General features: G+C 69.3%; 211 protein-coding genes, 2 tRNA genes and 1 riboswitch (1 of these 214 cut by a window edge). Of the genes, 100 read left to right on the top strand and 113 right to left on the bottom strand.

The window, feature by feature from the left end:
* The 4 genes in view from ABZW60_RS25730 to ABZW60_RS25715 are tightly spaced (at most 42 nt apart) and all read right to left on the bottom strand, a layout consistent with a single transcriptional unit that may run on beyond the window.
* Positions 1–1,989: the 5' portion of an ABC transporter ATP-binding protein gene (locus ABZW60_RS25730; RefSeq protein ID WP_355480886.1), read on the bottom strand. Its footprint begins 69 nt before the window's first position; only the first 1,989 of its 2,058 coding nucleotides appear in the window; it begins with the start codon at positions 1,987–1,989; its stop codon lies off the left edge, out of view.
* Positions 1,986–3,719, bottom strand: coding sequence for an ABC transporter ATP-binding protein (locus ABZW60_RS25725; protein WP_355480884.1), 1,734 nt, complete (start codon positions 3,717–3,719; stop codon positions 1,986–1,988). The genes ABZW60_RS25730 and ABZW60_RS25725 overlap by 4 nt, the downstream gene beginning before the upstream one ends.
* Entirely contained in the window at positions 3,719–4,402 is a 684-nt protein-coding gene (locus tag ABZW60_RS25720; RefSeq protein WP_355480882.1) for a TetR family transcriptional regulator, read from the bottom strand. The genes ABZW60_RS25725 and ABZW60_RS25720 overlap by 1 nt, the downstream gene beginning before the upstream one ends.
* A 42-nt stretch (positions 4,403–4,444) precedes the next feature.
* Positions 4,445–5,215, bottom strand: coding sequence for a TetR/AcrR family transcriptional regulator (locus ABZW60_RS25715; RefSeq protein WP_355480880.1), 771 nt, complete (start codon positions 5,213–5,215; stop codon positions 4,445–4,447).
* 155 nt (positions 5,216–5,370) lie between these two features.
* Here ABZW60_RS25715 and ABZW60_RS25710 point away from each other — a divergent pair, with 155 nt between their 5' ends.
* The 3 genes from ABZW60_RS25710 to ABZW60_RS25700 are packed head-to-tail and all read left to right on the top strand — an operon-like array spanning position 5,371 to position 11,343.
* Positions 5,371–7,251 (top strand): ABC transporter ATP-binding protein, encoded by a 1,881-nt coding sequence (locus ABZW60_RS25710; RefSeq protein ID WP_355481795.1) that lies wholly within the window; start codon positions 5,371–5,373, stop codon positions 7,249–7,251.
* A 49-nt stretch (positions 7,252–7,300) separates the two neighbouring features.
* A complete protein-coding gene (locus ABZW60_RS25705) occupies positions 7,301–10,147 on the top strand; it encodes a DEAD/DEAH box helicase (RefSeq protein ID WP_355481793.1) in 2,847 nt (948 codons plus the stop codon).
* On the top strand, positions 10,144–11,343 hold the full coding sequence (locus ABZW60_RS25700) for a hypothetical protein (RefSeq protein WP_355480878.1): 1,200 nt from the start codon (positions 10,144–10,146) through the stop codon (positions 11,341–11,343). Before ABZW60_RS25705 ends, ABZW60_RS25700 begins: the two co-directional genes overlap by 4 nt.
* A 4-nt stretch (positions 11,344–11,347) precedes the next feature.
* Here the strand turns inward: ABZW60_RS25700 and ABZW60_RS25695 are convergent, their stop codons facing one another.
* Complete coding sequence (locus tag ABZW60_RS25695; RefSeq protein ID WP_355480877.1) at positions 11,348–11,770, bottom strand: DUF4232 domain-containing protein; 423 nt, start codon at positions 11,768–11,770, stop codon at positions 11,348–11,350.
* On the opposite strand from ABZW60_RS25695, the gene ABZW60_RS25690 reads away from it, so the two are divergent.
* From ABZW60_RS25690 to ABZW60_RS25655, 8 genes are all read left to right on the top strand, one after another.
* Positions 11,769–12,050, top strand: coding sequence for a hypothetical protein (locus ABZW60_RS25690; RefSeq protein WP_355480875.1), 282 nt, complete (start codon positions 11,769–11,771; stop codon positions 12,048–12,050). The two genes, ABZW60_RS25695 and ABZW60_RS25690, sit on opposite strands and share 2 nt — an antisense overlap.
* Positions 12,051–12,258: 208 nt before the next feature.
* On the top strand, positions 12,259–12,759 hold the full coding sequence (locus tag ABZW60_RS25685) for an N-acetyltransferase (protein WP_355480873.1): 501 nt from the start codon (positions 12,259–12,261) through the stop codon (positions 12,757–12,759).
* 111 nt (positions 12,760–12,870) lie between these two features.
* The gene (locus tag ABZW60_RS25680) at positions 12,871–14,562 is read left to right on the top strand and encodes an ABC transporter substrate-binding protein (protein ID WP_355480871.1); all 1,692 of its coding nucleotides are present in this window, start codon (positions 12,871–12,873) and stop codon (positions 14,560–14,562) included.
* Positions 14,559–15,512: an ABC transporter permease gene (locus tag ABZW60_RS25675; RefSeq protein WP_355480869.1), complete on the top strand. Its 954-nt coding sequence runs from the start codon at positions 14,559–14,561 to the stop codon at positions 15,510–15,512. Before ABZW60_RS25680 ends, ABZW60_RS25675 begins: the two co-directional genes overlap by 4 nt.
* Positions 15,512–16,399 (top strand): ABC transporter permease, encoded by an 888-nt coding sequence (locus ABZW60_RS25670; RefSeq protein ID WP_355480867.1) that lies wholly within the window; start codon positions 15,512–15,514, stop codon positions 16,397–16,399. The genes ABZW60_RS25675 and ABZW60_RS25670 overlap by 1 nt, the downstream gene beginning before the upstream one ends.
* Positions 16,396–17,373, top strand: coding sequence for an ABC transporter ATP-binding protein (locus ABZW60_RS25665; RefSeq protein WP_355480865.1), 978 nt, complete (start codon positions 16,396–16,398; stop codon positions 17,371–17,373). Before ABZW60_RS25670 ends, ABZW60_RS25665 begins: the two co-directional genes overlap by 4 nt.
* Positions 17,373–18,389 carry an ABC transporter ATP-binding protein gene (locus ABZW60_RS25660; RefSeq protein ID WP_355480863.1) on the top strand — a complete coding sequence of 339 codons (1,017 nt, stop codon included), beginning with the start codon at positions 17,373–17,375 and terminating at the stop codon, positions 18,387–18,389. The genes ABZW60_RS25665 and ABZW60_RS25660 overlap by 1 nt, the downstream gene beginning before the upstream one ends.
* Positions 18,386–20,143 (top strand): gamma-glutamyltransferase, encoded by a 1,758-nt coding sequence (locus ABZW60_RS25655; RefSeq protein WP_355480861.1) that lies wholly within the window; start codon positions 18,386–18,388, stop codon positions 20,141–20,143. The genes ABZW60_RS25660 and ABZW60_RS25655 overlap by 4 nt, the downstream gene beginning before the upstream one ends.
* A gap of 16 nt (positions 20,144–20,159) precedes the next feature.
* Here the strand turns inward: ABZW60_RS25655 and ABZW60_RS25650 are convergent, their stop codons facing one another.
* Positions 20,160–20,837 carry a GntR family transcriptional regulator gene (locus tag ABZW60_RS25650; RefSeq protein WP_355480859.1) on the bottom strand — a complete coding sequence of 226 codons (678 nt, stop codon included), beginning with the start codon at positions 20,835–20,837 and terminating at the stop codon, positions 20,160–20,162.
* Between the two features lie 93 nt (positions 20,838–20,930).
* Here ABZW60_RS25650 and ABZW60_RS25645 point away from each other — a divergent pair, with 93 nt between their 5' ends.
* Positions 20,931–21,791, top strand: coding sequence for a GNAT family N-acetyltransferase (locus ABZW60_RS25645; RefSeq protein WP_355480858.1), 861 nt, complete (start codon positions 20,931–20,933; stop codon positions 21,789–21,791).
* A gap of 43 nt (positions 21,792–21,834) precedes the next feature.
* On the opposite strand, the gene ABZW60_RS25640 is transcribed toward ABZW60_RS25645, so the two are convergent.
* Positions 21,835–23,601 (bottom strand): M1 family metallopeptidase, encoded by a 1,767-nt coding sequence (locus ABZW60_RS25640; RefSeq protein ID WP_355480856.1) that lies wholly within the window; start codon positions 23,599–23,601, stop codon positions 21,835–21,837.
* 128 nt (positions 23,602–23,729) lie between these two features.
* On the opposite strand from ABZW60_RS25640, the gene ABZW60_RS25635 reads away from it, so the two are divergent.
* Positions 23,730–25,289: an adenylate/guanylate cyclase domain-containing protein gene (locus ABZW60_RS25635; RefSeq protein WP_355480854.1), complete on the top strand. Its 1,560-nt coding sequence runs from the start codon at positions 23,730–23,732 to the stop codon at positions 25,287–25,289.
* On the opposite strand, the gene ABZW60_RS25630 is transcribed toward ABZW60_RS25635, so the two are convergent.
* The 3 genes from ABZW60_RS25630 to ABZW60_RS25620 are packed head-to-tail and all read right to left on the bottom strand — an operon-like array spanning position 25,237 to position 27,524.
* Positions 25,237–25,974: a TioE family transcriptional regulator gene (locus tag ABZW60_RS25630; protein WP_355480852.1), complete on the bottom strand. Its 738-nt coding sequence runs from the start codon at positions 25,972–25,974 to the stop codon at positions 25,237–25,239. The two genes, ABZW60_RS25635 and ABZW60_RS25630, sit on opposite strands and share 53 nt — an antisense overlap.
* A 4-nt stretch (positions 25,975–25,978) precedes the next feature.
* Positions 25,979–26,725 (bottom strand): SDR family oxidoreductase, encoded by a 747-nt coding sequence (locus tag ABZW60_RS25625; protein ID WP_355480850.1) that lies wholly within the window; start codon positions 26,723–26,725, stop codon positions 25,979–25,981.
* A 13-nt stretch (positions 26,726–26,738) separates the two neighbouring features.
* Positions 26,739–27,524, bottom strand: coding sequence for a GNAT family N-acetyltransferase (locus ABZW60_RS25620; RefSeq protein WP_355480848.1), 786 nt, complete (start codon positions 27,522–27,524; stop codon positions 26,739–26,741).
* 106 nt (positions 27,525–27,630) lie between these two features.
* Here ABZW60_RS25620 and ABZW60_RS25615 point away from each other — a divergent pair, with 106 nt between their 5' ends.
* Positions 27,631–28,410: a metalloregulator ArsR/SmtB family transcription factor gene (locus ABZW60_RS25615; RefSeq protein WP_355480846.1), complete on the top strand. Its 780-nt coding sequence runs from the start codon at positions 27,631–27,633 to the stop codon at positions 28,408–28,410.
* 9 nt (positions 28,411–28,419) lie between these two features.
* Complete coding sequence (locus ABZW60_RS25610) at positions 28,420–29,694, top strand: sulfatase-like hydrolase/transferase (RefSeq protein WP_355480844.1); 1,275 nt, start codon at positions 28,420–28,422, stop codon at positions 29,692–29,694.
* 3 nt (positions 29,695–29,697) lie between these two features.
* Here ABZW60_RS25610 and ABZW60_RS25605 read toward each other — a convergent pair whose 3' ends face one another.
* The 3 genes from ABZW60_RS25605 to ABZW60_RS25595 all read right to left on the bottom strand — a co-directional run bounded on the left by ABZW60_RS25605 (position 29,698) and on the right by ABZW60_RS25595 (position 33,697).
* Positions 29,698–31,824, bottom strand: a complete 2,127-nt coding sequence (locus tag ABZW60_RS25605; RefSeq protein ID WP_355480842.1) for a DEAD/DEAH box helicase — start codon at positions 31,822–31,824, stop codon at positions 29,698–29,700.
* 72 nt (positions 31,825–31,896) lie between these two features.
* Positions 31,897–32,376 (bottom strand): redox-sensitive transcriptional activator SoxR, encoded by a 480-nt coding sequence (gene soxR / locus ABZW60_RS25600; RefSeq protein ID WP_355480840.1) that lies wholly within the window; start codon positions 32,374–32,376, stop codon positions 31,897–31,899.
* Between the two features lie 46 nt (positions 32,377–32,422).
* The gene (locus tag ABZW60_RS25595) at positions 32,423–33,697 is read right to left on the bottom strand and encodes an MFS transporter (protein ID WP_355480838.1); all 1,275 of its coding nucleotides are present in this window, start codon (positions 33,695–33,697) and stop codon (positions 32,423–32,425) included.
* 70 nt (positions 33,698–33,767) lie between these two features.
* On the opposite strand from ABZW60_RS25595, the gene ABZW60_RS25590 reads away from it, so the two are divergent.
* Complete coding sequence (locus tag ABZW60_RS25590; RefSeq protein ID WP_355480836.1) at positions 33,768–34,748, top strand: helix-turn-helix domain-containing protein; 981 nt, start codon at positions 33,768–33,770, stop codon at positions 34,746–34,748.
* Here ABZW60_RS25590 and ABZW60_RS25585 read toward each other — a convergent pair.
* Positions 34,745–35,869, bottom strand: a complete 1,125-nt coding sequence (locus tag ABZW60_RS25585) for a Xaa-Pro peptidase family protein (protein WP_355480834.1) — start codon at positions 35,867–35,869, stop codon at positions 34,745–34,747. The two genes, ABZW60_RS25590 and ABZW60_RS25585, sit on opposite strands and share 4 nt — an antisense overlap.
* A 45-nt stretch (positions 35,870–35,914) precedes the next feature.
* Here ABZW60_RS25585 and ABZW60_RS25580 point away from each other — a divergent pair, with 45 nt between their 5' ends.
* On the top strand, positions 35,915–36,712 hold the full coding sequence (locus ABZW60_RS25580; RefSeq protein ID WP_355480832.1) for an alpha/beta hydrolase: 798 nt from the start codon (positions 35,915–35,917) through the stop codon (positions 36,710–36,712).
* Here the strand turns inward: ABZW60_RS25580 and ABZW60_RS25575 are convergent.
* The gene (locus ABZW60_RS25575; RefSeq protein WP_355480831.1) at positions 36,700–37,476 is read right to left on the bottom strand and encodes an SDR family oxidoreductase; all 777 of its coding nucleotides are present in this window, start codon (positions 37,474–37,476) and stop codon (positions 36,700–36,702) included. The two genes, ABZW60_RS25580 and ABZW60_RS25575, sit on opposite strands and share 13 nt — an antisense overlap.
* Before the next feature lie 181 nt (positions 37,477–37,657).
* Between ABZW60_RS25575 and ABZW60_RS25570 the strand changes: the two genes are divergently transcribed.
* From ABZW60_RS25570 to ABZW60_RS25560, 3 genes are read left to right on the top strand one after another with little or no spacing between them, the layout of a single operon-like run.
* Positions 37,658–38,509, top strand: coding sequence for a helix-turn-helix transcriptional regulator (locus ABZW60_RS25570; protein ID WP_355480829.1), 852 nt, complete (start codon positions 37,658–37,660; stop codon positions 38,507–38,509).
* 45 nt (positions 38,510–38,554) lie between these two features.
* On the top strand, positions 38,555–39,433 hold the full coding sequence (locus ABZW60_RS25565; protein WP_355480827.1) for an SDR family NAD(P)-dependent oxidoreductase: 879 nt from the start codon (positions 38,555–38,557) through the stop codon (positions 39,431–39,433).
* Positions 39,430–41,058: an AMP-binding protein gene (locus ABZW60_RS25560; protein WP_355480825.1), complete on the top strand. Its 1,629-nt coding sequence runs from the start codon at positions 39,430–39,432 to the stop codon at positions 41,056–41,058. The genes ABZW60_RS25565 and ABZW60_RS25560 overlap by 4 nt, the downstream gene beginning before the upstream one ends.
* Positions 41,059–41,097: 39 nt before the next feature.
* On the opposite strand, the gene ABZW60_RS25555 is transcribed toward ABZW60_RS25560, so the two are convergent.
* From ABZW60_RS25555 to ABZW60_RS25545, 3 genes are read right to left on the bottom strand one after another with little or no spacing between them, the layout of a single operon-like run.
* Positions 41,098–41,889 (bottom strand): citryl-CoA lyase, encoded by a 792-nt coding sequence (locus ABZW60_RS25555; protein ID WP_355480823.1) that lies wholly within the window; start codon positions 41,887–41,889, stop codon positions 41,098–41,100.
* Positions 41,886–43,097: a CoA transferase gene (locus ABZW60_RS25550; RefSeq protein WP_355480821.1), complete on the bottom strand. Its 1,212-nt coding sequence runs from the start codon at positions 43,095–43,097 to the stop codon at positions 41,886–41,888. The genes ABZW60_RS25555 and ABZW60_RS25550 overlap by 4 nt, the downstream gene beginning before the upstream one ends.
* Entirely contained in the window at positions 43,087–43,857 is a 771-nt protein-coding gene (locus ABZW60_RS25545; RefSeq protein ID WP_355480820.1) for an IclR family transcriptional regulator, read from the bottom strand. Before ABZW60_RS25545 ends, ABZW60_RS25550 begins: the two co-directional genes overlap by 11 nt.
* Before the next feature lie 106 nt (positions 43,858–43,963).
* On the opposite strand from ABZW60_RS25545, the gene ABZW60_RS25540 reads away from it, so the two are divergent.
* The 6 genes from ABZW60_RS25540 (at position 43,964) to hrpA (ending at position 52,499) form a co-directional block, all read left to right on the top strand.
* Positions 43,964–44,977, top strand: a complete 1,014-nt coding sequence (locus ABZW60_RS25540; RefSeq protein WP_355480818.1) for a tripartite tricarboxylate transporter substrate binding protein — start codon at positions 43,964–43,966, stop codon at positions 44,975–44,977.
* A complete protein-coding gene (locus ABZW60_RS25535; RefSeq protein ID WP_355480816.1) occupies positions 44,974–45,480 on the top strand; it encodes a tripartite tricarboxylate transporter TctB family protein in 507 nt (168 codons plus the stop codon). Before ABZW60_RS25540 ends, ABZW60_RS25535 begins: the two co-directional genes overlap by 4 nt.
* 5 nt (positions 45,481–45,485) lie before the next feature.
* Positions 45,486–47,039, top strand: coding sequence for a tripartite tricarboxylate transporter permease (locus ABZW60_RS25530; RefSeq protein ID WP_355481791.1), 1,554 nt, complete (start codon positions 45,486–45,488; stop codon positions 47,037–47,039).
* 15 nt (positions 47,040–47,054) lie between these two features.
* Positions 47,055–47,459: a universal stress protein gene (locus tag ABZW60_RS25525; protein ID WP_355480814.1), complete on the top strand. Its 405-nt coding sequence runs from the start codon at positions 47,055–47,057 to the stop codon at positions 47,457–47,459.
* Positions 47,460–47,521: 62 nt separating this feature from the next.
* A complete protein-coding gene (locus tag ABZW60_RS25520; RefSeq protein ID WP_355480812.1) occupies positions 47,522–48,388 on the top strand; it encodes an LLM class flavin-dependent oxidoreductase in 867 nt (288 codons plus the stop codon).
* 43 nt (positions 48,389–48,431) lie between these two features.
* A complete protein-coding gene (gene hrpA, locus ABZW60_RS25515) occupies positions 48,432–52,499 on the top strand; it encodes an ATP-dependent RNA helicase HrpA (RefSeq protein ID WP_355480810.1) in 4,068 nt (1,355 codons plus the stop codon).
* Here the strand turns inward: hrpA and ABZW60_RS25510 are convergent.
* Both ABZW60_RS25510 and ABZW60_RS25505 read right to left on the bottom strand, forming a co-directional pair.
* A complete protein-coding gene (locus ABZW60_RS25510; RefSeq protein WP_355480808.1) occupies positions 52,496–53,113 on the bottom strand; it encodes a helix-turn-helix domain-containing protein in 618 nt (205 codons plus the stop codon). The two genes, hrpA and ABZW60_RS25510, sit on opposite strands and share 4 nt — an antisense overlap.
* A 101-nt stretch (positions 53,114–53,214) precedes the next feature.
* Positions 53,215–54,039 (bottom strand): alpha/beta hydrolase, encoded by an 825-nt coding sequence (locus tag ABZW60_RS25505; protein ID WP_355480806.1) that lies wholly within the window; start codon positions 54,037–54,039, stop codon positions 53,215–53,217.
* A 184-nt stretch (positions 54,040–54,223) separates the two neighbouring features.
* Here ABZW60_RS25505 and ABZW60_RS25500 point away from each other — a divergent pair, with 184 nt between their 5' ends.
* Both ABZW60_RS25500 and ABZW60_RS25495 read left to right on the top strand, forming a co-directional pair.
* Positions 54,224–56,413, top strand: coding sequence for an AAA family ATPase (locus ABZW60_RS25500; RefSeq protein WP_355480804.1), 2,190 nt, complete (start codon positions 54,224–54,226; stop codon positions 56,411–56,413).
* Between the two features lie 24 nt (positions 56,414–56,437).
* Positions 56,438–57,427: a hypothetical protein gene (locus tag ABZW60_RS25495; protein WP_355480802.1), complete on the top strand. Its 990-nt coding sequence runs from the start codon at positions 56,438–56,440 to the stop codon at positions 57,425–57,427.
* Here the strand turns inward: ABZW60_RS25495 and ABZW60_RS25490 are convergent.
* Entirely contained in the window at positions 57,413–58,354 is a 942-nt protein-coding gene (locus ABZW60_RS25490; RefSeq protein WP_355480800.1) for a WYL domain-containing protein, read from the bottom strand. The two genes, ABZW60_RS25495 and ABZW60_RS25490, sit on opposite strands and share 15 nt — an antisense overlap.
* Before the next feature lie 63 nt (positions 58,355–58,417).
* Between ABZW60_RS25490 and ABZW60_RS25485 the strand changes: the two genes are divergently transcribed.
* A complete protein-coding gene (locus tag ABZW60_RS25485; RefSeq protein ID WP_355480798.1) occupies positions 58,418–59,275 on the top strand; it encodes a DinB family protein in 858 nt (285 codons plus the stop codon).
* Between the two features lie 44 nt (positions 59,276–59,319).
* Here ABZW60_RS25485 and ABZW60_RS25480 read toward each other — a convergent pair whose 3' ends face one another.
* The 5 genes from ABZW60_RS25480 to ABZW60_RS25460 all read right to left on the bottom strand — a co-directional run bounded on the left by ABZW60_RS25480 (position 59,320) and on the right by ABZW60_RS25460 (position 63,719).
* The gene (locus ABZW60_RS25480; protein ID WP_355480796.1) at positions 59,320–60,696 is read right to left on the bottom strand and encodes a wax ester/triacylglycerol synthase family O-acyltransferase; all 1,377 of its coding nucleotides are present in this window, start codon (positions 60,694–60,696) and stop codon (positions 59,320–59,322) included.
* A gap of 58 nt (positions 60,697–60,754) precedes the next feature.
* On the bottom strand, positions 60,755–61,510 hold the full coding sequence (locus tag ABZW60_RS25475) for a hypothetical protein (protein WP_355480794.1): 756 nt from the start codon (positions 61,508–61,510) through the stop codon (positions 60,755–60,757).
* A gap of 28 nt (positions 61,511–61,538) precedes the next feature.
* Complete coding sequence (locus ABZW60_RS25470; RefSeq protein WP_355480793.1) at positions 61,539–62,009, bottom strand: CoA-binding protein; 471 nt, start codon at positions 62,007–62,009, stop codon at positions 61,539–61,541.
* 16 nt (positions 62,010–62,025) lie between these two features.
* Complete coding sequence (locus ABZW60_RS25465) at positions 62,026–62,730, bottom strand: DUF4342 domain-containing protein (protein ID WP_355480791.1); 705 nt, start codon at positions 62,728–62,730, stop codon at positions 62,026–62,028.
* A gap of 182 nt (positions 62,731–62,912) precedes the next feature.
* Positions 62,913–63,719, bottom strand: a complete 807-nt coding sequence (locus ABZW60_RS25460) for an AraC family transcriptional regulator (protein ID WP_355480790.1) — start codon at positions 63,717–63,719, stop codon at positions 62,913–62,915.
* 70 nt (positions 63,720–63,789) lie between these two features.
* Here ABZW60_RS25460 and ABZW60_RS25455 point away from each other — a divergent pair, with 70 nt between their 5' ends.
* Positions 63,790–64,524 carry a phytanoyl-CoA dioxygenase family protein gene (locus tag ABZW60_RS25455; protein ID WP_355480788.1) on the top strand — a complete coding sequence of 245 codons (735 nt, stop codon included), beginning with the start codon at positions 63,790–63,792 and terminating at the stop codon, positions 64,522–64,524.
* A 60-nt stretch (positions 64,525–64,584) separates the two neighbouring features.
* Here ABZW60_RS25455 and ABZW60_RS25450 read toward each other — a convergent pair whose 3' ends face one another.
* Both ABZW60_RS25450 and ABZW60_RS25445 read right to left on the bottom strand, forming a co-directional pair.
* Positions 64,585–65,001, bottom strand: a complete 417-nt coding sequence (locus ABZW60_RS25450; protein WP_355480786.1) for a VOC family protein — start codon at positions 64,999–65,001, stop codon at positions 64,585–64,587.
* Positions 65,002–65,192: 191 nt separating this feature from the next.
* Positions 65,193–65,858: a CGNR zinc finger domain-containing protein gene (locus tag ABZW60_RS25445; protein WP_355480784.1), complete on the bottom strand. Its 666-nt coding sequence runs from the start codon at positions 65,856–65,858 to the stop codon at positions 65,193–65,195.
* 49 nt (positions 65,859–65,907) lie between these two features.
* Here ABZW60_RS25445 and ABZW60_RS25440 point away from each other — a divergent pair, with 49 nt between their 5' ends.
* The 3 genes from ABZW60_RS25440 to ABZW60_RS25430 are packed head-to-tail and all read left to right on the top strand — an operon-like array spanning position 65,908 to position 69,325.
* Positions 65,908–67,110, top strand: coding sequence for an MFS transporter (locus ABZW60_RS25440; RefSeq protein ID WP_355480783.1), 1,203 nt, complete (start codon positions 65,908–65,910; stop codon positions 67,108–67,110).
* Positions 67,085–67,828, top strand: coding sequence for a fructosamine kinase family protein (locus ABZW60_RS25435; protein ID WP_355480781.1), 744 nt, complete (start codon positions 67,085–67,087; stop codon positions 67,826–67,828). Before ABZW60_RS25440 ends, ABZW60_RS25435 begins: the two co-directional genes overlap by 26 nt.
* 42 nt (positions 67,829–67,870) lie before the next feature.
* Positions 67,871–69,325 (top strand): beta-N-acetylhexosaminidase, encoded by a 1,455-nt coding sequence (locus tag ABZW60_RS25430; RefSeq protein ID WP_355480779.1) that lies wholly within the window; start codon positions 67,871–67,873, stop codon positions 69,323–69,325.
* A gap of 41 nt (positions 69,326–69,366) precedes the next feature.
* Here ABZW60_RS25430 and ABZW60_RS25425 read toward each other — a convergent pair whose 3' ends face one another.
* A complete protein-coding gene (locus ABZW60_RS25425) occupies positions 69,367–69,666 on the bottom strand; it encodes a protealysin inhibitor emfourin (RefSeq protein ID WP_355480777.1) in 300 nt (99 codons plus the stop codon).
* A 419-nt stretch (positions 69,667–70,085) separates the two neighbouring features.
* Here ABZW60_RS25425 and ABZW60_RS25420 point away from each other — a divergent pair, with 419 nt between their 5' ends.
* Together ABZW60_RS25420 and ABZW60_RS25415 are read left to right on the top strand one after the other, a co-directional pair.
* A complete protein-coding gene (locus tag ABZW60_RS25420; protein WP_134100749.1) occupies positions 70,086–70,289 on the top strand; it encodes a cold-shock protein in 204 nt (67 codons plus the stop codon).
* Between the two features lie 91 nt (positions 70,290–70,380).
* The gene (locus ABZW60_RS25415) at positions 70,381–70,869 is read left to right on the top strand and encodes a DUF6328 family protein (RefSeq protein WP_355480775.1); all 489 of its coding nucleotides are present in this window, start codon (positions 70,381–70,383) and stop codon (positions 70,867–70,869) included.
* Here the strand turns inward: ABZW60_RS25415 and ABZW60_RS25410 are convergent.
* On the bottom strand, positions 70,850–71,704 hold the full coding sequence (locus ABZW60_RS25410) for an LLM class flavin-dependent oxidoreductase (protein WP_355480773.1): 855 nt from the start codon (positions 71,702–71,704) through the stop codon (positions 70,850–70,852). The two genes, ABZW60_RS25415 and ABZW60_RS25410, sit on opposite strands and share 20 nt — an antisense overlap.
* A gap of 128 nt (positions 71,705–71,832) precedes the next feature.
* Between ABZW60_RS25410 and ABZW60_RS25405 the strand changes: the two genes are divergently transcribed.
* Positions 71,833–73,560, top strand: a complete 1,728-nt coding sequence (locus tag ABZW60_RS25405) for a BCCT family transporter (protein ID WP_355480771.1) — start codon at positions 71,833–71,835, stop codon at positions 73,558–73,560.
* Here ABZW60_RS25405 and ABZW60_RS25400 read toward each other — a convergent pair.
* The 8 genes from ABZW60_RS25400 to whiA all read right to left on the bottom strand — a co-directional run bounded on the left by ABZW60_RS25400 (position 73,550) and on the right by whiA (position 81,258).
* Positions 73,550–74,530, bottom strand: a complete 981-nt coding sequence (locus ABZW60_RS25400) for an SMP-30/gluconolactonase/LRE family protein (protein ID WP_355480770.1) — start codon at positions 74,528–74,530, stop codon at positions 73,550–73,552. The genes ABZW60_RS25405 and ABZW60_RS25400 overlap by 11 nt on opposite strands.
* Positions 74,531–74,619: 89 nt before the next feature.
* Positions 74,620–74,979, bottom strand: a complete 360-nt coding sequence (locus ABZW60_RS25395) for an RNA polymerase-binding protein RbpA (RefSeq protein WP_130385522.1) — start codon at positions 74,977–74,979, stop codon at positions 74,620–74,622.
* A gap of 16 nt (positions 74,980–74,995) precedes the next feature.
* Positions 74,996–75,229, bottom strand: a complete 234-nt coding sequence (secG, locus tag ABZW60_RS25390; RefSeq protein WP_130385521.1) for a preprotein translocase subunit SecG — start codon at positions 75,227–75,229, stop codon at positions 74,996–74,998.
* On the bottom strand, positions 75,226–76,032 hold the full coding sequence (gene tpiA, locus ABZW60_RS25385) for a triose-phosphate isomerase (RefSeq protein WP_355480769.1): 807 nt from the start codon (positions 76,030–76,032) through the stop codon (positions 75,226–75,228). Before tpiA ends, secG begins: the two co-directional genes overlap by 4 nt.
* Before the next feature lie 5 nt (positions 76,033–76,037).
* Positions 76,038–77,231 carry a phosphoglycerate kinase gene (locus ABZW60_RS25380; protein WP_355480767.1) on the bottom strand — a complete coding sequence of 398 codons (1,194 nt, stop codon included), beginning with the start codon at positions 77,229–77,231 and terminating at the stop codon, positions 76,038–76,040.
* A gap of 77 nt (positions 77,232–77,308) precedes the next feature.
* Positions 77,309–78,316, bottom strand: coding sequence for a type I glyceraldehyde-3-phosphate dehydrogenase (gap, locus tag ABZW60_RS25375; RefSeq protein ID WP_131296890.1), 1,008 nt, complete (start codon positions 78,314–78,316; stop codon positions 77,309–77,311).
* Between the two features lie 205 nt (positions 78,317–78,521).
* On the bottom strand, positions 78,522–80,051 hold the full coding sequence (locus ABZW60_RS25370) for a M4 family metallopeptidase (protein WP_355480765.1): 1,530 nt from the start codon (positions 80,049–80,051) through the stop codon (positions 78,522–78,524).
* Between the two features lie 223 nt (positions 80,052–80,274).
* Entirely contained in the window at positions 80,275–81,258 is a 984-nt protein-coding gene (gene whiA, locus ABZW60_RS25365; protein WP_355480763.1) for a DNA-binding protein WhiA, read from the bottom strand.
* Between the two features lie 129 nt (positions 81,259–81,387).
* Between whiA and ABZW60_RS25360 the strand changes: the two genes are divergently transcribed.
* The 3 genes from ABZW60_RS25360 to ABZW60_RS25350 all read left to right on the top strand — a co-directional run bounded on the left by ABZW60_RS25360 (position 81,388) and on the right by ABZW60_RS25350 (position 86,981).
* A complete protein-coding gene (locus tag ABZW60_RS25360; protein ID WP_355480762.1) occupies positions 81,388–81,894 on the top strand; it encodes a SigE family RNA polymerase sigma factor in 507 nt (168 codons plus the stop codon).
* Complete coding sequence (locus ABZW60_RS25355) at positions 81,891–83,330, top strand: hypothetical protein (protein ID WP_355480760.1); 1,440 nt, start codon at positions 81,891–81,893, stop codon at positions 83,328–83,330. Before ABZW60_RS25360 ends, ABZW60_RS25355 begins: the two co-directional genes overlap by 4 nt.
* A 522-nt stretch (positions 83,331–83,852) precedes the next feature.
* On the top strand, positions 83,853–86,981 hold the full coding sequence (locus ABZW60_RS25350; RefSeq protein WP_355480758.1) for an NACHT domain-containing protein: 3,129 nt from the start codon (positions 83,853–83,855) through the stop codon (positions 86,979–86,981).
* Between the two features lie 21 nt (positions 86,982–87,002).
* Here ABZW60_RS25350 and yvcK read toward each other — a convergent pair whose 3' ends face one another.
* Genes yvcK through uvrC form a run of 3 tightly spaced genes read right to left on the bottom strand, consistent with a single transcriptional unit; the run spans position 87,003 to position 90,837 of the window.
* Positions 87,003–87,944 carry a uridine diphosphate-N-acetylglucosamine-binding protein YvcK gene (yvcK, locus tag ABZW60_RS25345; RefSeq protein WP_355480756.1) on the bottom strand — a complete coding sequence of 314 codons (942 nt, stop codon included), beginning with the start codon at positions 87,942–87,944 and terminating at the stop codon, positions 87,003–87,005.
* Complete coding sequence (gene rapZ / locus ABZW60_RS25340; RefSeq protein ID WP_355480754.1) at positions 87,941–88,807, bottom strand: RNase adapter RapZ; 867 nt, start codon at positions 88,805–88,807, stop codon at positions 87,941–87,943. Before rapZ ends, yvcK begins: the two co-directional genes overlap by 4 nt.
* Positions 88,807–90,837 (bottom strand): excinuclease ABC subunit UvrC, encoded by a 2,031-nt coding sequence (gene uvrC / locus ABZW60_RS25335; protein ID WP_355480752.1) that lies wholly within the window; start codon positions 90,835–90,837, stop codon positions 88,807–88,809. Before uvrC ends, rapZ begins: the two co-directional genes overlap by 1 nt.
* An 82-nt stretch (positions 90,838–90,919) precedes the next feature.
* On the opposite strand from uvrC, the gene ABZW60_RS25330 reads away from it, so the two are divergent.
* Positions 90,920–91,375, top strand: coding sequence for a DUF6194 family protein (locus ABZW60_RS25330; RefSeq protein WP_355480750.1), 456 nt, complete (start codon positions 90,920–90,922; stop codon positions 91,373–91,375).
* Positions 91,376–91,524: 149 nt separating this feature from the next.
* The gene (locus ABZW60_RS25325) at positions 91,525–92,751 is read left to right on the top strand and encodes a S8 family peptidase (RefSeq protein WP_355480748.1); all 1,227 of its coding nucleotides are present in this window, start codon (positions 91,525–91,527) and stop codon (positions 92,749–92,751) included.
* Positions 92,752–92,816: 65 nt separating this feature from the next.
* Here ABZW60_RS25325 and ABZW60_RS25320 read toward each other — a convergent pair whose 3' ends face one another.
* A complete protein-coding gene (locus ABZW60_RS25320; RefSeq protein WP_355480746.1) occupies positions 92,817–93,359 on the bottom strand; it encodes a Rieske (2Fe-2S) protein in 543 nt (180 codons plus the stop codon).
* Between the two features lie 126 nt (positions 93,360–93,485).
* Positions 93,486–94,136 carry a hypothetical protein gene (locus ABZW60_RS25315; RefSeq protein WP_355480744.1) on the bottom strand — a complete coding sequence of 217 codons (651 nt, stop codon included), beginning with the start codon at positions 94,134–94,136 and terminating at the stop codon, positions 93,486–93,488.
* A gap of 502 nt (positions 94,137–94,638) precedes the next feature.
* On the opposite strand from ABZW60_RS25315, the gene ABZW60_RS25310 reads away from it, so the two are divergent.
* A complete protein-coding gene (locus ABZW60_RS25310; RefSeq protein ID WP_355480742.1) occupies positions 94,639–95,535 on the top strand; it encodes a hypothetical protein in 897 nt (298 codons plus the stop codon).
* A 170-nt stretch (positions 95,536–95,705) separates the two neighbouring features.
* Here the strand turns inward: ABZW60_RS25310 and uvrA are convergent, their stop codons facing one another.
* A complete protein-coding gene (gene uvrA, locus ABZW60_RS25305; RefSeq protein ID WP_355480740.1) occupies positions 95,706–98,699 on the bottom strand; it encodes an excinuclease ABC subunit UvrA in 2,994 nt (997 codons plus the stop codon).
* 202 nt (positions 98,700–98,901) lie between these two features.
* Between uvrA and ABZW60_RS25300 the strand changes: the two genes are divergently transcribed.
* A complete protein-coding gene (locus ABZW60_RS25300; RefSeq protein ID WP_355480738.1) occupies positions 98,902–99,561 on the top strand; it encodes an MBL fold metallo-hydrolase in 660 nt (219 codons plus the stop codon).
* On the opposite strand, the gene ABZW60_RS25295 is transcribed toward ABZW60_RS25300, so the two are convergent.
* Positions 99,562–100,197 carry a tetratricopeptide repeat protein gene (locus ABZW60_RS25295; protein WP_355480736.1) on the bottom strand — a complete coding sequence of 212 codons (636 nt, stop codon included), beginning with the start codon at positions 100,195–100,197 and terminating at the stop codon, positions 99,562–99,564.
* A gap of 125 nt (positions 100,198–100,322) precedes the next feature.
* Between ABZW60_RS25295 and ABZW60_RS25290 the strand changes: the two genes are divergently transcribed.
* Positions 100,323–100,694 carry a hypothetical protein gene (locus tag ABZW60_RS25290; protein WP_355480734.1) on the top strand — a complete coding sequence of 124 codons (372 nt, stop codon included), beginning with the start codon at positions 100,323–100,325 and terminating at the stop codon, positions 100,692–100,694.
* On the opposite strand, the gene ABZW60_RS25285 is transcribed toward ABZW60_RS25290, so the two are convergent.
* The gene (locus ABZW60_RS25285; protein ID WP_355480732.1) at positions 100,691–101,635 is read right to left on the bottom strand and encodes a trypsin-like peptidase domain-containing protein; all 945 of its coding nucleotides are present in this window, start codon (positions 101,633–101,635) and stop codon (positions 100,691–100,693) included. The two genes, ABZW60_RS25290 and ABZW60_RS25285, sit on opposite strands and share 4 nt — an antisense overlap.
* A 143-nt stretch (positions 101,636–101,778) precedes the next feature.
* Between ABZW60_RS25285 and ABZW60_RS25280 the strand changes: the two genes are divergently transcribed.
* Both ABZW60_RS25280 and ABZW60_RS25275 read left to right on the top strand, forming a co-directional pair.
* Entirely contained in the window at positions 101,779–102,327 is a 549-nt protein-coding gene (locus tag ABZW60_RS25280) for a helix-turn-helix domain-containing protein (protein WP_355480730.1), read from the top strand.
* 69 nt (positions 102,328–102,396) lie between these two features.
* Positions 102,397–104,571, top strand: coding sequence for an MMPL family transporter (locus ABZW60_RS25275; protein ID WP_355480728.1), 2,175 nt, complete (start codon positions 102,397–102,399; stop codon positions 104,569–104,571).
* A 45-nt stretch (positions 104,572–104,616) separates the two neighbouring features.
* Here the strand turns inward: ABZW60_RS25275 and ABZW60_RS25270 are convergent.
* From ABZW60_RS25270 to ABZW60_RS25240, 7 genes are all read right to left on the bottom strand, one after another.
* Positions 104,617–104,690, bottom strand: a tRNA-Pro gene (locus ABZW60_RS25270).
* Between the two features lie 69 nt (positions 104,691–104,759).
* Positions 104,760–106,127 carry a ribosome biogenesis GTPase Der gene (gene der / locus ABZW60_RS25265; RefSeq protein WP_355480726.1) on the bottom strand — a complete coding sequence of 456 codons (1,368 nt, stop codon included), beginning with the start codon at positions 106,125–106,127 and terminating at the stop codon, positions 104,760–104,762.
* A complete protein-coding gene (locus tag ABZW60_RS25260) occupies positions 106,120–106,848 on the bottom strand; it encodes a lysophospholipid acyltransferase family protein (RefSeq protein WP_355480724.1) in 729 nt (242 codons plus the stop codon). Before ABZW60_RS25260 ends, der begins: the two co-directional genes overlap by 8 nt.
* Complete coding sequence (gene cmk / locus ABZW60_RS25255) at positions 106,845–107,525, bottom strand: (d)CMP kinase (RefSeq protein ID WP_355480722.1); 681 nt, start codon at positions 107,523–107,525, stop codon at positions 106,845–106,847. Before cmk ends, ABZW60_RS25260 begins: the two co-directional genes overlap by 4 nt.
* Before the next feature lie 31 nt (positions 107,526–107,556).
* Complete coding sequence (locus ABZW60_RS25250) at positions 107,557–108,621, bottom strand: prephenate dehydrogenase (protein WP_355480721.1); 1,065 nt, start codon at positions 108,619–108,621, stop codon at positions 107,557–107,559.
* A gap of 10 nt (positions 108,622–108,631) precedes the next feature.
* Positions 108,632–109,000 carry a chorismate mutase gene (aroH, locus tag ABZW60_RS25245; protein ID WP_134100823.1) on the bottom strand — a complete coding sequence of 123 codons (369 nt, stop codon included), beginning with the start codon at positions 108,998–109,000 and terminating at the stop codon, positions 108,632–108,634.
* Between the two features lie 84 nt (positions 109,001–109,084).
* On the bottom strand, positions 109,085–109,990 hold the full coding sequence (locus ABZW60_RS25240) for a helix-turn-helix domain-containing protein (protein WP_355480719.1): 906 nt from the start codon (positions 109,988–109,990) through the stop codon (positions 109,085–109,087).
* Positions 109,991–110,089: 99 nt separating this feature from the next.
* Between ABZW60_RS25240 and ABZW60_RS25235 the strand changes: the two genes are divergently transcribed.
* Positions 110,090–110,980 carry a phytanoyl-CoA dioxygenase family protein gene (locus tag ABZW60_RS25235; protein ID WP_355480717.1) on the top strand — a complete coding sequence of 297 codons (891 nt, stop codon included), beginning with the start codon at positions 110,090–110,092 and terminating at the stop codon, positions 110,978–110,980.
* Here the strand turns inward: ABZW60_RS25235 and ABZW60_RS25230 are convergent.
* The 7 genes from ABZW60_RS25230 to dop form a co-directional block, all read right to left on the bottom strand.
* Positions 110,977–111,828, bottom strand: a complete 852-nt coding sequence (locus tag ABZW60_RS25230) for a tetrahydrofolate dehydrogenase/cyclohydrolase catalytic domain-containing protein (RefSeq protein WP_355480715.1) — start codon at positions 111,826–111,828, stop codon at positions 110,977–110,979. The genes ABZW60_RS25235 and ABZW60_RS25230 overlap by 4 nt on opposite strands.
* Positions 111,829–111,848: 20 nt before the next feature.
* Positions 111,849–111,933, bottom strand: a riboswitch (ZMP/ZTP riboswitch).
* Positions 111,934–111,948: 15 nt separating this feature from the next.
* On the bottom strand, positions 111,949–112,368 hold the full coding sequence (locus ABZW60_RS25225; RefSeq protein ID WP_355480714.1) for a nitroreductase family deazaflavin-dependent oxidoreductase: 420 nt from the start codon (positions 112,366–112,368) through the stop codon (positions 111,949–111,951).
* A gap of 62 nt (positions 112,369–112,430) precedes the next feature.
* Positions 112,431–113,048, bottom strand: coding sequence for an NUDIX hydrolase (locus tag ABZW60_RS25220; protein ID WP_355480712.1), 618 nt, complete (start codon positions 113,046–113,048; stop codon positions 112,431–112,433).
* Positions 113,045–113,893, bottom strand: a complete 849-nt coding sequence (gene prcA, locus ABZW60_RS25215; RefSeq protein ID WP_355480711.1) for a proteasome subunit alpha — start codon at positions 113,891–113,893, stop codon at positions 113,045–113,047. Before prcA ends, ABZW60_RS25220 begins: the two co-directional genes overlap by 4 nt.
* 37 nt (positions 113,894–113,930) lie before the next feature.
* Positions 113,931–114,773 carry a proteasome subunit beta gene (prcB, locus tag ABZW60_RS25210; RefSeq protein WP_355480710.1) on the bottom strand — a complete coding sequence of 281 codons (843 nt, stop codon included), beginning with the start codon at positions 114,771–114,773 and terminating at the stop codon, positions 113,931–113,933.
* Between the two features lie 8 nt (positions 114,774–114,781).
* Positions 114,782–114,991, bottom strand: a complete 210-nt coding sequence (locus ABZW60_RS25205) for a ubiquitin-like protein Pup (RefSeq protein ID WP_130448384.1) — start codon at positions 114,989–114,991, stop codon at positions 114,782–114,784.
* 57 nt (positions 114,992–115,048) lie between these two features.
* Positions 115,049–116,569: a depupylase/deamidase Dop gene (gene dop, locus ABZW60_RS25200; RefSeq protein WP_355480707.1), complete on the bottom strand. Its 1,521-nt coding sequence runs from the start codon at positions 116,567–116,569 to the stop codon at positions 115,049–115,051.
* 73 nt (positions 116,570–116,642) lie between these two features.
* Between dop and ABZW60_RS25195 the strand changes: the two genes are divergently transcribed.
* From ABZW60_RS25195 to ABZW60_RS25180, 4 genes are all read left to right on the top strand, one after another.
* A complete protein-coding gene (locus tag ABZW60_RS25195; protein ID WP_355480705.1) occupies positions 116,643–117,143 on the top strand; it encodes an NUDIX domain-containing protein in 501 nt (166 codons plus the stop codon).
* Positions 117,140–117,880 (top strand): phosphotransferase, encoded by a 741-nt coding sequence (locus ABZW60_RS25190; RefSeq protein ID WP_355480703.1) that lies wholly within the window; start codon positions 117,140–117,142, stop codon positions 117,878–117,880. The genes ABZW60_RS25195 and ABZW60_RS25190 overlap by 4 nt, the downstream gene beginning before the upstream one ends.
* A 72-nt stretch (positions 117,881–117,952) precedes the next feature.
* Positions 117,953–118,555, top strand: coding sequence for an RNA polymerase sigma factor (locus tag ABZW60_RS25185; protein ID WP_355480701.1), 603 nt, complete (start codon positions 117,953–117,955; stop codon positions 118,553–118,555).
* Complete coding sequence (locus ABZW60_RS25180; RefSeq protein WP_355480699.1) at positions 118,552–119,427, top strand: hypothetical protein; 876 nt, start codon at positions 118,552–118,554, stop codon at positions 119,425–119,427. Before ABZW60_RS25185 ends, ABZW60_RS25180 begins: the two co-directional genes overlap by 4 nt.
* On the opposite strand, the gene ABZW60_RS25175 is transcribed toward ABZW60_RS25180, so the two are convergent.
* The 5 genes from ABZW60_RS25175 to ABZW60_RS25155 form a co-directional block, all read right to left on the bottom strand.
* Positions 119,424–119,786 (bottom strand): hypothetical protein, encoded by a 363-nt coding sequence (locus ABZW60_RS25175; RefSeq protein ID WP_355480698.1) that lies wholly within the window; start codon positions 119,784–119,786, stop codon positions 119,424–119,426. The two genes, ABZW60_RS25180 and ABZW60_RS25175, sit on opposite strands and share 4 nt — an antisense overlap.
* A gap of 137 nt (positions 119,787–119,923) precedes the next feature.
* Positions 119,924–121,669 (bottom strand): proteasome ATPase, encoded by a 1,746-nt coding sequence (gene arc, locus ABZW60_RS25170; protein ID WP_355480696.1) that lies wholly within the window; start codon positions 121,667–121,669, stop codon positions 119,924–119,926.
* Between the two features lie 99 nt (positions 121,670–121,768).
* Positions 121,769–122,719: a tRNA (adenine-N1)-methyltransferase gene (locus ABZW60_RS25165; protein ID WP_355480694.1), complete on the bottom strand. Its 951-nt coding sequence runs from the start codon at positions 122,717–122,719 to the stop codon at positions 121,769–121,771.
* Positions 122,720–122,793: 74 nt separating this feature from the next.
* Positions 122,794–123,948 (bottom strand): site-2 protease family protein, encoded by a 1,155-nt coding sequence (locus ABZW60_RS25160; protein WP_355480692.1) that lies wholly within the window; start codon positions 123,946–123,948, stop codon positions 122,794–122,796.
* A 35-nt stretch (positions 123,949–123,983) separates the two neighbouring features.
* Positions 123,984–124,859, bottom strand: coding sequence for an intradiol ring-cleavage dioxygenase (locus ABZW60_RS25155; protein ID WP_355480690.1), 876 nt, complete (start codon positions 124,857–124,859; stop codon positions 123,984–123,986).
* A gap of 129 nt (positions 124,860–124,988) precedes the next feature.
* Between ABZW60_RS25155 and ABZW60_RS25150 the strand changes: the two genes are divergently transcribed.
* The 6 genes from ABZW60_RS25150 (at position 124,989) to ABZW60_RS25125 (ending at position 131,940) form a co-directional block, all read left to right on the top strand.
* Complete coding sequence (locus ABZW60_RS25150; protein WP_355480688.1) at positions 124,989–125,876, top strand: PD-(D/E)XK nuclease family protein; 888 nt, start codon at positions 124,989–124,991, stop codon at positions 125,874–125,876.
* A 49-nt stretch (positions 125,877–125,925) separates the two neighbouring features.
* Positions 125,926–126,705 (top strand): ABC transporter ATP-binding protein, encoded by a 780-nt coding sequence (locus tag ABZW60_RS25145; protein WP_355480686.1) that lies wholly within the window; start codon positions 125,926–125,928, stop codon positions 126,703–126,705.
* Positions 126,705–129,227: an FtsX-like permease family protein gene (locus ABZW60_RS25140; RefSeq protein ID WP_355480684.1), complete on the top strand. Its 2,523-nt coding sequence runs from the start codon at positions 126,705–126,707 to the stop codon at positions 129,225–129,227. The genes ABZW60_RS25145 and ABZW60_RS25140 overlap by 1 nt, the downstream gene beginning before the upstream one ends.
* A gap of 58 nt (positions 129,228–129,285) precedes the next feature.
* On the top strand, positions 129,286–130,044 hold the full coding sequence (locus ABZW60_RS25135) for an IclR family transcriptional regulator (RefSeq protein WP_355480682.1): 759 nt from the start codon (positions 129,286–129,288) through the stop codon (positions 130,042–130,044).
* A gap of 27 nt (positions 130,045–130,071) precedes the next feature.
* Positions 130,072–131,592 (top strand): glycerol kinase GlpK, encoded by a 1,521-nt coding sequence (gene glpK, locus ABZW60_RS25130; protein ID WP_355480680.1) that lies wholly within the window; start codon positions 130,072–130,074, stop codon positions 131,590–131,592.
* A gap of 120 nt (positions 131,593–131,712) precedes the next feature.
* Positions 131,713–131,940 carry a hypothetical protein gene (locus tag ABZW60_RS25125; RefSeq protein ID WP_355480678.1) on the top strand — a complete coding sequence of 76 codons (228 nt, stop codon included), beginning with the start codon at positions 131,713–131,715 and terminating at the stop codon, positions 131,938–131,940.
* Between the two features lie 18 nt (positions 131,941–131,958).
* On the opposite strand, the gene ABZW60_RS25120 is transcribed toward ABZW60_RS25125, so the two are convergent.
* Genes ABZW60_RS25120 through ABZW60_RS25100 form a run of 5 tightly spaced genes read right to left on the bottom strand, consistent with a single transcriptional unit; the run spans position 131,959 to position 137,471 of the window.
* Positions 131,959–132,636 (bottom strand): hypothetical protein, encoded by a 678-nt coding sequence (locus ABZW60_RS25120; RefSeq protein WP_355480676.1) that lies wholly within the window; start codon positions 132,634–132,636, stop codon positions 131,959–131,961.
* 54 nt (positions 132,637–132,690) lie between these two features.
* Positions 132,691–134,403: a glycerol-3-phosphate dehydrogenase/oxidase gene (locus ABZW60_RS25115; protein ID WP_355480674.1), complete on the bottom strand. Its 1,713-nt coding sequence runs from the start codon at positions 134,401–134,403 to the stop codon at positions 132,691–132,693.
* A 36-nt stretch (positions 134,404–134,439) separates the two neighbouring features.
* On the bottom strand, positions 134,440–135,957 hold the full coding sequence (gene glpK / locus ABZW60_RS25110) for a glycerol kinase GlpK (protein WP_355480672.1): 1,518 nt from the start codon (positions 135,955–135,957) through the stop codon (positions 134,440–134,442).
* A gap of 39 nt (positions 135,958–135,996) precedes the next feature.
* Positions 135,997–136,839, bottom strand: a complete 843-nt coding sequence (locus ABZW60_RS25105; RefSeq protein WP_355480671.1) for an MIP/aquaporin family protein — start codon at positions 136,837–136,839, stop codon at positions 135,997–135,999.
* Positions 136,761–137,471: a VOC family protein gene (locus ABZW60_RS25100; RefSeq protein WP_355480669.1), complete on the bottom strand. Its 711-nt coding sequence runs from the start codon at positions 137,469–137,471 to the stop codon at positions 136,761–136,763. The genes ABZW60_RS25105 and ABZW60_RS25100 overlap by 79 nt, the downstream gene beginning before the upstream one ends.
* Before the next feature lie 64 nt (positions 137,472–137,535).
* Here ABZW60_RS25100 and ABZW60_RS25095 point away from each other — a divergent pair, with 64 nt between their 5' ends.
* The 6 genes from ABZW60_RS25095 (at position 137,536) to ABZW60_RS25070 (ending at position 147,226) form a co-directional block, all read left to right on the top strand.
* Positions 137,536–140,973, top strand: a complete 3,438-nt coding sequence (locus ABZW60_RS25095; protein ID WP_355480667.1) for a hypothetical protein — start codon at positions 137,536–137,538, stop codon at positions 140,971–140,973.
* A 426-nt stretch (positions 140,974–141,399) separates the two neighbouring features.
* Entirely contained in the window at positions 141,400–142,347 is a 948-nt protein-coding gene (locus ABZW60_RS25090) for an alpha/beta hydrolase-fold protein (RefSeq protein ID WP_355480665.1), read from the top strand.
* The gene (locus ABZW60_RS25085) at positions 142,344–143,132 is read left to right on the top strand and encodes an SGNH/GDSL hydrolase family protein (RefSeq protein ID WP_355480663.1); all 789 of its coding nucleotides are present in this window, start codon (positions 142,344–142,346) and stop codon (positions 143,130–143,132) included. The genes ABZW60_RS25090 and ABZW60_RS25085 overlap by 4 nt, the downstream gene beginning before the upstream one ends.
* Positions 143,133–143,151: 19 nt before the next feature.
* On the top strand, positions 143,152–143,652 hold the full coding sequence (locus ABZW60_RS25080; protein WP_355480661.1) for a SigE family RNA polymerase sigma factor: 501 nt from the start codon (positions 143,152–143,154) through the stop codon (positions 143,650–143,652).
* Positions 143,649–144,809 carry a hypothetical protein gene (locus tag ABZW60_RS25075; RefSeq protein ID WP_355480659.1) on the top strand — a complete coding sequence of 387 codons (1,161 nt, stop codon included), beginning with the start codon at positions 143,649–143,651 and terminating at the stop codon, positions 144,807–144,809. The genes ABZW60_RS25080 and ABZW60_RS25075 overlap by 4 nt, the downstream gene beginning before the upstream one ends.
* Before the next feature lie 29 nt (positions 144,810–144,838).
* Positions 144,839–147,226 (top strand): tetratricopeptide repeat protein, encoded by a 2,388-nt coding sequence (locus ABZW60_RS25070; protein ID WP_355480657.1) that lies wholly within the window; start codon positions 144,839–144,841, stop codon positions 147,224–147,226.
* 19 nt (positions 147,227–147,245) lie between these two features.
* Here ABZW60_RS25070 and ABZW60_RS25065 read toward each other — a convergent pair whose 3' ends face one another.
* The 7 genes from ABZW60_RS25065 to ABZW60_RS25035 form a co-directional block, all read right to left on the bottom strand.
* On the bottom strand, positions 147,246–148,268 hold the full coding sequence (locus tag ABZW60_RS25065; RefSeq protein ID WP_355480655.1) for a dipeptide ABC transporter ATP-binding protein: 1,023 nt from the start codon (positions 148,266–148,268) through the stop codon (positions 147,246–147,248).
* 56 nt (positions 148,269–148,324) lie between these two features.
* Entirely contained in the window at positions 148,325–149,395 is a 1,071-nt protein-coding gene (locus ABZW60_RS25060; RefSeq protein WP_355480653.1) for an ABC transporter ATP-binding protein, read from the bottom strand.
* Positions 149,392–150,405, bottom strand: a complete 1,014-nt coding sequence (locus ABZW60_RS25055; protein ID WP_355480651.1) for an ABC transporter permease — start codon at positions 150,403–150,405, stop codon at positions 149,392–149,394. The genes ABZW60_RS25060 and ABZW60_RS25055 overlap by 4 nt, the downstream gene beginning before the upstream one ends.
* Positions 150,406–150,505: 100 nt before the next feature.
* The gene (locus tag ABZW60_RS25050; RefSeq protein WP_355480649.1) at positions 150,506–152,284 is read right to left on the bottom strand and encodes an ABC transporter substrate-binding protein; all 1,779 of its coding nucleotides are present in this window, start codon (positions 152,282–152,284) and stop codon (positions 150,506–150,508) included.
* 57 nt (positions 152,285–152,341) lie between these two features.
* Complete coding sequence (locus ABZW60_RS25045) at positions 152,342–153,334, bottom strand: ABC transporter permease (RefSeq protein ID WP_355480648.1); 993 nt, start codon at positions 153,332–153,334, stop codon at positions 152,342–152,344.
* Positions 153,335–153,561: 227 nt separating this feature from the next.
* Entirely contained in the window at positions 153,562–155,127 is a 1,566-nt protein-coding gene (locus ABZW60_RS25040; protein ID WP_355480647.1) for an ABC transporter substrate-binding protein, read from the bottom strand.
* Between the two features lie 70 nt (positions 155,128–155,197).
* Entirely contained in the window at positions 155,198–155,851 is a 654-nt protein-coding gene (locus ABZW60_RS25035; RefSeq protein ID WP_355480645.1) for an HAD family phosphatase, read from the bottom strand.
* Positions 155,852–156,029: 178 nt separating this feature from the next.
* Between ABZW60_RS25035 and ABZW60_RS25030 the strand changes: the two genes are divergently transcribed.
* Positions 156,030–156,878, top strand: coding sequence for a PAC2 family protein (locus ABZW60_RS25030; RefSeq protein WP_355480643.1), 849 nt, complete (start codon positions 156,030–156,032; stop codon positions 156,876–156,878).
* A gap of 16 nt (positions 156,879–156,894) precedes the next feature.
* Here the strand turns inward: ABZW60_RS25030 and ABZW60_RS25025 are convergent, their stop codons facing one another.
* On the bottom strand, positions 156,895–157,257 hold the full coding sequence (locus tag ABZW60_RS25025) for a MerR family transcriptional regulator (protein ID WP_355480642.1): 363 nt from the start codon (positions 157,255–157,257) through the stop codon (positions 156,895–156,897).
* 54 nt (positions 157,258–157,311) lie between these two features.
* Between ABZW60_RS25025 and ABZW60_RS25020 the strand changes: the two genes are divergently transcribed.
* From ABZW60_RS25020 to ABZW60_RS25010, 3 genes are all read left to right on the top strand, one after another.
* Positions 157,312–158,151 (top strand): polysaccharide deacetylase family protein, encoded by an 840-nt coding sequence (locus ABZW60_RS25020; RefSeq protein ID WP_355480640.1) that lies wholly within the window; start codon positions 157,312–157,314, stop codon positions 158,149–158,151.
* A gap of 99 nt (positions 158,152–158,250) precedes the next feature.
* Positions 158,251–159,024 (top strand): L,D-transpeptidase, encoded by a 774-nt coding sequence (locus ABZW60_RS25015; protein WP_355480638.1) that lies wholly within the window; start codon positions 158,251–158,253, stop codon positions 159,022–159,024.
* A gap of 9 nt (positions 159,025–159,033) precedes the next feature.
* Complete coding sequence (locus ABZW60_RS25010) at positions 159,034–159,939, top strand: hypothetical protein (RefSeq protein WP_355480636.1); 906 nt, start codon at positions 159,034–159,036, stop codon at positions 159,937–159,939.
* A 65-nt stretch (positions 159,940–160,004) separates the two neighbouring features.
* Here ABZW60_RS25010 and mshC read toward each other — a convergent pair whose 3' ends face one another.
* Positions 160,005–161,225: a cysteine--1-D-myo-inosityl 2-amino-2-deoxy-alpha-D-glucopyranoside ligase gene (mshC, locus tag ABZW60_RS25005; protein ID WP_355480634.1), complete on the bottom strand. Its 1,221-nt coding sequence runs from the start codon at positions 161,223–161,225 to the stop codon at positions 160,005–160,007.
* 103 nt (positions 161,226–161,328) lie between these two features.
* On the opposite strand from mshC, the gene ABZW60_RS25000 reads away from it, so the two are divergent.
* Positions 161,329–162,033 carry a DUF6882 domain-containing protein gene (locus ABZW60_RS25000; RefSeq protein ID WP_355480633.1) on the top strand — a complete coding sequence of 235 codons (705 nt, stop codon included), beginning with the start codon at positions 161,329–161,331 and terminating at the stop codon, positions 162,031–162,033.
* On the opposite strand, the gene ABZW60_RS24995 is transcribed toward ABZW60_RS25000, so the two are convergent.
* Genes ABZW60_RS24995 through ABZW60_RS24985 form a run of 3 tightly spaced genes read right to left on the bottom strand, consistent with a single transcriptional unit; the run spans position 162,030 to position 164,105 of the window.
* Positions 162,030–162,824: an SCO1664 family protein gene (locus ABZW60_RS24995; RefSeq protein ID WP_355480632.1), complete on the bottom strand. Its 795-nt coding sequence runs from the start codon at positions 162,822–162,824 to the stop codon at positions 162,030–162,032. The two genes, ABZW60_RS25000 and ABZW60_RS24995, sit on opposite strands and share 4 nt — an antisense overlap.
* Entirely contained in the window at positions 162,821–163,396 is a 576-nt protein-coding gene (locus tag ABZW60_RS24990; RefSeq protein ID WP_355480630.1) for a DUF3090 domain-containing protein, read from the bottom strand. The genes ABZW60_RS24995 and ABZW60_RS24990 overlap by 4 nt, the downstream gene beginning before the upstream one ends.
* Positions 163,397–163,409: 13 nt before the next feature.
* Positions 163,410–164,105: a histidine phosphatase family protein gene (locus ABZW60_RS24985; protein WP_355480628.1), complete on the bottom strand. Its 696-nt coding sequence runs from the start codon at positions 164,103–164,105 to the stop codon at positions 163,410–163,412.
* Between the two features lie 49 nt (positions 164,106–164,154).
* Here ABZW60_RS24985 and corA point away from each other — a divergent pair, with 49 nt between their 5' ends.
* Positions 164,155–165,135: a magnesium/cobalt transporter CorA gene (gene corA / locus ABZW60_RS24980; protein ID WP_355480626.1), complete on the top strand. Its 981-nt coding sequence runs from the start codon at positions 164,155–164,157 to the stop codon at positions 165,133–165,135.
* 261 nt (positions 165,136–165,396) lie between these two features.
* On the opposite strand, the gene ABZW60_RS24975 is transcribed toward corA, so the two are convergent.
* Positions 165,397–166,224, bottom strand: a complete 828-nt coding sequence (locus ABZW60_RS24975) for an undecaprenyl-diphosphate phosphatase (RefSeq protein ID WP_355480624.1) — start codon at positions 166,222–166,224, stop codon at positions 165,397–165,399.
* Positions 166,224–167,285: an LLM class F420-dependent oxidoreductase gene (locus ABZW60_RS24970; RefSeq protein WP_355480622.1), complete on the bottom strand. Its 1,062-nt coding sequence runs from the start codon at positions 167,283–167,285 to the stop codon at positions 166,224–166,226. Before ABZW60_RS24970 ends, ABZW60_RS24975 begins: the two co-directional genes overlap by 1 nt.
* A 51-nt stretch (positions 167,286–167,336) precedes the next feature.
* Here ABZW60_RS24970 and ABZW60_RS24965 point away from each other — a divergent pair, with 51 nt between their 5' ends.
* The 5 genes from ABZW60_RS24965 to ABZW60_RS24945 all read left to right on the top strand — a co-directional run bounded on the left by ABZW60_RS24965 (position 167,337) and on the right by ABZW60_RS24945 (position 170,622).
* Positions 167,337–168,278, top strand: coding sequence for an aldo/keto reductase (locus ABZW60_RS24965; protein WP_355480620.1), 942 nt, complete (start codon positions 167,337–167,339; stop codon positions 168,276–168,278).
* A 22-nt stretch (positions 168,279–168,300) separates the two neighbouring features.
* The gene (locus ABZW60_RS24960; protein ID WP_355480619.1) at positions 168,301–168,486 is read left to right on the top strand and encodes a DUF5703 family protein; all 186 of its coding nucleotides are present in this window, start codon (positions 168,301–168,303) and stop codon (positions 168,484–168,486) included.
* 78 nt (positions 168,487–168,564) lie between these two features.
* Positions 168,565–169,029 carry a MarR family transcriptional regulator gene (locus ABZW60_RS24955; RefSeq protein WP_355480617.1) on the top strand — a complete coding sequence of 155 codons (465 nt, stop codon included), beginning with the start codon at positions 168,565–168,567 and terminating at the stop codon, positions 169,027–169,029.
* Positions 169,026–169,844, top strand: coding sequence for an ATP-binding cassette domain-containing protein (locus ABZW60_RS24950; protein WP_355480616.1), 819 nt, complete (start codon positions 169,026–169,028; stop codon positions 169,842–169,844). Before ABZW60_RS24955 ends, ABZW60_RS24950 begins: the two co-directional genes overlap by 4 nt.
* Complete coding sequence (locus ABZW60_RS24945; protein ID WP_355480614.1) at positions 169,804–170,622, top strand: ABC transporter permease; 819 nt, start codon at positions 169,804–169,806, stop codon at positions 170,620–170,622. The genes ABZW60_RS24950 and ABZW60_RS24945 overlap by 41 nt, the downstream gene beginning before the upstream one ends.
* Here the strand turns inward: ABZW60_RS24945 and ABZW60_RS24940 are convergent.
* Complete coding sequence (locus ABZW60_RS24940) at positions 170,619–171,803, bottom strand: MFS transporter (protein ID WP_355480612.1); 1,185 nt, start codon at positions 171,801–171,803, stop codon at positions 170,619–170,621. The genes ABZW60_RS24945 and ABZW60_RS24940 overlap by 4 nt on opposite strands.
* A 73-nt stretch (positions 171,804–171,876) precedes the next feature.
* Here ABZW60_RS24940 and ABZW60_RS24935 point away from each other — a divergent pair, with 73 nt between their 5' ends.
* Both ABZW60_RS24935 and ABZW60_RS24930 read left to right on the top strand, forming a co-directional pair.
* A complete protein-coding gene (locus ABZW60_RS24935; RefSeq protein ID WP_355480611.1) occupies positions 171,877–172,737 on the top strand; it encodes a LysR family transcriptional regulator in 861 nt (286 codons plus the stop codon).
* Between the two features lie 78 nt (positions 172,738–172,815).
* On the top strand, positions 172,816–175,257 hold the full coding sequence (locus tag ABZW60_RS24930) for a glycosyl hydrolase (RefSeq protein WP_355480609.1): 2,442 nt from the start codon (positions 172,816–172,818) through the stop codon (positions 175,255–175,257).
* A gap of 18 nt (positions 175,258–175,275) precedes the next feature.
* On the opposite strand, the gene ABZW60_RS24925 is transcribed toward ABZW60_RS24930, so the two are convergent.
* On the bottom strand, positions 175,276–177,243 hold the full coding sequence (locus ABZW60_RS24925; protein WP_355480607.1) for a GAF domain-containing protein: 1,968 nt from the start codon (positions 177,241–177,243) through the stop codon (positions 175,276–175,278).
* Positions 177,244–177,339: 96 nt separating this feature from the next.
* On the opposite strand from ABZW60_RS24925, the gene ABZW60_RS24920 reads away from it, so the two are divergent.
* Entirely contained in the window at positions 177,340–177,708 is a 369-nt protein-coding gene (locus ABZW60_RS24920; protein ID WP_355480605.1) for a response regulator transcription factor, read from the top strand.
* 4 nt (positions 177,709–177,712) lie between these two features.
* Here the strand turns inward: ABZW60_RS24920 and ABZW60_RS24915 are convergent, their stop codons facing one another.
* The gene (locus ABZW60_RS24915; RefSeq protein WP_355480604.1) at positions 177,713–178,408 is read right to left on the bottom strand and encodes a response regulator transcription factor; all 696 of its coding nucleotides are present in this window, start codon (positions 178,406–178,408) and stop codon (positions 177,713–177,715) included.
* 139 nt (positions 178,409–178,547) lie between these two features.
* On the opposite strand from ABZW60_RS24915, the gene ABZW60_RS24910 reads away from it, so the two are divergent.
* Entirely contained in the window at positions 178,548–179,996 is a 1,449-nt protein-coding gene (locus ABZW60_RS24910) for an MFS transporter (protein ID WP_355480602.1), read from the top strand.
* Positions 179,997–180,020: 24 nt separating this feature from the next.
* Here ABZW60_RS24910 and ABZW60_RS24905 read toward each other — a convergent pair whose 3' ends face one another.
* The 6 genes from ABZW60_RS24905 to ABZW60_RS24880 form a co-directional block, all read right to left on the bottom strand.
* Entirely contained in the window at positions 180,021–180,578 is a 558-nt protein-coding gene (locus tag ABZW60_RS24905) for a sigma-70 family RNA polymerase sigma factor (RefSeq protein WP_355480600.1), read from the bottom strand.
* Positions 180,579–180,738: 160 nt separating this feature from the next.
* The gene (locus ABZW60_RS24900) at positions 180,739–182,013 is read right to left on the bottom strand and encodes an ABC transporter permease (protein ID WP_355480598.1); all 1,275 of its coding nucleotides are present in this window, start codon (positions 182,011–182,013) and stop codon (positions 180,739–180,741) included.
* Positions 182,010–182,792 (bottom strand): ATP-binding cassette domain-containing protein, encoded by a 783-nt coding sequence (locus tag ABZW60_RS24895; RefSeq protein WP_355480596.1) that lies wholly within the window; start codon positions 182,790–182,792, stop codon positions 182,010–182,012. Before ABZW60_RS24895 ends, ABZW60_RS24900 begins: the two co-directional genes overlap by 4 nt.
* Before the next feature lie 64 nt (positions 182,793–182,856).
* Complete coding sequence (locus ABZW60_RS24890; protein WP_355480594.1) at positions 182,857–183,957, bottom strand: substrate-binding domain-containing protein; 1,101 nt, start codon at positions 183,955–183,957, stop codon at positions 182,857–182,859.
* A gap of 199 nt (positions 183,958–184,156) precedes the next feature.
* Positions 184,157–184,525 carry a response regulator transcription factor gene (locus ABZW60_RS24885; RefSeq protein WP_355480592.1) on the bottom strand — a complete coding sequence of 123 codons (369 nt, stop codon included), beginning with the start codon at positions 184,523–184,525 and terminating at the stop codon, positions 184,157–184,159.
* Positions 184,526–184,641: 116 nt separating this feature from the next.
* The gene (locus ABZW60_RS24880) at positions 184,642–185,439 is read right to left on the bottom strand and encodes an SDR family oxidoreductase (RefSeq protein ID WP_355480590.1); all 798 of its coding nucleotides are present in this window, start codon (positions 185,437–185,439) and stop codon (positions 184,642–184,644) included.
* A gap of 85 nt (positions 185,440–185,524) precedes the next feature.
* Here ABZW60_RS24880 and ABZW60_RS24875 point away from each other — a divergent pair, with 85 nt between their 5' ends.
* The gene (locus ABZW60_RS24875; RefSeq protein WP_355480588.1) at positions 185,525–186,382 is read left to right on the top strand and encodes a helix-turn-helix transcriptional regulator; all 858 of its coding nucleotides are present in this window, start codon (positions 185,525–185,527) and stop codon (positions 186,380–186,382) included.
* On the opposite strand, the gene ABZW60_RS24870 is transcribed toward ABZW60_RS24875, so the two are convergent.
* The 4 genes from ABZW60_RS24870 to ABZW60_RS24855 are packed head-to-tail and all read right to left on the bottom strand — an operon-like array spanning position 186,379 to position 189,396.
* Complete coding sequence (locus ABZW60_RS24870; protein WP_355480586.1) at positions 186,379–187,704, bottom strand: M20/M25/M40 family metallo-hydrolase; 1,326 nt, start codon at positions 187,702–187,704, stop codon at positions 186,379–186,381. The two genes, ABZW60_RS24875 and ABZW60_RS24870, sit on opposite strands and share 4 nt — an antisense overlap.
* A 38-nt stretch (positions 187,705–187,742) precedes the next feature.
* Complete coding sequence (locus ABZW60_RS24865) at positions 187,743–188,144, bottom strand: Rieske (2Fe-2S) protein (protein WP_355480584.1); 402 nt, start codon at positions 188,142–188,144, stop codon at positions 187,743–187,745.
* Between the two features lie 27 nt (positions 188,145–188,171).
* Positions 188,172–188,702: a DUF6529 family protein gene (locus ABZW60_RS24860; protein ID WP_355480582.1), complete on the bottom strand. Its 531-nt coding sequence runs from the start codon at positions 188,700–188,702 to the stop codon at positions 188,172–188,174.
* A gap of 1 nt (position 188,703) precedes the next feature.
* Positions 188,704–189,396: a hypothetical protein gene (locus ABZW60_RS24855; protein ID WP_355480580.1), complete on the bottom strand. Its 693-nt coding sequence runs from the start codon at positions 189,394–189,396 to the stop codon at positions 188,704–188,706.
* 75 nt (positions 189,397–189,471) lie between these two features.
* On the opposite strand from ABZW60_RS24855, the gene ABZW60_RS24850 reads away from it, so the two are divergent.
* From ABZW60_RS24850 to ABZW60_RS24840, 3 genes are read left to right on the top strand one after another with little or no spacing between them, the layout of a single operon-like run.
* Complete coding sequence (locus ABZW60_RS24850) at positions 189,472–189,717, top strand: hypothetical protein (RefSeq protein ID WP_355480578.1); 246 nt, start codon at positions 189,472–189,474, stop codon at positions 189,715–189,717.
* Entirely contained in the window at positions 189,707–190,330 is a 624-nt protein-coding gene (locus ABZW60_RS24845) for a dienelactone hydrolase family protein (RefSeq protein ID WP_355480576.1), read from the top strand. The genes ABZW60_RS24850 and ABZW60_RS24845 overlap by 11 nt, the downstream gene beginning before the upstream one ends.
* Positions 190,327–191,028: an endonuclease V gene (locus tag ABZW60_RS24840; protein ID WP_355480574.1), complete on the top strand. Its 702-nt coding sequence runs from the start codon at positions 190,327–190,329 to the stop codon at positions 191,026–191,028. Before ABZW60_RS24845 ends, ABZW60_RS24840 begins: the two co-directional genes overlap by 4 nt.
* On the opposite strand, the gene ABZW60_RS24835 is transcribed toward ABZW60_RS24840, so the two are convergent.
* Together ABZW60_RS24835 and ABZW60_RS24830 are read right to left on the bottom strand one after the other, a co-directional pair.
* Entirely contained in the window at positions 191,015–191,503 is a 489-nt protein-coding gene (locus tag ABZW60_RS24835; protein ID WP_355480573.1) for a VOC family protein, read from the bottom strand. The genes ABZW60_RS24840 and ABZW60_RS24835 overlap by 14 nt on opposite strands.
* A gap of 10 nt (positions 191,504–191,513) precedes the next feature.
* The gene (locus ABZW60_RS24830) at positions 191,514–192,323 is read right to left on the bottom strand and encodes a maleylpyruvate isomerase family mycothiol-dependent enzyme (RefSeq protein WP_355480571.1); all 810 of its coding nucleotides are present in this window, start codon (positions 192,321–192,323) and stop codon (positions 191,514–191,516) included.
* A 154-nt stretch (positions 192,324–192,477) separates the two neighbouring features.
* On the opposite strand from ABZW60_RS24830, the gene ABZW60_RS24825 reads away from it, so the two are divergent.
* Positions 192,478–192,563: transfer RNA gene (locus tag ABZW60_RS24825), tRNA-Leu, on the top strand.
* A gap of 311 nt (positions 192,564–192,874) precedes the next feature.
* Here the strand turns inward: ABZW60_RS24825 and ABZW60_RS24820 are convergent.
* Complete coding sequence (locus tag ABZW60_RS24820) at positions 192,875–193,198, bottom strand: zinc ribbon domain-containing protein (protein WP_355480569.1); 324 nt, start codon at positions 193,196–193,198, stop codon at positions 192,875–192,877.
* A 486-nt stretch (positions 193,199–193,684) separates the two neighbouring features.
* On the opposite strand from ABZW60_RS24820, the gene ABZW60_RS24815 reads away from it, so the two are divergent.
* The 3 genes from ABZW60_RS24815 (at position 193,685) to ctaD (ending at position 196,053) form a co-directional block, all read left to right on the top strand.
* Positions 193,685–193,831 (top strand): hypothetical protein, encoded by a 147-nt coding sequence (locus ABZW60_RS24815; RefSeq protein WP_355480568.1) that lies wholly within the window; start codon positions 193,685–193,687, stop codon positions 193,829–193,831.
* Positions 193,832–193,886: 55 nt separating this feature from the next.
* On the top strand, positions 193,887–194,171 hold the full coding sequence (locus ABZW60_RS24810; RefSeq protein ID WP_355481789.1) for a TraR/DksA C4-type zinc finger protein: 285 nt from the start codon (positions 193,887–193,889) through the stop codon (positions 194,169–194,171).
* Positions 194,172–194,271: 100 nt separating this feature from the next.
* Entirely contained in the window at positions 194,272–196,053 is a 1,782-nt protein-coding gene (ctaD, locus tag ABZW60_RS24805; protein ID WP_355480566.1) for a cytochrome c oxidase subunit I, read from the top strand.
* 11 nt (positions 196,054–196,064) lie between these two features.
* On the opposite strand, the gene tal is transcribed toward ctaD, so the two are convergent.
* The 3 genes from tal to ABZW60_RS24790 all read right to left on the bottom strand — a co-directional run bounded on the left by tal (position 196,065) and on the right by ABZW60_RS24790 (position 199,515).
* Complete coding sequence (gene tal / locus ABZW60_RS24800; RefSeq protein ID WP_355480564.1) at positions 196,065–197,219, bottom strand: transaldolase; 1,155 nt, start codon at positions 197,217–197,219, stop codon at positions 196,065–196,067.
* A 58-nt stretch (positions 197,220–197,277) separates the two neighbouring features.
* Entirely contained in the window at positions 197,278–198,015 is a 738-nt protein-coding gene (locus ABZW60_RS24795; protein ID WP_355480562.1) for a hypothetical protein, read from the bottom strand.
* A 258-nt stretch (positions 198,016–198,273) separates the two neighbouring features.
* Positions 198,274–199,515, bottom strand: a complete 1,242-nt coding sequence (locus tag ABZW60_RS24790) for a helix-turn-helix domain-containing protein (RefSeq protein WP_355480560.1) — start codon at positions 199,513–199,515, stop codon at positions 198,274–198,276.
* A 180-nt stretch (positions 199,516–199,695) separates the two neighbouring features.
* Between ABZW60_RS24790 and ABZW60_RS24785 the strand changes: the two genes are divergently transcribed.
* The 5 genes from ABZW60_RS24785 to ABZW60_RS24765 all read left to right on the top strand — a co-directional run bounded on the left by ABZW60_RS24785 (position 199,696) and on the right by ABZW60_RS24765 (position 206,299).
* Positions 199,696–200,688 (top strand): universal stress protein, encoded by a 993-nt coding sequence (locus ABZW60_RS24785; protein ID WP_355480558.1) that lies wholly within the window; start codon positions 199,696–199,698, stop codon positions 200,686–200,688.
* The gene (gene aceE / locus ABZW60_RS24780) at positions 200,685–203,423 is read left to right on the top strand and encodes a pyruvate dehydrogenase (acetyl-transferring), homodimeric type (protein WP_355480556.1); all 2,739 of its coding nucleotides are present in this window, start codon (positions 200,685–200,687) and stop codon (positions 203,421–203,423) included. Before ABZW60_RS24785 ends, aceE begins: the two co-directional genes overlap by 4 nt.
* Before the next feature lie 49 nt (positions 203,424–203,472).
* A complete protein-coding gene (locus ABZW60_RS24775) occupies positions 203,473–204,255 on the top strand; it encodes a DsbA family protein (protein ID WP_355480554.1) in 783 nt (260 codons plus the stop codon).
* A gap of 155 nt (positions 204,256–204,410) precedes the next feature.
* A complete protein-coding gene (locus tag ABZW60_RS24770; protein ID WP_355480552.1) occupies positions 204,411–205,418 on the top strand; it encodes a slipin family protein in 1,008 nt (335 codons plus the stop codon).
* Between the two features lie 515 nt (positions 205,419–205,933).
* Complete coding sequence (locus ABZW60_RS24765; protein ID WP_355480551.1) at positions 205,934–206,299, top strand: DUF488 family protein; 366 nt, start codon at positions 205,934–205,936, stop codon at positions 206,297–206,299.
* Between the two features lie 65 nt (positions 206,300–206,364).
* Here ABZW60_RS24765 and ABZW60_RS24760 read toward each other — a convergent pair whose 3' ends face one another.
* Positions 206,365–207,081, bottom strand: coding sequence for a DUF2249 domain-containing protein (locus ABZW60_RS24760; RefSeq protein ID WP_355480549.1), 717 nt, complete (start codon positions 207,079–207,081; stop codon positions 206,365–206,367).
* A gap of 85 nt (positions 207,082–207,166) precedes the next feature.
* On the opposite strand from ABZW60_RS24760, the gene fdxA reads away from it, so the two are divergent.
* The 4 genes from fdxA (at position 207,167) to ABZW60_RS24740 (ending at position 209,054) form a co-directional block, all read left to right on the top strand.
* Positions 207,167–207,493, top strand: coding sequence for a ferredoxin (gene fdxA / locus ABZW60_RS24755; RefSeq protein ID WP_355480547.1), 327 nt, complete (start codon positions 207,167–207,169; stop codon positions 207,491–207,493).
* A 53-nt stretch (positions 207,494–207,546) separates the two neighbouring features.
* Positions 207,547–208,194 (top strand): helix-turn-helix domain-containing protein, encoded by a 648-nt coding sequence (locus ABZW60_RS24750; RefSeq protein ID WP_355480546.1) that lies wholly within the window; start codon positions 207,547–207,549, stop codon positions 208,192–208,194.
* Positions 208,191–208,562 carry a cupin domain-containing protein gene (locus tag ABZW60_RS24745; RefSeq protein WP_355480544.1) on the top strand — a complete coding sequence of 124 codons (372 nt, stop codon included), beginning with the start codon at positions 208,191–208,193 and terminating at the stop codon, positions 208,560–208,562. The genes ABZW60_RS24750 and ABZW60_RS24745 overlap by 4 nt, the downstream gene beginning before the upstream one ends.
* 63 nt (positions 208,563–208,625) lie before the next feature.
* A complete protein-coding gene (locus ABZW60_RS24740) occupies positions 208,626–209,054 on the top strand; it encodes a hypothetical protein (RefSeq protein ID WP_355480542.1) in 429 nt (142 codons plus the stop codon).
* 329 nt (positions 209,055–209,383) lie between these two features.
* Here the strand turns inward: ABZW60_RS24740 and ABZW60_RS24735 are convergent, their stop codons facing one another.
* From ABZW60_RS24735 to ABZW60_RS24715, 5 genes are all read right to left on the bottom strand, one after another.
* Entirely contained in the window at positions 209,384–209,890 is a 507-nt protein-coding gene (locus tag ABZW60_RS24735; RefSeq protein WP_355480541.1) for a hypothetical protein, read from the bottom strand.
* Positions 209,891–210,061: 171 nt separating this feature from the next.
* The gene (locus ABZW60_RS24730; protein WP_355480539.1) at positions 210,062–210,724 is read right to left on the bottom strand and encodes an NAD(P)H-dependent oxidoreductase; all 663 of its coding nucleotides are present in this window, start codon (positions 210,722–210,724) and stop codon (positions 210,062–210,064) included.
* Between the two features lie 30 nt (positions 210,725–210,754).
* Positions 210,755–211,720, bottom strand: coding sequence for an LLM class flavin-dependent oxidoreductase (locus ABZW60_RS24725; protein ID WP_355480537.1), 966 nt, complete (start codon positions 211,718–211,720; stop codon positions 210,755–210,757).
* Between the two features lie 1,972 nt (positions 211,721–213,692).
* On the bottom strand, positions 213,693–213,827 hold the full coding sequence (locus tag ABZW60_RS24720) for a hypothetical protein (RefSeq protein ID WP_355480535.1): 135 nt from the start codon (positions 213,825–213,827) through the stop codon (positions 213,693–213,695).
* 337 nt (positions 213,828–214,164) lie between these two features.
* The gene (locus ABZW60_RS24715; RefSeq protein ID WP_355480533.1) at positions 214,165–215,319 is read right to left on the bottom strand and encodes a hypothetical protein; all 1,155 of its coding nucleotides are present in this window, start codon (positions 215,317–215,319) and stop codon (positions 214,165–214,167) included.
* A gap of 1,717 nt (positions 215,320–217,036) precedes the next feature.
* On the opposite strand from ABZW60_RS24715, the gene ABZW60_RS24710 reads away from it, so the two are divergent.
* Complete coding sequence (locus tag ABZW60_RS24710; RefSeq protein ID WP_355480531.1) at positions 217,037–217,648, top strand: S41 family peptidase; 612 nt, start codon at positions 217,037–217,039, stop codon at positions 217,646–217,648.
* 681 nt (positions 217,649–218,329) lie between these two features.
* Positions 218,330–218,638: a peptidoglycan-binding domain-containing protein gene (locus ABZW60_RS24705; RefSeq protein ID WP_355480529.1), complete on the top strand. Its 309-nt coding sequence runs from the start codon at positions 218,330–218,332 to the stop codon at positions 218,636–218,638.
* Between the two features lie 185 nt (positions 218,639–218,823).
* On the opposite strand, the gene ABZW60_RS24700 is transcribed toward ABZW60_RS24705, so the two are convergent.
* Both ABZW60_RS24700 and ABZW60_RS24695 read right to left on the bottom strand, forming a co-directional pair.
* Positions 218,824–219,210, bottom strand: coding sequence for a hypothetical protein (locus ABZW60_RS24700; protein WP_355480527.1), 387 nt, complete (start codon positions 219,208–219,210; stop codon positions 218,824–218,826).
* A gap of 137 nt (positions 219,211–219,347) precedes the next feature.
* Positions 219,348–220,661: a hypothetical protein gene (locus ABZW60_RS24695; RefSeq protein WP_355480525.1), complete on the bottom strand. Its 1,314-nt coding sequence runs from the start codon at positions 220,659–220,661 to the stop codon at positions 219,348–219,350.
* Positions 220,662–221,002: 341 nt separating this feature from the next.
* Between ABZW60_RS24695 and ABZW60_RS24690 the strand changes: the two genes are divergently transcribed.
* From ABZW60_RS24690 to ABZW60_RS24680, 3 genes are all read left to right on the top strand, one after another.
* Complete coding sequence (locus tag ABZW60_RS24690) at positions 221,003–221,737, top strand: hypothetical protein (RefSeq protein WP_355480523.1); 735 nt, start codon at positions 221,003–221,005, stop codon at positions 221,735–221,737.
* Complete coding sequence (locus ABZW60_RS24685; protein ID WP_355480521.1) at positions 221,731–222,366, top strand: ATP-binding cassette domain-containing protein; 636 nt, start codon at positions 221,731–221,733, stop codon at positions 222,364–222,366. The genes ABZW60_RS24690 and ABZW60_RS24685 overlap by 7 nt, the downstream gene beginning before the upstream one ends.
* A 230-nt stretch (positions 222,367–222,596) precedes the next feature.
* A complete protein-coding gene (locus tag ABZW60_RS24680) occupies positions 222,597–223,037 on the top strand; it encodes a nitroreductase family deazaflavin-dependent oxidoreductase (protein WP_355480519.1) in 441 nt (146 codons plus the stop codon).
* A gap of 335 nt (positions 223,038–223,372) precedes the next feature.
* Here the strand turns inward: ABZW60_RS24680 and ABZW60_RS24675 are convergent, their stop codons facing one another.
* Complete coding sequence (locus tag ABZW60_RS24675; RefSeq protein WP_355480517.1) at positions 223,373–226,717, bottom strand: S8 family peptidase; 3,345 nt, start codon at positions 226,715–226,717, stop codon at positions 223,373–223,375.
* A gap of 61 nt (positions 226,718–226,778) precedes the next feature.
* Positions 226,779–226,943 (bottom strand): hypothetical protein, encoded by a 165-nt coding sequence (locus ABZW60_RS24670; protein ID WP_355480515.1) that lies wholly within the window; start codon positions 226,941–226,943, stop codon positions 226,779–226,781.
* Between the last annotated feature and the right edge of the window lie 1,259 nt (positions 226,944–228,202).

Raw genomic sequence — 228,202 nt, 5'->3', positions numbered from 1 at the left:
GACTACCGCGCCGCTGAACTGGGCGTTGTAGAGGCGGGCGTAGGCGCCGTCGAGGGTGAGGAGTTCGTTGTGGTTGCCCTGTTCGACGATCGCGCCGTTCTCCATGACGAGGATCAGGTCCGCGTCGCGGATGGTGGACAGGCGGTGGGCGATCACGAAGCTGGTGCGGTCGGAGCGCAGGGCGGCCATGGCGCGTTGGACCAGGACCTCCGTGCGGGTGTCGACCGAGCTGGTCGCCTCGTCGAGGATCAGCAACTGCGGGTCGGCGAGGAACGCGCGGGCGATGGTGAGCAGCTGCTTCTCACCGGCGCTGACGTTGCTGCCTTCCTCGTCGATGACCGTGTCGTACCCGTCGGGCAGGCTGTGCACGAAGCGGTCGACGTACGTCGCCTTCGCCGCCGCCAGCATGTCCTCCTCGGTGGCGTCCAGGTTGCCGTAGAGGAGGTTGTCCCGGATCGTGCCGCCGAACAGCCAGGTGTCCTGCAGCACCATGCCGATCCGCGAGCGCAGGTCGTGCCGGGTGAGCTCGGTGATGTCGACACCGTCGAGCGTGATCCGGCCGCCGTTCAGCTCGTAGAAGCGCATGATCAGGTTGACCAGTGTGGTCTTGCCGGCGCCGGTCGGGCCGACGATCGCGACCGTCTGGCCTGGTTCGGCGACCAGGCTCAGGTCGGTGATCAGCGGCTTGTCCGGGTCGTACGAGAACGAGACGTGCTCGAACTCGACCCGCCCGCGTGCGTCGGTCACCTTCTCCGGGGTCGCGTCGTCCGGCACCTGCTCCTCGGCGTCCAGCACCTCGAAGACCCGCTCGGCCGACGCCACGCCGGACTGCAGCAGGTTCGCCATCGAGGCCACCTGGGTCAGCGGCTGGGTGAACTGCCGCGAGTACTGGATGAACGCCTGCACGTCGCCGAGCGACATCGTGCCAGAGGCGACCCGCAGACCGCCGACGACCGCGATCACGACATAGTTCACGTTCCCGATGAACATCATCAGCGGCATGATCAGACCCGAGATGAACTGCGCCCCGAACGCGGCCTTGTACAGCTCCTCGTTCTTCTCCGCGAAGCTCGCCTCGATCTCCTTCTGCCGGCCGAAGACCTTCACCAGCTCGTGGCCGGTGAACGCCTCCTCGATCTGGCCGTTCAGCGCGCCGGTGTGCCGCCACTGCGCGACGAACCGGACCTGCGACCGCTTGGCGATCGCCGCCGTCAGCACCATCGAGATCGGGATCGTGACGAGCGCGATCAGCGCCAGCAGCGGTGAGATCACGAACATCATCGTGATCACGCCGACCACCGTCAGCAGCGAGGTGAGCAGCTGGCTCAGGGTCTGCTGCAGGCTGGTCGAGATGTTGTCGATGTCGTTCGTCACCCGGCTGAGCAGCTCACCGCGCGGCGCGCCGTCGAAGTAGCTCAGCGGCAGCTTGTTCAGCTTCTCCTCGACCTCGGAGCGCAGGTCGAGGATGGTCCGCTGGACGACGCCGTTCAGGATGTACCCCTGCGCCCAGGACAGGAAGAACGCACCGGCGTACAGCGCCAGGACCAGCAGCAGGACGTTGCGCAGGGCATCGAAGTCGATACCGGCGCCGGGGATCAGGTCGATCCCCTGCAGCAGGTCCGCGAGCCGGCCGTTGCCGGACGCCCGGGTCTGCTCGATGACCTGCTCCTTGGTCATGCCGCTCGGCAGCCGCTTGCCGATCGCGCCGGCGAAGATGATGTCGGTCGCGCGGCCGAGGATCTTCGGGCCGAGCACCGACAGGCCGACGCTGAAGACCGCCAGCAGGACAACCCCGGACACCTGCATCCGATGCGGCCGCAGCCGCTTGAGCAGCCGCTTCGCCGAGGGCAGGAAGTCGAGCGACTTGTCCCCCGGAATGCCGCCGGGAGGACCGAACGCCCGCCCGGTCGTGGGCCGCTCGGTCGCCTTGACCGTCTTCGCGGCCCCCGGCGCCTGCCCGTTCGGCGACGGCTTCTGGTTGTCGCTCATGCCGCCTCCTCCGCGGAACGCTGGGACTCGACGATCTCGACGTACGTCGGACACGTGTCGAGCAATTCCTGATGGGTGCCGTTGCCGACGATCGCGCCGTCCTCGATCACCACGATCTGGTCGGCGTCGATGATCGTCGAGACCCGCTGGGCGACGACGACCACGCAGGCCTCCCGGGTGACCGGCCGCAGCGCCGCTCGCAGCCGGGCGTCCGTCGCCAGGTCGAGCGCCGAGAACGAGTCGTCGAACAGGAAGATCTCGGGCTTGCGGACCAGCGCCCGCGCGATCGCGAGCCGCTGTCGCTGACCGCCGGACACGTTCGTGCCGCCCTGGGCGATCGGTGCGTCCAGCCCCTCCGGCATCGCCTCGACGAAGTCCTTGCCCTGGGCAATCTCCAGCGCGTGCCAGAGCTCCTCGTCGGTCGCGTCCGGGTTGCCGTACCGCAGGTTGCTGGCCACCGTCCCGGAGAACAGGTACGGCCGCTGCGGCACCAGGCCGATCCGCTCCCACAGCGCCTCGGGCTCGATCTCCCGGACGTCGATGCCGTCCACTAGCACCCGCCCCTCGGTCGCGTCGAACAACCGCGGCACCAGTGACAGCAGCGTCGTCTTGCCGGCGCCGGTGCTGCCGATGATCGCGGTCGTCTGCCCCGGCGAGGCGACGAAGCTGATATCGCGCAGGACCGGCTCGGCGGCCCCCGGGTACTGGAACGAGGCCCGCTCGAACACCAGTTGGCCGCGACCGGTGAAGCTGGTGATCGGCGTGACCGGCGGCCGCACCGACGAGTCGGTGTCCAGCACCTCGGAGATCCGGTCCGCGCAGACCGACGCCCGCGGCACCATGATCATCACGAACACGCCCATCATCACCGAGAACAGGATCTGGATCAGGTAGCTCAGGAACGCGGTCAGCGCACCGACCTGCATGGTCCCGTTCTCGACCCGGGAGGCGCCGAACCACAGCACCGCGATGCTGGACAGGTTCAGGATCAGCATCACGGTCGGGAACACCAGCGCCATCAGCCGGCCGGCCCGGATCGCGGTGTCGGTGAGGTTCTGGTTCGCCTCGCCGAACCGCTCCACCTCGTGCGGCTCGCGGACGAACGCCCGGACCACCCGGATGCCGGTGATCTGCTCGCGCAGCACCCGGTTCACGCCGTCGATGTTCTTCTGCATCTTCCGGAACTGCGGCACCATCCGGCTCGCGATGAAGCCGATCGTGACCGCGAGCAGCGGGACCGCGACGGCGACCAGCCAGGACAGCCCGATGTCCTCGCGGACCGCCATGATCACGCCGCCGACCATCGTGATCGGGGCCGCGACCAGCATCGTGCAGGTGGTGACGACCAGCATCTGGATCTGCTGGACGTCGTTGGTGCTGCGCGAGATCAGCGTCGGCGCGCCGAACTGGTTGACCTCGCGCGCGGAGAACTCCCCGACCCGGTGGAACACCGCGGCGCGGACGTCGCGCCCGAACAGGGCGGCCGTCTTGGCGCCGAAGTACACCGCGGTGATCGTGCAGACGATCTGCAGCAGGCTGACCGCGAGCATCCAGCCGCCGGTGCTCATGATGTAGCTGGTGTCACCCTTGGCCACGCCGTTGTCGATGATGTCGGCGTTCAGGCTGGGAAGGTAGAGGGAGGCGATCGTCCCGATCAGTTGCAGGACGACCACCAGGGACAGGTTTCCTGCGTACGGACGCAAGTGCGTACGCAAGACGCGAAGTAACATCAATCATCCCCAGAGTCGTGATGGCGGGCACCGTCGAGCGCGAAGTCGGCGATGTCCTCGGAGGCCGGTGGCTGACCGGTGCGGTGCAAGCTGTCGCGCTTGCGCAGACCGTCGAAGGCGAAGTCGACGATCTCCTCGGCGGTCAGCACGTGGCCGCCGGAAATCAGTGGGTGGGTGGCCGAGAAGGTCAGCAGGTTGATCCGCCGGACCACCTCCTCGGCCGGGAGCCGGAGCTGGTCCTCGTCGGGCCGGATCAGCTCGGCGAACGCCGCGTTGGCCAGGTCGGACTGCCGCTGCTGGCGCGCCTTGTCCAGAGCGGTCGCCTTCCGGAAGTCCGGCGGGCGCTGGATCCGCAGGGCGAACAGCAGCTTGAACACCTTGCCGAGCCGCCGCTGACCGATCTCGACCGCCGCGACCGTGCGCTCCCGCAACGGCAGTGAACGGTCGATCCCCGTCAGCGCCTTGACCAGGTCCGAGGTGTCGAACACGGTCGCCATCGCCGCCTCGATCAACGCGTCCTTGCTGCCGAACGCGCGGAAGATCGTCCCCTCGGCGATCCCGGCCGCCTCGGCGATCTGCTTCGTACTGACCTCGGGCCCGAACTCCTCGAGCAACGGCAGCGCGGCCTCGACGATGGCGGCGCGCCGCTCCTCAGGGGGCAGCGGGGTGGCTCGTGGACTCACGAGGTCCACGGTAACTGAGTGAGTACTCACTCACAAATACATTTACCCTTGTGGCGCAGACCGGTTCGTGATCAGCGCGGAGATGCCGTCGAGCAGTCGCTCCAGACCGTACTCGAACGCGTGTTCGGAGTCGTACGGGGCGTCGAACTCATTCCCGACGGCGGTGCCGACGCGCGCCGAGACCGGGAACTTCTCCAGGTCGCCGATCTGGTCCAGGTGCGGGACGTGGGCCAGCCACCACTCCTTGTCCGTCATCCCGGACCGCTGGATCACCTGGCGCGCCTCCACCGCCGTCCGGACGGCGCCGTGCACGTACCCGTTGACGAGCGCGACGGTCGCGTCCATCTCGAGGTCGGTGAGCCCGATCCCCTCGACCGCGGTCAGCTCCCACTCGTACTTCGCCATCACGTTCGGGCCGAGCGGCGGGCGGCTGATCGCGACCTGGAGCAGCCACGGGTGCCGCAGGTACAGCTCGCGGTTCTCCCGGGCGACCTCGTCGAGGGCTGCTCGCCAGTCCCCCGGTACGACGCGCCGCGGCAGCTCGCCGTACACGGTGTCGAGCATGACGTCGAGCAGCTCACCTTTGCCCGGGAAGTAGCGGTACAGCGTCATCGCGCCGACGCCGAGTTCGTCGGCGACGCGGCGCATCGACATCGCGGCCAGCCCCTCGGCGTCCGCGACCCGCACCGCGGCCGTGACGATCCCGTCAACGGTCAGCGCCGGCTTCGGCCCACGCGTCGGCAGCGGCCGCCGGCGCCAGAGCAGCTCGAGACTCTTCGCCGGGTCCCCACTGCCGCTGTACTCCGAATTCATGTGCACGATTCTTCCTCAGGGACTACTCTTCGTACAGCGTACGCAGTTGACCTCAAGTTTTGTCGAGGTTCTAGCGTCGGATTTTGTCGGTGGCCTGCGGAATCATCGACGTCCCCGACCGACCGAATCACCGGAGTCCAGCCGTGAGTATGGAAATGACCGCGTGGAACTCGCTCTACCACGCGATGCACGCCCAGGACGAGAAGCGGCCCTTCTCGCGCGCCACCCTTCGCCGGATCCTCGCCTTCGCCCGGCCCCACCGGCGGTACCTGATCGCCTTCCTCGTGCTCAGCATCGGCGCGGCCGTGCTGGCGGTCGCCACGCCGGTGCTGGCCGGGCGTGTGGTCGACGCGATCGTCGGCGGCAAAGCGGTCAGTGTCGTTGTGCAACTGTCCCTGCTGATCGCCGCGATCGCGGTCGCGGAGGCCGGGTTGAGCATGCTGACCCGCTGGCTGTCCGCGAGCATCGGCGAGGGCCTGATCCTGGACCTGCGGACCGCCGTGTTCGACCACATCCAGCGGATGCCGATCGCGTTCTTCACCCGGACCCGCACCGGCGCGCTGGTCTCCCGGCTGAACAACGACGTCATCGGGGCGCAGCGCGCGTTCAGCGACACCCTGTCCGGTGTCGTCAGCAACCTGGTGATGCTCGTGCTGACCCTCGTGGTGATGCTCGGGGTGTCGTGGCAGATCACGCTGCTCGCGCTGATCCTGCTCCCGGTGTTCGTGATCCCCGCGCGGCGGATCGGGACCAGGCTGGCCGGCCTGCAGCGGGAGGCGGCCAACTACAACGCCACGATGAGCACGCAGATGACCGAGCGGTTCTCGGCTCCGGGCGCGACGCTGGTCAAGCTGTTCGGGCGGCCGACGCGTGAGTCCCACGAGTTCGCCATCCGGGCGCGGCGGGTGCGCGACATCGGCGTGCGGACGGCCATGGTGCAGTGGATCTTCGTCACCTCACTCACGCTGGTGTCCGCGCTCGCGCTGGCAGTTGTCTACGGACTCGGCGGGTTCTACGCGCTCCGCGACCAGCTGGACGCCGGCGCGGTGGTCTCGATGGCGTTGCTGCTGACCCGTCTGTACTCGCCGCTGACCGCGCTCGCGAGTGCGCGGCTCGAGGTGATGACCGCGCTGGTGAGCTTCGAGCGGGTCTTCGAGGTGCTGGACCTGGAGCCGCTGATCAAGGACAAGCCGGACGCGGGCCAGGTGCCCGAGGGGCCGGTGGCGGTCGAGTTCGCGGACGTCAGCTTCGCGTATCCGTCGGCGGACAAGGTGTCGCTGGCCTCGCTCGAGGAGGTCGCGAAGCTGGACACCCGCGGTGGGGTCGAGGTGCTGCACGACGTCTCGTTCCGCGCCGAGCCCGGCCAGATGGTCGCGCTCGTGGGTTCGTCGGGTGCCGGGAAGTCCACGATCGCGCAGCTGATCCCGCGGTTGTACGACGTGGACTCGGGCGCGGTGAAGCTCGCCGGGGTCGACGTCCGCGACGTGTCCGCGGAGTCGTTGCGGGCCACGCTCGGCATGGTCACGCAGGACGGGCACCTGTTCCACGACTCGATCCGGGAGAACCTGCTGCTCGCGCGTCCCGAGGCGAGCGAGGGCGACCTGTGGGACGCGCTGGAGCGGGCGCGGCTGGGTGAGTTGATCCGCTCGCTGCCGGATCAGCTGGACACGGTGGTCGGCGAGCGTGGATACCGGTTGTCCGGTGGTGAGCGGCAGCGGCTGACCATCGCCCGGTTGCTGCTCGCGCAGCCGCGGGTGGTGATCCTCGACGAGGCGACCGCCGCGCTCGACTCGACGAACGAGGCCGCGGTGCAGGCGGCGCTGACCGAGGCCCTCGCCGGCCGTACGGCGGTCGTCATCGCGCACCGGCTGTCGACGATCCGGGCCGCCGACCAGATCCTCGTGATCGAGTCCGGCCGCATCGTCGAGCGCGGCCGGCATGCGGAACTCCTCGCGGCCGGTGGGCGTTACGAAGAGCTGTACCGCACCCAGTTCGAGCAACCGGGTGCGGAGGGGGCCGAAGCGGTTCCGGTCTGAGCTTCTTTGGTCGTCGGCTATTACGAGCGTGCAGGAGGTCGTCGGTTTGGTGGACACGGGGCAGCAGCTGGCCGGATACGCGGTGGTCTTCCGGCCGGCCGATCCACCACGCACCAGCCGAGTAGCCTTCTGGGACCCCACGGGCGCCCCGCTCCCCCTCGGCGTCGGCGATCAAGTCGACCTCCAGCTGGCGATCGGCGGAGAGGCCGACGGACAGGCTGACGCCGGGGGGCGGTTGCGAGCCGTTCGGGCGGTCGAGCTGCCGGTTGCGGCGGCGGTTCCGGTGCTCGGGCGGATGCGGCGGGCGGTCGGGGCGCATCCGTCGGCGGCGTTCTGGGGTGGGGCGTCGCTGGTCGGGTTGCAGCTGGTTGCCCGGGGCAAGTTGCTGCCCGGCGTGACGCCGGGCGGCCACGACGCCTGGCGGGTCGGGCCGCTCGAGCCCGACGACGTCACCCGCTTGCTCACCCTCGCCGAGGCGATGCCTCCGTCGGCCCGCGCACTCCCCCTTGCCGAGGCACTGCCGCCATCGGCCCGCGCACTTCCCCTCGCCGACTCGCCCGACCAGGTGCGGTTGCCCGTGGCCGAGGACTTGTTGCGCGAGTTCCTGGACGCGGTGGCCGACGGCATGCCCAGGTCGCCCGCGGCCGCGAAGGCCCACCGGACAGACCTGTTCACCGCGACCGCGCCTCAGCGGGCGGACCGCTTGCGGACCTGGGCCGACGAGGTGTCGGCCGGTCTGGACACCGGCGTGCGGATCTCGCTCCGCATCGAGCTCGCCGACTCGCTCGCGTTCAGCGCCGTCGTCCAGCTGCACAGCTTGAAGGACCCGACCCTGGTCGGAGACGCGGACGACGTCTGGTCCGACGACGTCCCCGGCTTCGGCCCGCGAGCACGCATCGACGCAACCCTCGCGATCCGCCGCGCCGCCCGCGTCTGGCAGCCCCTCTCCCGCCTGCTCGACGCCCCAGTACCGGACCGCATGGATCTCGCGGACGAAGAGGTCGCCGACCTGCTGGCCGGATCGGCCCAGCGACTCACGGCCGCAGGCATCGACCTGCACTGGCCGCGCAGCCTCGGACGCGAGCTCACCGCACGAGCCGCGATCACCTCGGCCGACGGTCCACCGAGCGACCTCCCTGGCTTCTTCCAGGGAGACAAGACGCTCGACTTCAGCTGGCAGGTGGCGCTCGGCGACGACCCGCTGACCGAGGCCGAGCTCGACCGGCTCGCAGAAGCCACCCGGCCGGTCGTCCGGCTCCGCGACCAGTGGATGCTGATCGACCCCGAGCTGGCCCGCAAGGCCCGCGAACGCGTCCTCAAACCCGTCACCGCGATCGACGCGCTCGGCGTCGCCCTGACCGGCACGACCGAGATCGACGGCCGGCAGGTCACCGTCACACCCGCCCAGTGGCTCGACGACCTGCGCGCCCGGATCGCCGACCCCGACCGCGCCGACGACCCGCTCGAAGCCCCACCCGGTCTGCAGGCCACCCTCCGCGACTACCAGCTGCGCGGTCTGCGCTGGCTGACCCGGATGACGTCCCTCGGCCTCGGCGGCTGCCTGGCCGACGACATGGGTCTCGGCAAGACGATCACGCTCATCTCGCTCCACCTCCACCGCCAGCAGTCCGGGGACACCGCGGGTCCGACACTCGTCGTCTGCCCGGCGTCACTGCTCGGCAACTGGGAGCGCGAGGTCCAGCGGTTCGCCCCCGGCACCCCGGTGCGGCGCTTCCACGGCACGTCCCGTTCGCTCGACGACGCGCGGGAAGGATTCGTGCTGACGACGTACGGGACGCTGCGGCGCGACGCCGCACGGCTGGGTGAGCATCCGTGGGCGCTCGTGGTCGCCGATGAAGCCCAGCACGTGAAGAACCATTCGTCCGGGACGGCGAAGGCGCTGCGGACCGTGCCGGCCAAGGCGCGGGTGGCGCTGACCGGCACGCCGGTGGAGAACAACCTCTCCGAGTTGTGGGCGATCCTCGACTGGACGACGCCGGGGCTGCTCGGCCGGCTCGGCACGTTCCGCAGTCAGTGGGCGACGCCGATCGAGGCCGACAAGGACGAGGAGGTCGCGGCGCGGCTCGCGAAGCTCGTCAAGCCGTTCCTGCTCCGCCGGCGCAAGTCCGATCCGGGCATCGCCCCGGAGTTGCCGCCGAAGACCGAGACGGACCAGCCGGTCTCACTCACCCGCGAGCAGGTCGTGTTGTACGAGGCAACGGTCCGGGAGTTGATGGCGGAGGTCCAGGCCAGCGACCGGATGGCCCGCCGCGGCCTGATCGTGAAGCTGCTGACCGGGCTGAAGCAGATCTGCAACCACCCCGCGCAGTACCTGAAGGAGCCCGGCGACGCGCGGCTGACCGGCCGCTCGGGCAAGCTCGAGCTGCTCGACGAGCTGCTCGAGACGATCGTCTCGGAGGACGGCGCCGTGCTCGTCTTCACGCAGTACGTCGCGATGGCCCGTCTCCTCGAACGGCACCTCGCCGCGCGCGGCATCCCCACCCAGCTGCTGCACGGCGGGACACCGGTCGCGCAGCGCGAGGACATGGTCGACCGGTTCCAGGCCGGCGAGGTGCGGGTCTTCCTGCTGTCGCTGAAGGCGGCCGGGACCGGCCTCAACCTGACCCGCGCGGATCACGTCGTGCACTACGACCGCTGGTGGAATCCCGCCGTCGAGGACCAGGCGACCGACCGGGCCTACCGGATCGGCCAGACGAGGCCGGTGCAGGTCCACCGATTGATTGCCGAAGGCACCATCGAGGACCGGATCGCCGGCATGCTCGCCGCCAAACGCGAGCTGGCCGACGCCGTGCTGTCCGGCGGTGAGGCGGCGCTGACCGAGCTGTCCGATGCCGAGCTGGCCGATCTCGTCGAGCTGCGCGGAGGTGCCCGATGAGTGCGGCGCGAGGATTCCCGGCGTTCAGCGCGCAACGCCGCAGCACCCGGGGCAGGTCGTGGTGGGCGCAGGCCTGGGTGCAGGCGATGGAGGACACGTCGCTGGACGCTGGCCAGCTCCGCAAAGGCAGGCTGTACGCGAACTCCGGCCAGGTCGGCACGATCACCGTCAGCCCCGGGCGGATCGCAGCCACTGTCTACGCGCCCGAGGACACCTACGAGTCCGTCGTCCACGTCGACGAGCTGACCGACGACGACTGGCGCCGCTTCCGTGAGCAGCTCGCCGCGCGCGCCGGGCACATCGCGGCGTTGCTCGACGGCGAGATGCCGCACAAGCTGGTGGAGGCCGCCTCCGACGCCGGCGTCACGCTGCTGCCCGGCATCGGCGACCTCGACCCGAGCTGCCCGTGCGATGCCTGGGAGCTTCCCTGCCAGCACGCGGCGGCCCTCTGCTACCAGGTGGCGTGGCTGCTCGACGCCGACCCGTTCGTCCTGCTCCTACTCCGCGGTCGCACCCGCGAATCGCTCCTCGACGAACTGCAGTCCGCGTCCAGCCAGTCCTCGTCAGCCGAGTCCTCCGAGTCGTCGTCTGCCCGGCCCGAGGCGGCCGGCGTGTCGGTCGCCGAGGTGCTGGACCACACGCCCGGCGAGCTGCCCGAGCCACCCGGTCTCCCGGCCAAGGTGAGCCTCGACGACCTGGCCGTCGCCGGGATCGAGCCACCCGACGGTGTCGGCCCGCAGGTCCTTCAGCTGCTGGTCCTCGACGCCGCCCGCCGGGCTCGGTCGATCCTGAACGCACTCCTGCACGGCACCGCGGAGCCGCAACCGCTCGACGAGTGGCAGGACACCGTGCGGCTCGCGACCGACTTCCCGGAGCTCGTCCCGGCGCTGACCGAGTCCTCCGGCCGAGATGTTGCCCCGGGCATCCAAGCCTGGCGGTACGGCGGTGCCTCCGGTCTCGACGTCCTCGAGCACACCTGGATCCCTGATCCGGCCGAGCTCAACCGGGCGCGGACGGAGCTGCTCGCCGCGGACGACGACCTGACCATCAGCGCCTCGGCGAACCAGTTGACGCTCGGCGCCGACGTCCAGCTCAGGCTGGACCGCAACGGTCGCTGGCACCCGTACCGGCTGGTCGACGGCAGTTGGGTCCCGGCCGGCCCGCCGTCCAAGGACCCGCTGGTCGTCGAGTGGTAGCTCGTCAGGACTGGGTGACCGGACGCATGGCGAGCCCCTCGGTGCCCGCCCAGTAGGTGACGCGCTGGCCGTCGTCGGCCTCGAAGGACGAGACGGGCATCTTCACCTTGACCGGTGCCTCCGGCTCGGTCTCACCGCCGGGGCTGCCGAGGCCGACGGTCATCGACCTCACGGAGTAGGTGTCCATCTTGCCGCCGGTGGTGAGCACACCGGCGTACGCCTTCTCGCCCGGAGCGAGCGTGACCGCCTCGTCGGCACCCATCGATTCCTTCACCGGGGCGGGACGTTTGGCGGCACCGAGGGTGACCTCCGGGTAGTTCGCCACGTCGCACTTCTTGGCGCTCGAGTTGGTTGCCACGAGCATCAGATGGCGAACGTCCTCACCCTGCGCGTCGTAGTTCGTGACGGTGAAGGTCAGGTCCGCCATGGTGCACAGCTCGACGCTGCCGTCGTCGGTGGGCGTCGCCTTGGCCGGCTTCGCCGGGGTCGACGGCTTCGCCGAGCTCGACGAAACCGGTTCAGTCGTCGAAGCCGGTGGGGTCGCCGAGGTCGTCGAGGTGGTCGCGCTTGCCGAGGTCGTGGCGCTCTGCTGGTCCGACGGCTTGCTCCCGTCCGCCGTGTTACCCGACCCGCACGCGGCGGTGGTCAGGAGCGCGGCGACAGCGCCGGCCCCCAGTGCGTATCTTCTCCAACTGCCGGGACCCTGACCGTTCCCCCAGCCAACGATGTTCATTGAGGTTCCCCTGTTCGTCCGTGCGTGTTAATTCGAATGATGGACGCCTCACGCTGCGTTAAAGTTGGTCACGACTTCGGAGAGGGAGGTGAGTTGATGACCGCGCGAGACCGCGCTGCGGCACGTCCGGCAGCGCCATCGGTCATCCAACTCATCCGCTGAACCCTCCGAAAGGGACCACGTTGTCCATCACTTGGAACACCCGTGTCGAGACCTCGTCCGACATCGAGCCGCTCCGCGAACTGACCCGCGACGCCTTCGGCCGGCAGTACGAGGTCGACTTCCTCGACGCCCTCCGCGCCGACCCCGTCGCCTGGATCCCGGGTCTCTCGTTCGTCGCGACAACACCTGACGACACACCGATCGCCTACGCGCTCCTCACCCGCTGTCACATCGACGACGTACCCGTCCTGTCGCTCGGACCGGTCGCTGTGCTCCCGGCGTACCAGCGTCAAGGGGCCGGCGGAGCGGCGGTGCGGGCCGCGCTGGCGACGGCGCGTGACCGCGATGAGCCTGTGGCGGTCGTCCTCGGCCACGCTGAGTACTACCCGCGGTTCGGCTTCCGGCAGGCGACCGGGTTCGGCATCCATCACCCGCAGTACGACGGCCCCAACCTGATGGCGCTTGCGCTCGGCAACCACGCCGTACCGGCCGGGACGCTCACCTATCCGGTCACCGGCTGACCCGTCGCGCGCGGCGGTCGTAAAAGGTTCAGTCAAACTCGCCGAATCACTTGCGCACCCCGGTTGTATACATGAAACAGTCGACAGTACCCCGCCTACTAGGAGCACGTGATGACTCGTCGACTGTCACTGAACCGTTTCATCCCGAGCGCCCGCCGCCGCAGCGTCGCTGGGGCCGGCGCGGCGTTCGTCGCGCTGGCCCTCGTCGGAACCGCCTGCTCGCCGGTGGAGCCGGCCGGCGACGGCGACCAGTCCGGCGGCGGCCAGTCGAGCGCCGCCGGACAGGACGTGTTCGGTGACGCGGCCGACCCGGCGCAGGTGAAGCAGGGCGGAACGCTGACGGTCGCGCTGTCGGCCGACCCGGACAAGCTCGACCCGACGCTGTCGCGCAGTCTGTACTCGCGCTACGTCTTCCACACGATGTGCGAGAAGCTGTACGACCTCGGGCCGGACGCGAAGGTGGTGCCGCAGCTCGCGACCGCGTTGCCGACCATCTCCTCCGACGGGCTCAGCCTGACGATCCCGCTCAAGGAAGGCGTGAAGTTCGCCGACGGCGGCGCCTTCGATGCGAACGCCGTGAAGATCTCGCTGAACCGGGACCTCACGCTGGCCGGCTCGGCCCGCAAGAGCGAGCTCGGCCCGATCACGTCGATCGAGACCCCGGACGCCAAGACCGTGGTCATCAAGCTGTCGAAGCCGTTCGCCCCGCTCACCGCGGCGCTCGCCGACCGGGCCGGCATGGTGCTCAGCCCCGCTGCCGTCGCGAAGCTCGGTGCCAACTTCTCGAACGCGCCGGTGTGCGTGGGTCCGTTCAAGTTCGCCAGCCGGGTCGCGCAGAACTCGATCAAGGTCGTCAAGGACCCGCAGTACTACAACGCCGCCAAGGTGCACCTGGACGCGATCGAGTACCGGATCATCACCGACTCCAGCATCCGCTCGGCGAACCTGAAGTCCGGCGACGCACAGGTCGCGGACTCCCTCTCGTCGCAGGACGCGCCGACCCTGCAGAAGGACTCCAGCGTCAGCGTGCTGCAGTCGCAGTCACTCGGGTACCAGGGCCTGACGATCAACATCGGGAACGCCAACGGCATCGGCAACCCGCTCAAGCCGCTGGACACCCCGATCGCCAAGGATCCGAAGGTCAGGCAGGCGCTGGCCCTCTCGATCGACCGCGACGCGCTGGTGAAGTCGATCTTCAACGGGCTCAACACGGTCGCCTGCTCGCCGGTGTCACCGAAGAGCGAGTTCACCTCCGACGCGGCGCAGGTGTGCCCGCCGCACGATCCCGCGAAGGCCAAGCAGTTGCTCGCCGACGCCGGCGTGAGCACGCCGTACAAGGTCGAGATGATCACCTCCAACAACCCCGACAGCCTGCGGCTCGCGCAGGCGCTGCAGGGCATGGTGAAGGACGGCGGCTTCGACCTGGTCATCAAGCCCGTCGAGTACGCGGCGCTGCTGGACCAGCAGGATCGCGGTGACTTCGAGCTGCTGCAGCTCGGCTGGTCGGGCCGTGTCGACCCGGACGCGAACATCTACAACTTCGTCGGCACCACCGGCAGCCAGAACGTCTCCGGCTACAGCAACCCCGACGTCGACAAGCTCCTCACCGACGCCCGCCAGGCCACCGACCAGGCGCAGCGCGTCAAGCTGTACGGCGACGTGGTCAGCAAGCTGCAGCAGGACGACCCGATCATCTACATGTACCGCCAGCGCAACCTGACCGGCGTCTCGAAGAAGCTGCTCGGCATCCAGGTCTATCCCGACGGCGTGATCCGCACCGCCTTCGCAGGATTCGCGAAGTGAGGCGGTACCTGCTCAATCGGCTGTGGCAGTCCGCGGTGACGCTCGTGCTTGCGACGATCGTGGTGTTCGCCGGGGTGCGGGCGTTGCCCGGGGACCCGGCGCTGGCGCTGGCCGGGGAGGACCGCGATCCGGAGTCGTTGCGGGCGATCCGGCAGCAGTACGGGCTGGACCAGTCGTGGATCGTGCAGTTCTGGCAGTTCGTCAGCCACGCGGCGCGCGGTGACCTGGGGCAATCGATCCGGACCGGTGCCCCGGTGCGGTCGATGATCGTCAGCGCGTTGCCGGTGACGATCGAGCTGTCGGTGCTGGCGATCCTGATCGCCAGCGTGATCGGCGTCGGCGCCGGCGTGGTGGCCGCCGTACGGCGCGGGCGCCCGGCGGAGTGGGCCGCGAACGCGCTAGCACTGCTAGGACTGTCGGTGCCGCACTTCTGGCTCGGGCTGATGGCGATCCTGTACCTGTCCGTTGCCCTCGGCCTCTTCCCCGCGTCGGGTTTCGTGCCGTTCTTCAGCGACCCGGTGGCCAACCTCCACCACCTGATCCTCCCGGCGGTGATCCTCGGCACCGGACTGGCCGCGGTGATCATGCGCCAGACGCGATCATCGATGCTCGACGCCCTGTCCGCCGACTACATCCGGACGGCCGAAGCCAAAGGCCTCTCCCCCAAGGCGGTCGTCGGAAAACATGCCCTGCGCAACAGCCTGATCGTGGTCGTCACGATCGTCGGCCTCCAACTCGGCGCGCTCATCTCCGGAGCGGTCGTCACCGAACGGATCTTCGCCCTGCCCGGATTCGGCAAGCTCACCGTCGACGCGGTCTTCCAGCGCGACTACCCCGTCATCCAGGCGGTCGTGCTGGTGACCGCCACGGCGTACATCGTGATCAACCTGCTGGTCGACCTGCTGTACTCCGTGATCGATCCGCGGATCCGCGTGCGAGGTGAGGCGTGATGGCCGTCGCCGACATGGCGGATGCCGTGACCACGGCTCCGCTCCGCAGCAACCGCCGCCGGGTGGTGCGCCGCATCCTGCACAACCCACTCGCGCTGACCGGGCTAGCAGTGCTGGCGCTCGCGGTGTTCCTGGCCGTGTTCGCGAACTGGCTCGCGCCGCACGAACCGACCCAGAACCATCTCGACCGCGCGTTCGCCCCGCCCGGCACCGTCGGCTACCTGCTCGGCACCGACGATCTCGGCCGCGACGTGCTCTCCCGGATCATGTTCGGGCTGCGCGCGTCGTTGCATGTCGGTGTGCTCGCGGTCGCGTTCTCCCTGGTGGTCGGCGTGCCGCTGGGGCTGATCGCCGGGTACTTCCGGACGATCGACGCCCTGATCTCCCGGCTCACCGACCTGGTGCTGGCGTTCCCGTTCCTGATCCTCGCCGTCGGGCTCGCCGCGATCCGCGGCGCGAGCCTCGGCAACGCGGCGATCGCGATCGGTATCGCCCAGATCCCCGGCATGATCCGGATCGTCCGGTCCGAGACACTGCGGCTCAAATCGCTCGACTTCGTCGCCGCGGCGATCGTCGAGGGCGCCGGTGACGCCTGGGTGCTGGGCCGGCACATCCTCCCGAACGCAGGTTCGGCGATCATCGTCCAGGCCACCGTCGGCATCCCGGCGGCGATCCTCGGCGAGGCCGTGCTGTCGTTCCTCGGCCTCGGGATCCAGCCGCCCGCCCCGAGCCTCGGCACGATGCTCGCCGACGCGCAGCAGTTCGCGTCCCGGGCGCCGTGGGCCGCAGTGATGCCCGGTGTCGCGATCATGCTGCTCACGCTGGCGTTCAACATCGTCGGCGACAGCCTCCGCGACGCCCTCGACCCGAAGGCGAGCCGCCGATGAGACCTGTACTGGCAGTCAAGGACCTGACCGTCACGTTCCGGACCGAGGACGGGCCGTTGTCGGCGGTCGACCGGGTCGGGTTCGAGGTCGGGGACGGCGAGGTGCTCGCGGTGGTCGGCGAATCCGGCTGCGGCAAGAGCGTCACGGCGATGAGCATCGCCGGTCTGCTCCCCCGTACCGCGACCGTCCACGGCTCGGTCGAACTCGACGGCACCGAACTGATCGGCGCCGACAAGCGCACACTGCGGTCGATCCGCGGTCGCGAGGTCGCGTACATCTTCCAGGAGCCGATGACCTCGCTGAACCCGGTCTTCACCGTCGGCCACCAGATCAGCGAGGTACTGCGCACGCATGTCGGCCTCGGCCGTCAGGCGGCGCGTGACCGCGCGATCGAACTGCTGAAGCTCGTCGGCATCCCGTCCGCCGAGCGACGTGTCGGCGACTACCCGCATCAACTGTCCGGCGGCATGCGGCAACGGGTGATGATCGCGATGGCCGTCGCCTGCGACCCGAAGGTCCTGATCGCTGACGAGCCGACCACCGCCCTCGACGTGACGATCCAGGCCGGCATCCTCGACGTCCTGCGCGGGCTGCGGGAACGCCTCGGGACCAGCATCGTGCTGATCACGCACGACCTCGGCGTGGTCGCCGACCTCGCCGACCGGGTCGCGGTGATGTACGCCGGGCGCGTCGTCGAGACCGCCGAGGTCCACGACCTGTTCGCGCGCCCGCAGCACCCTTACACGGTCGGGCTGCTCGGCGCCTCGCCCGCGGCCGGCCGGCACGCGGAATCCCAGCGGCTGAACGAGATTCCCGGCCTGGTGCCGGTGCTCACCGAGCAACCCGACGCCTGCACCTTCGCCGACCGCTGCCCGCGAGCGGTCGACACCTGTACGTCGTCCCAGCCGCAGCTCACCGACGCCTCGCATCGGGTCGCCTGCTGGAACCCCGTTCGCGAATCAGTGGAGGTCTGATGGACGCCACTTCACATCCCGCCGAGCGAAGCGAGTCGGTGCCCGCCCTGGAAGTGGAAGATCTCGTCATGCACTTCGGGCCGGTCCGTGCGGTCGACGGGGTCACCCTCCGGATCCGCCAGGGTTCGGTCGTCGCGCTCGTCGGCGAGAGCGGGTCGGGCAAGTCGACGGTCGGCCGCTGCATCGTCCGGCTGCTCGAACCGACCGGCGGAACCGTGCGCGTGGCCGGCGCCGACATCACGCATCTCGATCGCCGCCGGCTGCGGCCGCACCGTCGCGACGTGTCGATCGTGTTCCAGGACCCGGCCGGTTCGCTCGATCCCCGGCTGTCGGTCGGGCACATCGTCGGCGAGCCGCTGCGCCTGATGCGCCGCAAGGACATCTCCGCCAAGGTCGCCGAGGCTCTGCGCCGGGTCGGGCTCCGGCCCGAGGTGGCGCAGCGGGCACCGCACGAACTGTCCGGCGGTCAGCGGCAGCGGGTCAGCATCGCCCGCGCGTTGATCTCCGAGCCTCGGCTGCTCGTCGCGGACGAGCCGACGAGCGCGCTGGACGTCTCGGTGCAGGCCGCCGTCCTCAACCTGCTCGCCGACCTGCAGCGTGATCTCGGGTTCGCCTGCCTGTTCATCACCCACGACCTGTCCGCGGTCGAGTACCTCGCGGACGAGGTCGCCGTGATGTACCTGGGCCAGCTTGTCGAGCAGGGACCCCGAGCGCGGATCTTCGGGAAGCCGGCGCACCCGTACACGCAGGCGCTGCTGTCCGCGGCGCCCGTACCCGACCCTGCCGAGCAGCGCGCCCGCCGGCCGGTCCTGCTGGGCGACGACCTCCCGTCGGCGATCGACCCGCCGCCGGGCTGCCGCTTCCACACCCGCTGCCCGGTCGCGGTGGACACATGCCGGACGGTCGTCCCGGAACGGCGGACGATCGGAGAAGGTGGACACCAGGTCGCCTGTCACCTCGTCCAGGACGACGGCACCGGGCCCGACGTACGACCAACTGAAGGAGTCGTTCGATGAGTTTTACCACCCGGCCGACGCTGCGCGGCACGTTCGGGATGGTTTCGTCCACGCACTGGCTGGCGTCGCAGTCGGCGATGCGGATCCTCGAGCTGGGCGGCAACGCGTTCGACGCGGGCGCCGCGGCCGGGTTCGTGCTGCATGTGGTCGAGCCGCACCTCAACGGGCCCGGCGGTGAGGTGCCGGCCATCGTCGCGACCGCCGCCGACCCGACGCCGCGCGTCCTGTGCGGTCAGGGTGTCGCGCCGGCCGGTGCGACCATCGAGCACTACCGCTCGCTCGGCCTGACGTTGGTCCCCGGCTCGGGTCCGCTCGCCGCCACGGTTCCCGGCGCTGTGGACGCGTGGCTGCTCATGCTGCGCGATCACGGCACGCTGCCGCTGAGCGTCGTACTCGAGCCGGCCATCGAGTACGCGCGCAACGGGCACCCGCTCGTGCCGCGGATCGCCGACACCATCGCCACCGTGCAGCAGCTCTTCGAGGAGCACTGGCCGACGTCCGCCGCGCTCTGGCTCGCGGACGGCGCTCCGGTGACCGGGCGGTTCAGGAACGAGGCGTACGCCGCGACGCTCGAGAAGCTCGTCGCCGAGGGCGAGGCGGCCGGCGCGGATCGGCAGGCGCAGATCGAGCGGGCGCGGACGACCTGGCGGGAGGGGTTCGTCGCGGAGGCGATCGACACGTTCTCGCGGATCCCGCACCGGGACTCCAGCGGCGCGGACCACGCCGGGCTGATCACGGGCGATGACCTGGCCGCGTTCGAGGCGAGCTGGGAGGACGCGGCGACGTACGACTGGAACGGGTACACGGTCGCCAAGACCGGTCCGTGGGGACAGGGCCCGGGGCTGCTGCAGTCGCTCGCCGTCCTCGCTGAGCTCGGGGATGTTGATCTCGACACCGCCGAGGGGGTGCACACGACGGTCGAGGTGATGAAGCTGTCGTACGCCGACCGTGAGGCGTGGTACGGCGATGGTGCGGAGGTGCCACTCGACACGCTGCTCTCCCCCGCGTACGCCGCCGAGCGGGCGAAGCTGGTCGGGGCGGACGCCTCGCTGGAGCTTCGTCCGGGCAGTCCGGGCGGGCGGACGCCGAGGCTGCCGTCGATTGCCACGGGCAACGAGACGGGCGATGCGACGACCGGGGAGCCGACCGTCTCCCCGGTGGGCGAGACGCGTGGTGACACCTGTCATGTGGACGTGGTGGACCGCTGGGGCAACATGATCTCGGCGACGCCGAGCGGAGGCTGGCTGCAGTCGTCGCCGACGATTCCCTCGCTGGGGTTCTGCCTTGGTAGCCGGGCTCAGATGTTCTGGCTGGAGGACGGGCTGCCCGCCTCGCTCGCGCCCGGCAAGCGGCCGCGGACCACGCTCACGCCGACGCTCGTGCTTCGTGACGGGGAGCCGGTGATGGCGTGTGGGTCGCCTGGGGGTGACCAGCAGGATCAGTGGCAGTTGTTGTTCCTGCTGCGGCATCTCGGTGCCGGCCTGGATCTGCAGGAGGCGATCGATGCCCCGGCGTGGCACACGACCGGGTTCCCGTCGTCGTTCTACCCGCGGACGTCGGAGCCCGGCGGACTGGTGGTGGAGAGCCGGGTCGGCCAGGCGGCCCTCGACGAGCTGACGAGGCGAGGCCACGTGGTCACCGAGTCCGACCCGTGGAGCCTCGGCCGACTGTGCGCGGTCCGCAAAGAACCCGACGGAGTACTAGCCGCCGCAGCAAACCCAAGAGGCATGCAAGGCTATGCAGTAGGCCGCTAACCGCGCCGACCGCAGCTCAGGAGGTGCGGTGGAGGGCGGCCTTGGCGGCGGCTTGGACGTGTAGGCGGGCTGCTTCGGTGGCGGCTTCGGCGTCGCCGGCTTCGATGGCGTCGACCAGGCGGACGTGTTCCTCGGACGAATGGGGTGCTCGTTGGGCGGCGCCGACGCGGAAGACCCAATGCACGTGGTGGTACATCGCGGCCGAGATCGAGAGCAGCCAGCGGTTCCCGCTGACCTCGATCACGGCGCGGTGGAACGCGCTGTTCAGCTCGGCGACCCGGTCGAAGTCGCCGGCCTTCGTGGCGGCGTTCGCGTCCTCGACCAGCCGGCGCAGCATCGCGATGCCGTCGGGCGTCGCCCGCTCCGCCGCGTGCCCGGCGGCGAGCGTCTCGAGCTGCTGCCGTACGGCGAACAGGTCGCGCACCGCGGTCTCGTCGAGCGTCGCGACGACCGCGCCCCGCCGCGGCAGGATCTGCACGAAGCCCTCGGCCTCGACGACGCGCAGCGCCTCCCGGACCGGGTTGCGGGACACGCCGAAGTCATCCGCGAGCCGGGTCTCGGTCAGCCGCTCGCCCTCCCGGTACTCCCCGTCCACGATCCGCCGGCGCAGCTCCGCCAGGACCTGCTCGCGGAGCGCGACATGGTCGGCACCGATCGTGCGTACGACGCGCACCTCGTCGTCCAACTGCTCCACCCCTGGGCTCCTCTCCCCGTTCGGCCTGCGGGCCACGCTAGCCGATCGCCCTCCGCGCGGCACCTGATCCCGGAACCGCGTTATGTTGACGGCTTGAGCATCAGACTGATTCCGCTGACAGACCCCGACGTCAAGCCGTTCAGCCGCCGGATCGCCTGGCTGGCCGCGGAGCCCGACGGTACGCCGGTCGGTTCGGCGTTCCTCCGGCTGAACAGCCGCAAGGCCCACGCGCACCTGGGCGAGACGGAGCTCACCGTGCACCCCGCCGAGCGCGGCCGCGGGATCGGGACGCTGCTCCTCGGCGCGGTCGTCAACGGCGCGCGCGAGCACGACGTACGGACGCTCGTCACGGACGTCGACGTCGACTCGGTCGGCGACCGCTTCCTCCAGCGGCGCGGATTCGGCATCGGCCTGACGCTCATCTACGCGCGGCTAGACCTGTCCACAACCACACCCGATGTCCCCGAGGTCCCCGGCTACCGGCTGGTGTCGTGGGACGGCGTCCCGCCGGACGACCTGGTGCGGACCTTCACCGACGCGCGCTCCGGGATGGACGATGCTCCGTCCGGATCGATCGAGACACCCGTGGATCGCTGGGACGTCGAGCGGACCAGGTACGCCGCGGAGCTGATCGCGCAACGCGGCGAGCACCTGTCCGTGGTCGCGGCGGTGGACGGCTCGGGCCGCATCGCCGGCTTCACCGAGGTCGTCGTGCCGGGTGACGGGAAGGGCGACGGGCAGCACTACGGCACCGCCGTCCTTCCCGAGCATCGCGGCCGCGGGCTCGCGCTGTGGATGAAGGCCGCGCAGATCCACGAGACCCGTCGCCGGTTCCCCGATCTCGACGGGCTGCGCACCGACACGGTCGACACCAACACGGCCATGCGCCGCACCAACGACCGCCTCGGCTACCGCCCGCAGTACCGGACCCATCGCCGCAAGCTGGACCTCTAGCAGCCCGGCCGGCCGGTACAGCACGAGCCCGGCACCGGCCGGGCTACTGGCCGAGGATCTTCTGCACCGCCGCGGTGGTGATCGGGTGGTAGCCGGGGCGGGCCTTGGCGAAGACCTCCGCGGCGAAGGCCCGATCCGTGCCGGCCAGGGCCTGGTAGACCGGGAGGACGAGCTTCATCCGGCCGACCCGGGTGAGGAACTCGGCCATCTCGGCGTACGCCGCCTCGTAGCTGCTCGCGGCAACGATCTGGTACCAGCGGCGCGCGATCTCGCCGTTCGCCGTGCCGGTCAGGCCGAACGCGCGGTCGAGCTGCTGCAGCAGCACCGGGCTCAGGACGTCCGGAGCCGCGTCGAGGAACCGCAGCCACTCCTGCGTCGTCCACCGCTCCGCGCCGTGCGGCAGCTCGCCCGTGGACAACCACAGGCCGCGCGCCTCGTCGACGACCTGGAACCGCGCCGACACCGCCCGCTCCGCGAAGGCAGGAATGCCCGGCTCGTACAGCCACGCCGCCAGCTCGTGCTCCTTCACCACGCCCGGGGAGGGCGCGACCAGGTGCTCGCGCAGGTGCTCGACGAAGTCGTCGGTGTTGATGCTGCGGAACGCGAACCGGTCGAAGTACCCGCGCAGGAACGGGTCGAACACCTCGCGCGTGAACCGCTGCTCCAGCCAGGACAGGAACCACGAGCCCTTGAGCGGGCCTGTCGACGTCTTGCCGTGGTACTCGGACCGGTGGTGCAGCCCCGGCAGCTCCACCGCGAGCTCGGCCGGCGTCAGCGGGTCGAGCTTCACCACGGTCGCGTGCTGCTTGATCGCGGTCTCCATCACCGCGAACTCGGTCCCGTAGACGGCCTCGACGATCCGGTTCTCGACGTACGACGTGAAGCCCTCGTTGAGCCAGATGTCGTCCCAGCTGTCCTGCGTGACCAGGTTGCCCGACCAGCTGTGCGCGAGCTCGTGCGCGATCACGCTGACCAGCGACTTGTCGCCGATCACCACGGTCGGCGTCGCGAAGGTCATCCGCGGGTTCTCCATGCCGCCGTACGGGAACGACGGCGGCAGCACCAGCAGGTCGTAGCGACCCCAGCGGTACGGGCCGAAGAGTTCCTCGGTGACCCGCATCATCTCCTCGGTGTCCGAGAACTCGGTCGCCGCCCGGCGGACCGTCGCGGGCTCGGCCCACACGCCCGACCGCTCGCCGAGCGGCTCGAACACCAGGTCGCCCGCGGCGATCGCCAGCAGGTACGACGGGATCGGCTCGGGCATCACCACGTCGTACGACCCGGTACGCCGGGAGGTCGTGCCGTTGTCGGCGCTCATCAGCACCATCAGCTCCGGCGGCGCCGTCACGTGCGCCGCGTAGCTGAACCGGACGCCGGGCGTGTCCTGCACCGGCACCCAGCTGCGCGCGTGGATCGCCTGCGACTGGCTGAACATGAACGGCATCACGCCGCCCGCCGTCATCGCCGGCTCCAGCCACTGCAGGCCGGTCGCGGTCGGGGCGGTCCGGTAGCTGACCTTGACCCGCGGATGACCCGCGGTCCGGATCCTCAGCGCGGAGCCGAGCTCCGGGTCCGGCACCGCGAGACCGTATTCCAGCGGCTCCCAGCCGTCGGCGGTCTCCCCCTCGACACCCAGCACCGTGAGATCTCGGGTGTCCAGGACGAGCCGGTCGGTCGCACCGGTCCAGGCGAGCGTGTGCGTGGCGCTGCCGGCCAGCACTTTCTCGTCGAAGTCGAGCGCGAGGTCGAGCTCGAGGTGGGTGGTCCGAACCACGTTCGGCTCGGCGTAGGAGTGGCGATCGTACGTCAAAGGAAGCTCCGCAGGTGAGGCGTCCGGGGAACATTACCCACGTCCCGGCCGGTTCGGACGGCCAATCTGGGCCAGCCGCACCACCGTGCCAAAACCCTGGTTCGGTCCTGACGCGGCAGACTGTGTCCATGATGTCCCAGCAAAGTCCCGAGCTGGTGCTGAAACGGCGGCCGTTCGGGTCCTGGCTGCTCGGACCGGCCGACCAGAGTCCGCGGCGGCTGCGGGTCCGCCTGCAGATCCTGATGACCACGTTCTCGATCGGCACCAACCTGATCGGCGCGCTCGTCGTGTTCGTGCTCGCGGTCTTCGTCCTGCCCGGGCCGTCGCTGGTCGACCAGCTCCAGCTCGTCGACGCGATCGTCATCCCGGCGTACTTCGTGGTCGCCGTCGCGATCGGCTGTGTCTGGAGCACCCGCCTGACCCGTCGCGTGACGCGCTGGATCGACCTCGGTCGCCCGGCCAGTCGCCGCGAGCAGATCGCCACCCTGCAGCTGCCGCTGCGACTCACGCTGATCGAGGTGCTGCTCTGGATGCTCGCGGCGGTGTTCTTCACCGTGATGACGCTGGTCCTGCAGCCGGAGAACGCGCTGCGCGTCGCGCTGACGGTCGTCGACGGCACGATCATCACCTGCTCGGTCTCGTATCTGCTGACCGAGTTCGCGCTCCGCCCGGTCGCGGCGCGGGCGCTGGTCGATTCCCCGCCGCCGCGCCGGCTGCTGGCGGCCGGGCTGAAGGCGCGGATGGTGTTCTTCTGGGCGGTCGGCTCGGGTGTCCCGGTGGCCGGGCTGATGCTGGCCGCGATCCTCGCGCTGATCGAGGGTGACGTCACGTCGACCCGGCTCTCGGTCGTCATCCTTGCCCTCGGCATCGTGGCGCTCGGCAACGGGTGCCTGCTGACCTGGCTGTCGGCGAAGTCGGTGGTGGCGCCGGTGCGCTCGGTGCGGGACGCGCTCAGCCTGATCGGCGAGGGACGCCTGGACCTGAGCATCCCGGTGTTCGACGGCACCGAGCTGGGGTCGCTGCAGGCCGGTTTCAACCGGATGGCGGAAGGCTTGCGCGAGCGGGAGCGGATCCGGGACGTGTTCGGCCGGTACGTCGGGCCGGATGTCGTGCAGGAGGCCCTGTCGAGCGACAGCCTCGGCGGCGAGGAGCGGTACGTCGCGGTGCTGTTCGTGGACCTGGTCGGATCGACCGAGCTGGCGGCGCAGCGGCCGCCGGCCGAGGTCGTGCAGCTGCTCAACCGGTTCTTCGCGCTCGTGGTCTCCGAGGTGGACCGCCAAGGCGGGTTTGTGAACAAGTTCGCCGGCGACGCGGCGCTCGCCGTCTTCGGTGCGCCGGCCGAGCTGGCGGACCCGGCAGGCAGCGCGCTCACCGCAGGCCGCGAGCTGGCCCGCCGGCTCGCCGACGAGTTGCCGGAAGCAACCGCGGGCATCGGTGTCACGGCCGGGGTCGTAGTGGCCGGCACGGTGGGCGACGTACGGCGGCACGAGTACACCGTGATCGGGGACCCGGTGAACGAGGCCGCCCGGCTGAGCGAGCTGGCCAAGACGGCGCCCGGCCGGTTGATGGCCTCGATGACCGCGGTCGACGACGCGGCGCTGGCCGAGGCCGATCAGTGGCGGCAGACGGACCTCGTCACAGTGCGAGGGCGGACGGTGCCGACCCGGCTTGCCGTTCCCCATCAGTGATCAGCTGGTGCAGCAGCGCGGCGCCGTACAGCATCGCCCTGGTCTGGCGGTCGTGGGCGGCGCGGCGCTCGGCGATCGCGGTTCGCAGCGCGTCGGTGCTGCCGGTCCGGCGCAGGCCGTCGAGGACCGGCTTGATCTGCTCGAAGTAGTACCTGCCCTGGCGGAGCATGTGGATGATCCGCGCGTCCCGCACCTGCTCCGGGCCGTAGCGGCGGTATTTCGTCCCCGGCTCCCGCGTCGGCGCGAGCAGACCGGCCGCCTCCCACACCCGCAGGGCCGACGTACGGATGCCCAGGCGGTGCGCGAGCTCTCCCACGAGCAAGGACGGGCCGGTCACCGGCTGCTCGTCGACGTACTCCGCGGCCAGCGCGGCCAGCGCCTCACTCGCGGCGTCGGTCGCGAGTCGTTGCTCGTGCAGTGCGGCGTGGGCCGCGTCGACCAGCCGGTAGGCCAGCGCCTCGTCGCCGTCGTGGACGGCGAGCATGATCTCCGTGGCCGTCTCCGCGCCGAAACCCGGTGCGAGCGCGCGGTAGGTCAGCAGCGCCTGCACATGCTCGGGCCCGTACTGCCGGTACCCGGTGTCCGAGCGCGGCGCCGGCGGCAGGATCCCGGCCGCCTCGTAGTTGCGCACGAGCTGGGTCGACACCCCCGCCCGCCGCGCGAGGTCCACCGGGCGCAGTCCCATCGCGTCACCGGCCGCCGGACACGTCGACGGTGGTGCCGGTCATGTACGACGAGCGCGGCGATGCGAGGAACGCGATCACCTCGGCCACTTCCTCTGCCGTCCCCGGGCGGGCCAGCGGCGGCGTCGCACCCAGCCGGTCGAGGCGGCCGGGCTCGTGGATGCCGGTCTGGATCAGTCCGGGCCGCACGCCGAGCACGCGGACGCCTTCCTTCGCGACCTCGTTCGCCAGGCCCGTGGTGAGCGCGTCGACGGCGGCCTTGCTCGCCGCGTAGTCGACGTACTCGCCGGCCGATCCGAGGACCGCGGCACGCGAGGAGATGTTCACGATGACGCCGCCGGTCCCGCCGTACGCCGTGGACATCCGGCGGACCGCGGCGCCGGCCACGAGGAACGCGCTGATCGCGTTGATCCGGAACACCCGGTCGAGCCGCGCCGCGTCGTACTCCGCGACCCGCCCGGACGGCGACACGACGCCGGCATTGTTGATCACGGCACCGATCGGGCCCAGCTCCGCGGTCACGGTGTCGAACAGCCGCTCGATCTGATCCGCCTCGACGACGTCGGCCTGCACGGCGATCGCCCGCCCGCCGCGCTCCTCGCAGGCCTTCACGACCCCGGCGGCCTCGTCGGCCTGTGTCCGGTAGTTGACCCCGACATCCCAGCCGTCCGCCGCGAGCGCGAGCGACGCCGCCGCGCCGATGCCGCGACTTCCACCGGTGACCAGCACAACCCCACGCCGTCCCTCACTCATACGCCCTACTTTGTCATGCGGGCGGCAGGATGAACTGGAGCTGGGTCTCCGCGTCGGCGAAACCCACGGCACGGTAGATCCGGATCGCGAGGTAGTCCGGGTCCGCGACGATGACGAGGGTCTTCGCCCTGGTCAGGCCGTACGTCGACGCGTGGTGGACGAGAGTGCCGGCGAGACCCCGGCCGCGATCCTCCGGCGACGTCAGCACGCTCTGGAACCGGGCCAGGCCGTTGCCGTCGAAGATGAGGCCGAGTGAACTCTGCAGCCGGTCCCCGTCGAACGCCCCGAACCACTTCCCGTGGCCGGCGTCGACCCGCGCGCGATTCGTCACGAGCTTCCGCCGGGTGAACTCCTCGTACTCGGCGTCAACCTCCATGTCCGCGCACGCCAGGTTGTGGTGGTACATCTGCTCCCAGTCGTCGTCGCTGCTCAGGAAGCGGTACGTCGACTGCTCGTTCGGCCGCTGCGGCGGGACAACTCGCCGGGCAGTCATGACCACGCTGCGCTCGACGGTCAGACCGGCCGCGGTCAGCTCGTCCTCCACGCCGACCTCGCCGTCCGTGCTGTCGACGCCCAGGGCGACATGCTGCGCCTCCGGGAATTCGCGGCGGAAGTCGTCGATCCGGCGCTTCGCGTCGCCCGGCGCGAACGGCGTGCGGTAGAGCAGGAAGTTGCCCCACCAGAAGCCCGGATTGGCCGGCGTCCGCGCCACGACGTACGCGCCGGTGTCGTGCACCTCGCTGCCGCCCAGGCCCAGCAGCAACAGATCCGTCCGGAATCCCAGGCTCTCGATCTCCACGCGACCATCCTCGCCGGTGCGTCAATCGGGTTTGGTTGACATGCAGCCATTCGGCTGCCTATGTTGGAAAGGCAGCCGGACGGCTGCCTGAAGCGATCGGAGTGCGATGGACGACGAGGTGTTCCGGGCGCTGGCCGACCCGAGCCGGCGCCGGCTGCTCGACCTGCTGAACGCGCGCAACGGGCAGACGCTGCGGGAGCTGTGCGCCGAGCTGGACATGGCGCGGCAGTCCGTCAGCAAGCACCTCGCCGTCCTCGAGAGCGCGAATCTGGTTAGCACCGTGTGGCGCGGCCGCGAGAAGCTGCACCACCTCAACGCGGAGCCGATCAACGCCATCGCCGATCGCTGGATCCATCAGTACGACCGTCGGCGGGTGCAACTGTTCGCCGACCTGAAGACGGCCTTGGAGGACGACATGAACGACTTCGTGTACACGACCTACATCCGGACCACGCCCGAGCGGTTGTGGCAGGCGCTGACCGACCCGGCGTTCACCGAGCAGTACTGGCAGCTGCACCACGAGACCGACTGGAAGCCCGGCTCCGAGATGGTGTGGCACCAGGGCGACGTCACGATCTCCGGACCGGGGCAGGTGGTGGTCGAGCACACGCCGTACACACGGCTGTCCTACACGTGGCACCACATGACGCCCGAGTTCGCCGCGAAGTACGAGATCGACCAGGCGACGTACGAGCAGATCAGCCGCGAGCCGTTGTCGACGGCAACCTTCGAGCTGGAGCCGGGCGACGGCCAGGTGAAGCTCACCGTGATCCACAGCGGCTTCGAGCCCGGCAGCACGATCCGGACCATGATCCAGGACGGCTGGCCGCTACTGCTCGCGGATCTGAAATCCTTGCTGGAGGCGTCCGTCACCGTCGACCGGTAGGAGTAACGCGTGCCCCGTCCGAACATCGTGATCATCTACACCGACGATCTGGGCTGGGGCGACCTCGGCTGCTACGGCAGCCCGGACATCCGCACGCCGCACCTCGACGCGCTCGCCGCGCGGGGCGTACGGATGACCGACTGGTACTCGAACTCCCCCGTGTGCTCGCCGTCGCGGGCCGCGCTGCTGACCGGGCGGCACCCGGCGCACGCGGGGGTCGAGTCCATCCTCGGCGCCCGGCGGGACACGCACGGGCTGCCGCCGCAGTCCACGCTCGCGTCGGCGTTGTCGGCGGCGGGGTGGCGTACGGCGGTGTTCGGGAAGTGGCATCTGGGCGTCGAGCCGGGGTCGGCGCCGCTGCGTTTCGGGTTCGACCACCACTTCGGGTTCCGGGCCGGGTGCGTCGACTACTACTCACACATCATGTACTGGGGTGTGCGGAACCCGTTGCACGACCTGTGGTCGGACGACGACGAGGTCTGGCACAACGGCGAGTACCTGACCGACCTGATCACCGACCGCGCAGTGGAGTTCATCGACGAGGTCCGCGAGCCGTTCCTCTGCTATGTGGCTTACAACGCGCCGCACTACCCGATGCACGCGCCGGCCGACGCGATGGCGGCGTACGCGCACCTGCCGTGGGACAAGCAGGTGATGGCCGCGATGATCAGCCGGGTGGACGACGGCGTCGGGCGGATCGTCGACGTGCTGGAGCGGACCGGGCGGCTCGACGACACGATCATCTTCTTCTCGTCCGACAACGGTCCGTCGGCCGAGGAACGCAACTGGCTCGGCGGCGAGGAGATCGCGTACGCGGGCGGCTCGACCGGCGGTCTGCGCGGTCACAAGGGCTCGCTGTTCGAGGGCGGCATCCGCGTCCCCGGCATCTGGTCCTGGCCGTCGACACTCCCCGCCGGCGTGACGTCCGCCGAGCCCGCGATGATGATCGACGTGCTGCCCACTGTGCTCGCCGCCGCCGGCGTCCCCGCCCCCGCGGACATCGACGGCATCCGACTCTTCACCGCCGACTCCCCCGACCGAACCCTCACCTGGGAGTACGCCGGCCAACAAGCCGTCCGCCGCGGCCCCTGGAAGCTGGTCCTCAATCCCGCCGAACACCTAGGCGCCCCCCAAACCCCCGGCACCCACCTCTACAACCTGGCAGAAGACCCCACGGAGACCAAGGACCTGTCGGCGGAGCACCCCGAAGTCCTGAAAGAACTCCTCGCCGCCAACGAAAGCTGGACCAACACCCTCAACACCTGGCACTCCCACACGCCATGAGTTTCAGGGACGTTTGTGGATGACGAGTGGTAGTACGGCGCCGGCGCCTGCTTCGCGGAGTTTGGCTGTGGCGACTGTGACTGGCCACTGGGACGACGTGGAGTCGACCAACAGGAGGACTGTGCGGCCGGCAACGGTCTGGGCGGTGGCGTCGTCCACCGCGATGCCGTCGCGCCAGACCTTGGCCTCCTCGGCCGAGGAGAGGTCGTCGGTGTAGCCGGTGCGGTTGACCGTCAGCTCGGCTCGCTCCAACCGGCCGACCCCGGCGACGTGATCGGCGATCGCGGACGTGAGGTCAGGATGACCCCCAGCAGCCAGCGGCACGACGACCTCGGGCCGCGACGACCACGAACCACGCCAGCGCGACAGCGCCGCAACAGCACCGGCCTGCAGTGCCTCGACGGCGTCCGGGACCGGTGTGCCGTTGAACGCGCCCTGCAGCACCTCGCGCCACTCGGGCGCGTCGGCGTACACGACGATGCGGCCCGGCTCGGCGGACAAGCCGGGTGGGATCTTCCCACGCGCGCCGAACGCGCCGCCCGGCCACATCTTCCGCGGCTCCAGCACATGCACCTCGCCGCGCAGCGACCGCGTGATCGTGGCGACGGTCTCCGGGTCGGGGCGCGGCACCAACGGCTCCGGCAACTCCCCCAGACACACAGAGCACCGCCCGCAGGGCTCCGCGGAGGGATCGTCCAGCGACTCCTGGAGAAGTTGCATCAGACAACGATCACCGCGGGTGTAGGCGCGCATGATGTCGGCCTCGCGTCGCCGCACGGACACGATCCCGTCGTAGTGCGCCGCGTCGAACGTCCACTCGGCACCGGTCCGGATCCATCCGCGCTCGACCCGCTCGACGACCCCGTCCACCGCGAGCTGCTTCAGCATCAGCTCGACACGGGTCCGCCGCAGCCCGGTCTCGGCCTCGAGCGCCGGCACCGACGCCGGCTGGTCCGGACCGTAGCCCTCCAGCGCCCGCAACAGCCGCTGCACGTTCTCCGGGACCGGGATGGTGGCCGTCGCGAAGTAGTCCCACACACCGGAATCCGCATCGGACGGCAACAACGCCACCACCGCGTGGTCGATCCCGCGCCCGGCGCGACCGACCTGCTGGTAGTACGACACCGGCGACGGCGGCGACCCCACGTGCACCACGAACCCGAGGTCCGGCTTGTCGTACCCCATGCCCAGCGCCGACGTCGCGATCAACGCCTTCAGCTGGTTCGCCCGCAGCGCGTCCTCGAGGCTCTCCCGCTCCCCCGCCTCCAGCTGCCCTGTGTACGCCGCGACCGGCACGTCCCGCCCGTGCACCTCCTGGATCACCCCGGCGAGCCGCTGCGCGTCCGCCACCGTCAACGCGTAGACGATGCCCGAGCCCGGAAGCTTCGGCAGCACGTCGACGACCCACGCGAACCGGTCCAGCGGCGACAGCGCATCCACCACCGCGAGCTGCAGACTCGAGCGGGCCAGCGGACCACGCAGGACCAGCGTCGACTCGCCGAGCTGCTTCGCGACGTCCTCCGTCACGCGCGAGTTGGCGGTCGCGGTGGTGGCCAGCACCGGGGTCTTCGGGTTCAGCTGCTGCAGCACCTCGGAGACCCGGCGATAGTCCGGCCGGAAGTCGTGACCCCAGTCCGACACCGCGTGCGCCTCGTCGATCACCAGCAGACCGATCTCCCCGGCCAGGCTGTCCAGCACGCGGCGGCCGAAGCCCGGGTTGGCGAGCCGCTCCGGCGACACGAGCAGCACGTCGACGGCGCCGGAGCGCAGGTCGTGCTCGATGCTCGACCACTCGTCGATGTTGTTCGAGTTGAGGGTCGCCGCGCGCAGCGCGGCGCGACTCGCCGCGGCCACCTGGTCACGCATCAACGACAGCAACGGCGAGACCACCAGCGTCGGCCCGAACCCCTCGGCCCGCCGGATCGCGGTGGCCGCCCAGTACACAGCAGACTTGCCCCAGCCGGTCGCCTGGACCACGAGGACCCGCGCCGCCGCCTCGCACAGCGCGGCGACCGCGGTCTCCTGATCGGGTCGCAGCCGCGCGTCGTCCCCCGCGATCGCGCGGATCAGGTCGCCGGCGACCTTGGCCCGGTCGTCGGTCAGCGTCAGCGTCGCGTCGGTCTCACCCATGCCGACGACCCTAGACGCCCGCACCCCCAGTTCGCTCGCCTCGGTCCGGTGCCTGTGGAAAACCGCGATGGATCAGGCGCACTTGCCCGGATGGCAGGGTTCGCCGGCCGGGCTCATCAACCGGCGTGGACCCGGTCCCGCCGAGGCGAGGGCGTCGTGCGGGTTGGCGAGGGCACAGCGATCCAGGGACAGGCAGCCGCAGCCGACGCAGTCCTTGAAGTCGTCGCGGAGCTGTTCGAGGTGCACGATGCGGCGGTCGAGCTCGGCCTGCCAGCACTCCGAGATGCGCTCCCAGTCGGCGCGCGTCGGCGTCCGGTTCTCCGGCAGCAGCTTGAGGATCGCGGCGACCTCGGCGAGCGGTACGCCGACCCGCTGGGCGATCCGGACCAGCGCCACCCGACGCAACGTGTCCCGCTTGTAGCGGCGCTGGTTCCCCGACGTACGGCGGCTGACGATCAGCCCTTGGCGCTCGTAGAAGTGCAGGGCCGAGATCGCGACGCCGCTGCGCTGCGACAGCTGCCCGACCGTCAGCTCACCCGGCTCGATGTCCATCGCCCATCCCTCCGACCTCAACCTAGATCGAGGCTAGCGGAACGGATCAGGCAGCGACGAGGCGGCGTCCTATGCTCGCCGACATCAGCGCGGCCGCGGCGCAGAGCCCGCCGGCCAGGTACCACGCGAGGTTGTAGCTGCCCTGCGCGTCCCGGATCGCGCCGGCACCCGTCGCGGCCAGCGCGGCGCCGACCTGGTGCGACGCGAACACCCAGCCGAACACGATCGGCCCGTCCTCGCCGAACCATTCGCGGCACAGCGCCACCGTCGGCGGCACGGTGGCGACCCAGTCGAGTCCGTAGAAGATGATGAACACCCAGGTGCTCGGCGCGGCGGTCGGCCCGAGCAGCGACGGCAGTACCAGCAGCGACAGCCCGCGCAGCGAGTAGTAGGCGATCAGCAGGTACCGCGGGTCCCAGCGGTCGGTCAGGTACCCCGAGAAGATCGTCCCGCCGACGTCGAAGACGCCTACCAGCGCCAGCAGCGACGCGGCCGTCGTCGCCGGCATGCCGTGGTCGTGTGCCGCGGTCACGAAGTGCGTCCCGACCAGACCGTTCGTCGACGCACCGCAGATCGCGAAGCCCCCGGCCAGCATCCAGAACGCCGGCCGCCGCGCCGCCATCCGCAGCGCGTTGAGCGCTCGCATGGCACTGCTACCGGTCGTCTCCACCCGCTGCCCCGCAGTACTACCTTCCGGGGCGCCGTACGCGCGCAGCCCGACGTCGCTCGGGTAGTCCCGCAGGAACAGCAGCACCAGCGGTACGACGGCCAGCGCCGCGCCGGCAGCCACGAGCGCCGGCACCCGCCAGCCGTAGTTCGAGGCCAGGGACGCGATGAGCGGCAGGAAGATCAGCTGACCGGTCGCCCCGGCCGCGGTCAGGATCCCCGTCACCAGACCGCGGCGCTGCACGAACCAGCGGCCGGTGATGGTCGCGACGAAGGTCATCGACATCGACCCGGTGCCGACACCGACCAGGAGTCCCCAGCAGAGCAGCAGCTGCCAGGACGAGGTCATGAAGACCGTCAGCCCGCTGCCCAGCGCGATCAGTACGAGCGCGCCGCTGACCACCTTCCGCAGCCCGAGCCGGTCCATCAGCGCCGCCGCGAACGGCGAGATGCCGCCGAACAGCAGCAGGTTGATCGACACCGCCGCGGAAATCGCCGCGTGCGACCACCCGAACTCCTCGTGGAGCGGGTCCAGCAGCACACTCGGCACCGACCGGAACCCGGCCGCACCGATCAGCGTCACGAACCCGACCACAGCGACTGCCCAGGCCAGATGCACCCGGGGAGTCCTTCGCGTCTCCAGAATCTGCGTCACCCGACTACTGTGGCGGTTCGATCATCATCGAACTAGTGGCCAGAAAGACAACATGTGTCAAGATATGGCCATGAGTCGTCACCTGGCCGCCGTCGGGCCGCACGTGGTCGCGGTCCTCGCGCTCGAGCCCGTCGTCGGGTTCGACCTGACCATCCCGCCGACGGTCCTCGGCGCCGCCACCAAGGCCGACGGCACCCGGTTGTACGACGTCCGCATCTGCGGACTCGGCGGACCCGTCCGCGCGGGCGCCGGCTTCAGCCTCGTGCCGGATCACGGGCCCGAGGCGCTCGCCGCGGCGGACACCGTGATCGTGCCGGGAACCTACATCGCCCAGCCGCGCTACGAGGGCACGCTGCCCGACGACCTCGCCGCCGCGCTGGCGACCATCCGGCCGGGGACGCGGATCGCTTCGATCTGCACCGGCGCGTTCGTCCTCGGCGCGGCCGGCTACCTCGACGGCCGGCCCGCGACGACGCACTGGCGGCGGGCCGAGCTGTTCCGCAGCGTGTACCCGCAGGTGAAGCTCGACGAGGACAGGCTGTTCATCGACGACGGCGACGTCCTCACCTCGGCCGGCCTGGCCGCGGGGGTCGACCTCTGCCTGCACCTGATCCGCCGCGACTTCGGCAGCGAGGTCGCCAACCGCGCCGCCCGGCACTGCGTCGTACCGCCCTGGCGTGACGGCGGCCAGTCGCAGTTCATCGAACGCGCCGTCCCCGAGGAAGGCAGCGAGGGTACGTCGCCCACGCGCGCCTGGGCACTCGGGCGGCTCAGCGAGGAGATCAGCCTCGCGGCGATGGCGGAGCACTCCCGGATGAGCGTGCGTACCTTCAGCCGTCGTTTCAAGGCCGAGACCGGCCAGTCGCCCGGCACGTGGCTGCTGCAGCAGCGCGTCCGGCACGCGTGCCAACTGCTGGAGACCACCGACCTGTCGGTCGACCGCGTCGCCGAGGAGGCCGGCCTCGGTACGGCGGCCTCGCTGCGACACCACCTGCGGTCCGAGCTGGGCGTCTCCCCACTCGCCTACCGCAAGACGTTCCGGGCCGGTTAGGTCAGAACGACCAGCTCGTGCGGCTGGTTGTTCATGGACTCGACGCCGTCGGCCGTCACCACGACGATGTCCTCGATCCGGGCACCCCAGCGGCCGGCCTGGTAGATGCCCGGCTCGACACTGAACGCCATACCTTCTTCCAGCGGCAGGGCGTTGCCCGCAACGATGTACGGCTCCTCGTGGACGTCCAGACCGATGCCGTGTCCGGTGCGGTGGATGAAGTAGTCGCCGAACCCCGCCGCTGCGATGACATCCCGAGCGGCGGCGTCGATGGACTCCGCGGTCGCGCCCGGCCGCACCGCGTCCACCGCCGCCTGCTGCGCCTCCTGCAGCACGGCGTACGTCGCGGCGACGTCGGCGTCGCGCGGCGTGCCGACGGCGTACGTGCGGGTCGAGTCCGAGTTGTAGCCCTCGGCCACCGGACCGCCGATGTCGACGACCACCACGTCGCCTGCCTCGATCACCCGGTCGGAGAGCGCGTGGTGCGGGCTCGCGCCGTTCGGGCCGCTGCCGACGATCACGAAGTCCGCCTCGGTGTGGCCTTCCACGACGATCGCGGCGGCGATGTCGGCGCCGACCTCGGCCTCGGTCCGGCCGGGACGCAGCCACTCGCCGACCCGGGCGTGCACGCGGTCGATCGCCGCGCCCGCCTTCCGCAGCGCGTCGATCTCGGCCGTGTCCTTGCGCATCCGCAGCTCACGGACGATCGGCCCGGCGAGCACCTGCTCGGCCTTGGGCAGCGCGTCGCGGATCCCCAGCACATGGAGCGCCGGCGTGAAGTCGCTGACCGCGACGCGATCGGCACCGCCGAGTCGCTCGGCGGCGAGGTTGTACGGGTCGACGCCGTCCACCCACGTGACGATGTCGACGCCGAGCTGCGCGATCCCCTCGAACCCGGGAGCCTCGAGCTTCGGTACGACGAGGGCCGGGACGCCGTCGGCCGGGATCACGAGGGCTGTGAGGCGCTCGAACGAGCCGCCCGGCTGACCGATCAGGTAGCGCAGGTCCGAGCCGGGAGCGATCACCAGACCGGTGCCGGCCGCGGTGTCACGGGCGCGGTCCAGGCGGGCACGGAGTACAGCGGCATCGGGAACGGAAGGGAGTGCTGAGCGACGGGCCATGGAGTGACTCTAAAACTGTCGGAGCGGGTTGCTACAACTTCCCCCATGACCCTGCACCATGTGTCCGTCGGCGATGGCGTACCCGTCCTCGCCCTGCACGGCTGGACTCCGGACCACCGACTGATGACCGGCTGCCTGGAGCCGATCTTCACCCAGCACACCGGCTACCGCCGGCTCTACCCGGACCTGCCCGGCATGGGGCAGTCCCCCGCCGGTGACATCGACAGCTCGGACGGCATCATGGCGGCGGTCCGCGCGTTCGTCGACGAGCAGATCGGTGACGAGCCGTTCCTGCTGATCGGCGAGTCCTACGGCGGGTATCTGGCTCGCGGCCTGGTCGCCGAGCGGCCCCGGCAGGTCCTCGGCCTCGGGCTCATCTGCCCGGTCGGCACCCTGTGGCACAAGGACCGCGTGCTGCCCGAGCACGCCGTCCTGCGGACCGAGCCCGGCGTGCTCGAATCACTGACCGAGGGCGAGGACTTCACCGATCTCGCCGTCGTGCAGTCGGCCGCCGCCCTGGCCGCGTACCGCTCGGACGTCGCGCCCGGCCTCGCGATCGCCGACACGGCGGCGCTCGAGCGGATCCAGAAGAACTGGGCGTTGACCACGGCCCCGGAGAGCGGCCCGCCGTACGACGGACCGTCCCTCATCGTGTGCGGCCGCCAGGACGCCGTGACGGGGTACGAGGACCTGTGGGGCCTGCTCCCCCACTACCCACGCGCCACGTACGCCGTGCTCGACGTCGCCGGCCACAACCTCCAGATCGAACAGCCCGCGTTGTTCGGAGCCTTGGTCAGCGAATGGCTGCAACGGGTGCCGACGGGTGGCCGTCAGCTGGTCTGAGCCGTCGGCATGATCGTGAGCTGCTGGAAGTTGACCCGGGGCGGCTGCGTGGCGATGAAACCGACCGCCTGTGCGATGTCGTCCGGGGTCAGCCACTCCATGGCCTGCTTCGAGCCTTCGAGCCACTGCAGGGCGCCGTCGTCGGTGACGTGGCTCTGCAGTTCGGTGCCGACGATGCCTGGTTCGAGCGCGGACACGCGGACGTTCTTCGGGCCGAGCTCGGCCCGGAGGTGCCGGGACAGGTGGCTGACGTAGGCCTTCGTACCGGAGTAGACGGCGAAGTTCGGGAAGATGTTCTGCGCCGCGATCGACGACGTGTTGATCAGGTCGGCCACACCCCGCTCGGCCGCGGCCGCGACCAGTTGGGGTGTGAACGCGCCGATCGCGTTCATCAGGCCCGTGATGTTGAGGTCGATCTGGCGCTGCCACTGCTCGGTCGCGCGCTCCTCGACCGGCGCCGGGAGCATGACGCCGGCGTTGTTGAAGAGCAGGTCGGCACCGCCCAGCTCCGAGGCGACCCGGTCGGCCGCGTCCTGGACAGCGGCGGCGTCGGTGACATCGACGGCGAGCGCCAAGGCCTGTCCGCCGTCCTTCTCGATCCGGGCGACCAGTTCGCGCAGGCGATCGGCGCGCCGGGCCACGACGACGACGGTCGCCCCGAGCGCGGCCAGATGTTCGGCCGCGCTCTCGCCGATACCGCTGGAGGCGCCGGTGATGACCGCTACCCGGCCTGCGAGCGGCTTGGCTTCGGCTTGCACAGACATGTGATGAGTACCTTTCGGGAGGTGACGTCCGGCGACTGCCGTCCGCTCATCCAGAACACCAGCAGAACAAGGCGTTCGGGGCGCTCGAGCTGGCCTTGTCCAGGCAGGCATCGGCAAGGCTGGTACTGGCAGGGCCACCTAGCCGCCCGGACCGGTCCCGGCGCTCGATCACACTGGTGGCATGGAACGTAGTGCCGAGATCGCCGACTTCCTCCGCTCGCGGCGGGCCGCGATCGCGCCCGACCGCGCCGGGCTGCCCGAGGACGGACGCAAGCGCCGTGTCCCCGGGTTGCGCCGCGACGAGGTGGCGCGACTCGCGGGTGTCAGCACGGAGTACTACACCCGGCTCGAGCAGGGACGGGCCGGGAACCCGTCCACGGAGGTGCTCGATGCCCTGACCCGCGCGCTGCAGCTCGACGCGGTCGAGCGGGAACACCTCACCGACCTCCTGACCCGGCGAGCACCGGTCCGGCGTACTCCGGCGAGTCCGCAGCGGGTTCGGTCCGGCCTGTACCTGATGTTGCAGACGCTCGACCACGTGCCGGCGTTCATCCTCGGGCGGCGGACCGACGTGCTCGCGACCAACCGGCTCGCCCGCGCGGTGCTGACGGACTTCGACGCGATGCCGGCGACGCGGCGCAACCTCGCCCGGTACTACCTGCTCGATCCCGAGGCGCGCGAGCGGGTCGGCGACTGGGAGCGGATCGCGGCCGAGACCGTCGCGATGCTGCGGCTCGAGGCCGGCCGATACCCGAACGACCGTCAGCTCGCTGATCTCGTCGGTGAGCTGACGTTGCAGTGCCCCGAGTTCACCGGCTGGTGGAACGACCACCGCGTGCTGCGCCGGACCCACGGCTCGAAGACCTATCACCACCCGGTCGCCGGTGACCTGGAGTTCGCGTACGAGTCGTTCCAGGTGCCCGGCGACGCCGAGCAGACGCTCTGCGTGTACCAGGTCGAGCCGGGCTCGCCCACGGCCGACGGTCTCCGGCTGCTCGCGAGCTGGGTCGCCCCACAGCCCGCGACCGACTGAATCACCCTCTGCCGCTGACGGCTACCAGCGGGTAATGTCGGCCGCATGGTGACTGCGAAGCGTCCGATCGGGTGGCCGTTGCTCGTTGCGCTGACGAACGGGCGGACCAAGGTCTCCGACGAACGGCTGGCCGCGGCCGTCCGGGGCAAGGTCGTGCTGGTCACCGGCTCGTCGTACGGGATCGGCGAGGCGACCGCGCGGCGCCTGGCCGCGGCCGGCGCCACCGTCCTGCTCGTGGCGCGGACGGCGGAGCAGCTGCAGGTCGTGGCCGAAGACATCAGGTCGCGCGGCGGGACGGCGTACGTGCACCCGGCCAACCTCGCGGACCCGGCGGCGGTGGCGGAGCTCGCGCGCGTCGTGCTCGCCGAACACGGTCGGGTCGACGTCCTGGTGAACAACGCCGGCAAGTCCATCCGGCGCTCGATCGCGGACACGTACCAGCGGTTCCACGACATCGAGCGGACGAACGCGGTGAACTACCTCGGGCCGGCGAAGCTCGTGCTCGAACTACTGCCGTCGATGCGGGAACAGCGGTCCGGGCACATCGTGAACGTGTCGACCGCGGGTGTCCGTACGCCGCCGATGGCGCGCTGGTCGGCGTACCTGGCGTCGAAGAGCGCGTTCGACGTCTGGCTGCGGTGCGTGGCGCAGGAGGTGCGCGGCGACGGGGTGACGACGTCGACGGTCTACATGGGGCTGGTGCACACCCGGATGAGTGAGCCGACGCCGCTGCTCAACAAGATGCCGGGGTTGACGCCGGAGCAGGCGGCCGACCAGGTGTGCACGGCGGTGGCGGAGCGGCCGCACAACATCACGCCGCCGTTCGTCCGGCCGGCTGATGCTCTGGGCAACCTGTTGCGGGTGCCGACGGATCGGTTGCTGGAGCAGTACTTCCGGCGTACGGGAGGCGGGAAGAAGCGATGAGGACGATCCGCCCGATCCCGCCGCTGCGGCCGCCCGGGTGGCTGATGCAAGGTGCCGCCGAGGTCGGCGAGCTGTCGGTCGCGCTGGTCCGATCCGGGGTGTGGCGGTCGGCCGGGCCGGCACAACTCGTGCGGATCGAGCGCGCGCTGCGGACCTGGGGTCAGTCGATGGCCGCCCTCGGCGTGATCGCCGCGATCCGCTACCCGGACCGCGCGGCGGTGATCACCGGGGACGACGAGATCACGTACGCCGAACTGGACCGCCGGTGTGAGCGGATCGCGGCCGGTCTGCACGATCAGTACGGAATCGTTGCCGGTAGCAAGGTAGCTGTCCTGTGCCGCAACCACCGAGGCTTCCTGGAGGCGACCCTGGCAGCCTCCCGTGTCGGCGCGGACGTCCTGTTCGTCAACACCGAATTCGCCCCACCCCAGCTGGCGGCGGTCCTGGACCGCCACCGCCCTGACCTCCTGGTCCACGACGAGGAGTTCGCCCCGTCCCCCAACCTTCCATCCATCCTGTCCAACGGACCCGACCGAGCCCGTGGTGGTTTGGATGAGTTGGCCGAGAGTATCGCGCCGGCGGCGCCGGCGCCGGCGAGCGCCGGGCACATCACCATCCTCACCTCTGGAACGACCGGTACGCCGAAGGCGGCGCCTCGGGTGCCTACCGCGGTGGGGCTGGCGGGGCTGACCGGTAGTGCGTTGAGCCGGTTCGGGTTGCGGGCTGGTGAGCCGATGGTGGTCTGTCCGCCGTTGTTCCACGGGCTCGGGCTGCTGACCTCGATGCTCGCCTTGTTCCTCGGATCGCCGTTGGTGTTGCGGCCGCGGTTCGATGCGGCGACCTTGCTGGCGGATGTGGAGCGGACGCGGGCGGGGTCGGTGGCGGCGGTGCCCGTGATGTTGCGGCGGCTGCTCGAGCTCGGTCCCGAGGCGATCGCGGAGTACGACCTGCGCTCGCTCCGGGCCGTGATCTCGGGTGCGTCCCAGCTCGGCGCACCGCTGGCCGAGCGGTTCATCGAACGCTTCGGACCGATCCTGTGCGACGCGTACGGCTCCAGCGAGGTCGGTATCGCCACCATCGCGACCTCCGCCGACCTGCTCGCCGCGCCCGGCACCGTCGGCCGGCCGTGCCTCGGCAGCACGATCCGGATCCTCGACGACCACGACCGCCCGGCGCCGGCCGGCACGACCGGACGGATCTTCGCGGGCGGCGGCCTGGTCTTCGGCGGATACTCCGACGGCTCGTCCAAGACCGTCGTCGACGGCCGGATGAGCACCGGCGACCTCGGTCACCTGGACCGGGCCGGGCGCCTGTTCGTCGACGGCCGCGAGGACGACATGATCGTCTCCGGCGGCGAGAACGTGTACCCGGTCGAGGTCGAGCAGTGCCTCGCCGCGCATCCCGCGGTCGCCGAGGCGGTCGTCACCGGCGTCCCCGACGACGAGTTCGGCCAGCGCCTGGTCGCGTACGTCGTACTCCGCGAACCGGTCACCGAGGACGACCTGCTCACGCACGTGAAGGCGAACCTCGCGCGCTACAAGACGCCACGCCGGATCGTGGTCCTCGACGAGTTCCCGCGCAACGCGACCGGCAAGGTCCTGCGCAGCAAACTCACCCCGCCGTGAAGACCCGATGGTGACGAGCGGTTCGTACGCCCTGATCGGTTACAGCGAGCGGGGTGGGTGGCCGGTGTACGTCGGGAGGGTGCCCTTCGGGAGTGGGCCCTTGATGCGCGTCGGTTCCAGTTGCTGCTCGCGGGCGTGGGCGAGCAGGCCGACGGAGCGGGACAGCACGAACAGGCCGCGGGCGAGTTCGGCGGGGAAGCCGAGCTCGGCGTAGATGGTCGCGGTCGCGCCGTCGACGTTCATCGGTACGGGACTCAGCGCGGACTCCAGCGCGAGGGCGATCTCCAGGTGCCGGCCGGTGATGGTGCCGTCGGCAACTGCCTGCCGGGCAGCCGAGACGAGCGGGTCGCGGCGCGGGTCCTTCGGGTGGAACCGGTGACCGAAGCCGGGGACGTATGCCTTGCGCTCCTTGTACGACGCCACGAGGTCCTGCGCCGCGATCGCCGGGTCGGTTCCGGCGTCGACCGCGGCGCGCAGGTCGTACAGAACTTCGAGGCACTGCTGCCCGGCACCGCCGTGGACGTCGCCGAGCAGGTTCACGCCGGTGGCGATCGCGTTGTTCAGCGCCAGACCACAGGACGCGGCCATCCGCGCGGCGGCGATCGAAGGCGCCTGCGGGCCGTGGTCCACCGCGGCGACCAGCGTCTGCTCCAGCAACCGCGCCTCCCCCGCCGAAGGCAGCTCCCCGCGGACCATCAACCAGATCATCTGCGGGAAGCCGACCGCGCCGATCAGCTCCTCGACCGCATAGCCGTGAAACCGAATCACCCCGGGCCGGATGTCCGAGATGCCGGTGGCCCACCAGTCAGCCCCTTCACTCCCCTGGGTCATGTGGCTTCCTCTGCTTCGAGGGATGCGATCTCTTCCGGGGTGTAACCAAGTTCGGTGAGGATCTGGCGTGTGTGCTCGCCGAGTCGGGGTGGGCGGGTCGAGGGGCCGATCGGGGCGCCGTCGACGTGGACGCTGCTGCCGAGGACCCGGAGTTCGCGGTCACGGCCGTCGGGCATGTCCACCGTGTGCAGGAGGCCGCGTTCGGCGAGTTGGGGTAGGGCGAGAGTCTGCTCAACGCTCAGCACGGGCGCGACCGGTACGCCGGAGTCCGCGAGCAACTCGTCCCAGTCGGCCGCGGAGCGCCGGGACAGCGTCTTCTCCAACTCGTCGCGCAGCTCGGCCCGGTGCGTCTTCCGCGCCTCCCGCGACACGAAGCGCTCGTCGTCGATCAACTCGGGACGCTCCAGCAGCGTGCACAGCTCGACGTACTGCTCCTGCTTGTTGGCCGCGATGTTCAGCGCCCCGTCCGCGGTCCGGAACGTCCCGGACGGCGCCGACGTCGCGTTCTCGTTGCCCATGGCACCGGGTGTGCGACCGCCGACCAGATAGTCGGACACCACCCAGCCCATCGCCGCGACCGCGGTCTCCAGCATGGAGACGTCGAGGAACGAACCGGCGCCGGTGCGCTCGCGCTTCACCAGCGCCGCGGAGATCGCGAACGCCGCCGCGTACCCGCCAAGGGTGTCCGCGATCGGGAACCCGGTCCGGATCGGCGCGGTCTCCGGTGTCCCTGTGACGCTCATGATCCCGGACAGCCCCTGGATGATCTGGTCGTACGCCGGGCGCCCGCGCATCGGCCCCGTCTGCCCGAACCCCGACACCGCGCAGTACACCAGCCCCGGATTCAGCGACCGCAGTACGTCGGCCCCGAAGCCGAGCCGGTCCAGGACCCCGGGCCGGAAGTTCTCCAGCAACACGTCCGCCTCGCGCACCAGCCGCTCGAAGACCTCACGGCCGGCCGGGCTCTTCAGGTTGAGCGTGATGGACCGTTTGCCCGCGTTCTGCGCGAGGAAGGAGATGCCGAGCCCGTCCTGCGACAGCGACGGATCACCGCCGAGGTTCCTGGCCAGGTCGCCGGTCCCGGGCACCTCGACCTTGATCACGTCGGCACCCATCAGCGCCAACTGGTAGCCGGCGAACGGCCCCGCGAGCACGTTGGTCAGGTCGAGCACCCGCACCCCGGCGAGCAGATCCGCGTCAGGACCCACTGAACCCGCTCCACCCCGTCCGCACGATCGTCTCCGCGCAGCGCCGGACGGCGGCGACGTACGAAGGCAACCGGTCGTCGCTGAACCGGGTCGTCGGCCCGCCGATCGCGATCGCCGCGACGACCCGCCCGTCGGTACGGCGGACCGGGGCCGCGACACCCGACGCGCCGAGCTCTCGCTCACCGTGGCTGACCGCGAACCCGCGCGCGGCCGCGTCCGTGACCGCGGCTCGCAGCTTCTTCGCGAACCCTGGCTGCCGCGGTGCCTCCAGGGCCAGCTCCTCGATCAACGAGGGGTCGGAGTCGAGCACCGGCGGGTCGGTGAGCAGGACCTTCGACGCCGCACCGCCCCACAGCGGCATCGACGAGCCGACGACCACCACATGCCGGATGCTCAAGGAGCCCGGCGCCTGGGCGAGGCACACGCGGGTCCGGCCGACCCGGATGTAGAGATTCGCCGTCTCGCCGGTGTCGGCCGACAGCTTGCCCATCGCCGCGCGCACCGCCGGCGGGATCTCCATCGTCGCGCTGCTCAGCCGGGACCAGCGCAGGAAGCCCGGGCCGATCGCATACTTGCCCGGGCCGATCGCCGCGACCAGCCCGCGCTGCTCGAGCGTGGTCACGAGCCGGAGCACGGTCGTCTTCGGCAGCCCGCTCTCCGCCGTCAGGGCCGCCAGCGTCCAGGTCGGATGCTCGTCGTCGAACCGCTCGAGCAGGTCCAGCGCCCGGTGCACACTCCGCACTCCGTCACCTTCACTCATGCCCCGACGATAACCCGCCGTGCCACACAACGGAATCTCTGTACCTCCTGGTGGAATGCTGCTACGGTCGCCGGCAATACCCCTCGCCCCCAGGAGGTAGCTGCTCATGTCGCGACCCCGAACGGCGCTCGTCGCCGCGGGTCTGGTCGCCAGCCTGTTCGTCAGTGGCTGTTCGGCCCTGGACAAGACCCTCGACGGCGGCAGTGTCGCCGGCGACTTCCCGAGCCGGAACGTCGAGATCATGGTCCCCGCCGCGCCTGGTGGTGGTTGGGACCTGACCGCCCGGCAGTTCCAGCACGTGATCCAGGACAAGAAGCTGCTCGGCGAGCGCGCGGTGTCGGTGGTGAACGTGACCGGCGCCGGCGGCGCGGTCGGCATCTCCAAGCTGGTCACGAAGAACCGCAAGGACCCGCACACGCTGATGATCACCGGCCTGGTGATGGTCGGCGCGCTGACCCTGAACCAGTCCCAGATCACCGTCTCCGACACCACGCCGATCGCGACGCTGACCGCCGAGCAGGAAGTGCTGGTGGTGAAGTCGGACTCGCCGCTGAAGTCCCTGAAGGACCTCGTCGAGCTCTACCAGGCCGACCCGTCGAAGGTCAGCTGGGGCGGCGGCACGATCGGCGGCACCGACCACATCACCGCGGGCACGCTGGTGAAGGCGGCCGGCGCCGACCCGTCCAAGGTGAAGTACATCAGCTACTCCGGCGGCGGCGAGGCGACGGCGGCGATCCTGTCCGGCGACGTCACCGTCGGCATCTCGGGGCTGAGCGAGTTCGAGGAGCAGATCACCGCGGGCAAGATGCGGGTCCTGGCCACGTCCGGCACCGAGCCGGTCTCCCTCGACGGGAAACAGCTCCCGACGATGAAGTCCGAGGGGTACGACGCCGAGGTGCAGAACTGGCGCGCGATCGTCGCGCCGCCCGGCGTACCGGCGGCGGACCGGCAGCGGCTGATCGACTTCGTCACCGACGTCAACGAGTCGCCGGAATGGGCCGAGATCCGGAAGAAGAACGGCTGGACGAACTTCTTCAGGACCGGGGACGACGCGACGCGGTTCATCGCCGAGGAGACCACGCGGGTGCAGGCGCTGGAGAAGGAGCTGGGGATCATATGACCGCCACCGAAGAGTCGGTCGACGCGGCCAGGACGTCCGACGTCGAGGTCGAGGCGTCGCGGCGGGTCCGGATCATCGCCGCTGTGGTGCTGATCGTGCTGAGTACGACGTTCCTCGTCGGCGTGTTCGGCATTCGCAGCCCGAAGGGCCTGGACCCGGCGGGGCCCCGCTTCTTTCCTCTGCTGGTGACGGTTGCGTGGCTGGTCCTCTCGATCGCGTATCTGGTGGAGGGACTGCGGTCCCCCAGGACCAGTCGGGCAAGCGATCGGAGCTGGTTCGAGCCGCTGGCCGTGAGCGGGTTGCTGGTGCTCTACGCGTTGCTCGTGGTGCCGCTCGGGTACGTGATCGCGACCGCGCTGCTGTTCTTCGCGGCGGCCCGCGTGCTCGGGAGCCGGCAACTGGTGCGTGACATCGTCGTGGCCGTCGTCCTCGCGGTCGTCGTGTACATCGCGTTCACGCAGTTCCTGGACATCTCGTTGCCGGGAGGGGTGCTGGGCCTGTGATCGCGATGAGCGTCTTCGGTGAGCTCCTGCACGGTTTCGGCACCGTGCTCGATCCGATGAACCTGCTGTGGGCGGTGCTCGGTGTCACGCTCGGCATGCTGGTCGGCATCCTGCCGGGGATCGGCCCGGCGCTGACCATCGCGCTGCTGCTGCCGATCACCTTCAACTTCTCCGACCCGATCGGCGCCTTCATCATGTTCGCCGGGATCTACTACGGCGCGATGTACGGCGGGTCGACCACCTCGATCCTGATCAACACCCCCGGCGAGTCGGCCTCGGTGGCGACCGCGATCGAGGGGCACAAGATGGCCCTCAAGGGTCGCGCCCGGGCGGCGCTGGCCACCGCGGCGATCGGGTCGTTCGTGGCCGGGACGATCTCGACGGTCCTGCTGACGTTCGTCGCGAAGCCGATCGGCAGCCTGGCGAGCCACTTCCAGGCGACCGACTACTTCGCGATCACGTTGCTCGCGATGGTCGCGGTGACGGCGATCGTCGGACACTCGATGGTCCGCGGGCTGCTGTCGCTCGTGGTCGGCCTGTTCCTCGGGCTGATCGGGCTCGACAGCCTGTCCGGCGACCCGCGGTACACGTTCGGCACGCTGCGCCTGCTCGACGGGATCGACGTGGTGATCGTCATCGTCGGGCTGTTCGCGATCGGCGAGACGTTGCACGTGGCATCGAAGCTGCGGTCGACCCCGGAGCGGCCCGCCGTCCTGGAGCGGGGCCGGCTGCGGACCGGGTACCTCAACAGGTCCGACTGGGGCCGGTCGTGGGCGCCGTGGCTGCGCGGGACGGCGCTCGGGTTCCCGTTCGGGGCGATCCCGTCGGGCGGTGCGGAGGTGCCGACGTTCCTCTCGTACTCGATCGAGCGCCGGCGGGCCCGGAAGAAGGGCCGCGACGAGTTCGGCGACGGCGCGATCGAGGGCGTCGCGGGACCGGAGGCGGCGAACAACGCGTCGTTCTCCGGTGTCCTCGTACCGCTGCTGACGCTCGGTCTGCCCACGTCCGCGACGGCCGCGGTGATGCTCGCGGCGTTCCAGATCTTCAACGTCCAGCCCGGGCCACAGCTGTTCGAGGACCAGAGCACGCTGGTGTGGACGCTGATCGCGTCGCTGTACATCGGCAACCTGATCCTGCTGATCATGAACCTGCCGCTGATCCAGATCTGGGTCCAGGTCCTCAAGGTGCCGCGGCCGCTGCTGTACGCCGGGATCCTGGTCTTCGCGTGCCTCGGGGTGTACTCGCTGTCCGGCTCCGGGTACGAGGTGCTGATGGCCCTCGTCATCGGGGTGATCGGGTTCTTCATGCGCAAGCTCGACTTCCCGATCGCGCCGGTCGTGCTCGGCGTCATCCTCGGGCCCACGATGGAGGAGCAGTTCCGCCGGTCGCTGGTGATCTCGAACGGCGACGCGAGTGTGTTCGTCACCCGCCCGCTGAGCCTGGTGATCATCGTGCTGACGGTGCTCGCGCTGTTCGTCCCGTACCTGCCGCGGATCGTGGCGCGGGTGCGCGGGACCCGACCCACCCCTGACCGCCTGACCTTCGGTGAGGACGATTGATGGGAGAGTGGGGCCGTGAAGATTCTCGTCGGATACGTACCAACGCCCGAGGGTGAGGCGGCGCTGACCGCGGCGGCGACCGAGGCCGAGCTGCGCGGGGCCTCGATCCTGCTGCTCAACACGAGCCGGGGCGACGCCTACATCGACGCCCGCTACGCCAACGCCGACGAGTTGGCGGCCGCCGAGGCCAAGCTGCGCGAGCACGGCGTCGAGGTCACGATCCAGCAGGCGGTCTCCGAGGGCGACGTGGCCGGCGCACTCCTGAAAGCGGCCGCCGCCGAGGACGTCGTACTGATCGTCCTCGGCCTGCGCCGCCGCAGCCCGGTCGGCAAACTCATCCTCGGCAGCACCGCCCAGCGCGTCCTGCTCGAATCCCCCGTCCCGGTCCTCGCCGTCAAGGTCCCGTCCCCGCACGACTGACCGCAAGAACCCACCGCCCGTTCCGACCACGGGGTAGATCCCCGAAGCGGAAGGAACTGTCGATGGTGTATCCCGAGGTTGGCGTCGGTCTCCCGGTGGTCGGGTTGCGTGGGCCCGACGCGGTAGTGACGATCGCGAAGGCAGCTGACGACCTGGGTTTCGCGGCGGTCTCGGTGTTCGAGCGCCTGCTCGTCCCGGCCGCGCCCGATTGGATCAACCATGCCGGGCTGCCGGGAGAGGCGGCGTACGACGCACTCGACACGCTGGCCTACGTCGCGGCGCACACCAGACAGGCCCGGCTCCACACAGCGATCCTCGTACCGCTGTTCCAGCAGCCGGTGGTGCTGGCCCGCCGCGTGGCGACGATCGACCAACTGTCCGGCGGCCGGATGGATCTGGGGATCGCGCTCGGGTGGTTACCGGAGGAGTTCGTCACGACCGGCGTACCCGCTCGGGGCCGGGTGGCGGCGTTCGAGGAGTCGATCGCCGTACTCCGGGCGTGCTGGGGACCCGATCCGGTCGAACATACCGGAGCGCACTACACGGTGCCGATGGCGATCGTCGGGCCGAAGCCCGTCGCTCCGCTGACCCTGTACGGCGGCGGCGTCACGCGGCCGGCGGTCGAACGCGCGGCGCGGCTCGCGGACGGGCTGACGCTCGCGCACCGCGACTGGGACTCCACCCGGGCCGCTGTCGGCTGGTACCACGAGGCCGGAGGCAGCGGGCCGATCGTCCTCCGCGCCGGACCGATGCGGCCGCACCCGATGCTCGAAGGCCCGCCCGGTTTCACCCCCGAGACCATCCTCGACGACCTCCGTCGCTCCTCCGACGAGGGCATCAGCCGAGTGGACTGGGACCTGAACCTCGTCGGCACCCCGATCACCGAGCAGGTCGCCGCCCTGACGACCCTCGCCCGGCGCCTGCGGTAATCCGGGTGAGGGGCTGGGGCCGGGCGCCTAAACTGGACTGGTTATGCCTGATGCCCGGACCGAGTCCCCGAGTCCATCCCCAGCCCCCTCCCAGGACCCGGCCAAGCGCCGGCGCCGCCGCCGCGGCGGAAAGGGAGAACGCCCGGCCACACCCCCAGCCGCGACCGACGACGGCTCTGTCGACGGCGGGCTCAGCCTGGCGGAGGTCGTCGGGCGGCTCGAGGGGCTGACCGCGTACGACCGGGAGCAGCTCGGGCGGCGCCTGGAGCGGGTTCGGCGTACCTCGGACGCTCGCAAACGGGCGGCCGAGCTGCGGAGTGTGGCCGGGGCGGTCGAGCAGGCGGAGCGGCGGGTCGAGGTGCGGCGGAGCGCCGTACCGGAGATCACCTACCCCGAAGAGCTGCCGGTCAGTCAGCTGAAGGACGAGATCGCGGCCGCGATCCGGGACCACCAGGTGGTCGTCGTCGCGGGTGAGACCGGCTCCGGCAAGACCACGCAGATCCCGAAGATCTGTCTCGAGCTCGGCCGCGGCGTACACGGCATGATCGGGCACACCCAGCCCCGCCGGCTGGCCGCGCGCACGGTCGCGGAACGTATCGCCGAGGAGCTCGGCACCGAGCTCGGTGAGACGATCGGGTTCGCCGTCCGGTTCACCGACAAGGTCAGCGAGCGCTCGCTGGTGAAGCTGATGACCGACGGCATCCTGCTGAACGAGCTGCAGCGCGACCGCGACCTGAGCCGCTACGACACGCTCATCATCGACGAGGCGCACGAGCGCAGCCTGAACATCGACTTCATCCTCGGCTACCTCAAACGCCTGCTCCCCCGCCGCCCGGACCTCAAGGTCGTCATCACCTCGGCGACGATCGACCCGGAGCGGTTCGCCGAGCACTTCGCGGCCGCCGACGGCACCCCCGCGCCGATCGTCGAGGTGTCCGGCCGGACCTACCCGGTCGAGGTGCGGTACCGGCCGGTCAACGACCCCGAGGACCCGAGCACGATCGACCGCGACCAGACGCAGGCGATCCTGGACGCGGTCGACGAGCTCGAGTACGAGGCGTCCGGCGACGTCCTGGTCTTCCTCAGCGGCGAGCGCGAGATCCGCGACACCGCCGACGCGCTCAACGACAAGTACGCCGCCCAGCGCGGCAGGCCCGGCGCCGTCGAGGTCCTCCCGCTGTACGCCCGGCTGTCCAACGCCGAGCAGCACCGCGTCTTCCAGCCGCACGGCAACCGCCGGATCGTGCTCGCCACGAACGTCGCCGAGACGTCGCTGACCGTCCCCGGCATCAAGTACGTCATCGACCCCGGTACGGCGCGCATCTCGCGCTACAGCCACCGCACCAAGGTCCAGCACCTGCCGATCGAGCCGGTCTCCCAGGCCAGCGCGAACCAGCGCAAGGGCCGCAGCGGCCGGACCAGCGACGGCATCTGCATCCGGCTGTACTCCGAGGAGGACTTCACCAACCGGCCGGAGTTCACCGACCCGGAGATCCTCCGCACGAACCTGGCGAGCGTCATCCTGCAGATGACCGCGATCGGGCTCGGCGACATCGCCGCGTTCCCGTTCATCGACGAGCCCGACAAGCGCAGCATCACCGACGGCCTGCAGCTGCTCACCGAGCTCGGTGCGATCGAGACGCCGAAGGGCGGCCGGCTGACCCCGATCGGGCGGCAGCTCGCGCAGATCCCGCTGGACCCGCGGCTGGCCCGGATGATCGTCGAGGCCGACAAGCACGCCTGCGTGCGCGAGGTGATGGTGATCGCCGCCGCGCTCTCGATCCAGGACCCGCGCGAGCGGCCGACCGACGCGGAGGCCCAGGCGCAGCAGGCGCACGCCCGGTTCCGCGACCCGAACAGCGACTTCCTCGGGTACCTGAACCTCTGGAGCTACCTGAAGAAGCAGCAGAAGGAGCTGTCCGGCAACCAGTTCCGCCGGATGTGCCGCAGCGAGTACCTGAACTATCTGCGGGTGCGTGAGTGGCAGGACATCTTCGCGCAGCTCCGTCAGGTCGCCTCCCAGATCGGCGTCCAGCTGAACAGCGGCGAGCCGGCCGACCCGCAGAGCGTGCACATCGCGCTGATGTCCGGCCTGCTCAGCCACCTCGGCATGAAGGACCCGGCGAACCAGCACCAGTACCTCGGCGCGCGCGGCACGAAGTTCGCGATCTTCCCCGGCTCCGGGCTGTTCAAGAAGCCGCCGCAGTTCGTGATGGCCGCCGAGCTCGTCGAGACGTCGAAGCTCTGGGCGCGGGTGAACGCGAAGATCGAGCCCGAGTGGGCCGAGGACCTCGCCCCGCACCTGATCAAGCGGTCGTACTCCGAGCCGCACTGGGAACGCAAGGCCGGCGCCGTGATGGCGTACGAGAAGGTCACGCTGTACGGCGTGCCGATCGTCGCCCGGCGCAAGGTGAACTACGGCAAGGTCGACCCGGAGGTGTCGCGGGAGCTGTTCATCCGGCACGCGCTGGTCGAGGGCGACTGGGACACCCACCACAAGTTCTTCCACGAGAACCGCAAGCTGATCGAAGAGGTCGAGGAGCTCGAGGAGCGCACCCGGCGGCGTGACCTGCTGGTCGACGACGAGACGCTGTTCGCGTTCTACGACGAGCGGATCGGCGCCGAGGTGGTCACCGGGCGGCATTTCGACACCTGGTGGAAAACGGCCCGGCAGCGTGACCATGACCTGCTGGACTTCGAGCGGTCGCTGGTCGTTCGTGAGGGTGCCGAGGTGCGCGAGGAGGAGTTCCCGCTGCGCTGGACGCAGAACGGGATGACCTTCGACCTGACGTACGCGTTCGAGCCCGGCACCGACGCCGACGGTGTCACCGTGCACATCCCGCTGCTGGTCCTGAACCAGGTGACCGCGGACGGCTTCGAGTGGAGCGTCCCCGGGTTCCGCGAGGAGCTCGTGACGACGCTGATCAAGTCGCTCCCGAAGGCGGTCCGGCGGAACATCGTGCCGGCGCCGGATCACGCGCGGCAGATCCTTCCCGAGCTCGACCCGGCGTCCGGGCCGCTCACCGATGCGATGGCGCGCGCCCTGCGGGACCTGCGCGGCGTGGTGATCGAGCCCGAGGACTGGGACTGGAGCCGGGTGCCGGAGCACCTGCGGATGACGTTCCGGGTCGAGGACGACCAGCGCAAGACGGTGGCCGAGGGCAAGGACCTCGCGAAGCTGAAGGAGAAGCTGAAGCCGCGGACCAAGGCCGCGATCTCGCAGGTGGCGTCGAAGGCGGTCAGCGGGCTGGAGAAGTCCGGCCTGACGGACTGGACGTTCGGCGATCTCCCCCGCAGCTTCTCCGAGCACCGCAACGGGCTGACGGTCGCGGGCTACCCGGCGCTCGTCGACGAGGGGAAGAGCGTCGCGATCCGCCTGCAGGAGACCGAGCGCGACCAGGCCGCCGCGATGTGGGTGGGCACGCGCCGCCTCCTGCTGCTGACCATGCCGTCGGTGATCGACGTCGTGCAGCGTCAGCTGAGCAACCAGCAGAAGATGACGCTGATGGCGGGCCCGCACCGCACTGTCGGCGAGCTCCTCGACGACGCGATCGCGGCGGCCGTGGACCAGCTGATGGCGGCCGCGGGCGGTCCGGCGTGGAACCTGACCGCGTTCTCGATCCTGCGGGACGCCGTCCGGTCGGAGCTCGCGGACACCGTGCTGACGATCCTGCAGCAGGTCGAGCAGGTGCTCGCGCACGCCCGGACCGTGGACAAGCAGATCTCGCGGGCGTCGAGTCCGGCGCTGCTGGCCGCGCTGTCCGACGTACGGGGTCAGCTCGAAGGTCTCGTCCACCCCGGCTTCGTCACCGAGACCGGCGCGCAGCGACTGCCGGACCTCGTCCGGTACCTGCGCGGCATGGAGCAGCGACTGGACAAGCTCGGCGCCAACGCGGCCCGCGACCGCTCCGGCATGGCGGTCGTCGACATGCTCACCGACGAGTACCGCAAGAAGCTCCGCGCGGTGCCGACGGGCAAGTACCCGAGCCCGGGCCTCCTCGAGGTCCGGTGGATGCTCGAGGAGCTGCGCATCAGCCTGTTCGCGCAGACCCTCGGCACGCCGTACCCGGTCTCCGAGAAGCGCATCCGGAAAGCCCTGGCCGAGAGCTAGGGCTTCAGGATCGCGGCTTCGACCCGCTCGGTGAGCCAGCGGGTCGTACGTTCGACACCCCAGCCGAAGTCGTCCGCGGCGAGCGCGAACTGGGCGTACCGGAAGTGGAAGAAGATCACCCGCACGGCATCCTCGACCGTGACCCCTCCGGCGAGGCCGCCGGCATCGCGCATGCCGGTGACGATCTCGCGGAGCGAGGTCTGGTGGCGTTCGTCGGCCACCTCGAGGAACGCCTCGGCAGCGGGCGCGCCGGCCGCGGCCCGGGTCACGATCCGGATGATGTCGCCGGACTCCGCGTAGATCGCGACGTACCCCTTCGCCAGCGCGTCCAGCTTGGCGTGCGCCGACTCGGCGGCGGCGCACTCGGCGATGATGCTCGGCACCAGGTTGCTGGTGGTCCACATGTCCATCAGCTTCTGGAGCAGGCCCTCCTTGCCGCCGCACTGCGCGTACACCGTCGCCGGTGACACCTGGGCATCCCGGGCGATGCTCTCGACGGTGGTCTGCGCGTACCCGTCCCGGCCGAACAACTTCCGCGCCGAGCGCACCACCTCCCGGCGGGTCATCTCCGCGTAGACATGGCGACGGCTCCGGGACTGTTCCTGCGCTGGCACCGGCACCCACCTGTTCGATCTCCGACGATCCCGGCACGGCGCGAGCGCGGCCGGTTCCGCGGCGAATCTATCGGAGCGGGACCGGCGGCGCCGTGCTGCCCTCAGGACTTGATGAAGTCGAGGAGATCCGCGTTGATGACGTCGGCGTTCGTGGTCGGGATACCGTGCGGCCAGCCGGGGTAGGTCTTGAGCGTGGCGTTCGCGAGGATCTCGACGGCCCGCGGAGCGGTACTGCGGTAGGGAACGATCTGGTCGTCGTCGCCTTGCATGACCAGGACCGGCACGCTGATCTTCTTCAGGTCGTCGGTGTAGTCCTCCTGGGCGAACGCGTCGACGCAGTCGTACTGAGCCTTCGCCGAGCCCATCATGCCCTGGCGCCACCAGTTCTGGATCACTGCCTCGGACGGTTCGGCACCCGGCCGGTTGTACCCGTAGAACGGCCCGGCGGCCACCTCGCGGAAGAACTCCGACCGGTTCGCCGCGATGCCCTGCTTGAGACCCGCGAAGACCTCCGGCGGCTGGCCGTCAGGGTTGGCATCGGTGAGCTGCTGCGACGGTACGACGGAGCTGATCAGCACGGCCTTGGCCACGCGGCTCTCGCCGTGCCGCCCGAGGTAGCGCACCACTTCGCCGCCACCGGCCGAGTGACCGACGTGCACGGCGTCGCGGAGATCGAGGTGCTCGACCAGCGCCGCGAGGTCATCGGCGTAATGGTTCATGTCGTGGCCCTCGGAGACCTGGGCCGACCTCCCGTGTCCGCGGCGGTCGTGCGCGATGACGCGGAAGCCCTGGCCGAGGAAGAACAGCATCTGGTTGTCCCAGTCGTCAGCCGACAGCGGCCAGCCGTGGCTGAAGACGATCGGGCGGCCCGATCCCCAGTCCTTGTAGAACAGCTCCACCCCGTCGGGGGTCGTGATCGTCGCCATGGTGTGTTCTCGCCTTCTCGATCGACGCGGTCCGCGGGCAGTCGCTCGGGGCGGGAGCGTGCACGCCGCGGTCGACGGTAGGGGGCCACGGTTGACGGCCAGTGGATTTGCAGTGGATCGCTGGCTGGAGCGTGACTCCAGCCTCTAGAGTTCGACTTGACCGAAGCCCGTAAGGAGGCCGGGCATGACCGAGACGCTCCTGCCTCGAAGCGCCGATGGAGAAAATCTCGGCTCGCTGAGGCTGCAGGTCCTGGGACCGTTGCGGGTCTGGCACGACAGCGTCGAGGTCGCCCCCGGTCCACGCCAGCAGGCCTACCTGCTCGCGCTGTTGCTGGCTCACGCCGGCAGGCCGATCGGCGCCGGCGAACTCATCGACCTGATCTGGGGCGAGAAGGAGCCGGCCAGCGCACTGAATGTGCTCCACAAGTACGTCGGCTCGCTGCGCCGTTTGCTCGAGCCCACCCTTCGACCGCGGGAGCCGAGCGCGTACCTCGTGCGGAGCGCCAACGGCTATCTGTGCACCGCCGGTCCGGAGGTCCTGGACCTCGCGCGCTTCCGGCAACTCCTCACCACGGCGCGCGCGACCCGCGAGGCAGCCGCGCTCGACCATTACGTCGCCGCACTGGAGCTGTGGAGCGGCCCGGCCGGCGGAAGTGCGGCGCACGGCCCTGCCGCGATCCCGATCTTCGCCGGACTCGACGACGAGTTCTTCGGCGCCTGCGTCGAGGCGACCGAACTCGCGATCTCCCAGGACCGGCCGGATCGGGTGCTGCCCGCGCTCCACCTAGCCTCGACCATGGCGCCGTTGCACGAACCCGTGCACGCCGGCCTCGTTCGCTCGCTGTGCGCTGCCGGCCGGCAGGCGGAGGCGCTCACGACGTACGACCTCGTGCGTCGACGGCTCGCGGACGACCTCGGCATCGACCCGGGTGCGGCGCTGCGGTCGGCCCAGCGGCAGGTGTTCGACCAGAGCCCTGCGGCAGGCCTCCAGCCCGCGTCGTACTCCCTGCGGACGATGCCGGCCGCCGCGGACCTCGATCGTCAACTGGTTGGCCGGGTGCAGGAGTTCGACCTGATCCGGAAGGCCGTCGAACCGGCCCTGACGTCCGGTACGGCCGTCGTGCTCCTCGAAGGTGAGCCCGGCATCGGCAAGACGAGTCTCCTCCACGAGGTTGCCCGTCACGCCCGGCATCGAGCGGCGCACGTGGTGTGGGGACATGGCCTCCAGGGCGGCGGCGTTCCCGCCCTGTGGCCGTGGGTCGAGGTCGTCGGGAGTGTCCTCGAGACCCGCTCGACGACCCGTCGCGCGGAGTGGCTTGCCGGCGATCTCGGTCACCTCACCGGATCTCGGGACGCTGCCGGGGCGGCGCCACCGGTCCCGGACGACGGCGCCCGGTTCCGGCTGTTCGAGGAGGTCGTCGGCGTGATCTCGGAGTCAGCCTCCGAGCATCCCCTGCTGATCGTCCTCGACGACCTCCAGTGGGCGGACCCCGCCTCGTTGCAGCTGCTCGAACATGTCGTCGCCCGGCTTCCCGCCGGCACTGCCGTCGTCGCGGCGCTGCGCAACCGGGACCCGTCGCTCAGCCTCGAGTTGGCCCGGGCGCTTGCCGCTGCCAGCCGGATCGCCGGGCACCGACGGCTTCTCGTCGGCCCGCTCGCCGAACCGGATGTCGCCGAGCTGATCCGACGCGAGACGGGCCGGCTGCCCACCGCGGAAGTCTCCCGCGCGGTCCATGCCCGGGCGGCCGGCAACCCGTTCTTCGTGCAGGAGATCGCGCGGCTCCTCGCCGACGACACCACCGTCACAGAAGACTCGGTGGTGCAAAGTGGCGTCCCGCTGACCGTCCGCGACGTCGTTCGCGACCGCATGGGTGCACTGGATCCCGGCGCTCAGGAGCTTCTGCAGATGGCCGCGCTCGCAGGGCGCAGTGTCGAACTGGTGCTACTCGCACGCATCGCGTCTGCGGACGTGGCGACGTGTCTCGAGCGGCTGGAACCGGTCCGCGACCTCGGCCTCATCGGTCCCGCGCCGGGAGACCCCTTCACCTACTGCTTCACCCACGATCTGGTCCGCGAGGCGGTCTGCGAGGCCGTGCCGCCCGGACGTGCCGCTTCGCTGCACCGAGGTATCGCCGACGCGATCGAGGCGCTGGGCACGGGTGACGAATCGGTCGCCGAGCGGACGGCACACCATCTCTGGGAGGCCGGTCCGCTCATCGACCGGGCGCGAGCCGTCTCGGCCCTGCTCCGGGCCGGCGCCCGGGCGACGGCGAAGACCGCGCTCCACGACGCTGAGCGTCACCTCGTCCGGGCCGTCGAGCGAGCCCGCGGCGCGGCTCTGCCCGAGCTCGAACTCGAGGCGCTGACCCGGTAGATCGCGGTGGCCGGGATGCGCTCGATGTACGGCGCTTCTTCCGTCGACCTGCTGGAGCGGGCGGAGGCGGTGGCGAGAAGTCTCGGCCGCGAGCGCGAGGGTGCGGGCTTCCTGTTCTCCCGGTGGACGGCACACGTGCAGGGCCTCGACCTCGAGCGTAGCTGTTTCCTCGCGGATCGCCTGCTGGAGCAGGGATCGGCGTCGCCGGACCTGGTGGTCCGCGGCTACGGAGACGCCGCGTGGGGAATCCAGCAGTGGCACCTCGGACGCATCGGAGCGTCGTTCCGCCATCTGACGGCTACGGCGTCCCACGGGCCGTCCGACGATCGCTCCCCCGACCAGGTGCGCGACGGGCTCCGGCTGCTGACCGCGGCGATGCTCGCCGAGATCTCTGCCTATCACGGGAAGTCCGCTGAGGCACGGAGGCTCCTGGACACACTCGTCGCGGGCGCAGGCGACGATGCGTACGCGACCACCGTCGCGACGTGCATGGCGACCCGGGTCGCCTCGGTCGTCGGCGACCCGGAGTGGGCCCTGCGTGCCGCGGACCGTGGGATCGCGGCGGATCCGCACTTCTCGTTCGGCTTCCTCGGTACCTATCTCCGCCTGGGTCGATGGTGGGCACTGGCGATGTGCGGTCACGATCCTGGTGCTGCCGCGGACAACGCGGAGCGGCTGATCGTGGCCAACCTGACGAACCCGGTCCGCTCCTGTGTCTCCACTTGGTACGCGCTACTGGCGCAGATGCGCCTGGCAGCCGGTTCCCCGGGCGCCGCCGCCGTTGCGCTCGACCAGGCCGACAGCTTCCGGGACCGCTACGGCCAGCGGTCCGCGGACGGCCTGCTGCTTCTCGTCCGGGCCCAGCTGGCGGAGACGATCGCCGGCCCGGACGCCGCCGTACGCCTGGCCGAGCGGGCACGCGCCGTGGCCCGCCGGCAGGAGGCCTACCTGTTCGTGCAACGCGCCGACCGCTTCCTCGCCGATCGGGCCGGCCGAGAGCTAGGAGTTCAGTAGGCGGCGCGCGTGTTCGTGGACGGCGGCCCGGAGTTCGGGTGGGTCTAGGATTTCGAAGGGCCAGTAGATCCGGATCGCGCCGGAGACGAGAGGTCCTAGTTCGTTCGCGGCGAAGCGGACCTCGCAGGTGGCGTCGTCGACCTCTTCGACGACGCCCTGGCTCGGTGGGATGAGCTTTCGCACGGTGTCCGCCGGGGCGTGGACCCGGAGCCGGCCGACGATGTCCCACGGCGCCACCCCGGTGCCCTCGGCCACGAGCGCGATCGGGTCGGGCGGGTTCTCGAAGCGGTAGCGCGCGCCGGTCAGCACCGGGTCCGCGATCCGGTCGACACGGAAGGTTCGCCAGGCCTGCCGGTCGCGGTCGCGGGCGACCAGGTACCAGCGGCGGCCGGTGTGAACGATCTGGAGTGGTTCGACGCTGCGCTCCGACTCGTCGCCGGCGTGGGTGCGGTACCGGAACCGGATCCCCTCGACGTCACGGCAGCCCGCCGCCAGGGTGACCAGCACCTCGCCGTCGACGGTCGGCAACTCCCCCTGCGGCAGCTGACTCGTGTGCGCGCCGATCGCCGCGACCTGCTCACGCAGCCGCGCCGGCAGCACCTGATGGAGTTTCGCCAGCGCCGAGATCGCCGCCTCCTCGACGCCCGACACGGTCGTGGTGGTCGCGACGCGCAGGCCGACCGCGATCGCGACGGCTTCCTCGTCCTCGAGCAGCAGCGGCGGCAACCGCCCACCGGGTCCGAGACGGTAGCCGCCGCCGATCCCGGCCTCGGCGTCGACGGGGTACCCGAGTGACCGCAGTCGGGTGACGTCACGCCGTACGGTCCGGGGCGTGACGTCCAGCCTGGCGGCCAGGTCGGCGCCGTCCCACTGCGGGCGGGACTGAAGCAGTGAGAGCAGTCGGAGCAGACGGGCCGCGGTGTCCATGGTTCTTCATTCTGCCCCGACCTGCGGACCGATCCTGTCCGCAGGTCGTCCTACGGTGATTTCATGACCAAGACACTGGAGCACTTGCTGGAGCTGTCCGGCTTCGCCTGGGAGCGACTCCGCGATCGGGTGGCCGGGCTGACCGACGAGGAGTACTTCTGGGAGCCTTTCGACGGCTGCTGGACGGTCCGCGAGACCCCCGCGGGCTTCGCGGCCGACTGGGCCTGGATCCCGCCGGAGCCGGCTCCGTTCACCACTCTGGCGTGGCGGATCAGCCACATCGTCGACATCCTGCAGGAGGACCGCACTGCCACCTGGCTGGGGCACCGGCCCGCGGACGACGACGGGCAGCCACCGGTGCCGGCCTCGGCCGCGGAAGCCATCTCCGCCCTCGACCACGCGTACGCCGTCTGGCACCGGCGACTCTCCGCGCTCAGCCAGGACGACCTCGACCGGCCGATGGGTGCGATCGCGGGCCCCTGGGCCGACCACGACGGTACGTCGTTCGTGCTGCACATCCTCGACGAACTGATCCATCACGGCGCCGAGGTCGGCACCGTCCGCGACTTCTACCGAGGCGCGCGCGCCGAAGACCCGTTCGGGCCCGCCCTCACCGGCGATGTCACGCCCGCGGACCGGCCCGCGCTGCTCGCCGAAGCCGCAGCGGCACAGCGCTGGGAGGTCGTCCCGCAGCTCGCCGAGCTGGGCTTCGGGATCGACGAACGCACGCCGAGCGGCGTCACAGCAGCCCACCTCGCCGCGGGCACCGGGTCGCTCGACACCCTCCGCTTCCTCGTCGAGCACGGCGCGGATCTGTCGCTCACCGATCCCCGCTTCGACGCCGACGTGCTCGGCTGGGCGAAATGGTTCAAGCAGCCGGAGGCGGCGAGCTACCTCGAGTCGTTGTCGGGCCGGCGCTGACCAGCCAGACGCGTTCGCAGGTCGCGGATGCCCGCTGCAACTGGTCACGCGACTCCTGCGAGGCGTGCGAGGGCGTCGAGGGTCTCGTGGAGGCCTTGGGTGAACACCTCCAGGTCCGGACAGCTGTCCCGGTCGGCGGCCGCGGTGAAGTTCAGTTGCCCGGCGTACGACAACGCGGCGACGACGAGTGTCAGGTTGCCCATCGGCGGCATCAGCGGGAACGTCTCCAGCAATCGCGCGCCGGCGAGATACAGCGGTACCGGCGGGCCCGGGACGTTGCTGACGACCAGGTTCACCGACCGCTGCCGCGGAAACATCCGGTACCAGACACGTTGGCCGGCGACGAACCGGAAGATTCCGCTGCCGGCCTCCGGTCGGGCTTCGTGCTTGCGCGCCGCCGTCTCGGCCGCGATCAACCGGAGTCGCCGCACCGGGTCGGATTCGCCGAGCGGCAGTGGCACCATCATCCAGCCAGGCTTGTTGCCCTTGGCCTCCCCCGGCCCTTCCTGGTGCTGGGACATCGTCACCATCGCGCGCTGCACGAGCCCGTCGACATCCTCACCTCGGCTCGCCAGCAACCGACGCACCCCGCCTGCCACGGCCGCCAGGATCACGTCATTCACCTTGGCGTGCCGGTCGTGGGCGACCTGCCGGGCGACGTCGAGTCGGCCGCGTACGACGGACAGCCGACGCTCGGCGCCCACCGGGTGGTTGAGGCTGGTCCGTGGCGCGGGCTGCTCGGTGAGAACCTCCCGCCACGCCGGCAGGGTCCGCCGTACCTGATGCAGCGTCCGCCGGGGATGGACCAGGCCGGAGACCCCGCGGCTCAGCTCCTGCCCACGCCGGCGCAGGTTGTCGCGCAGCAGCTCACCGGCCGACGGGATTGGCATCGCCGTCCACGGCCGGGGCGCTGGAGCGGAGGCGTCGGGCGTCCGGTCGAGCAGCGCCGCGAAGGCGGCCATCGCCGCGGGCCCGTCGGCGAGAACGTGGTGGACCTTCAGGTACGCGCCGATGCGCCGCTCCGACAGGCCGGGGAGCAGCCACAGCTCCCACAGCGGCCGGGCTGGATCCAATCGCGGCCGGGCCAGTTCCGCGCAGGTCTGCAGTAGTTGGGACTCAGCGGCAAGCGGGCGGACCTTCACATGGTCCGCGAGGTCGAAGGAGGGGGCGTCGATCCACAGAGGCCAGCCCAACCCCAGCGGCGGCCGGTACAGCAACTGCCGGAATCGGGGCACGAGTTGCAGTCTCGGCTCCAGGTGCCGACGGACCATGTCGACGCGGACGCGACCGTTCTCGTCGAGCAGGCTGGTGCCGTCGAGGACGGCGAGTCCGCCGATGTCGGTGGACCAGCCGTAGTCGTCCCACAGCAGCAGGAACAGATCCGACGCTGTCAGTCGTTCGAGGCGACGTCCGCCGGCCATGACGTCACGCCCTCTCCTTCTCGTCTGTGCGGCCTTCTCGTCTGTGCGGCCTTCTCGTCTAGACGGCCGGGACCGGTTCGAGCCCCTGGACGAACGAGTACACCGCGAGTCCTCCGGCGTGCTTCTTCCCCAGCTGCTTGAGCTCTTCCGAGACCTCGCCGAACGCCGTCATGCGGTGGTCGTAGGCATACTTCTCGAAGAGAACAGCCCTGGCCGCCATCACGTGCAGGTTGTGCTCGATCAGCCCTTCACTGCTCTGGTACGCCTCGTGGACCTCGCACTCGGTGCCCTCGGTGTTGACGAACCAGTCGTAACGGATGGTGTGCGTGTCCAGCTCCCGGGTCAGTCGGAGGAGCTCGGCCGCCTGCGCCTTGAATCCCTCCAGTTCGCCCGGCCGGATCTTCAGATGGGCGTGTACTTCCAGATGAGCCTGGGCCGCGCTGGTCGCCGTTGGCCGGATTCCGTCCAGGAACGCGAAGACGGCCGGTGGTGTGCCCATTCGGGCCTCGACGAGGTCGACGAAGCTCTGCGACACCTCGCCGTAGAGCGCCGACCGATGGTCGTGGGCGTAGTCGCGGAAGAGGGTCGTCCGCGCCGCCATGATGTGCATGTTGTGCTCGATGAGTCCCTGTTCGCCCGTGAACAGCTCGTGGACCTCGCACTCGTTGCCGTCCTCGCTGACGAACCAGTCGCAGCGAAGGGTGCGCGTGTCCTGCTCCCGGGTCAGCCGGAGGATCTCGGCCGCCTGGGCCTTGATCCCCTCCAGCTGACCTGGGCGAACCTTGAGGCGAGCGACGACTTCCAGGTTCGCCATGACTTCCTCCTCAGACTCCTCAGAATCGTCAGACGTTCTTCGGAACGTGACTCCGGAACATCACCCGCATGACCTTGTGGCCGAAGTCGGACGTCGGTTCGAACATCAGCGGGCACCCGCCGTCGATCACGGTGATGCCGTGTTGCCGCCCGTACTCGGTGGCGGCGCTCGAGACGCTGCCCGCGCCGGGACCACGGTGCATCCACACCTGAGTGATCCCGAGCTCGGCGCACTCGCGCATCGTGCCCTCGGCCCTCGAGGGCGCGGTGGCGATGACGACGGCGTCGACCCCGCCGGGGATGCTCTTCAGGTCGTGGTAGCTGCGGCTCCCCTCGACCGAGTCGGCGTTCGGGTTGACGGGGTACACCTCGTACCCGCGCTCCCGCAGACGCTTGTACACGACGTTCGCGCCGTGGTCCTTCGGCCGGCGCGATACGCCGGTCACCGCGATCCGCTTGTTCGCGAGGAACGCGGACGCTGCTTCCTGCATGGTCGGCATCTGTCGACCCTCCTTGTCATGCCGTGCCGGGCGGCAGACCGAGCTGGGCCGCGACGGCCGCGTTGTCGTAGTACAGGTTGTCGAGCACGACCTTGCCGTCCCGGACCCGTACCAGCTCCATGCCTCGTACCTCGACGCGTCGCCCGGTCGGCGGCAGCTCGGTGCCGTCGGGCAACGTGACCGGACCGGTGTGCGTACCGGCGAACACGAACTCGTCCGCGAACGCGTCGCCCTGCTCGACGTAGCTGGTGTAACGGTGAGCGAGCTCCGAGAACGCTTCGAGTTCCTTCGCAAGCCGCGCACGGATCACGCTCCGCCCTTCGAAGAAGCCGTCAGGCATCAGCTGGACGGCATCCTCGGCATACAGCTCCATCACACCGTCGAGATCACCCTTGTTGTACCGCTCGACGTACTCCTCCAGCAGTCCTCGGTACTTCTCCCCGGTCACCTCTTCGCCTGCCGGCTCCGCGGACTCCCGTTCGACCTCGAGCGAGTAGTCCGCCGCGTAGGCGGCGACGGCGCCGAGAGCGGCCACCGTGGGCGCGACGAGGAATCCGACCACACCGACCGTCACCGGCACTTCGATCACGGGCTTACCGTCGGAGTTCTTGATGATGATCCGGCGCACGTTGCCTTCGTGGACCAGTCCCTTGACCTTCTCCACGAGGTGTCCGCCCTTGACATCGATCTTCTCTGTCGTCGTCGTGACTTGCTGACCCATGTCCGTCCACCTCCTCAGCTGTGCTCGTTCTACTCATCGCATGCTTGTCTTCGGGATCGGCTCGAGGCAGGGCCGAACGGCATGTTTCGCGGCCCCACCCTGGGGACCGTCGGCTGGACCCGGACAGGTCCGTCGCCTCTGTCGGCGAGGGTGGGTTCGGGATGAGATGGGCGTCGCGTGCCTTACGGCACGAAGGCTCGTTGGGAGCGGTGGCGGAAGGTGCGGGGTGAGAGGGCGTGGGCCGCGGTGAAGCAGCGGGTGAAGTAGGACTGACTGCTGAAGCCGCAGCGGGTCGCGATGCTCGCAACCGGAAGGTTTGTTGCTGCTAGCAAAGACGCCGCGTGCTCCAGGCGCAGGTCGGTGACGAAGGCCGTCGGCGTGACGCCGTACGCCGCGCGCATCGAGCGGGACAGGTGGGCGGCGCTGACGCCGGCGAGGTCGAGCAGCCGCGGGACGCCGCCGCGCAGGTTGTCCTCGGCGCGCATCGACGTACACGCCCTGGCCAGCCAGTCCGGGATGCGTGAGCCGCCGGGGTCGCCCGGGGTGAGGAGGTCGAGGAGATCGATCCAGAAGCGCACCAGGTCGTACGTCGTCGGGTTGTCCTGGAAACGGGTGAGCGCGTGCTCGAACACCGGGATCGCGGCCGGCTGGTTGACGCTGACGGGTCCGCGAGACGCCCGCGTCAGGTCCAGGAAGCCTTGCCAGAGCGAGCTCGGGAACGCGACGTTGACGAACTCCAGGCCGTCCGGCACCACGCCGCGGACCGCGTGCCGGTCGCTCGGCCGCACCAGCACCACGTCGCCGGCCCGCAGCGGCGCGACGCCGGTGGTCAGCAGGTGCTCGCCGCTGCCGGAGACGACGCCCATGAACTCGTGGAAGTCCGCGTGCGTGTGCAGCTCGGTGTCGCGGGCGCGGGCCGGGATCCGCACCCGCGCCGCGTGGTACGGCCGGCCGAACGCGTGCGCCTCGAACCGCAGGATCTGGTCCACCTCAAGACAGTACAAATTCTCGTCGTACCGCTGCTAGTCCGGCGGCGCGCCCGACCCGCAGGCTGGAGGCATGTTCGATACCGACGGCTACGTCATCTTCCGCGACGTCATCGACCAGGAGCTGATCAAGGAGGTGAACGATCATGTCGAGTGGCTGCAGGCCCGGCACCCCGAGGTGCGGCCCGAGCAGCTCGGCCACATCTACCTGCGCGACGACCCGTTCTGGGTGCGGCTGGTGAGCGACGACCGGCTCGTCGACATCGCCGAGCAGTTCATCGGGCCGGACATCGCCCTGTTCGCGTCGCACTACATCTCCAAGCCGCCGTACTCGGGTCAGCCGGTGCTGTGGCACCAGGACGCGGCGTTCTGGCCGCTCGAACCGATGGAGGTGGTGACGCTCTGGCTGGCCGTCGACCACTCCACCCCGGAGAACGGCTGCGTCCGGGTGATCCCGGGCAGCCACCGCTCCGAGGTGGCCGGGATGCGCGACAACACCGACGTGGAGAGCGTGCTCGGCAAGGAGATCGCGGTCGAGGTCGACGAGTCGCGGGCCGTCGACATGGTGCTCGCCCCGGGCGACGTCGAGGTGCACCACCCGAACATCGTGCACGGCAGCACCGCGAACACGTCGCCGTACCGGCGCTGCGGGCTGACCATCCGCTACATCCCGACGTCGACCAGGATCACCGACCCGGAGTCGCCGTACCCGAGCGCCTTCCACCTGCGCGGCGCGCCGGGTGTGAACAGCTACCAGCCACGTCCGGCGTACGTCGAGGGCCGGCACTTCCCGTTCACCGGGGCATGACAGGGAAGCCCTGACATGCGAAAGGGCCCGCCCCCTCGGGGGACGGGCCCTTTCGGCGACTCACTCGAGGCAGATCCGGAACGGGTGCCCCGCCGGGTCGGCGTAGATGCGCCAGCCGCGCGCGTTCTCCGCGGGCGGCGGGTCCAGCGGGTCGAGCGGCTCGGCCCCGAGAGCGACCACGGTGGCGTGACCGCTCGAAAGGTCCTCGACGATCAGGTCGAGATGGAGATCCTGCGCGTCGGTGCCGGGCCACGTGGCCGGCACGAACTCCTCCGAGCGCCGGAAGGCCAGCGTCGAGAACCCCAGCGAGGAACCCGGGCCGGTCAGGCTCCGCCAGTCCTCGTCACCGTTCTCGTCGATGTCCAGCCCCAGCAGCGCCGAGTAGAACTGGGCGAGCTCGAGTGGGTCCGGGCAGTCCAGAACCACCGAGCCGAGCCGCCCGGCAGTACTGCCCGGCTGCTCTGCCACCTGCGTCATCTGTCCTCCACTTTCTGGTACGTCAGCCTGCCCCTGGTCCGCGGGGCAGGTGCGGGCAGGGCCCTCTGGTCGGAAGGCCCGGCCGCCTACGATGACAGGTCCCGGGGACACTTCGCATCTTTCGACACGCGTTCTCGCCGACTGAGCCGATCGCTGACAGTGAAGGCTCGATCTCGCTACCACCGAAGCCGCTATACGCCGGTAGCGCGCCGCCGCTCGCCGAGCTTGCGGATCTTGGCCCGCGTCCCGCAGTCCTCCATCGAGCACCAGCGCCGGGAGCCGTTGCGGCTGCGGTCCAGGAACAGCCAGCCGCACCCGCCGTCGTCGACCGGGCAGGCCCGCAGCTGGCGCAGCTCGACGGTGCGGATCAGCTCGACCGCCGCGACCACCAGCCGGTCCGGGATGACCTGCGCCGGCGACGTCCCGACCACGAGCTCGGCGATGCCGCGGTCCCGGGCCGGGTCCGGGATCAGCATCGAGCGTGCGGCCGCCGCCGACCAGCGCAGCATCAGCCGCTCGAACGCGGAACCCTCGCTCTGCTTGACCCCGTCGGCCGCGATCGCGGAGTGCGCGGCCCGCGGCGCCAGCACGTCGTACGTCGCCTCGCGGATCTCCAGCGTCGCGTTCAGCGCCTTCACGGCCAGCTCCGGCGCCGAGCGCCAGGTGCCCTCGACGGCGCTGTAGTCGCGCAGGTCGATGAGCCCGCTCCGGCGGCTCCAGGCGAGCAACTCGGCGGGCGAGCTGAGGTAGTCGAACTCCGGCGTGCCGCCCCGGGTGCGCGGGCTGACCGTGTTCACGAGATCGAGGGCGGGATGTCCGCCCACGATGCGATATTCCCCGCGAAAACTGTCGGTCATGAATGAGACGCTACCACTGTCCGACATTTTACCGGGATCAGGTGACCCAATGACCCTCTCGTCCCGCCGGGCGAACGCCGCGCTGGTGTTCCTCGGCGTCTCGACCTTCTCGTTCGTGACCGTCGAGGTGCTCCCGATCGGTCTGCTGACCGTGATCGCGGACGACCTCGGGCGGTCCCGCTCGCAGGTCGGCCTCCTCGTCACCGGGTACGCCACAGTCGTCGTGCTCGCCTCCATCCCCCTCGCCCGGCTGACCCACCAGCTCCCCCGCCGCCTCGTGCTGGCCGGCACGCTCGGGGTCCTGACCGTCGCCACGGGCCTGTCCGCCGTCGCCCCGTCGTACGAGTTGCTGTTCGCCTCGCGACTGGTGATCGCGCTCGCGCAGGCGCTGTTCTGGGCCATCGCCCCGCCGATCGCGACCGGCCTCTTCCCGCCGGAGCTCCGGGGCCGGGTGGTCGCGCGGCTCGCGATCGGGACGGCGCTGGCGCCGATCCTCGGCATCCCGCTCGGCACCTGGCTCGGCGAGCAGGCCGGCTGGCGCGTGCCGTTCGTGGTGATGACCGTGCTGGGCGCGGCCGCCTGCGCCGGGATCGTCGCCCTGCTGCCGCGCGCCGAGGTGCAGGACAGCCCGTCGCGCCGGGGCAGTTCCCCCGACCTCCGGCGGTACGTCGTCCTCCTCGTCACCTGCGCCGTCGGCGTGACCGGGTTCCTCACCTTCAACACCTACGTCACGCCGTTCCTGCTGGACATCTCCGGATTCTCGTCCGGCGTGCTCGGCCCGATGCTGCTCGCCAGCGGGGCCGGCGGCCTGGCCGGCACGTTGATCGTCGGCCGGGTGCTCGACCGGTTCCCGTGGGGCGCGACCGTGCTTCCGCTCGCCGTGATCGGGGTCGGCCTGTTCGGCTTGTACGCGTTGGGCCAGGTGCAGGTCGTGACCGTCGGCCTGATCGCGGTGATCGGTCTGGCGTTCAGCGGTTTCGCCGTCGCCGCCCAGAGCCGGACCCTGCAGGTCGCCCCGGGCAGCACCGACATCGCCTCGGCCGGGACGAGTTCGGCGTTCAACGTGGGGATCGCTGCCGGTGCCTTCGTGGGTGGCGCGCTGATCGACACCACGACGGTGCGCGCGGTCGCGCTCGTCGGCGGCTTGCTGGCGGCGGCCGGAGCTTTGGTGATGCTGAGCGAGCCCTTGCTGGTCCGGCGCCGGGCCGACGTGCCAGAGTGCGCGCATGACCTTTGTGAAGAGCCGGCTTGACGCACCGGCGGGCTTCTTCGAGGTCGAGGCCGCCGGACTGCGCTGGCTGGCCGTGCCTGGCGGCGTGCCGGTTGCTGAGCCGCTCGACGTCTCCCCCACCCAGCTGACGACCACACGGCTGGACAACGCGCCGCCGACCGGGTCCGACGCCGAGGACTTCGGCCGGCGGCTGGCCGTCACGCACGACGCCGGCGCCCGCCACTTCGGCGCACCGCCGGACGGCTGGCGCGGCGACGGGTACATCGGCACGATCCCGCTGCCGCACGCCTCCGAGCCGATCACGTCATGGGGCGAGTTCTACGCCAACCTGCGCCTCCGGCCGTACCTGCGGGCCGCCCGCGACGAGGGCATCTACCTGGACGGGTTCGAGCGGGTCTGCACCCGACTCGAGGCAGGCGTGTACGACGACCCGGCCGACGAGCCGTCCCGGATCCACGGCGACCTGTGGTCCGGCAACGTGCTCTGGACACCGGACGGCGTCCACCTGATCGACCCGGCGGCGCACGGCGGCCATCGGGAGACGGACCTCGCGATGCTCGCGCTCTTCGGGCTGCCGCGGCTCGATCGCGTGCTGCGCGCGTACGACGAGACGCACCCGCTCGCGGACGGCTGGCAGGACCGGATCGGGCTGCACCAACTGCACCCGCTGCTGGTGCATGTCGTGCTCTTCGGCGGCGGCTACGTCGCGCAGGCCCGCGAGCTCGCCCGGCGGTATTGAAGCCTCTTGACGTAAAGCCGCTGCCCGCGAACACTCTCGATCATGATTCCGCAGCCCACAGCGCAGCAGCCACTCCCCGACGAGACCTTCATCCTCCAGGCGGACGCCACGATCGGCGTCGACGACCCCGCGGCCCGGCAGATCGCCGACGAGTTCGCCGCCCGGCTCCGGCGGTCGACCGGCTTCGCGCTGCCGGTCCAGGACGGCACCGGTACCATCTCGCTGTCCACCGGCGGCGCGGAGTCGTTGGGGGCCGAGGGCTACGAGCTCCGCGCGGACGCGTCCGGCGTCGCGATCACCGCGGCCACCGCCGAGGGCCTGTTCCGCGGCGTCACCACGCTCCGCCAGCTCCTCCCGGCCAAGGCCGAGGCCGCCGGCGCCCAGGAGGGCTCGTGGGAGATCGCCGGTACGACGATCTCGGACTCGCCGCGGTACGGGTACCGCGGCGTCATGCTCGACGTCACCCGGCACTTCTTCACCGTCGACCAGGTGAAGAAGTTCATCGACCTGGTGTCGCTCTACAAGATCAACCGGCTGCACCTGCACCTGTCCGACGACCAGGGCTGGCGGATCCAGGTCGACTCCTGGCCGCGCCTCACCGAGTACGGCGGCAGCCTGCAGGTCGGCGGCGGCACGGGCGGCGCGTACACCAAGGCCGACTTCGCCGAGATCGTCCGGTACGCCGGGGAGCACTACCTGACCGTCGTGCCGGAGATCGACACCCCGGGGCACACCAACGCGGCGCTCGCGTCGTACCCGGAACTCAACCCGGACGACGTCGCGCCCAAGCTCTACACCGAGACCGAGGTCGGGTTCAGCACCCTGACCGTGGACAAGGACCGCACGTACGAGTTCCTCGACGACGTGTTCCGTGAGGTGGCCGAGCAGACGCCGGGCGACCTGCTCCACCTCGGCGGCGACGAGGCGCACTCGACACCGCACTCCGACTACCTGACCTTCGTACCGAAGGCCGCCGAGCTCGTGGTCAAGCAGGGCAAGACCGTGATGGGCTGGCACGAGATCGCCGACGCGCCGCTGCCGGCCGGAACGGTCGTGCAGTACTGGGGCACCGAGGACGAGAAGGCGCAGGCGCTGGCACTGAAGGCGGTCGAGCAGGGCGCAACGCTTGTCCTCTCGCCCGCGAACCGCGCATACCTGGACATGAAGTACCACGCGGAGACGCCGCTCGGCCTGCAGTGGGCCGGCCTGGTCAGCGTCGAGCAGTCCTACAGCTGGAACCCGGCGACGCTGATCCCGAACGTGCCGGCGAGCGCGATCGACGGCGTCGAGGCACCGCTGTGGACGGAGACGCTCGACGACCTGGACAAGGTCGAGTTCATGACGTTCCCGCGGCTGCCGGGCATTGCCGAGCTCGGGTGGTCGCCGGAGTCCGCGCTCGACTGGACGACGTACCGCGACCGGCTGGCCGAGCAGGGGTCGCGCTGGGAGGTGCTCGGCGTGAACTTCTACCGGGCACCGGAGATCGACTGGCGCTAGGCCGCCAGCTGGCGATCCAGCTGCGGATCCAGCCGAGGACCTCAGCCGAGGATGCGGTCGAGGAGCCAGGCAGTGGTCTCGTCCAGGTCCTGCTCAGCGACCGTGTGCTGCGTGGCGTCCGCGTCCGGGGCGTCGCGCACCTCCAGCCGGTACACGTACCGGTCCGGCTGCGGCCGGCCGGAGCCGAGGTCCTTGGCACCCAGGGCGCGGACCGCGGCCTCCAGCCGGTCCGCGTCCGGCTGGCCGCTCGTGTCCAGCTCGCCCTGCTGCATCAGCCCGGCGAAACCGCCGCTGCGGGTCACGGTGACGATCACTGCTGCCTCCTCGCGGTTGCGTGCCACGCAACTGTCCCCCATCTGCGGCGCGTACTGTGCACAGCCGCGCGACACGCCGGGAAATCCGATCAGAATCATGCGTCCATCACCCGGCGTACCGGCCTCTTGTCCTTCGTTGCCAATGTCCCGCGCCCGCCGCCGCCTGCGAAACAGCAGGTCGGCGCGGGATTTCCGGTTCCGGACCGCGGTCGTGACGGGCGGGATCAGCCGGGCACGGAGGGTAACGATCGGCGACAATCAGCGACACGTGTTTGTGGTCACCCCTACCATCAGCCCGCAGAACGGCTACAGTTATGGCGTTGCAAGTTTGGACTCCCTGACTTTTGCTGTGCTGCATGGCCGGTCTGTCGTCTGGGGCCTTTCGGCGACGCGCGGCTCATGAGGTGTGGGTCGCGGATTGTTAATAGCCATCGAGGAGATAGACAATGGCTGTCGGTACTGTCAAGTGGTTCAACGCTGACAAGGGCTTCGGCTTCATCACCCCGGATGACGGTGGCGCGGACGTGTTCGCGCACTACTCGGCCATCCAGATGTCGGGCTTCCGCTCGCTGGACGAGAACCAGCGCGTCGAGTTCGAGATCACCCAGGGCCAGAAGGGCCTGCAGGCGGAGAACATCCGCGCGATCTGATTCGTCGGATCACCCTTCTAGAACCTACGGAGGGGCCGTACACCACCTCGGTGTGCGGCCCCTCCGCCGTTTCCGGGCGTCTAATGGACCTGTGACCGAAGACTCGCGGTACAGCCGGCCGGACGAGGATCCCGGCGAGCGCCTCGACCGCCACTGGATCGAGCTCCTCCAGGAGCTGCGGCTGGCCCAGACCGGCACGCAGATCCTGTTCGCGTTCCTGCTCGGGATCGCCTTCCAGGCCCGCTTCCAGGACGCGGACGCCTTCACCCACACCGTCTACGCGCTGACGCTGATCGCGTCGGCCCTGTCGGTCGGCCTCTTCGTGGCGCCGGTGTCCTTCCACCGCCTCATCTACCGCCGCCAACTCCGGCACCGGATGCTCCCGATCGCCAGCCGGATGGCGATCGCCGGCCTGATGTTCCTGATCCTGGCGGTCGCCGGCGGCCTGCTGCTCGCCCTCGAGGTCGTCCTGCCCACCGGCCTCGCGATCCTCGCCGTCGCCGGCATCCTGATCTGGTTCATGATCTTCTGGTACGCCGTCCCGGCCTGGATCCGGCGTACTAGCGGAGACGAGGAATGACCTCGCTCGCGATCTGTTCCAGGACCGCCTCCGAGCCCGCGTACACGCCTTCGGAGCGGGGCCAGTGGGTGATGACGTCGGTGAAGCCGAGGGCGGCCGCGCGGCCGACGGAGTCCTCGAAGGCGGCCGGGCCGGACACGGCGTAGACCTTGGAGTCGAGGGAGAGGTAGCGGTCCAGGTGGCGACCCTCGAGGAGGTCGTCGAGGCGGTGGCTGAGGTCGGCGACGGACGCGAACCAGGTGTCGAGGTCGTCGCTCGCTCCCCCGGTCGTCATCCAGCCGTCGCCGTGCTCGGCGGCGAACCTGACCGAGCGTGGTCCGTTGCCGGCCAGGATGAAGGGGACGCGCGGCTGCTGGACGCAGCCCGGCAGGGTCCGGCCGTTGCGCGTCTCGAAGTACTCGCCCTCGAAGTCGACACCGTCGGTGGTGAGCAACGTGTCCAGCAGCGTCACGAACTCCTGGTAGCGGTCCTGCTTCTGCCGCGGCGTCAGGTCCGGACCGCCCTGGATCGTGGCGTCCAGGCTGCCGCCGGCCCCGATCCCGCACAGGAACCGGCCGTCGGACACGTCGTCGATCGCGAGGATGTCGCGGGTCAGCGCGAGCGGGTGCCGGAAGTTCGGCGACGTGACGAACGTGCCGAGCTTGATCGTCGACGTGGCCAGCGCGGCCGCCGTCAGTGTCGGCGTCGTCCCGAACCACGGTGAGTCCTGGAGGCCGCTCCAGGTCAGGTGGTCGTACGTCCACGCATGGTCGAACCCGTACTCCTCAGCCCGCCGCCACCGCGGCGCGGCGTCCCGCCAGCGGTACTCCGGCAGGATCGCGATCCCGAAACGCATGACCGCACCCTACCGAGTGTGTCCGAAACCACGATTGTTGCGTTTCGCCACGATCTCCGACACGGTCTTAGGGCACTGTCCCCAAGACAACAGAACGGAGGCGCGCCGAAGCGAGGCGTGACTTACCTGTGGCCATCGACATCGACAGCCAGACAGAGACTCCCGACCACGCAGCACATCCCGCAATCGCCACTCCACCACCACCCGGCAGCCGAAGTCGCGGTTCCGGACTCGACCGCGTCACCTTCGGTGTCACCGCGGTCATCGCCCTGGCGTTCGTCGCCTGGGGCATCGTCGACGCCACCGGTCTCGGGACGGCGTCCACCTCGGCCCTCGGCTGGGTCGAACAGAACACCGGCTGGCTGTTCGTGCTGCTGGCCTCCGGCTTCGTCGTCTACGTGATCTGGCTGGCGGCCGGCCGCTACGGGCGGATCCCGCTCGGCCGCGACGACGAGGAACCCGAGTTCAAGACCGTGTCCTGGGTCGCGATGATGTTCAGCGCCGGCATGGGCATCGGCCTGATGTTCTTCGGCGTCAGCGAGCCGCTGTCGCACTTCGCCAGTCCCCCGCCCGGCACGGTCGAGGGCGGTACGTCGGAGGCGCTCGAGACCGCGATGGCCACCACGCTGTTCCACTGGACGCTGCACCCGTGGGCGATCTACGCGGTCGTCGGCATCGCGATCGCGTACGGCACCTTCCGGCGCGGACGCTCGCAGCTGATCAGCGCGGCGTTCGCCCCGCTGCTGGGCCGCCGTACCGAAGGGCCGATCGGCAAGGTCATCGACGGGCTGGCGATCTTCGCGACGCTGTTCGGATCGGCCGCGTCACTCGGGCTGGGCGCGCTGCAGATCGGGTCCGGCGTCCGGATCCTCGGCTGGCTCGACAACACCGGCAACGCCGTCATGGTCGGCGTCATCGCCGTCCTGACCGCGGCGTTCGTCGCGTCCGCGGTGTCCGGCGTGGCCAAGGGCATCCAGTGGCTGTCGAACATCAACATGGTGCTGGCCGTGGTGCTCGCGGTCTTCGTGTTCGTGGTCGGCCCGACGGTGCTGATCCTGAACCTGGTCCCGACCGCGATCGGCGACTACTTCCGCGACCTGGCCGACATGGCCGCCCGGACCGAGGCCAGCGGCGGCGACGCGATGGCGACCTGGCTGTCCGGCTGGACGGTCTTCTACTGGGCCTGGTGGATCTCGTGGACGCCGTTCGTCGGCATGTTCATCGCCCGGATCAGCCGCGGCCGCACGATCCGGCAGTTCGTCACCGGCGTCCTGCTGGTGCCGTCGCTGGTCAGCCTGCTGTGGTTCTGCATCTTCGGCGGTACGGCGATCGACATCCAGCGCGGCGGCACCGACATCGCCGGCGCGTCGACGACCGAGGGCCAGCTGTTCGGCATGCTCGACCACATCCCGCTCAGCGCGGTCACGACCGTCATCGTCGTCGTCCTGGTCGCGATCTTCTTCGTGTCCGGTGCGGACGCAGCGTCGATCGTGATGGGCACGCTGTCCGAGCGTGGGGCGATCGAGCCGAAGAAGCCGCTGGTGATCTTCTGGGGCGTGCTCACCGGTGCCGTCGCGGCGGTGATGCTACTGGCCGGCGGAGGTGGGTCCGACGCCTTGCAAGGCCTGCAGAACCTCACGATCGTCGCGGCGCTGCCGTTCGCGGTCGTGATGGTCGGGCTGGCGGTCGCGCTGGCCAAGGATCTGCGCACGGATCCCCTGATGCTGCGCCGCGAGATCGGCTCGGAGGCGGTCGAGGCGGCGGTCATCGAGGGCGTCAGCCAGCACGGCGACGACTTCGCCCTGGTCGTCTGCAGCGGCAACGGCGAGACGCCGCAGGACGAGCCTAGGACGTAGGTGTGGGGAACGTGGCTAGGGAGCTGGTGCCGATGCTTCCTAGCCACACCTTCCCGTCGCGTTCGCGGACACCGGTGGGCATGTGGAACTCCGGGTGCTTGGCGCGCAGATCGTGCACCAGCGCGCCGCTCTCGTCGTACGCCTGGATCTCGATGATGTCCGCGGCCTTCGGCTTCAGCGCGTCCGGCAGCGCCCAGACGACCTTGCGGAGCGCGGGGTGCTTCGGCAGCAACAGGTCGAGTACGGCGTTGCGTGGCGAGCCGACCGCGACCCAGATCAGCCCGTCGGAGCCGCGGGCGATGTTGTCCGGCAGCCCCGGGATCTCGGCGATCCGCACCGGCTCGGCGCCGTCGGTCGTGACGTCGAGCTTGCAGAGCCCGTACGTCGCGGTCTCGGCCCAGAAGAGCGAGCGACGGTCGCTGCTGAGCGCCACGCCGTTCGGGAAGCCGCGACCGGTCACCAGCCGGGTGACCTCCCCGTCCGGCGTCAGGCGGTACACACTGCCGGTCGTGGAGTGCTCGAGCAGGTCGGCCATCCACTCGTCGATCCCGAACCGGGTCGAGGAGTCGGTGAAGTAGATCGTGCCGTCCTCGGTGACGTCGGCGTTGTTGCAGAACCGCATCGGCCGGCCGTCGATCTCGGACAGCAGGGTGCTGACCCGGTTGTCCTGGTCGAGGGTGAGCAGGCCACGGTTCGCGTCGCAGATCAGCACCTTGCCGTCCGGCAGCCACTCCAGCCCGAGCGGCCGGCCGCCGGTGTCGGCGAGCGTGCTGATCGTCTTCCCGTCGGCGCTGACGCGCAGGATGCGGCCGTCGTACAGCCCGGTGAGGACGCTGCCGTCGGCGTCGATCAGCGTGTCCTCGGGACCTGCCCCGGGGAGCGTCACGACGTCGACCTCGATCCCCGTCGGGGTGCGGGCCGGCGGCACGGGCGGCGGAGTCCAGCGAACGGGCGCGATCGACGACTTCATGTCCCGACCCTAGCGCTTCGCTGTCGGTCGACCACAAACGGTGCAGCCCGGGCCGATCGTCGATCGGTCCGGGCTGCTCGTCGTACAGGTCAGAAGATGACCTCGCCGCGGGCGCGGCGGGCGCGGAGCTTCTCCAGCGCCTCGTCGAGGATCTCCTGGGCCTCCTGCTCGGAGCGGCGCTCCTTCACGTAGGCCAGGTGCGTCTTGTAGGGCTCGATCTTCGGCGGCGGGGGCGGGTTGTTCACATCGGTGCTGGTCGGCAGACCGCACCGCGGACAGTCCCATTCCTCCGGGATGGACGCCTCGACCGCGAACCAGGTCGCGGTCTCGTGGCCGTTCGCACAGAAGAACACGATGCGCTGCCGGGGCGCGGTGTCGCCGCGCTCCGCCTCGCCCATCGGTCCGGCGCCGACCCGGCTGCCACGAATCGCACTGCCACCACCAGCCACGGGAACCGACTCCCCCTCAGCCGAGCTTGTAGAGCAGGCCGAGCGCCACGATGGCGGCGAACCAGATCAGACCGACACCGATCGTGATCCGGTCGAGGTTTCGCTCGGCGACCGACGAGCCGCCCAGGCTGGACGACACACCGCCACCGAACAGGTCGGAGAGACCGCCACCGCGGCCTTTGTGCAGCAGCACCAGCAGCGTCAGGAACAGGCTGCAGACGATCACGACGATCGAGAAAGCGAGAATCACGAGGAGTAGCCTAACTGAAGGTCCAGGTAACGGCAGATGCCGGCGAACTCGTCCACCTGGAGGCTCGCACCTCCGACCAGGCAGCCGTCGACATCCGGTTGGGCCATGATGCCACCTGCGCTGGCCATCTTCACCGATCCGCCGTAAAGAATCCGTACCGAGTCGGCGACCGAGGGTGAGATCGTCTCCTCGATCCGGCCCCGGATCGCGGCGATCACCTCCTGCGCGTCCTCCGGCGTGGCGACCTCGCCGGTGCCGATCGCCCAGACCGGCTCGTACGCGATCACGACCTTGCGGACGTCGTCCTGCTTCAGCCCGGCCAGACCGGCGTCGACCTGACCCAGGCAGTGCGCGACGTGACCGTCGGCCTTGCGGATCTCCAGGCCCTCGCCGACGCACATGATCGGGGTCAGGCCGGCCTCGAGCGCCTTCGCGGTCTTGGCGTTGACCAGCTCGTCGGTCTCGTTGTGGTACTGCCGGCGCTCGGAGTGCCCGGTCAGCACATACGTGCAGCCGAGCTTGGTGAGCATCGCCGCCGAGATCTCGCCGGTGTACGCCCCGGAGTCGTGCGTGGACACGTCCTGGGCGCCGTACTTGATCTTCATCCGGTCACCGTCGACCAGCGTCTGCACGCTGCGGATGTCGGTGAACGGCGGCAGCACCGCCACCTCGACCCGGTCGAAGTCGTGCTTCTTGTCCTGCAGCGTCCAGCTCAGCTTCTGCAGCAGGTGCACGGCCTCGACGTGGTTGAGGTTCATCTTCCAGTTGCCCGCCATCAACGGCGTACGGGCGCTGTCGGCCATCGGTTTCAGTCCTCTTCCAGTACCGCGAGACCCGGGAGCTCCTTGCCCTCCAGGTATTCGAGCGACGCACCGCCACCGGTGGAGATGTGGCCGAACGCCTCGTCGGCGAAGCCTAGCTGCCGTACGGCGGCCGCGGAGTCACCGCCACCGACGACACTCAGGCCGTCCACCTCGGTCAACGCCTGCGCGACGGCCTTGGTTCCGCCGGCGAACGCCGCCATCTCGAAGACACCCATCGGGCCGTTCCAGAACACGGTGTGCGCGCCGGCGATCTCGGCGGCGAACGCCTTGCCGGACTCCGGGCCGATGTCCAGGCCGAGCTGGTCGGCCGGGATCGCGTCGGCGGCCACGACGGTCGCGGGCGAGTCGGCCTTGAACTCGGGCGCGACGACGATGTCGGTCGGCAGCACGATCTTGTCACCGGCGTCCTTCAGGTAGCCGCGGACGGTGTCGAGCTGGTCCTCCTCGAGCAGGCTCTTGCCGACCTCGTGGCCCTGCGCCTTCAGGAAGGTGAAGACCATGCCGCCGCCGATCAGCAGCTTGTCGGCCTTGGCGATCAGGTTGTCGATCACCGCGAGCTTGTCCGACACCTTGGCGCCGCCGAGCACGACGACGTACGGCCGGGCCGGGTCCTCGGTGAGCTTCTTCAGCACGTCGACCTCGGCGAGCACCAGCCCGCCGGCCGCGTGCGGCAGCTTGCGGGCCACGTCGTACACGCTGGCCTGCTTGCGGTGCACGACCCCGAAGCCGTCGCTGACGAAGACGTCCGCGAGCGCGGCGAGCTCGTCGGCCAGCGCGTCGCGCTGGGCCTCGTCCTTGCTCTCCTCGCGCGGGTCGTAGCGGACGTTCTCGAGCAGCAGCACCTCGCCCTCGTCCAGGTCCTGTACGGCGGCCTGCGCGGCGTCACCGGTCACATCACCGGCGAATCGCACGGTGATGCCCTCGGGCCGGAGCAGCTCGCCGAGCCGCTTCGCGACCGGGGCCAGCGTGTACTTCGGGTTCGGCTCGCCCTTGGGGCGGCCGAGGTGCGCGGTCACGATCACCTTGGCGCCGGCCTTGGCCAGCTTCACCAGGGTCGGCAGCGACGCGCGGATCCGGCCGTCGTCACCGATCACCTCGTCCTTGATCGGCACGTTCAGGTCCGACCGGACCAGCACCCGCTGGCCGGCCAGGTCCCCGAGATCTTCGATGGTCTTCACAGTTCAGCTTCCTCGGGTGAACGAGCTTGCGCCCGAAAGAACACCAGGCTCTCCGGGCGCAAGACTTCGGGGGAATGTCAGAGCGAGGCGCCGACGTGGTTGACCAGGTCGACGAGGCGGTTCGAGTAGCCCCACTCGTTGTCGTACCAGCCGACGACCTTGACCTGGTTGCCGATCACCTTGGTCAGGCCCGCGTCGAAGATGCAGGACGCCGGGTCGGTGACGATGTCGCTCGAGACGATGTCGTCCTCGGTGTAGGTCAGGTAGCCCTTCAGCGAGCCCTCGGACGCGGCGGCCTTGTAGGCCTCCTTGACCTCTTCGACGGTCACCTCGCGGCCGACCTCGACGGTCAGGTCGGTGGCCGAGCCGGTCGGAACCGGGACGCGCAGCGCGTAGCCGTCCAGCTTGCCCTTGAGCTCCGGAAGCACCAGGCCGATCGCCTTCGCGGCGCCGGTCGAGGTCGGGACGATGTTCAGCGCGGCGGCGCGGGCGCGACGCAGGTCCTTGTGCGGACCGTCCTGCAGGTTCTGGTCCTGGGTGTACGCGTGGATCGTGGTCATCAGACCCTTCTCGATCGTGAACGCGTCGTTCAGAACCTTGGCCAGCGGGGCGATGCAGTTCGTGGTGCAGGACGCGTTCGAGATCACGGTGTGCTTCTCGGCGTCGTACAGGTCGTGGTTCACGCCCATCACCACGGTCAGGTCCTCGTTCTTCGCCGGGGCGGAGATGATGACCTTCTTGGCGCCGTTGTCGGCGTGCGTCTTGGCCTTGGTGGCGTCGGTGAAGAAGCCGGTGGACTCGATCACCACGTCGGCGCCGACGTCCGACCACTTCAGGTTGGCCGGGTCGCGCTCGGCGAACGCCTTGAAGCTCTTGCCGCCGACGGTGATGTCGTCGTCGGTGGCGGAGACCTCACCCGGGAAGCGGCCCAGGATCGAGTCGTACTTCAGCAGGTGAGCGAGGGTCTGGTTGTCGGTCAGGTCGTTGACGGCGACGACCTCGATGTCGGCACCGGACGCCTGCACGGCGCGGAAGAAGTTACGGCCGATGCGGCCGAAGCCGTTGATACCTACGCGTACGGTCACGGGTCTGCGTCTCCTCAGAACTAGCTTTGGCACTGCCGCTACAGCCCGAACACTAGCCCAACAGCCCACTCGATCAACTGGTAGCGTCCAGATGAGACCACCGGATGTTTTTCACGGGTTCAGACCAGACCACTGGCTGGTACGCCGAACGGCGGTTTCCGGAGCGTCTCTCCGGAAACCGCCGCTCGTCCTGAAGTTCACCCGATCACGGCAGAACGTTCACCGCGGCCCAGGCCTTGTCGACCGCGGCCCGCTCCGCGCTGCTCGCGCCGTACAGGTCCGTGGCCGCGTTCAGCGTCGCGGTCCGGGCGCCGTGGTAGTCGGTGCGCGACGTCATGTACGTCGTCAGCGCGCGGTACCAGATCTTCTCGGCCTTGGTGATGCCGATCCCGGTGACCGTGACGCCGCCCGCGGTCGGGCTGTTGTACGCGACGCCGTTGATCGTCTTCGCGCCGCTGCCCTCGGACAGCAGGTAGAAGAAGTGGTTGCCGACGCCGGACGAGTAGTGCACGTTCAGCCGGCCGACGCTCTTCGACCAGGCGTCCGCGCTGGCGCCGTCCATCGACGGCTTGTCCATCCGCCGGATGTAGTTCACCGCCGGGTTGTAGTCGGTGAAGATCTCCTCGCCCATGACGTAGTCCGGGGTGTCCTGGCTGTTCGCGGCGTACCACTCGACCGCCGTACCGAAGATGTCCGAGGTGGACTCGTTCAGGCCGCCGGACTCGCCGCTGTAGCGCAGGCCGGCCGAGCGGCTGGTGACACCGTGGCTCATCTCGTGGCCGGCGATGTCCAGCTCGACCAGCGGGCCGATGCCCTGGCTCGCGTCGCCGTCGCCGTACCGCATGCAGAAGCAGGAGTCGCTCCAGGACGCGTTCACGTACGCGCCGTCGTGGACGTACGACTTCGCGCCCTTGCCGTCGTTGGCGATGCCGTTACGGCCGTGCACGCTCTTGTAGTAGTCCCACGTCTCGGCGATGCCGTAGTGCGCGTCGACGCCGGCGGTCTGGGCGTTGGAGTTGCTGCCGGTCCCCCAGACGTTGTCCGCGTCGGTGTAGAGCGTGCCGGCGTTGTACGTCGAGTTGCCGCCGCGGACCGGGTCGACCATCGTCCAGCTGGTGCCGGACTTGGTGGTGTCGAGTCCGACGGTGCCGACGTACAGGCCGGTGCCGCTGCCGAGGTCGTCGTTGACCGTCGTCCAGCTGTCGAGGACCTTGCCGGTCTGCGCGTCGACGTACGTCTCGGTGCCGGTCGGCTCGCCGTTGGCCTTGCGGCCCTCGCTGACGACCTTGTACGCGAGCTTGGACTGGCCGGCGTTCGTCACGAACACGACGAGCTGCTGCTTGCTGCTCTTCGTCTTCGCGGCGGCGAATGCCGTTGCGGCGGACACGGCGGGCCTGGTCGACAGGCTCAGCTTGCCGATGCCACCGGTGGACGAACGGGCCTTGCCCGCCTTGTCCTGGTGGACGACGACATCGCCGCCGACGACCGGCAGACCCTGGTACGTGCGGTCGAACCGGACGTGGCTGCTGCCGTCGGCGTCGGTGACGACGTCGCGGACGACCAGGTCGCCGCCGTCGCCGAGGCCGAGCTGCACGGCGTTGGCCCGCGCGGCCGCGACCGGCGACACCGACGGGCCGCTGCCGGGCTGGGCTGCCTGAACGGTTGCGGTGATGGTGGCGACGGCCAGGCCGGCGATCGCCGTCGCGGCCAGACCGGCGCGATGGATGCGCTTCATGCGAACTCCCTTGGGCGGAAGACGCGCACGAACCGGGACAAGGCCGTGCGCGAACGGGCACGCACACCCTCTGCGACCCCTCCGCCAAAAGGAACCGATCGACCGCGAAAACCCCCGAAGTCCCGGGAAAACCTTCTGCGCCGGACCGGTCACCCCGCGCCGACGGCAGCGGCCCCGGAAACGAGTTCCGGGGCCGCTGGTCCGTGCGGGAAGTAGCTGCCGGTCAGGCCGGGTCGAGCATGTCCGGGGTCAGGTTGGCCTCGGTGTTCGGGATGCCGAGGTCGCCGGCGCGCTTGTCGGCCATGGCGAGCAGGCGGCGGATCCGGCCGGCCACCGCGTCCTTGGTGAGGGCCGGCTCGTGCAGCTGGCCGAGCTCCTCGAGGCTGGCCTGCTTGTGCTCCAGCCGCAGCTTGCCCGCCACCTGAAGGTGGTCCGGCACGTCGTCGCCGAGGATCTCCAGCGCCCGCTCGACGCGAGCACCCGCCGCGACCGCCGCGCGGGCCGAACGCCGCAGGTTCGCGTCGTCGAAGTTGGCCAGCCGGTTCGCGGTCGCGCGGACCTCGCGGCGCATCCGGCGCTCCTCCCACGCCAGCACCGACTCGTGCGCGCCGAGCCGGGTCAGCAGGGCGCCGATCGCGTCGCCGTCGCGGATCACCACGCGGTCGACGTTGCGCACCTCGCGGGCCTTTGAACCGATGCCGAGCCGCCGCGCCGCACCGACCAGCGCGAGCGCCGCCTCCGGCCCCGGGCAGGTCACCTCGAGCGAGGACGACCGGCCGGGCTCGGTCAGCGAACCGTGCGCCAGGAACGCACCCCGCCAGGCCGCCACCGCGTCGCAGGACGCACCGGACACGACCGCCGGCGGGAGACCCCGGACCGGGCGGCCGCGGTTGTCCACCAGCCCGGTCTGCCGCGCGAGCGCGTCACCGTCACGGACCACGCGAACGACGTACTTGGTCTGCTTGCGGATGCCGGACGGGGAGATCACCACCACGTCCGACGGGTGCCCGAAGATCTCGGCGATGTCCTTGCGCAGCCGCCGCGCCGCGGCGCCGCTGTCCAGCTCCGCCTCGACGACGATCCGGCCCGACACCAGGTGCAGCCCGCCGGCGAACCGCAGGATCGACGAGACCTCGGCCTTGCGGCAACACGGTTTCGTCACCTGAATACTGGTCAGCTCGGACTTCACCTGTGCTGTCATCGCCATAGAAAGCATCCTCCCACCCGTGTCAAAGACCCTCGGATCACCAACGGGCGGCGGGTGCCCCGGTTACGGCCGTTGCAACCTTCCGGTCCGGTCGGCGCGTTACCTCGCCGACATCCCGAGAGGAGGGGCATGCAGGCTCCCGACGAAGCCGAGTTCACGGAGTTCGCGGCGAACTCGATCCGCCGGCTGCGCAGGACGGCGTACCTGATGTGCGGCGACTGGCACCGGGCGGAGGACGCGGCACAGGACGCCCTGGTGAAGGTGTACCGCCGCTGGCACCGGATCGATCGCACGCAGGGCCTGAACGGGTACGCGCACCAGTGCCTGGTGACCGCGGTGTTCGACCAGGCCAGGAAGCCGTGGCGCCGGGAGCGACTCGTCGACAGCGAGGACCAGGCCGGGCCGCTGCCCGACGCGGCCGGCACCGTCGACGACCGGATGCTGGTCGTCCAGGCCCTCGGCGCGCTGCCGCCGAGCCAACGGGCGTGCGTCGTCCTGCGGCACTACGCCGACCTCAGCCTCGAACAGACCGCCGACATCCTCGGCATCGGCACCGGCGGCGTGAAGAGCCAGACCTCCCGCGGCCTCACCCGTCTCCGCGAACTCCTCGACCAGACCGAAAGGAGCGCCTCATGAGTACCGACATCGAGCGTCTGCTGGCTGCTGCCGCCGACGACACCGACCAGCCACTCGGCACCGACGTCGACGACCTGCTGAGCCGGGCCCGGCGCTCCGTCCGGCGGACGCGGATCGCCACGGTTTCCACCGCGGTCCTGACCACCGGCGTCATCATCGCCGGCGTCGCCACCTGGTCCGCGAACCGCTCGGACAGCGAGGGCCCGGCGGGTACGCCGAAGAACCAGACGATCACGATCGACGCCAGGACCGGCGCGGTCGTCGACAACGAGACCGGACGGCAGGCCGCGCCGGTACCGCCGACGAGCCCGTTGTCCGATGCCGACGTGTACCAGCGCTGTGTGCCGTACGACCGCGAGAACGTGACGTTCCTGCAGGAGCACAAGGCCAACGTCTGGGACAAGGCCGGCCCGATCACCCCGCAGTGGAACGTGGTGTACAAGAGCGGCGACCAGTCGGTGCTGTCGGCCGGGTTCCTGTCGCCGGACAAGTCGATCGTCTCCACCTGCACGATGAACGCACCGCAGAAGCCGGTCTCGAACGGACGTCTCAGCACCACCGAGACGATTCCCCGAAGCACCGACGGCCTACCCCAGACAGTCGGGTCCGGCGTCCAGGTCCCGGTCTCCGGCGCCGCGCACGTGCTCGTCGAGACCAACGAGGACACCGTCCTCCGGCAGGCGCTGGTCGGCTCCGACGGGTTCTACACGCTCGGGTACGACGGCTTGTCCCGCGGCGTACACAGCGTCAAGCGAGTGCGCGCGTACGACGCCGACGGCAGGAAGATCTGGCAGTTCGACTACAAGGCGCCCGCGCGGCCGACGCCGCCGTCGGTCCCGTCGAGCGTCACGGTGAAGACCGCCGAACCGGTCACGCCGAGTGTCGTCCTCACCAAGGATCCGCTGACCGGGAAGGCACTTGCTCCCCCGCCGTCGGTCAGTCCGCTGACCGACGAGCAGGTCACCGGCCGGTGCCGCGGCGTCGACGACATCTACTTCACCAACGGCCGCAGCCCGATGGACAGCCGCGTCAAGGCTGCCGGTCCGGTGACGAAGGACTGGCAGGTCGCGCTGAAGACCGGGACGGGCAACAAGCTCACGGCCGTCCTCGTCTCGCCGGACAAGCGCGTCTATGCCTGGTGCCACATGCTGGGCGCGACCGCCAAGGGCGCCTACGACTACAACCGCGGCGCCGTCCAGGCCAACGGGAAGTTCGCGGACTCGTTCGAGTTCGGGATGGTGCCGGACGGCGTCGCACAACTGGTCGTCGACCTGCCGAAGCAGGGCCCGACCCGCGCGCTGATCGCGAACGGCTACTACATCTGGGGCCTCACCGGCGGGAACTCCGGCATCCAGAACGTCCGCATCCGCGGCTACGATGCCCAGGGCAAGCAGATCTACGACGCCACGAAGGACGTCGACGCCGACTTCGACTAGATCCCGTCGATCTGGCGCTTGGGCGGACAGCCGTTGGTCCGGCGGATTGCTTGCCACAGGCAAATGCCGTTCGGGGACCGGCCCTGACACGTCGCTGCCCGTGCCGCGCCCCGCACCGCGCGGCAACTCATGTTGCTGTGGGCAACATCAATCCCGGGCGAATTCTCTGAAAGACGTCTTCGGTCGGCAATCACCGGTGCTTGCGGAACGCCACCGGGCGCTGCTCGAAACCAGCAAAGCCCAGGGATGTGTGGCGTTCTGTCAATATCGAGTCGTTTGCGTTCAGTAATGGCAGGGAAGTTCTGTATGAATAAAGGGGTCACTTAAGCGGTTCTATGCAGTACTCTCTGCAATTGCAGGGGTGCGGAGCTGTATTGGGGGCGCCGAATGGTGAACAATGCCGAGCGGCCAGGGGACCTTGCGGAGACCGGGATCGTGGCGAGGATCGTTGCGATCCTGGTGGCGTTCGGACCACCGGTGGCCGTCAGCGGCTGGTTGTGGTCAAAGGTTCAGCATAATCCGGTGGTCAGCATCATCGTTCTGCTGGGCTATTGGTTCCTGGTCGCGGTCGTACGATTCGTCTTCCGGGTGAGCAGTGAGGTCGGGGATTTGTGGATTCCCCGGACCGCCGCGGTCGTCGACCGGAGGGTGAGTGCGTTCCTGAAAAGCTACCGCGCGCGCTATCTGAACCAACTGCTCGCCGGCGTGCGGGATGTCGAATTGCTCGGCATGGCCACCCAGGGAGAGTTCTCGCTCCAACTCCGGCATGTTTATGTCGACGTCAGCCTGGCGCCGTCGCCGTTGCAGACGGCGACGCACGCGCCATTCGTCGGAGCCGAGACTCCGGCCGGTGAGCGCCGGTCGCTGGACTCGTTCCTGGACAGCCGTCAGCCGCGGGTCTTCGCGGTGATCGGTGGCCCTGGTTCGGGTAAGACGACCCTGCTACGCCGGACGGCGATCACACTGGGACAGCGGCGCCGGCACAAACGCGGGCTGCCGGTGATCCTTTACCTGCGCGACCATGTCCAGGAGATCATCCGCGATCCCGGGGTGTCGATTCCCGAGCTGATCGCGAGCGTTACCTGGTTGAAAGGTACGGTCACGGCTGACTGGTTCGAGCGCGGCCTGACGAAAGGCCGCTGTGTCGTCATGCTGGACGGTTTGGACGAGGTCGCGGTCGAGGAACAGCGGCAGCTGACATCCACGTGGGTACAGGACCAGGTCGCGCGCTATCCGGCGAACCATTTCATCCTGACGTCGCGGCCGCATGGCTATGAATCGAATCCGGTCCGGGGCGCCGACGTACTGCAGGTCCGGCGGTTCACCAGTGACCAGATCTTCAGGTTCGTGCACCGGTGGTACTACGCCATCGAGTGCCGCAGCACCGGCGAGACCGGCGAGCGCACCCGGGCGATCGCGAAGGATCATGCCGCCGATCTCCTCCGCCGGATGCGCCTGCAGCCGGCCCTGTACGACCTGGCGGCCAACCCGATGCTGCTGACGATGATCGCCAACGTCCACAAGTACCGCGGCGCGCTGCCCGGCAGCCGGTCGGCGTTGTACGGCGAGATGTGCGATCTGCTGCTGCACCGGCGGCAGGCGGCCAAGCACCTGTCCGCGGGATCAGGTCTGAAGGCCGAACAGCGGGCCAAGGTGGTGCGCAAGTTGGCGCTGGCGATGATGACCCGCGAGGTTCGCGACGTGACGCGGGAGTCCGCGAGTGGCATCGTCGGGCCGACGCTGGCGAGGATCCCGCGTGCCGCCACGGCCGATGTGTTCCTGGCCGAGCTCACCACGAGTGGTCTGTTCGTCGAACGCGAGGTCGGTCTGTACGCGTTCGCGCATCAGACCCTGCAGGAGTACCTCGCGGCCGCCGAGATCCGTGATCGTCCCGAGGTGAACGCTCTGCCGACGCTGGTCGACAACACCTGGTGGCGCGAGACGATCCTCCTGTGGGCGGCGAACGCGGACGCGTCGCCCGTCATCGAGGCGTGCCTGAGGTCAGGCACGGTCGGGGCACTGGCGCTGGGCTTCGACTGTGCCGACGAAGCGCGCGAGGTCGACGTGGATCTCGTCGAACGCCTCGATGCGATGCTGTACTCGGATCCGCCGGCGTCCGACGTCCCGGCACGCGACGCGCATCGCCGGCTGATGGCCGCGGTTCGCGTGTCGCGATGCCTTCGCCACACCGTGACTCTCAGCAATGGCGCTGTGGCGTGCGCGCAGCCTTTCCCGCGGTCGCTGTATCGCCTGTACGTCGACTTGGCGGGCGATCCGGGCGGTTCGGTTCGCAGACCCGCGAAGGACGACAATGCGGAGGCGGTCGGGGTCTCGGCCGCCGAGGTCGACAAGGTCGTCCTGTGGGTCAACAGTCTGTTCGACGACGGCACCGCCTACCGGCTGCCGGTACGCCGCGAGCTCGCCGATCCGATCACCGGCGTCATCGTCGACCTGACCCGCCGGACCGTGTGGTACGCCGAGGACCCGCTCGCGGTCACGCCGGCGGAAGCGGATCCGCTGCCCGCGGTCCGCACCTGGAAGCGGTACGCCGGACCACGGCTGTTCGTGCCACCAGAGGTCTCGCATCCGTACGTCGCGGGCGCCGACCTGCTCGCGGAGACCATCCGGCGCGATCTGTGCTCCGTCGTCGGTGCACTTCCCTATGTACTGAGCCTTGCTCTCGAGCGGGATCTGGAGCGGGCCCGGACCCAAGACTTCACGGCGACCTTCGACCGGCTCGATCTGTTGAACCACAGCATGACGCCGGCGCTGGTCAAGGACGCGATGCACGTGGATCGGGCGCTGGCGCGGAGTCGTGGCGGAGACCTGTCGCAGGATCGCGACCTGCACCGGCGGCTCGACCGCCTCAGGGATCTGGCTGATGGTTTGGCGGCGGTCAGGGACTTCCCCCTCCCGCCCGTGCTGGTGCGCGAGTTCCGGCGTACCCTGCGTCGGGGGCGCGCCGTCGACGAAGCGATCAGTCAGGCGCTCGACATCATCTTGACGCACTCGCTGATGTCCGATGACGTGTCGATCCTTGTCCGGGAACTGCAGGATCCGGCGACGCTGCCCACCACCGCACCGACGGGGCGAACCGTGGTGCAATGGGCCCCGTCGCGCCTTCGTCGCGACCAGTTCGAGCTCACGGTTGTGGCGCTCAGCGTGCTCCTGTCGCTCTGGGAGCCGCACAAGACCAAATACCGCCACAGCCAGGGGTGGGTGCAGTTCGAGCGGTTCCTCGTCGACCTGTTCTCGGCGCCGAGCGAGATGACGCCGGCCCTTCCCGACGAGGTCGAAGGCATCCTGCGCCGGCTCGAACCGTTGTTGCTCAATGCAACCTGGAGCAGTGGGTCGACTTTCGCGGGAGCCGACTCGGGCCGCGACGAGCGATGCTGGCGGATCCTGGCCCGGCGGATCGTGGTCGTGTCCGCGTCCATGATCGCGACGACAGGCCACCACCCCGGTGCGCCGGACACCAGCAGCCCGGCGATTCGGCTCGGCTTGCTCGCAGCGGCCTGCGTCGCGGACAGATTCACCGACGCCGCGATCGCACAAAGCCTTCGCGGGCTGTACAGCAGCCTCACCTGCCTCGACGCCCGTCTCGACGATCCCAGCCTGCCCTCAGAGGTCCTGCTCCTCATGCGCGCGTGAACCTCGCTCGCACGGGCCGGCCTAGCTGAAGATCTCCCGGTACACCTTCGCGAGCTTGTCCGGGGCGTGGTGCAGGTCGCGGTCGTCGTCGGCGATGTCGGCGATCACCAGCTCGGCCCCGAGGGACTGCGCCGTACGGCGGAGCGACTCGGGGTCGGGCACGTGACCGGTGTCGGCGAGCACGACGTCGATCCGCAGATCGGGCGCGTGCCCGGCCAGCACCTCGAGATGCGTCTCCGGCGAGAACCCGTCGGTCTCCCCTTTCTGCTCGCCCAGGTTGAGCGTGAGCAGCCGGCGGGCGCTGGTCTGCTCGAGACCGCGGCACAGCTCGGGGACCAGCAGGTTCGGGATGACGGAGGTGAACCATGATCCGGGCCCGACCACGACCCAGTCGGCTTCCGCGACGGCCACCAGGGCCTCCGGGCACGCCGGCGGGTCGGCCGGGTCGAGCGCGACGTCGACCACATGCCCCTCGGTCGAGGCCACCTCGGCCTGGCCGCGGATCTCGGTGATCCCCTCCGGATGCGCCGGATCCAGCCCGAGCACCCGGGCCGTGATGTCCAGCGGCACGGCGGACATCGGCAGCACCCGGCCCTGCGCACCGAGCAGCCGGGCCACCCAGTCGAGCCCGTCGACCGCTTCGCCGAGCAGCTCCCACAGCGCGACGATCAGCAGGTTGCCGACCGCGTGGTCGTGCAGCTCACCGTTGCTGCGGAAGCGATGCTGCAGTACGTCGGCCCACGTGCGGCCCCACTCGTCGTCACGGCACAGCGCGGCCAGGGCCATCCGCAGGTCGCCCGGCGGCAGCACCCCGAGCTCCTGGCGCAGCCGGCCCGACGACCCGCCGTTGTCCGCGACGGTGACGACCGCGGTCAGCTGGTCGGTGACATGGCGCAGAGCGGACAGGGAGGCAGCCAAGCCGTGTCCCCCACCCAGTGCGACAACCTTAGGAGCTCGCGTCACTCACGCCCCAGATCCCGGTGCACGACCAACGTCGGTGACCCTCTCTCGCGCAGCCTCCGGGCGATCTCCTCGGCCATCGCGACGCTGCGGTGCTTACCCCCGGTGCAGCCGATCGCGACGGTGACGAAGCGCTTGCCCTCGTTCAGGTAGCCGGTCCGCAGGGTGTCCAGCACGTCCACGTAGTTCTGCAGGAACTGCTGGGCCAGCGGATGGCCGAGCACGAAGTCTGACACAGGCTGGTCCTGCCCGGTCATCGGGCGCAGGTCCGGCTGCCAGTACGGGTTCGGGATGAAGCGCATGTCGGCGACCACGTCGGCGTCCACCGGGATGCCGTACTTGAACCCGAACGACACCACGGTCGCCCGGAGCTCGGCGTTCTCCTCGTCGCCGAAGGCGTTCACGATCTTGGCGGCGAGCTGGTGGATGTTCAGGCTCGAGGTGTCGATCACCAGGTCGGCGCCGGCCCGGATGTCACCGAGCAGTTCGCGCTCGCGCTGGATACCGTCCAGCAGCCGGCCCTCGCCCTGCAGCGGGTGCGGCCGGCGGACGCCCTCCTGCCGGCGCACGATCACGTCGTCGGACGCCTCCAGGAACAGCGTCAGCGGCCGGTAGCCCTTCAGCCGCAGGTCGTGGATCGCCGAGCTCAGCTCGCTGAAGAACAGGCCGGTCCGGACGTCGACGACGACCGCGAGCCGCGGCGCCGCGCCGGTCCCGACGACCTGCTCGACGATGGTGGTCAGGAACATCGGCGGCAGGTTGTCCACCACGAACCAGCCGAGGTCCTCCAGTACGTCGGCGACCGAACTCCGTCCCGCGCCCGACATCCCGGACACGATGATCAGGTTGCCGCCCGTGTCGTCCATCAGTTCTCAGTTCTCCCTGGATCCCCGTCGGGCGCCCCGGCCGGCGCCGGGACGTCGTCGCCCAGTATCTCGCCCGTGGCCGTGTTCACCGACGGCGCCCGGCCGGTTTCCGCCTTCGTTGCAGCAGCGTTAACCGCCAGTACGACGGACTCGGCGAGCCGCGGCCCGAATCCGGGCAGGTCCGCGACCTCGTCGACCGTGGCGGCGCGCAACTTCTTCAACGAGCCGAAGTTCCGCAGCAGCGTCTTGCGCCGCACCTCGCCCAGGCCCGGCACCTCGTCGAGGGTGCTCTCGACCATCGACTTCGACCGGCGGTTGCGGTGGTGCGTGATCGCGAAGCGGTGCGCCTCGTCCCGGAGCCGCTGCAGCAGGTACAGGCCCTCCGACGTACGGGAGAAGATGACCGGGTCCTCCTCGTCCGGCACCCACACCTCTTCCAGCCGCTTGGCCAGGCCGACGACCGGGATGTCACCGACCCCGATCTCGTCCATCGCCTGCCGCGCTGCCGCCACCTGGGGCGGACCGCCGTCGACGACGACGAGCCCGGGCGCATACGCGAACTTCTTCGCCCGGCCGGTCTCCGGATCGACGAGCGCCGCGTTCGGATCCTCGTCCTCGGTGATGGCCGCGCGTTCGTCGAGGAGGCGCTTGAAGCGGCGGGTCAGGACCTCGGCGATCGAGGCCACGTCGTTCTGCCCCTCGACGCCCTTGATCACGAACCGCCGGTACTCGCTCTTGCGCGGCAGGCCGTCCTCGAACACCACCATCGAGGCGACCACCTCGGTGCCCTGCAGGTTCGAGACGTCGTAGCACTCCAGCCGCAGCGGCGCCTCGGGCAGGTCGAGCGCCGCCTGGATCTCCTCCAGCGCCTGGTTGCGGGTGGTCAGGTCGCTGGCGCGCTTGGTCTTGTGCATGGTCAGCGTCTGCAACGCGTTGCGCTCGACCGTCTCCATCAGGGCCTTCTTGTCGCCGCGCTGCGGGACCCGGATCGACACCCGGGCGCCGCGCAACTCCTCCAGCCAGGCGGTCAGCGCATCCGCGTCGTCCGGCATCGTTGGAACCAGGATCTCCCGCGGGATCGCGTCCCCCGAGTCGCCGGCGTACGTCTGCTGGATGAACTGCGAGACCAGGTCGGCGGTGGTCGCCGTACCGTCCGCCTTGTCGGCGATCCAGCCGCGCTCACCGCGGATCCGCCCGCCGCGGACGTAGAAGATCTGCACCGCGACCTCGAGCGGGTCCTCGCTGAGCGCGATCACGTCGGTGTCGGTGCCGTCGCCGAGGACCACCGCGTTCTTCGCCAGCGCCTTCTCCAGCGCGGCGAGGTCGTCGCGGATCTTCGCGGCCCGCTCGTACTCCAGCTCGGCGGCCGCGGCCTGCATCTCCTTCTGCAGCCTGCGCACGTACGTCGCGGTCTGGCCGGAGAGGAACGCGGCGAAGTCGTCGACGATCTGCCGGTGCTCCTCCTGGGTCACCTGGCCGGTGCACGGCGCGGCGCATTTGCCGATGTACCCGAGCAGGCAGGGCCGGCCGATCTGGCGGTGCCGGTTGAACACGCCCTTGCTGCACGAGCGCATCGGGAACACCCGGAGCAGCAGGTCGACGGTCTCCCGGATCGCCCACGCATGGCTGTACGGACCGAAGTACCGCACGCCCTTCTTCTTCTGGCCGCGGCCGACCATCACCCGCGGATACTCCTCGTTGAGGGTGATCGCGAGCCACGGGTACGACTTGTCGTCGCGGTACTTCACGTTGAAGCGCGGGTCGTACTCCTTGATCCACGAGTACTCCAGCTGCAGCGACTCGACCTCGCTGGCGACCACCGTCCACTCGACCTTCGAGGCCGTCGTCACCATCGCCTGGGTGCGCGGGTGCAGGTTCACCAGATCCTGGAAATACGACGACAGCCGGGCCCGCAGGTTCTTCGCCTTGCCGACGTAGATCACCCGCCCGGCGGAGTCGCTGAAGCGGTAGACGCCAGGCGAGTCGGGGATCGATCCCGGAGCGGGACGGTAGGAGGACGGATCAGCCACCCAACCACCCTAGTTCGGCGGGCCGACAAATCCGGAATCGCGGCAAAGTTTCTATTGCTGGTTCAATGACAGACTTGAACCTATGAAGCTCGACGAACTCGATCGGACGATCCGCGCGTACGACGGTGTCCGGGTGCTCGAGGCCCAGGACGACCTGTTCTACCTGTACGACCCGGCCGGCGACCTGCCGGCGGAGCGGCAGCAGCCGTTCGCCACCGTGGTGACCGGCGACCACTACGAGAAAGTGTCCCAGCTCGACCGGCCGGGGTCCTGGCGGCTCAACCTCGGCCTCACGAAGACGACGTACACCGGCCTGTTCGGTCCGGTCCCGACCGAGCGTGACGCCGACTGGGTGTTCGACTCCGGCCACGACTACGCCGCCCGCGACGTGCTGATGCCGCATCCGTTCTATGCCGGTCAGCACTGGGTGGCGATCGTCGACCCGACCGGTCTGGACCAGCTGCTGCCGTTGATCGACGAGGCGTACCGGTTCGCGGCGCGCAAGTATTCCAACCACCAGGCCAGGCAAACCGGCTGAAGATTGCGGTCGTATTGCGGGTTGGCCCATAAGGCTGAGTTGACCCCCGACTGGGATGGGCGCGCTCTCTACCGTGTGAACCAGGGTAGATGTGCAGGTCCTTTGCGTGAGGCAACAAGGCCTTGCGCTGACTCGAGGGAGTTCCGCCCATGTCCCCCAAGAATGGACACCGCCTTCGGAGGCCGCGCGCCCTACTCGGTGCCGTCGCCGCGTCCGCGCTCGCCGTCACCGGGATCGCCGCCACAGCGGCCGGTAGTGACGCGTCGCAAACCGCTCCGGTGAAGATCCGCGGCGCCGGCAGCGCGAACGCCGTCCCCGGCAGCTACATCGTCGTCCTGGCCGGCCAGAACTCGCGGGCCCAGACCCGGGCCGCGACGCAGAGCCTGGCCACGAGCTACGACGTCAAGGTGAACAAGCAGTTCGACTCGTCGATCAAGGGCTTCTCGGCCGGCATGACCGAGGAGCAGGCGAAGAAGCTCGCCGGCGACAAGCGGGTCGCGTTCGTCCAGCAGAACCAGAAGATCACCGTGAGCCAGGACGACCCGCCGTGGGGCCTGGACCGCGCCGACCAGCGGGACCTGCCGCTGGACAAGAAGTACGAGGCGTCCACCACCGCCGAGAACGTGAACGTCTACGTGATCGACACCGGGATCTACGCCGCCCACAAGGACTTCGGCGACCGCGCGTCGGTCGGCACCGACACCGTCGGCGACGGCCAGAACGGCGTCGACTGCATGGGGCACGGCAGCCACGTGGCCGGCACCATCGCGGGCACGACGTACGGCCTGGCCAAGGGCGCGAAGGTGGTCGGCGTCCGCGTTCTCGACTGCCAGGGCTCCGGCTCGACCGAGTCCGTGGTGGCCGGCATCGACTGGGTGACCAAGAACGCCAAGAAGCCCGCGGTCGCGAACATGAGCCTCGGCGGCGGCGCCGACGACGCGCTGGACGCGGCGGTCAAGGCTTCGGTCGACTCCGGCGTCACCTACGCCGTTGCGGCCGGCAACGAAAGCGCGGACGCCTGCCAGGGCTCGCCGTCCCGGGAGCCGTCGGCGATCACCGTCGGTGCGACCGACGACCAGGACAAGCGCGCGGAGTTCTCGAACTTCGGCAAGTGCGTCGACCTGTTCGCGCCGGGCGTCGACATCACCTCGGTCGGCATCACCGACCCGGACTCGACCGCCAAGATGAGCGGTACGTCGATGGCCACGCCGCACGTCGCGGGCGGGGTCGCGCTCTACCTGGCCGACCACCCGGACGCCACCCCGGCCGACGTCGCCAAGGCGCTCGTCGACGGATCCACGGCCGACAAGGTCGGCGACCCGGGCGAGGGCTCGCCGAACAAGCTGCTGTACGTCGGGGCTGCCGACCAGTCCTGATCACCTGACCGAAGGCCCGGCCACCGGATTCCTCACCACGGTGACCGGGCCTTCGTCCGTCCGGATCAGGCCTGGACGATGTTGCTGCCCTCGACCTTCACGTTCACGGCCGGCAGCGCCGACTGCGCCGGACCGCTGACCGGGCTGCCGTCGGTGATGCTGAAATGGCTGTTGTGGAACGGGCAGACGATCTGTCCGCCCTCCACCGAGCCGATCGGGTTGCCCTGATGCGTGCACACCGCGGAGAAGCCCTTGAACTGTCCCGCGGTCGGCTGCGTCACCACGACCTTCGCGTCCTTGAACACGGCGCCGCCACCGACCGGTACGTCGGCCGCCGGGCCGAGCACCGCACCGCCGCCGGCCGGCGCGCTCGACGACGGCGCGCTGCTGCTCGGGGTCGAGCTGGTGCCCGGCGCCGAGCTCGAGCCGCTCGCGGACGGCGACGTACCGCCGCCTCCGGACGCGTCGTCGCTGCCACCGCAGGCCGCGAGGATCGGCGCGCCGGCACCCACCAGCGCGGCCATCGCCGCGCACCGCAGCACCGTCCGGCGATCACGCAGCTCGCCGCCGTCCGCGGGTGTCGCCGGTGCCATCGTGTCATCGCTCATAGATCTGGACCTCCAGGAGCCTGCTGGTCGAAGTGGTTGAACGCTATATACCGACTCAAACGACCGGATCACCCGAACGGTTCAACCCGGTGCGGATTGAACCGCAGTTTGAGGGTTTCCTGTGAATCAGCTGGCAGCGGCGGTCGCGATCCCGACGACACGGGCCGCGAGTTCCAGGACGGCGCGGCGGGTGCCGGCGTCCAGCTCGCTCGAGTGCAGCGGCCAGGCGCCGGCGATGTGCGCGTCGTACGGCAGGATCACCGGCTCCAGTCCCCGCTGCCGGAAGGCGTCGCGGAGCCAGCGGGTGGTGTCCTGGTCGACGTCGCCGACCTGGGTGATCACGATGACGCCACGGTTGAGCAGTAGGTCCTGGCCAGCCGGGGGTAGCTGGTCGAGTTGTTGCAGGCAGTAGTTCGCGACGTGCTGGATGGCCGGTACGACCAGAACCGTGCAGTGTGCGGTGTTCGCGACCTCGGTCGAGATCTCGTCGAACATGGTGCCCGGACAGTCCACGACCGTCACCCCGACGTCGCGCGCCCCCTCACTCTGCACGGCGGCAAGCGTCGCCCGAAGCGCTTCGACCGTCGGGTCGCTCCGAACCAGCCCGACGCCCTCGATCGCTCCAGCCCCGAGCGTCAACTCAAGCCGCCGCGACAACTCGGCCCCGCCCGGATCGACATCCACTGCCACCACCCGGTCTGCGCGCAGGTTGCCAAGCATCGTCGCCAGCAGCGCGGTCACGGTCGACGTACCGCCGTTCGTCACCGGGCTGGTCACCCCGACCCGCCGCGTAATCGCAATCGCCCGCCGACAGGCAGCAATCAACTCAACTTCCTCCTGCAGCCGCCCCGCCCCACCAATCAAAGACGCCGCCCCCGACGCCACCCGCCGAACCCGCTCAAACACCGACTCCCCCGAGCCCTCCCGCCCCCACGGCTGCTGATACCCCGGCGCCCCGCCGTACTGCTGAGGCCCTTCGGCCAGACGGTCATACCCCCGGGCCTGCCCAGTCACCCCCTGCGCATGGGCCTGACCGGCTTGCGGGTGGTGGTGCGTTGGCGGTGGTTGGTTCGGGGGTGTGGGCTCGGGGTTGCGTGGAGGATGGTGTGGCTGCTGAGGTTCCTCGGGTGACGCCTCTTCTGCCGCCATCCTGCGCAGCATGTCCCCCTGCCAGTCAGATTCAGTCACTCGGGTCACTCCGGCCTGCACGGAACGCGGGGGCGCTTGGCGCGCACCTGATCGCTGCCCGGCACACTTTAGTGGTGGGAGAGGCCGGGAGATGACAGGAACGACGAGCGACTCGACGGTGCTGAAGGCGATCGCGGACCTCGCACCGCTCTGGATGCCGGGGTGTGTCGTCGACACCGCCGACCGGACCGTGGAGGTCGGCTGGGGACGCGGCGCGCTGCAGATGTCCGCCGTCGTCGGCCTCGGCGAGATCATCGACCGGTGCCGTCAACTGCCGCAGCAACTCTGGGCCGACCAGATCGAGGCCTGGCTGCGCGCGGTCGTCGCGGAAGGCGAACTCGCCACCGAGGAACACCGCTTCGGCGACGTCGCCGTACGCCAGCGCGCAATGCTCCTCCAACGCGGCTGGTCCGCGCGGACGTCCGGTCCGGTGGCGGACGCGCTGATCCCGTTCGGTGACCACTTCGAGGTCGTGGTGTTCATCGGCACCGGCGCGGACTACCGGCGGCTGACCGTCGTACGCCAATCCATGCTCGGCCTCGGCGACCCCGACGTCCCGTCGCCGGTGCAGCTGACGCTCGAACACATCTCGGATCTCCGTCCGATCGAGCACGACGGCTTCTCGGTACTCACCCGCGAGGACGACCCGCTGGTCTCGATGGCCATCGTCGACCGCGAGAACCTGCTGCCCGCGGTCGCGATCGGCCTGGGCGTACTCGTCGGCGTACCGCGGCTGAGCACGGTCGCCTTCTGCCCCGCCGACGCCGGCCAACAGACGGCGGACCGCTTGGCGCAGTACGTCGCCGACACCTACCGCGACGCGCCGGACCAGTGCAGCCCCGACCTGTACTGGCTCCAGGGCGACCGCATGGTCCAGGTCCCCGTCACCCTCGCAAAACCACCCACAGTCATGCTGCCCGCAGCCCTACTCCCATCCCCCCGCAGAACCTGGCTCCGCCACCTCTGGCACCAGCTCTTCCGCCGCTAACCATCCCCATCAGCCCCCGAGAGCGCCGACCAGCCAGCCGCCGGTCCTGTGGTTGGTGAACTGCTGGCGGACGCCCGCCGCGGCCGGATCACCTGTAAGCAAGTCGACCGGGCCGCCCCATCTGGTCGGGCGGCCGGGTCGGCTGTAGGTCGGGGTGCGGGTGGCTGTGGTTAGCCGGCTACTCGCTTGCGGGTGGCGGTTGTCTTCTTGGCCGGGGCCTTCTTGGCTGCCGCCTTCTTCGCGGTGGTGGCCTTCTTGGCGGGTGCCTTCTTGGCTGCGGGCCTCTTGGCTGCGGCCTTCTTGGCGCTTGGCTTGGCGGCTCGGCCTTCCAGGATCTCGGCCAGGAACTGGCCGGTGTAGGAGGCGGGGTTGGCCGCTACCTGCTCCGGAGTGCCCTCGGCGACCAGAGTGCCGCCGCGGCGGCCGCCGTCGGGGCCCAGGTCGATCAGCCAGTCGGCGGTCTTGATGACGTCGAGGTTGTGCTCGATGACCAGCACCGAGTTGCCCTTGTCAACGAGGCCGCTGAGCACGCCGAGGAGCTTGCGGATGTCCTCGAAGTGCAGACCGGTGGTCGGCTCGTCGAGCACGTACACCGTCCGGCCCGTCGATCGCCGCTGCAGCTCGGACGCCAGCTTCACCCGCTGCGCCTCACCGCCGGACAGCGTCGGCGCCGGCTGGCCGAGTCGGACATACCCGAGGCCGACCTCGACGAGGGTCTTCAGGTGCCGCGAGATCGCCGGGATCGCGGCGAAGAACTCGGACGCCTCCTCGATCGGCATGTCCAGCACGTCCGCGACCGTCTTGCCCTTGTAGTGCACCTCGAGCGTCTCGCGGTTGTACCGCGCGCCGTGGCAGACCTCGCACGGGACATACACATCCGGCAGGAAGTTCATCTCGATCTTCAGCGTGCCGTCACCGGAGCACGCCTCGCAGCGGCCGCCCTTGACGTTGAACGAGAAGCGGCCCTGCTGGTACCCGCGGACCTTCGCCTCCGGCGTCTCCGCGAACAGCTTGCGGACGTGGTCCCAGACCCCCGTGTACGTCGCCGGGTTGGAGCGCGGCGTGCGGCCGATCGGCGACTGGTCGACGTGGATGACCTTGTCGACCAGCTCCATCCCGGAGATCTTCGTGTGCCGGCCGGGCACCGCCCGGGCGCCGTAGATCTGCCGGGCCAGCGACGTGTACAGGATGTCGTTCACCAGCGTCGACTTGCCCGAGCCGGACACCCCCGTGACCGCGACGAACACCCCGAGCGGGATGGTCACGTCGAGGTCCTTGAGGTTGTTCTGCCGGGCGCCGTAGACGGTCAGCTCGCGGCCCTCGGTGAGCGGCCGCCGGACCTCCGGGATCGGGATCTCCCGACGCCCGGACACATAGGCGCCGGTGATCGAGTCCGGGTGGTTGCGCAGGTCCTCGACCGTGCCGGACACGACGACCTGACCGCCGTGCTCACCGGCGCCCGGGCCGATGTCGACGACCCAGTCCGCGTGGTCGATGGTGTCCTCGTCGTGCTCGACGACGATCAGCGTGTTGCCGAGCTCCTTCAGCCGGACCAGCGTGTCGATCAGCCGCCGGTTGTCCCGCTGGTGCAGGCCGATCGACGGCTCGTCCAGCACATACAGCACGCCGACCAGGCCGGAGCCGATCTGGGTGGCCAGCCGGATCCGCTGCGCCTCACCGCCGGACAGCGAACCCGCCGGCCGGCTGAGCGCGAGGTAGTCCAGGCCGACGTCGAGCAGGAACCGCAGCCGCTCGCCGATCTCCTTGACCACCCGCTCGGCGATCTGCTTCTCCCGCGGTGACAGCTCCATCTGCGACAGGAAGCCGTGCACCTCGTCGATCGACATCGCGCTGATCTCGGCGATGTTCTTCCCGCCGAGCGTGACCGCGAGCGAGATCGGCTTCAGCCGCGCGCCGTTGCAGGCCAGGCACGGCACCTCGCGCATGTACTCCTCGAAGCGCTCGCGCCCGGTGTCGCTGGACGCCTCCGCGTGCCGGCGCTCGACATACGGGATGACGCCCTCGAAGCTCGTGTAGTACGACCGCTCGCGGCCGTAGCGGTTCTGGTACGAGACGTGGACCTGCTTGTCGTGGCCGGTGAGCAGCGCCTTCTTCGCCTTCGCCGGCAGCTCGCCGAACGGTGTGCTGGTCTTGAACTTCAGGTCCTTCGCCAGCGCGTCCAGCAGACGCTCGAAGTACTGCGAGACGTTCTGCCCCGCCCAGGGCTGGATCGCGCCCTCGTCGAGCGACTTGGACGGGTCCGGCACCAGCAGCTCCGGGTCGACCTCCATCCGGGTCCCCAGGCCGGTGCAGACCGGGCACGCGCCGTACGGCGAGTTGAACGAGAAGGAGCGCGGCTCGAGCTCGTCGATCGCGAGCGGGTGATCGTTCGGGCAGGCGAGCTTCTCGGAGAACCGGCGCTCGCGGTGCGGGTCGTTGTCCGGCAGGTCGACGAAGTCGAGCACCACCAGGCCGCCGGCCAGGCCGAGCGCGGTCTCGACCGAATCGGTCAGCCGCTGCTTCGCGGACTCCTTGACCGCGAGCCGGTCGACGACCACGTCGATGCTGTGCTTCTTCTGCTTCTCCAGCTTCGGCGGGTCGGTGAGCTGGATGATCTCGCCGTCGACCCGGGCCCGGGAGAACCCCTGACCGGTCAGCTGCCGGAAGAGGTCGACATACTCCCCCTTGCGGCTGCGGACGACCGGCGCGAGCACCTGGAACCGGGTGCCCTCCTCCAGCTCGAGCACCCGGTCGACGATCTGCTGCGGCGTCTGGCGCGCGATCGGCTCGCCGCACTCCGGGCAGTGCGGGCGGCCGGCCCGCGCGAACAGCAGACGGAGGTAGTCGTACACCTCGGTGATCGTGCCGACCGTGGAGCGCGGGTTCCGCGAGGTGGACTTCTGGTCGATCGAGACGGCCGGCGACAGGCCCTCGATGAAGTCGACGTCCGGTTTGTCCATCTGGCCGAGGAACTGCCGGGCGTACGCCGAGAGGGACTCGACATACCGCCGCTGGCCCTCGGCGAAGATCGTGTCGAAGGCCAGACTGGACTTCCCGGACCCGGACAGGCCCGTGAAGACGATCATGGCGTCCCGCGGCAGGTCGACCGAGACGTCCTTCAGGTTGTGCTCACGCGCTCCGCGCACGATCAGACGGTCAGACACAAGCTCACTCTCAGCCGTTCTCGAGGGGTCCAGATGGTATGCCCGGCCATGCTAACGAGGCCCACCGACAAAAACTTCCGCCGCCGGATCCGGCGGCCGCTTCGAAAGTATATTCGATCGCGGACCGTGCTCGATGCAACCGGGCCGGAGATGCAAGGATCGCGGGTGACATCCAGTGTCACCGAGATCAGGGAGAGGCGAGATGCCGGAGTACCACGGGAACGTGAAGGTCGGCGGGCCGGCGCAGACCCACGAGCTGGCCAAGCTGATGATCACCAAGGTCGCGGTCGGGCCGATGGACAACAACGCCTATCTGCTGCGCTGCCGGCAGACCGACGAGCAGGTGCTGATCGACGCCGCGAACGAGGCGGACACGCTGCTCCGGCTGGTCGGCGAAGGCGGTCTCGCGCGGGTGATCACGACCCACCGCCACCAGGACCACTGGGAGGCGCTGGCCGAGGTCGTGGCCCGTACGGGAGCCACGACGGTGGCGGGCCGCTACGACGCCGAGGGCATCCCGGTCCCGACCGACCAGCTCGCCGACGACGGTGACCACATCGCCGTCGGGCAGTGCAGCCTCCGCGTCATCCACCTCGTCGGCCACACCCCCGGCTCGATCGCGCTGCTGTACGACGACCCGGACGGCCCGCCGCACCTGTTCACCGGCGACTCGCTGTTCCCGGGCGGCGTCGGCAACACGCAGGGCGACGCCGAGCGGTTCACGTCCCTCATCAACGACGTCGAGACCAAGCTGTTCGGCGAGCTCGCCGACGAGACCTGGGTCTATCCCGGCCACGGCTCCGACACGAGCCTCGGCGCCGAGCGCCCCCACCTCGCCGAATGGCGCGAACGCGGCTGGTGATCAGATCCGTGAGCGCGCCGCCTCGATCTGCTCGGTGATCGCCGAAGCGCCGGCCGACTTGGCGAGCGCTGCCGCCTCGTCGGCCAACGCTCGTGCGTCGGCGGGGCGATTCTCGGCGATGGCCAGGTAGACGAGGCCCACCAGATTGGCGGCGACGCCCGCGCTGAAGTCGAGGGTCCGGCGGAGCGCGGTGGACTCCTCCAGCAGTTCGCGGGCCTCGGGATAGTTGCCGGACATGTGGGCGGCGACCCCGAGGTGCCGGAGGGCGTAGGAGAGGGTGAGGTCGTCACCCGACCTGCGGGACAGCTCGACGGCAGCGGTCAGGAACGGTACGGCGGTGGGGTTGTCGTCGCGCACCACCTGGTGGAAGCAGCCGATCCAGAACCGCGCCTCGGCCTCGCCGCGCTCGTCGCCGGCGCCGCGGTACAGCTCCGCCGCGCGTTCGAAGTACCCCAGCTCCTCCGGCGGTTCGACGCGCGACTCCACGAAGCGGCAATGCAGGATCCGGCCCCGCTGCACGAGCAGCGCCGCCTCCACCACGTCGAGCGCACGATCCGCCTCGGCCAGGCCGTCGTACTCACCGCCGAAGATCGCCCGCTCGTACACTCCGTCGACCTGTCGCATCAGCTCGTCCACCCGCCAGATCCTAGGGTGCGGACAGCCGATCCGCGCCTGGCGAAACGCTCGACCTCGACAAGAGCTTGAGGTTCAGTGCTCCTGGAGATCCACGCGAGCCTCGCCGCGGAGTTAGCATCGCGTTCATGACGACCTGGCAGGACGTCTGCGCGCTGGCCGAGCGGTTGCCCGACGCCCGGCTCGGTGAGGCACACGAAGGATCGCCGGCCTGGTACGCCGGCCGCCATCAGTTCGCCCGCCTGCGGTGGGACAACGCCGGTCGCGAGCTGCTGCAGGTCTGGACCGGCGACATGACCACCCAAGCCGCCCTCGCCGAGCGCCGCGAGGTGTTCCCGGTCGTGCACACCTTCCAGTACCGCGTGACCTGCTGGGGCTACCTCGACCGGATCGATCTGCGTGAGGCCGCGGAGCTGCTCCTCGACTCGTACACGATCCGCGGCGGGACGAAGCGCGGGCAGGCCGTCGACCCGGCGGAGTTCCTGCCCCCGCCCGGCTAGCGGTCGGTGAGCTCGGCCGGGTAGGAGATCACGTCGACGAGCGCGTTGTTCCGGATCGCGGTGATCTCGGTGCGGCGCGCGATCGCGTCCTCGAACAGTTGCCGTTGCAGCGACTGGGCGTCGCGGAGCGGTACGCCGTTCACCGCCAGCACGAGATCGCCCTGGCGCAGCCCCGCGGCCGCGGCGGGGCTGGCGGGGATGACCTCGACGACCCGGAGCGCCGTCCGCTGGTCGAACCGCTGCGCGAGCGCCGGGTGCAGTGGCGCGGGCTTCGTCACGAGCCCGAGGTACGCGCGCCGTACCCGGCCGTCGTGCAGCAACGCGTAGATGATCCGGCGCGTCGTCGGGTTGACCGGCACGGCGAGCCCCAGCCCGATCCCGGCGACCGCGGTGTTGATGCCGATCACCCGCCCGTTGCCGTCGGCAAGCGCCCCGCCGGAGTTGCCCGGGTTCAGCGCGGCGTCGGTCTGGATCACGTCCTCGATGATCCGCTGCGCCGAGCCGCTGCGGACCGGCAGCGACCGCCCGAGCGCGCTGACCACGCCGGCGGTCACGCTGCCGGCCAGACCGAGCGGATTGCCGACGGCAACGACCAGGTTCCCGACCTTCAGCTGGTCCGCGTCGCCGTACTCCGGCGGGTCCGGGATCTCCCGGTCGGCCCGCAGCACGGCGAGGTCGGACAGCCGGTCCACGCCGACCACGCGGGCCTGCGCCGTCGTACCGTCCGCGAAGTCGGCCGACGCCTCGGTGCCGTCGCCGACCACGTGCGCGTTCGTGAGCAGGTGCCCGTCGCCGGTCAGCACCACGGCCGAGCCGGACGAGTCGCCGCGCCCGCTCTGGATCCGCAGACTCGCGACCCGCGGGATCAGGTGTGCGGCCACGCCCGAGACCACTCGGGAGTAGGCATCCAGGACGTCGTCCCCGGCAATCTCGTCAGCCATCGCTCTCGCCTCTTCTCTTCCCGCCCCCGAGCGAAGCGAGGGGACTGAATTACATCATTACACCGAAAGCAAGCACGTGAACCCGACCACAGAACTGACCGATCGGTTGAAAACTGGCCGATCGGTCAGTCAGGATGCATGACATGGCAGTGACCACCCCCGCCCGGGAGCGGACCAGGCGCGAGATCGTGCGCCAGGCGATGGCCCTGTTCCAGGCCGGCGGCTACAACGCGACGTCGCTGCAGGACATCGCGACCGCGGCAGGCTGCTCGAAGGCGACCGTGCTGTACCACTTCAGCGGCAAGCCGGCCGTCCTGGCCGCCGTCCTCGAGCCGGCCGCCGCGGACCTGGCCGAGCTGGTCACCGCCGCAGCCGAACTCCCCCGCGCGGCCGCGCAGGAGCTGACGATCCAGCGCTTCATCGACCTCGCCGTCGAGCACCGCGGCGTCGTGGACGTGCTCCAGGACGTGATCCCGGTCATCGAGCAGATGCCCGAGGTCGCGCCGCTGGTCGCCGACGGCCTGCGCATGACGCAGTACATGGCCGGCTCGGACGACCCACTCGAGCAGGACCTGGCCAAGTTCGCCATCAACGGCCTGCTCGGCGAGTGCCGGCACTCCGACGAGCGCACCGACGACGACCTCCGACGACTCTGCGACATCGCCCTGCGAAGACTTCTCCGCCGCGCCTGACCGCGCACGAACCCGCCCCCGCCGGCGGGCGATCGACCCTGCCTTGAACCGACACGGAAACGGAACACGATGGCCAACCTCCTGTACCGGCTCGGCCGGTTCTCGTACCAGCGGCGCCGCCTCGTCGCCGCCGTCTGGGCGCTGTTCCTCGTCCTGCTGGGCGTCGGCGCGCTCACGCTCGGCGGCAAGACCGCGAACACGTTCTCGATCCCGGGAACCGAGTCACAGCGCGCACTCGACGCGCTGAAGCAGGAACTGCCGGCCGCCAGCGGCGCGTCCGCGACGGTCGTTGTGAAGGCGCCCGAGGGCAAGACGCTCGCCGACCCGATCGTGAAGGCCGCCGTCGGCGCCACCGTCGCCAAGGTCACGAAGGTGCCCGAGGTGATCGCGGCGATCGACCCGTTCACGAGCAAGGCGATCAGTCCGGACGGTACGACGGGGCTGATCAGCGTGCAGTTCGACAAGCCGGCCGACGAGCTGTCACACGAGAGCAGCGACGGGTACGACGGTCTGAGCGCGCTGAGCTCCGGCGACCTCCAGGTGGTGCCGGGCGGGCAGATCAAAGCCGGGGTCCCGGAGATCGGTGCGACCGAGGTGATCGGCGTCGCGGTCGCGGCCGTCGTCCTGGTCGTCACGTTCGGGTCGCTGGTCGCGGCCGGGATGACGCTGGTGACGGCGCTGCTCGGCGTACTGGCCGGGATGGCCGGGCTGTTCATCGTGACCGCGTTCACCGATGTGTCGTCGACGGCGCCGATCCTGGCGCTGATGCTCGGGCTCGCGGTGGGGATCGACTACTCGTTGTTCATCAGCTCGCGGCACCGGTCGCAGCTGGGCGAGGGCATGGACCCGGAGGAGTCCGTGGCGCGGGCGACGGCGACGGCCGGGTCGGCGGTGCTGTTCGCGGGGGCGACCGTGGTGATCGCGCTGGCGGGGCTGTCCGTGGTCGGCGTACCGTTCCTGACCGCGATGGGGCTGGCCGCCGCGGCGACGGTGCTGACCGCCGTACTGGTGGCGTTGACGTTGCTGCCGGCGTTGCTCGGGTTCGTGGGGAACCGGGTGCTGCCGCGCAAGCTTCGGAAGGCGCCCGCCGCGGCGACTCACAAGGAGGGGTTCGGCTTCCGGTGGGGTCGGCTCGTGACCCGGCTGCGGGTTCCTATCGTTGCTGTTGGCATCGTCGGTCTGGGGTTGCTGGCGATTCCGGCGAAGGACATGCAGCTCGCTCTGCCGGACGGTGCCTCGGCGGCCGCTGGGAGCAATCAGCGGGTCGCGTACGACCTGACCGCCGCGGCGTTCGGACCGGGGGCCAACGGGCCGCTGGTGGTTGTTGTGAAGAGCAACGACGCGGCGACGTCGAACGCGCTCGTCCAGCAGGTGCTCGGCAAGACGCAAGGGCTCCCCGATGTCGTGGCGGCACAGCCCGCGGCGGCGAGCCAGGACGGTACGACGCGGTTGCTGCAGGTGATCCCTCGTAGCGGGCCGGCCAGCGAGGAGACCGCCGAGCTGGTGAAGAACCTGCGATCCGCGGTCAAGCCGCTCGCCACGGGTGACGCGAGTATCTCGGTGACCGGCAACACGGCGGTCGGGGTCGACGTGTCGAACAAGCTGTCCGACGCGCTGCCGACCTACCTGTTCGTCGTGATCGGGCTGTCGTTCCTGCTGTTGCTGCTCGCATTCCGGTCGGTGCTGGTGCCGCTGAAGGCCACGCTCGGCTTCGTGCTGACGATCGGGGCGACGTTCGGGATCACGATCGCGGTGTTCCAGGAAGGGCATCTGGCGAGCCTGGTCGGGGTCGACTCCCCCGGCCCGCTGGTCAGCTTCCTGCCGATCATCATGATGGGCATCCTGTTCGGGCTGGCGATGGACTACGAGGTGTTCATCGTGTCCCGGGTGCGCGAGGAGTTCGTGCACGGCCGGCACGCGAACGACGCCACCGTCCAGGGCCTCGGCCACGGCGCCCGCGTCGTCACCGCCGCCGCCCTCATCATGGCGTCGGTCTTCGCCGGCTTCATCCTGGTCGAGGACCCGATCATCAAGGCCATCGGCTTCGGCCTCACCATCGGCGTCCTGATCGACGCCTTCGTCGTCCGCATGACCCTGGTCCCCGCCATCCTCAGCCTCCTCGGCGACCGCGCGTGGTGGTTCCCGAAGTGGCTGGACCGCCTCACCCCCCGCGTGGACATCGAAGGCGAGTCCCTCCGAATCAACCAGGAGCCCGAGAAGAAACAACTGGCCGACGTCCGCTGAGACGACGAAAGCCCTGGCGAGTCTCGACTCGCCAGGGCTTTGCTGTCGGGCTGACAGGACTTGAACCTGCGACCCCCGGTCCCCCAGACCGGTGCGCTACCAAACTGCGCCACAGCCCGAAATCCGCCTGATCGGCGGACCGGGGTAAACCTTACCCCATCCGGTGGGGTGGTTCTTACCGGGTTCGGTCAGCGTTTCTTGTTCTTCTGGCGGGCTCGGATCTGAACGTGGACGGGGCTGCCGACGAAGCCGAAGTCCTCGCGGAGGCGGCGTTCGATGAAGCGTTGGTAGGACGGTTCGATCTGGCCGGAGGTGAAGATCGCGAAGGTGGGGGGCATCGTGGTCGCTTGGGTGCCGAACAGGATCTTCGGCTGCTTGCCGGAGCGGACCGGGTGCGGGTGGGCGGCGACCAGGCGGCCGAGGAAGGCGTTCAGCTGGCCGGTGGGGACGCGGGTCTGCCAGCCGTCCAGCGCGGCCTCGATCGCGGGCACCATCTTCTCCATGTGCCGGCCGGTGAGCGCGCTGATGTTGACCCGCGGCGCCCAGCGGAACTGGACCAGGTCGCGGTCGATCTCGCGCTCCAGGTAGTAGCGGCGCTCTTCGTCGACCAGGTCCCACTTGTTGTACGCGATCACCAGCGCCTTGCCGGCCTCCTCGACCGCGTTCATGATCCGCAGGTCCTGCTCGGTGATCGACTCCGACGCGTCGATCACGACCACCACGACCTCGGCGCGCTCGATCGCCGCGTTGGTCCGCAGCGAGGCGTAGTACTCGTGGCCCTGGACGTTCTTCACCTTGCGCCGGATGCCGGCGGTGTCGATGAACCGCCACTCCTGCCCGCCGAGCGTGATCAGCTCGTCGACCGGGTCCACCGTCGTGCCGGCGACGTCGCTGACGACGACCCGGTCCTCCTTGGCGACCTTGTTGAGCAGTGACGACTTGCCCACGTTCGGCTTGCCGACGATCGCGACCCGGCGCGGGCCGCCGACCTCGTCGTCGCGCTCCGCCGGCGCCTCGGGCAGGGCGGCCAGGACCGCGTCGAGCATGTCGCCGGTCCCCCGGCCGTGCATGGCCGAGATCGGGAACGGCTCACCGATGCCGAGCGCCCACAGGTTCATCGCCTCGGACTCGATCCGCTGGTCGTCGACCTTGTTCGCGGCCAGGACGACGGGCTTGCCGGACTTCCGCAGGACCCGGACCACGGCCTCGTCCGCGTCGGTGATGCCGACCACGGCGTCGACCACGAACAGCACCGCGTCGGCCGCGTTGATCGCGACCTCCGCCTGGGCCGCGACCAGGGCGGCCATGCCGACCGCGTCCGGGTCCCAGCCGCCGGTGTCGACCACCGTGAACTCCCGGCCGGCCCAGTTCGCGTCGTACGACACGCGGTCGCGGGTGACGCCCGGGGTGTCCTCGACGACCGCCTCGCGGCGGCCGATGATGCGGTTGACCAGCGTGGACTTGCCCACGTTCGGCCGGCCGACGATCGCGAGCACGGGCAGCGGCCCGGTGTCTTCGCGGTCGTGCGTCGGTACTTCGGTGGGCAGGTCAGTCATCAGGGTCCTTCTGGTCTCGCCAGCCCGGAAGCGGGTGGCCGGTTTCGTCGACGGCCGCCTTCACATGGGCGCGCAGCACGTCCCCGATGTGGTCGGTGACCGCCTGTACGTCGGAATGTCTCCTGGGAAAGGGTACGCGCTCGACGGCGAAAGCCTCGCCGTACACCACGTCGACCCGGCTCCCGGTCGGCGGATGCCCCTCGACGCTACCGGCCGGCAGCCGGGTCCCGAGCAGCGCCACCGGCAGGATCGGTGCGCCGGTGACCATCGCCAGGTACGCCACCCCGTCCCGGATCCGGCTGAAGTCGCCCGGCCCGCGGGTGCCCTCCGGGTAGATGTTCAGCACTCGCCCGTCGCGCAGGACCTGGATCGACTTCCGGACCGCAAGCACGTCGTACGACGACCGGTCGACCGGGATCTGCCCGATCCGCCGCAGGAACGCGCCCTGGAGCCCGCCGAAGACCTCGATCTTGCCGAGCTGGTGCAGCATCCGCGGCGCGATCGCGCCGAGCAGCGGACCGTCCAGCAGGCTCAGGTGGTTCGGCGCCATCAGCAGCGGGCCGGTCAGCGGGAACCGGTCCTCGTGATGGATGGTCAGCTGGTACTTACGGCGGAAGTACGGAGCGGCGACCTTCCGCAGCGGGAGCGCCAGCCGGTACGGCAGCGCGGGCAGATCGTCGGTGCGGGGCAGATCCTTGTGCCCGGTGAGCTCTGCCGTCATAGCTCCCGGCCTCGAGGGACGGTCTCCTTGGCGAGCCGGCTGATCACGTCGATGACCTCCTCGAGGGTCAGATGGGTGGAATCGACGGTGACGGCGCCGTCGGAGGCGACCATGAACTGCGAGACGGTGGCGTCGTCGGCGTCGCGGCGGACGATCTGGTCGCGCAGCTGCTCGGCGGTCACCGAACCGGACTTCAGCTCGGCGCCGCGCCGGGACAGCCGGGCGTCCTGGTCGGCGGTCAGGTGCACCTTCAGCTCGGCGTCCGGGGCGACCACGGTGGCGATGTCGCGGCCCTCGACCACGATCCCGCCGCCGTCCTGCGCGGCGTCGATGACCGCCCGCTGGCGGCGGACGAGCTCGTGCCGGACGTCCAGGTTGGTGGCGATCTTCGACACCACCTCGCTGATCCGGGGCTCCCGGATCGCGGCGGTGATGTCGGTCCCGTCGGCGATCACGAACTGGTGGCCCGGGTCGGTGCTGATCTCCAGCTCCAGCTCCCGGGCGCGCTGCGCGACCGCCGCCGTGTCGTCCAGGTCCAGCCCGCGCGCGACGGCCGACCAGGTCACCGCGCGGTACGTCGCACCGGTGTCCAGGTAACGCAGGCCGAGCCGGGTGGCGACTCCGCGGGCGGTGCTCGACTTACCGGAGCCGCTCGGCCCGTCCACAGCGATGATCATGCCCCGAAGATTACCTTCGCGCGGGGACAGTTCAGCGGTGGACTACCCACCCACGCTCGGTCAGGACGTCGACCAGCTGGTCCACGGAGCCGGGCTTGACGGCCAGCTCGACCTCACCGACCGGACGGCCGGGGCTGTGGTCGATGCGCAGGTCCTCGACGTTGGCGCCGGACTCGGCCGCGTCGGCGAACAGCCGGGCCAGCTGGCCGGGGCGGTCCGGGATCGTGACGAGCACCGTGACCAGGTCGATGTGCGGCGTACCGTGCTTGCCCGGCACCCGCACCGCGCCGGACACGCCCTGGCCGAGGATCGCGGTCAGCTCGTCGGCCGCCTCTTCCTTGCCGAGGGCAACGAGCAGCCGGTCGAGCTCGCCGCGGATCTGCTCCAGCAGGCCGGTCAGCGCGGTCGAATTCGCAGACACGATCTGGGTCCACAGCCGCGGGTCGCCGGCCGCGATCCGGGTGACGTCGCGGACACCCTGACCGGACAGCTCGAGATGTGAGGACGGCGCGTCCGCGAGGGTCCCCGCGGCGAGCGCCGACATCAGGTGCGGAAGGTGCGAGACCCGGGCCACGCCCAGGTCGTGGTCCTCGACGGACAGCTCGACGGTTCGCGCGCCACAGGCCTCCGCGAGCCGCCGTACGAGGTCGACCGCCTCGGGGGCACTCGTGGCGTGCGGCGTGATCGCCCAGGTGGCGCCGTCGAACAGGTCCGCTCGCGCGGCGAGCGGGCCGTTGCGTTCGGAGCCGGCCATCGGGTGGCTGCCGACGTACCGGCTGACGTCGTCGGTCAGCCGGCGCGCGTCGGAGAGCGGCTTCGACTTCACGCTGGCCGCGTCGGTGACGATCGCTCGCGTCTCCCGCAACTGCTCCGCGACGACGGCACCCACGTGGTCCGGCGGTACAGCGACCACGACCAGCTGCGGCTCGATGTCGACCACCCGCGCGCCGGCGCCGATCCGCTCGGCCATCAGCGCGTTGTCCGGGTTCCCGTCGACGAGCTCGACGACGACACCCAGCCGGGCCAGCGCGAGACCGATCGACGTACCGATCAAGCCGGTGCCGACGATCCGGACCGGGCCCCGCAACTCGGTCACCGTGCTGCCTTCACTGGGCGCCGGTCAGATCAGGACGGAGCGCGACCGCGCCGTGGAGGTACACATGCTGGATCTTGTCGCGCGACCGGGACGTCTCGGTGTGCACCATCAGCCGGACCACCCGCGGCAGCGCGTGCGGCACGGGGATCTCCTGCATGCACATCAGCGGTACGTCGGTGAGCCCGATCTGCCGCCCGGCGACGGCGGGAAACTCCGAGCGCAGGTCCGACGTGACGGTGAACAGGATGCTGATCAGATCCTCGTTCTCCAGATCGTTCGCCTCCAGGACCGCCTTCACCAGCTCCGCGGACCGCTCGAGCAGGTGCTCTCGCTCGTCCACGTCCAGCTGGGTGGCACCCCGGATCGCCCGTACCGCCACGTGCTCGCCTCCTTCGTTCGTCTCCCCCAACCCTAGGCCAGGGTAGTCAAGGTATGGACAGCCGTCTCGGATCGTGCGCGCGGGTCAGCCGGTCCGGGCCGCTTCCAGCAGCCGCCGGGCGATCGGAAGCAGCCCGGCCTCCCGGACCGGGGCGAGCGGATCGGACAGCTGCCGGCGGCGACGGAACGTCCCCGGCGGGTCGCCGTACGCCAGGGCGAAGCGCCGCGAGAAGTGGTACGGATTGCTGTAGCCGCAGTCGGACGCGATCTCGCCGATCGTCGCATTGGTGCGCAGGAGCGCGATCGCCGCCCGGGCCAGCCGGACCAGGTCCAGCGCCTGCGCCGGCCCGCAGGCGTACTGCGCCCTGAAGAGCCGATGCAGATGCCCCGCCGACAGATGGGCCGCCGCCGCCAGCTCCGCGACCGGGACGATCCGCGGACCGGTCCTGGCCCACAGGGCGGCGACGTGGTCCACCATGCGCCGGACGGCATCCGGCATCTCGGCACGGGTCGGTCCGAGCGGAGCGCCGACGAAGACCTCCAGCATCGTCGACACCAGCCGATCGCTCAGTCCGCGGACCGGCGACGGTGCACCGGCCAGATCCAGCACGTAGGCGCACAGCTCCTCGAGCAGACCCGGATCGGACATCGACCGCACCGACGGCCAACCGGCCGGATCGCCGAGCCCGCCGAAGTCGTCGATCTGGAAGTGCACATAGGCGTGCCGCGACCAGCGATCACAGTCCCAGATATAGGCGTCCCGGTGTCCGCGTCGGGCGAGCGCCACCGTCCCCGGGCGCAGCTCGTGCTCGACAGTCGCCTGCCGTACGCCGGCGTCGTCGTACACCTCGGTCCGCCAGAGCGCCGATCCGTGCAGGATCCAGAGCAGCTCGAAGTTCGGCAACCAGCGCGGTCCGTAGGTCGCGCCGGGCGCGTAATCCGCGATCTGGACCAGGGAGTTCACGCTGATCGCCGGTGGTCCCGAGGTCACGAACAGATAGTAAAGCGCGCGGCCGCGACATTGGCGGGGGCCATCGGCCCTGAGACGGTGAACCGGACACCGACACCTGGACCGGACGGAGCCCCGCCCATGCCCTCTGCCACCCGCGTACGTCGCTTCGACGCGGTCACCGACGAGCTGATCGAGTCCTACCGCCGGGACGGCTTCGTCGTCCTCGATCAGGCGTTGTCACCCGGCCAGGTGACCGATCTCCACACCGCGGCCGAGCAACTGTGCCGCGGTGACCTCGGCGCCGTCGGCGGCGTTCCGGCCGCCCGACCCACAGACGCCGAGCCCACAGACGATGTCCTGCGCAGGTTCTTGTGCATCCACCATCCGCACAAGGTGTCCGACGCGGCCCTTGCCGCACTTCACGCCCCCAGCGTGGTCGAGGCGCTCACCGCTCTGATCGGGCCGAACGTGAAGGCGATGCAGTCGATGCTGTTCATCAAGCCCGAGGGCAAGCCGGGCCAGGCGTGGCACCAGGACGAGTTCTTCATCCCGACCAGGGACCGGTCGCTGACCGCCGCCTGGATCGCGCTCGACGACGCGACGGTGGAGAACGGCTGCCTCTGGGTGCTGCCCGGCTCGCATCAACGCGGCGTCATCTATCCCGACCGGGAGCAGGACGACCTCCGCTTCGACTGCACGGTGGAGGCGTTCGACTTCCCGTACTCCGACGACGACGCCGTACCGGTCGAAGTACCGGCAGGATCGGCGGTGATCTTCAACGGCTACCTCTTGCACCGATCACTGCCGAACACCGGCCGGCACGGACTCCGCCGCGCGCTCGCCAACCACTACATGAGCGCGGAGTCGCTGCTGCCCTGGCAGTCCGTGCCGGACGGCGTCCACGTCGGCAAGCACGACTACCGCGACATCGTGATGGTCGCCGGCACCGATCCGTACGCCTACAAGGGCATCGACGACATCGCCCGGCCGCACTCCCGTCCGGACAAGGACGGCGGCTGCGACCGCTAACCCAGCTGCGCCTCGGCGGCGTCGACCGTCTGCTCCAGCAGCAGGGCGATCGTCATCGGCCCGACCCCGCCCGGGACCGGCGTGATCAGCCGGGCGACCTCGGCCGCCTCCGCGAAGTGCACGTCGCCGACGTTGCCCTCGTTGTATCCGGCGTCGACCACCACCGCGCCCGGCTTCAGCCAGTCGCCGCGGACGAACTCCGCCTTGCCGACGGCCGCGATCAGGACGTCGGCGGTCCGGACCAGGTCCGGCAGGTCGCGGGTCCGGGAGTGCGCGTACGTGACGGTCGCGTTCGATGCCAGCAGCAACATGCCGGCCGGCTTGCCGAGGATCGGGCTGCGGCCGATGACGACCGCGTGCGCCCCTTCGAGCGGTACGTCGTACGCCGCCAGCAGCCGCATGATCCCGCCGGGCGTCGCGGACCGGAAGCCGGGGTCCCTGGTGTCATTGAACGCCATCGCCGCGAACGAGCGCATCGTCACGCCGTCGACGTCCTTCGCCGGGTCGATCGCCTCGAAGGCGGCCCGCTCGTCGATCTGTGCCGGCACCGGATGCTGCAGCAGGATCCCGTGCACGGCCGGGTCGTCGGACAGTTTGGTGATCTCCGCGACGAGTTCCTCGGTGGTCGTCGCGGCCGGCAGCACGACGCTGCGCGAAGCGATCCCGGCCTTCTTCGACCGGTTCTGCTTCATCCGCACGTAGGTCGCCGACGCCGGGTCGTCACCGACCAGGACGGTCGCCAGGCACGGCTGCACGCCGTACTGCTCCTGCACGACGCGGGCGCGGTCGGCGGCCTTGGCGACCATCCCGGCCGCGAGATCGGTCCCGATCATCAGATCAGCGGTCATCTGAAGCACTCCTCTGCGTTCGAAGGTGCCCAGGCGCGCGGCGAAGCCGGATGGCAGACCGTTCCCCGGTGGTCGTCCACCTCAGCGCCAGTCGCGGTCCGCTGTCAGGATACCGAGCGCTCAGGCGCGCTTCAGCGCGAGGACCGGGATGGTGCGGATCCCGGCGGTCTTGCGTTCGTAGTCGGCGAAGCCCGGGTAGCGTCGGGCCTGCTCGGCGTAGATGCGGTCGCGCTCGGCGCCGGTCACCTCGCTGACGACGACCTCGTACGTCTCGGTGCCGACCTCGACGGTGCCCTTACCGGCCGCGACGAGGTTGCGGTACCACTCCGGGTTGGTGGGGGCTCCGCCCTTGCTGGCGAAGACGTAGATGACACTCGGGTCGGTCTCGTCGGCCAGGTACATCGTCGGGGCGACGTACTCCTGTCCGCTCTTGCGGCCGTAGTGGTGCAGCAGCACCATCGGAGCGCCCTCGAACTGGCCTCCGACCTTGCCGTCGTTCGTCCGGAACTCCGTGATGACGTTCGCGTTCCAGTCGCTCATATCGTTGTCCTCCGCAGATGTGCTAGAGCAAGCCTGCGTGGTCCAACGCCAGATAGGCGGCATCAATTCCAGTCATCGCACCCGGAGTGCGCAGCTCGGCACGGAACGCGTCCACGGTCAGCTCCACCGGGACACAGTCCTCGGTCTCGTCCAGCTGCTGCTTCCCGTCCGGGCGGCAGCCGTGCGATCGCGACGTACTTGCGGTACGTCGAGGAGGCGCCGGACCACTGCCAGCCGACCACGTCGAGCGTCTCGCAGGTGTAACCGGTCTCCTCCTCGAGCTCCCGTGCACCTGCGAGGGCGACGTCCTCGCCGGGCTCGACCAGGCCGCCGGGCAGATTCGTGACCACGGCATCGGGACCGGCCCGGAACATCCGGATCGTGACGATCCGGCCCTCGGGTGTCAACGGCAGCACGGTCACACCTGCGGTGATCCCGTCGGCGGACTTCGGGCCGAGGACGTCCCAGTCGACCTCGCGCCCGTCCGGCAGCCGGTACCGCCGGAGGCTCACACTCAGGAACCGGTTGAAGCCAGGCTCCTCCCCCACGAGCACCCACGGCCCGGGGTCCCCATCCCGGAACTCTCCCGGAGGCGCCGCGACGGCGCCGGCCGACCGGCCGTCAGACGGCGCAGCCGCCACCTCGTCGGTGGCGGCTGCGTCGTCGAGCTGGTCCGTCACAGGGGACGGTCGGTGTCGGGATCCTCCGGCGGTGCGACCGGTGCGTCGTCCTCCGGCGGGGCGGTCGGAGCTTCGTCGGTCGACGACTCCCCTGACGCCTCGGACTTGCCCTCGCCCTCGGCGGGCTCCGTCGGCGCCTCGGCCGGACGGGACTCGCTCAGGATGCCGGCCAGCGTCTCCTCGGACATCCGCTTGAACTTGCGCACCTGGGACCGGGTGCGGTCCAGGACCGCGACCTCGAGCTGGTCCGGCGTCAGCTCCCGGACCTCGGTGCCGTCGTGGCCGAGCGCGTCCACCGCGAGCCGGAGCGCGCCGGCCAGCGAGATGCCCTCGGTGTAGTGCTCGCCGACGTAGTCCGCGACCTGGTCGGCCGGGCCGCCCATCACGGCGTACCCACGGACGTCGGCGATGGAGCCGTCGTACGTGAGCCGGTAGATCTGGTCCTCGGCCGCGCTGGTGCCGATCTCGGCGACCAGGATCTCGACCTCGAGCGGCTTCTCGCCGCCGGAGGAGAAGATCGCGCCGAGGGTCTGGGCGTAGGCGTTGGCCAGCGCCCGGCCGGTGACGTCGCGCCGGTCGTAGGAGTACCCCCGCATGTCGGCGAGCCGGACGCCGGCGATCCGCAGGTTCTCGAACTCGTTGTAGCGCCCGACGGCGGCGAAAGCCATCCGGTCGTAGATCTCGGCCACCTTGTGCAGCGCGGGCGACCGGTTCTCCGCGACGAACAGGATGCCGTCGGCATATTGCAGCGCGATCGCGCTGCGGCCCTTGGCGATGCCTTTGCGGGCGAAGTCCGCCCGGTCCCGCATCAGCTGCTCGGGCGAGACGTAGAAGGGAACGCTCATCGAAGGTGTCGTCCTCGTCAGTTGATCGGGGTCAAGGTCAGGTCAGGGACGCCGAGGCCGGGCCGTCGGGGCGCTGGTGCCGCTGGCTCCAGGCCGCGTCGACGAGCGTCGCCACCTCGTCCTCCGGCAGCCGCCGGTAACCGTCCGCGGTGACCACGCCGACCACCGGGAAGATCCGCCGGAGCATGTCCGGGCCGCCCGTCGCCGAGTCGTCGTCGGCCGCGTCGATCAGGGACTGGATCGCCACCGTCGCGCAGTCGGTCTCGGACAGGTCCTCGCGGTACAGCTTCTTCAGCGCGCCGCGGGCGAACAGCGAGCCCGAGCCGACGCTGTGGAAGTGGGTCTCCTCGTAACGACCGCCGGTCGGGTCGTAGGAGAAGATCCGGCCGCCCTTGATGTCCTCGTCGTAGCCCGCGAACAGCGGCACCACGGTGAGGCCCTGCATCGCCATCGGCAGGTTGCCGCGGATCAGCGCGCTGAGCCGGTTGGCCTTGCCGTCGAGGCTCAGGGTGGCGCCCTCGAGCTTCTCGTAGTGCTCCAGCTCGACCTGGAACAACCGGACCATCTCGATCCCGAAGCCGGCCGAGCCGGCGAACGCGACCGCCGAGTACTCGTCGGCGGGGAACACCTTCTCGATGTCACGCTGGGCGATGATGTTGCCCATCGTGGCCCGCCGGTCGCCGGCCATGATCACGCCACCGGGGAAGGTGGCCGCCACGATCGTCGTGCCGTGCGGGACTTCGCTGGACAGGTCACCCTGGCCCAGCGACCGTCGTCCGGGCAGCAGGTCGGGCGCGTGCCCGGCCAGGAAGTCCATGAACGACGAGCCGCCCGGGGTCAGGAAGGCTTCCGGCAGCCGGCCGGAGGCATCAGATGTCATCGAGCGGTTCACTCCCCACCCTTTTGCACGAAACCGCGGACGAACTCCTCGGCGTTCTCCTCGAGCACCTCGTCGATCTCGTCCAGGATCGAGTCGACATCCTCGTCGAGTCGCTCTTTCCGCTCCTGGACGTCCTCCGACGCCTCGACCTGCTCGACCTCTTCCTCGGTCGACGAACGCTTCGGCTGCTTGTGCTGCTGACCGCCGTCCTTCGCCATGACAAACACCTCCTAGAACCGCTGGGAGGGCCGCCCAACCGACCCTCAAGAGCGACCCTACCCGGCCGCACCCCCAGTAATGGTGCGAACCAGGTCACTGGCGGTGTCGCATTGGTCAAGAAGTGCCCCGACATGCGCTTTCGTGCCCCGCAACGGGTCGAGGGTCGGGATCCGCTGCAGCGACTCCTTGCCCGGCAGATCGAAGATCACCGAGTCCCAGGAGGCGGCCGCGACCTGCGGCGCGTACTGCTGCATGCAGCGGCCGCGGAAGTACGCCCGGGTGTCGGTCGGCGGGTGCGCGACCGCCATCCGGATCTCCTCGTCGGTGACGAGCCGTTGCATCCGCCCCGACTTCACCAACTTGTAATACAGGCCCTTGTCCGGGCGGAGATCGGCGTACTGCAGATCGACGAGGTGCAGCTTGGAGTCGTCCCACTCGAGGCCGTCGCGATCCCGGTAGGACTGGAGCAGTTTGTACTTCGCGACCCAGTCGAGCTGGTCGGACAGCTTCATCGGGTCGGTCGCGAGCTGGTCGAGCACCTGCTCCCAGCGGTGCAGGACGTCCTTGGTCTGCCGGTCCGCGTCGTCGCCGTACTTGTCCTCGACATACTTGCGGGCCTGCTCCAGATACTCCGTCTGGAGCTGGACGGCGGTGATCTTGCGGCCGTCCTTGAGCGTCAGCAGATGCGTGCAGGTCGGGTCGTGGCTGACCTCGTGCAGCGCGGTCACCGGCCGGTCGACGCCGAGGTCGTCGGTCAGCCAGCCGTCCTCGATCATCGCCAGCACCAGCGACGTCGTCCCGACCTTCAGGTACGTCGAGATCTCCGACAGGTTCGCGTCGCCGATGATCACGTGCAGCCGGCGGTAGCGGTCCGGATTCGCGTGCGGCTCGTCGCGGGTGTTGATGATCGGCCGCTTCAGCGTCGTCTCCAGGCCGACCTCGACCTCGAAGTAGTCCGCCCGCTGGCTGATCTGAAACCCGTGCGCGGCGCCGTCCTGGCCGATCCCGACCCGGCCGGCGCCGGTGACCACCTGGCGGCTCACGAAGAACGGCGTCAGGTGCCGCACGATCGACGCGAACGGCGTCGAGCGGCGCATCAGGTAGTTCTCGTGCGAACCGTACGACGCGCCCTTGTTGTCGGTGTTGTTCTTGTAGAGGTTCAGCTGCGGCGCACCGGGGATCAGCCGGGCCTGCCGCGCGCCTTCCATGATCACCAGCTCGCCGGCCTTGTCCCACACCACCGCGTCGCGCGGGTTCGTCGTCTCGGGGGCCGAGTACTCCGGGTGGGCGTGGTCGACGTAGAGCCGCGCGCCGTTGGTGAGGATCACGTTCGCCAGGCCGGTCTCCTCGTCGGTGAGCTGGCTGGAGTCGGCCACCTCCCGGCTCAGGTCGAAGCCGCGCGCGTCCCGCAGTGGGTGCTCCTCGTCGAAGTCCCACCGGGTCTTGCGCGCGAGCGGCTGCGTCTGGGCGTAGCCGTTCACCACCTGGCTCGAGGTCAGCATCGGGTTGGCCCCGGGCTGGCCCGGAACCGAGATCCCGAATTCGGTCTCGGTTCCCATGATCCGCCGAACACTCATGGAGTTGAGCCTACGCGGTACCGGCGACGAAATGGGTTGCTGTGTCCACAGGGTTACCTGTGAGACTGCGCCCATGGACGAATTGGTGGCGATTCTTGACGACGACAACCAAGTCACCGGATCGGTGCCCCGATCGGTCATGCGCCGGGACAACCTGCGACACTCCGCGACCGGCGTGGTCGTCCGGAATTCGGCCGGCGACCTCTACGTGCACCGGCGGACGACCACCAAGGACGTGTACCCGGGCCGCTACGACTTCGCCGCGGGCGGCGTGGTCGCGGCCGGCGAGGACCCGTACCACGCCGTCGTCCGGGAGCTGGAGGAGGAGCTCGGGATCTCCGGTGTGGAGCTGACGCGGCTGCCGGAGGGCGACTACGCCGACGAGAACACGCGGTACCACGCGTACCTGTACGCGTGTGTCTGGGACGGACCGGTGCGGCATCAGCCGGAGGAGGTCGAGTGGGGTGACTGGATGTCCCCTGCGGACCTGGTCGCCAAGTTCGACGACCCGTCGTGGCCGTTCATGCCGGACACCGTCGGACTGCTCGGCGACTATGTCCGAGACCTGGTATGACGATCGTCGAGGGCTGGGACAGCCACGCCTGGATCGACGGCCCGTGGATCCACCGTTCACCGCGCCGCCCGGAGGTCCGGCCCCGGCTGCTCGCCGAGGTCACGCTCCTCCCCTGGCTCGCCCCTCAGCTGCCGCTGCCGGTGCCTGTGCCCGAGCTGACGGCGGACGGCGTACGTCACCTCCTGCTGCCCGGCTCCCCGCTCTCAGGTGGCGACGAGGCGCTCGGACGCGAGCTCGGCTCGTTCCTGAAGGCCTTGCACGCCGTTGACCCGGCAGAAGCCGTCTCGTGCGGGGCCCTGGACGCCGCTACGGCGTCCGCGGCGAAGGCTGTCGAGCTGGACGAGTTCCGGACGCAGATCGTGCCGTTGCTGCCCGCCGAGGCCCGGACCGCGGCGCACGAGCTGCTCGACCGCGTGGCCGTCGTACGCAAGTGCTTGATCCACTGCGACTTCGGTCCGGACCACATCCTGACGACCGACGGCCGGATCACCGGGATCATCGACTGGACCGACGCCGTCATCGGCGACCCCGCGCTGGACCTCTGCTGGGTCCTCGACGGCGCCCCGCGGGCCGTCGCAGCCGGCGCCGCTGAGGTCTATCAACCAACCGCTGACCTGGTCGAACGCGCCAAAGACTGGGCCCGGCTGTCGCCCTGGTACGGCGTCCACCGCGGCCTGCGCCTGGACCTGCCCGACGACGTGGCGGACGGCCTCCGCGGGATCGTCTCCCTGCTGTGATGCAACCATCCGGGCGGTGACCGGTCATTAGCCGATGTGAAGATCACCCTGACTGACGATACGGAGCCGTCCATGGCCACCGGCCCCGGAGGCCTCGATCCAGGACCGGACGAGGAACTGTGGCAGCGGCTGCGCGTCGGCGACCACTTCGCGCTCGGCGAGCTGTTCGACCGCTACGCCGACGACGTCCGCGCCTTCGCGTTCCGGCGGACCGCTTCCTGGAGTGCCGCCGACGACGTGGTCCAGGCGACGTTCCTGAACACCTGGCGACGCTTCCAGCGCAACCCACCGGGACCGCTCACCGCGCCGAGCGCCCGCGGCTGGCTGCTCCGGGTGGCCGGCCACGAGTGCAGCTCCCTGTTCCGTACGGCGAACCGGCTGCGCAGGCTGGTCGATCGACTGCCCGAGCCCGCCCCTGACGACGACCACGCCGCCGACGTCGCGCGGCGCCTGGACGACGAGCGCCGGATGTCCGTGATCCGGCGGGCCGTGGCCAAGCTGCCCCGGCACGAACGCGAGACCCTCGAGCTCGTCGTCTGGTCCGGGCTCACCACCGCCGAGGCCGCGGACGCGCTCGGCGTACCGGTCGGAACCGTCAAGGCCCGGCTGCACCGCACCCGTCGCCGCTTCCCCGACCTGCTGACCCGGGTCGACCTCACCGAGGAGCTCTCATGAACACCGATCTCGAACCGCCGCGCGTTCCGCCGCTGACCGCCGCCGAGCACGCCCGGATGCGCAACCAATTGATGGACACGGCCAGGCCCGCCGCGCGCCGCCCGGCCCGCCACTGGGTCGCCCCCGTGGTCGGCGTCGCAGCGGTCGCGGCTGTGGTCGCCGGCACGCTGGTCGTCGCCAACAGGCCGTCCGACGACGCGGGAGTGGCCGGTACGTCGACACCGCAGGCCTCACCGCAGGCGAAGGTGGGCGTCGATCTCGGCGCGGTGCCGCAGCGCGACGTGGCCAAGCTGATCACCGAATGCCAGTTCCCGGACGAGGGCGGTCCCGCCGAGCTCGTCTGGAGCCGTCACGTCCGGGGCATCAGCAAGGACAGCACCACGATGGTGGCCGTGGCGCGGAACACGAAGCCCACCACCGAGAACCCCGCCAAGATCAAGGCGGGTCGCAAGCCGGGGACGGGAGGAGCGCCCTCCTGGGCCAAGCTCGGGTACCGGTACTGCATGACGCGCATGCCACCGGCCGCCAAGCTGGGCCCCGTCGCATCCGTCGGCCGGGTCGGCGACGAGGCGTGGCGCACAGAGCCGACGCCTCGGCGCGGACTCGTCGCGCTCGGCGGATCGAACAACGACTTCACCCAAGATCTCCACACCCTCCAGGCGTGGGCCGTCTACCGGGCGCTGCCGAGCGTTGCCACAGTCGAGGCGCGGTACGTGCTGGACGGACAGCCCGGCCCGTGGACGAAGGGCGTCGTCGAGGGCGGCTTCGCCTACACCGAGGTCCAGGCGCGCGGGAAGTTCACCGTCGGCGAGAAGCTCACGACCGAGGTCCGCGCCTTCGACGCCCAGGGCAAGCAGATCCCGGTCGGTTAGCGGCGGCGCGCCATCGTGCGGGCGAAGTTGATGCCGAGCAGGCCCAGCCAGCCGATCACCACCCCGAACGGGCCGATCATGCCGGCCATGATCGCGGTGATCGGGATCGCGGCCACCACCGACACGATCGCGAGCGCCAGGCCACCCGGGTCCGGCTCGCGGCTCGGGCGGCCGGGTCGCGCCGGCTCCGGCAGCCCGGGCTGGTCGTAGGGCCCGTACGACCCGGCGCGGCGCTGGACGTCGCGCCGGTCGAGCTTCTCGAGGAAGCTGTCGATGATCTCGGCCTCGTACTCCGGGCCGAGCTCCTGCCGCGCCGCGACCGCGGCCCGCAGGTCCTTCCGCACCTCATCCGTCGCCATACGAGGACCGTACGGCGGGCGGGACGCCGTACCAATCGGGGAAACCCCCCGATCACACCGGGGGTTTTGCCTACCTTTCGCACTAAAAACGAACCGCCCCGGACACTCGGTCCGGGGCGGTTCGCGGTACGCCGTCGTTACAGGTACTGACCCGTGTTGGTCGCGGTGTCGATCGAGCGACCCGGCTCGGTGCCCTGCTTGCCGGAGATGAGCGTCCGGATGTAGACGATCCGCTCGCCCTTCTTGCCGGAGATGCGGGCCCAGTCGTCCGGGTTCGTCGTGTTCGGGAGGTCCTCGTTCTCCTTGAACTCGTCCACGCACGCCTGCAGCAGGTGCTGCACCCGCAGGCCCTTCTGGTTCTCGTCGAGGAAGGCCTTGATCGCCATCTTCTTCGCCCGGTCGACGATGTTCTGGATCATCGCGCCCGAGTTGAAGTCCTTGAAGTACAGGACCTCCTTGTCACCGTTGGCGTAGGTGACCTCGAGGAAGCGGTTCTCGTCGGCCTCGGTGTACATCCGCTCGACCGTGCGCTGGATCATCCCCGCCACACAGGCCTGCCGGTCGCCGCCGAACTCACCGAGGTCGTCGTCGTGCAGCGGCAGCCCCGCGGTCAGGTACTTCGAGAAGATGTCCCGGGCCGCCTCGGCGTCGGGCCGCTCGATCTTGATCTTCACGTCCAGCCGACCGGGTCGCAGGATCGCCGGGTCGATCATGTCCTCACGGTTCGAGGCACCGATGACCAGGACGTTCTCCAGACCCTCGACACCGTCGATCTCGCTCAGCAGCTGCGGGACGATGGTGTTCTCCACGTCGGAGGAGACGCCGGAGCCGCGGGTGCGGAACAGCGAGTCCATCTCGTCGAAGAACACGATCACCGGCATCCCCTCGGACGCCTTCTCGCGGGCCCGCTGGAACACCAGCCGGATGTGCCGCTCGGTCTCGCCGACGTACTTGTTCAGCAGCTCCGGGCCCTTGATGTTGAGGAAGAACGACTTCTGCCCCTCCACCCCGGTCTTCTCGGCCACCTTCTTGGCCAGCGAGTTCGCCACCGCCTTCGCGATCAGCGTCTTGCCGCAGCCCGGCGGGCCGTACAGCAGGACGCCCTTCGGCGGCTTGAGCTCGTGCTCCAGGAACAGGTCCTTGTGCAGGTACGGCAGCTCGACCGCGTCCCGGATCTGCTCGATCTGGCCGGTCAGGCCGCCGATCTGGGTGTAGTCGATGTCCGGGACCTCTTCGAGGATCAGCTCCTCGACCTCGGACTTCGGGATCTTCTCGTACACGTATCCGGAGCGGGCCTCGAGCAGCAGCGAGTCACCGGCCCGCAGGGGGACGTCGAGCAGCGGCGACGCGAGCCGCACCACGCGCTCCTCGTCGGCCTGCGCGATCACCAGCGCCCGCTCGCCGTCGGCGAGCAGCTCCTTCAGCATCACCACGTCGCCGACGACCTCGAAGTCGCAGGCCTCGACGACGTTGAGTGCCTCGTTCAGCATCAGTTCCTGGCCGAGCTTGAGCGCGTCCAGGTCCACCGACGGGCTCGCCGCGACCCGGAGTTTCCGGCCGCCGGTGAACACGTCGAGCGTGTCGTCTTCGTTCCGTCCGAGGAAGGTGCCGAATCCGGACGGCGGTTGCGCCAGCCGGTCGACCTCCTCCTTCAGGGCGATGATCTTCTCTCGCGCCTCCCGCAGCGTGTCGGCCAGCCGCTCGTTCTGAGCGGTGACACTCGCCAAGGAGGCCTGGGTTTCGGACAGCCTGCTCTCGAGCGACCGGCTGTCTGCCGGGTGCTCGAGCAGCCGACGTCGCAACGCCGCGACCTCGGCTTCCAGGTACCGGACCTGGTTACGCAGTTCTGCCGCGGTAGGACTCTCGTCTCCAGCCACGATCATCACCTCACCATGTGGGGCTCGACCCTATGGACCTTACCCAGAAAACCTCGCCGGGCAAGCTGAATCCCATCACGTGTCGGTTGCGGATGAGTCGGTTGCCTACGGCATGTCGCCGGAAGTTTCGGACGACGCCTCGTTGCCCGGCTCCGCGCGACGCGGGCCCGCATAGTCGTCGCCGTACGCGCCCGGTGCCGGACGGCGCTTCTTGCGGGGTGCCTGCACCCCGTGCGCCATCCTCCGGGCGGTGACCAGGAAGGCCGTGTGTCCTTGCATCCGGTGGCCCGGACGGACGGCGAGACCCTCTACGTGCCAGTCTCGCACGAGCGACTCCCACGCGCGCGGCTCGGTGAACTCCCCGTGTGCCCTCAGCGTCTCCACAACGCGGCTCAGCTGCGTCGTGGTGGCCACGTAGGCACAGAACACCCCGCCGGGTGAAAGGGCCTCAGCGACCGCGTCCACGCACTCCCAGGGGGCGAGCATGTCGAGCACGACGCGGTCCACGTCCTGCTCGTTCAGCTTCTCGACCAGGTCGCCCACCTCGAGCCGCCAGGCCGGGTGTTCGCCGCCGAAGAAGCCGGTCACGTTCTTGCGTGCGACCTCGGCGAAATCCTCGCGGCGCTCGAACGAGATCACCTGGCCGTGGATCCCGACCGCCCGCAGCAGCGCGGTGGTCAGCGCGCCGGAGCCGGCGCCCGCCTCGACCACCTTCGCGCCCGGGAAGATGTCGGCCATCGTGACGATCTGCGCGGTGTCCTTCGGGTAGATCACCGCGGCGCCGCGCGGCATCGAGACCGAGTAGTCGGCCATCAGCGGCCGCAGCGCCAGGTACTCGACGTTGCCCTTGGACCGGATCGTGACCGCGTCCGGGCCGTCGATCAGGTCGTCGTGCGCGATCCCGCCCTTGGTGGTGTGGAAGATCTTCCCGCGCTCGAGCTTGACCGAGTGCCGGCGGCCCTTGGAGTCCTGCAGGGTGATCCACTCGCCCTCCTGCAGCGGTCCGTGGTGGACGCCGGAGAACGCCTGGTCGGGAAAGTCACGCAAGTCAGCCATAAGGCGCTCACCTTAACTTTCGGTCACCGCAACCCTGTAATCCGGACGGGAACCAGCACGGAACCAGGACGACGTCAGCGGCCCCGGAAGGCGCGTTCCACGTCCGACGTCGCGAGCACGCCGTACACGCCGCCGTCGGCGTCCAGCACCAGGTACTCCGAGGCGGGGTGCTCACGCAAGGTGGCGAGGATCTCCTCGCCGGTGTCGTTGACGCCGATGATGTGGCCCGCGGCGATCCGGGTGGAGACCTCGCTGACGGTGGTCCACGGCCGCTGGTTCGGGGCCACCGCGGCGACCGCGGTCTCCGACACCAGCGCGTGCGGCTTGCCGTCGCCGTCGATCACGACGACCGCTCCGGCGTGCGCCTCGGACGCCATCCGGACGGCCTCGGACACCGGGGTGCCGGAGTGGACGGCGATGGCGCGGCGGGCCATCGTGCGGACCTGGAGGGCGGGCAGCTTGCGCCGCAGCCGGGCCTGCATCAGGGACGCGGTCGAGCCGGACCAGAGGAAGAAGCCGACCAGCAGCGCGATGACGAAGTCGATCATCGACGGCGGCCGGTCCCAGATCTCCTCCAGCAGGACGGGCAGCACCAGCACCGCCATCGCCAGCAGACGCCCGGCCCAGGCCGCCACGATGGTGCCGGTGTGCATGTTGCCGGTGATCTTCCAGACGATCGCCCGCAGCACCCAACCGCCGTCCAGCGGCAGGCCGGGGAGCAGGTTCGTGACGCCGACGATCAGGTTCGCGATGCCGAGCTCCCAGAGCGCGACGTACCCGACGCCCTCGTCGACGGCGCGGGAGCCGAGGTAGGCCAGGCCGCCGACGATCAGCGACGCGATCGGCCCGACGACCGAGACCGCGAACTCCTCCAGCGGCGACTTCCGCTCGCCCTCGATATGCGTGCCGGCCGCGAAGAAGCCGAGGTTGATCTCCGAGACCGGGATGCCGAACCGCATCGCCATCAGCGCGTGCGCGAGCTCGTGGATCAGGATCGACACCGTGAACGCGACCACGAACGCGAACGCGGCCACGTACCGCCAGCCGCCGAGCTCGGGGAACTGCTGGCCGATGATCGCGGCGAAGCCGATCGCGAGCAGCATCGCCACCGGCAGCCAGGTGAAGCGCATGGTCAGCCGGATGCCCCGGACACGCCCCAGGACCCAGGTTCCGGGCGGCGGCGTACCGGCCGGCTGGGCGGGGTTCTGGGAATCGCGCGAGTCTGGCATCAACCCAACGCTACTGGGCGGCCGTTAACGCTGCGCTACACACCCACCGTCAGCGCGGCGACGTAGCCGCCGGAGACGTCTCCGGTGACGGTCGCGAGCTGGTGTACGCCGTCGTCGTCGCCGAACACGTTGTCGTTCTCCAGCGACGTCTGGCTGAGGTTCTGCGCGCTGCCGTCGTACCCGTCGGTGGCGTAGACGGTGCTGCAGACGTCCTTCGGGAGGGCGAGCTGGGAGGTGCGGGTGATCCGGCCGGCCTTGGTCGCCTCGTCGACGGACGCGTAGACCTCGAAGTGGATGTGCGGCCAGCGGCCCATGTACGCGGCCGGGAAGATGGTCGTGAACGTCACCTTGCCGGATCCGTCGGCCGCCTGGACGCCGCGCAGGTAGTTCTCGTTCGTCACGCCGTCGGAGTACAGCGAGTAGCGGCCCTGGGCGTCGCAGTGCCACAGGTAGACGGCGGCACCTTCGAGGGCCTTGTCCTGGTCGGCGTCGATGATCGTGAGCTCGACGGCCAGCGGTACGCCGGTGGCCACGCCGGACGCGGAGCCGAACGACTTGGTGATGTCGCTGCGGACGATGCCGGACTCGGTGAGCACGTTCGGGCCGTTGGAGCCGTCGCCGGGGTACGGACCGCCGGTCTCCTGCGGGATCTCGTCGACGTCGGTGGCGGCGCTGCTCGTCGTACTGGACGTGGCGGAGGGGGTCGCGCTGGTCGAGGTGGTCGACGGGGTGCCGGTCGTCGTCGCCTGGTCGGCCGAGCAGCCCGCGACGGCGGCGAGGCCGGCGGCCGTGAACAGGCAGAGGAACCGGCGGCGGTGCAGGGTCGCGAGGTCGTACTCGAGACCGCGGTCGTGGTTCGGCGGCGGCTGTGTCGGCCGTGTCGGCTGTGTCGGCTGTGTCGGTGGCGTCATGCTTCGAGCATGACAACGGCCGCCGCGCTTCGGCCGTGAGTTCGCTGGGAGTTCGCTGGGAGGCGGTTTTCCACAGGCCCGGAGTGGGGTGCGGGCGAACTGTCCGTGGTTGTGCCTAGGGTTTGGTCTATGAGCGTCGCAGCCGTTGCCGATCCGCACGAGCATCCGCGGGGTGCCTTGTCGCCCTCCCGAGCCGCGGACTTCATGAGCTGCCCGCTGAAGTACCGGTTCCGGGTGGTCGACCGGCTGCCGGAGAAGCCGTCGGCGGCCGCGGTGCGCGGGACGGTCGTGCACGCTGTGCTGGAGCGGTTGTTCGACCTGCCACGCGGCGAGCGGACGCTGGAGCAGGCCGCGCAGATGCTCGAGCCGCAGTGGCAGCGCCTCCTGGAGGAGGAGCCCGAGGTCGCGGAGCTGTTCGCCGAGGACGCGACCGGCGACGAGCTGGCCAAGTGGCTGGCCGAGGCCCACGAGCTGCTCGGGAAGTACTTCACGCTCGAGGATCCGAACGCGTTGGAGCCGGCCGAGCGCGAGCTGTATGTCGAGACGGCGCTGGACTCCGGTCTGGTGCTCCGGGGATATGTGGACCGGCTCGACGTCGCCCCGACCGGGGAGATCCGGGTGGTCGACTACAAGACCGGTCGCTCGCCGTCGGAGTTCTTCGAGGCGAAGGCGCTGTTCCAGATGAAGTTCTACGCGCTGGTGCTGTGGAAGCTGCGCGGTGTGGTGCCGGCGATGCTGCAGCTGGTGTACCTGGGCAACGGCGAGATCGTCCGGTACGTCCCCGACGAGGCCGACCTGCGCGCCTGCGAGCGCAAGGTCTCCGCGCTGTGGGTCGCCATCACCCGGGCCCTCGACTCCGGCGACTGGCGCCCCAGCCCCGGTCCGCTGTGTGACTGGTGCGACCACAAACCCCTGTGCCCCGCCTGGGGCGGCACACCGCCGCCGCTGCCCACCCGCTCCGTGGAAGAGGTGGCCGCGGAGTCGGCAGGCATAGACCTGATCACAGTCGACGGCTAGGCCCGGCCGCTGCCCGGCGGAGGAACCCTGGGTGGATACGGTTCGTCGCATGAGTGTGGGCGATGTGGCGGTGCGGGCGGCCGGTGTCTGGAAGCGGTACGGCGGTGGTCTGACCCAGGTGGACGCACTGGCCGGTGTGAGCGCGGACTTCGGGAAGGGCCGGTTCACCGCGATCATGGGGCCGTCCGGCTCCGGCAAGTCGACCCTGCTGCACTGCCTGGCCGGTCTCGACAAGCCCACTGACGGCAAAGTGTTCCTCGGTGACGTCGATCTGACCACGCTGCCGGAGAAGCAGCTCACGCATCTGCGCCGCGACCGGATCGGGTTCGTGTTCCAGGCGTTCAACCTGGTGCCGACGCTGTCCGCGCTGGAGAACATCACGCTCCCGCTGGACCTGGCCGGGCGCAAACCCGACCAGGACTGGCTGACCACGGTCGTCGACACGGTCGGCCTGATGGACCGCCTCCGGCACAAGCCGTCGGAGCTGTCCGGCGGTCAGCAGCAGCGCGTCGCCTGCGCCCGCGCGCTCGTCTCCCGCCCGGATGTCGTATTCGCCGACGAGCCGACCGGCAACCTCGACTCACGGGCCTCCGGTGACGTCCTCGGGTTCCTGCACCGCTCGGTGCGGGACTTCCAGCAGACCGTCGTCATGGTCACCCACGACCCGACCGCGGCCTCGTACGCCGATCGCGTCCTGTTCCTGGCCGACGGCCGGTTGCGGTCCGAGCTGGTCGACCCGACCGCCGAGTCCGTGCTGGACACCATGAAGGAACTCGACCTCGAACAGGAACACCGCACCGGCAGCACAGCGGGCGAGCTGGCCGGCTGATGTTCAAGCTCGGCCTCCGGTCGGTCCTCGCGCACCGGCTCCGTTTCGTGCTGTGCACGCTCGCCGTCACGCTCGGCGTCGCGTTCGCGGGCGGCGCGATGGTCTTCACCGACACGCTCTCCACCGCGCTGAAGAAGAACTTCCAGGTCAGTACGGCTGACATCACCGTCACGCCGGCCTCGCCGATCGAGACCGGCTCCGACCGCCCCGCGATCTTCCAGTCCGAGGTCGTCGACCGCGTCCGCAGCGTCCCCGGCGTCCAGGACGTGGCTCCGCAGCTCCTGATCAGTAACGTCCAGATCCTCGGCCCGGACGGCAAGCTGCTGCAGAACTACGGCCTGTCGTCCTTCGGCGCCAACTGGCCGCGCGACCCGCGGAACGCGCCGTTCAAGATGCTCAGCGGAGTTCCGCCCTCGGGCACCGGGCAGCTCGCGCTCGACGAGTCGACCGCTGACCGGGCGGGCTACGCGATCGGTGACCCGGTCCGGATCGTCACGCCGACCCGGGCCGTCACCGCGACGCTGACCGCGATCACCACCCCCGCCCAGGCCGGTGTGGCGGCCGGCGCGCCCCTAGTGAGCTTCGACGGCGCGACGGCCCAGCTCCTGCTCCTCGGCAAGCCGGGCTGGACGTCGATCACCGTCTCAGTGCTGCCGGGGGCCGACCCCGGCACGGTCAGCCAGGCGATCGCCAAGACGGTCGGCGACTCCGTGCAGGTCCGGACGGCGAAACAGGTCACCGCCGACGGCGAGCACGACCTCGACAACACGTTCGGCGGGTTCAGCACGGTCCTGCTGCTGTTCGCGTTCCTCGCGCTGTTCGTCGGCACGTTCCTGATCGTCAACACGTTCGCGATGGTGGTCGCGCAGCGCTCCCGCGAGCTCGCGATGCTCCGCGCGATCGGCGCGTCCCGCGGCCAGATCACCGGCACGATCCTGGCCGAGAGCGCCGTCATCGGCTTCATCGGCGCCACCCTCGGCCTGCTGGTCGGGATCGGCGTGGCGGTCGGGATCCGGTTCTTCTACGAGCGCCTCGAGCTGCGCATCCCGACGGCCGCGCTGCAGGTCACGCCGACCACGATCATCGCCTGCTACGTGATCGGCATCGGCGTCACGGCGGCCGCCGCCGCACCCGCCGCCCGCCGGGCCGGCAAGCTGCCGCCGGTCGCCGCGATGCGCGACGACGTCCGGGTCCCGGAGCGCTCGCTGCTCGTCCGGGTGCTGATCGGCGCGTTCATGCTGCTGATGGCCGTCATGTTCTACGCCATCGGCGTGAACGCCGGCGGCGTGCCCGGCGCGATCCTGATCACGCTCGGCACGGGCACCGCGGTCCTCGCGATCGTGATGCTCAGTCCCCTGTTCAGCCGGTACGTCGTCCGCGCGCTGATGTACCCGTTCGGCCGCAAGGCGCCGATCACCCTCGGCCGCCGCAACGCCGAGCGCAACCCACGCCGTACGTCGGCGACCGCGTCCGCGCTGATGATCTCGGTGTCGCTGATCAGCGGTCTGCTGGTCATCGGGGCTTCGGTGAAGGCCTCGATCGACCAAAGCATCGTGGACGCGCTCGGCACCGCCGACATCCTGATCAGCAACGACGGCACGCCCAGCTTCAGCACCGAGGTCGGCGACCGGACCGAGAAGGTCCCGGGTGTCGGGTCCGTGCACCGGGTCCGCCAGCAGACCGGCGAGGTCGGCAAGGCGAGCGTTCGGATCACCGGCGTCAGCGACGGGACGCTGGCCGGCCCGGTCACCACGGAGTTCGACTCCGGCTCGGCCGCCGCGCTCGGCGCCGGGCAGGTGCTCCTCCCCCGCAACCTCGCCAAGACCCTCGAGCTCACAGTCGGCAAGACGTTCGCGCTGAAGACCGCGAGCGGCACCCACACCCTGACCGTCGGCGGCATCCTGGCACCGAACCGGCAACTCAACGCGGTCGTCGTGTCACTCCCCACGTACGAGACGCTCGGTGGGCCGCCGAGCGACACCCTGCTGTACGTCGACGTTGCTGACGGCAACCAGGTGGCGCAGGTCCGGACCGCGATCCTCGATCAGCTGGGCAAGGACTACCCCGCCCTCCAGGTCCGCGACCAGCAGGCCTACGCGGCGGTCGCGCGGGAGCCCGTGAACGGCGTCCTGGCCGCGGTCGGGTTCCTGCTCGCGATGGCGATCCTGATCGCGCTGCTCGGCATCGTGAACACGCTCGCGCTCGGCGTCGTCGAGCGGACCCGGGAGATCGGCCTGCTGCGCGCGATCGGGATGGACCGGCCGCAGCTCGGCCGGATGCTCCGGGTCGAGTCGATCGCGATCACGCTGCTCGGCGCGCTGCTCGGGCTGGCGATCGGCGTGACGTTCGCCGCCTCGGTGCAGGCGGCCATGGTCGACGACGGTCTCGGCGTCCGCGACATCCCGGTGCTGCAGCTGGTGATCGCGGCCGCGGTCGCGATCCTGTTCGGCGTACTGGCCGCGGTCTGGCCGTCACGCCGCGCCGCACGGCTCGACGTACTGCGGGCCATCGCCTCCGAATGAGCTTCAGCTGACGCGTGAGGTGGAGCCAGACCAGTGATTTCACAGGTAGCCTGCCGGTGTGCCGGGGACCGTACAGTCGATCGAGCGGGCCGCGGCGGTGCTGCGACTGCTCGCCGCCGCGCCTGACGGGCTGGGGGTCGCCGACCTCGGCAACGCGCTCGGGCTGGCGAAGCCGACCGTGCACGGGATCCTCCGGACGCTGCACCAGGTCGGCTTCGTCGACCAGGACCACAGCGGCGCGCACTACCACCTGAGCGACGCGTTCGGCCGGCTCGGCGAGAGCTACCTCGACCCGAACGAGCTGCGCAGCCGCGCGATCAACTGGGCCGACTCGCTGGCGTCCCGCAGCGGCGAGGTGGTGCGGGTGGGGCGTCTCGTCGAGGGCAAGGTCGAGGTCGTGCACCACGTGTTCCGGCCGGACGACAGCGACCAGGACCTCGACGTCGGTACGACGCTGCCGCCGCACGCGACCGCGCTCGGCAAGGCGGTGCTGGCGTTCGACGCGAGCGGGGCGACCCGGCCGCGGAAACTCGAGGCGTTCACCACCAGGACGATCACCGACCCGGCGCGGCTGAGCGAGGAGCTCGCGCTGGTCCGGGCCCGCGGGTGGGCGACCGAGTTCGAGGAGCACACCGTCGAGCTGGCGAGCATCGCGGCGCCGATCCGGGGCCTCGGCGGGCTGGTCGTCGGCGCGGTGGGCCTGGCCGGGCGGGTGGAACGGATCTGCGACAGCCGGCTGCGGCACCGCGGCGACCTGGTCAGCATGGTCCGGGCCACCGCCGACGCGATCGCCCGCGATCTCCGGGACGACACATGATCCCGGCAGCCGATGAGGGGTGGGGGGATGGCTGAACAGTATGTGGCGGCAGTGGACCAGGGGACGAACTCGAGTCGGTGCATCCTGTTCGACCGGCGCGGGCGGTTGGTGTCGGTGGCGCAGCGGGAGCACCGGCAGCTGTTCCCGCGGCCGGGGTGGGTCGAACACGACGCCGAGGAGATCTGGCGGAACGTGACCCGGGTGGTGCCGGCGGCGATCCGGCAGATCGGCGCGGCGCCGTCCCAGGTCGTTGCCATCGGCATCACCAACCAGCGCGAGACGAGCCTGCTCTGGGACCGCCGGACGGGCCGCCCGATCGGTCACGCCGTGGTCTGGCAGGACACCCGGACCGACCGGCTCGTCACCGAACTCGCGGGCGACGACGGCCCGGACCGGTTCGCCGACCTGTGCGGCCTGCCGCTGACGACGTACTTCTCCGCGCCGCGGATCCGGTGGATGCTCGACCACACGCCGGGGTTGCGGGAGCGCGCCGAGCGGGGCGAGATCCTGTTCGGCACGATGGAGACCTGGCTGATCTGGAACTTCACCGGCGGCCCGGACGGCGGCGCCCAGCACGTCACCGACGTCACCAACGCCAGCCGCACGATGCTGATGAACATCGAGACGCTGGACTGGGACGAGCAACTGCTCGACGCGTTCGACGTACCGCGGGCGATCCTGCCCGAGATCCGTCCGTCGTCGGGGGTGCTCGCGACCGCGACCGAGGTGCTGCCCGGGGTCCGGATCGGCGCGGCGCTCGGGGACCAGCAGGCCGCGCTGTTCGGGCAGACCTGCTTCAGTGCCGGTGAGGCGAAGTGCACGTACGGCACCGGGTCGTTCCTGCTGATGAACACCGGGCAGGAGATCGTCCGGTCCAAGCACGGCATGCTCACGACCGTGGCGTACCGGATCGGGGACCAGCCCGCGTCGTACGCGCTGGAAGGCTCGATGGCGGTCACCGGGTCGCTCGTGCAGTGGTTCCGCGACGGGCTCGGCATGATCCACACCGCCGCCGAGATCGAGACGCTGGCGCGGACCGTCGACGACAACGGCGGCGCGTACATCGTGCCCGCGTTCTCCGGGCTGTTCGCGCCGCACTGGCGCAGCGAGGCGCGGGGCGTGATCGCCGGGCTGACCGGCTACATCACCAAGGGGCATCTGGCGCGGGCGGTCCTGGAGGCGACCGGCTTCCAGACGCTCGAGGTGGTCGACGCGATGAACGCGGACTCCGGGATCGCGCTGACCGCGCTCAAGGTGGACGGCGGGATGACGGCCAACAACCTGCTGATGCAGTTCATCGCCGATCTGCTCGACGTGCGCGTGGTCCGGCCGATGGTGACCGAGACGGTGTCGCTGGGAGCGGCGTACGCCGCCGGGCTCGCGGTCGGCTACTGGCCGGACCTGGAGGGCCTGCGCAGCAACTGGCACCGGGCCGGCCAGTGGGTGCCGCACATGGATCCGGCCCGCCGCGCGACCGAGTACGCGAACTGGCAGGCCGCCGTCCAACGCACCTTCAACTGGATCCGCACCGAGGACCACGAGCTGTAGCAAGCCTTTCGTGCACGGCCGAAGAGCGTCAGCTGAGACGTCGCTGTCAAACGCTTGATACACATCGCGCATACCTTCCTGAGGTCGGAAGCAGCACCGAACTCGGGAGGAGAAAGTCTCATGTCCACAGGTCGCACGATCTTCGCCGCGATCGCCCTCGGGGCGTCCACGCTCGCCGTCGCACCGCTCACCGCGAACGCGCAGACCCTGCACGTCACACACATCACCTGCCACGAGCAGGAGGACAACACGGGCGCCGACGACGACCTGGGCCAGCGCCAGATCACCGGCCCCGGGAACTACGAGTTCACCGACGACGGGGCGCACTACACCGTGACCGTCGGCTGACGCCGGGCCGGGGAGGGCTCAGCCGGCCCTCTCCGGCAGGCGGCCGCGGAAGAGTTGGATGCTGACGGCAACGACCCAGATCCAGAAGATCGAGTACGGGATCAGCCAGACCGGCGTGGTCCACACCGCGCGGCCGATCAGGAACCCGACGGCGGCGACGATCGCCACCCAGCCGAGCCAGTTCGGGAGCGACGGCGTACCGAGCATGATCGAGCCCGCCGCGGCCAGGAACCCGGCCAGCGCCATCCAGGCGTTGGCGAACCCGAGGTTCCCCGTGTCGAAGGCGTACCGGGCGATCTGCGGGTCGACTCCTTCATCGGTCCGGTAGCCGGCCAGCTCCCAGCCCGGACTCATCAGCAGTACGACGAAAGCAACGCCTGACGTGAGCGCGATCGCCGACCGCCACGCCGGCCGGCCCTCCGCCTCACGCAGGACCACCCAGAGCACCGAGACGAAACAAGCCAGCGCCAGAACGGCGAGCAGGCCCAGATACGTCCCGGTCGCGTAGAGCGTGTCGTGCCGCGCCTCGAAGAAGCGCAGGATCTCGTCGCCGGACGCGTCGAACGCCGGCTCGCCCCCGCCGACCTGCACCAGCGCCTGGCTCGCACCGACCAGGACCAGGCCGGCCAGGCCGGCCGATGCGCCGGTCACGGACATCGTCCGCCACGGACCGCGCAGCTGTGCCGTCTCCCCCATGTGTCGTCCCTCCCGCTCCGAGTAAGGCACGGGAGGGACGATCACGTCCAGATGTCAGGCCGGTGACACGATGTCCGGCGCCTCGAGGCGGACCTTGTCGGCGGACTCGTCGTCGGGCTGGTCCTGGGAGTCGCGCTCGGACTGGACACGCCTGAGGTAGAACGACACCTCGCGGTCGATCGTCTCCTCGTCCCAGCCGAGGATCGGCGCGACCAGCCGGGCGGCCGCCTCGGCGGCGCCGACCCCGCGGTCCCAGGCCTCGATCGAGATCCGGGTCCGGCGGGCCAGGATGTCGTCGAGGTGACGGGCCCCCTCGGCCTTGGCGCCGTACACGATCTCGGCCTTCAGGTAGTCCTGCGTGCCCGGCAACTGCTCGCCGAGCGACGGGTCCTCCGCGACGAGTTCGAGCACCTCGTGGATCAGTGCGCCGTACCGGTTCAGCAGATGCTCGATCCGGGCGACATGCAGCCCGGACCGCTGCGCGATCAGCTGCCGCTGGTTCCACAGCGCCTGGTAGCCGTCGGCACCGACCAGCGGGATGTTCTTCGTGACGCTGCGCGGCACCCGCCCGTCGAGCGCGTCCGCGGCCGCGTCGATCGCGTCCTTGGCCATCACCCGGTACGTCGTGTACTTGCCACCGGCAACCACTACCAGGCCCGGCGCCGCGTGCGCGACGACGTGCTCGCGGGACAGCTTCGACGTACTCTCCGACTCGCCGGCGAGCAGTGGCCGCAGACCGGCGTACACGCCTTCGACGTCCTCGCGGGTCAGCGGTGTGGTCAGCACCGCGTTGACGTGGTCCAGCAGGTACTCGATGTCCTTGCTGGTCGCGGCCGGGTGGGCCTTGTCCAGGTGCCAGTCGGTGTCGGTGGTGCCGATCAGCCAGTGCCGGCCCCACGGGATGATGAACAGCACGGACTTCTCGGTCCGCAGGATCATCCCGGTGCTGGACTGGATCCGGTCCTTCGGGACGACCAGGTGGATGCCCTTCGACGCGCGGACGTGGTACTGCCCGCGCTCCCCCACCATCGCCTGGGTGTCGTCGGTCCAGACCCCGGTCGCGTTCACGACCTGCTTCGCCCGGACCTCGAACTGGCGGCCGCTCTCCAGGTCCTTCGCCTGGACGCCGGTGACCCGCTCGCCCTGACGCAGGAACCCGGTGACCTTCACCCGGTTCGCGACCAGGGCGCCGTACGACGCCGCGGTCCGGGCGAGCTCCATCGTGTGCCGCGCGTCGTCGACCTGCGCGTCGTAGTACTGCAACGCGCCGACCAGCGCGGACTTCTTCAGCGACGGGACGAGCCGCATCGCCCCGCGCCGGGTCAGGTGCCGGTGGATCGGCAGGCCCGCCCCGAGACCGGAGCTGACCGCCATACCGTCGTACAGCGCGACACCGGCGCCGGCGTAGAACCGCTCCCACCAGCGGTGCTGGAGCGGGTACAGGAACGGCACCGGCTTCACCAGGTGCGGGGCCAGGCGCTGCAGGAGCAAACCGCGCTCCTGCAACGCCTCGTGCACGAGTCGGAAGTCGAGCATCTCCAGGTAGCGCAAGCCCCCGTGGATCAGCTTGCTGGACCTGCTGGAGGTGCCGCTCGCGAAGTCGCGGGCCTCCAGCAGTCCGGTGGTCAGGCCGCGGGTGGCGGCGTCGAGTGCCGATCCGGTGCCGACCACCCCGCCACCGATCACCAGGACGTCCAGTTCCCGTCCGTCGGCCAGCGCGTCGATCGCGTCGGCCCTTGCTTGCGGTGACAGAGCCACTACAGCCACTGTGTTCGTCCTTCCGAATTCGTTGGTCGTGCTACTTCAGTCGACGTCGACCCAGTCAAGGGTGCGCTGGACGGCCTTCTGCCAGCCGGCGTACCCCTGAGTGCGCTGCTCGTCGTTCCACTGCGGCTCCCACCGCTTGGCCTCGTTCCAGTTCTGCACCAGCTCGTCCTTGGTCTTCCAGAAGCCCACGGCGAGCCCGGCCGCGTACGCCGCGCCGAGCGCGGTGGTCTCCGCGACGACCGGCTTGCTGACCGGTACGCCGAGGATGTCGGCCTGCATCTGCATGCAGAGCTCGTTCGCCGTGACACCGCCGTCGACCTTCAGCACGTCGAGCTTCACGCCCGAGTCCTTCTCCATCGCGTCCGCGACGTCCTTGCTCTGGTAGCAGATCGCTTCCAGTGTTGCGCGCGCCAGATGTGCGTTGGTGTTGAACCGGGACAGGCCGACGATCGCGCCGCGGGCGTCGGACCGCCAGTACGGCGCGAACAGGCCGGAGAACGCGGGCACGAAGTACACCCCGCCGTTGTCCTCGACCTGCCGGGCCAGGGTCTCGGTCTCGCTCGCACCGGAGATGATGCCGAGCTGGTCCCGCAGCCACTGCACCGCGGACCCGGTGACCGCGATCGAGCCCTCCAGCGCGTACACCGGGGCGTCGTCACCGAACTTGTAGCACATCGTGCTGAGCAGGCCGGCCTTCGAGCGGACCAGCTCGGTGCCGGTGTTCAGCAGCATGAAGTTTCCGGTGCCGTAGGTGTTCTTCGCCTCGCCCGGGTTGAAGCAGACCTGGCCGACGGTCGCGGCCTGCTGGTCACCGAGGTCGCCGGTGAGCGGTACGACGCCGCCGAGCGGACCGTTGGCGAGCGTCTCGCCGTACCTGTTCGGGTCCGACGACGGACGGATCTCCGGCAGCATCTGCCGCGGGATGTTGAAGAAGCTGATCAGCTCGTCGTCCCAGTCGAGCGTCTCCAGGTTCATCAGCATCGTCCGGCTGGCGTTCGTGACGTCGGTGATGTGCACACCGCCGTCCGTCCCGCCGGTCAGGTTCCACAACAGCCAGGTGTCGGTGTTCCCGAACACCGCGTCCCCGGCCTCGGCGGCCTCCCGGACGCCGTCGACGTTCTCCAGGATCCACTGCACCTTGCCGGCCGAGAAGTACGTCGCCGGCGGCAGACCGGCCTTCTGCCGGATCACGTCGCCCTTGCCCTCACGCTCGAGCGCCGACGCGATCCGGTCGGTCCGGGTGTCCTGCCAGACGATCGCGTTGTAGTAAGGCCTGCCGGTCCGGCGGTTCCAGACCACCGCGGTCTCGCGCTGGTTGGTGATGCCGAGCGCGGCCAGGTCGCCGGCCTGCAGGCCCTTTGCGTTCATCGCGGTCCGGATCACCGAGCTGGTCCGCTCCCAGATCTCCACCGGGTTGTGCTCGACCCAGCCCGCCTGCGGCAGGATCTGCTCGTGCTCCAGCTGGTGGATGCCCACCTCGTTGCCCGAATGGTCGAAGATCATGAAACGGGTGCTCGTGGTGCCCTGATCGACGGCGCCGACGAAGTCAGCCATGGGTAGTCCTCTCCTCACAAGTCGCGGTAGTGCGCTGCATCATGCCCTCGTCTCCTCCTCGGGCTCCGGGACCCGGCCGGGCTCCTCGTCCGCGTCGCCGACCGGCAGGTACCGGCCGACCAGCAGGTCGTAGAGCAGGGCGCCGACGAGCGCGCCGATGATGGGACCCACGATCGGGACCCAGAAATAGGGATCCCCGAACTGATCCTTGAAGGCTCCTCCGTAACCGGTCAGGTAGGAGGCCAGCCGCGGGCCGAAGTCACGCGCCGGGTTGATCGCGTAGCCGGCCAGGGTGCCCCACGCCATCCCGATGCCGACGACCAGCAGGCCGATGATGAACGGGCCCAGGTTCGCCGCGGGGGCGGTGTTGCGCAGGTCGACGATCGCCAGGATGACCAGCATCAGGATCGCCGTACCGATGATCTGGTCCAGGAAGCCGCTCCACATGCCGGCGCCGAGCTCGGTGCTTCCGTTGCCCGGGAGGGTGGAGAACACTCCCTGGCTCTTGATCGTCAGTCCGGGGTCGAACTTGTCGAGGACCTTGTCGTAGTTCCAGCGGACCACCAGAGCCGCCGCGAACGCGCCCAGGAACTGCGCACCGATGTACGGCAGCACCTTCCGCCAGGCGAACCCGCGGAAGACCGCCAGGGCGATCGTCACCGCGGGGTTGATGTGGCCACCGCTGAGCCGGGCGGACACGTAGACGCCCATGATGACGCCGATACCCCAGGCCCACGAGATCGAGTCGTGATCCCCGATGCCGCCGGCCACCACTTGGGCGACCACCCCGACACCGAACAGGATCAGGATGAACGTTCCGGCGAATTCCGCCGAACACTCCCCCAGAAGGGTTCTTTGTTTGACCGCTTCGGTCGTAGCCATGCTTGGCCTCCCTTCCCCGCCGTGACGACCACGGCTGGCTGGAATGTAGGAGCGAAGTACCCCCGGTAACAACGCCCGCCGTTCGACATTGTCGAACGCCCATCCCGGGCCACCCCGCTGCGACACTCGGTGATCTTCTGATTACTCAATGACATCGATAGACGCCGCGAGGCCCACGAAAGACCGCGCTGAGCCCCGGCGCCCCGCCCCCAGTCGATGACGAACGGCACGAGACCGCCGTACGGCGCCGGCTCGACCTCACTCAGCCGCCATCGGAGCATGGCCCCACCCGCCGTCCGGCGAGACAACTCGACAATCTCGCCGAGCTCCACGCCCTGCTCCCGCGCGGCAGCCACGAACCCATCGACATCAGCCGGGTGAACCGCCCAGGTCACCAGCCGCTCACGATCCAACGGGTACGGCGAACGCGCGTCCGGCGCCGCTTCCGGATCCGCACCGAGAAACTCCAGATACGCCGTCCCACCCAGCCCCGCGAGATAGTTCCGAGTCCCCCACCGCACATGCCGCCCACCAACCACCGGCTCGACACCGGTCGCGTCCGCGAAGGCGGCCACAGTCGCCTCCAGGTCAGGCGTGGCCAGGACGAGATGGTCGAGCAGTGCCTCCGGCATAAGACGACCGTACGACGCTAGGTTGTTCTTCCGCCTGCCCGATCCACCCCGAGGAGCTCCGCTCATGGCTCTGTCGCCGTACACCTTTCGCGGCGCCCTCGCTGTGCTCGACATCGACGACCGGAGCCGAACGGCCCTCGAGCGGTTCTTCGGTACGGCGATCTTCGCCGGAGCCGGTGCCGCGGCGCTCGCGGGCGGACCAGTCGCCGGGCTGACCGCCGCGGCCTGGCTGTCGCTGGTCGACCCGAAGAACGAAGCCGTGAGCCTGCTCGACACCGTCGTCACCAGCGTGACCAAGCGGCTGCGCGGCACGAAGGACAAGAGCCAGCTCGAGCTCGTCGTGGCCGCGCACACGATCACGGCGGTCTCGTCGTTCTTCGATGCGCTTCCTCAGGTCATCGGCCCGAAGTACCGCGAGCTCGGCCTCACCGACCAGGAGCGAGGCAGGCTGCTCGCCGTACCCGGCGCCGCGGACGACGACCTCTTCGACGTCACTGTCCCGCTGTCCTCGCCCGAGCTCGGGCTGGAAACGAATCTCGAGCAGACACTCAAGCCGTACTACGACCGACTCGCGCGCCGATGTCTCGACTTCTTCACCGGTCTCGAGGCGTGGAGCCGGCTCGAGCCGGTACCGGTTGCCGCGCTGGTCGAGGCGATCGTCGAACGCGCCGCGTTGCTGTACCGGAGCCGGATGCTGGAACTCAGCGCCTCCGCGCCGTTCGGCTTGTGGGTGACGCTCAACGAGTTCGCCGGCACCCGCGAACTGATCCACGCGCAAGCCGCGGCGCTGGGCGAGCTCAGGACGATGCTCTCGATGGTGATGCCGGGCACTCCCTCACCCCGGAACAGCTACCGCGAGAAGCTGGCGCTCGCGGCGAGGGAGGTCCTCGACGAGCCGCTGCTGCGGTCCCGCACGCAGTCGATCGCGTCGCCGACCGTCCGCGACGGGTTCGTCGAGCCTTCGTTCCACTACGCGGTCGCGGACGACCGATCGCGGCCTTCCGACGAGGAGTGGTGGTCCCAACAACCGCAGCACTCGTCGCTGGTCGAGTACCTCGCGAGCTATCTGGCGAGCCCCGAGGGCGCCCGACGCCCGCTCCTCATGCTCGGCCATCCCGGCGCCGGCAAATCATTGCTGACCGAGGTGCTGGCCGCCCAGCTGCCGGAGGAAGCGTTCGCGGTCGTCCGCGTGCCGCTCCGTTCCGTCAATCCCGACGACGATCTGACCCTGCAGATCACCAAGGAACTGCAGCGGACCTTGCAGCAGCCGAACGCCGATCTGGCCGAGTTGCGCGAGGAGTGCGGCGCCTGCGACTCCTGCAGCGACTCGATGAGCTGTCCGCATCGGTGCCACCTGGTCATCCTGCTGGACGGCTTCGACGAACTCGTGCAGGCGACCGGCGTGACGCAATCGGCGTACCTGTCGAAGGTCGAGGACTTCCAGAAGCGGGCGAGAACCTTCGGTACGCCGACGTCGGTGATCGTCACCTCCCGAACGGTCGTCGCCGACCGCGCCGAGATCGCGCCGGACACGCCCATGATCAAGCTGCGCGAGTTCGACCGGGCGCGGATCGAGCGGTGGCTCGCCGCCTGGAATGCCGCTCATGCGGCGATCCCGTCGTTCGTCCCGCTCGAGGTCGACGAGATGACGACCTCGGACGAGATCACCGAGCTGACGAGCCAGCCGTTGCTGCTGCTGATGCTGGCCGTCTATCTGGCCGAGCTCGGCACGAACCAGCTGGGCGGCGCCGATCTGACGCAGAGCGAGTTGTACCAGCGGATCATGGACCGCTTCATCACCCGCCAGATCACCGAGAAGACCGCACCGGACGCCTCGGCCGCCGAGCAGCAGCTGCTGCAACGTCAGCAACGCCGGCAGCTCCAGTACGCGGCCATCGGCATGTTCAACCGCGGCCGCCAGCACATCACAGACAGCGAACTGAACGCCGACCTCGCCGCCCTGGAACCACCCGCCACCCCCACCGCCGCAATCCAGCCCCTGACCGCGGCCGACCGGGTCCTCGGCGAGTTCATGTTCGTCCACAACCCCCGAGCCGACCGCGAACAACGCAGCGCGTACGAGTTCCTCCACGCCACCTTCGGCGAGTTCCTGGTCGCGGAACTCGTCCTCGAACTCCTGGTCCAACTGATGCGCCACCGCGACCTGGAAGCCACCTCCCTCACCCCCCAGCCAGCAGCCCTAGACGACACCCTCCTCCGCCGCCTCCTCAGCCACCAGCCAATCAGCACCCGCGCCCCGGTCCGCATCTTCCTCGCCGAACTGGCAGAGCAACGCTCCGACGAAGACGTCTCGTCGCTGCATGCCACCATCAGCGAACTGCTCCGCCGTGAATCCATCCGCCCCGACACCGGCGACGAGCTCTATCGCCCTCTCCCCTACGACCCCGTACGCCGCCGCGCCTGCTACACCGCCAATCTCACCCTGCTCCGCGTCCTCCTCGACAACGACCCCGTTCCGGTAGAGGAGCTCGTGGGGGCGGACGGACTCGACCGTTGGCGCCAGGTCGTGCGGTTGTGGCGTGCCGGCATCGACGAGTCGGCTTGGGAGACCGTCATGCAGTTTCTCGGCGTGTCCCCCGATGACAGCCCGTCGTTACAGCTGAGCGTGCGGATCGAGTCACAGTTCGACATCAGGCTCAACGAGGCAGAACTTCTGGGAGATCTCACCCACAAGGCCGAACTGCTGGTCGGAGCCTTCGGGACCCACGCAGTCGACGAGCCCTGGGGACCTGGCGATCTCGAGGCGATCAGGCAGATCGCCCTGATCCATTTCGCCAGCTCGGGCGCGCCGCATTTCGGTCGCCCGCTGGCTTACGACTACACGTGGTACCTGGACCTTCTCCAGACGCTGAGCGGTCGGTCGCGGATCAACGGCAACGTCAAACGAGGCATCGTCATGTTGCTGTCGCGGGGCGCCCGGGACCTGAGCACCGACTACATCCGTGAGTTGCTCACGCACGCCTTCCCACCGCCGGAATCCATCGGCTACGAGGTCGAACTCGCGGCGATCGTCGCAGCTCACCCCGCTCTGCTCGACGACATGCCTGACCTCCGCGAGTACATCCGCGTCGTCACTCGAAGCAGGGCACCGACGGTGGTGGCCATGTTCTGGTACGCCGAACAGCGAGCCACCGGGGATGCACGTGATCAGCTGCAGCAGATCCGGATCGAGATCGACCGCCGGCTCGCGCGACCGGAACTGGTCCACTGTGAGGACGGCTATTTCGCGCCGGAGTTCGTCACCTACCTCCGGCTGGAGCGTCCACAGCACTGGACGCCAGAACTGCCTGTTCCGCGGTTGTTCGGGGGGCTCAAGGACTCGACCTTGCGGAGCATCGCACCGGAAGATGCGCTGTACGTGGTGGAGACGTGGGTCGAGGGCAGCATCGATTTCGTCATGAGCTACCTGCGGAGCCGTGCAGTTCCACTGGGGCCGGATGCAGATCTCATGGCAGCACTGCGCGATCTTGCCAGCAGCTGAGAGCCCGCTGAGAGGGCTCGGGGCGGGCCTGCCAACCGTTGATGCAGGCTCGGCGTCTGCGGGGTGGGTCTACTCGTGGAGGGTTGGATGGGTGTGTCGCTGCTCGGGGGATGGTTTCCGGTTCTGCTGGATGTGGTGGCTGTGGGGGTCGTCTTGGCTGCTGTGGGGTGGCGGGACTCGCGGTGGCGGGGGCGGGTGGTGCCGCTTGTGGGGGTGGGGGCGGCGCTGGTGACGCTGGTGGCGGCTTATCCGGGGGCCGAGTTGGTGGGGCTGACTGATCCGTTGCCGTTCGTGGTGTGGTTGTGGTTCGGGGTTGCTGTGGGGGCCTTGATCGTGTTGGGGGTCGGGTGGCGGTCGGCTCGGTGGTGGCGACGGGGGGCGGCGGTTGTCGCGGCGGTGCTGGCGGGCGTGGTGTGTGCGAACGGGGTGAATCAGTTCGTCGGCTACTACCCGACCATCGACTCCGCGGTGAACGACTGGACGAACACGCCGTTGCCGGGGCAGGTGTCGATGGCGGGGATCGCGCACGACGCCGGGGCGACGAAGATGCCGGCGGTGGGGCGGCTGGTCGCGGTGGACGTTCCGGCGACGTACAGCCATTTCAAGCACCGGCAGGAGCTGGTCTACCTGCCGCCGATCTGGTTCCACGGCGCGCACCGGCCCGCGCTGCCGGTGGTCGAGCTGATCGGGGGTGAGCGGGGCGGCCCGGGTGACTGGGTGCGGCTCGGCGACGCCGTCAAGGTGTCCGACGCGTACGCGCACCGGCACCACGGGTACGCGCCGATCCTGGTGTTCGCCGACGCGACCGAGCGGTTCGACAACGACACCGAATGCGTGAACGGTCCGCGCGGGAACTCCGCCGACCACCTCGACCAGGACATCCCGCGGTACGTCGAGAAGACGTTCGGCGCGTCCCGGGATCCGCGGCAGTGGGCGGTCGCCGGGTTCTCGATGGGCGGCACCTGCGCGCTCGACCTGGTCGTCGAGCACCCGGACGTGTTCGGCCACTTCGTCGACATCTCCGGCGACCTCGCGCCGTACACGAGCACGCCGGCCGCCAGCCTGCACGACCTGTACGGCGGCAACGTGGCGCTCGAGAAGGCCAACGAGCCGCTGCTGGTGATGCGCGCGCACGGGAAGTACACCGGGGTCGACGGCCTGTTCCTGACCAGCACCCAGGAGCTGCGCCACCAGCACGAGGCCGAGGAGCTGTCCAGGGCCGCGGCCAGGGCCGGCATCTGGTCCAGGGTCGAGATCTCCCCCGGTACCCACGTGTGGCAGTTCGCCGCGCCCGCCTTCGCGTCGGCCTACCCGTGGCTGGTCAACCAGCTCGCCCTCCCCCAGCACGAAGGGAGCCACCCGAAACCGGCGTGATCGACAATCTGCGGCGGCTCGCCGCCGGTCTCCTGGTGCTCGCGCTCCTCACCGCGATCTCCGGCACGGACACGGTCAGCGAGATGCGCACCGGGGACGACGTCCGGGTGGTTGCCCTCGGCGACTCGGTCACGTCCGGCTCCAACTGCGACTGCACCCCCTTCCCCCAGCTGTACGGCGACCTGCTCCACGACCGGTCCGGCGCGGCGGTGACCGTCGACAATCTCGGCGTCGGCGGCCTCGACTCCAGCGGGCTGCTGCAACAGCTGGGCCGACCCGGCGCCGAGCAGGCGACCGCCGCGGCGAACGTCGTACTTCTCACGATCGGCGCGAACGACTTCGGCGACCACCACGACGACGTCACCAGCGGCCAGTGCGAAGGCGACTGCGTGTCCGACGAGTTCGAGCAGCTGACCGTCAACCTCGGCCGGATCCTGGCCCGCGTGCACGCGCTCCGCGGCGGCCGGCCGACAACCGTCCTGATGACCGGCTACTGGAATGTCTTCAAGGACGGCGAGGTGGCCCGGCGGCAGTACACCCCGAGCGGTCGGATCGCCAGCGACCAGCTCACCGTCCGCACGAACGAGGCGATCGCCGCCGCGGCCCGCGCCGGCGACGCGACGTACGCCGACATCTACACGCCGTTCGAGGACAATGCCGACGTCACCGCGCTGCTGGCCCCCGACGGCGACCACCCGGACGCGGCCGGCCACGCGCTGATCGCCAGGGTTCTGCTGGCCGCAACACCCAACCCTTTGCCCGCGTCCCCACGTCAGGGAGGGTAGAGACCCGAGGGGGAACCAGATGGCCGAGGCGTTCGCCGAGTTCGCGACCAGCAGGCACGGCGCGCTGTACCGGTACGCGTACCTGCTGACCGGCGACCGCGGCCTGGCCGAGGACCTCGTCCAGGAGGCGCTGGTCAAGACGTACGTCGGCTGGCACCGCCTGCGCGACCCGAACAACGCCGAGGCCTACACCCGGCGCGCGATCACCACCACCGCGATCGGCTGGTGGCGCCGGAAGTCCTGGCGGGCGGAGCGGCCGCACGACGACGTACCGGACCGCCCGGCGAACGACGAGGACGCGACCGCGCGGATCTGGCTGTGGCACGAACTGCAGAAACTCCCACCGCGGCAACGGGCCGCACTGGTCCTCAGGTACTACGAGGACCTCACCGAACCGCAGACCGCCGAGATCCTCGGCTGCAGCGTCGGGACCGTGAAGAGCCAGGTCTCCGACGCACTCAAGAAGCTCCGGGCCCGTCTGGGCTCCGACGTCGTGCTGAAGGCAGGGATGACCGAATGAACGACCTCCTCAAGGACACCCTGGCCGAACGCGCCGACAGCACCGAGCCGCCGCCGCTCGATCTGGACGCCATCGTGGCGGCCGGCAAGCACCGGGTCACCCGCCGGCGCGCTCTCGGCGTGATCGGCGGCGCGGTCGCCGTCGCCGCCGCCACGGTCGGCACCGCGACCGTCGTCCGTCCCCGCGACCCGCAGCCGCAACCCGCGAAGCCCGCCCCGTTCGCACAGCGGCGGCCGACCTATGCGCTGGGCGACACCATCCACTACGGCGACGAGATCATCTCGGTGGCACCGCACAAGGTGAACGCGTTCGTCCAGACCGACGCCGGCTTCGTGTTCCTGAACGCGGCCAACGCGATCCACGTCGTCGACCGGTCCGGCGTCCGCAGCCTGGGCAAGAGCGCCTGGCAACTCACCGCCGACTCCCACGGCTCCCTGGTCGCCTGGGTCGAGCTCCTCAACGATCACGGCGAGTCGGTGGTGTACGACGTCGGCGCGCGCCGCGAGCTCGTCCGCACGCCGATCGGCAACAAGATCCCGAAGTTCGCCAGCCTCGCGGTCGGTCCGCAGATCGTGGCGCTCGACGGGCGCCTCGCGTACTTCGGCACGCTGGACGGCCTGTACCGCTGGGACGTGACCGCCAACAAAGGTGAACTGATCGCCAAGGTGGGCCCGACCGCGGTCCGCACCGTGACCGCCGGGCTGTTCGTCTACCAGCAGCCGCTCGACCGGTTCGCCGGCAAGAGCCTGGCGATCGCGAAGACCGTCTCGCCGAACGAGCCGGCCAGGTTCACCGGCGACCTCGCGTTCCTCTCACCAGGTGCGGAACACCTCGTCACCGAGCCCGAGGACGCCAAGCCGGGCATCCAGCCGCTGTGGGCCGATCTGCTGATGTACGACGTCGCCGCCGGCGAGCCGAAGCGCGCGCCGAACGCCTACATCAGCACCTACTTCGGCCAATGGCTCGACGACAGGACGTTCACCGCCGTGGGAGAACACAACACCTCGCGGTCAGCCGACCTCCTGCTCGTCGACGCCGCCACCGGGTCCGTGAAGGTCGTCGCACCGAACTTCTCGGGCGCCGCGTTCCGCACAGCGGCGCCGCGGACACCGCCGTACGCCCTGCCGACCGGCCGGCCGATCATCGACCAGGGCTGAGCACGACGATTCCGGCTAACCTGTCCGGCGTGGAACAGTCGTTCGCCGCGACCCTGCGCGAAGCGCGAGTTGCCCGTGGGCTGACCCAGGAAGGGCTCGCCGAGCGTGCCGGGCTCAGCGCCCAGGCGATAGGACTGCTGGAGCGCGGAGTACGGCGCTTCCCGCAGCTGACGACGCTCGACAAGCTCGATCGCGCGCTCGGCCTCGACCACGCCGAGCGTCGTGTCTTCCGGCAACTCGCGGCGCGCGGCGCGGTGAGTGCATCGGCCACGCCCGCAGCGGACGGCGATCCGGCCTGGATCGTCGCCCGGCAGGCGCAGCGGGCGGCGCAGCAGGGCTTCGTCGGCCGACGGCGCGAGCTCGACCTGCTGGTCGACCTTCTGACCAAGTCACCGGCGCGCACCGGCGCACCGACCATCGTGACGATCCGCGGCATGGCGGGCGTGGGCAAGACGGCGCTGGCGACCGAGGCGGCGCACGCGAGCGCCCACCACTTCCCGGACGGAACGCTGTTCGTGAACCTGCGCGGATTCGGTACGCCCATGAGCCAGCTGCAGACAGCCGGACAGCTCCTCAGGGCCACCGGCGTACCGCCTGAGGTGGTGCCCGGGGAGCGGGCTGAGGCGGTCGCAGCGCTCCGCTCGCGCCTGATGAACCGTCGGCTCCTCCTGATCCTGGACAACGCTCGAGACGTCCAGCAGGTGACCGACCTGATTCCGGCATCGGCAGGGGCGGCCGTGCTGATCACCAGCCGCAACACCCTCTCCACGATGCCTGCCGCGCTGCACCTCCAGGTCGATCCGCTCGCTGCGAGCGAGTCGGCCGCGCTGCTCACGTCCATCGCTGGAGACGGCCGCCTGACCGATGCGGCCGACCGGATCGGTGAGCTGTGCGGTCACCTCCCGCTGGCACTGAGCATCGTTGCCGCCTGGTCGCTCACGCACCCGGCGGCCGCACCTGCGGAGCTCGTGGACCGGCTCGCCGACGAGTCGCACCGGCTCGACCTGCTGCACGCCGACGACCGCGGCGTTCGGGCCGGGTTCTCCTCGTCGGTCGAGCAGCTCCGCCGGATCGACCCACCGGCGGCCGAGGCCCTGCCGATCCTCGGCCTGAGCGACGCCGAGGACTTCACCGCGCGGACCGCCGCCCCGCTCCTGGCCGCCACCCAGGCCGAGACGAACCGGATCCTGGAACGGCTGGCCGACCTCCATCTCGTCGAGTCCCGGACCCCGGGCCGCTACCAGTTCCACGATCTCGTCCGCGCCTACGCCCGCGAGCTGGCCGCTCAGCTCCCGCCTGCGACGCAGGAGTCGTCCCTCGACCGCCTCCTCAGCTTCTACCTGTCCGTGGCGTGGCGCGCGGTCGTCCTGAACGGCCCGACAGCACTGCGGACGGCGTGGCCTCATCAGCCGCCTCCGCCCGCTGGAGCTGCCTTCGCGACGCACGACGCGGTGCTGGGCTGGATCGACGGCGAGCTGCACAACTACATCGCCTTGATCGAGCAGTTCGCCGCGGGCGGCGGGCGCGACGAGCGCGTCGCGGGTCTGGTGATCGGCCTCTACGAGTACTTCGTCAAGCGTGGAAATCTCGTCGACTGGCTCCCGTCGATCGATCGCGTCGTCACCGGCGACATCACCGAGTGGACCCGGGCCCAGCTGCACGCCGACGCCGCGATCGCGCTCGCGGAGCTCGCCAGGTACGACGAGTCGGCGGACCGGTTCGGTCTCGCGCAACGAGGTTTCGAGGCGGCCGGGAGTCTGCGCGGTATGTCCCTCGCGGCGAACAACAGCGCGCGCCTGCTCATCAGGATGCACCGGCACCGCGACGCCCTCCCGCTGGTGGAGTCCGCCCTCGCGGTCAACCGGGAGCTCGGTGACATCCGTGGGCTCGCGGCCGCCTACGGGACACACTGCGAGGTCCTCCTCGAACTGGGCGATCCGGTCGCCGCGGAGGCGGCCGCCAGGGCCGCGCTGCAGCAGTGGGAGGTCCTCGGTGACGCGGACGGGGTCGCCAACGCCAGGATCGAGGCAGCCTGGGCACGGGTGAAGTCCGGCCACCCCGAACTCGCCGTCGACGACCTGCGCCTGTCACTCCGCGAGCTCGAAGAACTGGGGCACAGCAAGGGCGTCAGCGACGCGCACTGGGTGCTGGCGCTCACCTTCAAGGAGCTGCGTGACCACGACCGCGCCATCCAGCACGTCGAGTCCGCACTGGAGATCGCCAAGGCAGTCGGCGACCGGCGCCGCGAAGCGCAGAGCCGGCTGACCCTGGGCGAGGTGCTCACCGGGATCCGCGAGTACGACGACGCGCTCGCGAATCTCCGGTTCGCACTCGACTTCTACCGCGTGCACCACCCGGGCCATGCCGAACGGGCCCGGCAACTGCTCGAGACGGCCGAAGCCGCATCACGCGTCTGACCGCGCAAGCACTCGATGCTCAGCTCTTGGCGGCGTCCTGGGCCGTCTTCTCCTGCTCCGGGGTGGCGTTCTCCGGGAAGTGGCAGGCGGTCTGGTGGCCCGGGCCCAGCTGGATCAGCGGGGGCTCGACCGTCTTGCAGATCTCCTGCGCCTTCCAGCAGCGGGTGTGGAAGCGGCACGCCGGCGGCGGGTTGATCGGGCTGGGGACGTCACCCTGCAGCCGGATCCGCTCCTGCTTGCCCTTCCGCTTGGTGTCCGGCACCGGGACGGCGGACAGCAGCGCGACGGTGTACGGGTGCATCGGCTTCTCGTACAGGCTGACCCGGTCGGCCAGCTCGACGATCTTGCCGAGGTACATCACCGCGACCCGGTCCGACACGTGCCGGACGACGGACAGGTCGTGCGCGATCATCACGTACGTCAGGTCGAACTCGTTCTGCAGGTCCTCCAGCAGGTTCACCACCTGCGCCTGGATCGACACGTCCAGCGCGGACACCGGCTCGTCGGCGACGATCAGCTTCGGCCGCAGCGCCAGCGTGCGCGCGATGCCGATGCGCTGCCGCTGGCCGCCGGAGAACTCGTGCGGGTACCGGTTGTAGTGCTCCGGCGACAGACCGACCAGCTCGAGCAGCTCCTGCACGGCCTTCTTCACACCGTGCTCGGTCTTCACGTTCTGCAGCCGGAACGGGGCGCCGACGATCTTGCCGACCGTGTGCCGCGGGTTCAGCGAACCGTACGGGTCCTGGAAGATCATCTGCACATCGCGACGCAGCGGACGCATCCGGCCCTCGCCGAGCTTGCTGATGTCGCGGCCCTCGAACACGATCTTGCCCGCCGTCGGCGTTTCCAGCCGGGTGAGCAGCCGGCCGGTGGTGGTCTTGCCACAGCCGGACTCCCCCACCAGCGACAGCGTCTCACCGCGGGTCACGGAGAAGGACAGGCCGTCGACCGCCTGCACGGCGCCGACCTGGCGCTGCAGGATCCCCTTGCGGATCGGGAAGTGCTTGACGAGGCCGTCGACCGACAGCAGCTCCTCGCCCATCTTCGGGACAACAGGAGTCGATTCGGCGTCAGTTGAAGTCACAGTCGTCGTCCCGTTCACAGCTTCGGCTTGATGTCGGTCTCCCACGCCTGCCGGCGGTTCTGCGGGGAGAGGTGGCAGGCGACCATATGGCCGTCGCCGATGTCGAGCAGCTCGGGCCGCTCGGTCTCGCTGAGCCCCTTGTTCAGGTGCGCGTAGTTGCACCGCGGGTTGAACGGGCAGCCCTTCGGCACGTTGATCAGGCTGGGCGGCGTGCCCTTGATCGGGATCAGCCGCTCGGTGCGCTCGCGGTCGATGCGCGGCATCGAGCCGAGCAGCCCCCAGGTGTACGGGTGCTGCGGCCGGTCGAAGATGTCCTCCGCGGTGCCGTACTCGATCGCGCGCCCGGCGTACATCACCTGGATGTCGTCGGCGAGCTCGGCGACCACGCCGAGGTCGTGGGTGATGATGATGACGGCGGAGTTGAACTCCCGCTGCAGGTCCCGGATCAGGTCCAGGATCTGCGCCTGCACGGTGACGTCGAGCGCCGTGGTCGGCTCGTCGGCGATCAGCAGGTCCGGGTCGCAGGACAGCGCCATCGCGATCATCGCGCGCTGCCGCATACCGCCGGAGAACTGGTGCGGGTAGGCGTCCACCCGCTTGTCCGGCTGCGGGATGCCGACCCGGTCGAGCATCTCGATCGCGTGCTTGCGCGCGACCTGCTTGCTGACCTCGTTGTGCACCCGGTACGCCTCGATGATCTGGTGGCCGACCGTGTAGAAGGGGTGCATCGCCGACAGCGGGTCCTGGAAGATCATCGCCATCCGCTTGCCGCGCAGCAGCCGGACCTCCTCCCGCGACGACGCCACCAGGTCCTGGCCGTCGAGGAAGATCTGCCCGCTGATCTTCGCGACCCCTGGCTTGTGCAGACCCATGATCGACAGGCTGGTGACGCTCTTGCCGGAGCCGGACTCGCCGACGATACCGAGCGTCTTGCCGCGCTCCAGCTTGAACGAGACCCCGTCCACCGACTTCACCAGACCGTCGTCGGTCGGGAAGTGCACCTTGAGATCGCGGACGTCGAGGAACGCCTCGCCGCGCTCCACCCGCTGAGTGCTGTCTTGAACTTCTTCGATCGGCTCGGTCACGAGATCCGCACCCTCGGGTCGACGACGGCGTACAGGAGGTCAACGATCAGGTTCGCCAGCACGATGAAGAACGCGGCGACCAGCGTCACGCCGAGCACCTTCGGCAGGTCGTTGGCCCGCAACGCGATGACGGCGTACTGACCGATACCGGGCAGCGAGAAGGTGGTCTCGGTGAGGATCGCACCACCCATCAGCAGACCGAGGTCCAGACCGAAGATCGTCACGATCGGCGTCAGCGCCGACCGCAGGCCGTGCCTCATCACCACGTCCCGTTCGGTCAGGCCCTTGGCCCGGGCGGTCCGGACGAAGTCCTCGTTCATCGTCTCGAGCATGCCGGCCCGGGTGAGTCGCGCGTACGCCGCGGCGTACAGGAACGCCAGCGTCACCCACGGGAGGATCAGGTCGTACGCCCACCAGAGCGGATTCGTCTCGTCGAGCGGGTTGACACCGCCCTGCTGGGTCCAGCCGAGGCCGTAGCTGAAGATCGACAGCGACAGCAGGCCGGTGAAGAAGATCGGTAGCGACACACCGGCCAGCGCCACCGACATGAGTGATCGGTCCAGCACCGACCCGCGTCTCAGTGCGGAGATGATGCCGGTCCCGACTCCGGTGATGAGCCAGATGAAGGCTGCCCCGAACGCGAGCGAGGCCGTCACCGGTATTCGTGCGACCAGGTCCGGCCAGACCGGTTGCTGGGTCAGGAACGAGTAACCGAAGCACGGGGCCGGGCAGTGTTCGGTTCCGGAGCCGTAGTTGTACTCCGTGCCGACCACGAGGCCCTTCACGAAGCGGCCGTACTGCACGTACAGAGGATCGGTGAAGCCGAGCCGCACCGCCGTGTTGTGGATCTGCTCCTGCCCGGCGGACTTGCCGACGTAGCGGCCGGCCAGGTCGTCGGCGGTGGCCCCACCGAGTCGCGGGACCAGGAAGAAGATCGAGAACGTGACGGCCGTGACGATGAAGAGCAGGATCACTGCTCCGATCACCCGGCGGACAAGATATGCGAACACCGTGCTCGGCGTGGTGGCCGGCGATCATCGCTGATCACCGGCCACCTTCAGCCTTCACCTACCTCTTCTGGTGATTGTTGTTCAGGGCAATGACTGCCGGTTACTTCTGCGCGAGACCGATGCTCGCGTAGTCGTACATGTTCTGACCGTCGTTGCTGAACACGTTCGCGAGCGTGTCCGGGCGGTACAGCAGGCCCTTGGCCCAGATACCCGGCAGCACGCCGGCCTGCTCCATGACCTTCTTGTCGACGTCCACCCAGATCTGGTTACGGGCGGCCTCGTCGGTCGTGGACAGCGCCTTGTCGATCAGCGCGTCGACCTCCGGGATCCGGATCCCCAGGTTGGTGTTACCGCCGGCGGCCCGGATCACCCGGCTGTCGACGATCTGGCTGAGGAAGCCGAAGCCGTCCGGCCAGTCCGCACCCCAGCTGTAGACGATCATGCCCAGGCCGTTGGCCTTCGCGTAGTCCGGCTTGCCGGCGTACAGCTTGGTGTAGTCACCGGTCGGGTAGCCCTTCGGCGTCAGCTTGATGCCGACCTTGGCCAGCGACTGCTGCAGCGACTCGGCGACGGCCTTCTCCTTCGGCCGGTCCGCACGGTAGGCGATGTTGGTGCTGAAGCCGTTCGGCATACCGCACTTCGTCAGCGCTTCCTTCGCCTTCGTCGGGTTGCCGTTCTTGTCCTGCTCGAAGCCGTAGTCGTCGAACTTCTGCGCACCCGCGACCGACGGCGGCATCAGGTTCGTCGCGATGTCGCCACCGATCGGACCGCCGTACGCGCGCTGGTAGCCCTCGTGGTCAGCGGCGTACAGCACCGCCTTGCGGCACTCGACGTTGTCGAACGGCTTGACCTCGCTGTTGAACACCGTGAAGTTCAGGCGCGTGGACAGCACGTTGTCGGTGTGCGCCTTCAGCTTCGGGTCGGCGAGGACCTTGGCCTGGGTCTCGGCCAGCACGCCGGTGCCGACGATGTCGACGTCGAGGTCGTTGGCCTGCAGCCGGTTGTCGATGTCGGCGCCGTTGACGTTGTAGGCGACGGTGATCTTGTCCGGCAGCGCCTTACGGCCCGAGTCCGGGTCGGTCGCCGGGTCGTACTGGTCGTTGCGGACCAGCGTGAAGCCCTTGTTCGCGTCGTTGCTCTCGAACTTGTACGGGCCGCTCGAGATCGGGTGCAGCTGGTACTTCGTACCGGTGTCCTTGGCCTGCGGGACGCCCGCGGTCGACGGCAGCTGCGCGAAGTAGTCGAAGCCGGCGAACGTCTTGTTCAGGTGGAACACGATGGTGTAGTCGTCCGGCGTCGTCATCGCCTTGGCCAACTGCTTCATCTGCGGGTCCTTGGCGACGCTGTAGTCCTTCGGCACGTCGACCAGGAAGTCGTTGAAGTACGTCGGGCCGTTCGGCAGCGTGGTCTTGTCCAGCGACCGGGCGACGCCGTACATGACGTCCTTCGCCTTGACCTCGGTGCCGTCCTCGAACTTGACGCCCTTGCGGATCTTGTAGGTCCAGGTCTTGGCGTCGTCGCTCGGCACGCCGGGGGCCTCGGCGAGGTCCGGAACGACCTTGCCGCCCTCCTTGCCCGGGGCCGACTTGAAGACCATCAGCGGCCGGACGTAGTTGCGGGCCAGGTTCCAGGACAGACCGTAGTAGGTGTCACCGGGGTCGGTGGAGTCCCACTTCTCGGTGGCCGCCATCCGCAGCGTGCCACCCTTCTTGTCGCTCGGGTTGAAGATCTTGCCGTTGGCTGCGTCGAACTCCGGCGTCGCCGCACTCGAGCCGCTACCCGACCCTCCGGAGGAAGCCTTGGGTCCCCCACAGGCCACCAGGCTCAAGGCGACGGCCGCACTGACGGCGGTGACCGTCGTGATGCGATTCCATCTCATCTCTTGTTGCACCCCTTAATTTGTTGAGAGCCAGGCTCCCTGGTTGATGCGAAACGCCTACCGGGATCGCGGGTCGAGCGCGTCTCGCAATCCGTCACCGAACAGGTTGAACGCCAGCACGGTGACGAAGATCGCCAAGCCGGGCGGAATCATGTACATCGGGTCGACCTGGTACCAGTTCGCCGCCGTCGACAGCATGTCGCCCCAGCTCGCGGTCGGCGGGCGGACACCGACGCCCAGGTAGGACAGGCCGGCCTCGAACAGCACGTTGGTCGGGATCAGCAGCGTCGCGTAGACCAGGATCGGCGCGATCAGGTTCGGCAGCAGTTCGGTGAACAGGATGTACGGACGCCGGGCGCCGAGACTGCGGGCCGCGTCGACGAACTCCCGTTCCCGCAGCGACAGCGTCTGGCCGCGGATAATCCGGCCGATGTACGGCCAACTGAAGAAGCCGATGATGAAGACGATCAGCGCGACCCGCAGTGAGTCACCTTTCAGCCCGAACATCTGGTCCGGGATGGCGCCGACCAGCGCCAGCGCGAACAGCACCAGCGGGAACGCCAGGAAGATGTCCATCAAGCGGCTGATCAGGCCGTCGACCCAGCCGCCGAAGTAGCCGGCGACGATGCCCATCACGACGCCGATCACCACCGACACCAGGGTCGCCAGGAAGGCGATCAGCAGCGAGATGCGGGCGCCATAGACGATCCGCGCGAAGATGTCGCGGCCGTTCACCGGCTCGACCCCGAACGGGTGGTCCCAGCTGACGCCGCCGAGCTTGCCGATCGGCGTCTGCAGCGACGGGTCCACGAGGTCCTGGTGGAAGTCGTTCGGCGTGACGCCGACCAGCTTGCAGATCAGCGGGGCGAAGATGCCGACCACGATCAGTAGCAGCACGATGGCGCCACCGGCGAGCGCGACCTTGTCGCGCTTCAGGCGCATCCAGGAGATCTGCCACAGCGACCGGCCCTCGATCTTGCCGACACCTTCGAGTACGGCCTCCGGCTGCGCGGAAGATGACCCCGGCTCGACCTCGAGTGGCGTGCTCACGCGATGAGTTCCCCTGCCTGGTTCGGATGAACCGGAACGAAATCCGGAATGGCTGCCGCCTTAACCTGCCGCCATTACAGCCCGGAGTCAAACGCGGAAAGTGCTGCGTTGCCCGATCGTGATCGTCAGGAAATCGTCCCGTATCGTGGACTTTCCGCAGTAAACCACGGCGTCGCACCCAGGGTCGTCAGGACCGTGCGAACCGTTACTGCCATGGCATTTTTGTGTCACTTGCGGAGACCGGAGAGATACAGGAACGACAACGGATCGAGAGCCGTTGTGAGGTTCTCCACGCCCTTGCCGGCGACCACCGTGACGCGTCCCTGCCAGCTCGGGATCACCGGCGCCTCCCGCGCGATCACTCCTTGTAGCTGACCGATCAGGTCGTCGCGTTGCAGACCGTTCTGCTCGGTGCGTTCCTGCTGCAGCAGCTTGGTGGCCGCCGCGGACCGGTAGCCGTTCTGGAACGGCACGTCGGTGACGAACGGCGCCAGGTAGTCGTCGGCGTCCGGGTACGCCGGGGTCCACCCGGCCTGGTACAGGTCGTACGCCCCGGCCTTCGTCGCCTGCTGGTACTGCGGCCACTCCGCGCCGCGCAACGTCACCTTGAACAACCCCGACACCTCGAGCTGACGCTTCAGCTCGAGCACCTCGGCCTTCGCACCGACGCCGTACTGCGACGGGGTCCAGCCGATCGTCAGCGGCACCGGTGCGGCGATGTTGGCCTCGCGGAGGATCGCCGCGGCCGCCGCCTTGCTCGGCTGCTTGTACTCCGTCTTGAACGCGTCCGCCTGCCCGCCGTAGCCGGGCGGCACCACCGAGTACAGCGGCGACACGTGGTCGCCGTACGCCTTCTTCGCGATCGCCGGGCGGTCGATCAGCTGCGCGACGGCCCGCCGGACCACCGGCTTGCGGGCCAGCAGCGACTTCATCTGGAACGCGTACAGCCGGATGTCGGCCGAGCCCTTCTCGGCGAGCTGGACCTGGTCGGACTTGCGGAGCTTGTCCAGCAGGCTCGGGCCGAAGCCGTGGAACGCGAGATCCGCCTTCCCCGTCGTCACCGCCTGGTAGAGCGCGTTCGAGTCCTGCAGCAGGCTGATCGTGACGCCGTCGTTCTGCGCCGCGCGCGGACCGCGGTAGCCGGCGAACTTCGTCAGCGTGACCTCGGTGCCCGGCTTGTAGCCGGACAGCTGGTACGGCCCGCTGCCCATCGCCTTGGTGTCGAGCAGCTTGTTCGCCGGGTAGGTCTCCTCGTCCACGATCGACGCCGCGGTCGTGGTCAGCAGGTACGGCAGGCGGGCGTCCGGGCTGGTCAGGTTGAAGACCGCGGTCAGCTCGTCCGGCGTACTCACCGACTTCACCGAGGAGAACAGCGCGGCCGCTCCCCCGGGCGTCTTCAGCCGGACGAGCCGGTCGAAGCTGAACTTCACGTCCGACGACGTCAGCTCGTGCCCGTTCGGGAAGGTCAGGTGCTCCTTCAGGCTGCAGGTGTACGTCGTCGGCGAGTCGAACTGGCAGTCCGCCGCGTCCGGCACCGGGGTCGGCTTGTCCGGCAGGATCGTCAGCAGCGTCTGGTACAGGTTCGCCTGGACGGTCCGCGAGCCCACGTCGTACCGGCCGGCCGGGTCCAGCGACGCGATCGAGTCGGTGGTCGCGAGCCGCAGCAGCATCAGCTTCGGCGTCGGCTCCCCGGGGTGCGGGGCGTTGTCGTCCGGCTCACCGCAGGCAGCCATCGACACCCCGAGGGCGCCAACCGCCACGGCCGCCGACACCCGGCGCACCCACTCGCTCACCGTCTCACCTTCCCCAGCCCGTCCCCTGCATCCACAACGGCCCCCGAGGGCACCAGGTGACGGTAGCTCGTCACCGGAGCAGAGCGCGCAAGGAGTCCGGGGTCAGCGGCTCCAGCGACTTCACCACGAGCCGGCGCGGCGCGTCCGGGATGGTCACCCACTGCGGCACGGCGACGACGTACATACCGGCCGCCGTCCCGGCCTGCGTGCCGGTCAGCGAGTCCTCGATCACGACGCAGTTCGCCGGGTCCACGCCGAGCCGGGCGGCGCCGGTCAGGTACGGCTCCGGGTGCGGCTTGCCGAGCGTCACCTCGTCGCCCGCGACGATCACGTCGAACGGGTCCGGCGGCAGGTGACCCATGACGGCGTCGATCATGCTCCGGTACGACGCCGACACCAGCGCGCACGGCACCTCTTCCTTGCGCAGCGCCTGCAGCAGCTCGAGCGCGCCCGGCTGGAAGCTGACCTCCTTGCGAAGCGCCTCGACCACCTCCGAGAACATCCGGTCGGCCAGCTCCTCGGCGGTGATCACCCCTTCCGGGATCCGCGCCATCCACACCTGCACGGCGTCCCGCAGGTCGCTCCCGATCAAGGTCATGCAGTCCTCGATCGTCCAGGTCGCCCCGAGCCGGGCGAGCAGCTCCAGCTGCACCTCCGCCCAGACCTTCTCGGAATCGACCAACGTCCCGTCCATGTCCCACAGCACCGCTTGCAGGGCCGGCAACTACCGCTCCTCTGTCGTCCTTGTGATCGTCCGCACCGATCGCGTCGGAGTCCATTCTCCCTGGTCGGGCACGACACGTTCCGCCTGGGGTGAAACCGGGCACACACCGACGGCCGAGCACGTAGGCTGGCAGTCCGATTGAGTCCGAATGGCTACAGAGACGACAGGGGGCCTGCGAGTGGTTGACCTCGCGAACCTGAGGGACCCGGTCGTGATCGCCGCGTTCGAGGGCTGGAACGACGCGGCCGAGGCGGCCACCGGAGCGGTCGACCACCTGATCGACGAGTGGGACGCGGAGCTCGTCACGGCGATCGACCCCGAGGACTACTACGACTACCAGGTGAACCGTCCCCGGGTCGGCCTCGACGAGGACGGCGCCCGGCGGCTGACCTGGCCGACCACGCGGATCTACCTGGCCCGGCCGGAGGACACCGGCCGCGACGTGCTGCTGATCCGCGGCGTCGAGCCGAACATGCGCTGGCGGGCGTTCTCCCGGGAGCTGCTGGAGATCGTCGACGAGTCGAACGCGCAGCTCGTCGTGGTGCTCGGCGCCCTGCTCGCGGACGCCCCGCACACCCGGCCGATCCCGGTCTCGGCGACCTCGTCCGACGAGGAGCTGAACGCGGCCTGGAGCCTGGAGCCGTCGACGTACGAGGGCCCGACCGGGATCACCGGCGTGTTCGCCGACCTGTGCACGACCCTCGGCGTGCCGGCGGTGTCCATCTGGTCCGCGATCCCGCACTACATCGCCGGCACGCCGTGCCCGAAGGCGTCGCTGGCGCTGCTCAGCAAGATCGAGGAGCTGCTCGACCTCGCCATCCCCGAGGGCGAGCTGCCCGAGCTCGCGCGGGCCTGGCAGCGCGGCGCGGACGAGCTCAGCGAGGAGGACCCCGAGGTCGCGGAGTACGTCCACTCCCTCGAGGAGCAGCGCGACACCGCCGACCTCCCGGAGGCCACCGGCGAGGCGATCGCCGCCGAGTTCGAGCGCTACCTGAAGCGCCGCAACAAGAACCGGCCGGGCGAGTAGGGAGCGAGTAGTAGGTCTACAGTTCCCGGGCCGCGGTGGCGATCACGTCGTCGAGCACGGCCCGGGACGTGGCCAGGTCGGCGATCATCCGGTCGATGCGATCCCGCTCGGCGGTCAGCTCGACGACCAGCTCCGGCGTGGCCCGCTCGTTCGGACCGCCGTCGGGGTCCCGCATGCACGGCAGCAGCTGCGCGATCTTCTTGCTGTGCAGCCCGGCCGCGAACAGCTCCTGGATCAGGATCACCCGGTCGACGGCACGCTCGGCGTACTCCCGCTGGCCGCCCGTGGACCGCTCCGAGACGAGCAGCCCCTGCGCCTCGTAGTACCGCAACGACCGCACGCTCACGCCGGTCCGTCCCGCCAGCTCCCCGATCCGCACCGTCACCCTCCGGGACTTGAACCTGACACTGATGTCAGACTCTACCGTCCGGATATGACCCTTTACGACTACAGCCCGCTCCCCACCCGCCCCACGCTGACCTGGCCCGACGGCAAGCGCGTCGCGTTCTACGTCGGCCTCAACATCGAGCACTTCCTGCCCGGCGAACCGTCGACCAGCATCTGGCCGCTCGACCTCGATCCCGATCCGCTGAACCACGGCTGGCGCGAGTACGGCGCCCGGGTCGGGATCTGGCGCACCATCGACATCCTCGACCGGCACGGCGTCCGCGCGAGCGCGCTGCTCAACTCCGACGTCGCCGAGCACAACCCGCAGATCGTCAAGGCCGGCGTCGAGCGGGACTGGGCCTGGCTCGCCCACGGCCGGACCAACTCGGTCCTGCACACCGGGTACGAGCCCGACGAGGAACGGCGCGTCCTCACCGAGATCACCGGCACCATCGAGGCCGCCACCGGTCAGCGCCCCAAAGGCTGGATGGGCCCCGGACTGACCGAGACCCACAACACGCCACAACTGCTGTCGGAGCTCGGCTACCAGTACGTGCTCGACTGGACCAACGACGACCAGCCGTACCGCCTCAACGTGCCCGGCATGCTGAGCGTCCCGTACACCGTCGAGCTCAACGACCTCGGCCTGTTCCTGCGCGGCCTCAGCGGCCCGGACTTCCTGCAGATGGTGAAGGACCAGTACGACGTCCTGCGCGACGACTCCGCGGACACCGGGCGGGTGATGGCTCTCGCGCTGCACCCGTTCGTCATCGGGCAGCCGTTCCGGGCGAAATACCTGGACCTGGCGCTGCAGTACATCGCCGCGCAGCCGGACGTCTGGATCACCACCAGCGACGCCATCGCCGCGCACTACGCCGAGGCGTAACCGCGGCGGGGTGTGGACCGTTGTTACCAACGGGTTTATTCTCGACCGGACAACTGGGGGGTGACGGTCCGCCGTCACCGTGAGCACGGGGAGCAACGCATGCGCAGGCGCGACGAGCGGGGCGGTAGCTCGATCCCCGCGCTCGCCGTGCTCGTGCTGCTCGGCGTGGTCGCCACGGTCGGCATCCTCGGCAACGAGAAGCACCCGCCCGTCGACCTCACCACCCTGACCGCGTCGACCACCGCGACGACGATCGCCACCGCACCGCTCGACGGCGAGCCGTACGCCGGCACCACCGGGCTCGTCGTGCACCCGCGGACCGAGGCCGCGCTCTACAGCGGCCCCGACGCCGACGCGTTCGGCAAGATCGGGCCGACCCAGTTCGGGCCGACCTGGCTGCCGGTGGTGGAGCAGACCGACGGCTGGGTCCGCGTCCTGCTCCCCTCCAAGCCGAACCGGTCCACCGGCTGGCTCCGGGACGAGGATCTCGACCGGGCCACCTCGTCGTACCTGATCCGCGTGCACACCAGCTCGCGGAAGCTCGAACTGTTCCTGAACAACAAGAGCCTCGGCAGCTGGAAGGCCGGGGTCGGCGCGCAGAAGACGCCGACACCGCCCGGCCGGACGTTCCTGCTCGGCTCGATCATCGACCACAAACGCTCCGCCTCGCCGATCGTGCTGCCGCTGGGTGCGCACAGTCCCACCTTGGACACGTTCGGTGGCGGACCTGGTACGGTCGCGATCCACGGCTGGCCCGATCCGCAGGTGTTCGGGGCCGCCATCAGCGCCGGCTGCGTCCGGGTGCCGCGCACCGCGCTGGCCCATCTGCAGAAGGTTCCGCTCGGGACGCTCGTCCTGATCGACAGCAAATAAGGAGATCCGATGCGACGACCACTGAGGAGGCGTCTGACGCCGACCGTGCTGACGGCCGCGGCCGTGGCGGGCGTCGTGACGTTCAGCCTGGTCGCGAGCGCCCCCGTCGGCAACGCGGCGGCCCGCCCGTCCTCGGCGTACGCCGTGAGCGCCGAAGGCCAGGTGCCGATCCCGAAGACGCCGTACGCCGAGTCGCCGGACGGCAAACGGCACACGACGTCCGCGCTCGAGCTCCCGGAGAACCCGCTGATCTCGGTCCGGGCCGGTACGGCGACCGCGGGCAACGACTCGGCCTCGGTGGAGCTGTTCGACATCGTCGTCGGCCCGGACATCCTCAGCCAGGTGACGATCCCGGCGGAGCTGAAGAACCAGTGCACGTCGCTGCCGAAGACCGGCGCCGACAACCTGCCGATCCCGGACATCGCACTGCCCGATCTCGGCCTGCCGCTGCCGCAGCTGAGCACCAAGGACCTGCCGGTGAAGAACCTGCCGGACCTGTGCAACCTACTGCTGAACCCGCCGAAGTCGCTGCTCGGCATCGACTCGCTGAACGTCTGGTGCTCCGGTGACACCGGTGGCGTCGACATCGGCTCGCTGACGCTGCTGGGCCAGACCATCAAGGCGCCGAGCACCAAGCAGGGCGCGACGCTGCCGGCCGCTCCACTCGCGACCATCAAGGTCAACAGCCAGGGCAAGCACTCCGACGGCGCGTTCACGATCACCGGGGTGAGCATCGACCTCGGTGGCGGGACCGAGGTCATCAACCTCGCCTCGGCCACCTGCGCCAAGCCCGCCGCGAAGCCGAAGCCCACCCCGAAGCCGAGCCCGCCGGTCGAGGCTCCCGCCCAGGTCGACACCCCGCCGGCGGCGCCGGTCCCGACCCCGGTGAAGACCCACCACCCGGTCACCGGCTGACCGAAGCATCAAGCTGGGGAGGATCCCGTGCCGAATCGGGCACAGGATCCTCCCCAGACTCTTGCCTAGAGCTTGACGCCCAGCAAGGCGTCGCAGGCCTGGGCGATCAGGGCGGGGGCCTCGTGGTCGTCGCCTTCGTTCTCCGCCCAGGCGTCGACGGCGGCCAGCGCACCGACCGTGTCCAGGTCGTTCGTGAGAGCCGCCCGTACGGCGTCGACCGCGGCCGCGCCGTCCGGCCCGGAACCACGCCCGACAGCCCCACGCCACACGTCGAGCCGAGCCTGCGCATCGGTCAGGTCCGACGCCGTCCAGAACCAGTCCGTGCGGTAGTGATGCGTGAGCAGCGCGAGCCGGATCGCCATCGGGTCCGCCCCCGCGAGCCGCTCCTTCGACACCAGCACCAGGTTGCCCTTGGACTTCGACATCTTCTCGCCGTCCAGGCCGACCATCGCCTGGTGCACGTACGCCCGGGCGAACGGGTGCTGACCGGTCGCGACCTGCGCACCGCTCGCCGACATCTCGTGGTGCGGGAAGATCAGGTCCGACCCACCGCCCTGGACGTCGAACGACATGCCGAGGTACTTCAGCGCGATCGCCGAGCACTCGACGTGCCATCCCGGCCGGCCGCGCCCCAGTGCGGAGTCCCAGGCCGGCTCCCCCGGGCGCTCGTGCCGCCACAGCAGGCTGTCCAGCGGATCCTGCTTGCCCTCGCGGTCCGGGTCGCCGCCGCGCTCCGCGAACAGCTCGCGCATCGTCTCGCGGTCGTAGTTCGACACCGACCCGAACGCCGGGTCCGCCTTCACCGCGAAGTACAGGTCGCCGTCGACGGGGTAGACCGCGTCCGCGCGGCGCAGGTCCTCGACCGCGCTCGCGACCAGGTCGATCGACTCGACCACGCCGATGTAGTGCTGCGGCGGGATCACCCGCAGCGCTGTCATGTCGTCGCGGAACAGTTGGATCTCCTGCGCCGCGAGGTCGGTCCACTCGACGCCGGTCGCGGTCGCGCGCTCCAGCAGCGGGTCGTCGACGTCGGTGATGTTCTGCGTGTACGAGACGTCGTACCCGGCGTCCCGCCAAAGGCGGTTGATCAGGTCGAACGTGACGTACGTCGCCGCATGGCCCATATGCGTCGCGTCGTACGGCGTGATGCCGCACACGTACATCCGCGCGGGCCCGCCGTCACCGGGCGGGACCTCGACGAGGCCGCGCGACGCGGTGTCGTAGAGGCGTAGCCGCCGGGCCGGGCCCGGCACGACCGGGATGTCTGGTTTCGTCCACGCCTGCATGTGTCGGAGCTTATGCCAGTCCGATTTTCAATGACGCGACACGGTTCCATTCCGTGGTCCGGACGGCGACGTGCACCCCGGCGGCCGCTAATCTCGCCGAACGATGAGTGCAGACTTCAGTCCCGAGCTCCAGGCGTACGGCGGCTGGATCGCCGCCGCGGCGATCCAGCAGCAGGACCTGTTCAACGACGTGGTCGGACCGGACTCCCTGGAGGCCGATCTGGACGCGCGGACGCTCAGCAGCGAGCGCGGCGTGCTGGGCGGGATCTCCCTACTCGGAAGCTTCTCCGAGCTCGACCGGACCTGGCTGTGGGGCTGGGCCAACCCGGGGTTCGGGCCGGACGCGCCCGCGGTCGCCCCGACGCTCGCGATCCGCGAGTTCGGCGAGCGGCACGGGATCGCCGAGTTCACCACCGACAGCCCGGACCTCGGCGGGTTCGAGCAGCCGGCGCAGGCCGCGATCACGCTGGCGATCGCCGCCGGTTCGGTGCTCGGCGGGCGCGGCGTCTGGTCGACGGCGATCAACGAGGGCCGCGGGCACGTGTACCTGCACGTCGCCGACGAGCAGCTGCCGCTGGCCGGCTTCGACGCGATCGCCACGCCGCGGCTGCTGATGACCGCGATCAGCGTCTTCCCCGCCGACCACCGCCAGGTCGTCCGCGGCTACCTGCAGCACTTCGGCCTGCGCTACGACGAGGGCCCGGACGCGATCCGCGGCACGGCGCCCGACGGCGGGCCGATCGTGGTCGAGTTCGACGACCTCGGCCGGGTCGGCAACATCAGCGTGCAGCCGCGACCCCAGAGCTAGAACGCCGGCCAGGGGATCGCGGGCCAGTCCTCGCTCGGGTACGGGAAGCTCCCGGTCTTGAGCAGCGTCGAGCAGCGTTCCCGGGTCGCGGTCAGCTCGACCGTGGTGACGAGCTCGCACAATTGTTGCCCCAGACCACCAGCCAGCTGATCCGCGAGCCGCCGGACGTCGTCGAGCAGGTCGGCCGGGATCGGCTCACCCGCCCAGCCCCACAGAACCGTACGGAGCTTGTCGTCGGCGTTGAACGTCACGCCGTGGTCCACGCCGAACACGCGGCCGTCGCCCGGGTTGAGCACGTGGCCGCCCTTGCGGTCGGCATTGTTGACCACGGCATCGAACACCGCCATCCGCCGCAACGCGTCGTTGTCGGCGTGCACGAGCGTGACCGGGTTGTGGCGGCCGTCGAGCGCGTCCAGCACACCGACCCAGCCGGCGGGCACGCGGCCCTGCGGCACGATGTCGACCAGCTCGGTGTCCCCCGGGCCGAGCTCGGCCTCGTCGATCCACAGCTGCACCATGCCCACGCCGAGCGGCCCGTCGCGCAGCAGGGTCGGCGGCACGATCGACCAGCCGAGCGCCTCGGACACGACGTACGCCGCGAACTCGCGCTGGGCGAGTGTGCCGTCGGGGAAGTCCCACAGCGGCCGCTCCCCCTCGACCGGCTTGTAGACCACCGTGGCGGTGTCGCCGGCCAGGCTCACCGAGCCCTGGTACGTGCCGTTCGAGGCCGCGACCAGGCGGCCGTGCAACGACAGCTCCCCCAGGGCGAGCAGCTCCGGATCGATCGTCATTCCGGCAGGTGCCTGCGGTAGCCGTTGGCTCGTGGGCAGATGTGGCCGTCCGCGTCGATCGGCCGGCCGCAGAACGGGCAGCTCGGGCGCCCGGACGCGACCAGGGCGACCGCGCGGCGGGCGAACGCCCGGGCCTGCTCCTCGGTGATCCGGACGATGAAGACCTCGGCGTCCTCGGACTCCATCGCCGCGGCGACCGGGTCGGTCTCCTCCAGGTCCGCCTGCTCGCCGGTGACGACCGCGAACACCTCGATCACGACCCGCTCGGCGTCGGCCTCCCAGGCCAGCGTCATGGTGCCGGCCCGGAACTCCTCCTCGATCGGCTGCTCCAGCGGCGCGGTGTCGTCGACCGCGGTCTGCGTGACCGGGTCGCGGTCGAACCGCCGCGCGACCTCGTCCAGCATCACGTCCAGCCGCTCCGCGAGGGCCATCACCTGTTCCTTCTCGCACGCCACCGAGGTGAGCCGGTGCCCTGCCCGGGCCTGCAGGAAGAACGTCCTCGCACCGGGTTCCCCCACGGTGCCGGCGACGAACCGCTCGGGGTCGTCGTAGGAGTGCACAACTCGCGCCATACCTATGACCCTATTACCGTCCGCCGACGACCGCGTCCGAGGACTGCTTCTTGGGCTTGCCTTTCGCTGTCGGCTTAGGGACCAGCGAGGCCAGTTCGCTGCCCGAGTCGTTCAGCCGGACCAGGAACGGGCGGGTCTTGGTGTAGGTGATGATCGTCGTCGACGCGGTGTCCACGACGATCCGCTGGAACGTGTCCAGGTGCTGACCGAGAGCGTCCGCGACGATCGCCTTGATCACGTCGCCGTGCGAGACCGCGACCCAGATCGCGTTGTCGCCGTGGCTTTTCGCGACCTCCGCGTCGTGCGCGCGGACGGCGTCGACCGCGCGCTGCTGCATCGCCCGCATCGACTCGCCGCCCGGGAACGTGACCGCGGACGGGTGCTGCTGCACGACCGCCCAGAGCGGGTCCTTGGCCAGGGTCGCGATCTTCTGCCCGGTCCAGTCGCCGTACCCGCACTCGGTCAGCCGGCGATCCGTTGCCGGACGCAACCCGTCGTGCTGCTTCGCGATCGCGGCCGCGGTCTGCTTGCAGCGCTCGAGCGGGGAGGTGACGATCGCGGCCAGTGGCAGCTCGGCGAGGCGCTGCGCGACCGCCGCGGCCTGCTGGACGCCGGTGTCGTCCAGCTTCACGCCGGGCGTGCGGCCCGCCAGCGTGCCGGAGGTGTTCGCGGAGCTACGACCGTGGCGAACCAGGATCACGGTGGGCATGGACTGCACGTTATCCCGTCCGCACAAGTCGTGGTGCCATGATGGTGACGTGATCGTGGACTGCGGGGTGTACGCCGAGGGCGAACGGCAGGACCTGCCCAAGGATCCCGAGACCGTTGCCGACGCCATCAAGGACACCGACGGCGGCGCCGCCAGCTTCGGCTGGATCGGGCTGCACGAGCCGTCGGACGCGGAGATGGCGCGGGTGCAGCGGCTGTTCGGCCTGCACGATCTCGCCATCGAGGACGCGCTGCAGCTGCACCAGCGCCCCAAGGTCGAGCGGTTCGGCGACACGCTGCTCGTCGTCCTGCGGACCCTCTGGTACGTCGACGAGGGCGACGCGGTCGAGACCGGCCAGGTGACCGCCTTCGTCGGGCCGCGGTATGTCGTGACCGTGCGGCACGGGGAAGGCGGCGAGCTCGCCACCACCCGGCACCAGCTCGAGGAACGCGCCTCGATGCTGGGGCACGGCCCGGCCGCGGTGCTGTGGGCGATCTCGGACGCGATCGTCGACGACTACGAGCGGGTCGCCGAGCAGGTCGAGATCGACGTCGACGAGATCGAGTCCTCGGTGTTCTCCCCCGAGCGCACCAGCGACGCGGAGCGGATCTACCGGCTGAAGCGCGAGGTGCTCGAGATGCGCCGCGCGATCGACCCGCTGCGGGAGCCGATGGAGCAGTTCGCGCACGGCGGCGGCGGGCTGGCGCCGAAGGCCGGCCCGTTCTTCCGCGACGTCGCCGACCACCTCAGCCGGGTCTCCGACCAGGCCGAGGCGATCGACACCCTGCTCACCTCCGCCCTCAACGCGCACCTCGCCCGCGTCTCGGTCCAGCAGAACGACGACATGCGCAAGATCTCCGCGTGGGTCGCGATCGCCGCGGTACCGACGATGCTGGCCGGCATCTACGGCATGAACTTCGACAACATGCCCGAACTCCGCTGGCACTTCGGCTACTACGCCGTCCTCCTCCTGATGGCCACCGTCTGCATCACCATGTACCGCTTCTTCCGCAAAGTCGGCTGGCTCTGAGAGCCCTCCGCGTGCTCCGCCGGCGCTCACTTCGTCGCTGCGCTCCTCAACGCGCCGGCTCCGCGCGCTCACACCCACCCCCGGCTGCCGCCGGTGCATCTCCTGCCGGCTACCGCCGCCGTTCTGCGGCTACCGCCGCCGTGTTGCGGCTACCGCCGCATGCACGCGCTGCCGCGCGGTCGACTGCCGCCCGTCAGCTCGCGAGAGCGCGCGCTGTCGCCGGGCGGCGGGTTCGGCTCCGCCGCCCGGCAACCGCGCGCATCACGTCGCGGTGATCGTGCTGGTGGCCAGGAGGATGATCAGGACGAGGCCGAGCAGGACCCGGTAGAACGCGAAGACCTCGATCGAGTGTTTCGCGACGAAGCGGAGCAGCCAGGCGACGGACGCGTACGCGACGACGAAGCTGACGATCGTGCCGACGATCAGTGGTACGGCGCCGACGTCGCCGGCGAGGGCGTCCTTGAGCTCGTAGACGCCGGCGCCGACGAGCGCCGGGATGCCGAGCAGGAACGCGATCCGGGTGGCGGCGACCCGGTCCAGGCCACGGAACAGGCCGGCCGACATCGTCGCGCCGGAGCGCGACACACCGGGGATCAGCGCCAGACACTGCACGATGCCCATCACCAGCGCGTCGACCAGCGTGATCCGGGTCAGCGGGCGCGACTTCGAGCCCAGGCGCTCGGCCGCGACCATGACCACCGCCCAGCCGATCAGCGCCGCCGCGACCCACCACAGGCTGCGCAGCGGGCCGGAGATGATGTCGCGGGCCAGGAAGCCGACGATCACGATCGGCATCGAGCCGACGATCACGTACCAGCCCATCCGGTGGTCGAACTCGCCGCGGTGCTCGGGCTTGAGCAGGCCGCGGACCCAGGCGACCGCGATCCGCCGGATGTCCTTCCAGAAGTAGAGCACCACGGCCGCGATCGCGCCGATCTGGATCACCGCGGTGAACCCGGTGATCGAGGGGTCGTCGATCGGCAGCCCGAGCATCTTCGACACGATCGTCAGGTGCCCGGTGCTGGAGACCGGCAGGAATTCGGTCAGTCCCTCGACGATGCCGAGGATGATGGCGTCGAAGATCGTCATCAGTGGCCGGCTCCGGACAGTTCCAGCGCCTCGGCGGCGGTGCGCAGGTCGGCGATCCGCTGCTCGACGGTCGGCGCGAACGGCGTCAGCGCGACGGTCGTCGCCCCCGCCTCGGCGTACGCCGCGAGCTTCTCCGCCATCCGCTCCTTGCCGCCGAGCAGCGAGATCGAGTCGAGGAAGCCGAACGGTACGGCGGCCATCGCCTCGCGGTGCTTCTTGGCCAGGTACAGGTCCTGGATCTGTTTCGCCTCGTCCGCGTACCCCATCCGGACGGCGAGCGCGTTGTAGAAGTTCTTCTCCCGGCTGCCCATGCCGCCGATGTACAGCGCGGCGTAGCCGCGGACCGGGTCGGCCGCCGCCTGGATGTCGTCCCCGGACATCAACGGGGTGGTGACCACGACGTCGAAGCCGTCGAGGTCCGCCTGACGGTTCTGACGGACCGCGCGGCCCGTCCTGATGTGCGCCAACTGCTCTCCAAGGAAGCCTGGGTCGTTGAGGATCCCGAGCCAGCCGTCGGCGATCTCGCCGGCCAGCTCGAGGTTCTTCGGGCCGACCGCGGCCAGGTACACCGGCACGTGGTCGCGGATCGGCCGCACGGTCAGTTTCAGCGCCTTGCCCGGTCCGTCGGGCAGCGGCAGGGTGAAGTACTTCCCCTCGTACGCCACCGTCTCGCGTCGCAGGGCCGCGTTCACGATGTCAACGTACTCACGGGTCCTGAGCAGAGGCTGAGAGAACCGCACCCCGTGCCAGCCCTCCGACACCTGCGGCCCGGACACGCCGAGACCGAGCCGGAACCGGCCGTTCGACAGCCGGTCGAGGGTGGCCGCGGTCATCGCGGTCATCGCCGGCGTCCGGGCCGGGATCTGGAACACGGCCGCGCCGACGTCGATCGTGGTGGTCTGCGCGGCGATCCAGCTGAGCAGCGTGGCGGCGTCCGAGCCGTACGCCTCCGCGGCCCAGGTGACCGCGAAACCGAGCGCCTCGGCCTCCTTCACCAGCCTCAGGTGATCCAGATGGTCGTCGCCGCCGTAGACGAAGCCGATGTTCAGTCCGAGTCGCATGACTGGCGAGCCTAGCGAGCCGTTGTCGGTGGGCCGCAATAGGCTCGGTCCATGCAACAGCGCTATCTCGGTCACAGTGGCCTGGCGGTGAGCAGGCTCGGCCTGGGCACCATGTCGTGGGGCCGCGACACCGACGAGCACGAGGCGCGCGAGCAACTCGCCGCGTTCGTGTCCGCGGGCGGCACGCTGATCGACACCGCCGCGGCGTACGGCGACGGCGACAGCGAGCTACTGATCGGGTCGCTGCTCGGAGACGTGGTGGACCGTGACGACCTGGTGATCGCGACCAAGGCCGGGTTCAGCGTCCGCCGGGGCGAGCGGATCACCGACACCTCCCGCGGCGCGCTGCTGCGCGATCTGGAGGGCTCGCTGCGCCGGATGAAGGTCGACCACATCGACCTCTGGCAGCTGCACACCTGGTCCGACGACGTGCCGCTGGAGGAGACGCTGTCCGCGCTCGACCACGCGGTCAGCTCCGGCAAGGTGCGCTACGTCGGCGTTTCGAACTACGCCGGCTGGAAGTCGGCCCGGGCGGTCACCTGGCAGCAGGCCTGGCCGGGCCGCGCGGTGCCGGTCAGCAACCAGGTCGAGTACTCGCTGCTCGCCCGGGACGCCGAGGTGGACGCCCTGCGCGCCGCCGCCGGCCTCGGGATCGGCGTGCTGGCCTGGTCGCCGCTCGGCCGGGGTGTCCTGACCGGGAAGTACCGGACCGGCATCCCGGCGGACTCCCGGGCGGCGTCTCAGCATCTGTCCAGATTCGTCGACCCCTATCTCGACGCGCGGGCTTCGGGCATCGTGGAAGCGGTCGCACGAGCCGCCGACGGGCTCGGCTGGACCCCGCTCGAGGTGGCGCTGACCTGGGTGCGGGACCGGCCGGGGGTGTCGGCGGCGATCGTCGGGGCCCGGACAGCGTTACAACTGAAGTCGGTTCTGGGTGTGGAGGAGCTCACATTGCCGCCCGCCATCGTCGCGGCACTGGAGGACGTTTCCTGAGCGTGGGTAGTTGGAGGTGCGGATGGCCGAGTACGAACTGCAGCAGTTCGAGGTGTCCAGGACGGAGTCCCGTGGCGCGGTGCGCAAGCTGCTCACCGAGCACGCGGAATACGGCGGGTGGGAGCTGGCCAGGCTCCGTCGCTACCCGGACGGATCCCGGCGGGTCTGGCTGCGCCGCCGCATCATCCGCGTGATCCGGACCCTCTGACCGGCCCTCTGATCGGCCCGGAAAGTCCGGGCCGTTCTCCCGGCGCAATATCTCTGCGACAGAGGTATTCTCGGGAGCGTGACCGAACTCCTGGCCGAGGAACTGATCGCCGCGATCGGGCTCGTGCGACGGCGGCTGCGCCGCTCCGCCGGCCGCCCGTTCCCGTTGTCCGCGCTGACCGACTCGCAGGCCGAGCTGGTCCGGACCGTGCGCCGCAACCCGGGCATCTCGGTCGCCGAGGCCGCGGCCGAGCTCGGCCTGGTCGCGAACACGGTGTCGACCCTGGTCGGGCAGCTCACCGAGCGCGGTCTGCTGCAGCGCACACCTGACGAGTCCGACCGGCGTGTCGCCCGGCTGACGCTCACCGAGCCGGCCCGCGAGCAGGTCGAGGCCTGGCGCGACCGGCGTACGGCGCTGGTCTCCGGCGTGCTCGACGACCTCACGCCGGCCGAGCGCGACGCGTTGGTCTCCGCTTTGCCGGTGCTGACCGCACTCGCGGAGCGTCTGCATCCCGAGGAGCAGCTGAGGAAGGAGCGCGTATGAGTGCTGAGCCCACGGTGCCCGCGGTGTCGGTGGCGGGCCTCAGTCACCGCTTCGGCGACCAGCTCGCGGTCGACGACCTCGACCTGTCCGTCTCCCCCGGCGAATGCTTCGGGCTGCTCGGCCCGAACGGCGCCGGCAAGACGACGACGTTGCGCGTGCTGAACACGCTCTACCCTCCGCAGTCCGGCACGGTCCGGGTCTTCGGCCTCGACGTCCGCACCGACGCGATGCGGGTCCGGCGCATGCTCGGGTACGTCCCGCAGCAGCTGTCGATCGAGGGCGCGCTCACCGGCCGCGAGAACGTGTCGTGGTTCGCGCGCCTGTTCGACGTACCGCGGCGGGAGCGGGCCGCGCGTGTGGCCGAGGTCCTGGAGATCGTCGACCTCACCGATGCGGCCGACCGGCTCGCATCGACGTACTCCGGCGGCATGGTGCGCCGGCTCGAGCTCGCGCAGGCGCTGGTGAACCGGCCCGCGCTGCTCGTGCTGGACGAGCCGACCGTCGGGCTCGACCCGGTGGCCCGGGACTCGGTGTGGGCGCGGGTGCAGGAGATGCAGGAGCGGTACGGGATGACCGTGCTGCTGACCACGCACTACATGGAGGAGGCCGACATCCTCTGCGACCGGGTCGCTCTGCTGCACCTCGGCCGGCTGCGGGCCGTTGGTACGCCGACCGAGCTGAAGGCCGCGCTCGGTCCCGACGCGAGCCTCGAGGACGTGTTCCGGCAGCACACCGGCGAAAGCCTGGAAGGTCAGGCGAAGGGAGGTCTGCGCGATGTCCGTGGCACCCGCCGCACCGCCCAGCGCCTGGGCTGATTCGCGCCCGCGCGCGGCACTGCGGCTGTTCTCCAGGATCGGCACGTTCTGCCTGGTCGAGTTGCAGAAGCTGCGGCACGACCGGACCGAGCTGATCACGCGCGCGATCCAGCCGATCCTGTGGCTGGTCATCTTCGGCCAGACGTTCAGCCGGATCCGGGCCATCCCGACCGGCGACGTCCCGTACCTCGACTACCTCGCGCCCGGCATCATCGCGCAGTCGGCGCTGTTCGTCGCGATCTTCTACGGGATCCAGATCATCTGGGAGCGTGACGCCGGGATCCTCACCAAGCTGCTGGTGACGCCGTCCCCGCGCTCGGCGCTGGTCGCCGGGAAGGCGTTCGCGGCCGGCGTCCGCACGATCTCGCAGGCGATCGTCGTCCTCGTCGTCGCCGCGCTGCTCGGCGTCAGCCTGACCTGGAACCCGCTGAAGCTGCTCGCGGTCCTCGCGGTCGTCGTGCTCGGGGCGGCGTTCTTCTCCTGCCTGTCGATGACGATCGCCGGGCTGGTGCTGCGCCGCGACCGCCTGATGGGGATCGGCCAGGCGATCACGATGCCGCTGTTCTTCGCGTCCAACGCCCTCTACCCCGTCGAGATCATGCCCGGCTGGCTCCGTGCGCTCTCGCACGCCAATCCGCTCACGTACGAGGTCAGCGCCCTCCGCGGCCTGCTGATCGGCCAGCCGACCAACTACCTGCTCGACTTCACGGTGCTCATCGCGGCCGCCGTCGCCGGCATCTGCGCCGCCGCCGCCCTGCTCGGCCGGCTCGCGCGCTAGAGGTCCTGGCGGACCCGGACGTCGGGTTGCACCCGAACCAGGACCAGCAGAGCGACGGCCGCGGTGACGAGCCCGGACCCGATCAGCGCGAGCTCGGCGCCCACCGCGCCGATGATCGGGCCGCCGACGAGCATCCCGGCCGCGCTGCCGGCGCTCACGACGACGCTCTGGCCGGAGAGCAACGCGCGCCGCTCGGCCCCGACGGATGTACGGGTGATGAGGACGGAGATCGCCGCGATCCCGATCACCACCGTCACTCCGGACAACGCACCCATCACGGCGACCATCGGCGGTGTCGTCCACACGCCCATCCCGACCCAGCACAAGCCGCTCCAGGCCCAGGCCAACGACGCGGTCACGACCGGCCTGGTCCGCCGTACGACGGCCAGCGACACCGCGGTCCCGACGAGCGAGCCCACGCCGTACCCGGTCATGCCCGCGGCCAGGTAGATGCCCGGCTGCCCGCGTTCCTCACCGACGACCGACAGGCCGAGCGTGAACGCGAACCAGGTGACGCATCCCGTCCCGCGGACCACCCACCCGTACGCGACCTCGCTGCGTCCTCGCAGGCTCGCGCGGATCGACGGCGGCGCCAATCCCTCGGGAGCACGTTCGGACCGCACCGCGCACGCCAGGACTCCGGCGCCGGCGACGGTCGCGGCCTCGATCCAGAGCAGTCCGTTCGTCAGGCCGGTCGACACCGCGAGCGCTCCGACGGTCGGACCGATCAGCATCCCGAGCCGTCGTAGTCCGTCCTGCCAGGTCAGCAACTGCACCGCCCGGCCGTCGCCCCACCGGTCGCCGGTGTCGGCGAGCAACGCCGAGCGCCCCGGGTTCGACAGTGCGTCGCCGCAGCCGAGCAGCAGCCCGCTCAGGATCAGCCACTCCGGGGACAGGATGCCCAGGCCGGCCGCCGCCGGAACCGAGGCCAGCGCGATCGCCGACACCAGGGCCACGACCGCGAGCCGCGGCCCGGAGTCCACCCACTGGCGCGCCTTCCGGGCCCACCACGGCGACAGCAGCACGGGTACGCCGGCCGCGCCCGCGACCAGTCCGGTCGCCGCGACGGACCCGGTCTCGCGCAGGATGACCAACGGCAGCGCGACCTGTGAGATCCGGAACGCGAAGTCCGCCGTACCACCGCCGGCCAGCAGGACCAGTGCCTCGGATCGCGCCTTCACGCCTTGAATTCTTGGCGTTTCCGCCGCCGGCGGGTAGGCAGTGAGTGTTGCCCGCTTGCCATAGGCTCTGCCTATGGCCTCATTACCCTCGGTCGAGGACCTGCGGCTGGTCCAGGCCGTCACCCGCACCGGCGCCGTCGGGACCGCGGCGCGCGAGCTGCGCATCTCGCAGCCGTCCGCCTCGCAGCGGCTCGCCCGGCTCGAACGGCTCTGCGGCACCAAGCTCTTCGAGCGCGACACCCGCGGCGCCCGCCCCACCCGGGCCGGCGCCGAGCTGAGCCGCCGCGCCGACCACATCCTCGGCCACCTCGAGGAGGTGTACGACGCCACCCGCGCGGCGGCGGTCACGCAGCGCCTCGTGATCGGGACGTTCGCCAGCCTGGCGCCGATCCTGTTCCCGGTCCTCGACGCCGACCTCCCCGACCTGGAGATCCAGCAGCAGGTCGACCACGGTCACTTCCTGGTCGAACGCGTCGCCGAGGGCACCATGGACGCCGCGTTCATCGCGATCGCCGACCAGATGACACTGCCCCGCGGCACCGTGTCCCGCCGCGTCGGCCGCGACGAACTCGTCCTGTTCGTCCCGCCCGGCGCCCGCCCACCCGGACGCGGCCGCCGGCCGTTGAAGGACCGCCGGATCGCGTTCTCGACGTACGACCGCGGCGCCGAGGACATCCACTCCCGGCTCGCGGCCCTGGGCGCGATCCCGCGTCGTGGAGTCACCTTGAGCACCACCGTCGCCATGGCCCGCCGCAGCTCACACCTGGCCCTGGTCCCCCGCAGCGCCCTGGCCACCGAACTCCGCACCGGCGAGCACCTCACCCCCGCCCCCTTCCACTACCGCCTCACCCTCTCGGTCGTCACCGCTCCCACAGCTCCACAGCCCCTGATGACCCACCTCCCCCAACTCCGCGCGACGTTGAACCTGTCGTAAGGAACCGGGCGGGACGATCTGACCGGTAGTGGTCACCGGCGTTGACCGCGCGTCGCCGGGCGCGGTGGGGTGAAGAGCATGGCGACCGTCGACGACGTACGACGACAGTTCCGGAACCCGCCGCCCGAGGCGCGGCCGATGATGCGCTGGTGGTGGTTCGGGCCGTCCATCGAGCGAGACGAGATCGACCGCGAGCTGGAAGCCATGGCCGCGGCCGGACTCGGCGGGGCCGAGGTCGCGTTCGTCTACCCGATGGGGCCGGTGACCGCGCCGTTCGGATCGCCGGAGTTCCTGGAACTCGTCGGGCACGCGGCCCGGACGGCTCGCCGCCTCGGCCTGCGGTTCGACGTGACGCTGGGGAGCGGCTGGTCGTACGGCGGGCCGCACATCGGACCGTCGCTGGCTGCCCGGCAGCTGCACTGGGACCGGCGCGAGATCGGCGCGGCGGCGTACGACGTACCGATCGTGGCGGCCTGGCCCGGTGACGAGTTCGTCGCCGCGTACGTCGGCGACGGGTCGGCCGGCGCGCCGTCGTCGTACGTCGAGGTGCCGGCGCGGGACGGGATCATCCATGTGCCGGCGGGCGGTCAGCCGCGGGAGGTGCTGATCGCGACGTCCCGCGTGACCGGGCAGAACGTGAAACGGGCCGCGGCAGGCGCCGAGGGTCTGACGCTCGACCACTATTCGGCCGCCGCGGCTCAGGAGCACATCCGGCGGGTGGCGGAGCCGCTGGTGCAGGCCGCGACACCTGAGCTGATCGGATCCGTGTTCTGCGACAGCCTCGAGGTGTACGGCGGTGACTGGACCCCGGCGATGCTCGACGAGTTCGCGAAGCGGCGCGGGTACGACCTGCGGCCGCGGCTGTACGAGCTGCTCGTCGACACCGACGGCTCACGGCAGTTGCGGATCGACTTCGGGCGGACGCTGTCGGAGCTGTACGAGGACAACTTCCTGAAGGTGTTCCAGCGCTGGGCGGCCGGGTACGGCGTACCGTTCCGGATCCAGAGCTACGGCGAACCGCCCGCGACGATGAGCAGCTACCGGCACGCCGACCTGTTCGAGGGCGAGGGGTGGGGCTGGACCCGCATCCCGGAGACCCGCTGGGCGTCGTCGGCCGCGAACATCTACGGCCGGCACGTCGTGTCGGCCGAGGTGTGGACGTGGGTCCACTCCCCCTCGTTCCGCGCGACGCCGCTGGATCTGCAGGGCGAGGCCCACGAGCATTTCCTCTCCGGCGTCAACCAGCTGATCGGCCACGGCTGGCCGTACTCACCGTCCGGGGGGCCGGGGGTCGGGTGGATCTTCTACGCCGCGGGCGCGCTCGACGACCGGAACCCTTGGTGGCCGACGGCAACCGCTTTGTTCGGCTCCCTGCACCGGCTGTCGTGGCTGCTCCAGCAGGGCACGCCGGTGCGGCCGGTGAAGATCTACATCCCGACCTCGGACGCGTACGCCGCCCGCCGCGGGCACGCCGAGCCACTCAACCTGTACCGCGTCGCGCGCCGGCTGATCCCCGAGAGCGTGCCGCGTGCCGTGCGGGAGGCCGGACTCGACTTCGACCTGATCGACGACGACGCGCTGGCGGTACTGGATCCCGCCGACGCCCCGCTGGTCGTCGTACCCGAAGGAACCACGACACCACCGGAGGCGGCGCGCTGGCTGGATGCCGTCGCGGCGGCCGGCGGACGGGTGATCACCGACGTCGCCGGCCTCGCCGGCCATCTCCCGCCGCCGCCGATTCCGCCGCAGCAGGACGTCGGGGTGGTGCACCGCCGACTCGACGACGGCGACCTCTACTTCGTCGCCAACACCGGCCCCGAGACCCGCACGCTGACCTTCGACCGGCCGATGGAACGCTGGAGTGCGCTGACCGACGAGGTGACCGTCGCCGACACCGCGATCCTGCACCCCTACGAGGCGGCTGTCCTGCTTCCCAGCGCCGCAACGCCGTCGGTCCCGGCGGCCGAGCAGGTCGTCGGCACCGTCGACGGGCACTGGTCGGTTGCCTTCGACAACGACAGTCGTCCGGTCACGCTCCCGCATCGCTGGGAGGACGACCCTGCGCTCGCGACCTACTCCGGGGCCGCCACCTACCGTACGGAGCTGGACCTTGCCGAGACCACCGGCAGCCTGTTCCTCGATTTCGGTCCCGGCGAACGCGTCCCGTCCGAGGCCGAACCGTACCTTCCGGACAACTCCTATCGGGCGATGGTCGTCCCGCCGGTCGGCGTGGCCGCCGGCATCTGGGTCAACGACGTGCACTGCGGCTCGCTCTGGGCGCCGCCGTACCGCGTCGACATCACCCACGCCGCGCGGCCCGGCACCAACACCGTGCGCATCGTCGTCCACAACACCGGCGCCAACGCCCTGTCGGCCGACCACCACCTCCTCGCCCGCGCCCAGGACGTCACCGCCACCTTCGGCCGCCGCTTCGACCTCCAGGACATCGAGCACGCGGCGGACCTGCTGAACTCCGGCCTCCTAACCGCACCCGTCGTCGTCCGCCGATCCCCGTCCTGACGATGCCGGGTGAGCTCGCTACGGACCGAGAGGGAGCGCGACCTCGATAGTCGTGCCCTGGCCGGTAGCGCTGGTGATGACGATCGTGCCCGCCAGGGCCTCGACGCGGTCGTGGAGTCCGATCAGCCCCGAGCCTCGCCGCAGGTCCGCGCCACCGGCGCCGTCGTCGCGCACGCGCAGGTGAAGAGCGCCGTCACGTTCCTCGACGGTGACCTCGACGTACGACGCCTCGGCGTGCTTGGTGGTGTTGGTGATCGCCTCGGAGATCACGTAGTACGCCGCCACCTCGACCGCCTGCGGATACCGGGTGGTGCCTTCGACGCGTAGCTCGACCGGGATGGCCGAGCGCCGGGCGAGCGCGCGCAACGCCAGCCCCAGACCACCCTCGGACAGGATCGCCGGGTGGATACCGCGCGAGATCTCCCGCAGTTCGTCGAGCACCTCCTGCAGGTCCACGACCGCCTGGCCGAGGCTCTCGCGCACGTCCTCGAGTTCCGGGGGCACCGTGGTCTCGGCGCCGCGAAGATTCAGCGCGAGCGACACCAGCCGTTGCTGGGCCCCGTCATGCAGGTCTCGTTCGATCCGGCGGCGGGTCTCGTCGGCAGTGGCGACGATGCGGGCACGGGACCGGGTCAGCTTGGTCCTTGCCTCCGCGTTCGCGATCGCCGTCGCCACCAGGTCGGTGAACTCGGACAGTCGCTGCTCGGTGGCGGGCAGGAACGGGTCGTGCCGCGACGCCACGCTGATGCTGCCCCAGCACCGGCCTTCCACGATGATCGCGGTGGCGACCGCCGATCGGACGCCCAGCAGCCGGACGAGATCCGGGTGCTCCGCGGGAGCCCGGCTGTCGAGCCGGTCCGAGCCGCCGGTGGCGAGCACCGTCGCGATCGGCGACGGCGGTTCGGGCGTCCAGCGCGTGCCCGCGGGCGGCAGCTCGTCCTGACGCGCACTGTGGCTGGCCAGGAGCGTCGCCGTACCGTCGGGTTCGGCCCGCAGGACCGCTGCGGTGTCCGCTCCGACGAGATCGACGACCTCACGCGCGACGGCCGCGAACACCCGCTCCGGTGCGACGCCTTGCGCCACCAGCGTCGCGACCCGGCGCAGCGCCGCCTGCTCGTCGGCGACCCGGCGCAGCTCACTGCGCGCCTCCGCGTTCTCGATGGCGGTGGCCACCAGTTCGGTGAAGTTGGCGATCTGCGACTCGACGTCCTCCGGGTAGGGATCGTCACTCCTGGTCGACGCGGCGATCACGCCCCACAGGCGGCCGGCGACGACGATCGGGCAGCCGACCGACGATCGGATCCCGAGCGCCAGCGCCTCGCTCGCGATCTCACCCTTGGCGCCCTCGAAGCTGTCGAGCCGCACCGGCGCGTTGGCTCGCTGGACCTCGCGAGCGACGCTCAACCCGTCCAGCGCGAAGTGCGTGCCGACGGCGAGCTGGGCGGGGACCCTGCTCCACGCCGCCACACCGGCGACCGTACCGTCCGGCTCGTAGCGCTCCATCCGCGCCAGATCGGCGCCGCACAGGACGCCGACCTCCCGGGTGACTGCCTCGAAGACGGCCGACTGCGGGCTCGACTCCGCGACCAGAGTGGCGACCCGCCGCAACGCGGCCTGCTCCTCGGTCAGCCTGGCCGACTCCAGCGCGGACCGGCGGGACCGCCCCGCGAGGTTGCCCACGACAACCGCGGTCACCAGGAACACCGCCAGCGCCACGGCCTCGCGCGAGTCCTCGACCAGCAGCGAACCATAGGGCGGCACCAGCAGGACGAACACCGAGATACTGACGACCGAGGTGAACGCCGCCAGCCGCGCACCCCAGCGGATCGCGACCGGCAGGACGGCCAGCAGGTACAGCACCAGCAGGTTCAGCACCTCGACGTGCGGCCTGAGCAGCAGCACACCACCGGTGACCACAGCCACCATCGCGAGGCTGGCGAGCGCCCTGGCCGTCCAGCGCACGACCGGAGCATTCGTCGTACCCATGCCTGCCAGTATCATCCCCGCCACCAGGCCCGCGCCGCGCCGAAAGGTACAGCTAGCCACAATGTCCGGCGAGCCCGCCGCTGCGATGGTGGTGCCATGACGTTGCGTTGCCTGCTGATCGACGACAGCCCCCGCTTCCTGGCGGCCGCCCGTGGCCTGCTGGAGCGCGAGGGGCTCGCCGTCGTCGCGACGGCGATGACCGGTGACGACGCCCTGCGGTACGCCGCGGAGCTCGAGCCGGACGTCACGCTCGTCGACATCCACCTCGGCGGGCAGAGCGGCTTCGACGTCGTCCGGCGGCTGACGGGCGAGGCGCGGGTGGCGCCGTCGTCGGTGATCCTGATCTCGACGCACGCCGAGGAGGACTTCGCCGACCTGATCGCGGACAGCCCGGTGGCCGGGTTCCTGCCCAAGACCGGGCTGTCGGCCGACGCGATCCGCGCGGTGCTCGGCCGCACCGCCTGACGGCTCAGCGGGCCTCGAGGAACGTGACCACGGCAAGCACCCGCCGGTGGTCGTTCTCGGTCTCGGGCAGGCTCAGCTTCGCCAGGATGTGCCGGACGTGCTTCTCCACCGTGCCCTCGGTCACCCACAGCGCCTTGGCGATGCCGGCGTTCGACCGGCCCTCGGCCATCAGCGCCAGGACCTCGCGCTCGCGCGGACTCAGCTCGGCGAGCGGGTCGTTGCGGCGGCGGGCGGTGACCAGCTCCTGGACCAGGGCGGGGTCCATCACCGAGCCGCCCCTGACGATCCGGTGCAACGTGTCGACGAACTCCTCGACGTCGGTCACCCGGCTCTTCAGCAGGTAGCCGATGCTCTCGCCGGTGGCCAGTAGCTCCATCGCGTGCTCGACCTCGGCGTGCGCCGACAGCACCAGGATGCCGGTCGCCGGGAACTCCTTGCGGATCTCGCGGGCCGCGTCCAGTCCTTCGGTGGTGTTGGTCGGCGGCATCCGGATGTCCATCACGACCAGATCCGGCCGCAGGTCGCGAACCAGCGGCAGGATCCAGGCGCTGTCACCGGTCTGCCCGGCGATCTCGAATCCCGACCGGCCGAGCAGGCTGGCCAGCCCTTCGCGGAGCAGCACATCGTCCTCGACGAGCAGGACCCGCGCCGCCGCGGCGCCCTCGCTGTCCGGATCGGTGGCGGGCGGATCGGTCGTCATGGCATCGAGTATGCCTGCTCCCGAAGCACCGGGGTTTCCCGCCAGCAGGAATCCGGGATGGCCACTGTCCACGGCGACAACGCGACGTCCGCGAGGCAGCTTTGAGCCGGACAGTTCATCTCACGACGAGGACCCGATGATGACGATGCCGACTCGCCGCACGATCGGCCGGCCACCCGTTCCGGCGGACTTCTCCGGACGCTGGCGGGCACTGACCGTCAGCCAGCTCGCCGCCTTCATGGCGCTGCTCGACGTCAGCATCGTCAACGTGGCCCTGCCGTCGATCGAGCGCGGTCTCGACGTCGGCGCCGGGAGCGCGCAATGGGTCGTCTCGGGCTATGCGCTGGCCTTCGGGCTGGCGCTGGTTCCGGCCGGACGGCTCGGCGACGCGTTCGGCCGGCGGCGGATGTTCATGGTCGCCCTCGCGGCGTTCGTGGTCACCAGTGCGATGACGGGCGCAGCACCGACGATCGAGCTGCTGATCGCCGCCCGGATCCTTCAGGGCGTCGCCGGCGGGCTGCTCATCCCACAGAACACCGGACTCATCCAGGAGCTCTTCGACGGCAGCGAACGAGGCCGGGCGTTCGGCGTTCTCGGTACGACCGTCGGGCTCGCCACCGCCACCGGTCCGGTGGTCGGCGGGCTGATCATCACAGTGGTGTCCGCGCCGGAGGCGTGGCGGTGGGTCTTCTACGTCAACGTTCCGATCGGACTGCTGGCGCTCGCACTCGCCGTCAGACTGTTGCCGGCCGGCCCGGGCGGCCACGGCCGGGTCGAGCTGGATCTCGTCGGAAGTGCTCTGCTCGGCGCCGGGGTGCTGAGCCTGCTGCTGCCGCTGGTCGATGCCGAGAGCAAAGGCTTCACCCATGACTGGGGGCTCTTCGTCGTCGCGGTGTTCCTGCTCGCCTCGTTCGCCTGGTGGGAAGGCCGCACCGTACGTCGTGAGAAGGTGCCTGTCCTCGACCCGAGACTCGCGCACACGCCCGGGTACGTCACAGGGTCGCTCATCGGCATGGTCTACTTCATCGGCTTCACCGGGATCTGGCTCGTACTGGCCCTCTTCTTCCAGGACGGGCTCGGGTACTCGCCGCTTCGCTCCGGTCTGGCAGTGACTCCTTTCGCCCTCGGCGTCGCCACGTCGGCGGCTGTCGCCGGACGATTCGTGAACCGCCTCGGCCGCGTACTGACGGTCACAGGCCTCGTCGCGACGACGGTCGGGCTGGCCGGCACTGCGCTGCTGCTACGTCATCACGGCGGCGACGGGGCCGCGTGGGTGGTTGCCGCGCCACTCCTGGTAGCTGGGGTCGGCGGCGGGCTCGTCACCTCGCCGAACCTCACGCTCAGCCTGGAGAACGTTCCCGTACGCATGGCAGGAGCGGCCGGCGGAGCGCTCCAGACCGCGCAGCGCGTCGGCGGCGCCATCGGCACCGCGGTGCTGGCGACCACGTTCTACCGGATCCTCACCAACTCGCGCCATGACTACGCGATCACGGTGTCGGACACGATTCTGTTCGCCGCCACCCTGATGCTCGCAGCCCTCGCCATCGCCACCGCGGACCTGCTGCACGCCCACTACTCGAAGGCGTGACGACCACCCCGTTCACGGAGGAGGTCAGGCCGCTGCCGCGGGCCGGAGCTGTTCGCGGAGGGCCTTGTGGCCGCGGTGAAGGCGGGACATGACCGTTCCCAGGGGGATGTCGACGATGCCCGCGATCTCGCGGTAGCTGAAACCGTCGACGTCATGGAGCAGGACGACGCGGCGGTACCGTTCGGGCAGGGACCACAGGGCGTCCTGCAGGCGCTCGTCCAGGAGGGCGTCGATCACGACAGCCTCCGCGGACAGCTCGACCTGCGCGTGGGCGATCCTCGAGTCCGGCGTCGGGTCCTCGGGGACCACGATCGGGCCGCGCCGGCGCTGCCGGTAGCCGTTGATGAAGGCGTTGCGCAGAATCCGGTGCAGCCAGGCGTTCAGGTTCGAACCGGCTTCGAACCGGCCGAACCCCCGGTAGGCGCGCAGATACATCTCCTGCAGCAGGTCCTCGGCGTCGGTGGGGTTCCCGGCCAGCCGCAGCGCGGCGAAGTACAACCGGGGGCGCAGCGGCAGGACCTCGGCTTCGAAGCGGTGCCTCAGCTCTTCGGCGCGGTGCGGGGTACGGTGCGGGATCTCCATACCAGCAAGAATCGGCCGGATCACCGGCCGCGGCGTCGCCGTGAGCACCCAACCCCGGAACCGGCTGCCGGGAAACCCGGCATACCTGCTGGCAGGAACATCCGTGCAGACGACGAACCGGGCCGGACCCTGAGGTCCGGCCCGGTCGGGGACAGCGCGACTACCCTGCGCGTCCGCGGCGTACGACCGCGTCGAAACCGGCGGCGAGCAGCAGGACGGCGCCGGTGACGACCCACTCGTACCCTGCGGAGTTCGCTCCCTGGATGAGGTCGCTCATGCCGTTGGTGATGACGGCGACGACCAGGCCGCCGAGGACGGCGTCGATCACGCGGCCGTGCCCGCCGAACAGCGACGTACCGCCGATGACCGCGGCGCCGACCGCCAGCAGCAGCGTGTTCCCGGCGCCGGCGTTGGACTGGACGGACTGCAGCAGCGACGCCGCGACCACGCCGGAGACGGCCGCCATACCGGAGCAGATCGCGAAGGCCGAGATCCGGATCCGGGACACGACGACGCCGGCGCGCCGCGCGGCTTCCTCGTTGCCGCCGACCGCGAACAGGTGCCGTCCGTACCTGGTCCTGGTCAGCACGAAGTGCCACGCGACGTACAGCAGTACCAGCAGTACGACGACCCACGGCATGCCCTGCGCCTTGTTCGCGAAGAACGCGTTCGTCGACAGGTTCCGGTTGACCCCCATCTCGTAGGTGAACAATGCGCCGAGCGCGGCCACCACGACGACCTTGGCGGCGATGACCGCCAGCGGCGGATGGCTGAGCCCGTCGCGACGGCGACCGAGGACGTCGTTCACCTTGATCCCGGCGTACCCCGCCACGAACACCGCGAGCAAGGTCCATCCGAGCCACAACGGAACGAAGCTGTTCTCGAGTTCGATCAGCGGCGAACCGTCGGGAAGGTTCACCGATCCCTGGCCACCGACCAGGATCAGGGTGATCCCCTGGAAGGCCAGGAACGTCGCGAGCGTGATGACGAACGACGGGATGCCGACCCGCGCACGCAACCAGCCCATGCCCAGCCCGATCCCGACACCGGCGACCAGTCCGATCAGGAGCGCCGGCCACCAGCTCACGCCGTGCCGCAGGATCAGTACCGCGAGGATCGCCGAGCACAGCCCGCCCGTCGTACCGGCGGACAGGTCGATCTCGCCGAGCAGCAGGACGAAGATCAGGCCCATCGCCATCACGATGATCGGCGCGGCCTGGATCACCAGCGCCTCGAGGTTGTACGCGCTCAGGAAGCCCTGGTGCACGATTGCGAAGACGCCGGTGATCACGATCAGACCGGCGAGGGCGGGGAGCGAGCCGAGCTCGCCGCCGCGCACCCGGGCCAGGTACTGCCGGGCGTAGGCGATCAGGGACGACGGCTCGCCGCGTTCCGGTTGGTACTGCTCGGTGACATCGCCGGTCCGGACGCTCATACGGCCGCTCCGGACGCCTGCTCCGACAGGCCGAGATCGCCCGTACGGCCGGTGGTGATCAGCTCGACCACCTGGGTCTGGGTGACGTCGCGCCGTCTCACCTGGGCCGCCATCCGCCCGAGGAACAGGACGCCGATCGAGTCGGCGACCTTCATCACGTCGTTCATGTTGTGCGACACCAGGATCACCGCGACGCCCTGGTCGGCCAGCCGGCGGACCAGATCGAGTACCTGCGCGGTCTGCGCCACACCGAGCGCCGCGGTCGGCTCGTCCAGGACGACGACCTTGGACTGCCACAGGACGGACTTGGCGATCGCGACGGTCTGCCGTTGGCCACCGGACAGGCTCGACACCCGCTGACGGACCGAGTGCACCGTCCGGACGGACAACGAAGCCAGCGTCTGTCGCGCCAGCTTCTCCATCCCGTTCTCGTCCAGGGTCCGCAGCCGGGAGACTCGCTCCCGGCCGAGGAACATGTTCTGGACGATGTCCAGGTTGTCGCACAGCGCGAGGTCCTGGTGCACGATCTCGATGCCGAGCCGCGCGGCCTCCCGCGGATCGTCGACGGTCCGCGGCGTACCGTCGACGAGCAGCCGGCCGGCGTCGATGCGATGGATACCGCCGATGCACTTGACCAGCGTCGACTTGCCGGCGCCGTTGTCCCCGACCAGTGCGGTCACCTCGCCCGCGGCGGCGGTGAAGTCCACCGCCGTCAGAACGTGCACCGGCCCGAACGACTTGTCGACGCCACGCAACTCCAGCGTGGGATGAAGGGTCATAGCTGCCACCTGTTCTGTTGAACGCGGGGCCGGCCGTCCGGCCGGCCCCGCAGACTGGTGTGGATCACGGCACCTTGATGCCGTTGGCCGCGCACAACTTCGCGAGCGCGGGGGTGGGGCACACGGCCGCGGCGGTCACGTAGCCGTCGTCCACGGGCCGGGCGACGTTCGCCTTCGTGATGACCGTCGGGTCGGCGAGGTACGCCGGGACCTCCCGGCCGGTGGCCGGGTCCTTGACCGTCGTCGGCGCGGCCGGCTTCTGGCCCGCCAGGATCTTCGCGGCCAGGTCGACCGCCACGACCGCCTCACCGGCGACCGGCTTGTACACCGTGAAGCACTGGGTTCCGGCCATCACGTTGTCGAGGCCGCCGGCGGTGGCGTCCTGTCCGGAGACAGCGACCTTGCCCGCCAGCCCCTGCGCCTTCAGCACGTTGATCACCGACTGCGCCATGGTGTCGTTGGCAACCATCACGGCGTTCAGGCCGGGGTGCTGACCGAGCATCGTCGTGAACACGGTCTGCGCGGTGGCGGCGTCCCAGTTGCCGCTCTGGTCCGCGAGCTTGGTCCAACCGGGTTGCTTGGACAGCACCGAGTTGTACCCCTGCGCGAACTGCGTCGCGTTGTTGTCGGTGGCGGCGCCGTCGATCTCGACGTACCCGACGGTGCTCTTGCCCTTGACCTGCGGGCAGGCGGCCAGCGCCTTGCCCTGGTCCTCGCCGACCTTCACGTTGTCGTACGAGACGTAGTACGACGCGGAGCCGCCGGTGGTCAGCCGGTCGTAGTCGATCGTCACCACGTTGTGCTGCTGCGCCAGCGCCTCGATCGCCTTGCCGGATCCGGGGTCGAGGTTCACGACCATCAGGACGCCGACACCGGCGTTGATCAAGGCCTGGGCCTGCGACTGCTGCGTGGTCGCGCTGCCGTTCGCGTTGTCGATGTAGCAGGTGAGCTTGTGATCGGCGCACTGCTGCCGCAGCTCGGTCGGGTCTGCCGAGACCCAGCGCGGCGACGACGCGGTGTCGGGCAACAGGATGCCGACCTTGGTGTTGGCCTGCGCCGTACTGCCCGAGGAGTTGCTGTCGTTGCTCCCGCAGGCGGTCAGGCCGGCCAGCAGGAGACCGGTGAGCCCGGTCGTCGCCAGTACGGTTCGGAATGTCGTTCGCATCGGTGCGTCCTTCCTAAGCCTTGGTCCAGCTCAGGATCCGCGCCCGGGGGCCGGCAGGGCGTCGCCGCGAGCGCCCATCTTGGCTTCCCGCTGGTGGGAACGACGGCTGCCCGGCATCTGCAACGACGCGGCCCGTACCCGCCGACGGGTACGGGCCGCGGACGTGCCGGCCTCAAACGATCTGGGCCGTGGGCAACGATCAGTGGTACGGGCGGCCGAGCAGGCCGACGATCGCCGCGGCGGACAGGTCGGCCTTGGCCACGAAGCCGGCGGCGGGACTGGCGGCGATCAGGTCGCGGTAGTCCTGCTCGGCGTGGGTCGAGATGAGGACGACCGGCGGGCCGGCGGACCGCACTCCCCCGCAGAGCCGGGCGGCCAGCTCGAAGCCGCTCTCGCCGCCGAGGTCGATGTCCATCAGGACGACATCGGGCCGCAGCTCCGCCGCGAGGCGCATCGCCTCGGCACCGCTGCGCGCCGTCGCCAGGACGTCGAGCCCCTGCCCTTGCAACAAGCGAGCTGCCGCTGCCAGGAATCCGGCGTTGTCGTCCACGATCAGGCAGCTCACCATCCCCCAACCCTCACACCGCGAGGACGCGCGGAGCATTCCTGCTAGCGGGAGTTCTGGCAACCGCTGGTGTCAGCCAACTGACAGCGAGTGCCCCGCCCGGATCGCCGGCGCGAGGGTCAGGCGCCGGCGCCGCCGTCGACGGGGACGATGGCTCCGGTGACCATGGAGGCGCGGTCGCTGAGGAGCCAGGCCGCCACCTCGGCGACCTCGCGCGGGGTGGCCATCCGGCCGAGCGGGATGGCGGCGGTGATCCGGTCGATGGTCCCGGGCGTCGCCGCCTCCCACGCGTCCATCATCTCCGTGCTGGTGCCGCCGGGCGTGATGCCGTTCACCCGGATCCCGCGCGGTGCCCAGGTGACGGCCGCGGATTCGGTGATGCTGTTCAGCGCACGCTTCATCGCGCCGTACGCCGGGAGCATCGGGTTGGCCCGCCTGCTCCCGATACTCGAGGTGTTCACGATCGCGCCGCCGGAACGCATCAACGCGGCCTCGGCGGTCATCGCGATCCAGTGCGCGTGGAAGTTGACCACGAACTGCTCCTCGACGACCTCGTCCTCGAGCGTGTCCAGCGCGCCGGGACGGCGCTGCCCGGCCGCGCCGTTGTTGAACGCACCGTCGAGCCGGCCGTGCAACCGCGCGACCCGATCGACCGCGGCGCGGATACTCGACCGGTCGGCGAGATCCAGCGGCGTGGCGTCCGCAACGCCACCTTCGGCGCGGATCGCGCTGACGATCCGGTCGAGGGCGCCGGTACTGCGGGCGCCGAGGACGACCGCGGCGCCCTCAGCGGCGAACAGATGCGCTGCTGCCTCGCCGATGCCGCGACTCGCGCCGGTGATGAAGACGACCTTGCCGGCGAGCAGGCCTGCCGGAGCCTGACCGGGAGTTGGAACAGTGTCGGTGGTTGTTGTCATGACTCCACTGTCCGGCGGGCGCCGGACGCCAGACAGGCACAGCTGGTACCAGGATCCGCCGGCCCACGACCTGCACACTGGATGCATGGACAAGCAGGAGCTCGGCGCGTTCCTCCGCACCCGCCGCGAGCGGCTGCGGCCCGAGGACCTCGGCCTGCCGTCAGGCCCACGCCGCCGGACCCCAGGCCTTCGCCGCGAGGAGGTCGCGGTGCTCGCTCACATCTCCACGGAGTACTACGTCCGCCTCGAGCAGGGACGCGCGCCGAGGCCCTCCGGGGAGGTTCTCGCCGGGATCGCCGGCGCCCTGCGGCTCACCGACGTCGAGTCCGACCACCTCCACGCTCTCGCAGGTACGGCGCCGAGTCGCACCGGACTGCATCGACGCGACGTCCGCCCCAGCATCCTCGCCCTGCTGGAACGCCTGCCGCAGACGGCCGCGTTCGTGACATCCGCTGCCTTCGAGGTGCTCGCCTGGAACGAGCTGGCGGCCGCGCTCATGGAGGACTTCTCGGTTCTCGGTCCCCTGGAGCGCAATCTCGCGCGGCGCGCGTTCCTCGGCTCGCGGAAGGTGGACGGCAGCTTGTACGGGGTCTCCGACGCCGCCGAGTTCCGGCACCACGTCGTGATGGAGCTTCGAACGACTCTGACCCGCTATCCCACCGACCCCGGCATCACCGGCCTGGTCGACGACCTGTACGACGGCAGTCCCGAGTTCGCCCGGCTGTGGGACCGGCACGACGTACAGGCCGCGCCGATGCTCACGAAGACCTTCCGGCACCCGGCCGTCGGGGAGATCACCGTCGACTGCGACTCGCTCGCTCTCACCGACCGCGACCAGCACCTCGTGCTCTACAGCGCGCCGGCAGGCTCCCGCGACGCCGAGGCGCTCGCCCTCCTGAACGTCATCGGAGTCGAGGGCGTCAGCGCCCGACCGGGGGGTTAGGCCTCATCCAGGAAGCGGTCGAGGACCCGCGACCCGAACTCCAGCGCCGACGTCGGCACCCGCTCGTCGATGCCGTGGAACATGCCCATGAAGTCCAGGTCCGGCGGCAGCTGCAGCGGCACGAACCCGAAGCAGCGCACGCCGAGCCGGCTCCACGACTTGGCGTCCGTACCACCCGACATCAGCAGCGGCGCGAACCGGCTCTGCGGGTCCTCGGCCCGGACGCACGCCTTCATCGCCTCGACCAGACCGCCGCTGAACTCGGTCTCCAGCGCGATGTCGGTGACGACGGTCTCGCGCTGCACCTTGTCGCCGAGCAGCTCGTCGATGGTGGCGTAGAACTCGTCCTCGTACCCGGGCAGGAACCGCCCGTCGATGTGCGCCTCGGCGTCGCCCGGGATCACGTTCACCTTGTAGCCGGCGTTCAGCATCGTCGGGTTCGCGGTGTTGCGGATGGTGGCGCCGAACATCCGGCTGAAGCTGCCCAGCTTCGCCAGCGTCGAGGTCATGTCGTCCGGGTCGAGCTCGACCCCGAGCACCTCCTCGAGCGCCTTCAGGAACTCGCGGACCGTCGGCGTCACGCGCAGCGGCCACTCGTGCGAGCCGATCCGGGTGACCGCCTCGACCAGGTTGGTGACCGCGTTGTCGGTGTTCACCATCGACCCGTGCCCCGCCGTACCGCGGGCCTTGAGCCGCATCCAGTTCATACCCTTCTCGGCGGTCTCGATCAGGTACAGCCGCAGGTCGTCCTTGATCGTGACCGAGAACCCGCCGACCTCGCCGATGCCCTCGGTGCAGTCGGCGATCGTGTCCGGGTGGTTGTTGATCAGCCACTGGGCGCCGTACACCCCGCCGGCCTCCTCGTCGGCTGTGAACACGAGCCGGACCGGCCGCCGCGGCTTCACGCCGGCCCGCTGCCGGGCGCGCACGACGGACAGCACCATCGCGTCGAAGTCCTTCATGTCGACCGCGCCGCGGCCCCACACGCACCCGTCGAAGATCTCCCCGGCGAACGGGTCGACCTTCCAGTCCTTCGGGTCCGCCGGCACGACGTCGAGGTGCCCGTGGACGAGCAGCGGGTCCGCACTCTGGTCCGCACCGTCCCAATGGGCGACCAGCGTCGCGCGGCCCGGCTCCGACTCGTAGATCGTCGACTCGATCCCGACCTCGTCCAGCTTCGCCGCGACGTACTCCGCGGCCACGCGCTCGCCGTTGCTCTTGCCGTTGCCGTAGTTCGTGGTGTCGATCCGGATCAGTTCGCTGCAGAGCTCCACCACCTCGGCGTCGGCGGCGTACGACGTACGGTCACTGGAGGTCGTCATGGGGCCCATCCTCCCCCACCCGTGGTTCGAGAGCCGAGTCAGGTCAGCGTGATCGTGTCGCCGGTGATCGCGATCTGTTTCGGCGGCAGCGGGCGCGGCGCCGGCCCGGCGACGACGGCGCCGGTCGCTACGGCGTACTTGCTGCCGTGGCAGTCGCAGTTGATCGTGCCGCCCGAGACGGTCGCGACGGGGCAGCTCTGGTGGGTGCAGATCGAGCTGAACGCCTTGAACGTGCCCTTGACCGGCTGCGTCACCACGACCTGGTTCGGCGCGAAGATCTTGCCACCGCCGACCGGGATGTCGGCGATCTTGCCGAGCACGGTGTTGGCCGGCGCGGGAGCCGGGGTCGAGGTGGGTTCGCCGTACTTCTGGCACCCGGTGAGGCCCGCCAGTCCGGCGGCGGCCCCGGCCAGGATCGTACGGCGGCTTGGTGCGTCCACGACTGCTCCCTTCAGCGGATGATGCCTTCAGCGGATGATGCCGAACGTGGTGAAGAACCACAGCGAGGACGTCAGCCACAGGCCGACGAGTCCGGTGAACACCGCGCCACCGGCGACGGGCAGCAGCCAGCGCGGCGCGTCGGTGCGGGTGAGCGTCAGCATCTTCGCGACGAAGGCGCCGTAGAAGAAGCAGCCGAGCAGCGAGTGGATCAGGACGCGCGGTTCGCCGTACTGGAATCCCAGCGCGTAGAGGCAATGCGCGACCACCGGGAGGGTTACGGCGACCGCGGCGCGGCCGGACCAGCGGTGCAGCGGCGCGAGGCCGGAGCGGCCGCGGTACAGGGCCGCCGCCGACAGGATCTGGACGACGCCGAGCACCGCGGCGAGCGTTGCCAGCCAGGCCTTGACCGACTGGAAGCTCGAGAAGCCGGCGATGTTGATCGCGACACCGGTCGGGTCGTGCAGGCGACCGTAGACGCCCAGCGCGACGGCGGCCGCGGTGCCGGCCGCGAACGGTACGACGACTGTGCTCGCCCTCGGGCTTGCTGTTGTGGTCATGTCAGAACGCTTCGTCGCCGGTGATGGTCTGGGCCGTGACGGCAATGCCGTTCACGGTGGCGGTGCGGTTGTCCGGATCGAGTGGCGGGGCGGGTGCCGGCGTACCGTCGTCGTCGACGCCGACCTGCTGGCCGTCGGGAAGGACGATCCAGCCGATGGTCGAGGTGGAGTTGCGGGCCCGGTACAGCCCGGCCGGCGGACCGGCTGCGGGGATCGTGAATCGTAGTGTGCGGCCGTTCAGGGTGAGCGTCCCCGTCGCGGTGGTCGCGCTGAGGATGGCGGTCAGGTGGTCGCCGGTGCGTGATCGGAGTGCGGCTTGCCCGTTCGCGACTGTTCCGGTCAGCCAGGCTTCCAGGGTGCGGCCGTCGCAGACGTAGCTGACGGCGCGGTTGCCTTTGACGGCCAGCGCTACGGCTTCGCGGGTCGGGGTGCGTCCGGCGTACACGACTGGGCGCGCGGCGGGTGGTTTGGTGGTCGCTGGTGCGCTCGTGGCCGGCGGGGACGTCGGCAGTGCGGTGGCGCTGGTCGGGGGTGCGGTGGTTTCGGTCGCGGCCGGGCTGCTGGTCTGGGTGCCGGTTTGGGTGCCGGTCTGGACGCTGGTCTGGGTGCTCGTCTGGGTGCTGTTCACGACGAGCAGGACGACCAGCCCCGCGACGGTCGCCGCCAGCGTCACCAACGGACTGCGCTGCCCCATTTCACCCCCACCCCGACACGAGGATCCCGCCGCCACGGCAGCCCGGTCAACGGCTGGGACGAGTACGTTGGATTCATGAAGGGCGATCGGGTCGAGATCGTCGTCGACACCGGCAACGGCACCTCGTCGTACGAGATCACCGCCACCAAGGCCGGCCGCCGCGTCGAGATCACCACCAACCGCAGCGTCACCGAGGTGGCCGAGGTGACCCGCTCCGGCACGCCGATCCGCACCGCCCGCTTCCTGTCCGCCCGCGTGATCGCCCTCGTGGAACACCCTGCCGGCGAGCCCTCGCCCGACGGATCGCGTGATGAACGTTGACCAGGTCGTCGTCGATGCCCGCGGCGTGCGGCTGCCTGGTGAGCTGGCGGTGCCGGCACCTGCCGCCGGTCTGGTGATCTTCGCGCACGGCAGCGACAGCAGTCGCCACAGCCCGCGGAACAAGTACGTCGCGCACGTCCTCAACCGGGCACGGGTCGCCACGCTCCTGTTCGACCTTCTGACGCCGACGGAGGCTCAGGACCGGCGCAACGTGTTCGACATCCCCGCGCTGGCCGACCGGCTGCGGGCGGCGCACGACTGGGCCGGGCGGCGGCTCGACCTCTCGGTCGGCTACTTCGGCGCAAGCACGGGCGGTGCTGCGGCGCTCTGGTCGGCAGGCAGCGGCTCCGACGTACACGCCGTCGTCTCCCGCGGCGGACGCGTGGACCTCGCCGCCACCCACCTGGCCGACGTCACGGCCCCGACGCTACTGATCGTCGGCGAACTCGACTTCGACGTACTTCGCCACAACCGCGACGCCCAGCAACAGTTGCACTGCCCGAACCAGCTGGAGGTAGTCCCCAACGCTACCCACCTTTTCACCGAACCAGACACCCTCGAACGAGTGGCAGACCTGGCCCGCGAATGGTTCCAGACCCACCTGCACGGATGACCTGGCCGACCGAGCAGGACGAGCTGATCGCGCGGCAACTCGAGCTGGCCGCGCTGCGACCAGCGCTGTGGAATCCGCCGGAGCACTTGCTGATCGGCGCTGTCTGGATCTGCTTCCCGCGCGGCCTGAGGGGTTCTGGTGCTGCGGGCGATCCCGCTTGGGCGGCCGCGGTGGTTCAGACCGGCGGCGAGGCTGACGGCCGGGACCTGCGTCGCAGGCGCGAAGTTGTCGGACAGGAGTTGCGTCGTGGCCGTGCGTCCGGCCCGTACCTGCCGGGGCTGCTGGCGCTGCGTCCGGGCCCGCTGTGCGAGTACGTCGTACGCCGCCTCGTACCCGCACCCGATGTCCTGCTGCTGGACGCCACCGGGGCGGATCACCCGCGCCGGGCCGGCTTCGCCACGCACCTGGGCGCCGTACTGGATCTCCCCACCATCGGCGTCACCCACCGGCCGTTGATCGCGACCGGACCGTGGCCGGCAGACGAGCCCGGCGCGACCTCGGCGCTCGCGATCGACGGCGAGCAGGTCGCCACCTGGCTCCGGACGAAGCCGGGCGCTCGTCCGCTTGTCGTCCATCCGGGCTGGCGGACCGACCTCGCCACCGCCGTACGAGTGATCAACCTGTGCAACGCCGGCCGCCGGACGCCCGAACCGCTGCGGCGTGCCCGGCAGGCGGCGCGGTTGCTCAGAGGACCTTGAGGCCGTACATCTCGCCGAGCGGGTCCGAGATCAGCTCGATGCGGGCGCCGTCGGGGTCGCGGAAATAGATCGACGTACCGCTCTCTTCCAGGTACTCGACGCCGGCCTCGTCCAGGCTCTGCTTCAGCCGCTCCCACTGCGCGGGCTCGACCGAGATCGCCAGGTGGTGCAGCCCGCCGAGCACCTCGGCGTACGGCCCGAGGTCGAGTCCGGGGAAGTCGAAGAACGCGAGCAGGTTGCCGTTCCCGATGTCGAAGAAGAAGTGCGTCGACCCCTCGTAGTCGCGGTTCCCGACCATCTCGGTCAGCGGGAACCCGAGCACGTCCTGGTAGAACCGCACCGTCCGCTCGACGTCCGCACTCAGCAGTGCGGTGTGATGCAGGCCACGCGCCGTCGACGGACCGCCCGGCTTCAGGTACGCCGACCTGATCCGGTCCCGCTCGGCTTCGATCGTGGGCAGGTCGATCTCGGTCATCCACTCCCCCTCAGATCCGGAAGAACACGTTCAGGTACCGGTCGGCGACGGCCCGGTCGCCCCGGATGGTACCGGCGTTGCTGCGGCCGAACGCGGTCAGGACGAAACTGCCCGGGTCGAACTCGATCACCGCCGGCAGTCCGTCGACGTCCCCGGCCGCGTAGTCCATCCCGTCCGGACCGATCGTCACGCGGGTGTCGCCCGCGTTCGGACCGCTGGTGATCCGGATGCCGAGCTCGCACGGGTCCTTGGCTCCGGTGGTGTACTTCCACAGCACGAACATGAACGGCACCAGCAGGTCGGCGGCCTCCCCGGACAACCCGTGCGCGCGGCCGGTGCCCTGCCGGATGTCCCAGGAATGGACGCCGTAGTCCATCAACTGGAACGCCGGATAGAAGAACGCCGGCAGCGGCCCCATGTAGAAGTGCGGCACCGTGAACCCGGCCCAGTCGTCCGGCCCGAGCGCGTCGAACATCCCCATCATCTTGTCGAAGTCGGTCCGCAGCCGCTCGATCAGTTCGTCCTGCGGCACATTGCGGAGCCCGAGCGCCTGCTTGTCGACCCGCTCGGCCATCCCCGGCAGCCCGTACGCCGCGGGCACCTCGGTGTGCGACCGGGCCGCGTCGAACGCCACGAAGTACGACTCGGTCGTGTCCGTGAGATGCGCCACCACGTCGCGCACTTCCCAGTGCCCCGCCCCGGTCGGCGCCTCCCAGACCCCGTCCCGCTCCACCATCCCGAAGAACAGCTCCGCCTCCTCCCGCACCACCCGGAGCATCGTCTCCTTACCCTCGTAGGCCATGCCGTTCCACGCGTCCACGACGTCCTCACCTCCGCCCCAGAGGCCACTCCTTGAATTTCAAACTACGCCCCCGACACGCCACCGTCACCACCCCAACGCCCCGATGTGAATTCCACCCCTGGAGTTTGCTACTGTTCTCCGGTCGGCACCGCCCAGGCGGTAACGACCACTCGTCCGGGTGGCGGAATAGGCAGACGCGCTAGCTTGAGGTGCTAGTGCCCGTTTTAGGGCGTGGGGGTTCAAGTCCCCCCTCGGACACGCAACTTATCCACACGGTCGGCCAATGGGTCGACTTCCACGTCGAGCTTCTGCTCGACGTGGTTGTATGTCAGCGCCAATCTGAGCGAGGCATACAGCTCCCCTAAGGGCTCGGGACTCGCTCGGTCCAGTGCCCTCGCGATGTCGCCGAACTGGTCGATGTACGACTCGAGTTCTGCCCGACTGATCTGTCGCTCAGCTGGAGCCGCCGACAGCTGAGCCTCGGCCGCTTGCTTCTCCGAGGCGGCTGCGTTGTATCGCTCGCGTAGTTCGTCCGGGTCCCAGCCTGCATCTAGCGCACGTCGAAGTTTCTACATCGCGACCTTGGCTGCCACCACGCGATCCGGCAGCTGCTCGATGCGGGTCAGATCGCGCTCGACCGAGTCGTCTGCCTCCAAATGTCTCGTCACAGTCTCGTCACGATGCATCGGATCGAACAGCGACGCGATCCACCTGTTCACCGCCGGCGTGACGAGATCCTCTCGAAGATAGATCTGCGGCGGACGGGCAAGAGCCGTTGCCGAGCCAGGCTCCAAGGTCCGGGAGTTGCAGCGGTAGTAGATCGTGTCCTCGCGCCGGGCGGCGCCCTCCATCTTGCGAAGGCACATCCCACACTTGATCCGGCTGCGGAACATCTAGACCCGCTCCTTCGAGACTCTGTGCCGCTCCACAGCCGACCAGCGCTGTCGCCCACCCGATCGGCGCCTCCGCTTCTCGAGTTGAGCCTCCGTGAAGACCTCAACCGACACGATCGCCGGATGCGCCGGCTGCCGCGACCGAACAATCTTGGCCCGCGGCGACCGCCGGAACTTCACAACGTAGCCCACGGCAACATCATCCGGGTCCAGCACTCCTCGACCTTCTGCCACCGCCCATAGACCGCAGAGCCGGTGTAACGGGATTCTGTGGCCAGCCAGGCCTCCTTGCGGACGACGGGGCCGGGGATGGCGGCGCGTTGCCGGTGTCCGGCAGGCAACGTGGTCGCGGTTGGCCGGTGGTCGGCCTATCAGCGTCCGGTGCGACGCGGGATGGTTGGCCTCAGGCCGCCCTGCCTCGTGGGATGTGGGAGGGCACGCACTTGCTTACCGGCTCCCGGCCGGTGTGATGCAAGGAGGATTCGCATGACGCATCTCAGCCAGGCCGTCGCGGGTGGCGGCGACCGCGGACGACGCCAACGGGACGACACCTTCCAGGTTGAGCTCGAACAACAACGGCAGTTCCGGGTCGAACAGCTCGCCGACTTGACCAGGGACGCGACGACTCGTTGAGGTCACCTCGACCTTGATCGCCGCGGCTGCTGCAGCCCTGAACGACATCGACGCGGTGCTGGGGCGCATTCACGCGGGTTGTTACAGTCTGTGTTCGCGCTGCGGTCGCGCCATCGCACCGGAACGCCTCAAGGCGCTGCCGGTGGCGAGTCTGTGTATGGAGTGTCAACACGCCAAGGAGTCCACCGTGCAGCCAACGGAGCGTTTGCGCGCGTCGGACATCTCGCCGGCACAAGACTCGACCGCCGAGCCGCGAGGCGGCGAGCCGTCCGTGCGAGACATCGTTGAGGTATGGGGCTTCAGCTCCTTTCCAGCCAGCGATCCACCGGCCAACTGGTGAACCAAGCAGAGCCCAAGACGTCTGACAGCTGAGCAGCTCCCGGAGGAGCGCCGACGGAGTACCAAACCTGTGCTGCTGCATGCGGCGCCGGAGACAATCGATGACCGGCCTGGTCGAGCGAACGGCTGCACCAGCAGCAGGAGCCAGCAGCAGACGGTCAGGCCGGGTCGCGGTGAAGTGGCTGACCACGACCGACCACAAGCTGATCGGCCAGCTCTACCTCATCACGTCGTTCAGCTTCTTCGTGATCGGCGGCGTGATGGCGCTGCTGATCCGCGCCGAGCTGGCCAAGCCGGGCCTGCAGATCGTGAACGAAGAGGTCTACAACCAGCTCTTCACGATGCACGGCACGATCATGCTGCTGCTGTTCGCGACCCCGCTGTTCGTCGGCTTCGCCAACGTCATCATGCCGATCCAGATCGGCGCTCCGGACGTCGCGTTCCCGCGGCTGAACATGTTCAGCTACTGGCTGTTCCTGTTCGGCGGCCTGATCACGATCAGCGGCTTCTTCACCCCGGGCGGCGCGGCCGACTTCGGCTGGTTCGCCTACGCCCCGCTGTCGAACGCGGTCCGTTCGCCGGGCATCGGCGGGGACCTGTGGATCATGGGCCTGTGGATGGCCGGTCTGGGCACGATCCTCGGCGCGGTCAACTTCATCACGACCGTCATCTGTCTCCGCGCTCCAGGTATGACGATGTTCCGGATGCCGATCTTCACCTGGAACGTCTTCATCACCTCATTGTTGGTGCTGATCGCGTTCCCGATCCTGGCCGGAGCGCTGCTCGTCCTCGAAGCAGACAGAGCCTTAGGAGCACATGTCTTCGACGCGGCCAATGGCGGGCCGATACTCTGGCAACACCTGTTCTGGTTCTTCGGGCATCCCGAGGTGTACATCATCGCGCTGCCGTTCTTCGGCATCGTCACCGAGATCCTGCCGGTCTTCAGCCGCAAGCCGGTCTTCGGCTACATCGGCCTGGTCAGCGCGACCCTCGGTATCGCGGTCCTCTCGGTCGCGGTGTGGGCACACCACATGTTCGTCACCGGCGCGGTGAACCTGCCGTTCTTCTCGTTCATGACGTTCCTGATCGCCGTCCCGACCGGTGTGAAGTTCTTCAACTGGATCGGCACGATCTGGGGCGGGTCAGTCTCCTTCGACACCCCCATGCTCTGGTCGATCGGCTTCCTGACCACCTTCCTGTTCGGCGGTCTGACCGGCGTGATCCTGGCGTCGCCGACCTTGGACTTCCACGTCACGGACACGTACTTCGTGGTCGCGCACTTCCACTACGTCGTCTTCGGCACCGTGGTGTTCGCGATGTTCGCCGGCTTCTACTTCTGGTGGCCGAAGTTCACCGGGCGGATGCTGGACGAGCGGCTCGGCAAGCTGCACTTCTGGCTGCTGTTCGTCGGCTTCCACACCACGTTCCTGGTGCAGCACTGGCTCGGCGTCGAGGGCATGCCGCGCCGCTACGCGTCGTACGGCGCCAACGAGGGCTTCACCACGCTGAACGAGGTGTCCAGCGTCGGGGCCTTCATCCTGGGCGCGTCGATGCTGCCGTTCTTCTACAACATCTACAAGTCCCGCAAGACCCCGCTGGTCGGCGTCGACGACCCGTGGGGCTGGGGCCGGTCGCTGGAGTGGGCGACCAGCTCGCCGCCGCCGCGCCACAACTTCGTCAAGCTGCCCCGGATCCGCTCGGAGTCCCCGGCGTTCGACCTCCACCACGCCGACATCGCGCTGGCGGAGTACCCGGACAACCGGGCCGGCGAGGACAACCTGCTGGACGCAGGTGAGGACCAGGGCCGCGTCGACCACCTGCAAGACAGCCCCGGACACCAGCAGCAGGCCGAGGAGCCCGCCGACGACAGCCCAACCGATTGACCAGCGCAGGCTCAGTTTCGGTCCGTACGGCTTCGTCGCTGAGGAGCCGCCGAGGCACCTCGCTGACGGGACTTGGGTCGGGCGGTTGCGTCGAGAGTCTCGAGGATTCCGCGATAGGCCGCGTCGAAGTTCGCGACGCCGTTGTCCTCCAACGTCTGCCCGACCGTGTCCATGTCGATGCCGAGTGCGGCCAGTTGCTGCAGCAGCCCGCCGGCATCTCGTACGTCCTTGTCCACGGTGCGCCCCAGGACACCGTGATCCTCGAACGCGGCGATGGTTGCTTCAGGCAAAGTCGTTACCGAGTCCGGACCGATGAGTTCCTCGACGTAGCGGGTGTCACGGTCCGCCGGGTTCTTGGTGGATGTCGACGCCCACAGAGGCCGTTGGACGTCCGCGCCCAGGTGTGCCAGCCGCCGCCAGCGCGCGGTCGAGAACTGTTCGGAGAACAGCCGATAGGCGAGCTTGGCCTGAGCGACGGCGGCCCGGCCTCGTAACCCCAATGCTTCGTCGGTTCCCAGCGTCTCGAGTCGCCGATCGACTTCGGTGTCGACGCGACTGATGAAGAAGGACGCGACGCTGGAGACCGTCGCGGGATCGCCATCGTCGGCGGTGAACTTCTCAAGCCCGGTCAGGTAGGCCTCGATGATTTCGGCGTACCGCGGAAGGGAGAACAGCAGCGTCACATTGATGCTGGCACCCTCGCCGGTGAGCGCCTCCACGGCACGGACACCTTCGGCGGTCGCTGGCACCTTCACCAGCAGGTTGGGCCGGTCGATTCGTTCGCGTAGCCACCTGGCAGCGGCGATCGTCGCCCGGACATCGTGGGCGAGATCAGGAGCGACCTCGACGGACACGAATCCGTCTCCGGAGGCGCTGGCATCGAACACAGGACGCAGAACGTCGAGCGCTTCGGTGGCGTCGGAGGCGACCAGTTCCCAGTAGGCGTCGTTCACCGAGCGGCCCGCCGCGATCAGCGACGTGAACTGCTCGTCGTAGTCGTGCGAGCTGGAGATGCCGCGGGCGAGGATGGTCGGGTTCGCGGTGACGCCGCGGATTCCTTCGTCGACCATCCTCGCCAAGGTTCCGTCCCGCAGATAGCCGCGGTTGAGGTTGTCCAGCCACGGGCTCTGTCCGCAGTCGGCGTGGAGATGTCGCAGTTTGGACATCGCATCCCTGTCTCCCTGGGCCATCGGCCCGTCGCGGCCGTCACGTTGCGCAGTTCGCCTATTGGTCCGTGTCATGCAGCAGTGCGTTCCAGTCGATGCGTGCGCGGCCGACGGCACCGTCGCCCAGGACATACCGGGTGGGGTCGCCGGCGGCTCTGGGACCTGACGCCAGCCACGCGGCCAAGCCGTGCGCATTACGGCGCTCGATCTCGTCGAGATAAGTCCTTCGCTCCTCGATGATCCTCAGCCGCTGCGCAGGTGACCCGGCTCGTTGGAGTGCTGAGAAACTTGCCCGCCACGCCAGACAAAGATCGTCGTCGGTCAGTGCGGACGCTACGACGGGAGGCGCCGGCAGATCGTTGCGCTCGCGCGCGGGAATCGACAGTGACGAGCGATCGCCGGGTGACGGTGGGGTGGGCTGCGGTGCCGGCTCAGAAAGGTGACCATGCTCACGGAGCCAGTGAACACAGTGGCTGATCACGTACGGCGAGCCGCCGGCCATTGCCACCAGTAACAGAACCGCAGTCGGAGCACCGAGCAACGTGCCGATGCCGATGAACGCAAGAGCCCCGGCGCCGGTGAGGCCCGCGCTCCGGGCGGCTATTCGTCGCTTGTCTCGAGGAAGCCGGGTGGTGTCTTCGGGATCCAGAGCGACAACCGCGACGCCCCATCCGGTGAGGACCGCGCAGACGAGCACCATGATCATCACGGTCAGCGACCAGGTGAACGCCACGATCAACCCGAGAACACCGACGATCCCGCAGAGGCTCAGCCAGCCCGCACGGTAGATCCTCATCGCAGATGTCGGTGACCAGCCGCCGGATGAAGGGTTCACGGAGACCTCCTGAGGAGTGCCGGCCGGTTCAAGAGATCCTGGTCTCCTGCCCCGGCCCTGCGCGCAAACGCCCCTTACTCGCCGTTCACAGTGCGTTCTCCGAGTTCGAGGTGTTCGTACGGTTACGACTGTGCCGCGCACCTGTGGGAAGCAGTACGGCGCCGATCGGCGAATCTGGGCCCTTCCTGATGGCCGACGCCCGGCAACGAGAGCCGTCGGCTAGACGTGTGCCGGGACGCCGGAAGGAAGGTCTCTCGTGGGCCACTCGAGGAGGCGTGCGCCGAGCACGGCGATGTGCAGGGTGAACCGCTGCTGTGGGTCACCTGGATCGTGACTGGTGAGCTCCTTGATCTTGGTCAGCCGGTAGGTGACTGTGCGGACCGACATGTTGAGCCGCCGGGCCGCCTCGGTGGCAACCTCGCCGGTAGCGAAGTATGCCTCCAAGGTCTGCAGCAATGGCTCAGCTCCTCCCCGCGCCTGCGTCAGCGGGACCAGCACGGCATGTATGAGATCGACGATCGCGGCTTGGTCACGGACCAGGACCCGGTAGACGAGCATGTCGCGTGCGTCGACGACCGGCGCCTCGAGGTGCAGCCGTTCGGCCAGCGTCAACGCCTCACGGGCCTCCTCGTACGAGCGCGCGATGCCATACGCGCCGGGGTACGGACGGCCGGAAGAGACGCGCCACACGCGCCCGGTCCGGTGCCGGTGCAACGCATCGTGGATCAGTTCCCCTGCGCCTTTGGCCACGGTCCGCGGCGCCGTTGACGGCACGCCCGCAGGGATGAGCACGACCAGGAGGCCGTCTTTGGTGGCGACCAGCACCTCGCGATCGCCGAAGCGGTCGAGGATGAACCGCTCGAGCATGCTCGTGGCAGTGTCGCCGTCAGCCAAGCCATCCCCGGGGACCGCCAGGACGACCTGGTGAGGCCGGCCGAGGTCAAGGCCGAACGGTTCGGCACGCTCGACGATCCGGGAGACGTTCGCGTCGCCGCGGAGCAGGTCATCGACCAGTTCCCTGCGAAGCGCCTCCTCCTGCCGGACCAACTGCTGCGTCGCGGCCTGGTAGCTGTCGACCAGGACGGCGATCGCTTCTCCGACGACGCGTAATACGGTCTGGGCCGACGCTCTGACTGTGTCGCGGTCGCGGTACGGCACGACGTCGGGCAGGTCTCGCCACATCCGCCAGGCCGCAGACAAGTAGAGATCGACAACCCGTCCGGCCGGGATGCCCTGCTCGGCGGCCCGCCTCCCGAGTTCACGCACTATCGCCAGCTCCTGGTCGCGCGGCCGCCTCCCGGAGATCGCGGCGTCCGCGAGCAGGGTGAGGTACTCGACCAACAGCTCGAGCGGCGCCTGTGAATCGCCGGCGGCCGCCTCGGCGATCGCGGTCAACCAGGCCTCGTCGGCGCTGTTGTCAGCGCCGGATCCCGGCCACTGGACTCTCCCGGACGCAGTCATTTCACTCCCTCCCCCCGGCGGAATCGTTGCCGAGGTGCGGTGCCGTCAAGTAGAGCACCATTGCCGGGCGTCGGCCATTAGGCCGGTCACAGGTTCGCCGAGGATGTCAGTACCTGTCGCGCCGCCGGGACGGCACAGTCGAAACCGCAGGAGCACCCGGAGCTGAAGCGGAGCGGCGAGATGACGAACACAAGTACTCTGGGTTCCCGTGGCTTCCGGCCCGTCCTGGTCGGCGTCGACGGCTCGGTATCCGCGCAGGGCGCGCTCGCCTGGGCCGCCGCGGCGGCCGCGTCTCGCCGGTGCCCGTTGCGCATCATTCACACGTTCATGTTGCCGCTGCTCGGCAGTGCACCGGACATGACGGCAGTCGGCGACCTTACCCTCCGGATGCGTTCGGCCGCCGAGTGGACTCTGACCGAAGCGGAAACCTACGCGCGGGACATCGCTCCCAAAATCAGGATCACTCGTGAGCTGTTCATCGCCGGTGCAGCGCCGACGTTGCTGAGCCAGGCACAAGACGCCGAGCTGCTGGTCGTCGGCAGCCGGGGCATCGGCGGCTTCCGCGGCCTGCTGGTCGGATCGGTGAGCGCTGCCGTGGCCGCGCATGCACCGTGCCCTGTCGTCGTCGTTCATCCGCACCGATCCGGTACGGCGTTTTCCTCGTTTCCCACCGGCCGGGTCGTGGTCGGCGTCGACGGCTCCGAGGTGTCAGCTGCGGCGATCCGGTTCGCCTACCACGAGGCTGTTCGTCGCCACATCGGCGTCACGGCCGTTCACGCAGTGCCACAGAGCCGGCAGCATCCGCAGCTCAGCGTCCCAGCACACATCGCCGAGCAGGTCGAACAGCAACTGTTCGCTGCGGCGATGGAATGCAAAGAAGGCCTCCTCTCCGGCATGGACGTCGACTTGAAGGTGGTGCGCGCCCATCCGGCCCAGGCGCTGATCAACGAGTCCGAGGCCGCAGAGCTCGTCGTGGTCGGTTCCCATGGCCACGGTGGTTTCACCGGGATGTTCCTGGGCTCTGTCAGCCAGGCTGCACTGCAGCACGCCGCCTGCCCCGTGGCGGTGGTGCGACCCCACTGGACCGGGTCCACCAGGTCCCGGTCCACGACTCGCCCCAGTCTCCAGATCACGACCGCGAGTCGCCATACAGAACTGAAGGAACTGCCATGACGTCCAACCCGCGCAACCTGCCGGCAAGCCTGGGGCTGCACAGCCAACTGTTCGACCTCGACCCCTCAGAGACCCAGGAGTGGCTGGAATCCCTGGACCAAGTGGTTGACCACGCCGGCCGAAACCGGGCCAGATACCTGATGCTCAGCATCCTGCAACGGGCCCGGGACCGGCGCGTCGGCGTGTCGAACCTGCGCAGTACCGACTACCTCAACACGATCGCTCCGCACGCCGAACCCGACTTCCCCGGAGACGAGCACATCGAGCGGCGAATCCGGGCCTACAACCGCTGGAACGCCGCCGTCATGGTGCACCGGGCGCAGCGGCCAGGCGTCGGCGTGGGCGGACACATCTCCACCTATGCCTCCGCGGCCGCCCTGTACGAGGTCGGCTTCAACCACTTCTTCCGCGGCCACGACTCGCCCGGCGGAGGTGACCAGATCTACTTCCAGGGACACGCGTCCCCCGGTATCTACGCACGGGCGTATCTCGAAGGACGGCTCAGCAGCGACCAGCTCGACGGCTTCCGCCAGGAACTCTCGCACACAGGCGTTGACAGCGGGCTGCCGTCGTACCCGCATCCGCGGCTGATGCCGGACTTCTGGGAGTTCCCGACCGTGTCGATGGGACTGGGACCGATCAACGCGATCTACCAAGCCCGCTTCAATCGGTACCTGCACCACCGTGGCATCAAAGACACCAGCCGGCAGCGGGTCTGGGCGTTCCTCGGCGACGGTGAGATGGACGAGCCTGAATCCCTCGGCGCGATCGGTGTCGCGGCCCGCGAAGAGCTCGACAACCTGACCTTCGTCGTCAACTGCAACCTGCAGCGCCTCGACGGCCCCGTCCGCGGCAACGGCAAGATCATCCAAGAACTGGAGTCGTACTTCCGTGGCGCCGGCTGGAACGTCATCAAAGTGATCTGGGGCCGCGAGTGGGACCCGCTGCTCGCCGTCGACACCGACGGCGCGCTGCTCAACCTGATGAACACGACTCCCGACGGCGACTTCCAAACCTACAAGGCAGAGTCCGGCGCATTCGTCCGGGAGCACTTCTTCGGTCGCGACCCGCGCACCGCAGCCATGGTCGAACACCTGTCCGACAGCGAGATCTGGAATCTGAAACGCGGTGGCCACGACTACCGCAAGCTGTACGCCGCCTACCGGGCCGCGACCGAACACACCGGACAGCCGACGGTGATCCTGGCCAAGACCATCAAGGGCTGGACCCTCGGATCCCATTTCGAAGGCCGCAACTCCACACACCAGATGAAGAAGCTCACCCTGGAAGACCTCAAGGGCTTCCGGGACAGGCTGTTCCTCGACATCCCCGACAAAGACCTCGACGCGGTGAAGCCACCGTACTACCGGCCGCCGAAGGGCTCCCCCGAACTGGAATACCTGCACCAGCGACGCCGCGCATTGGGCGGCTACCTGCCAAGCCGCCAGGTTCGGCACAGTCCACTCCAGCTAGCGAGCGAGGCGGCGTACGAGGTCTCCAGGCGTGGCTCGGGTCGGCAGCAGGTCGCCACCACGATGGCGTTCGTCCGACTGCTCAAGGAATTGATGAAAGACCCGGAAATAGGGCACCGCTTCGTGCCGATCATCCCCGACGAGGCCCGCACCTTCGGACTGGACTCCCTCTTCCCGTCCAAGAAGATCTACTCGCCGCACGGACAGAACTACGTGTCGGTGGACCGGGAGCAGATGCTGAGCTACCAGGAGGATATCCGCGGTGTTCTGCTTCACGAGGGCATCACCGAAGCCGGCTCCGCCGCGTCCTGGACGGCTGCCGGTACGTCGTACGCCACCCACGGCGAGCCGATGATTCCGCTGTACATCTTCTACTCGATGTTCGGGTTCCAACGCACCGGCGACGAACTATGGGCCGCCGCGGACCAGATGACCCGGGGCTTCCTGCTCGGCGCCACCGCCGGTCGCACCACCTTGAACGGCGAAGGGCTGCAGCACCAAGACGGCCATTCGTTGCTGCTGGCATCGACCAACCCGGCCTGCGTCGCGTACGACGCCGCCTACGCGTTCGAGCTCGGCCACATCACCGCCGACGCGCTCCGGCGCATGTACGGCGAACCGCGATCCGGCGAGGACCAGAACGTCTTCTACTACCTGACCCTTTACAACGAACCGATCCCGCAGCCGCCCGAGCCCACCGACGTAGACATCGATGGCATCCTCGCCGGCATGCACCGCTACTCCCCCGCTCCGGACGGCGACGGCCCGAAGGTACAGATCCTTGCCTCCGGCATCGCGATGCCCTGGGCAATGGAGGCGCAACGTCTCCTGCAAAGCGACTGGGAAGTCCAAGCAGACGTCTGGTCCGTGACATCGTGGACCCAACTACGCCGTGACGCGCTCGCCGCCGAAGAATGGACGCGATCTCATCCCGACAAGCCTTCCCGCGTTCCCTATGTCACACGGCGGCTCGCGGAAACCTTGGGCCCGGTCCTGGCAGTTTCGGACTGGATACGCGCGGTGCCCGACCAGATCGCTCCCTTCGTCCGCCGGCCTTGGACCTCGCTGGGGACCGATGGATTCGGCCACTCCGACACCCGCGCCGCACTGCGCCGCCACTTCGGCGTCGACGCGCAATCCATCGTCGTACGGAGCCTGCAACAACTGGCCGAATGCGGAGAGGTGGACGATTCGGTTCCGCGGCTTGCCACCATCACCTATCTGACTGGGGCTGGAGCATGCGGCCCCAGTGTCTCGCGGTGACACCCGCGTGTAACGCCCGCAGCGACCCGCCGCGGTCCGGGAGGAGATCATGACCAGAGCTCACGACGTCCGGCTGGAGGACTCCGACAGCCTCGTTGTCTACGCCGACTTCGCCGCACCGGAGTGCTACCTGGCCAGCCGCCGGGTCGACGCGCTGGTTGCCGCCGGCATCGCCGTCGACTGGCGGGCGGTAGAGCAGAATCCGAGACAGCCGGTGAACGGCCGGGCTCTCGTCGCGGACGACCGGACCGAGACGGAGAAACGCATGGCCGCCGTGACTGCGTTGCTGCTTCCTCGTGAGCAGCTGCCGTGGCAGTTGCCCCGTATGGTGCCCAACACCGAGGCGGCGGTCTCCGGATATGCAGAGGCCTACGGCGCGGAGGTCGGCGATGACGTGCGCCGGCTGCTGTACGCCGCGTACTGGGTCGACGGCTCCGACATCGGCAGCCCAGAGGTGCTTCGCCGCCGGCTTACCGGCCCGATCCTGCGCGGTCGGTCGACGTCCTCGCCGCTCCGCGATTCCGGCTACGCCGTGGCGGTGAGCCGCGGACCGATCACCACCAGCGCCTGGCGACGGATCCGCGTCTGGCGCGAGGAATGGGTCTACCTCGGTACCGGTGAGGTACCGACACTGGTAGCAGGAGACGGCTCACCGTCCACCGGGGAGGCGGCGCTGCGACGTCTGGAGAAGGAGATTCTCCGCGCGGGCGCCGAGATCGATCCGGACCTGCCCGATCCGGCGAAGTTTCCGGTAAAGCCGGTTCGGCCGCCCAAGACGTGGGTCTCGGAGGTCGGCGGGACCTGGAGCCAGGTCTGGAAAACCTGCCCATGACCGTACGCCTCCTCGTCTGAACCAGTGCTGCCGGAGCAGGTGCGCGACCTACGGTCCGACGGAGGGTGTTGCCGGTCATCGGCAGCCAGACCGGCTCGAAGTCAGCCGGTCAGGGGCCGTGCCAGTTCCTGACCGCAGGACGAGGATGAAAGCACATGAAGGCTCTGGAAGGAGCGGCTCATGCGCCAGTGAAGGGCGTACAGCCCGCACAATCGCCCGGTCGTGCCCGTCCGCAGCGAACGATGGAAGTCTCAACGGAGAGAGAAATGATCGTCCTCTATCTACTACTCGCAGCGACGGTTGTCGGCCTGATCGGGGCGAGTGCGTGCATCCGCGTAGTCAAGCAGTTCGAGCGAGGCGTCGTGTACCGCTTCGGCCGAGTGCGCCCGACAGTCCGGCAGCCTGGTCTCGCGTTGCTGGTGCCGATCGCCGACCGGCTGCAGAAGGTCAACATGCAGATCATCACCATGCCCCTTCCCGCACAGGACGGCATCACCCGTGACAACGTGACGGTCCGCGTCGACGCCGTCGTCTACTTCAACGTGGTCGACCCGGTTCGAGCCGCCGTCGACGTCGAGGACTATGTTTCGGCCATCGGCCAGGTCGCCCAGACATCACTGCGGTCGATCATCGGCAAGAGTGACCTCGACGACCTGCTCTCCAACCGTGAACGCCTCAACCAGGGGATGGAGCTCATGATCGACAGCCCCGCACTCGACTGGGGTGTCCACGTCGAACGGGTCGAGATCAAGGACGTCGCGCTGCCCGAGACGATGAAACGGTCCATGTCGCGCCAGGCCGAGGCCGAACGGGAACGTCGCGCCCGCATCATCACCGCCGACGGTGAACTACAAGCCTCGGAGAAACTCGGCCAAGCCGCCGAGGTCATGACCGAACACCCATCCGCTCTTCAGCTGCGCCTGCTCCAGACCGTCGTCGAAGTCGCTGCAGAGAAGAACTCCACACTGGTGCTGCCGTTCCCCGTCGAGCTGCTCCGGTTTCTGGAGCGATCGACCCCACCGGAACCCACCACGGGAACCGGCGCCGACCACACACCGCCGACCAGATTCACCGCGACCCCGGCGATGACACCCGGACAACAGGCCCTGCACGTCCCCGAACCGGCTGCGGTCAAGGCGGTCGGGCCGCGAATGCCGTCCTGAGTCGGCAGGGCGGCCTCAGCGCCGGCGGCGGAGAGGAGCGCGGTTGTCCGTTGCCGCGCCTCCGCCGCCTGCGCTTCGGCCTCGGCGATGAGGTGATCCGCCCGCACTTGCGCTAGTGCCGCCTCATCGCGAGCTTGGTCCGCAACGCTCCCGGATGCTTGATCGGTACCTCTGAGACTGCCGGTACGTCGCTTCAGCGGGTACTGGCGTCCTCGGCGAAGGTCGGACCGCGCAGATTGCCGGGAATCGGCAATGGAGCAGCGGGCTTGAAACGCCACTTCGACGCATGCCCGACTCTCCTGCCGACGCAGTGCAGGAGACTATGAGAGTTTGTGTTGCACCACGACATACCTCGCCAGAACTAGGTGTTCCATCCCCGAGGGACGTGATCGCATGCAGCCTGACAACGTGTACGACCTGCGCTTCAGTGAGCAAACGGGCTGTCGCCATGGCCCGAGACCACAGCGGACAGCCTTGACTCTCCCGGGGTGGAGCGACCTCCTGGACCGTGAGCCATGAATGTCCACGACGTTCGGGTCCGCAGGGTCTACGACCAGGCTGCGTCCGACGACGGAGCCCGGGTCCTGGTGGATCGCGTATGGCCGCGCGGCCTGCGCAAGGACGCCGTAGTGCTCGATCTCTGGCTGAAAGACGTCGCGCCGTCAACGGAACTGCGGACGTGGTACGGCCACGTCCCGGACAGGTTCACGCAGTTCAGGGAGCGCTACCGCGACGAGCTCAAGGCAGAGTCCGCACGGCCGGCGCTTCACCACTTACACACCCTGGCCAAAGAGTCGACCTTGACGTTGCTGACCGCCACCAGGGACGTAGAGCACAGTCAGGCAGCGGTACTGGCGGAACTTCTCCGGGATACACGCTGACTTGGTGTGCGATCGTGCCGCTACGACGACCCGAGGCAAGACGCGTCACACGCAGCCTGGGGCCGTCAGACGTCGGCGCTGACCCGACCGATTCGGACTCGCCATTCATCCGGCCCGGACTGAAGGTAGTCCCAGCTGAACTCGCCCGCGTGCATCGCCTCGAACTCCCGGCGGAGCGGCTTGGGGTCATGGTTGTTGACCAGGATGAACGTCTCTCCGGGCGCCAGCCGCGTGTAGCGAGCGAGGACCCGCGGGTGCCGTCCACCGCGCGCGATCTGCCGTACATCGATGACCGCCGGCGCAACGCCGATCTCCTTCACGAGAGCGTCCTGAGCCTCCGCGACCACCGCCGGATGATCGACTCCGGACTGGTCAGCGAGCGCGGGCAGCACCGACTCCTCGATCCGCAGGTACAGATCCAATGCCCCCGCGATCATCGTGCCGATTCTGGCCGTTTCGCCGGAACTGGCGACAGCCAGATCGTTGATGTGCCTGGTAAGCGCCACGCTCGCGACTCGAAGTGCATCCACCAGTAGGCGCGCCTCGACCCGCCTCGATGCCGGCGCGTAGAGATCGCGATCGGCAGCAACCAGATACTCGCGCAGCTCGTGACGACAGAAGTCGACCAGGTCCGAAGCCAGGGCCGCCCCGCCCGCTATCGGCACCGTCGTCAGCTCCTCAAGGCGAGAGCGCAATCGCTGATGGTCCTTCCGCACCGCAGCTCCGGCGGTGAACGTCGGGTCGGTCTCGGTCGCCTGGATGAAGATCTCCGCAGCCGGCATGGGCGCAACTCTCCTTGGAAGATGTTTCGCATAATTATTACATGTGATATTTGTAGTAATACAAGTCTTCGATGAGGAGTCAGCTGTGACGTACGTGATCGCGTTGCCCTGCGTCGATGTGAAGGATCGCGCATGTGTCGACGAGTGCCCGGTCGACTGCATCTACGAGGGCGGGCGGTCGCTCTACATCCAGCCCGACGAGTGCGTCGACTGTGGGGCGTGTGAGCCGGTGTGCCCGGTCGAGGCGATCTTCTACGAGGACGACCTGCCCGAGCAGTGGAAGGGCTACCAAGCCGCGAACGCAGCGTTCTTCGAGGACCTCGGGACCCCGGGCGGGGCGGCCAAGCTGGGTGTGATCGACCACGATCATCCCCTCGTCGCAGCCTTGCCGCCGCAGAATGCGGGAAGCTGATCACCATGACCACACGTGCCCAGGACGACCGCACGAAGTCGCACCGAGCCACAGTGCTCGATGCTCTCCGCGCCTCCGACGAGCCGCTGGGCGTGACCGAACTGGCCGAGCGGCTCGGCGTCCACGCCAACACGGTCCGCTTCCACCTCGACGCACTGGTGGCCGAAGGTCTGGTCGACCGCAGCCGCGAACGACCCTCCGGTCGGGGTCGCCCTCGCACGGTCTATGCCCCCCATCCCGGGATGGACCGCGGAGGGCAGCGGCAGTACCAGTTGCTGGCCAAGATCTTGCTCGGCCAGCTGTCCACGAGTCCCGGAGGGAGCGCCTCAGCCGAGGACGCAGGCCGTAACTGGGGCAGGTACCTCGTCGACCAAGTCCCACCGTCGCATCAGCCCGACGCCACCGAAGCGCGGCAACGTCTGAACGCCATGATGACGGAGCTCGACTTCGCCCCGGAGACGGTCGGTCGCAAAGGCGACCGGATCAGGCTGCGACACTGTCCCTTCCTGGAACTCGCCGAGGAGTACTCCGCCACACTGTGCCCCTTGCACCTGGGCTTGATGCAAGGCGCGCTCAGTCATATCCGCGCGCCGATCGCGGCGACCCGCCTCGAACCGTTCGCAGAACCCGACGCCTGCCTCGTACACCTCTCCCCCGTTCGCAGTCCTGCGGCAGGCAAGCGGTCGCACCGGAGCACATGATGCACATCACCAGGATCGGCACCACACCGCGACGCCGAGCGCCGCTTCGTGGCGGCCCGACGATGGAAGTTCTCGTCGACGGCGACAGATCCGACAACGTCGCGATGGTCCAGGTGTGGATCCCTCCTGGCGGCGGCCTGCCCGAGCACGACCATGGACCGTCCGAGATCGTCCTGGTTCACCTGTCAGGCTCGATCGAACTCCGGCAGGGCACCATGCGGCACCGGCTCGCGCCGGGGGCTGTAGCCCATATCCCCATGGGCGAAAGGGTCAGCTTGAGCAACCCAGGCAAGGAGACAGCGACCATGATGATCGTCGCCTCGCCTCCCGAGTTCGTCACGCGGCTCGCCCGCTGGCCGGCCGCCTAGAGGCCATCGGCCTGAGCGCACCAGCCCCTGCATTCACCGAAACCTCACATCCAGGAGACGGACTTGAACCAGGCACCAGCTGCAGTATTGTGCGCCGTCATCTTCGTCTGGCTCGGAATGATTCTGGCGATCTCCTTCCTGGAAGCACCGCTGAAGTTCCGGGCCCCCGGCGTCACGATCCCGATCGGGCTCGGCATCGGTCGTCTCGTGTTCCGAGCGCTCAACCGGGCCGAAGTCGTGCTGGCGATGGTGGCCGTCATCGCGCTCGCCGCAGGACGCCCACCGGCCTCGGTGGTAGCGCTCTTCGCCACCGTCGTCGTGATCCTGACCGGGCAACTGACCGCCGTCCGGCCACGACTCAACCGGCGCTCCGACCGGGTGCTCGCAGGCGAGACCTCAACTCGATCGACGGTTCACCTGTCGTACGTCGCGCTCGAGACCGCCAAGGTGTTCGCCCTGACGGCGCTCGGCATCGTCCTTCTGACCACGTGACTCGCCGCCTGATCGGCACCGCTCACGCCACTGCGTGGTCAGCCAACGGTACGGACGGATCCGCCAGCCGGTCCGCGTCAACCAACTGGCGGCTGCGGATCACCTGCATCCCTGCGATCACTCGGTCGTCGAGCAGCCAGAAGGCATGGATCGCAGGTCAGCCGCGCCTGCGCAGCAAGCTCGGTGTGTCGCGCCGATACCCACGCCAGAGCTCGCCGCCGCGAGACACGTCCGTAGCCGGTTGAGTTGCAGCCCGTGCCTCTCAGCGATGCATCTTCTGTGGTTTGCCAGACTGACTCGCTACGGACGCAGAGCACAGGTACCTACAGCTATGCCCGGCGGAGGCCTCCGGTTGAGGTGAAGAACTGCTCGAGGACGGCAGCGAACGACTGCGGGTCGGCGACGTGGGTCTCGCCGTCGATGATCCGGCGCTCGGCGTCCGGTAGCGCCGCAGCGATCGCGTTGGCAGCTTCGTCGAAGAAGCCGGGCCCCAGGCCTTCGAGGTGCGGGTCCGGCCGTCCGCCGGTCGCAACGAGGACCGGTTGTGTGATGCCGACCAGCCGGGCGACCGGTGGCCGCCCGTCCCCGAGGCATGCCGCGTCGTACGCGAGCGTGGGAGCGAGCGCCTCGAGACCGGGCCAGAACGATGAGCCGCGTGCTCCCGCGATGCCCTCGTCGGACGACCCCGCGAGCCGCATGAACAGGTCGATGTCGGCCAGGGACGTCTCGGAATCGCTCGCGGCGAGGTCGCCGACCCCGACGCCGTCATCACCGCGGACGCACCGGTCCTCCAGTCCCTCGCGTTCACCGGCCGTCGCCTCCCGGACGCCGAACAAGCCGGCGAAGTGACACTCTCAGGCAGCCGCGAAGCAGCCGAACGCCTCTTGAACTGCTTCCCGACGTCCGCCCGGTCCTGATTCGTTCGTGGGCGGGCTAGGCGGCTGCTCGGGTTCGCCCTGGCCCGGGCTCAGGAAGAGCTGAGCCGGGCTCCGTGCGCATTCGGCGGCTCAGCGCGAGCACCCGCCCGCCAGCTTGGCCGCGAGCTCGGCCGCGGTCGCGAAGGCGTCTGCCACCGATTGCTGATGCGCGGCGAGCTTGTCCGCCAGCAGGGGGTCCACATCGGCATTGGCGAACTCTGCGTTCACGAATGTCACGTCGGTGACCCCGAAGTGGCCGTCGAAGAAGTCCCGAAGATATCGCTCCTGGTGATCCACGGCCGCGCGCGGCGCTCCGGGGGCGTAGCTCCCGCCACGCGACGAGGCGACGATGACCGACAGCTCCAATTTCGCGCGGGGAAAGGTGACCTGGTCGATCCAGGCCTTCAGCGCGGCAGGTATCGAGAAGTTGTACATCGGTACGCCGAGGAGCAGGACGTCAGCGGCGACCAGCTCGAACAGGAGCGGCTCGACGATCGCCCACGCGGCCCGCTGCCCTGCGGTCCGCGCAGTCTCGTGCAACCGTTCGGGCTCGGTGATCCCGTGCTCCTGGGCATAAGCGCAGAGCTCGGTCCACTCCGCCGTGATCTGCGGCACCGGATGCGTGGCCAGATCTCGGTAGGTATAGCTCCCGCCGGGATCAGCCGTTCGCCAGGCGTCGACGAACGCGGCCCCCAGCTTGCGGGAGTACGAGTCGGGACGTGCACTCGAGTCGATGTGCAGAAGGTGAGTCATGAAGGAGCTCCTGAGGTTGGGATGGGTGGCTCAGCGCGAGAGGTGAGGAAGGACTTCGGCCGAGACCCGGCGAAGCTGGTCGGCGAGGCGGGTCGGCGGAAACAGCCACAGCGCGACGGTGCTCGATCCGCCCGCCAGCAAGGCCTCGAGACGGTCGACGACCATCTGCGGTGTCCCCGCGGCGGCGTACTCATCGATCCAGTGATCCTCAACGGCGAGCGCTTCACCCGGCGCAAGGCCGGCCAGTCGCTCGAGAACCTCCGGGCCGTGTTTCGACTCCTGGACCAGCGCGGTGTGCGACTCGGCCCGCAGGAAGAAGCCGACCGCTTCGCGCACGGCGTCCCGCGCAACCGCGGGATCGTCGTCGACGGCTGCCAGCACGTACGTCGTGATCGGCGTGCCGGAGTCACCGACCCGGCTCTTCGCCCAGTCCAGATAGGTCAGCACGGAGAGCAGGACGCCGTCGGCGGCCGCGCCGGCGAGCTGCAGAGCACGGCCGTTGACGGCACCGATCCACAGTTCGGGCGGCGCGCTCGGCACGAACTCCAGCTGGATCTGACGGAAGGCATGCGGGCCTGCCGTGCGGTCGACAACCGCTCCGGACAACAACTCCCGCAGAGCGTCGTGGGTCTCGCGCACCGCCGTGAGCGGCCGGGATGGCAGGACACCCATCTGCTCCAGCCAGTGACCGTTACCCAAACCGACGGCCGCTCGAACGCGGCCGGGGTGGGTCCGCGCGAGACCGGCCAGCTCCATGGCCAGAACGGCTGGATGCCTCGTCACCACACTGGCCAGCCCCAAGCCTGCCGGCACATGCGTCGTCGCCGTGAGGAGCTGGGTCAGGCCCGACACTCCTCCGGTAAAGAAGCAGTCCTCCGAGAACCACACCTCCCCGAACCCCAGCCCCTCGGCAAGCACTGCCCCTTCAGCCAGTTGCTCCGGCGGCGTGAGGCTTCCGAAGACGACACCCACCCGGTTGCTGCGCTGATCGCTCACCGCTACTTCCTCCCAGGTTAATCGGACCGCAGTCCCGTTGGACTTTAACGGACTGCGGTCCGATTAACAACCGAGTGTGGCATACGAGCCGATGCCGAGCTGATAGGACCGCGATGTTGCGGCCAGCAATGAACCGTTTGGCGAGCAGCCGAACGTGCCCGGCCGAGGCCATGGGCAACCCGACGTCGCAGCGCGCCGGCGCACCAGTAGTCAAATCGATCACGGCGACCTCGACACGGGGCCTGATCTGTTCTGAACTCGCGATCAATGTGCCCGCAACCCCTTACGACCAGGGCCTTTTCAGAGCATACGAGCAGGTTGCGAAGCGAGCTCTTCGCGAACGCCAAGCACTGGCCGTGCGGAGTCCAGTGAGGATCCACCACATCTTCACCGAGACCCCGATCGGCACAAAGGTCCAGATCTACGGCGAGTACTAACCGCTCCTGTACTGGGCCTTTCCGCGTGCTGATGCATCGCCGGGTCGATCCTGGAGGCGCGATCCGCGAATTTCTGCGGATCAGGCCTCTGACCTGCGGTTTTGTGATCATCGGCACCTATTGATGATCGACGTTTGTCAGCGTCCCACGGAGCAGTGACGGAGCAGAACCGAAGCGCCGGACATGCGCTCGATAGTGGCGTGGCGGTATCCACGCAACTGTTCCAACGGCCGCGGGATCTTGCGGCTTTGGTTCTGTACGGTCGCCCTGGTCACGGGCGTCGACCGGTCGAGCCGCTGACCGATCTGAGCTGATCGAGCTGCGTCATGATTAGCCCGACATCTGCCGCGGCGGCGTCACGGCGATCCACCTCGCATCCACTGCTGACCCCGGACGCACTCACCATCCATCACGCCGCCGCTGGCCAGCCGAGGCGACTAGTGACCTGAGGAGGGCGCCCGGGACAGGCCCGGGCGAGGAATGACGACACTATTGGTACCCGGCGTCGTACAGCGCCGCGTCCAGCACCACTGAATACCTGACACCCGCCAACTCGGCAATGGCCTCCAGGTTCTTGCGGCTCGGCAGCTGCTTCGGCTCCCGCCAGTCGCCAACGTCGTCGCCCTAGCTTGCGAGCAATCGTCCGCTCGGGCGGCGGATACGATGCTGAGTCAATGTGACCCTGGACGATGTCCCACAACCGTCCCATGGCTCGGCCCTCCTGCACCCGGCAGAGAATGTTTCCAGCCCAACGCTACGCACTCCCACGCGGACGGTCCGCCGACTCACCGCCTGCGGAATCCCCGGACGGCTGGCGACCCACCGGCGTCAGCCAGGCAGTGTCGACATGATCGAGCCACGCCGACGAGAACGAGTCCCAGAATCCATCCGAAGGATTCCGATGGCGACCTGACGTCTCCTGCCTGGACCCTCGTCGTGCCGACTGGCGGGCCTGGCAGCGGAGCAGCGGAGAGCGGGACGGGTCCCGATACCCCTTTACAGGAAGAAAGGGGGATCTGTGACCCGATAACACTGCCGGCACCGACTGGCCGGAGCCGACGCGGCCCTCCTGACCGACCTCCTGCCGCTGGTCGTGATCGGCCGCGAGGCCGATCCTCGTGGCCGGAGGCTCGCGCAGCTGATCGATCTGCTGGCCACCGAGGTGGGGGTCGCGGCCGCTGGCGGCCCGCCGGGGGCAGAACCACCTCGCGCAGATCCTGCTCGTGCACATGCTGCGCGCGCACGCGGCCCAGACAGACCGGGAGCGTGGCTCCGCATGCCTACATCGCCTGCGTCCTGCCTCAGGCCCGCCGAAACCGATCTGACGTGCTCCGACAGGGTACGCCGCCAGAGCGGTCGGCCAATATCAAGTGCTTCACTAGCCATCCCCGCCACTCGGTCCTGGCGTCACCCTGAAGGCTGCTACGGACGAGGCCTGGCGCGATGACACGGCTAGCCGGCCGACGCAACCAGCTCATCAGCAGGAGCGAGGCTCATGGCGACTTCAGCCGATTTGGTGTCGTGTTGTAACTCGCTTACAGACCCAGCGCCTCGTGCAGCGCTCGCATGTCACTCGCGTCGGCCTGGTCGAACGCCGCCGTCATCTCGCCCAGCTCCTCAGCGGTCCCACGCGGCGAGCTGGCCGGCCGAACGAAGATCTGCCGAAGCACACGAGCAGCCTGTGGATAACGCAACGGCGCCCGACCCGGTATTACCACTCCGACCCACGACTCACGCCGCTCCCGCTGAAGCTCTCGCCCGTCCGCCATGAACGCTCGACGTTCGCTGCCGCCAAGGACCGGTCACACCACTCTGCTGGACTCAACTGGGAGGGCAGCACCTCGTCCACGATCGCGTAGTTGTGCTCGCGCTGGACGTTCTGTTCCGTCAGCGCGGGCGGCTATCAGCCTCGAGCCGTCACTCCGCGGACTGTTGTGCAAGCGCTCCATTGCTCGGCAATTCATGGCTATGACTAATCGACAGAACCGATTCACATGCCGACACGGCTCACTTGGACCCCGCTGACTGGCTGGCAGATACTTTGGCCGCCAACGCCAAAGTATGGTAGTTCGTGTACGACTCGACGAGAGAATTGATTGCCGCGAGCTCCTTCTGTGAAATCAATTCGGACACAGCCGAGTCGTCTCGATTCGTCGTCGAACGAGGTTCGGCCGAGAACGCCAGACCAGCGAATGCGCCCAACAAGGCGGCGAGATTCAGTAGTTCCCTCGTCAAGACCGATCCAGCGCCAAAACTGTGGAGGTGACGAACGACGTGAATACTATCACCGCCCAACAACGTCCGGGCATGACGTTCATCGACCAGAATTATACCGAACACGATCAGCGCGGCGGCAGTGAACAGACCAAGCAAGAGCAGTCTGATGAGCACGGTCATCAGCAGCAAGGCAGCAACGTTCAGGCGCTGAAGGCGCGTTAATGAGGCCTTCTTTCCCATCCGAGAGCAGAATGGCCGAAGTCGTGAGTACTGAAGGTACAGCGAGAGCGTTGCAAGCAATCCAACCGTCGTTGCGAGCGCGCGCCCCGAGACGTCGCCGAATAGTCGCCAAGCATCCTCGGTCACAAAGATGATTAGGAGCACAGCAAGAACGGTTGGCATCACAACGAAGCTCCGGCCAGCACCACTCGGGAAACCTGACCTGAGTGATCGCAGTACGTGCAGAAGTATCACTGCGGCGGCGCCGAGCGAGACCATGACAGCTTCGGACAGAATCGACCACAGAGCGTTAAGTAAACCAAGGCGGATGGCGTCTTCCCTGTCGCCGAAAGCCCAAATCACTCCGCCGGTAGCCAGCCCTATCAGCACTCCCAAGCCGATCACCCATCGTGGGTGGCGCGCCACCAGGAGCCGCCGCCCAGGGGACCCGGGTCCGCGCCGCTCCTGCCAACCAATCAGGAACAGCAGCACAATCACCACACTGATCATGATCGAGGCAGCAGCACCCGGTCGGTACGGTGTCTGGGGAATCAAGATCGTCGCCCAGTACGCGAGGTACAACACCGACGCGATTGAGACGGTGACCATGAGCACGCGACGTCCGTAGCGGCGATCAATTCCATGACTGAACGAAGGAAGGCCCGCTTTGCGGAATGCCTTCTCCAGACGCGTCATGACCGCGCTCGGGGAATCCTGATCGTCCATCTCTCTTCTACTCCTCCCCGGGCCACTGTTAAATCGGCACTAGCCCTCTATAAGTTGGATGTAGGGCTCGGACATGGAGATACATGTCACCTATGCGTACCCGGCAGTTGTTTCCTGCCGTGGATTGTTGACGGCACCCAGTGCCCACACGTTGCTTATTGGCAGACAGTTCGACGTGCTAAGTAGTTCGGCTACGCCGGATCCGGCAGCGGCGCTCGGTGCGGCGCGGGCCGCTACGTGTGGCCCGCGCGAGCACACCTTGCGTCCAGAACGAGGACCTGCCCAGGCCGCCGGGCCGCTCGATGGCGATGTTGGCGTCGAAGAGATCGATGGAGTCATGACCGTGCGCCGACACGCGATCCGCTCGAAGCACACCTATAAAACCGACCAAACGACTCCCCTACCCAGCAAGAGATTTCACGCACTGCCGACAACGACTACTTACCGGCGGGTAAAATCAGCGATTTCGAGGTTCGAGTCCCTGCCGGCGAAGAACACCCTTTTGGCTACCTGGTTGACAGCGTAGAGCCCCATCCACGCTAGACGCGGGGTGGGCCACAACGGGCACGTACCGCGCCGACGCTGGTCGGCTCATTGCGTTACGTGGTCACGGCCATCTAGCGGCCCGACGCACAAGCGTTTGTGACGATCCGCGTTGCTAGTGAGGAATATTTGGGGGACAAATGAGCCAAGAGGTACGACCGGACCAGGCCGACCTAGCGGAAGCCTCTGCGGATCTACAGGCTGCAGGTGCAAAGCTGCTCTCGGGCGACAGAGCTGACTTGTTGAGAGCACGTCTGACGTTCCCGGACTTCACGTACCGACATAACTGCGATGCTCGAAATGGTTGGTGGCACCTCAATCTGAGGACCTCCTGGATCAGGGCCAGTTCGAACGTGGTCGCATCCGTTAGTGAGCTGGACGAGTTGGTTACCAGCGAGGATCCAGCACCCAAGCCAATGATGGGCGATGCACGATTCCTCCTGTACAACGTCGTCCGTTACTACGGAGGGGTTGTGGTCCGGGGCCATATCGATTGGCTGGATCCGCTCTTGACGCAGGTCTCCTACGTGGTCGTTAACCCGTAGCGCCAGGCGTCGAGCAGCGGGTGCCCGGGACGCGTCGCCACCCGCCGTGAACTGGCAACGCGTCATCCGCGCAACAACCTGGCACACACCCGGACCGGATCGCAGCAGCCCTGGCCAACAAGCGAATTGACGTCTCCACTGCCGAACCATTCGCTACAACACCAACAGCGCCGCCGCAGACCCTCCCGGCTAGCACTCGGCTCAGTCACCATCCCGACCTCCGCACAGCCTTGCAGACAGTCCGCTGAGAAGCCGGCCGCGACTCTTTCCGCTGAGCCGTCAGCGACAACTTCCGCTCGCGCCGAACCTCTTCAGCGAGATCAAGCCCTCAGCCGTGCACACAAGCAAGGAGCCAGGTTCCGTGGTTTGCTGCGGGCATAACGGTCGAGACTGCTGGACGCGGACCTGTTCGATTATGTCCGACGCCGTGGTGGTGCACGACCTCGTCGAGCGGCTCACGGGCTGGCTGCACCGGCTGATGCCACCCGGAGCGCGGCGCGACGCGCTCATCGCCGTGCTCATCGAACGGTTCGAGGCCGTGGACACCCCGGTCACTGGCGCCGACTGCGTGGCGATCGAACGGTGCGCGTGGACGGTCTCCCGCCGTCTCGCGCTCACCTTCGAGCCCGGTGGCACCGGACGTCCCGACACCGTGTCGCCCGGCTGGCCGGATCCCAAGCCAGACCTGGTCCGGGCTCGGGGCCCCGGGCGTATCGCGGGCCGACGGCACCTGCCTCATCAGCGTCGACGACCTCGACGCCATCAGCCTCGCCCAGCCGTATCTCGACGCAGTGTTCACCCTCGCACAGGGCTCGACCCGGATCCTGCTCGACCTGCGCGCCAACGGGGGCGGCGACTCCGCAAAGGTGGCCCACACCGCCGGCCGGCTGCTCGGCGATACACCGACGCAGCTGTCCGAAGTCGTCTCCCCGGACCGGCGGCGCCAGTGGTGGACACCCGCCCTGCCGTCCGGCGCAAGTCTGCGGCAGCCGGTCGCCATCCTCGTCGGCCCGGGCACGTTCTTCTCCGCCGAAGCGCTCGCCTATCACCTGCAGACACGGGGCCGGGTTACCGTCGTGGGTGACACCACGCCCGGCGCCGCCGATCACATCACACCGATCCGGCTGGCGCCGACGGTACTGGCCTACCTGCCCGAGGCCTACGTCATCGACAGCATCACCGGCACCAACTGGGAGAGCGCAGGCGTCGTGCCCGCGTCGCGAGTCCTCCCGACACGATGATCGAGACCGCCGTGGCGGTACTGCGCTAACGGCTGCCGACGAGCCGAGCAGAGCATTTCGATTCCGATTGAGCCCGTCCCCACCTCGTTTACGCAGGTCGATGGGGTTCAGGGCGAGCGCTTGTGCGTCCGGCGACGTACGAGCCCTTGGCACTCCGAACAGGAAGCCCAACATGGATCCCAATCCCGCAGAAGCCGTCACGGTGATGATCAAGATCGCGGCGACCAAGGCCCAATGGGATTCGACCGACCAGGCATAGCCCGATCGCAACGGCACCCACCCCAAAGGTCAGCCCCGCAACAGTCAGCAGCTCCCGGAACGGACCCTTTCTCAGCATCGCTCCCCCTACCTACAACCCCTCTCAATAACCGGAGCGCAAACCGACGAGCCCTGATACAAATCGAGAGCCTCTGCACGAGCGGAGCTGCGTCACATACGGACTGCTGCCTTCGTCTGCCAGCGCACCTCAATGAGGTTGCCAATTTCGACGCCAACGATCTCAACCACTGGTTGGCAATCACCAAACACAGCCATGAATGAGTGGACGCGCACCACCCGGCACACGACCCAAACGTTGGGTTGCGGCGTGAACCTGGGAACCGAGATCTCCGAGAATGAAATCCCGTCCGAACCTATTGCAGTGACGCCCACTCTCCCCCCTGTGGACAGAGGGGAGTTGAAATGACACGGCGAACTGCGTTGACGGTGGTGAGAGGTCGCGGCGAGCAGAGCGTCGAAGTTGTTGAGGCACGGCGATACCTGGCCCGCTACGGTTACATGTCAGACGACTCGCAAGCAGCAAGCGACGCAGACAGGCTCACGGACCCGACTAGCGTTGCGTTGCGGCGATTCCAGCGATTTGCGCGGCTGCACGTCACGGGCACGCCGCAGGGTCTCGCGGGTCTGCTCGAGTTGGCTCAGCTACTCGCCAGTGAGCTGCCTCGGCGCTGGGCCTCCCGACGAGCTGGACGTCGCGCATCCCGGCGATAAACGTCGGGAGAGGCGTCCCCCACGTGGACGGCGCGGCACCCCGTTCGACTGGCAACCGGTGCATATTCGAAGTATGCCGGTATTCCTGTCCACAGAGGGCTCGGCGACTGCGACGACTGGCTCTGGTTCGTGAGCAGTGCTGCGTTATGAGGACTGGGTACCTCGGCGAGCTTCGACAAGTTCGCTCAAGTGCGCGTGAGCTCGTAGGCCTCGAATACGCCCCCTTTGCCCGTGCACGAGACGATACCAATTCGGCTGGGTTCTATGAAGCCGCCACCGACGGTTATCTCATCGCCTAGCCGGCAGGCAACTTGTCCTGTTGCATCAACCAGGGCGAGTGCGCCGTCACGGAGTGCGACACTCCAGCCTGGAGGCCAGGCGACATCGATGTCGACGAGGCTGTCGATGCCGGGAGCAGTGCTTATCGGGCTGCGGACCACCAGGCAGTTTGTGGAATCGTCGATCTCGAGAGTCCCGGACAACCCAGCCTGCATCGCCACGGTAGGCACTTTGAGTTGAACAGTCAGACCGGGTAGCGCAGGATCGCGGTTCCGGTTCTCGTCGCTATTCATCGGATCATCTCCAGCGCTGTCTCTGAGCAGCCGATCATCGAGCTTGCTAGCAACCTCGACCCGCGGGCACCTTCAGGCGTCCGCGGGTCGAGGAAGGGTCCGTGGCCCTTGACGCTTGGGCCTCACTCGAAGCCTGGCTAGGGCAGGAGCAGCGAGGCCTGCAGTTTGCTGCTGATGTAGGTGACCGGCGCCCAGACGCAATAACCAGCATAAGTTCCCGAACCACCAACTTGACCGCGATGCTGACCCAACGCAATGACGTCGCCGGGGTAGGCGTCGTTGGGACCCATCGTGGTCAGCCAGGGCGCCCCCGAGTCGCCAGTCATGCAGTTCTTTGTCCACGTCAGGACGACGTAGGCCTCTATACTCTCATCCCAAAACTTCGTGCTCCTGATGGTTGAGACGACGAGCCCGCTCTTGGCCCCGCTCATGGCGACGGTCGCTCCCACCGCTGGCGCGGCCACGCCGCGCACAAACCGGGCGGTGGTTGTGCCCTGGTCTCCTACGAAGACCGAGGGACCAAAGCTGGATTCGTACGGGAAGCTCCGGAGCAACGTCGTATCCGCGGCCGCGCTGTGGGGAACAGCGGTGTTGCCCGACTCGCCGCTGTCCCACATGCCGAAGACTCTCCCGTCGTTGTAAAAGTAGATCTGGTCACCGCCACCGCCGAGCTCGAGGCAGTGATTGGCGGTGCTACCAAAGAATTCGCCACTGCCCCATCGCCTCCAGTTGAAGCCGGACGTGCACTTCGCGTTCGTGGTCGTCGCTGCCACCGTGCTGAGGGCGAGCCAATCGCCGCCAAACCAGGGCGCACTGTCGTGTATGCGCGACTGGGGTTTCACGATCCCGTCGGCCGGCTGGTCGAGTGCTGGCGTGTACGGTTCGAAGACCACTCGGTCATCGTTCAAGGCCTTGATGCGGTCCGCCCATGCCTGGGTGTCACCGCTGTCGTTGCGCACGAGGAACACCACGCGGTTCATCTCGGGGTCCCACAAGCCGTCGGCCTCGGTGAGACCGGCCGCCCACTGCTTCTGGGTCGGGAAGAGCCGATCACTCAATTGTTCGAGCTCCGCTCGCGAATACTTCACCGACCGGAATTCGAGTGTGAGGCCGTTGGCTGCCGCACGGGCCAAGGCCTTGGCCTGCTCGACTGCTGCCGATGACCCGTCGACGGGGCCGACGAGCTGGACCACGATCACCTTGCGGGCAGCCTCCCACAGGAGGCCGCCGTCCAGGAGAGGCACCTTGTCCAGCGCGGCCTGGACCCGGTCGATCTGCGCGTTAACGTCGTCCGCTCCAGTGACATCGAGCTTGACAGGCTGGTCTGGATCGCAGCTGCCAGGCTTTATGCGCAGCAGCTCCGCACATCCTGGGTACGGCGCGAGGTTCGGATCCGCAGGCGTCGGGTTGGCTTGCGCCGCTCGAATGCTGCGACCGCTGGTGTCCGTCACAGACCCAGCGGCGTTGGCCGCGGAAGCACAAACGAACCCAGCGGCGAGTCCAACGATAACTAACAGTTGCATTTTTGGTCTAGACATGTTCCCACCCCCGGCCGATGGTATGAGCATCATTGCGAAGTGGGAAGGGCGAAGCCGGCACGGCGCACACGCGGGGTCCTCTACTCGGACCTCCCCGGGGGCTAGCACTCAGAGAGCGCCACTCGCCGTCGTTGGCGGCCAGGTAGTCGATCCAGCTGGCTTGCGCGTACCGCGCCCAGCGGTATGCGGTCCTGGCTGAGATGCCGAACAGGTCGCTCACCACGATCGGCGGGAGATCTGTCACGGCTTCAAGCATGGCTGTGTTGCGGGCACTGATGATCTCGACACCGTGCCGCCCGCATGCTGGCCTGGAGATGGCCTTCGCTGATCGGACGAGTCCGCGGCAGGCCGGGCAGAAGGAAGCCCGGCGCACCGCCGTCTGGCCGGCGAAGGCACGAGATGGATGCGACCCGCTCGATTTGCTGCTCGATGAGGCGGGCAAGTTTGGGTGGGATCAGAACGGCATTGTGTTCGATGGTGAGGTAGGCGCTGTCGTTGTCGCGGTGGAGGCGGTCAACGGTCAGTTCGACGAGTCGGCTGACCGGCAGCGCGTAAAGCCCGACCAGAGCACCGGCGATTCGTGCCGCGAGGGGAAGTGTGTCGTCATTGAGGCAGCGTTTCCGCTGATCGTGGCGGTGTTGTTCGCTGAAGAATCTCGACGGCAACCCGGGCCGGCGGACGGGGATTGTGATCACGCCGGTGATGCGGCGCGTGACGAGCCAACGAATGACCGCGCTGGTGGAGCGACGCAGCGTGGGATGGGTGGTGAGCCAGCGGTCGACGTCGGACTGCCCGAGGCCGGCCAGCTCGAGCTGTTCCTCGTCCAGCCAGGACGAGAACCTGACTGCGGTACGGATGTCGCCACGGTCGGCGGTCGCGGCCCGGGTGGAGTAGCGGCCCCTGTCGGCGCGACGACCCGCGTCCAGGACGACACTCCACTCGCGCTCCCCGCCAATGGCTTCATGGTTCCGGAGAACCAGACATGCTGATCGCCGAAGACCCCTGGTTCCGCTACGAATCCCCCTGGATCGTCCAGGACCTGTCGCTCACCGTCGAACCCGGCGAGTTCGTCGGACTCTGCGGTCCGAGCGGCTCCGGCAAAAGCACCATCGGCCGTCTCCTCGCCGGACTCCTCACCCCGACACGCGGCAACGTCCGCGCCGCCCGCCCCGACAGCGACACGAGCCGCTCCCGCGGTGCGCACCCCGTGCAACTCGTGCTCCAGCAGCCCGAGCGCGCGATGAACCCACGCTGGAGGGTCCGCGACGTCCTTCTCGAGAGCGGCGCTCCTGCCCCGGCCCTGGAGGACCTGGACCCGAACCTCGTCCACCCCACCTGGCTCAACCGCTTCCCCCACGAGATCAGCGGCGGCGAACTGCAACGCGTCAACCTCGCCCGAGCCCTCCTCGCCCAGCCCAGGTACCTCGTCGCCGACGAGATCACCGCCAGCGTAGACCCCCTCGCCCAGGCCCGCATCTGGCAGCTGCTCCTCGACCACGCCAGCCGCCACCACATCGGTGTACTCGCCATCTCCCACGATCAAGACCTCCTCACCGCTGTCACCAGCCGAACGTACGAGCTCGAAGTCACCGAGTCAGCCCGGGGCACGCAGGGCTGAGCGAGCTGGTTAGCGCACCAATCCCCGTCGGACACTCTTGTTCCCAAGGTCACGAACGGGTCGACCTTCCTGGGGTCTTGCAACTCCTTCGGATTCGCGGTGCGCTTCCGAATCGGTGCCGTCGGCAACTCCACACCGTCCACGGTTCCGTGCATCCAGGGACCACCGCACCCGCGCCAGCCGGACAAATCCGGTGGATTGTTGTCATGTCACCATCTAGGCTTGGTGACATGACAGCAAACGCTGACGAGTACGCCCCGAGTTCCAGCGCGTTCATCCGGGACGAGGTCGACAAGGTCGCCGAGGCCGGCACGACCGACGTGATCGACGGGGGCGGCCTGCCGGTGGTGTTGCTGACCACGCGCGGCGCGAAGTCGGGCAGTCTCCGCAAAGCGCCCGTGATGCGCGTCGAGCACGACGGTAGGTACGTCGCGGTCGGGTCGAACAGCGGCAGCCCGAAACACCCAGTGTGGTACTACAACCTCAAGGCAGACCCGAAGGTCACCGTGCAGGACGGCGCGCACACCGCAGAGTACGTCGCCCGCGAACTCGACGGCGTGGAATACGACGAGTGGTGGAACCGATCCGTCGCCGCGTTCCCGACGTACGCCGACTACCAGGCCATGACGACCCGCAAACTCCCCCTGTTCCTCCTCGAGCCGATCACCTAGCACCCAACTGCAGACGCTCACGCAGGATGAGCCCGCCGGACCATCGCCGGACGGCTGCTGCATGCTGATCGGTTCATAGCAGAGCGATGCCCTGCCCACGCCACGGCTTACGCGACATGATCTCTTTCACCGCCACGGTCGGCGTTCCAGCGCAGGCGTCGGGAAGCGTCGTGGCATCGACTACTACTTCTTCAACCGCTGGCGGCGGTAGCGCCACCCCGGCGCCGTAGTCGCGTTCAGCTCCTCGTCGAGCTCAAGTACCTCGTCGAATGCTCCCTCACCACCAACCGAGCCAAAGGGTGGGCCCGGGTGGTGGCCGGGGGCGCCCTGATTCGTTACTGGCTCAAGTTGTAGGCATCGTCGATCTGTTGGGCGACTGTGTTGCCGCGGGTGTCAGTGGCGGTGGTTCGCACCGAGACTGTTTTGGCGTCGGCCGGAGTGGTGATCTCGGCGACATAGCGGCTGGTGCCGGTGTGGTGGAGCTTCGCGTGCTGCCAGGTCTTGCCGGCGTCGGTTGAGGTCTGCAGGTCGACCGCGGTCAGCGCGCCGACCGGGGCTCCGGGCAACGACGCGAACTCGAAGGGCAGGTGGCGAACCGCGCCGGTGCGTACCGAGCGCGAGCCGTTGCTCTCGGGGTGATAGCTCACAGTCCACAACGGCAGCGCCTTCGTCGCCGCCGTAGCACCGGAAGTGAATCGCCATGAGGTCTTTGTTCTCGTCGAGACGCCGAGTGGTGAACCGTCGGTGGCCAACTCGAGCTGGTACGAAGCATCGCCCGCTCCGACCTCGACCGACCCTTCGCCGTCGTTCTCGACCGTCGTGGGGGAACCGCCCTTCGGGGTCAGCGTGAACTTGCCGCCGATACGGGCCACATGCCCGGAGCCATCGGCGCCTGCTGCCTTCAGGGTCAGCGTGTTTCCGGTGCGGGAGAACTCGGTCGCGTTGGCCAGGTCGAGAGATCCGAAGGCCAGAAGACGTGCGTCGGCCTGCACAGGTGTCACGACGGTGTTGCCCCATTGGCTACTGCAGGTCTTGCCTGGCTGACAGGCCACCTCCGATTGGGTGAAGCCGATCCGCTGGTCGCCGGCAACGTAGGAGACCCGCGGCTGCCACCGGAAGTCGTCGGCCACCGTCATCCGGATGATCGGTGTGGCCGGAAGCTTTGTATACCGGTAGGACCCGCCGAAGTCGATGTTGATGTTCGGGGACATCCTCATGGCGCTCAGCAGAGCTGTCCCTTGGCCGCTGGTTGCCAGCATCGTCGGCCGTAGAGTCGTCAGTTCCGTATCACTGACGGCCTTGACGAACCCGTTGAGGAAGCCGTCCAGTTTCGACCAGTTCAGCTGGTACACGACTGGGCTGTCGACATACTCGCCGTCGGGGTTTTGTGTCCCCTGCGAGAACTCACTGCGGACACTGGTGGTCAGGCCTGCCACCGACGGACCGAGTTGTCCGGTGAAGAGCTTCGGTGCCTGAAAGCCTCCAACGCCACCGCCGAAGTTGAACAGCGGCGTCTTCAGCTCGTACGCCGCCATGGTGGACACGTTGGCTGCTCGCCGGTCCGGAACCGTGATCTGCACGGGCTTCGCTCGGCGTGCGTCGAGAGTCACGGTGCGATCGGACGTCAGGTCGAGCTTGGGCATGACCAGCGACGTCGATTCGTTGGCTGCTCCGTTCAGGCCGATGACCGAGTCCAGAAGGTAGTGCCCCTTGGGAACCCGGATCGTGTACTGGCTCCCGGTCCCCTGCAGGTACATCCTCGACCGATCCTGGGCCTCGGTGGCATCACGGTCGACGAGGCTGTCCACCTGGTCCGTCGTCGGTGCGCCAGACCGATCAAGGTGACGTACCGTCAGGTCGTAGCTTTCCACCTCACGACGCACCGCCAAGGTTGTGGTGAGTGCCGCGCCGGATCCGGATCTCGCGATCAACCGACCGGTGTATTGGCCGTCAGGCCCAGGGGTCGCGGTGTTCGATGTGACGACGGCCTTTGCGGTGCTGTGGGCGGGTACCGTCAGCGATTCCGTGCTCAGGCGCAGAGCCGCCGCGGGTGCCGGCTTGCCGTCCGGACCGGTCAGACTCGCTGCAAGCGTCAGCTCGATCGGCTGATCCCCTTCGTTCGTGTAGCTGACCGTCTGCTCCTCCGGCTTGTCGTCGGAATGCGGCCAGCGTTGCTCAGCGAATCCGATCGAGCCTGTGGACGGCACGACCGGCGACTTCAGTGCCGCAGCGATGTCGATCCGTCCGGCGCCCTGGGCTGTCATCGGCACGCCAGGAACCTCGTGCGCCGACCCCATGAGAACCGCCTTCAACTGCTGGCCGGTCCAACCGGGGTGCGCCTGGAGCAACAGTGCAGCGGCGCCGCTCACGTGTGGCGTCGCCATCGACGTACCACTCAGCCGCAGGTACGAGGTACCGACCGGCTCGCCGATGGTGCTCGCGGCGGCCTTGGCGGCGACGATCCCGACACCTGGTGCGGTGACATCAGGCTTGATCGTCCCGTCGTCCGCGGACGGTCCGCGACTGGAGAAATCCGCCATCTGGTCCGAACGTTCGACCGCCCCGACCGCCATCGCAGCCTCGGCGCTCGCAGGCGAGTCGAGACTGCCCGCGTCCGGGCCGTCGTTGCCGGCCGCGACAACGAACAACATCCCTCGCTCTGCGCTGAGCTTGTTCACCGCCTGCTCGACGGGGTCGATCTCCGGGCTGTCGGTACCGCCGAGGCTCAGGTTGACGACCTTCGCGCCCTGCGCCGCGGACCAATCCAGCCCGGCCAGGATCGCGGAATCAGGGCAGCCGTCGGGAGTACAGACTCTGCCGGACAGGATGGACGCTTCGGGCGCGACACCCCGATACTTGCCGTCCGACGCCTGTCCTGAACCCGCGACGATGGAGGCGACATGGGTACCGTGCCCCACGTCGTCGTCTGTCTGCGTGTCCGTGAAGTCAGCGGAAGTCAGCCGGCCGGCGAAGTCCGGATGGGCGACATCGACACCGCTGTCGAGGACCGCCACCTTGACGCCCTTGCCGGTGAGGCCGGCGGCCCAGGCCGTCGGTGCGCCGATCTGACGCGTGCTCTGGTCGAGCAGCGGCTTGCGGCGTCCGTCCAGCCAGATCTTGCTGATCGGAGTCGCGGTACGCCGACTGCCGGTCAGCTCGGCGTACAGACTCGCTGCCTTCGACTTCGTGAGGCCGAGCGCGGCACCGTTGACCGCGGGCAACAGGCGAGGTGTGCTGTCGAACGCCCGCAATGCCCCGGGGCTGGTGGCCTGCCCGGAGTAGGCGACAATCACTGGAATCTCAGAGGCCGCGGCGGTGTGCGTCAGCAGCTCGTTGACATTGAACAGCCGCCGATCGAGCCGCCCGCCGGCAACCAGCGCGATCGCGTCCGACGGGATGATGGTGACACCATCCGGACCGCGGTGGACGCTGTAGCGAACGTTCGTGCGCCCGGGGCCGGCGACGAACTGCAGGCGACGCAGATCCGAGGAAACCCGGATCTGATCCCCGGTGATGAGGGTCACCGTTCGCTCCGCAACAGAGGCGGAGTTCCCTACGGCCGGGGCGGGCGCCGGTTGTGCTGCCGAGCTCGGCGACGAAGTGGACTGGGTGACGAAGCCGACGGTTGCCGCGAGCAGCACCGCAGTGATCGGCACAGCTGGTTTGCAGAAAACTCTCATACCTCGGCAATGTCCTGCCGGCAACGACTATTACAGCCCTCACGAAAGAGCAGTACCGCGGTCACTGCAGCTCGGATCGGGCGGTGTGCACGTAACGCCAGCCGAACGCGGTGATCACGAACGGCGGCACGATGTACAGACTCACGGTGGGTTTCTGCGGTACGCCGATGAACGGGAACAGCAGCGCGACCCAGAGCACGATGACCACCGCACCGAAGATGATCATCCGGCGCCGGGCGCCTTCTCCGAGGTCGATCCCGAGCAGGTCGTACTGCCGGGTCTCGATCTCGAAGGGTGGGTAAGGGTACGCCGACGCGCATCAATACCGGCTGTCACATCTGGACCGGATCCACGGTGATCAGAACGGCGACGTGCGAACGGTGACGAAGCCTGTCTGGATGCTAGGCGGGCAGATTGCGCAGGTCGACCTGGACCAACTCGTGCTCACTCCGGCCTTCCAGCGGTCTTCCGAGCGCATGTTCCACACCGGACCAAGCGGCAACATCAGTTGAGGTTCGTCGAAGGCGAGGTATCGCCTCCTCCGGGCTGCGCGTTGGCGACCGGCACGCCTGGCCCGATGAAGGCTGCGCTGCTGGGAACTTCGCCTCTGGTCCAAAGCTCGACCCGGTCGCCGATTCTTGTCTCAACATCCTTGACGTTCCCGCCAACCGCTGCCATGCGCTGGCGCACCTCGGACTTCGGTCGCGAATCGCGGGTGCCGGAGACACGGCATTTGTCTGGCATCAGGTCCAGTAGGAGCAGGCCGAGATCAGCCGCGAGCTTGCGAGGTTCCGGATTCTGTTCGTGGGCGGCGGCTTCGTCCAGCGTGTAGATGACCCAGGTGTAGGTGAAACCGTCGCTGGTCCATCAATTCTTACTGCGTGACAGCAAGAGCTCGACGAGGCTGTACACGAGGTTCAAGGCCGCGTTTCGGGACAAGTTCCTCGGCCACTGCGCCATCACCGCATCAGGCCAGCAGAACTCGCCGGCAACCTTGTCCGACGCCAAGTCACGCACCCGGCTGTACAAGAGTTGAGCGGCCTCCTCCTTGGCCGCCGCCAGATGGCGATGATCGGGTGGCCGAGTTGTACAAGCGTTGCCAGCCCGCCGGCGATGCTCGCGCTGGACGCGTATGCACCGTCCTTCGAGATGAGCCCCAGACACGCCACGGCCGTCTCCAGCTTCTGTCGCTCATGAGTCTCTCGAGTCAAAGCATCCCTTCGGAGTTCGTTGTCCGTCGGGACCTGATGACCACGGCAACGAGAATTGCGTACAGCGGCACGAGCGTGGCGACGGCGACGATACTGGCCAAGAGTTTGCCCACAGTGGGTCGACCAGGCTCCGGCCGTCCCGGTCTCGTCGTGGGCATGCCGCCAGGAGATCGAACTGTTGAACCGTCCCGGGTTTGGTGCACCCTCGGTTATGTGTGGACGACCGGTCGGTCGTCTCGGGTTTGTGCATAGTAGTCGGCCTCGGCTTCGGCGG

This window comes from Kribbella sp. NPDC003557, from assembly GCF_040610805.1.
In the GTDB taxonomy this organism is placed as follows: Bacteria; Actinomycetota; Actinomycetes; order Propionibacteriales; family Kribbellaceae; genus Kribbella.
Note: the sequence above shows the minus strand (reverse complement) of the source record. Positions and strands in the feature narration are given on the sequence as shown.

Coding starts and splice junctions, on each gene's coding strand:
- ABZW60_RS25725 (WP_355480884.1), bottom strand. CDS start 3,719: ATGTTACTTCGCGTCTTGCGTACGCACTTGCGTCCGTACGCAGGAAAC.
- ABZW60_RS25715 (WP_355480880.1), bottom strand. CDS start 5,215: ATGAATTCGGAGTACAGCGGCAGTGGGGACCCGGCGAAGAGTCTCGAG.
- ABZW60_RS25710 (WP_355481795.1), top strand. CDS start 5,371: ATGACCGCGTGGAACTCGCTCTACCACGCGATGCACGCCCAGGACGAG.
- ABZW60_RS25700 (WP_355480878.1), top strand. CDS start 10,144: ATGAGTGCGGCGCGAGGATTCCCGGCGTTCAGCGCGCAACGCCGCAGC.
- ABZW60_RS25690 (WP_355480875.1), top strand. CDS start 11,769: ATGGTGCACAGCTCGACGCTGCCGTCGTCGGTGGGCGTCGCCTTGGCC.
- ABZW60_RS25695 (WP_355480877.1), bottom strand. CDS start 11,770: ATGGCGGACCTGACCTTCACCGTCACGAACTACGACGCGCAGGGTGAG.
- ABZW60_RS25680 (WP_355480871.1), top strand. CDS start 12,871: ATGACTCGTCGACTGTCACTGAACCGTTTCATCCCGAGCGCCCGCCGC.
- ABZW60_RS25670 (WP_355480867.1), top strand. CDS start 15,512: ATGGCCGTCGCCGACATGGCGGATGCCGTGACCACGGCTCCGCTCCGC.
- ABZW60_RS25665 (WP_355480865.1), top strand. CDS start 16,396: ATGAGACCTGTACTGGCAGTCAAGGACCTGACCGTCACGTTCCGGACC.
- ABZW60_RS25660 (WP_355480863.1), top strand. CDS start 17,373: ATGGACGCCACTTCACATCCCGCCGAGCGAAGCGAGTCGGTGCCCGCC.
- ABZW60_RS25655 (WP_355480861.1), top strand. CDS start 18,386: ATGAGTTTTACCACCCGGCCGACGCTGCGCGGCACGTTCGGGATGGTT.
- ABZW60_RS25635 (WP_355480854.1), top strand. CDS start 23,730: ATGATGTCCCAGCAAAGTCCCGAGCTGGTGCTGAAACGGCGGCCGTTC.
- ABZW60_RS25630 (WP_355480852.1), bottom strand. CDS start 25,974: ATGGGACTGCGCCCGGTGGACCTCGCGCGGCGGGCGGGGGTGTCGACC.
- ABZW60_RS25625 (WP_355480850.1), bottom strand. CDS start 26,725: ATGAGTGAGGGACGGCGTGGGGTTGTGCTGGTCACCGGTGGAAGTCGC.
- ABZW60_RS25615 (WP_355480846.1), top strand. CDS start 27,631: ATGGACGACGAGGTGTTCCGGGCGCTGGCCGACCCGAGCCGGCGCCGG.
- ABZW60_RS25605 (WP_355480842.1), bottom strand. CDS start 31,824: ATGGGTGAGACCGACGCGACGCTGACGCTGACCGACGACCGGGCCAAG.
- soxR (WP_355480840.1), bottom strand. CDS start 32,376: ATGGACATCGAGCCGGGTGAGCTGACGGTCGGGCAGCTGTCGCAGCGC.
- ABZW60_RS25590 (WP_355480836.1), top strand. CDS start 33,768: ATGAGTCGTCACCTGGCCGCCGTCGGGCCGCACGTGGTCGCGGTCCTC.
- ABZW60_RS25585 (WP_355480834.1), bottom strand. CDS start 35,869: ATGGCCCGTCGCTCAGCACTCCCTTCCGTTCCCGATGCCGCTGTACTC.
- ABZW60_RS25580 (WP_355480832.1), top strand. CDS start 35,915: ATGACCCTGCACCATGTGTCCGTCGGCGATGGCGTACCCGTCCTCGCC.
- ABZW60_RS25575 (WP_355480831.1), bottom strand. CDS start 37,476: ATGTCTGTGCAAGCCGAAGCCAAGCCGCTCGCAGGCCGGGTAGCGGTC.
- ABZW60_RS25570 (WP_355480829.1), top strand. CDS start 37,658: ATGGAACGTAGTGCCGAGATCGCCGACTTCCTCCGCTCGCGGCGGGCC.
- ABZW60_RS25565 (WP_355480827.1), top strand. CDS start 38,555: ATGGTGACTGCGAAGCGTCCGATCGGGTGGCCGTTGCTCGTTGCGCTG.
- ABZW60_RS25560 (WP_355480825.1), top strand. CDS start 39,430: ATGAGGACGATCCGCCCGATCCCGCCGCTGCGGCCGCCCGGGTGGCTG.
- ABZW60_RS25555 (WP_355480823.1), bottom strand. CDS start 41,889: ATGACCCAGGGGAGTGAAGGGGCTGACTGGTGGGCCACCGGCATCTCG.
- ABZW60_RS25545 (WP_355480820.1), bottom strand. CDS start 43,857: ATGAGTGAAGGTGACGGAGTGCGGAGTGTGCACCGGGCGCTGGACCTG.
- ABZW60_RS25540 (WP_355480818.1), top strand. CDS start 43,964: ATGTCGCGACCCCGAACGGCGCTCGTCGCCGCGGGTCTGGTCGCCAGC.
- ABZW60_RS25535 (WP_355480816.1), top strand. CDS start 44,974: ATGACCGCCACCGAAGAGTCGGTCGACGCGGCCAGGACGTCCGACGTC.
- ABZW60_RS25530 (WP_355481791.1), top strand. CDS start 45,486: ATGAGCGTCTTCGGTGAGCTCCTGCACGGTTTCGGCACCGTGCTCGAT.
- ABZW60_RS25520 (WP_355480812.1), top strand. CDS start 47,522: ATGGTGTATCCCGAGGTTGGCGTCGGTCTCCCGGTGGTCGGGTTGCGT.
- hrpA (WP_355480810.1), top strand. CDS start 48,432: ATGCCTGATGCCCGGACCGAGTCCCCGAGTCCATCCCCAGCCCCCTCC.
- ABZW60_RS25505 (WP_355480806.1), bottom strand. CDS start 54,039: ATGGCGACGATCACGACCCCCGACGGGGTGGAGCTGTTCTACAAGGAC.
- ABZW60_RS25500 (WP_355480804.1), top strand. CDS start 54,224: ATGACCGAGACGCTCCTGCCTCGAAGCGCCGATGGAGAAAATCTCGGC.
- ABZW60_RS25495 (WP_355480802.1), top strand. CDS start 56,438: ATGTACGGCGCTTCTTCCGTCGACCTGCTGGAGCGGGCGGAGGCGGTG.
- ABZW60_RS25490 (WP_355480800.1), bottom strand. CDS start 58,354: ATGGACACCGCGGCCCGTCTGCTCCGACTGCTCTCACTGCTTCAGTCC.
- ABZW60_RS25485 (WP_355480798.1), top strand. CDS start 58,418: ATGACCAAGACACTGGAGCACTTGCTGGAGCTGTCCGGCTTCGCCTGG.
- ABZW60_RS25480 (WP_355480796.1), bottom strand. CDS start 60,696: ATGGCCGGCGGACGTCGCCTCGAACGACTGACAGCGTCGGATCTGTTC.
- ABZW60_RS25475 (WP_355480794.1), bottom strand. CDS start 61,510: ATGGCGAACCTGGAAGTCGTCGCTCGCCTCAAGGTTCGCCCAGGTCAG.
- ABZW60_RS25470 (WP_355480793.1), bottom strand. CDS start 62,009: ATGCCGACCATGCAGGAAGCAGCGTCCGCGTTCCTCGCGAACAAGCGG.
- ABZW60_RS25465 (WP_355480791.1), bottom strand. CDS start 62,730: ATGGGTCAGCAAGTCACGACGACGACAGAGAAGATCGATGTCAAGGGC.
- ABZW60_RS25455 (WP_355480788.1), top strand. CDS start 63,790: ATGTTCGATACCGACGGCTACGTCATCTTCCGCGACGTCATCGACCAG.
- ABZW60_RS25450 (WP_355480786.1), bottom strand. CDS start 65,001: ATGACGCAGGTGGCAGAGCAGCCGGGCAGTACTGCCGGGCGGCTCGGC.
- ABZW60_RS25445 (WP_355480784.1), bottom strand. CDS start 65,858: ATGACCGACAGTTTTCGCGGGGAATATCGCATCGTGGGCGGACATCCC.
- ABZW60_RS25440 (WP_355480783.1), top strand. CDS start 65,908: ATGACCCTCTCGTCCCGCCGGGCGAACGCCGCGCTGGTGTTCCTCGGC.
- ABZW60_RS25435 (WP_355480781.1), top strand. CDS start 67,085: ATGACCTTTGTGAAGAGCCGGCTTGACGCACCGGCGGGCTTCTTCGAG.
- ABZW60_RS25430 (WP_355480779.1), top strand. CDS start 67,871: ATGATTCCGCAGCCCACAGCGCAGCAGCCACTCCCCGACGAGACCTTC.
- ABZW60_RS25420 (WP_134100749.1), top strand. CDS start 70,086: ATGGCTGTCGGTACTGTCAAGTGGTTCAACGCTGACAAGGGCTTCGGC.
- ABZW60_RS25410 (WP_355480773.1), bottom strand. CDS start 71,704: ATGCGTTTCGGGATCGCGATCCTGCCGGAGTACCGCTGGCGGGACGCC.
- ABZW60_RS25400 (WP_355480770.1), bottom strand. CDS start 74,530: ATGAAGTCGTCGATCGCGCCCGTTCGCTGGACTCCGCCGCCCGTGCCG.
- tpiA (WP_355480769.1), bottom strand. CDS start 76,032: ATGGCCGACAGCGCCCGTACGCCGTTGATGGCGGGCAACTGGAAGATG.
- ABZW60_RS25370 (WP_355480765.1), bottom strand. CDS start 80,051: ATGAAGCGCATCCATCGCGCCGGTCTGGCCGCGACGGCGATCGCCGGC.
- whiA (WP_355480763.1), bottom strand. CDS start 81,258: ATGGCGATGACAGCACAGGTGAAGTCCGAGCTGACCAGTATTCAGGTG.
- ABZW60_RS25360 (WP_355480762.1), top strand. CDS start 81,388: ATGCAGGCTCCCGACGAAGCCGAGTTCACGGAGTTCGCGGCGAACTCG.
- ABZW60_RS25355 (WP_355480760.1), top strand. CDS start 81,891: ATGAGTACCGACATCGAGCGTCTGCTGGCTGCTGCCGCCGACGACACC.
- rapZ (WP_355480754.1), bottom strand. CDS start 88,807: ATGGACGACACGGGCGGCAACCTGATCATCGTGTCCGGGATGTCGGGC.
- ABZW60_RS25330 (WP_355480750.1), top strand. CDS start 90,920: ATGAAGCTCGACGAACTCGATCGGACGATCCGCGCGTACGACGGTGTC.
- ABZW60_RS25325 (WP_355480748.1), top strand. CDS start 91,525: ATGTCCCCCAAGAATGGACACCGCCTTCGGAGGCCGCGCGCCCTACTC.
- ABZW60_RS25320 (WP_355480746.1), bottom strand. CDS start 93,359: ATGAGCGATGACACGATGGCACCGGCGACACCCGCGGACGGCGGCGAG.
- ABZW60_RS25310 (WP_355480742.1), top strand. CDS start 94,639: ATGACAGGAACGACGAGCGACTCGACGGTGCTGAAGGCGATCGCGGAC.
- ABZW60_RS25300 (WP_355480738.1), top strand. CDS start 98,902: ATGCCGGAGTACCACGGGAACGTGAAGGTCGGCGGGCCGGCGCAGACC.
- ABZW60_RS25290 (WP_355480734.1), top strand. CDS start 100,323: ATGACGACCTGGCAGGACGTCTGCGCGCTGGCCGAGCGGTTGCCCGAC.
- ABZW60_RS25285 (WP_355480732.1), bottom strand. CDS start 101,635: ATGGCTGACGAGATTGCCGGGGACGACGTCCTGGATGCCTACTCCCGA.
- ABZW60_RS25280 (WP_355480730.1), top strand. CDS start 101,779: ATGGCAGTGACCACCCCCGCCCGGGAGCGGACCAGGCGCGAGATCGTG.
- ABZW60_RS25275 (WP_355480728.1), top strand. CDS start 102,397: ATGGCCAACCTCCTGTACCGGCTCGGCCGGTTCTCGTACCAGCGGCGC.
- der (WP_355480726.1), bottom strand. CDS start 106,127: ATGACTGACCTGCCCACCGAAGTACCGACGCACGACCGCGAAGACACC.
- ABZW60_RS25260 (WP_355480724.1), bottom strand. CDS start 106,848: ATGACGGCAGAGCTCACCGGGCACAAGGATCTGCCCCGCACCGACGAT.
- cmk (WP_355480722.1), bottom strand. CDS start 107,525: ATGATCATCGCTGTGGACGGGCCGAGCGGCTCCGGTAAGTCGAGCACC.
- ABZW60_RS25235 (WP_355480717.1), top strand. CDS start 110,090: ATGCCCTCTGCCACCCGCGTACGTCGCTTCGACGCGGTCACCGACGAG.
- ABZW60_RS25230 (WP_355480715.1), bottom strand. CDS start 111,828: ATGACCGCTGATCTGATGATCGGGACCGATCTCGCGGCCGGGATGGTC.
- ABZW60_RS25225 (WP_355480714.1), bottom strand. CDS start 112,368: ATGAGCGACTGGAACGCGAACGTCATCACGGAGTTCCGGACGAACGAC.
- prcA (WP_355480711.1), bottom strand. CDS start 113,893: ATGAGCGTTCCCTTCTACGTCTCGCCCGAGCAGCTGATGCGGGACCGG.
- prcB (WP_355480710.1), bottom strand. CDS start 114,773: ATGACATCTGATGCCTCCGGCCGGCTGCCGGAAGCCTTCCTGACCCCG.
- ABZW60_RS25205 (WP_130448384.1), bottom strand. CDS start 114,991: ATGGCGAAGGACGGCGGTCAGCAGCACAAGCAGCCGAAGCGTTCGTCG.
- dop (WP_355480707.1), bottom strand. CDS start 116,569: ATGAGTGTTCGGCGGATCATGGGAACCGAGACCGAATTCGGGATCTCG.
- ABZW60_RS25195 (WP_355480705.1), top strand. CDS start 116,643: ATGGACGAATTGGTGGCGATTCTTGACGACGACAACCAAGTCACCGGA.
- ABZW60_RS25190 (WP_355480703.1), top strand. CDS start 117,140: ATGACGATCGTCGAGGGCTGGGACAGCCACGCCTGGATCGACGGCCCG.
- ABZW60_RS25185 (WP_355480701.1), top strand. CDS start 117,953: ATGGCCACCGGCCCCGGAGGCCTCGATCCAGGACCGGACGAGGAACTG.
- ABZW60_RS25180 (WP_355480699.1), top strand. CDS start 118,552: ATGAACACCGATCTCGAACCGCCGCGCGTTCCGCCGCTGACCGCCGCC.
- ABZW60_RS25175 (WP_355480698.1), bottom strand. CDS start 119,786: ATGGCGACGGATGAGGTGCGGAAGGACCTGCGGGCCGCGGTCGCGGCG.
- arc (WP_355480696.1), bottom strand. CDS start 121,669: ATGATCGTGGCTGGAGACGAGAGTCCTACCGCGGCAGAACTGCGTAAC.
- ABZW60_RS25165 (WP_355480694.1), bottom strand. CDS start 122,719: ATGGCTGACTTGCGTGACTTTCCCGACCAGGCGTTCTCCGGCGTCCAC.
- ABZW60_RS25160 (WP_355480692.1), bottom strand. CDS start 123,948: ATGCCAGACTCGCGCGATTCCCAGAACCCCGCCCAGCCGGCCGGTACG.
- ABZW60_RS25155 (WP_355480690.1), bottom strand. CDS start 124,859: ATGACGCCACCGACACAGCCGACACAGCCGACACGGCCGACACAGCCG.
- ABZW60_RS25150 (WP_355480688.1), top strand. CDS start 124,989: ATGAGCGTCGCAGCCGTTGCCGATCCGCACGAGCATCCGCGGGGTGCC.
- ABZW60_RS25145 (WP_355480686.1), top strand. CDS start 125,926: ATGAGTGTGGGCGATGTGGCGGTGCGGGCGGCCGGTGTCTGGAAGCGG.
- ABZW60_RS25140 (WP_355480684.1), top strand. CDS start 126,705: ATGTTCAAGCTCGGCCTCCGGTCGGTCCTCGCGCACCGGCTCCGTTTC.
- glpK (WP_355480680.1), top strand. CDS start 130,072: ATGGCTGAACAGTATGTGGCGGCAGTGGACCAGGGGACGAACTCGAGT.
- ABZW60_RS25125 (WP_355480678.1), top strand. CDS start 131,713: ATGTCCACAGGTCGCACGATCTTCGCCGCGATCGCCCTCGGGGCGTCC.
- ABZW60_RS25120 (WP_355480676.1), bottom strand. CDS start 132,636: ATGGGGGAGACGGCACAGCTGCGCGGTCCGTGGCGGACGATGTCCGTG.
- glpK (WP_355480672.1), bottom strand. CDS start 135,957: ATGGCTGACTTCGTCGGCGCCGTCGATCAGGGCACCACGAGCACCCGT.
- ABZW60_RS25105 (WP_355480671.1), bottom strand. CDS start 136,839: ATGGCTACGACCGAAGCGGTCAAACAAAGAACCCTTCTGGGGGAGTGT.
- ABZW60_RS25100 (WP_355480669.1), bottom strand. CDS start 137,471: ATGCCGGAGGCACTGCTCGACCATCTCGTCCTGGCCACGCCTGACCTG.
- ABZW60_RS25095 (WP_355480667.1), top strand. CDS start 137,536: ATGGCTCTGTCGCCGTACACCTTTCGCGGCGCCCTCGCTGTGCTCGAC.
- ABZW60_RS25080 (WP_355480661.1), top strand. CDS start 143,152: ATGGCCGAGGCGTTCGCCGAGTTCGCGACCAGCAGGCACGGCGCGCTG.
- ABZW60_RS25075 (WP_355480659.1), top strand. CDS start 143,649: ATGAACGACCTCCTCAAGGACACCCTGGCCGAACGCGCCGACAGCACC.
- ABZW60_RS25065 (WP_355480655.1), bottom strand. CDS start 148,268: ATGGGCGAGGAGCTGCTGTCGGTCGACGGCCTCGTCAAGCACTTCCCG.
- ABZW60_RS25050 (WP_355480649.1), bottom strand. CDS start 152,284: ATGAGATGGAATCGCATCACGACGGTCACCGCCGTCAGTGCGGCCGTC.
- ABZW60_RS25020 (WP_355480640.1), top strand. CDS start 157,312: ATGACCCTTTACGACTACAGCCCGCTCCCCACCCGCCCCACGCTGACC.
- ABZW60_RS25015 (WP_355480638.1), top strand. CDS start 158,251: ATGCGCAGGCGCGACGAGCGGGGCGGTAGCTCGATCCCCGCGCTCGCC.
- ABZW60_RS25010 (WP_355480636.1), top strand. CDS start 159,034: ATGCGACGACCACTGAGGAGGCGTCTGACGCCGACCGTGCTGACGGCC.
- mshC (WP_355480634.1), bottom strand. CDS start 161,225: ATGCAGGCGTGGACGAAACCAGACATCCCGGTCGTGCCGGGCCCGGCC.
- ABZW60_RS25000 (WP_355480633.1), top strand. CDS start 161,329: ATGAGTGCAGACTTCAGTCCCGAGCTCCAGGCGTACGGCGGCTGGATC.
- ABZW60_RS24995 (WP_355480632.1), bottom strand. CDS start 162,824: ATGACGATCGATCCGGAGCTGCTCGCCCTGGGGGAGCTGTCGTTGCAC.
- ABZW60_RS24990 (WP_355480630.1), bottom strand. CDS start 163,396: ATGGCGCGAGTTGTGCACTCCTACGACGACCCCGAGCGGTTCGTCGCC.
- ABZW60_RS24985 (WP_355480628.1), bottom strand. CDS start 164,105: ATGCCCACCGTGATCCTGGTTCGCCACGGTCGTAGCTCCGCGAACACC.
- ABZW60_RS24975 (WP_355480624.1), bottom strand. CDS start 166,224: ATGACGATCTTCGACGCCATCATCCTCGGCATCGTCGAGGGACTGACC.
- ABZW60_RS24970 (WP_355480622.1), bottom strand. CDS start 167,285: ATGCGACTCGGACTGAACATCGGCTTCGTCTACGGCGGCGACGACCAT.
- ABZW60_RS24965 (WP_355480620.1), top strand. CDS start 167,337: ATGCAACAGCGCTATCTCGGTCACAGTGGCCTGGCGGTGAGCAGGCTC.
- ABZW60_RS24960 (WP_355480619.1), top strand. CDS start 168,301: ATGGCCGAGTACGAACTGCAGCAGTTCGAGGTGTCCAGGACGGAGTCC.
- ABZW60_RS24950 (WP_355480616.1), top strand. CDS start 169,026: ATGAGTGCTGAGCCCACGGTGCCCGCGGTGTCGGTGGCGGGCCTCAGT.
- ABZW60_RS24945 (WP_355480614.1), top strand. CDS start 169,804: ATGTCCGTGGCACCCGCCGCACCGCCCAGCGCCTGGGCTGATTCGCGC.
- ABZW60_RS24935 (WP_355480611.1), top strand. CDS start 171,877: ATGGCCTCATTACCCTCGGTCGAGGACCTGCGGCTGGTCCAGGCCGTC.
- ABZW60_RS24930 (WP_355480609.1), top strand. CDS start 172,816: ATGGCGACCGTCGACGACGTACGACGACAGTTCCGGAACCCGCCGCCC.
- ABZW60_RS24925 (WP_355480607.1), bottom strand. CDS start 177,243: ATGGGTACGACGAATGCTCCGGTCGTGCGCTGGACGGCCAGGGCGCTC.
- ABZW60_RS24920 (WP_355480605.1), top strand. CDS start 177,340: ATGACGTTGCGTTGCCTGCTGATCGACGACAGCCCCCGCTTCCTGGCG.
- ABZW60_RS24915 (WP_355480604.1), bottom strand. CDS start 178,408: ATGACGACCGATCCGCCCGCCACCGATCCGGACAGCGAGGGCGCCGCG.
- ABZW60_RS24910 (WP_355480602.1), top strand. CDS start 178,548: ATGACGATGCCGACTCGCCGCACGATCGGCCGGCCACCCGTTCCGGCG.
- ABZW60_RS24905 (WP_355480600.1), bottom strand. CDS start 180,578: ATGGAGATCCCGCACCGTACCCCGCACCGCGCCGAAGAGCTGAGGCAC.
- ABZW60_RS24900 (WP_355480598.1), bottom strand. CDS start 182,013: ATGAGCGTCCGGACCGGCGATGTCACCGAGCAGTACCAACCGGAACGC.
- ABZW60_RS24895 (WP_355480596.1), bottom strand. CDS start 182,792: ATGACCCTTCATCCCACGCTGGAGTTGCGTGGCGTCGACAAGTCGTTC.
- ABZW60_RS24890 (WP_355480594.1), bottom strand. CDS start 183,957: ATGCGAACGACATTCCGAACCGTACTGGCGACGACCGGGCTCACCGGT.
- ABZW60_RS24885 (WP_355480592.1), bottom strand. CDS start 184,525: ATGGTGAGCTGCCTGATCGTGGACGACAACGCCGGATTCCTGGCAGCG.
- ABZW60_RS24880 (WP_355480590.1), bottom strand. CDS start 185,439: ATGACAACAACCACCGACACTGTTCCAACTCCCGGTCAGGCTCCGGCA.
- ABZW60_RS24875 (WP_355480588.1), top strand. CDS start 185,525: ATGGACAAGCAGGAGCTCGGCGCGTTCCTCCGCACCCGCCGCGAGCGG.
- ABZW60_RS24870 (WP_355480586.1), bottom strand. CDS start 187,704: ATGACGACCTCCAGTGACCGTACGTCGTACGCCGCCGACGCCGAGGTG.
- ABZW60_RS24860 (WP_355480582.1), bottom strand. CDS start 188,702: ATGACCACAACAGCAAGCCCGAGGGCGAGCACAGTCGTCGTACCGTTC.
- ABZW60_RS24855 (WP_355480580.1), bottom strand. CDS start 189,396: ATGGGGCAGCGCAGTCCGTTGGTGACGCTGGCGGCGACCGTCGCGGGG.
- ABZW60_RS24850 (WP_355480578.1), top strand. CDS start 189,472: ATGAAGGGCGATCGGGTCGAGATCGTCGTCGACACCGGCAACGGCACC.
- ABZW60_RS24845 (WP_355480576.1), top strand. CDS start 189,707: ATGAACGTTGACCAGGTCGTCGTCGATGCCCGCGGCGTGCGGCTGCCT.
- ABZW60_RS24840 (WP_355480574.1), top strand. CDS start 190,327: ATGACCTGGCCGACCGAGCAGGACGAGCTGATCGCGCGGCAACTCGAG.
- ABZW60_RS24835 (WP_355480573.1), bottom strand. CDS start 191,503: ATGACCGAGATCGACCTGCCCACGATCGAAGCCGAGCGGGACCGGATC.
- ABZW60_RS24820 (WP_355480569.1), bottom strand. CDS start 193,198: ATGTTCCGCAGCCGGATCAAGTGTGGGATGTGCCTTCGCAAGATGGAG.
- ABZW60_RS24815 (WP_355480568.1), top strand. CDS start 193,685: ATGACGCATCTCAGCCAGGCCGTCGCGGGTGGCGGCGACCGCGGACGA.
- ctaD (WP_355480566.1), top strand. CDS start 194,272: ATGACCGGCCTGGTCGAGCGAACGGCTGCACCAGCAGCAGGAGCCAGC.
- tal (WP_355480564.1), bottom strand. CDS start 197,219: ATGTCCAAACTGCGACATCTCCACGCCGACTGCGGACAGAGCCCGTGG.
- ABZW60_RS24795 (WP_355480562.1), bottom strand. CDS start 198,015: ATGAGGATCTACCGTGCGGGCTGGCTGAGCCTCTGCGGGATCGTCGGT.
- ABZW60_RS24790 (WP_355480560.1), bottom strand. CDS start 199,515: ATGACTGCGTCCGGGAGAGTCCAGTGGCCGGGATCCGGCGCTGACAAC.
- ABZW60_RS24785 (WP_355480558.1), top strand. CDS start 199,696: ATGACGAACACAAGTACTCTGGGTTCCCGTGGCTTCCGGCCCGTCCTG.
- aceE (WP_355480556.1), top strand. CDS start 200,685: ATGACGTCCAACCCGCGCAACCTGCCGGCAAGCCTGGGGCTGCACAGC.
- ABZW60_RS24775 (WP_355480554.1), top strand. CDS start 203,473: ATGACCAGAGCTCACGACGTCCGGCTGGAGGACTCCGACAGCCTCGTT.
- ABZW60_RS24770 (WP_355480552.1), top strand. CDS start 204,411: ATGAAGGCTCTGGAAGGAGCGGCTCATGCGCCAGTGAAGGGCGTACAG.
- ABZW60_RS24765 (WP_355480551.1), top strand. CDS start 205,934: ATGAATGTCCACGACGTTCGGGTCCGCAGGGTCTACGACCAGGCTGCG.
- ABZW60_RS24760 (WP_355480549.1), bottom strand. CDS start 207,081: ATGCCGGCTGCGGAGATCTTCATCCAGGCGACCGAGACCGACCCGACG.
- ABZW60_RS24745 (WP_355480544.1), top strand. CDS start 208,191: ATGATGCACATCACCAGGATCGGCACCACACCGCGACGCCGAGCGCCG.
- ABZW60_RS24730 (WP_355480539.1), bottom strand. CDS start 210,724: ATGACTCACCTTCTGCACATCGACTCGAGTGCACGTCCCGACTCGTAC.
- ABZW60_RS24715 (WP_355480533.1), bottom strand. CDS start 215,319: ATGGACGATCAGGATTCCCCGAGCGCGGTCATGACGCGTCTGGAGAAG.
- ABZW60_RS24705 (WP_355480529.1), top strand. CDS start 218,330: ATGACACGGCGAACTGCGTTGACGGTGGTGAGAGGTCGCGGCGAGCAG.
- ABZW60_RS24700 (WP_355480527.1), bottom strand. CDS start 219,210: ATGAATAGCGACGAGAACCGGAACCGCGATCCTGCGCTACCCGGTCTG.
- ABZW60_RS24690 (WP_355480523.1), top strand. CDS start 221,003: ATGGCTGTGTTGCGGGCACTGATGATCTCGACACCGTGCCGCCCGCAT.
- ABZW60_RS24685 (WP_355480521.1), top strand. CDS start 221,731: ATGCTGATCGCCGAAGACCCCTGGTTCCGCTACGAATCCCCCTGGATC.
- ABZW60_RS24680 (WP_355480519.1), top strand. CDS start 222,597: ATGACAGCAAACGCTGACGAGTACGCCCCGAGTTCCAGCGCGTTCATC.
- ABZW60_RS24675 (WP_355480517.1), bottom strand. CDS start 226,717: ATGAGAGTTTTCTGCAAACCAGCTGTGCCGATCACTGCGGTGCTGCTC.
- ABZW60_RS24670 (WP_355480515.1), bottom strand. CDS start 226,943: ATGATCATCTTCGGTGCGGTGGTCATCGTGCTCTGGGTCGCGCTGCTG.